A 230,686-nucleotide genomic window follows, 5' to 3' on the forward strand; every position below is an offset into this window, starting at 1 on the left:
CCCCATCCCCAGCCCTTCCCCCACAAGGGGTGAAGGGAGCAACCAAAAAAGAGACTTCAGTCCCCTCCCCCATTGCGGGGGAGGGTTAGGGTGGGGGGGTAAAACAATGCATTTTAGTGGAATTGTTCTTCTTCAGTGGAACCTGTTAATGCTTTAACGCTAGAAGAACCACCTTGGATAACGGTAGTTACATCATCGAAGTAACCTGCACCGACTTCTTGTTGATGAGATACGAAGGTGTAACCTTGTTCACGAGCAGCAAATTCTGGCTCTTGAACCATGTTTACATAGTGTTTCATACCTTCGCCACGGGCATAGTTGTGCGCGAATTGGAAGGTGTTGAACCAGTTGATATGGATACCAGCTAAGGTAATAAATTGATATTTATAACCTAAAGCTGACAATTCATCTTGGAATTTAGCGATAGTTTTATCGTCTAGATTTTTCTTCCAGTTAAATGAAGGTGAGCAGTTATAAGATAACAGTGTACCTGGATGTGCACCTTGCACCGCTTGAGCAAACTCGCGGGCAAAACCAAGATCAGGCGTACCTGTTTCACACCATACTAAGTCAGCGTATGGAGCGTAAGCGATACCACGGCTAATAGCTTGCTCTAGACCGTTTTTCACACGGTAGAAACCTTCTTGAGTACGCTCGCCTGTTAAGAAAGGCTTGTCGTTCGCATCATGATCAGAGGTTAAAAGGTTAGCAGCTTCTGCGTCAGTACGGGCTAAAACGATGGTAGGAACGCCCATTACGTCCGCTGCAAAACGTGCCGCGATTAACTTTTCAACTGCTTCTGAAGTAGGTACTAATACTTTACCGCCCATGTGACCGCATTTTTTAACAGCGGCTAATTGGTCTTCAAAATGCACGCCCGCAGCACCGGCTGCAATCATGTTTTTCATCAGTTCAAACGCGTTTAATACGCCACCGAAACCCGCTTCAGCATCCGCAACAATAGGTAGGAAGTAATCAACGAATTCTTTATCGCCGGGGTTAATACCACGCGACCATTGGATTTCATCGGCACGTTTGAAGGTATTATTGATGCGACGCACCATAGTAGGAACTGAGTCATACGCGTATAAAGACTGGTCAGGGTACATAGTCTCAGAGGTATTACCATCAGCGGCTACTTGCCAACCTGAAAGATAAACCGCTTCTAAGCCCGCTTTTGCTTGTTGCATGGCTTGACCCGCAGTGATCGCACCAAACGCATTTACATAGCCTTTTTTCGCGCCACCATTAACCTTTTCCCATAACTTTTCAGCGCCACGCTTAGCTAAGGTGTACTCAGGTTGCATTGAGCCACGTAGACGTACCACATCCTCTGCACTGTAACCGCGTTTAACGTTTTTCCAACGTGGATTGGTAGCCCAGTCTTGTTTTAAAGCTTCAATTTGCTCTGCACGCGTACTCATGCGTATCTCCTCAGATTCATAAAAAAGTGAACTAACTTAAATCTCTTCACAGACCAGTCTGAGCGCTTGTAGGTCAAACGCTGGTCTCTCCTCCATTGCAGTTCGCTTAAGCGAATCTCTATTAGATTAACCACCTGCTTTCACAGATGGCTAGATAGGGTTTGATGGTATTTCAGTAATATTATGTCGACAATAAAATTTATTCAATAGTAAGTATTAAAATAATAATTTTTTTATATGTTATTGTTTTAATTAAAAAAAAATAAAATACCACCTTGAGTAGCTACTCAATTGGGATATAGGATTGTGGTTATATGTTGACATAAATCAGCTAGCTCAATGGTGTTAGCCGTACAACAGCACTCTTTGACCCTAGTCTAACTAGAGCCAAAGTTACGAGGTAAAGGGGGAATAACCTAAGCAGTTGGAGGGATAATCTTTAAAGTAGTCAAACTATGTTGACGTACCTGCTTAAGTAATTCAGCGTCCTCAGTCAAAGACTGACCATAAGACGGTATCATGGTTTTAATACGAGTTTGCCATGCGGAGGTCTTGAGCTGATCTGCAAAGCATTTTTCAATCACTTGCAGCATAGCGGTTACTGCTACCGATGCACCGGGCGATGCGCCTAATAAAGCCGCCAAACTACCATCTTTAGCTGCGACCACTTCAGTACCAAATTCTAATTTACCGCCTGTTTTGGGATCTTTCTTAATAATCTGTACGCGCTGCCCCGCAAAGGCTAGCGACCAATCATGGTCTTGTGCTTGGGGATAATATTCACGCAAAGCTACCATGCGCGACTTACGGGTTTGTAACACTTCAGTAATCAGATACTTAATTAAATCAAAGCTGGTCAGCCCTACTTTGAGCATAGGGATTAAATTACTAGGGCGTAAAGAGGCAAATAAATCAAAAAACGAACCTAGCTTTAGAAACTTCGTGGTAAAACCTGCAAAAGGTCCAAATAGTAAGGCATGCTCGCCATCAATAATACGCGTATCTAAGTGCGGAACTGACATAGGGGGTGCTCCAATCGCAGCCTTACCATACACTTTGGCTAAATGCTGTTTAACAATATCAGGGTTTTTACACACTAACCATTGCCCACTGACGGGGAAACCACCGTAACCTAGTGACTCATCCACACCTGATTTTTGCAGCAGCAGTAAAGCAGCACCACCCGCACCGAGGAATACAAAACGAGCACTTAATTCTAAAGGGGTCGTAGAATGTTTATCTTTAGCTGTCACTAGCCAGTCAATGCCTTGACGTTTAATAGCACTGACCTCATGACCTAAGTAAAGATCAAAATTACCCGCACGTTGTGAGTACTCAATCATATGCCGCGCTAAGGCACCAAAATTGACATCAGTGCCCCAACTAACCCTTGTACCTGCTACCTTTTCATTAGGATTACGCCCTTCCATGACCAAAGGCATCCATTGTTTGAGCACTTCGGGATCCTCGCTATATTCCATACCCGCAAATTGAGCACTATTACTGAGCGCTTCAAAACGTTTACGCAAATAGTTGACATTATTCTCACCCCACACAAAACTCACATGCGGTGTAGGATTAATAAAGGATTGAGGTTCAGGTAAAGCGCCCTGCTCTACTAAGTAAGCCCAGAACTGGGTTGATACTTCAAAAGAGGCATTAATATCAAAAGCTTTACTGGCATTAATCTTACCCTCAGCGGTTTCAGGGGTATAGTTAAGCTCACAATAGGCGGCGTGTCCGGTTCCGGCATTATTCCAGCCACTGGTACTTTCTTGAGCGATGTGATCTAAGCGTTCTACCATTGCGATAGTTAAAGACGGATCTAATTGCTTGAGTAATACCCCCAATGTCGAGCTCATCGCTCCCGCCCCAACTAGTAATACGTCAACGTGCTTAGTGCTCATAAATTCCAACACCCAAGATTTACAAAAGCCACAATAATAGAATGACTAGAGTCTCATTACTACCGCTTAGGCTTGTATTTTTGAAAAATTGTCGACAATCTCGACTCCACTCAGGCTAGCAATCCACTAAAATGCGGCATTGCAGCAATTTGAGTAATGTAAACAAAATTTCATTTAAATGCCATAGAAACTATAAAAATCCAGCGGAATAATGCTTTAACTTGAGTGCTTAGCACAATTATCAACTATTTAATAGCTTTTCCACACTGACCGCATCGGCTAAGGTATCAACGCCCAAACCGGGATTTTCGTAGGCAATGTCGACATGGATCTTAAAACCATTGGCTAAAGCACGTAATTGCTCTAGCTTTTCTAAAGCTTCTAATGGGGCTGGGGATAACAGCGGATAAGCCTTTAAGAACCCTACACGATACGCATACATCCCAATATGGCGCAGCGCATAATCCGCTAAGGGTCGTAATAAACCATCACGCTGATGCGGAATCGGGGCACGGCTAAAATAGAGTGCTTTGCCCGTATTATCACACACCACTTTAACACAGTTAGGGTTATTCAATTCCTCAAGTGACTGAATAGGAGTCGCTAAAGTCGCCATCGCCACATCATCATAACGCTGCATATTGGCAATTAACTGCTCTAAATTAGTCAAAGGTGTTAAAGGCTCATCACCCTGCAAATTCACCACAATAGTCTGATCTGACCAAGCATAATAATTTGCCACCTGCGCTAAACGATCGGTTCCGGTTTCATGCGTACTAGCTGTCATACACACCGTCGCACCAAATCCTTCAGCCGTGTTTTTAATGCCTTCATGATCAGTGGCAATAATAATAGCATCCACTTGAGCTTGCAGTGCCTTCGCACGCTCATACACATGTTGAATCAAAGGCTTACCTGCTAAGACATGCAAAGGTTTGCCCGGAAAACGGGTCGAGGCAAAGCGCGCGGGAATCACCACAACGACACCCTGACTCATGATAGACGGTGCTCTAGCTCGTCATCCGTCAAAGGACGTGCCTCATCTTCCAAGAGCATAGGTACACCCTCTTTAATCGGATAAGCTAGGCGTGCCGCGTAAGAAATCAGTTCCTGAGCCTCTTTATTATAAACTAGAGCACCCTTAGTGACGGGACACACTAAGATGGCTAACAATTGCTTTTGCATGAGATACTAACCTCCTGTAAACGTTGCAAAAATAAATCCTCAAAAGGTGCTTCTAGGCTCACGCTAATGGGCAAATACCACGCATTAGTCAAGGCTAAAGCACCACATTTAACGGCATCTTTTTCAGTCATCAGAATGGGATGAGCATTATCTAATAAAAAATCCTGCGCCTCAAAAGCATGATGATCCGGAAAGCGTTTTAATAAAGGCTTTAAGCCTGCCTGATGCAAAGTGGTTAGAAAACGCTCTGGATTACCGATCCCCGTCACCACATTGACTACTTGCCCCATAAAATCCGCTAAGGGACGCTGCAACCTAGGGTCATTCAAGGCATATAGCGTTTCACCCTTGATACGCATACTAAAACCTAAAGTAGCTTGTTCACCATTAATGATTTTAAAATCAACTGTATCAAGACGATTAATAGGCTCCCGCAATGGCCCTAAGGGTAAGCAACACTGATTACCCAATAAACGCTCACCATCAATCACCGCTATTTCAATATCACGCCCCAGCCTATAATGCTGTAAGCCATCATCACTTAAAATGACATTATATTCGGGATAATCCCTTAATAATTGTTGAATAGCTAAATTGCGCTTAGGAAAAACACAAACCGGTACTTGAGTACGCCGATAAATGAGTATTGGCTCATCACCTGCCTCCGTACTTAATGTGCTTGAATCGATTAGAATAGGATGTATTAAAGGTTGAGCTGCGGCATAACCTCGACTAATTACAGCGGGTCTAAAACCTTTATCTTTTAAGAGCTGTACTAAATGAATTAATAGGGGTGTTTTACCAGTACCACCCACTGTAATATTACCCACAACTATAATAGGTATAGGATGTTTAGTAGGGCTTGTAGTTAAGCGCTTCCATTTTGTTAAATAACAATAAAGCAATTCTAAGGGTTTAAACAGCAGTTTAGCCCAGAAAGGGGCTTGGGGCTGATACCAAATAGATTCAAAAAAATGCGTGATGAATAGTTTAAGCTTAACCATGAGCTAATAGCTCATCCTTAAATTGCAAACTATGCAAACGACCATAAGCACCTTGTCGTGCTAATAACTCACTATGTGTACCTTGCTCTATAATTTGCCCTTCTTGCATCACCAGAATTTGATCCGCTTTTTCAATAGTAGATAAACGATGAGCAATCATAAAAGTAGTACGATTAGCGAGTAGACATTCTAATGCTGCTTGAATATGTCGCTCCGACTCAGTATCTAGCGCAGATGTGGCCTCATCTAAAATTAATATTGGAGCATTGGCTAAAATCGCGCGAGCAATCGATAAACGTTGGCGTTGCCCCCCCGAAAGCAATACACCATTATCGCCAATCATGGTATCTAAGCCTTGAGGTAGTTGCCTAATGAAATCAGCAGCATAAGCGGCTTCCGCTGCTGCCCAAACCTCTGAATCAGGCGCCTTCCGCATTACTCCATAAGCGATATTATTACGCACTGTGTCATTAAATAAGACTATTTCCTGTCCTACATAAGCAATTTGACCACGTAAACTTTGCAAGGTTAGCTCTTTTAAATTAATACCATCCAGATAAATAGCACCGCTGTACTCTGGATAAAAACGCGGAATTAAATTTACTAAAGTGGTTTTGCCACTACCTGAACGCCCTACTAACGCAATTTTTTGCCCAGTTTTTACTTTAAAACTAATATTATTCAGTACTTGTTTTTCAGTATCGGGATAGGTAAAACTCACCTTGTCAAACACCATCTCTCCCTGACAGCGCTCAATAGTTTTAGTACCTAAATCTGGTTCTGTTGAGCTATCTAATAATTTAAATAAGCTCTCACCTGCGGCAATAGCGGTTTGTAATTGTGCGCCTAACTGAGTGAGATTACGAATAGGGGCTAAGATTAAAATCATTGCCATGACAAAGGACATAAAAGTCCCGGGCGATAAAGTTTCTAAAGTACTTTCGCGTGTTGCTAAAAACACAATCGCAGCTAAAGCTGAAGCCACTAAAAACTGTACTAAAGGTGTACTTAATAACTCAGTCACCATACGCTTCATTTGAAGCTGCATATTGCGCTGATTAGCCTTAGCAAAACGCTCAGCTTCAAAGTGATTCCCATTAAATAAGCGAATCACTTTATAGCCATTTAATACTTCATGAGTAATTTGAGTGACATCACCCATCGAATCCTGTACTGCATGACTAATACGTCGTAAACGTTTAGTGGCATACATCACAATTAATGCAATTAAAGGCACTATGAGTAAAACACCGAGCGTTAATTGCCAACTCCGATAAAACATCAATGCTAATAAACCAAGCACCGTTGCCGAGTCTTGAATTAAGCTGGCTATACCACGAGTGCCTGCTGAGGCGACCTGTTCGGTATAATACAAAATATGCGCCATCAGCTTACCACTGGTCGTTTGCTCGAAATAACGAATCGGTAAGGCTAAGGTATGATTAAACACCTGATTGCGAATCGTTTGGGTAATTAAGCGCCCTACTAACCCCATGTAATAACTCGACATAAACATGGTGCTACCGCGCAATAGAAAAATCCCCATAATGCCAAACGGCAACCAGCTAATGACTTCAGGATCACGCTGTAAGATCGCCTTATCCAGCAGCGGCCCCATAACAGCCGCAAACAAGGGTTGGGTGGCAGCACTAATAATTAACGCCACCACCGCCAGTACTAAATAACGCCAGTAAGGGAAAGCATACGTGATTAAGCGTTTATAAACTGAAAGCCCCGTCATACTGGCCTGTGGCATGGTCATCCTTTGTTATTGCGTGTTATTGCGGTGTTTTACGTGCAGTCTGTGAGGTCGCAATCGAGAAATTAGTCAAGCCCAAACGTCCCGCAATCTCCATTGCGGTAACCACTGACTGATGGGTAGCATTCGCATCGGCGGAGATGACTAACGCGGGCACGTCAGACATTTCATTGAGTACTTGAGTCATGGCTTGGAATAAGGTTTCCGGTTGATTATTTAATACCTCACGTCCATTCACATAATAACGCCCCTGTCCATCGATCAATAACTCTAGTTTATCTTTAATGGGCGCTGTTGCCGTAATATTGGTGGTGGGTAATTCAATCTTAAGATTAGAGGTGCGATCAAAAGTAGAAGTCACCATGAAAAAGATCAACAGCATAAACACCACATCGACCAACGGGGTCAGATCAATGCCTAGCTCTTCTTTGGGACGGTTTCTGAAATTCATGCCTCTTGCCCTCTTAAACGCGCTGCATTAGCACGCGCCACCTGTAGGGCACTTTCGGCTGCACTCGTGGTGGCACTCGGAGACGCTGATTTGGGTGGTAAAGCATTAGTACGATTATTATTAGTAATTTCTACTAGCTTCAGTGCTTCTTGCTCCATACGGACTACATAGTTATCTACCCGTCCTTTGAAATAACGATGAAAAATTAAGGCTGGAATAGCGACTATCAAGCCTGCCACAGTGGTAATTAATGCCTCCGAAATACCACCTGCTAATAAGGCTGGATTCCCCAAACCGGCCTTATTAATCGAGCCAAACACGTCGACCATGCCCAATACGGTTCCTAATAAACCTAAGAGCGGTGCTATCGTGGCAATAGTGCCCAAAGCATTTAAATAACGCTCCATACCATGAACCGCATGCCGCCCCGCTTCTTCAATATTTTCCTTCATAATATGGCGTGGTGCATTACTACTGGCTAAGCCGGTCGCCAGCACCTTGCTCATGATGGAACTATTATTTAATGCCTCTAACATGGGTTCAGTGATTTTGCCACTAGCTGCCATTTTGCGAGCGCGATCAATATCCTCTGCTGAAATAATTTTCGAGGGGCGCAGCGCCCAAAAACGCTCGATAATTATGGCCATGGCAATTACAGAACAGAGCAATAGTGGCCACATGACGATGCCACCTGCTTTAAAGAATTCAAACATTATGCGTCAGCCTCATTTTATTTTTCGAGTTAGCCCAGCTGCTATCATAGATTATTTTGATTTTTGGATAAATAAACAATTGGAATATACAGCCTCGCTAATGCCTAGGCTGCTATCATAACCTATTCTCATTGTTTATATAAACCCGGAGCACGCGCTCGATTAGCCTCCCATCCACCCCGACCGGGCTTAGTTAAAGCAGTGACATACGTATGAGAGACACGTTTGGGTGGCGTATTAACTCGTGTAGGTGTATTAACACGTTTGGCAGCTTGTACAGGTGCTCTAGTTAGGTTCGGGTTGGCGGGACGCCGCTGATTGGCTTGAGCGGGGTTGAAAGCAGAATTGGGAGCACGTTGGGCTTGAGCTGCTTGACCATGGCGAATCGGTGGTCCACCTTGAATTAAGCCATCAATAACGCGAGCCGCTAATTCATTGGCAGCATCCACACGGGTAGGATTGAAGGTATTGTGGGCTGCTACTGGAATTATATTACTACCATTAGTGCGTTGCTTCGCTACTGGGGGCACACTAGGCGCTAGATTACGTTGTAATAAGGGATGGCTGGAGGTAGGTCTTGCAGCCAAAGCTGCCGATCTAGCAGCAGCCTGCTCAATTTCCGCAGATGAATCAGCTAAGCTAGGTAAAGCATTATTACCACGCAAAACCGCTGTAAGCTCAGTCGAAACTCCCTCTAAATCCTGTTGTAAGGCTTGGGTCGCTGATGCCATTACCGTAGGTGTGGCTTTATTACTAAGGCGCTGATATAGCCCCAATACATTAATCACATAATTTTGTGTTTCACGATAAGGCGGAATACCACCGTACCTATCCACCGCCCCCTCACCCGCATTATAGCCAGCGAGTGCTTTACTCACATCGCCTTTAAAGCGGGCAATCAACCACGCTAAATAACGCGCTCCACCCCGAATATTTTGTGCACTATCATTCGGATCACTAATCCCAAAACGTTCCGCTGTGGCTGGAATCAACTGCATCAAGCCTTGAGCGCTTTTAGGGGATAAAGCCGTTACATTATAACAAGACTCAACAGCAATCACCGACTTAATCAGATTATGATCCACACCATAACGATTGGCATAGAGCATAATTGTGTCATGAAAAGGTGCTGCTCTTTCGTGCAGTCTAGCGGCATCATAGCCTAAGCACCCTTTGCTCGACGTGGTTGCACCGGTTAGCTCAATAAGCTGCGGCGCACGCTGTACTGTTTTAGTTAAACGAGTTGAGGTCAGTTCGGTAAAATCTACCGCTGCATCTGCCAAAGCTGTTTGCATTGCTGTGACACTCAACATAATCCCAAAGGTATAGGATAAAGTGGTTATCCGCATTATATAGTTTCCATACTAGGTGGCTTAGCACTGCTAGGGTTTTAATGCAGTGCGCTCTAGGGTTGTTAATGCCACTTTGTTACGTAAATAGACTGGCTCGGCTAATGCGGGATCTATCATTTGACCTTGTTGATAGGCATAAACGGCTAGTTGTGCCATATAAGTCGCATTAGGCAAGTAATCGGTTGCTGTAGCCGTTAAATAATCCGCAAAACGTTGTTTCAAAGCTGTTTCATAATGGAGCCAACCATCCCCTACCCCTACCCACTGCTTAGCTAAACTTGCAGGTAATGGGGCATGGTCAGGCGCTATCACACATTCAGCCGCCAGCGGCTGCATTCTAGCGTCAATAACACCATAACTCCCCCAATATACTTCACCCATACGGGCATCCAAAGCTACTAATACCTGCTCAGCTTGTTGCTCCTGATAAGCTTGCTGAGCCATCGCCGCTAGAGTCGATACCGGAATAAGACGTTTATCTGCGGCTAAAGCTAAGCCTTGAGCCACACCGGCTGCAATTCTAACGCCTGTAAAAGCACCCGGGCCACGACCAAACGCTATCGCATCCAGTTCTGCTAATATTAAACCTGCCTCCAAGAGTACTTGCTCAATCATAGGCAAAATCAATTGGGTATGGGTTTTAGGGGTTAACTCAAAGCGACTAAAGCAACCATTAGGCGTCCAAATGGCAACCGAACAGGCATCACTGGAGGTATCAAGGGCTAATAATTTCATGATTGGGCAAAAAAGCGCTGTACCACCTCAAGTTTTTGAGTCCGTGGCATACGCGGTAAACTATCTAAAAATACTTGACCATAACGACGAGTACGCAGCCGTGTATCACACAGCATTAATACCCCACGATCCTGTTGATCTCGAATCAAACGTCCTACTCCTTGTTTTAAAGCAATCACGGCTTGAGGTAATTGATACTCTTCAAACGGACTACCGCCTGCTTGTCGAATAGCATTCATACGCGCCTCTAATACCGGATCACTGGGAGACGCAAAGGGTAATTTGTCAATAATGACACAACTGAGCGCCTCGCCTCTAATATCGACACCTTCCCAAAAAGAAGCCGTCCCTAATAACACGGCATTACCTAACTCACGAAATTTTTCAATCAAATCACGCTGTGAGGTTTGACCTTGAATCAAGATGGGAAACTCCAATTCATCTTGGAGACGTTCAGCCGCTTCATTTAAAGCACGATAGCTAGTAAATAGCATAAAAGTGCGCCCCCCACAGGCATTAATGACTGGAATAGCGGCCTCTAACATTAAATCAGTGAAGTCGGAGTCTTGTGGTTCTGGTAAACCCGCAGGCAAATACAGCAAGGAGTTATTCCAATAATCAAAGGGACTATCTAATTGCAGCGTACTCACCTCATCCTTCAATCCCATGCGCTGGCTGAAATGCTCAAAACCACCGCCTACAGATAAAGTGGCAGAAGTCATCACCCAAGTACAAGGCAATTCTTGCATCACTTGTTGTAAAGGAGTCGCTACATTTAAAGGGGTGATAGTCAAACTAAAACCACGAGTAAAGGTTTCATACCATTGCACACTATTGTCTTGCTCGGTTTGTAATAGGTTTAAGGTGGCTTGAAACTCATTGAGGCGCTCTAAACTCATTGCTAGCTCTTTGCTACGCTCCGCCGCTGTCCCTAGCTCTTCTTGTAAAGTGGCAATCGTCGTTTGCAGCCCTACCATATGCTGAGCAATGATAGGCTCATCTCGCAGCTTAGACCACGGTGCACGTTGTCCGGGGGTATCCATCGCTAGGCGTAAATCTTGAACTTGTTTTTCTAGGGCTTGTAGCTCATTACGCACTTTGACTAAATCAGCAGCATTCAATAGAACTTCGGTACGTGTATCTCGAATCCAATCCAGTAACTGACGACTACTAAAACTCGCACTAAAAAACTCAGACGCTATATCCGGTAATTGATGTGCCTCATCTAAAACTACAACATCCGCTTGCGGCAATAACTCACCAAAACCTTTATCTTTTAAAGCGAGATCAGCAAAAAACAAATGGTGATTCACCACCACTACATCAGCCTCTTGTGCAGTACGCCGCGCGGCTACCACATGGCACTCTTCGTAATACTCGCAGTCTGAGCCTAAGCAACTATCAATAGTGGAAGTGACGCGCCCCCAAATTTCAGCATCTCGCGGCACGGTCGTTAGTTCAGCAATATCACCCGCTTTAGTCAGACTCGACCAACTTTTAACCCGCTTTAAATGCCCTACCGAGCGCGGATCATTAAATAAAGCCTCGCGTTCGGTTAAATCTAAACGGTGTAAACATAAATAATTAGAACGCCCCTTTAATAGCGCTGTCTTTAATCCATTATTGAGTAACTTGCATACTAGGGGTAGATCTTTAAAGTAAAGCTGATCTTGTAAGGTTTTACTACCTGTAGAAATGATGACACGCTGCCCTGACGCTAGAGCGGGCAATAGGTAAGCAAAGGTTTTGCCTACCCCCGTACCCGCCTCAATCACCGCAGTACGGGTGGTTTGAATGGCTTCTTGAATGGCTAAAGCCATAGTCTTTTGCTGGGGGCGCACTTGAAAGCCAGCAATGGCCTTAGCCAACGCGCCCTCCTCAGTCAGCCACTGCTCTAAATCCACCGCCATGGCTTTTTCAGAGGCTTTAGACTTAGCGTTTGCAGCACTCACAGGTATGACATAGCCTCAGCTAAACCGGCTTGATTGCCTGTAGCACGATAAATACCAGCAATAAACGACCATGCTTGACGCTCTAAGCCCTGATCATCGGGTTGTACTTGAGCAGCTTTTTTCGCCATAGCCACTGCCTGAGCATTATCGCCCTGTTGCTTTCTAAACTGTGCCAACTGCATCCATAGATTAGGATTATTCGGTTCAATACGTAGTGCACGCTCTATCAACTCGCCGGCTCGCCCTAGATTATTACGGCTTGCTTCATTACGCGCCGACTCTAATAAGCTCGCAGCGGCGGGGGATAAAGGATAGTTACGCGGTGCAACTACTGGACGTGCTGGAACAGGGGTATCGGTACGCGTGGTTCGCTCGGTTGTTAAAGACGGAGTAGTCGTTAAGGGGCGATTACTCGGTACTGGAGTAGGACGAATAGAGCTAGGTGCTGGAGCGGTCGGGCGCTTCAGATCTAAAGTCTCCACTTGCACACTACCCAAGTCTTGTAAAGGGCGGGTACTCGATTCGGCAATAATGGTATTGACCACAGGCGGCTTTTTGACCGGTTTAGGCGCTACTGCAACGGGTGCTGGACGTGGTGTGGGTACGACCGGGGCAGGTGGAGCTATCGGTGCAGGCATAGGATTAAGGGGTTGATAATTATCCGGTACTGGCGTTTCGGTATAATACTCACCCGTTGCCTCATCATAATAGAGCTGATCATTAGGTTCTACGTAATTATTATTGGGTTCAGGGTAAGCCTCTAGCGCCACTGCATCCGTTGCCACGGGAGTCATAGGTACAGGTGCACAAGCCTGTAAGCCTAAAGCGAGAGCAATAATAGCGCCTAACTGCCAATGATCCTTTAGTTGTAACGAGTTCATAGTGATCCTTATTGCATTAACTCATCTACCCATCCACTTTCATTAGTAGGAGTAGGACGACGAGGTTGAGGTTGGGGTTGTTGTGGGGCTGGTCGGGGTTGTTGCGCTGGTGGGCGAGCCACTGGAGGTTGTGCTGGACGTACTCCGGCTTGAATAGGCGGAACTCGTGGATTAGCGGGTTGAGGCGCCCCCTCACCGTCTCCACCAGGTACACTAGGTTGTACGGGTATTTCACAAGTACGCACTTGACTAGGTACACTACCCTTAGCAAAAGGTACGCGTTGTGCCGTACTACAAGCAGGATTAAAGCGTTGTCCGGTATCCGCATCAATATCAGCCCATACCAAACGTGAGGATTGCCCTACGCGTAAGGCATTACTCGGCAAGACTTTCATCATATCGCCCCACACTTTTAAAGCCCCCGTACCCCCCGTTAAATTGGTTTCTTTATTATCATCACGCCCTACCCAAACAGTAATCACATGCTCCCCAGAATAGCCTGCAAACCAACTGTCTTTTTTATCATTGGTCGTACCCGTTTTACCCGCTACCCGCTTCCAAGCAGGCAAATAACCTTGTAATGCCTTTGCTGTACCATTAGTGGTGACATTGTGCAAACCGAAAGTGAGTAACTCAACCGATTCTGGTTTAGCGACCTGTTGTACTGTTAGGGGATAACGAGTCAGCACTTGACCATTACTCTCATTCATAACACTACGAATAGCACGTAAGGGAGAATACGAGCCACCTGCCGCTAAGGTATGGTACATCTGTTGTACATCCATAGGACTCATTTCCAATGCACCCAATAAAATCGAGGGGTATTGAGGAATCGGAGTGGTAATCCCTAAGCCTTTTAATACCTGAGTAATCCGTTCTAACCCTACATCAACCCCAATACGTACCGCTGGCGTATTACGTGATAGGCTTAAGCTTTTCAAAAGCGTCACATAGCCCATATTTTTTTTATCGTAATTGCCCGGCTCCCAGAATTTATTCTTACCTAATTTAACGGTCACCGGTCCATCATTGAGGCGCGAAGCTAGGGTGTATTTATTCGACTGCTCTAAAGCAGCTAAATAAATCGCTGGCTTAACCAAAGAGCCGATTTGCCGTCTAGACATTAAAGCACGGTTATAGCCCGGATAGCGCACATTACGCCCACCGACTAAAGCAATGACTTCCCCACCCTGTACCGTGCTAATCAGCATCACACCATTTAACATGCCCTTGGTAATCCGCTCTGAGCGTTCTAATTGTTCTACCCGCTTAATCAAAATATTTTCGGACATGAGCTGCACAATCGGATCCATAGAAGTGAAAATTAGCAATCCTTCACTACGTAAATCTTCTTCACGATAATCACGTTTTAATTGTTCACGCACCAAATCTAAGTAGGCAGGAAAAGGGCTGGCTCCTGAAGTAGGTTGTAATGCTGCAATTCCCAAGGGACGAGTACGCGCTTCTGCTGCTGCCTCTGGGGTAATGACTTTTTCTTGCTCCATTACAGTCAGCACTAGATTGCGCCGCTCTAAGGCACGTTCTGGATAACGGCGTGGGTTATAAAATACCGCCCCCTTAGCTAGAGCGATTAACATAGCAATTTGTTCGGGCTTTAGTTCTTTAATGGGGCGATTAAAATAAAATTGCGCTGCCATCCCAAAACCATGAATAGCACGTCCACCGTCTTGACCGAGGTGAATTTCATTGAGATAGGCTTCAAGAATTTCTTGCTTGGTATAGCGCAACTCTAATAACACCGCCATCAGAGCTTCTTTGAGCTTGCGTTCAATTTTGCGCTCATTACTGAGATAGAAGTTCTTGACTAACTGCTGAGTGATGGTACTCCCCCCTTGTACCGCCTCTCCTGCTTTCATATTCGCCACCATAGCCCGCGCAATGGCTAAAGGATTAATACCTTGGTGCTCATAAAAGCGTCGATCCTCTACCGAGATCAGGCCATTAAGTAAGACCGGAGACATATCTTTAAGGCGCACTAAGATACGGTCTTCATTTTTACGTGGGTAGAAATTGCCAATCAATAAGGGTTCAACGCGCATTTGAGCAATATCTTCTTTGCCCACCTCCTGTAATACATTGACTTTACCTCGGCTAATGGTGAGCTTGATATGCCGCGCAGACTCACGATCATCAGCAAACTCAAAGCCACGACTGTATAGCTCAAAAGTGTCACCTTTACGCAGATACTGTCCGGTTTCATTGACATCACTGACCTCACGATAACCAAGTAGCTTTAGTTCGCGCTCTAGATGATCACCATACAGCACCTGCCCTTTAAATAACTCTAAAGGACGGGCAAACACCCGTGCTGGTAACTCCCAACGTCTACCTTCAAATTGGTTTTTTACCTGTTCGTCTAATTGCATGGCGTAAACAATCAGTGCTAGTAAGCCGATAATCAGACCTGCTACTAAGCCAATGCGAAAGATCCTACCCACTAAGGAGAACACCCACATCACTCCTTTAAAACTATATACCCACACCGATTGACGCGTTTGATGCTCAATAGTTTGTGGTTTTTGTATTGCATCTTGAGTCAAGTTTTATCCTACTCGTCGTTACAGCGATTTTTATCGTTAGAAACATTCAGCTTTATAAGCACAATAACCCTTAAAAGGCTCACTTAAACTAGCTAAACGAGAATTTTACACTAATGTTAAGCACCATACCTATTGTTAGTCATTTTGCGCATCAACTCAGCAAGAGTGATTATTTTATTGTATATTTTGTACTCAGCCACACTTCATTTGAGTGCCTGCCACAAGCCCCCAACGCATTACGGAAGCTACCATTACGATGTATCACCGTCTGTTCTATTCTGTGCCTCTAATTATAAGTCTATGCTTATATCATGGCTCTATTAAGGCCGATACCGAATTAATCTATACCCAACAGACTAATAGTGTATTCGGCAATCCTACTATTATTCAAATTCAAGGTTCTAAAGTCCGCATGGAGCGCAATGGAGGTGATTTATACCTTATTTACGACCATAACACCCAAACCTTGTTCAGCATTAATCCTAAAAATCAAACCTATGTCACCAATACGCTAGCCACTATACGCGCTCGCACTGAGCATCTAGTCGCTATGCAGCAGCAATTTACCCAACAGCTTAAAAAGCAAATTGAAGAATTACCCGAGCGCCAACGTGCTGCTACTTTAAAACGCCTAGAACAAGCCGAGAAAATGTTGAAAATTCCTCAACCTAAGTTTGCTATCGAATATGACACCAAAACGGACTTAATTCTAGGTAAACCCTGTAAAATAGCCCGTTTCAAAGTCCGCACCCAATTGATGCGTACCTTGTGCTACGCACCTCATAGCATTATTAATGCAGAAGATTTTCAGCAACTTAAAGCCATGTTTGAATTTATGAATCAACTGGCTCAAGAGGCTGCGCGTATTCAAGAACAAGCCCAAACACCGATTAATCTTAATAGCTTAATCTTTGAAGATAGTCTGATTTTGCGGAATCATAATACCATACCCGATACCCAAGAAGAGCTAAGCGTAATTAACACAGCCCCCTTAGATGTACAGTTATTCACTATCCCCAGTGACTACGCGGAGCTGGAACCCAATAATCAACCACCCTCGATACCCCATTTTATCCCCTTGAATGCGAATCCTTATTGAGCTTGGGTAAGGAGTATTCTTTTAAACGTAGATAGCTGTTTACGTAGTGCTGATGTTCTATTAAAGTGCGCTGTTCAATCTATCATTCTATTCCGAATAGGGAGTTAGCTGACATGGGTCAGAATTATTTCAACACCTTGCCATTGCGCGTTCAACTAGAAGAACTTGGCAAGTGCCGTTTTATGGAGCCTGACGAATTCTCAGAAGGTATTGAGTATATCCGCGACAAGAAAATCGTGATCGTGGGTTGCGGTGCTCAAGGTCTCAACCAAGGCTTAAATATGCGCGATAGTGGCTTAAATGTAAGCTACGCGTTACGCGCTGAAGCGATTGCTGAAAAACGCAAATCTTGGAAAAACGCCACCGAAAACGGTTTTAAAGTCGGTACTTATGAAGAGTTAATCCCTAGCGCCGACATCGTGATGAATCTGACGCCTGATAAGCAACATACCTCGGTCGTGAATGCGATTATGCCGCTGATGAAATCCGGTGCTTGCCTTGACTATGCACACGGTTTCAATCTGGTCGAAGAAGGTATGCAAATTCGTAAAGACATTACGGTCACTTTAATGTGTCCTAAGTGTCCGGGGTCTGAAGTACGCGCTGAATATGTACGTGGTTTTGGTGTACCGACCCTCATTGCAGTACACCGCGAAAACGATCCTAATGGCGATGGTTTACGCATTGCGAAAGCACTTGCCGCTGCAACCGGTGGACATCGTGCCGGTGTGCTCGAATCCTCTCCGATTGCCGAAGTGAAATCTGACCTGATGGGTGAGCAAACCATTCTATGCGGTATGCTACAAACGGGTTCGATTCTGTGCTACGACAAAATGGTCGAAGAAGGCATTGAGCCAGCTTATGCTGCTAAATTAGTGCAATATGGTTGGGAAACAGTCACCGAAGCACTCAAGCACGGTGGCATTACCAATATGATGGATCGCTTAAGCAATCCTGCGAAAGTTAAAGCGTTTGAATTGTCTGAGCAATTAAAAGACATTATGCGTCCGCTATTCCAAAAGCATCAAGACGACATTATGTCTGGCAAATTCTCTAGCACTATGATGGCGGATTGGGCAAACGACGACTATGATCTGCACCGCTGGCGTGCGGCTACTGCTGAAACAGCGTTTGAAAAGCAAGCTGCTACTAATGAGCCTATTAGTGAACAAGAATACTTTGATAAAGGTATTCTAATGGTTGCTATGGTACGTGCCGGGGTTGAGTTAGCTTATGAAACGATGGTGCAAGCAGGTATTGTGGAAGAATCTGCCTACTATGAATCGCTGCATGAAACCCCATTAATCGCTAATACTATTGCACGTCGCAAGCTGTATGAAATGAATGTGGTTATTTCGGATACCGCTGAATACGGTTGCTATCTATTCGACCAAGCAGCACGCCCCTTACTAGCGCCCTTCATGAAAGAGATTAAATCTGATGTGATTGGTAAAGGTTTAGACGTAAAAGACAATGGCGTCGACAATCAATTATTAGTGCAAATTAATGCTATCATTCGCAATCACTCGGTTGAGATTGTGGGTGAAGAATTACGGGGCTATATGACCGCTATGAAGAAAATTGTGTAATTAGTGCTTTCCTCACAGTTTGATAAATAAACTGTGAGGAAACATAAGAATTTACTCTTAATAGTTATAACTTCTTAGTGCATCAAAAGCATGAATGATAGGAAGTGGAATATCTTCTACGGATTCAATATGATCAGCAATAAGCTTTCCCCATGCCTCGCTCTTAGAGGGTAGCTTTAATATCTCATCTTCAGGATTAACTAGACCTGTTGCACTTAACTTAGTATGCATCAATTTTTTGAAAAGAGGAGCGAATTTTTTCTGATTTTTATTTTCAACAGAGTTTACAATATTGAATACTTCTTCTTGTGTAACATCCACTAAACCATTAAAAATGGTTTTAGTTAGCTTTATCCAAACTTGAGCTGGGATAGCATCTTCTAAATCCTGCTTGCCAACAAAAAATTTATTTTCACCATGCTTATCTAATTTTGTATCACTATCTAAAATATAAACAGTTATATCATCTGGCTTAACAAAACCACTCAACAAACTGGAAAAAACATAATCAGTGTGCCTTACGTTTTTACATCCATTTAAATTTATAATTTGAATATGATCTTGATACAATGTTTTTTTAGTATATAATTTATATAGTTTAGGAATTAGTTGCAACTCTGTAGCTCCCTCTACCATTAAAAACTTATTATAGAATAAAAAATCACTATTTTTCACACCTAAACTATAAAAAATATCCTGCACATGTAAGGTATTACTAATATTTGTATAACCATTATTTTTAGAAAAATTATAAATATTATCTAAGTGACTGGCATCAACAAAAATTGTACTATGTGTGCTTATTAAAATCTGGAAATTCTTATTAGCTAAATTTACCAATGTTTGAAAAAAATCTCTCTGTGCCTTAGGGTGAAGATGTGTTTCAGGCTCGTCGAAACACCATAAATAACGTTTTTTTACATCTACAGAAAATTTTTGTTGTGATTGATACTTAATTAATGCGAACCATATTTGGCGCTTAATGCCCTCGCCTTGATCCTCAATATGAATACTATTTTCTATCCCAACTTTCTTTACTAGTAGCTCAGATAAATTCGCTTTTACATCAAAATTAATATTAGCTATTATTTTTTCTATAATACTTACTTCCTCTTGAATACCAAAAAGTGCTAATTGTGAATCAATTTTATCCTGAGCTGCCTCTTTTAAATTATTAGCAGCATTTTGTGCCTCTTTAACTTCCTGTTGAATAATATCTTTTACCATACGCTCAGTGGTTTCAGTTACTGTATCTAATGAGCCTTTCCAATCAAGATAAACATACTCTGGAAACACATTAACATCACTCTTCCACTGCTTATTTGAGATAGCAATATAGGTTTTCTCGGTTTCAACACTCTTCAAAACTGCCCGAAGATTTTCATAGATAGTATATTTTCCACTATCATTATCATTTACTAGGTTCTTCTTGGAAGGGTCATATTTCTCTCTTAAGCTTTTTGCTTTTGACTCAGTACTATAAGCATATATATCTTTAAGCCCAGCATCTTTCGGATGCTCACTTAAATAATAAGTTTCTGGCTCACAACCTAAACTAAATACTCTTATTAACCAAAAATTATTGCTATTATTCAATATAGAACTTTCTATTGCCCATCTTAGTTGATAGGAAATAAGATCATCAAACACATTATCACAATCATCTAACTTAACTTTTCCTGCAAAAACTACATATTTACTATCAGCCTTGTGATGGTGTAACAAATTAGGTAGTCCTTTTGCATTAAAAATGGAGTTTATCTCTTCTACCTTCATGGGGCTATGTGACAAATCTTGGCGATCAGTTTTATCAGTTGACCAATAAATATCTTTTTTTGGTTCTGAATCTAATAGATAGTTTATAGCTTTTAGTAAAGTTGTTTTACCACAATCATTTTCACCTATTAAGATAGTAGGACTATTGTCTCTTATAACAATTTCAAGATGACGACAACTTTTATAATTTATTGCAATAAAATCGGATAGAATCATATAAAAAATCAACCATACTTAATACAATATTAAGTATAATATAAAAATAGCCAACTTACTGCAACAAAATTTTAAGCTATATATATTTAATTTTACTAAACTCTAGTAAATCGTATAAAACTGCTGGACTCAGCATACTAGGCAACGTTTGGCAATTTAATTATGATTAAAAATCAAATATTTATAAATAAGAGGATTAAATTTTTTGCACATCTATCAGAACTCATTGATTTTCCGCGATACGAATACACGAAAACTTAGGCTCATGTACTTAATAAGTTAAAATTAATAAAAAAGGGAAAGATTTTTAAATACTATTACAGCTAAAAATAACAAAATTTTGTAAATAGTAATTAACTCTACTCTTAAACCCTAAGTACAACCACACCACAAGAAATACTAAGGGATGCAACAATCTACAACGCTACAACAAACAATATAGGCAGCGAATTACCTTAAAAAAAATAGCTAACGCACAGAGTAATATGAGTGATGAAAGCCATCACTCATATTATTAGAGCTACATAAATACTAGCCCACACTCGCAGGGCCTTTTTGTCCTAACATCTCAGGCGTTACTAAAGTAATCCCCTTTGAAGTCACGCGGAAGCGTTTGGCATCCTCCTCACGGTTTTCACCAATCACCATCCCTTCTGGCAAGACACACCCGCGATCAATGACTGCGCGATAAATTCGACAATGCCGTCCAATATCCACCTCCGGCAAAATCACCGAATCACGCACACTGGCATAAGAGTGGACTTTAACATTGGAGAACAGCAGCGAATTGCGCACATCTGCCCCTGAAATCACACAACCTGCCGACACAATAGAGCTTAACGCTTTACCTTCACGCCCCGGCTCGTGATACACGAACTTAGCCGACGGCAATTGACGGTGATGAGTCAAAATCGGCCATTTTTCGTCGTACAAATTTAATTCGGGCTGGATAGACACCAACTCCATATTAGCTTCCCAGAACGCATCCACCGTTCCTACATCACGCCAATAGGGTTGTTTACCCGTGACTGGATCTTTAAACGGATAGGCATAAACCTTATGCTCACCAATAATCGAGGGAATAATATCTTTACCAAAATCACGGCTGGAATTAGGGTTCTGGGCGTCTTTTTGGAGTTGCTCAAATAAAAAGTCGGTATTAAAAATATAGTTACCCATCGAGGCAAGCGCAATACTATCTGAGCCGGGCATAGGTTTAGGTTCTGCGGGCTTTTCGTCAAAACTGACCACTCGATTGTTTTCATCGACATTCATGACCCCAAAACCTTTCGCATCCTCTAAGGATACACCTACACAGGAAACGGTCATATCTGCGCCTTTTTCAACGTGATAGGCGAGCATTTGGCCATAGTCCATTTTATAAATGTGATCACCAGAGAGCACTAATACATATTTAGGGCGCAGGGTTTCGACAATATCCAGATTCTGATAAATCGCATCCGCAGTACCTTGATACCAATCACCATCGGTGCGCTGTGAAGCGGGTAATACTTCGACAAACTCGCCTAACTCACTGCGAAAGGTAGACCAACCCCGCATAATATGACGAATCAAAGAGTGGGCTTTATATTGAGTCAGTACCCCAATGCGGCGAATACCAGAATTCACGCAATTAGACAGCGGAAAATCAATAATGCGGAACTTACCGCCAAAATAAACAGCGGGTTTAGCACGGCGGTCGGTTAGCTCGTAAAGACGTGAACCACGCCCTCCTGCTAAAACGAGAGCCAATGTATCACGAGTTAAACGACTGACATAACGTGGGTTATCTTCTTCTGTCATAGCCCATCCTCCCTTTTGATTCTGCGGTAGCGTTAAAAGTATTCTATCGGCGCCAAACCAATAACATACCCAAAAATGATAGTAAGGTAGACATTAAACTCAATACCAGTTCTGTAGTACGCCTTAGTACCCTTACAGTACCAATGGCACTTTTACCTAGTAATTTCATAATGCCTTTTGTTTCTGTGCCGTATTTTACGGTGAGCTTTTCTAGGCGCCGTAAATCATCGGCACTCTCAACATACTGCAATAAGTGTACAGTATCCATTAGTGAACTAACTTGACGAATAGCATTAGTACGCGTCGCTAGTTCAGACAATGTTTCTACCGCAGCGGGCTGATACGCCTCATTCACTGCACGCGTAATGCCCTCTAGCGTTTGATCTTGCTTGGCACTACGCAAAAAAGTTTTAGTATCAAATACACTACTCGCCTGACGGGTTAAATACGCTTGAAAGCGCGGTGTTAAACGTCCGGTACGAGTCGCTATTTTGAACACCGACACGCCCATTTTAGCGGGACTCGCTGAGCCTGCACTCATAACCGTCGCTGCGGTCAAGCCCACGCCAACCCCTGCTAAGGCAATAATCAAGTCATTGGTGGGTTGGTTTTGAGTATATAAATCATACTGTTCCCACAGATCACGCACATCCCCGACTACGGTAAAATCCGAGGTAATAGCCCCAATCACGCCTACCCCCGACTCGGCCGAACCGTCTAAAAAACCATCCTTAAATTCGGTGACCGTGCGCATAGCAGTATTTAAAGGAGACTCTAGTTCTTGTAGTTTGGTCTCGTAAGCCGTTTTATCCAATGGAAGCGCAAAGGTCTCCGCTAGCTTTAAATACATACGCGCTTCATCAGGATGATTATCAGCTAAGGCTTTATCAAGCGCTTGGCTCAGGGTCTGAGGGGTTACTTGCTGGCTAAATAGTTTGGCTATATCGACCGCATATTCATCATACTGCCAATAGCTCAGCGCCATGCGTGCACTAATGACAAATAATACTAATGTTGCAATCCTTAATAGCCAACGTAGCATTAGACCTACTTTCCTAATAATCCTAAAGGGTCGTTGGGATCAATACCTTCCATAAAGGGAATACTACGCTCATGATGCGTAACTTGATACATTTTGCCAATCCAATTACTAAACAGGGCTTTAGCGGTATCACCCCATGTATTATGAATCCCATTCCATAGCAGTGGCTCTGGTAATTCCGGCATAGGGCTATCATTGAGTTTAGCGTCCGCCACTCGATGTGCAAAATCATTTAATAGCGGCTCTAAACGCTCATCCAACATGCGATAGGGAATGGGTGGACAAGTTTTATATTGCCCTGCATGCCAACGAGTAATATCGCGCTTATATTCTTTTAATAGACTAGCCCGATCATATTCGGGGTGTCCTTGCAAAAAAATCCAACGAAATAAATCGGGACTCACCGCAAGATGTACACCTGCTTGTTGGCTTGTCACTAATACTCTTAAACCCTTAGATTCAAAAGCCTCTTGGCTAATATCATTAAAGCGTGAATGCGGCGTATCAAATTTAGTATTTAAATTCGAGACTAGAGGGTGTTCTGGGTGCGCTAGCGTATGCGAAAACACGCCCCAACATTTACCCTCAGGCAAACGTTGGCGCTTTAAACCATATAAATGCTCAACTACCGCATGGGTAGCTAAACAAGAGCACATCGTAGTCGTCACATTCTCATTAGCCCAATCAATGACTTGAGTTAATTCCTCCCAAAAAGGCTCTTCACTTAAATGTGCAGCTTGAGGATTAGCGCCACTTAAAATTAAAGCATCTAAGCCCTCACGCTTTAAAGTTTCAAAGCTTTCATAATATTGCTCAATATAGGCTTGTGCCTTTTCACCGCGTGGAATACTCGGCAGAGTAAATACATGCACATGAAATTGAGCAATTAAATTAGAGGCACTGACTAAACGAATAAATTGCCGCTCCGTTGCCATCAGAGCTGCATCCGGCATCATATTGAGTAAGCCAATATGCAATTCACGAATATCTTGATGAACCGCCCGATTTTCATCGAGCACGACATGACCTTCTTCACGTAAACGTTCAAAGGCTGGCAACTGAGAATGGGCAACAACAGGCATGAACTTAATCTAATCCTTAGGTACGACGCGCAATAGCGTTTTCAATCAATGCATTAAAATCGGCTTCATTTTTAACCGCTGCAACTTCTTCCGAAGTGACGGTATAACCATAATCACGCGCAATCGCTTCATAGCGTGGAATGCGTGAATGGAATAAACGCGGAAATACCCAGCGCGTGAAATCATCCGGTACTAAAGCCTCGGCATGGGGTAAACCTTGCTCTTCGAGATAAACCGCTAATTGCTCACGCAAAAACTCTGGACGGTAATATAAGGGTTTGGGATCGCTCTTAGCACGATCAATCAGCTTTTGCTCTTCGGCTTTAGTGGTCACTTGGATATATAAAATCAAAGTATGCTCAGCTAATAGCTCAATCACACCGGGCTGATCTAGCTCGCATAAACTCCCGCCTACATCATTCACAAAGTGATCATAACCATAAATGGTTTGCGCTTTATGAATAAATTCTGGTACATCGAGCATGGATTTAATTTCAGCGTCACGATATTGGGCTTGGCGACGAATAAAATCACTTAAAGCAACCCCGCCTAAGTCTGGATTACCGAGCTTACCGACAAAGGCTAGCACCGGACCTAAATCATCAACAGTGATATTATTGCGGATATAAATCCAGTCCTTACGCAATAGGTCGCGCAAAAATGGCACTTGCATCGCCTGCTCTTTGATCATATCCAGAATCGCTTCATCCAGATAACGCGCCCCAATGCGATAATCACCGGAATAATGAAACCAATTATGCTGGCGTAGCATACTCGATAAGTAGGTTTTACCGACCCCTGACATGCCAACGAGAGTGACTTTTTTATTTGACCAATGACGGTACTCTTCAACCGATAAACGCACGTCCTTAACCCCTAAACCTTGTGTGGCAAAAATAGCTATCTTAGGTGAGGCGACTCACCTTGAGCAAGTATTCATGAGCCTAGTAGGTGCTGTAAATGACATTAGTTAAGGATTACTATCAACAGCACTTAGTTAGCCGGTGCGGATCACTATGTTGCAAAATGCTCAAACCACGCTCAATTATTATCAACAAATCTATGCCAAGGTACGCACTATTCCGCTGGGAAAGATAGCGACTTATGGGGATATTGCTCGTATGGTGGGTTTACCACGTCATGCGCGAATGGTAGGCAATGCCCTGCATGCGCTGCCTCTTGATACGGATGTGCCGTGGCAACGGGTAATCAATGCTCAGGGTAGTATTAGTTTAGGTAAGCTCTCGGCGGATGGCGCTTTGCACCAGCGTTTATTATTAGAGGCGGAGGGCGTGGTGTTTCAAGCGAATGGCAAAGTGAATTTAAAGGTTTATCGCTGGCGTCCCTCGGTTTCACTGTTTGACAATGCGTTTGAGGGTTATGCCACGAATCATACCGCTTGTCAGGCTTTATAAATGGCTAGTAAGATGATTTGACGCGAACAAGCACTCCATCTACCATAAGTAACTAACAGTAACTTATAGAGACTAAAGGTGGCAACATGGCAGTTAGCGTAAAACTTTCCGATGAAACTGTCGAAGCCGCACGACAACAGGCGCAGGTATTTCAACGCACATTGGGGGGACAGGTAGATTATTGGGCGAAAATCGGCAGATTAGCGGAATTGCACCCCGGTCTGACCTTTGATTACCTACAAAAACTGATGCGCGAAAACCGTCTGCAACACCTGACAACAACACAAACCGCCAAAAAACAATTCAATGCGATCAAGTTGAAAACCCGTGGCTACCGTTTTGATCGTGAGGAAGCCAATGCCCGCTAAGGTTTTCCTTGACTCCAACGTGCTGATTTATCTGTATTCCGAAGATGAACCTGAAAAAGCCGCCCTTGCTCAGCAATGCGCTCAAGAGCCGGATGCTTGGATCAGCACACAGGTATTAAACGAAGTCAGCAATGTGCTGCGCCGCAAACAAAAACAGGCATACCCCGATATTCTGAGTGTCATCCAAGAGTTGCAAGGCAATTTTCAGGTCACGACAGTAACCACCCAGACGATTGAGCAGGCGCTCTTGCTGGGGGAGCGTTATGGCTACAGCTATTTCGACAGCTTGATGGTGGCAAGTGCGCTGGAACAGAGCTGTAAGGTGCTGTATTCCGAAGATATGCAACATGGGCAGGTAGTTGAAGGATTGCTAAGGATTGTTGATCCGTTTGTTGCGTTGACATCCGTGTAATGGTTTTGCAGTTTTTTCAGCCATTCCAGCCCACGCTAAAAATGGGGTAGTGTCAGGTTTCTGTCATGTTTTGTCGCAACGGCTTGTTGCAATTCTAGCAGCTCTTGGTCGCGGCGGTGGTAGCCTGTTTCTTGGATAAGTTTGGCGGCGGCGTTGAGGTGGTAGGTAATATTTCCCCCTTCCCGACCCTCCGCCAATAACAACCGCGCCATTTCCAAATGATAATCCGTTAAATGCAGGCGCATCCCGCTGCCGTCGGCGATGTCGCATACTTCATGTAAATCGGCATGAGCGCTGGCGAAGTCGCGGGTGTGGCGGTGCAGGGCTGCGCGGGCGAGCAGCCCGAAAGGCACAAAATCCTGTCTTCCCGATGCACGCAAACCAACGACAGCCTGATCCAACCAATAAGCTGCTTGCTGCTGATCTTGTTTCCTCTCCCCTTGCGGGAGAGGGCTAGGGTGAGGGGTTAACAAACGTTGCAGATAAGCGCGTCCGAGAGTGAGTTGATCCAGTGCAATATCCAGCAACCAGTTTTGTGTTGTGACCCATCCCAGTGTCTGTTCCGCCCGCTCCAGCACCTCCGTCGTCCCGCCCTGCGCCAGCAACAGGTCGCAGTAGCGGAAACCTCGCACCGAATACAGGCGCGGGTACGCAGGCTGCCATTCCTGCTGGAGTTTCTCCGCTTCCCTGAACAGGGCAAGGGCGGCGGCAGTGTCACCTTCCTGATGCAGGGCATCGGCGTGGATAGTTCGGCAAACCATACGCATGAACATATCCACGGACTGGTCGGCGTAGCGCTGGCTCAGTGCAGCGCTTTCCACCGCTTGTGCCACATCGCCGAGGGTGAGTTGCAGTTCGCTGAGGTTGCTGGCTCCTTTCGCAGCTTCTTTCCAGTTTTCTTGCTTTACGAATAAATCAACGGCTGCCTGCATCGGCTCCAGTGCCTCACGCAGCCGCCCCAAGGCTCTTAACCAAGCACCAGCCCAGTTCAGCACTGCGGCTTGCCACATTTCCTGCAAACCTGCTGCGGGGGTGTGCCACGGGGTCGTGAAGAAATGCGCGACGGTAGCGAGGTCATCACTGAAAGCACCGAGTTTTTTGACAAGGTAATACTCACCCTCGCGCTGGATACGAAGCCAATAAACCTCGTCCAACGCCTGCTGATGCAACCCCGCCGCACACCCATGCGCCACCGCACTGAACAGCGGCTGCATTTCTTCCAGCGTATCGGGGAACTCCTTTTCCGGCAGGGCTTTGTAATATTCGTACAGCCGTTCATGCGCCTGCTGCCACGCTTGCGGCTGCTGGGTTTGCAGTTGCCCGCCGAAGTATTCGCGGATCAGCGGATGGCAGTCGAGGTCGCCGCCGCTGTCGTGCTGCGACAGCAGGTGGTGTTCTTCGCGCAAACTGGCGATGGCTTCCAGCCATTCATCTTCATCAATGCCTGCGGTCAGGTGCGGAATCTGCGCATCCCACAGCATTTGCAGCACCTCTTGCCCGATGGGGTGGTCGAACAGCCCCAACAGGTGCAGCAACGCCAGTTCCGGCTCGCCCGCAAACCATTCCGCGTAAGCCTGCATCACCTTGAAGGCGTGGCGGCTGTCGCGGTTGCCCGTCGCTTTGACCAGTGCCGTGAGCGTATCGCGCTTGCGCACATCGCCATGATGCCACAGCCGCAACACATTCCCCAGCAAACTCAACGCCAGCGCGTGCCCGCCGTATTCACCCACCGCCTTGCCCAGTTCCGCCGCACTGCCCGTCACCCCCAGCGATCGCAGCAACTGGACACCATCCACCTCACACAAATTTTGCAAATCGTGACGCATCACAACAGGCGCATCCCGATCACTCAGTTCATGCACTGCAATCCGCGTAGTAATAATGCACAAGCCGCACAGATGGCGGGCAAGCTGGCGCAATAACTGCCGAATAGCTTTATCCTTAAGCTCTCCGCGCATCGCCGCCCCACCATGTTGCAATGGCTCCAAACCATCCAGCACCAACACATAGCGTTTGCCGCGCAACAACTCGGCGAGGTGATCGCCCTTATCCTCCTCCGACGCAAACCGCTCACGGGTCGACCCCAGCTTTTCAAACACATGGCTAAAAAACGGCGTGGCGGAAGTCTGCTTATCCTCAGATGCCCCTTGTGAATAAAACGACCACGCGATTAGCACGGGGATGTCGGTGGTATGATCAAGCCAATGGCGCAACAGTTTGGTTTTGCCTGTGCCGCCCGGAGCAATAAATTGAATAATACGTGTAGTGTTGCTAAACCAAGCATCGTTAAGCAATTGCAACTCAGCAACACGCCCAAAAAAACCACCTTTGACAGTGGGCAGGCGGTCAGAGTGGATGGTGGGCGAACCCGTTGCTGACTGGGAGTCGTTTAGTGTCGGGTAGTGTTTCAGCTTGCCCAACGGTTTTGCCGTTGCCAGTGGCTGCCCCGTCAACACCCGATACAGTGCTTCATACTGATTACCAAACAGGTAAGCACTGCCAGATTTCAACATACGCGGCACATTATCCAAGCTGCCATCATCAGGAATAACGGGAATAAATTTGGTGTTTTGCTGGAAATCGTCGTACAGGACTTGGGAAATGATGACGCCCTCAAAATTGACACCACGCCCACCCTCACGGTCTTCTCCCCTGAAGCGGCGCAGATAAAGCGGCGTACACACAACCAGCACAAAATCGGCGAGTTCTATCTGCTTCTCCATCCAGCGCTGCCAGCCTTCAGCAGGCCAGCCATTCACGTACTGGTCGATATAACAATCGACGCCATCCTCCCGCAATTGGTCGGATAGTTCTAAAATACTTTGCTTATGTACATCCGAATCATGGCTATAGCTGATGAAAACCTTGGTCATAGGGCAAGCTCTATCTACCTTAAAATGAACTTAATAATACCGTCTATCAGCCATTTTGTCCGTCTCAGTGAAAAAATCCCTCTACCTCCCAAACAAACCTATCCTCCCTCACTCCCTGTACTCACCGGACTAGGATTAACCGAAGCAGATTCCGCAGCCCCACGATCTAACCGTGACCACACAGACCGCTCCTGTTCTTTAAAAGCATGCACATAATACGAACTAGGAATCTCCGCCATTTGACCAATCAATAAAGCGCGGGTTTTATCTCGATAATCCTGACCTAAGGTTTCCGTTAAACTATTCGCTAATAAAAAACGCTGAGTGACCTCTAAACGACTTTGAAATAAGGTGAGCTGCGCTAAGGTTTTACCGTACAAATAGAAATTAATGCCCGCAATAAACTCAATCAGCCCACCACTCACCAACGTAATCGTCGAAACCCGCTCTATATTCCACAACATAAAACCAATGGCGGCCAAAAAAAACAGTAACCCTGCCATACTTGCCACTAATGCCCAACGGAAACTCCGTTGTGCCTGAATCAGGGAAAGATCATAAAATCGACTTAATAGCTCAATCTGCGAGGCGGCAATACTGGTCACATCGTCTTTTTCAGCGGCCGATAAACGCTCAAGGGCTTGCTGAGCAGCTTTAGACACCGTGGCTTGTTGTTGGGCATCGTTACCTAAGATACGATTAAAGTACCCCTCTTTAGCGGTGCTGTCCTGCATGATCTCTCCCCCTATAAACGCTAATTAACTGATTCTCCTAGCACAGTATAAACCGCGCCATAAAAAAAAGCCCAACACAAGGTCGGGCTTTTTCATCGCTTTATTAAACTACAATCAGCTAGCTTACTCTGGAGTCGTTAAGCCTAATGCTTCAGCGACTAGCGCACGTTGTTGTCTTTGATGCACATAGAGCGAACCGACCGCAGGTGCAGCGGAGGAGGGACGGCTCACGCAAGTAATTTCAGCCGCATCAAATACCTCGAAGCGGTGACGGATACCGTCCCATGCACCTTGGTTGACTGGCTCTTCCTGACACCACAAGACGGTTTTCATATTAGCGTACTGACGTACTACTTGATTCAACTCCACCGCTGGGAAAGGATAGAGTTGCTCAATGCGCACAATCGCTACATTTTCAAGGTTTTGCTTACGACGCTCTTCTAATAGATCGTAGTAAACCTTACCGCTACACATGACTACGCGCTCTACTTTTGCCTTAGCCTCTGGTGTAACTGCATCCACATCATCAATGACAACTTGGAACTGACCTTCGGTAAAATCTTTTAGATCATTCACCGCAAGTGGATGACGTAATAAGCTCTTTGGTGTGAATACAATCAAAGGTTTACGATAATTACGGTGTACTTGACGACGTAACATATGGAAGGTTTGAGCAGGGGTAGAAGGCACTACAATCTGCATATTTTCTTGCGCACACAACTGCACAAAACGCTCTAAACGGGCTGAAGAGTGTTCTGGACCTTGACCTTCAAAGCCGTGAGGTAAGAACATCACTAAACCGCACAAACGGTTCCACTTTTGCTCACCTGAGCTAATGAATTGGTCAATCACCACTTGAGCGCCATTCACGAAGTCACCGAATTGAGCCTCCCAAATTACGAGGGAAGTAGGCTCGGCCGTGGCATAGCCGTATTCAAAGGCAAGTACCGCTTCTTCCGATAATACCGAATCAATAACGATGAAATTACCTTGATTAGGGGCAACGTGTTTTAACGGAACCCATTGCTGGCGTTGCTTTTGATTATGCAGTACCGCATGGCGATGTGAGAACGTACCACGACCACAGTCTTGACCTGATAAGCGAACATTAATGCCCTCTTCCACTAAGGTGGCATAGGCTAAGGTTTCGCCAAAGCCCCAATCGGCTGGCTTCTCACCACGTCCCATTTCAGCGCGTGCTTCAAATACTTTAAGCACACGAGGATGCACGGCGAAATCACTAGGAATTTGACTAATCCAAGCTTCACTGATTGCCTTAATACGCTCAGCGGTGTAAGTAGTGTTTACTTGATCACGCCATTTACCGTCGAGGTAAGTTTTCCAATGCGTTTGGAGTGCAGGCGGTAAACCTGTGTTGTGATAATTTTCACAGACTACATCGCCATTTTCTAAATGAGCGCGATAGGCTTTTACCATACCGTCGGCTTCTTCTTGGGTCAGTACGCCTTCCGCTACTAATTTATTCGCATACTGAGTACGCGTAGTGGCTAAGTTACGGATAATGTCGTACATCACCGGTTGAGTCATGGCTGGCTCATCCGCTTCGTTATGACCTAAACGGCGATAACAAACTAAATCCACCACCACATCCTTACGGAAGCGATCACGATATTCAGCAGCTAATTGTGCTACATAGATAACCGCTTCTGGATCATCACCATTGACGTGGAAAATCGGTGCATTGATCATTTTCGCTACGTCGGTGGGATAATAAGTAGAGCGACTATCCGCCACGGTACTGGTGGTGAAACCCACTTGGTTATTAATGACTACATGGATCGTGCCGTGTGTACGATAACCACGCGTTTGTGCCATATTGAAGGTTTCCATGACCACGCCTTGACCTGCAAACGCAGCATCACCGTGAATCACAATACCGAGCACTTCTGTACCTGTTGTGTCACCACGACGGTCTTGACGGGCACGTACTGAACCTTCTACTACGGGGCTAACGATTTCTAAGTGGGAGGGGTTAAAGGCTAAGGCCATATGTACCGAACCACCGGGGGTTTGTACATCGGAGGAGTAACCTTTATGGTATTTCACGTCGCCTGTGAAATGAGGATCTTCAACTTTACCTTCAAACTCAGCGAATAACACACCAGAAGGCTTGCACATCACATTAATTAAGACGTTTAAGCGGCCACGGTGTGCCATACCAAAGACAACTTCTTTAGCTCCAAATTCACCGCATTTTTGCACCATCGTTTTGAGCATTGGAATGAGGCTTTCACCGCCTTCTAAACCGAAACGCTTTTGACCGACATAGCGACGATGTAAATATTGCTCAAATACTTCAGCAGCGGTGACATGACGTAATAAAGTTTTACGATCATCCGCCGTTAAATTGGCACGCCCCAAACTTAATTCAATACGCTTTTGTAACCAGCGCTTTTCTTCTTCATCCATAATGTGCATGTATTCAAAACCAATACTACGCACATAGATCTGCTTTAAGGCACTAATAATATTAGTGAGGGTAGGTTTTGCAGAGATATTAAAAGAACCCGGATCAAATACGGTTTCACCATCAACACCCACTAATTGATGATGCTCTAAAGTGAGTTGGGGGACTTCTTGCTTATAAGCATAGCTACCTAAAGGGTTAGTATCAGCTTGGAAATGCCCCAGATTACGGTAAGCATTGATCAAGCGAGATACTTTCACTTGCATGCTGCGGCGTTCTAGAGCTTCTGGTCCTTCAGCAGCTAACTGTTGGAAAGAGTTAGTACGAGCCGTATTAAATAGGCTGTGGTCTAAACCACTGAAATACTCACGCCACTCAGCAGACATCGACTCCGGTGCTTGTTGGTATTGGAGGTACATCTGCTCTAAAAAGAGCGCATGTTCGCCATCTAAAAAGGTTTCGTCTAATGAACCTAGACTTTGGTGATTATTCATCCATCCTACTCCGAGCTAGTGCTTTTAAGTGTCAACAGTTAGCTATTGTTGAACAATGTTTCTTTGAAGAGTCAAGGCGCAACATTATAGGCTAAAAGAGATATATTGAAAGATGCAGGAAGCAGAAATCTGCAATTTGATGCGGTAAAGCGCCCAGTTTCACGAGTTTTTTATCCATCCCACGGGGCAAGACACTGCTTTAAAAAGGCTTAAAGCTGATAGGAGAATTAGGAGCAGTTTTATAAGATTGTCGACATCTTATCTTTTTTAATGCAAAGCAAGCTTTACATGACCTACTTTGCACCCTCATTTAAGATCGTCTTCCTGCCCTAAAACGGAATTAATGATAGCAACTAAACTGCAAAAATAGTCGCCACAATGAGTAGTACCAGCACTGCGCTTAACACTAAATTGAGCAATATAGTATTACTTAAATCCGCTACATGCTCTGGTACTAGCGGTATATAGACTTCAGCAATATCAGCAGCCGGAATACGCAATTCTCGATGCCAACATTCACGAATGTCATGCAATATTAAAAAAGTCCCCACCTGCTCTACTTCACTCGCATGATAGGTTGTGCCATTTTTCAAACTGACGGTGTATCTCATTTTCATCATGGGTCGCCACTCAACTCATACTCGTTTGCTATTGACTCTAATCATCGAGCCCTTGATTAGAGTGCCCCTTTTGTCATAGCTAAACATCACTAGCTGTCTTGCTTAGTGTCGAGCACGCATTCAGAATGTAAGATGAATACCGACCTAATAAACTTAAACGATTTTACTTCTAAACATAAAGTAAACAGCACCGACTAGACATAACCCCGCCCATAAGTAGTCTAGCTTTAAAGGCTCTTTGAGGTAATACACCGAAAAGGGCACAAACACCGCTAAGGTAATCACCTCTTGAATAATTTTTAATTGTCCTACATTGAGCACGGTATAGCCAATACGGTTAGCTGGGACTTGGAGTAGATATTCAAATAGCGCAATGCCCCAACTAATCAAAGCTGCAATCACCCAAGGCTTATTATTCAGCTCTTTTAGGTGCGCATACCAAGCAAAAGTCATAAAGATATTGCTGCATATGAGTAAGCTAATAGTGACAACAATCGGATTCATCGCTAGCCCCTAAGAAATGAAGCGGGCTATTGTGCAAGAAGGATTAGGTGCTCGACAAGCTGAGATTGTAGTGCCGTGATTTGATCGTTAAGTTGGGGAAGGATTTGCTCACGAAGCTGTTCTAGATACAAACCGCGAATCACTAGATTAGGAATAGCCAATACTAAACGTCCCATACTATCCACATTCGCAATGGTCAGTACCCCGAAGAAATACAAAAGCGATACCATATAGCGTGGGTCTTGTTGCACACGTTGCAGTTGCTCTACACCAAATGAGGTTTCAAGTTGGATTAAAGTACTGGGCTGTGTATCGTCTAACATGGTAACGGACTCTTAAACCACGAATTTGCTTACGCCGCTTGAACTACTTCCTCTCGCTCTTTATCCCTCTTTTCTTTCAAGATACTTAAAATTTCAGCATTGATACTTCGATCATGAGATTTTGCTTCATCAGCAAGCCATTTCTTCAACGCTAAATCCATTCTTAGGGTGTAACTCAATCGTCCTTGGAGTGACTTCATTTTAAAGTCAAAATGTCATGACCTTATTTTGAAGTCAATAACGACTGATAGATTTTTGATTTCATTTTGCTATCATCTAGCACCATGACAATGCAGAAAACAACCCTACGCTTACCTCAAGACTTACATCAGCAAATAATTGAAGCAGCCCGCCACTCAGGTAGTAGCATGAATGCTGAGATTATTGCAAGATTAAGAGTTACTTTTGACGGACTTTCCGAGAATTTCAAATTTGAATTTTCTTAAAATATCAACGGCTTATCGGACTCTGAAGGTTTAACCGAGGCTCAGGAGAAGCGTGTTAGAGAAATCTTTGCTGAGATGATGAACCGGATTTAAAAGAGGGTATATGACCGACCAACTCCGACAAAAAGCCACCCACACGGGCGAACTTCGCATAGGCGATATAGTTATTCCCTGCCATGTTTTAGCCGATGGACGCAGGGTTATTTCTGGGCGTGGAATGCAAAATTCTCTAGGATTTTCAAGGGCTGCCTCCGGGTTGGCACTCACCCAATTAGTAGATAACAAACTTAAGCCATTCCTCTCTGCTCTCGTCATAGACCAGCTCAAAAATCCCGTTGTTTTTGACCGGGTAGGCAGCGGTGGTTCAGCTCCAGAAACTTATGGCTTTGATGCTACTCTTTTAATTGATCTCAGTGACGCCCTCATCGAGGCTAGAAAAGTAGAAGGCTTATTGGGAAAAACTCAACAAACCTATGCAGATTATGCAGAAGTCATTATTCGATCAGTCGCTAAAGTAGGGATCATTGCCCTCATAGATGAGGCAACAGGCTATCAAGAAGTACGTAGAAAAGACGCACTCCAAGAATATCTGGATAAAATCCTTAGCAAAGAACTAGCGGCATGGGCAAAGAAATTCCCGGATGAGTTTTATAAAAATATCTATGCGTTAAGAGGCTGGCAATGGCAGGGTATGACCGTGAACCGCTACAGCGTAGTAGCCCATTATACCAATGACCTTGTGTATGAGCGTATGGCTCCCGGATTACTCAAAGAACTGCAAGAACGTAGCCCTAAAAATAGTAGCGGTGAGCGTCCCCATAAACTCCACCAGTGGCTCAATACTGATATTGGTAATCCTATGTTAGCCCAACACTTGTATACTATTATCAACTTTCAAAAATTAGCCATTGCTAACGGCTATAGCTGGGAAAAGTTTTTAAAAATGGTAGATCAAATCATGCCTAAAAAAGGTAATACTTTAGAGCTACTATTACCCGATACTGATACCTAACAGGCATTAAATCAGCGAGGACTAGGCGAATGAAAGTCTCCGAACTTTTGCGACTTCTAGCCGATGATGGTTGGTACTTAGACCGTCAACGAGGCAGCCACCGTCAGTTTCATCACCCTACTAAATCCGGTACAGTGACTGTAGCGGGCAAGCCCAGTCTAGACGTACCCGCTGGCACACTTAACAGCGTACTCAAACAAGCAGGACTAAAATAAGGAAAATCACCATGTACTATACCGTGATCATTGAACAAGGCGAAACCAGCTTTGGCGCATCCGTACCCGATTTACCCGGCTGCATTGCCGTAGGTGAAACCGAAGGCGAAGTACTGGAACTCATCCGTGAAGCTATCCAATTTCATTTAGAAGATTTATCCGCTAGCGGTGAGCAAATCCCCCCGCCCGTCTCTAAAAGCGTAGTGGTAGAAGTGCCTTTAGCGGCATGAACTCACTATGGTACAAAGCCGCTTCCCTACCGAGGTGCGGCTAAATCACTTAAAACTTGCGATTTTTCGGGGCTTGTACCAGTTTGTACTGGCCCGCATCATTACTTTTAATTGAAGGAATGAAATGAATCATCTTTAGGCTAGTACGATCTATGGTAAAAATAGAGGTAGCCACCCCACCTAGTGAATCATCTACGAATCTCACATCATTAGGACTGAACTTAGCAGCATAAGTAGCAATCTTGCCCGTCCCGTAGTCCATCGTAGCCCGCCCTGCATCTTCATCGAGCGTCACTTTAAATAAGCGATTCTCAGAAAATTGACAATCCAAATACACCGGATTAGCAGCAAAAGCACTAGACGTTAATACAGCAAGTCCTATCATGACTCATAGTTTTCTCATTACATCTCCTAAATTAACCGCTATTTAGTGGCGGTTAAACAATAGCCTAATTTATAGGAGAGGGTAAAAGATGTGGTAAACCTACTTATTACTTATAAGGCACACCAAAAGTCGTCACTACGGGGTCAATCGCCTTTGTTTGGAAGGGAATTTCAATAAAATGGGAAGGTAACAATAACATTTCGCCCCGCAGGTAGTTGAGCAATATAACGAATGCGCCCTGCATCCATAGCTAAATTACCAAAGGAAAAATCGCCGCTATTTGATTTTCATAAAGCATTAGAGCTTATAGGCTCCTACAAAGTAATGCTAACACCGCTGAACCTAAAAGCCTACTCTGCTCCTCGCTCAAACTCGCCCAAGCTATGCAGCTTCCTGAAGCGCAGCAAATTGCAGCTATTTTGCAACATTTTGACTGGAAGTGTGACTAAACTGGTCACACCTAGCGCTCCTTCAGCCTTATGCAAAATCTGAATAAGCAATTCCAAATTTCTTACTTCCCTTTTAAGAAAAACCACGCTAAATTCACGCACATAGCTAGTTCAAAAATGACTCACCGCGAGTCCTTAGTGGTAACTAGCTTTAAACCTAGGGAGGAATTACTATGAAAGCGTTTCTTGAAGTGTGGCGACGTATTCTGAATGCACTAGCCATCAACAATGCCAGCGATCATCTCAGCCAAGCCCGCAAACTAACACTGCTATCCCAAACAACTGCCTCTACTAAAACAACTAACCCTAAATCCTCATTAGCTTAAATGTTTCTAGTGACCATGCATCTTGTCATGGTCACAACCCATAAATCCCAAACCTTTCCTACGTATTCTTACCCCGTAAATTAGGTAATCATCCTAATAGTTTTAAGACCTCCACTACTGCACACTAACGCTATTGCCAGCCTCACAAAGCAGGCATCTAGCCTAGCTCAATCACCTAATGGAGGTGGAGAATGTCAACTCATTTACCTGCTGAACTAGCCACACTCTATCAACAACTAGAAAACCTAGTCTTTGATACTCAACCAACCGACTTTCCCTTTAGCAAACGCCTAGCTATGGAAAATAATTGGACGCTCTCCTATGCAAGGCTAGTACTACACGAATATCGACGCTTTATATTACTGGCTAGCTTAAATCGCATAGTCGTCAGCCCCTCAGACGCTATTGATCAGGCATGGCATTTACACCTTACTTATACGCGCTCTTATTGGCATGATTTATGTGACACCATCCTAAAGCGCCCGCTGCATCACGAACCTATGTCAGGATTTGGCCAAGATCGTGAGCGCTTTCAAGAGCAGTATGCGGCTACCTTGGCGCTATATGAAGAAATCTTTCAAGAAAAGCCCCCGACTAATGTATGGCCAGAAGTCAAAACACGCTTTGCTAAAACACCTAATTTTAGGCGTGTGAATATGGAGCTATTTCAACTCAAACCCCATCGTAAATTTAGTGGTTTTTTAGGGGGACTAGGATTGATGATAGTGGCAATCTATTTTATTAATCAATGGTTTGGATCTATCGTTGCTATCATTGCAAGTATGATATTCGGTGTAACCTTTGCCGCTGGTACTAATGGACTCACCCCTTTAAATGCGCCTGAACGCTCTGATAACTCTCGCCCTTATAACACTGATAATATGGGTGCAGGGGCTTGTGGCACGAGTGGCTATGGGAGTGGTGGTGGCTGCGGTGGAGGGGGTTGCGGGGGCTGTGGTGGAGGTTAGCTAGCAAAGTACTCCATTAAGTAGTTTATGGAGTACTCGCCCTTCTCAACTCAAAGACCAAATCCAAGCAATCATACTAATAGTAACCACTCCAATCATAATATTTAACGGTGTGCCAACCTTCAAATAATCACTTACCCGATAGCCACCAGGACCATACACCATTAGATTCGTTTGATACCCAATCGGGGTCATAAAACTCGCTGAGGCAGCAAACATAATCGCAATAGCAAAAGGCACTATATCCACCCCAAACTGACTTGCTAATGAGGTAGCAATAGGGAACATTAAAGCCGCCGCCGCATTATTAGTAATCACCTCAGTAAACAGCGAGGTCATAATATAGACTAGGCTCAATGCTACTAAAGGGCTTTCTACTCCAAACTCCATCACTGACTGTGCAATCCATTGTGCTGCCCCGGTTTTAGTCATCGCTTCTCCCAAAGCAAACGAGGCTCCAATCACGGTCAACACAGTAAAATCAATCGAACGCCGCGCTAAACCTGCATTGAGACAGCGGGTCAATAACATCACACCTGCTGCTAACCACGCCGCCTCCAAAATGGGGATAATTTCTAAAGCACTGAGCACCACCATCACCGCTAAAATACCCAAGGCCAATTTAGCCTTAGCGAAATTAGGGGGGCTGGAATTATCTAAGGCACTCACCAGCATAAAATCTTTACGAAAACGATACTGATTAGCAAAATCCTTACCTGCCTCCATCAGCAAAGTGTCTCCAGCTTGCAAGCGCACATTTAAGCCCTTGTCGGCTAATTTAGTCCCACCGCGTGATACCGATAATACAACTGCCTGATAATTAGAGAGGAAATCACATTCGCGCAAGGTCATGCCCAAAAAAGGAAACTCCTCACTTAATACCGCCTCCACCAAACGCCGCCGATAATGCACAATGCCAAGCTTATGAATATCATCATTGGCGGGACGCAATCCCTCAATACTCCGCAACTCATGGGCACAACGTGGTGCACCAATAAAGGCTAGCAAGTCATTGGCTTGCAATACAAACTCAGCATCAGGGCTTTGAATCAACTCATTACCGCGCTCAATTTCAGCTAAATACCCGTATCCTAGTTGAGATAAACCTGCTGCTGCCACCGTCTTACCTACTAAGATCCCACCCTCTTGCACGACCATTTCGACGTGATATTCCCGAATTTGCTCCGGCGACTCTATGACACCTGAGCTACTAGGCAATAAGCGATTACCTAACAATAAAATAAAGCCAGCCCCTGTTATCAGTACGGCTAAGCCCACTAGCGTAATATCAAACATGCCCAGACCTGCATGTCCGGTCTTTTGTAATAGCCCATTCACCACTAAATTAGTACTCGTACCAATTAAGGTACACGTCCCACCTAAAATAGCTGCATAACTAAGCGGTAAGAGGAGTTTAGATGGAGGTAGTTTAAGACGTTGACACCAGTCCTGTACGGCAGGCATAAACATAGCTACCACCGTAGTATTATTTAAAAACGCACTAAGTCCGGCTGATGGAAGTAATAAACGCCACTGCGCTCCTTGTATCGTTTTCGGCTGTCCTAATACGGTGCGGGCAATACACTGCACTGCTCCCGTTTCACGTAAACCCGCTGCCACAATATAAAGCGCTGCAATGGTCATTAACCCGGTATTACCAAACCCTGCAAAGGCTTCATTAGCGGTGAGTACCCCGCTCACTAATAAGGTGAGTAGTGCTGCCATTAAAATCAAATCAGCCGCTATGGTACTTAATGCCAACGCTAGTAAGACCCCTACCACAACAGCAAGGGTTAACACTGCTTCCCAGCTCATTTCAGCCTCCTAGGTGCGGTTTTAATAGACAAAACAAAAAGAGCTAAGAACCTGATTCCTAACTCTTATTAAATGTAGTCATTAATTTAAAATTATTGATGAAACTCACTACCTACAAGGGTAGCTTTCACAATTCCCGAACGAATCACGAAATCACCAAAATGTTCACCTTGTAAGCGCTCTGCTGAGTACTTCGCTAATAAAGCCTGTAATTCGTTTAAAAGAGCTTTTTCATCCAGATTTTCACGGTAGAGCTTGTTTAAACGCTCCCCCTCAAACCCACCGCCTAGGTATAGATTATAGCGACCGGGCGATTTGCCAATTAAACCGATCTCGGCCGCGACTGAGCGCCCACAACCATTCGGGCAACCCGTCATACGGATTTTGATCTCATCTTGGAACAAACCGTGTTGAGTTAAAGTTGGCTCTAATTTGTCCAAAAAGCTCGGCATATAGCGTTCAGCCTCTGCCATCGCTTGTGGACAGGTATTCAAGGATACACACGCGATAGAATTGCGGCGTAAACCGGAAATATGCTTAGCATCAATTTTGTACTGATACTGCTCCAATAGCGCTTCCACCGTAGCCTTTTCAGCCTCTTCAATATTAGCCAGTACTAAATTCTGGTTCGCTGTTAAGCGCAAGCGAAAATCTGACCACGCATGATCTAAAGCATATTGTGAGAGTTGAGCTAGTGCGGTTTTGAGCTGGTACTCATCGGTATCTTTGACCCGCCCGTATTCCACTCTTAAGGTTAAATGCCAACGTCCATCAGCGGTTTGATGCCAACCAAATTGATCACCCGTGGTAATAAATTTTACTGGCTTAGCCGCTGCTAAATCCCAACCCAAACGTTGATTAAGTTCGGTTTTAAACCACTCAAGGCCATATTTATCAATCGTGTATTTAAAGCGCGAGAGCTTACGGTCGGTGCGATTACCATAATCACGTTGAATAGCGACGATTTGATAGCACACATCCAATACTTGCTCTGGGGTACAAAAACCAATGGTATCGGCTAGGCGCGGATAAGTATCCAAACGCCCGAAGGTCATACCCAAACCGCCCCCCACAGCCACATTAAAGCCACTCAGCTTTTCACCCTCAGCAATAGCGATTAGGGCTATGTCATTAATATAAACATCAGTATCGTTATAAGGTGGAATGGCAATGGCAATTTTAAATTTACGCGGTAAATAATGCTTACCATATAAAGGCTCAATCTCCTCTGGCTCGCCTCCCGCCACTAAGGTACAACCCTCTGGTTGATCTAACCAAATCTCATGATAAGCACGGGTACGCGGTAATAAATGCTCACTGATTTTTTGCGCATAAGGAAATACTTGAGCATGAATCGCTGATAGCGAAGCATCCGGCGTACACATCACATTACGATTTACATCACCACAGGCGGCAATACTATCGAGTACTGCTTCATCCATTGCTTGAATGGATTTTTTCAGGTCGAATTTTAAAATGCCGTGAAATTGAATCGCTTGGCGCGTGGTAATCCGCAGCGTTTTATTGGCATATTGATCGGCAATGTCGGTTAGTTTTAGCCATTGCTGAGCGTTTAAATCGCCGCCCGGAACACGCACCCGAATCATAAATTCATAGGCGGGTTCGAGTTTGCGTTCTTGGCGCTCTAGGCGTAAATCGCGGTCGTCCTCAATATACGCGCCATGAAATTTAATCAGTTGCACATCATCGGTGGCAATTGCCCCGGTAATCGGATTGGCAAAACTTTCCACCAATGTACCGCGTAAATAACGGCTTTGGTCTTTGATATGCTCAACCTCAGAGGGCTGAGCGACCATCACATTAAAGGCTTTTGGAGTAGGTTTAGTCATGCTGCGTCTCTCTCAGCCGAATTAGCACTTTCCAACAGACCAATCATGCCTGCACCTACGGTATTATTAGTGCTCTCATCAATCACAATAAAAGCACCTGTACTGCGATTATCCCGATACGAATCGGTGAATAAAGGCTGCGCTAATTTGAAATTCACTACCGCAATATCATTCATCGCTAAGCGCTCAGTAGTTTGACGCTCTAGGCTATTCACATCCACGCGATAGTTAATGCTGGCAATTTTCGCTTTGGTTTCGCGGGTGGTATGACGGATTAAATAAGTACGCGATTTATCCAATGGAGTTTCAGACAACCAGCACACCGTAGTTTCAATTTGCTTGGTTTGATTGGGTAGTTCGGTGGCACGTACTAACATATCACCGCGTGAAATATCGATTTCATCTGCGAGTAAAATCGTTACTGATTGCTCAGTGACCGCTTCAGATAATTGCTCACCGCCTAACTCAATCGCCTTCACAGTACTGCTTAAACCCGAAGGCAATACCGTTACGCGCTCACCCAATTTAATGGAGCCAGACTCGACCCGTCCCATGAATCCACGATAATCGTGTAACTCTGGATTAGTGGCATCCTGTGGACGGCAGACATACTGCACAGGCAAACGGAACGCTTCGACATGTTCGTCATGGGCAGTGGTTGCGGTCTCTAATATCTCCATCAAGGTTTGACCTTGATACCAATTGAGCTTATCACCCCGCACTACCACCATATCGCCTTTGAGTGCAGATAATGGAATAAAGCGCACATCGTTAATGCCTAATTGCTCGGCAAAGGCTAAATACTCATGGCGGATACTGTCAAAAACAGTTTGGTCATAATTCACCAAATCCATTTTATTGACTGCCACCACTAAATGCGGAATCCCTACTAAATGCGCTAGATATGAGTGGCGACGAGTTTGAGTAATCACGCCTTTACGCGCATCAACCAGAATTACTGCTAAATCAGCGGTGGAGGCGGCAGTCACCATATTGCGCGTGTACTGCTCGTGACCTGGTGCATCGGCGATAATGTACTTGCGAGTACCTGTAGTGAAATAGCGATACGCCACATCAATCGTAATACCCTGCTCGCGCTCCGCTTGTAAGCCATCGGTGAGTAAGGACAAATCGACCTGCTCCATACCCCGCTTTAAGGAGGTCTTTTCAATGGCATGTAAGGTATCGGCTAAAATTGCTTTGGAATCAAGTAATAAGCGTCCGATTAAAGTACTCTTACCATCATCTACACTGCCACAGGTTAGAAAACGTAATAAACCGTGGTCTTCAATTGCATTAATCTGAGTCGTCATTAGAAATACCCCTCTTTTTTACGTTGTTCCATAGCGGCTTCACTAGCCTGATCATCTAAGCGCGTTGCACCACGTTCAGTAATCGTAGTGGTCGCCGTTTCAGCAATAATTTTGTCTACCGTATCTGCATCGGATAGTACGGGGGCGGTACAAGTAATATCGCCCACAGTGCGGAAGCGGACTTGTAAATCTACAATCTCCTCACCTGCTAATGCTGGTGTAATGTCAGTAACAGGCTGCATTGTCCCCTTACGCATTACAATCGGACGAGTATGAGCAAAATAGATACTGGGCAACTCCAAACCTTCACGCTCGATATACTGCCACACATCTAATTCAGTCCAATTCGAGATCGGAAAGGCACGAATATTTTCACCTTTGTGACTACGAGCGTTATATAAGCTCCACAGTTCAGGGCGCTGATTTTTAGGGTCCCACTGACCAAATTCGTCACGAAAACTCATAATGCGTTCTTTTGCCCGCGCTTTTTCCTCATCACGCCGAGCGCCCCCAATGCAGGCATCAAACCCAAACTCTTCAATCGCTTCGAGTAAAGTGACAGACTGATGTTTATTGCGTGATTCATTAGAATTTTTCAGCACTACTGTGCCACGTTTCATCGAATCCTCAACCGAGCGCACTATTAAACGCTCACCCAATTCAGCGGCTTTACGATCACGAAACTCAATCACTTCAGGGTAATTATGTCCGGTATCCACATGCAGCAATGGAAACGGGAAGCGTCCGGGCCGAAAGGCTTTTTCAGCCAAACGTAATAAGCAGATAGAGTCCTTTCCACCTGAAAACAATAAAACAGGGTTGGAGCACTGTCCGGCGACTTCACGTAAAATATGAATCGCTTCTGCTTCTAGCCAATCCAAATGGCTTAATGGTTTTGTCATGATTATTTTAAAGTCCTAAGCGATTAATCGTTTTAAATGCAGGTGCATTAGTCCCATCGTGTAAACCACACTCTTGATTAGCCGTCTCCCACCACCAACGCCCTGCACGCTCATCTTCTCCCTCGACAATTGCACGAGTACAAGGCTGGCAACCGATGCTAGGAAAACCTTGATCATGTAAAGCGTTATAAGGGACTGCATGATCAGCAATGTAATGACGTACCTCTGTTGATGACCAATGCAATAAAGGATTAAATTTCAATAAATGACGGGCTTGATCCCATTCAAATAACTGCATATCAGAACGATAAGCTGATTGAGCCGCACGCAATCCAGTAATCCACACCTCCACACCTTGTAAGGCGCGATTGAGTGGTTCGATTTTGCGAATTGCACAGCACTCTTTGCGATTAGCTACCGACTCATACAACGCATTAATACCTTTAGTACTCACATACTGCTCAATCGCTTCAGTATTGGGATAGAGTACGCGAATGGTTTTGCCATAACGCTTAGTCGTAGCATCTAAGGTTGTATAGTTTTCGGGGAACTGGCGTCCGGTATCTAAAGTAAATACCTCAATGTCTAAGTTTTGCCTAAAAATCGCATCGGTAATGACTTGATCTTCCAAACCCAAACTGGTTGAAAACGCGATTTTGCGGCGAAAGCGTTGGCGTAAAGCCTTGAGCGCCTCAACCAGATCATAGTGAGCAAACTCTTCATTTAAGGCTTTGATTTCTAAACTGGTAAGCGTCATCTTTTGTTATTCCTTAATACACATCGCGTTGATAACGCCCTGCACTAATCCATGCTTCTAAAGTACTTTGTGCCTGTTCGGGGCTTTGCTTGCCTTCAGTGACCAACACTTGAATCAGGGCTTGATGAACATCTTTCGCCATTTTGTTCATATCACCACACACATAAATATGTGCACCGGATTGCAGCCACTCATAAACGGCTGAGGCATTTTCAGTAATGCGATGTTGCACATACACTTTTTGCGCTTGGTCGCGGGAAAATGCCACGCTCATTTTTTCTAAAGCACCTGATTTTAAAAGCGCTTGCCACTCAACTTGATACAGGAAATCGGTACGGAAACGTTGCTCACCAAAGAATAACCACGTATTCCCCGTAATCCCTTGCGCTTCGCGTTCAAATAAGAAACTGCGAAACGGTGCTACACCTGTGCCTGCACCAATCATAATGACCTTGGTACTAGGGTCGGCAGGTAGTTTGAAATGGGCATTAGGTTTGACTTGAGTTTCAACCTTTTCGCCTAACTCCACTTGCGCTAACGCATTAGAGGCAGAACCTTGATGCAGACGATTGAGATGTGAATACTCCACACGCTTAATCAATAAATGCACTTCACCACTATGAGCCGTGGGGCTGGATGCAATCGAGTATTGGCGCGGTTGCAGTACTCGTAATAGATCAACCCATTGCTGCGCGGTTAAATTCGCAGGATAGCGTTTAATGACATCTACCCAATCGGCATCGGTCAACCAATCAAAATCTGCTTTAGCCTCTAACTCAGCCACTAAGGTTTGGTTACCAATGAGTTCGGCATAGGCTTTCAATTGCTTACGCGTAAGGCTAGTTAATTCACGTTCTGCTAGTACTTCGGCTAAAGTACTCGTACCTGTTTTAGTAGTAACACTGGTACTAGCCTCTAAACCAAGTACTTGTAAAAATTCAGCAACGGCTGTCTGATTATTTTTAGTTTTAACTACTAAAATATCGCCGGGGGCATAGCTTAAACCCGAACCCTCAAGCGCAAACTCAATGTGATAAACCTCTTTGTCTGATTGGCTCGCGGTCACATGAGTACGATTGAGTACTTCAGCCGCATAAAAGCTATCGGTAGCTTGAGCCACTTGAGTACTTAATACATTGGGGCGTAGGGGTACGACATTACTGGGTGCTTGCGGCAGTTTATCTAATACGTGTTGCTGCCAAGTACTAGCGGCTTCAGCAAAATCCACATCGCAATCAGTACGCTCCACAATACGCTTTGCACCTAGTTCAGCTAAGCGGTCATCTAGTAAAACACCTGCTTGGCAAAATTCCTCGTAACTTGAATCACCTAGGGCTAGCACGGAATACTCTAACTGCTCTAAGTGAGGTGCTCGTTTGTCTTGAATAAATTTATAAAACGCACGCGCTTCATCCGGTGGCTCACCATTGCCTTGAGTACTGACTACCACATACAAGCGTGTTTCTTTTTTGAGATTTTGCGTGCGGTAGTCCTTGATGTTTAACAGGGTTGCATTGACGCCTTTAGCTTGCAGGGCAGTATGTAATTGGGTGGCGACTTTTTTAGAGTTGCCTGTTTGTGTGCCATATAACACGGTGGCACTTAAGGCAGGTGCTAAGTTAGCGGCGGCACTCTGTTGCGAGACTTGCCCCACCAATGCAGTTTGTGACAAGCCTGTGAAATAGCCGCCTAACCACGCTAATTGTGAAGGTGATAAGCCGCTTACGGCGCTGGTCACTTGCTGAAGCTGCTGCTCACTCAAAACCATTATTGAAATCTCCATACTGCTAATGCGGTGTAGTATGGAGCAGAGTTTTTAGCGAAAAAAGTGATGTTTATTGATATTTAAATCTTAATTTTAGATAAATATTATAAAGAACCCGATTGAGAAGTGACTTAGCACATCGAGACATCGGTGCAAACTGACAAATTGACTAAAATTCGAGCTTACTCGACTAGCCTTTTAACTTTTCAGCGCTAGATTAAGTCGTTATGGTGTGAAACTTAGCCCTGTCATCATTGCCCTCGTCATAGAGCACTTAGGAAGTACATATATGCTCAGATACTTAACGCTATTTCTAGCCTTAGTCTTACTAATCGCACCACCTAGCTATGGTGCTGAAGAGACGCTCTTAAACTTACTCACAGGTGAAAAGGAAGCCACCATTGAGGTCGACAATAAATCCATTGCCACAGACACTACGCTACAAGATGATCAAAAAATCCAGAAGCGCTTGAACACGCTTTATGCCGAAATTAATGGATTAGAAAACTTAAAAGTCCAAGTACGCAATGGCGTAGTGACCTTACAAGGCGAACTCAACTCCAATAATGATTCAGAGCGTGCTGTGCGTTTTGCACGTCAAGTTTCGGGTGTAGTAGCGATTAATAACCGTCTCACCGTCAACCGTACTATTGAGCGTCGTTTAAATACTACGTGGGAACGTTTGCGCAGTATGGTCAAAGATACCATTGGCAATATTCCGATCTTTTTATTAGCCCTAGTAGTATTTGGCGCTTTTTGGTGGTTAGGGAGTTTATTGTCACGTCAACATAAACTTTATCGCACCTTTAGTAATAATTACTTTATTGCCAGCCTTATAGGGCAAATTATTAATTTACTGGTAGTGCTAATCGGTTTATTTGTAGCCTTAACGATTTTAGATGCGACTGAACTGATTAAAACTATTTTAGGGGCTGCCAGTATTGTAGGTTTAGCTATAGGTTTTGCTGTCCGAGATACCGTGGAAAATTATATTGCTAGTATTTTACTAAGCTTGCGCAATCCTTTTAATGTTAATGATTTAGTTAAAATCGAAAACCAAGAAGGACGAGTTGCACGCTTAAATTCAAGAGCGACTATTTTAATTTCAGCCGAAGGAAATCATATTCGTATTCCTAATTCAACGGTCTTTAAGGCGGTTATTACCAATTACTCACGCAATCCACAACGACGTTTTACTATTTTGCTTGCTATACATGAGTGTCACGACGTATTAGCTATTCAGTCATTAGTCTTAACCACCCTTAAAACCATGCCGAATCTACTCACAGAACCCAAACCTGAAGTATTAATCCAGTCTTGGGATAATGGCTTAGTGCAGCTACAAATTTTGGCTTGGGTCGATCAGACCGCTTATAGTTTAAATCGAGTACGTAGCGAAACCTTGCGTAGTATTAAAGCCACGCTGGATCAACATCAGATAGGTAGCCCAACTACGACCTATGACATCAGAATGGTTAAAGACGAAGCGGATACGGCTAAACCCAAACATCTAACGCCCGAAGACTTACCCTTAGCAAATCATTCTGAGCTATATGACACTAGCGCTCACAATGATGCGGCTAAAGCGCAAGTCATTGAGGAGCGAGACCCCGCTGAGGAAAATTTATTAAATCCTCATGCTCCCAAGGAATTATAAGCGCTTACGTTTACTGAGTAGCTCCCTACTCAGTAAACGTAAGCGCTAGGAGCAACCAGAACTACCCTAGGCATTGCTCAATAATACAGCTTTAGGATGTGTTAATATCCTAGATCTTCCTTTAATTATAAGCACCGCTAATCTTAAAATCTGATTAATTCTTAGCCTAAATTAATGTAGTATTAATTTAAAAACACCAATTGCTTGATATAAATCAATATATTGCCGTTTTTTAATCAGCACAAAACTATCAAATGTTCATGGAAATGTTAGGTAAATATCGATAAAATAATCTGATTATAAAGCCTGATATTGATTGAGGGAGTCATGGCTAAACTATTTAACTGGTGTCGTAACCTGCATTACGGCTTATTAATCTTAGTGTTGGGCTATAGCCTACCTACCAAAATTCTAGCCGCTGACTACTCCAGTCATGCGTATTCGGTGTACCCCAGCCATAGCGCGAACACTAAAATCAGCCCTATTAAAAGCATCGCGCTACAACCATTAAGCTCTCAAACCGCTATTGCTCAAGCGGTGACAGATACGCTAAATGCTACGCGCACTATGCCAGCCGGCTACAAAGCACTGATTAATTTGGATTTAGATTTTTTACAAATCGCCAAAGCCAGTAATATTGCCGCCATTACTGACCCTCAAAATAAAACGTTGATTGTTACCACTACGGCAGGAACTACTCTCCCCGATCATGGTATTTGGCTTGATAATGGCGTGGCGAGTGTAGCGGCACGGGTAAGTGAGTTTTTCCGCCAATACAAAGCGGCGGGTGGAACCGTTGATCTCATCACGTTGGATTATCGTGGTCTAGCCCTCACCACTGACGATATTAAAGCGGCAGGTATTGCATCCGGTAGTTTAGCTAATTATTTAACCGCGATTCAAAACGATACCCGCTTTGCTGCGATACAAAGTACTTTGGGTTTTAGCGACCTAATGACTATGTATGCGACTGATGCTCAAGCGCTTCAACGCCAACAAACTTGGAATGCGGTGATGAAAGCGCGGGTAGCGGCTTATTTAAACCAAGCCTTTTATACTCCGCTCAGAACTTATTTCCCTTCCGTACAAGTATCATCCCGTGATTTTTCCTACTATTCAGGCTTATTTACTGTACCTAATGAACATAGCAGAGCTAGCACGATTGTCGGCACTAGCCAAAGTAAGTACTTAAGTGGTTTAGTGCCCAGCTCCGGTATTGTGATTAACCAAACGACTTATCCAGCCAATGCTTTCAATACGCTGCGTCATGAACTCAATCGGCTACGTAATAGCGCCCTAGCCTCTAGTCGTGCGTTACATCCTTATATTAGTGGCAAAACTCAAACTACTGTCCCCACTGGTTATAGCGCCCCCTTAAAAACCAGTGATTTATATCAAGAGATGCTCCTACATGCAGGGCTACTAGGCGCACGTAACTTTATTTATTTTAATACCGCAACCTCTGCCACTGACGATCAACTCGTGCAACAAGTACTGAGTGAATTCGATCAACAAGCGGGTATTACGACTGCACTGACTCATTCAGTAGACAATGGGGTTGATTGGACTCAACCTTATATTCTAACGGCTGCCGATACCAGCCAAGGCAAATTGTGGCGTTTTACTCCCTCACTTGCTACGGGCAAAGCGGTAAGTACTGTGATTGCGAATGCCTACCCTGCGCAATTCAATTTAGCGGGAAATATTAAAGTTACTGTACCCAATGCTCGCGTACAAACTCTGACAGCTCCGGTGTCTAATCAAGGGGTATGGTTAAAGCAAGAAGCTAGTGCTGCTATCATGAGCTGCCCACAACCTGCTACTAATCAATCCTGCATTGCCTATTACCCGACTAATAACTTTGCCGCTCAACCTGCTTTAATGCTTCAGCAGCCTGTCCCTCTTAATGATACGGGTTCAGTGACTTCCTTATTAGCTAAAAACTGGGGACATGGTGGTCCTGATGCAGGTGTTAGTCGAGATGGTTTTAGTGTTAATTATCAAAGTACGCTCAACCTATTAGGCGGTACTTATAGCTTTACGCTTAAAGCGGATGATCATGTGCAATTGTGGATCGATAATCAGCTAGTCATCGATGGCAAAGCCACCACTAAACAAGATACTCGTACTCTCACTAAAGATATTACCCTTGGTGCGGGTACTCACTCGATTAAACTTCAATACACCGATATTACGGCGGGCGCTGCGCTTGATTTATCCTTTAAACGTTTAGGTTGCAGCTTAAGTACTACTAAAACTTGCCTGACCTATATTGATAAATCTAATAATCTACTTATTACTGAAGTGCCTTTTGTCCAGACCACTAATGGTTTGAGTTTTGATTTCAGTACGTTTACTTTCCCAGCCAATTTAATTACGGCGGGTATGACCATGCGTTGGGAGGGACTCATTGATATTGCTAATCCAGGTGATTACGCGTTTGAAATCCAGCATGGTCTAGGTACTTTAAATATTTGGGTGGATGGTCAACTCATTTATTCTAGTAACGGTTATTCTGCTCAAAGCATTAGCCAAGCCTTAAAGAATCTCAGTAAAGGCAAACATACCATCCGCATTGAACTCAAAGCTAAAGAAGGTAGCTTCCTAAAACTTAATTGGCTCAAGGCATTAAGCGATTGTAAGACCGTACCCTTAGAATCTTTCTGTGGTGAATACTTTGATAATATGACCTTGACGGGTACTGCTAAACGCTTCCAAACCACCCCCAAAGTTGATTTTACTTGGAATGGTGATGCCCCTCTGGCAGGGGGTGGTTTCCCCGCTGATAAGTTTTCAGTGCGTTGGGTAGGCGACTTTGACTTTGCGGCGGGTAATTACACGTTTACCACCACTAGCGATGATGGCATTAAAGTGTGGGTCGATGATGTAGTGGTGATCGATGGTTGGAAAGACCAATGGAATGCTGTTTATAAACAAGGTATTCCCCTCAAAGCGGGTATTCATCGCATTAAATTAGAGTATTACGAAAATGGCGGCGGTGCTTTAGCTAAATTGTCATGGTCAAAAACCAATGCTCAATGTACCGAAATTCCCGACAATCGCTATTGCGCCGAATACTACCCCAATACCGGTATTGCCGAAGAACCCGTAAAAATGGGTGAGACTGAAAAAATTGATTTTACTTGGCAAGACAAAGCGCCTATTCCTGAATTGCCTGTAGATAGGTTTTCTATTCGTTGGCTAGGCTATTTTGACTTCAAAGCAGATAAATATCGTTTTATTACCAAAGTTGATGACGGTGTACGCTTATGGGTAGGTGACAAACTCCTGATTGATCAATGGAAAGGTAGCCCTAATCAAGAATATTTTGCTGATCTGGATATGACCGCAGGTAAGCACCTGATTCGAGTCGAGTATAAAGAAGAGTCGGGCTGGGCGAATGCCAAGGTTTCTTGGGAGCAAAAACAAGAATGTACTGGCATTCCTATTAATGGCTTCTGTGGTCAGTACTTTGACAGTGAAAAGCTTGAAGGGGCTGTGATTCGTACTCAAACCACCCCCAAGATTGATTTTGATTGGGTCGATCAACGCCCCATGCATGGTCTGAAAAATGATAAGTTCTCTGCGCGGTGGCAGGGTCAATTTAATTTTAAGGCTGGGTATTATCGCTTCACTGGGGATGCCGATGATGGCATTACCGTGTGGGTGGATCAGGTAAAAATCATTGACCAAACCAGCATGGATTGGCAATGGAAAGGGCAAGTACAAGCTGTACCTTTTATCTCTGAAGGCTTACATACCGTTAAAGTTGAATACCGTGAAAACTATGGTACTGCCAAAGTTAAACTCAATTGGCAAGAAATTGAGGGTTGCTACCCTATTCCTAATAATAGCTATTGTTTGGAATTCTTTAATAATAAAGACCTGACTGGCTTTGTGCGGGATATGCAACCTGTCAGTACTATTAATGAAAACTGGGGTGAAGACCAGCCAGCACCTTTAGTCAATAAAGATAATTTCTCAGCACGTTGGAAAGGCAAACAGTATTTCACCGCAGGTACTTATCGTGCAGTGACCGATACTGACCAAGGCGTTATTGTTAAACTGAATAATCAAATCATTATTGATAAATGGACGCAGCAAAACGCTAAGCAGCAAAAAATTCTGACCATCGCAGAAGGCTGGCACGATGTGGTGATGGAGACTTTTGATTCGTGGTCAGTGGCTAAAGCTAAACTCACTTGGGAGAAACTCCCCGATTGTAAAGCCACACCGCTCAATCAGTTCTGCGCTGAGTTTTATGGCACGAATGATTTAACCGGTGAGCTGGTCAGTATCCAATTGGCAGACAAAATCGATTTTGACTGGGGAGCGGATGCGCCCACCACATTTGTGCCTAGAGATAAATTCTCAGTACGCTGGACTGGTACCTTTGATTTAGAAGCGGGTTTATATCGTTTTGTCACCGATGCGGATGATGCGATTAGAGTTTGGGTGGATGGCAAAGAGCTGATTAATGCATGGACTCCCCAATGGCCTTGGTATGGTAAACAACGCCGCCTACTCTCATTATCCCAAGGCATACATGCTATTAAAGTGGAATACCGTGAAGATTGGGGCAGTGCCAAAGCTAAACTTTCTTGGGAAAAAGTACCCAATTGCAGCATAGAAATCCCCACAGGAAAATTCTGCACCAGCTTCTATAACAGCAAAGATTTAACGGGTGTAGTAGCAGACCATCGCTATGACAATGCAATTAACTTTGATTGGATAAATAAAGCACCTCAGGATGGTATCAATGCTGATTTCTCAGCCCGTTGGATAGGTAAGATGGACTTCGCCGAGGGTGAATATACTTTCAGTGTTAAAGTCGATGATGGGTTTAAATTATGGGTAGATGACACACTGGTTATCAACTCTTGGAAACCTCAAGCAGCGACATTATACAGTAAGCGTATTTTCCTAACCGGTGGCTTACACACTCTCAAAGCAGAATACTATGATGGGGGGGGCTTAGCCGTAGCGCAATTGAGCTGGAAATCAGAGCAATTGAGTGAGCCACAAGTGCCGACTAATCTTAAAACCAGTACCTTGGCACAGGATAGAGTAATTCTCACTTGGGATACTCAACCTATTGTTACCCAATACAAAGTCTATAAAGATGGAGCATTACTCACTACCGTCAATACCAATAGCGCTACTGATTTAAAAGTCAGTGCGACCAAAACTTATGCCTATAGTGTCAGTGCAGTGTGGCCGAATGGTCGTGAATCACGTAAGGCTGAACTGAGTGTCACCATACCTGATACACAAGCGCCTACACCTCCTAAACAAATTACGGTGCAAGCTATTGCCCCTACCTCGGTGACTTTAGTGTGGACTGGTGCAACGGATAATATTGGCATTAAGTCTTATCAGGTGTGGCGTGATGGAGTGCAGATTGCTGAAACCAGTGATGCAGGCTTTGTTGATAGTAGCTTAAAAAGTACGGGTAAATACTTGTATAGTGTTAAAGCCGTGGATGCAGCAGGCAATATTTCAGCCGCATCAACCTCTTTAACTGTGACGACTAAAGATGGCATTAGTCCCACTATACCCACAGGTTTACAGGCTCAAGTACTCAGTCCTACGCAAATTGCTCTGACTTGGGATACAGCAACCGACAATGTGGGCGTAGCTCAATACCGGATTGTGCGTAATGGCGTACAAATTGGTACCAGCACACAACCACAGTACACTGATACTAAAGTCGTTGAAAATACTCAATATAGTTATCAAGTACAAGCTGCCGATGCGGCGGGCAATGTGTCTGCCCTTTCTATTGCAGTACAAACCCTCAGTGGTGATGCTACTGCGCCGAGTGCCCCTACTGATTTAGCAGGAAGCATTGATACCAATCAAAAGGTTAAGCTTATTTGGAATGCTTCGACTGATAATAAAGGGGTGAAGCAATATCGTATTGTGCGTGATGGTCGTTTATTAGCCTTAACACCGTCGCTGTATTACACCGATAACTCAGTCAAAGTAGGTCAAACTTATACCTATGTCGTTAAAGCGATGGATGCTGCTAATAACATGTCATTAGACAGCAATAGCGTGGTAGTAACGCCTAGTGGTATTTGCGAATCGACTCAAGTTTACTTTAAGCAAAATGTAGAAACTTCTATGGGTACTTGTGCTAGCTGCCATGTCGCAGGTGGTATGGGACAAAACAGTCGCTTTATTTTGTCTAACGCGCCTGATTCTAGCCTACGTAATCTAGGGGCTGTTAGTACGCTTAATCAAACCTTGGGTAAGCAAATCATTCTGGATAAAGCCAGCGGTAAAATCACTCATGGGGGTGGTACGGTCTTTGCGCTTAACTCCAACGACTATACCAACCTCGGTAAGCTACTCGATCAGCTTAAAACGCCCGGACAATGTACCGATATACCCGACAGCAATGAGCCTATTATGACTCAATCATTAGTCGCCAATTGTGCTAGCTGTCATGGCAGTAATGGCTCTAGTGCAGGCCCTGCCACACCAAGTCTTGGTGGTTTATCCAAAACCTATATCAGTCAAGTGATGAATGACTATAAGACTGGCAAACGTGCTTCATTAGTGATGAATCGGATTGCTAAGGGCTATAGTGCGGATGAGATTAATCTAATTGCTGCTTACTACTCTAACCAAGCCTTTACTGCTGGTGAGCAAACTACGGATGCTGGCAAAGTACAGCGTGGACAAGCCTTACACACACAATACTGCGCCTCTTGCCATATTAGTGGTGGTAAAAGCGGTACACTTACCGGAGCACGATTGGCTGGACAATGGAAGCCTTATATGGAGCGTACCTTATTAGATTACGCTCAAGGTCGTAGCCAACCCAGTACTCAGCAGATGACAGACGCGATTAAAACCTTATTCACTCAAGAGGGGCGTCCGGCATTAGAGGCTCTAGCCGAGTACTATGCTCATCAGTCTCAAGATACCACACCTCCTTCCGTACCGAGCGAATTAGCGGCTGAATCTTATACACCTACCAGTGTGACTTTAACGTGGATGGACGCCAGTGATGATTGGGATGTGCTCTATTACGACATTTACCGCGATGGTGTTTGGGTCGGTAGAACAAGCTTTAATACCTTTACCGATAAAGGTCTGAAAGCAGGTACTTATCAGTACACGGTGGTAGCCGTTGATACCTTTGGTAATCGCTCAGTCGTTAGTGAATCAGCCTCCGCTACTTTAAGCAGTGCTGAAGCTACGCCTCAGGGTTTACAGCTTTTAAGCTATCCCGATACTTTACGTAAGGCGAGTTTAATCTTATTAAATCGCTTGCCTACTGCTGCGGAAACAGCGGCGGTCACTAATGAAGAAACCTTCCGCACTACTCTGCGCAAAATGATGGACACTAAAGGTGCTTTAGATCCATTTGTGTATCGTGCGGGTCATGAGGTGTTCCTCAGTAATGGAGCTGCATGGATTGGTAGTACTATGGGGTTATCCAGTACGGATTATCCTATCTTGGATACCATGACGGATGCCGAAAAGAATGCGGTTAATGAGGCGGTGCGCCGTGAGCCTGTATTGCTTATGCAGTACTTAGTGGGTAATGACAAGCCTTGGACTGAAATACTCACCGCTAATTACACCGTGATGAACCCACAATTGGCTAAGGCAACAGGGGCAACACCTATTGCTGGAGCCTTTGCTGATCCAAACAATGCTAAAGAATACTTACCTGTACGTATTCCCCAAGTATCTGCGCGTTATCCGGGTAAAGCGTTTGCTCATGCAGGTGTATTGAGCACCAATGCATGGCTATCACGCTTCCCCACCACGGATACTAACCGTAATCGCCATCGTGCTGCGCAAGTGTATAAGCAATTCCTAGCTTTAGATCTTGAGGCGCTCGCACAACGTCCTTTAGATGACAGTAATAATGGTAATTACCGTGTGCCTACCATGCAGAATCCTAACTGTATGGTATGCCACACCGTTATGGAACCCGTAGCGGGAGCCTTCCGTGATTGGGGTAATAATAGTCGTTACCTACAAAACTTTGATGGAACTAAGGGTGATAAAGACTCCTTAGCTTGGGTCTATAAAACCGGCGGCTATCCACTTGATAATAATGGTCAGCCTTGGTATCACGCAGGCGATACTTGGTATCGAGATATGTTCCCGACAGGCTTTAATAATCGTACCGCACCCGGTGGGTATAGTGGCTATACCTCTACCTCGTGGGCAACGTCAGCTAATCTAGTAAAAAGCCCCTCTGCGGAGGAAGGCATTACTGGCTGGGTGATGAACAAAGGCAAAATCGAGTCTACTAACAAGACCACCTGTAGCGGTATCCCCCGTGATCCCAAGTCAGGTAGTAAACTGTATCAAGTCGGCTCCTGTACCACTCAGCTAGATGAAGCGCTAGCGTGGCAAGATATTGATATTACAGCTCATGCTGCCAATATTGATAAAGCTAAAGTGGAAATTGATTATGGTGCTTATTTCTCTGCACTGCACAGCCGTGATAAAGCCTCCATTTGGGTAGAATACTTAGATAAAGCAGGTAAAAATCTAGGAAAATCCACTGTTCTGACTGATCAAACCTCATGGACATGGACAAATAAGACTGCGACTGCCCAAGTACCTGCAACTACCCGTAAACTACGTTTTGTGATGCAAGGTTTACGTGCTACCCAAACATGGGCCGATAAATTTATTGATGCTTATGTGGATGATGTGTTCTTAGTACTGCGTACTCCAGACACTAATGTGCTGCCTATTACTGGCACTCAGGACACCTTGCAGTGGTTGGGTAAACAGTTGATCCAAGATGTGCGTTTTGCTAAAGGTGGCGTGTATTTCTGGTTTAAACCTGTCTTTAAACGCTTGCCTCTGACTGCTCCTGTCGATACGACCGCAAGTGACTATGCGCAAAAAATGGCAGCTTATAATACTCAAGACGAAGTTCTGACTCAGCTAGCGAATCGCTTTACCTACGATCAAGGTCGTGGGGCTTGGAATGTCAAAGACTTACTGATTGATATGGTCGCTAGCCCCCTCTTCCGCGCTAAAGCGGGACAATTAGGGGCTGAGCAACAATACACTCTCACCGATATGGGCTTAGCACGGTTACTCACTCCTGAAGAGTTATATGCCAAAGTCAAATCATTGATGGGTAGTGATTGGTACTGGTTCCGCCCTGAAAATGCTTGGGGTAGTAGTATGGGCTTATTCTATGGTGGTTTTGATGGTGGACGGATTCAAAACAAACCTAACACCATCATGAATAGTCTCATGAATACTATTCCAGAACGCATGGCGATAGAGTTGAGCTGTAATGCTACAGCCGATGATTTCCGCCTAGCGGGTAGTAGTCGCAAACTCTTCCCCTATGTGGAGGCAACTGATACTCCGGTATATGAAGAAGTCGATACTAGCACCTTGAACTTATTAGCGAATCCGGGAGCTGAGTCTGGTTTGGATGGCTGGACTTTAGAACAAGGTACGGTACGTGTATTGTCCGGTGCACCTTGGAGCTGTGAGGGTGGTGTTCCTGTTAAAAGCGGTAAAGCACAATTCAATCCGGGTAGTATGTGCAAAAACCAAAGCCCGCTGGCACGCTTATATCAAACGGCTGATGTGACTGCATGGGATGAAAGCATTGATCAGAGTGAAGCCAAAGTACTCTTTGGTGCAGCATTACGCGGATGGAGTGTGGACAACGACGAGGCTAGTGTTTATTTGAGCTTCCGCGATGGTAGCGATAATGAATTGACTAAGAGCCAAGTGCTGATTGGTAAAGAAGGTTATTGGCAAAACCAAATGGCGTATGCCGCTATACCGCCCTATACCCGTAGCATTCGCTTCTATATGCAAGGTAAGCGCATTGATACGACTACCAACCCTAATAATGACTCGTTTGTGGATGATACTTTCTTACGCGTCATTACCGCGCAAAGTGCATATATGCCAGCGGGTGAAAAACGCATTCGAGCCAATTTGCAGTACTTACATAAGCAATTCCTCAATGAAACCTTAGCCATTGATGATCCAGAGATCACTCGCAGCTTTAACTTATTTAGTGAAGCTTGGGCTGATCGTAGCAATACCACTGATACCTCCTGCCGCTTATATACCAGTTGGGAAGACCCGACCTATACCAAGCGAGCGTGGGGAACGGTATTGCTGTATCTGATGACTGATGCACGTTTCATCTACGAATAACTTAGGAGGTCATAAGATGAATCGACGTGATTTTTTAAAGCTCCTAGGCTATAGCGGTTTAGCGAGTACTTTGCCCAGTTTTAATGCGGCACAAGCCAATGCCACACCTCCCCTACATACAGGTAAGGTGTTGCTCACCATACACTTAGGAGGAGGTTGGGATCACAGCTCATTTGCGGATCCACGCCAGAATGTACTTATTAACAAATGGGCCGCCACTCAACCTGCGGGAGGTGTAGGCAATCTACGCTTTGCACCACTCGGTGAAAATGCTGCATTTTTCAATAAGTACTACTCCTACATCATGGCGGTGAATGGCATTGTGATGTTCACCAATGGACATGATGTAGCAGCACGTACCCGCCATACGGGCAGTTTAGTGGAGGGTTTACCCTCTACTAATGAACTCTATGCGGCGGCAGTGGGGGCTAATTTGCCGATGCCTTTTGTACGTCAAGGAGGCTTTGAAGGTTCAGTGGGGATTATGCCTTTTACGGCATTGCCCGATGAGAGCTTATTGCGTACTTTGGCGAATCCTAACTTTGATCGTGGCACTAAGACTTACTACTCTAATGCGCATATCGATTTAGTCCATAAATATGCGTCTCAACGTCTGACAAAACTACAAAATCAACCCGATAATCTACCCCGCTGGCAACGGAAACTGGAAGAACTGCAACGCGCCCGCCAAGGTTCAGTAGCGATGGAAGCCCTAGCAACTGCACTGCCCACGAGCTTAGATACGCTAGATCTAACGGGTGCTAGACGCAATGGTATTCGTGAACTGCATATGTTTTTAGTGCTCGCAGCAGCGGGTTTAACCGCTACGGGGAGCTTTGGTACAGGCGGCTGGGACTCACATGGCAATCATGATGCCAATCATATCAATACCCTCACCGACCTCACTCGTTTATTGGATTACACTTGGACTAAAGCCAATAGCATGGGTTTAGGCGATAGGCTGATTGTGCATGTCACCTCGGATGTCGGTCGCACACCTAGCTATAACTCTACTAATGGCAAAGATCACTGGTCACTGGGTGGGGATATTATCATGGCGAAAAATGCACCTTGGGCTAATCGCATCGTGGGTATTAGTGGTGCTAACCATGAGCAGATCAAGATCAATCCTAATACCTTACAACGCGATAATACTAATGGTATCTACTTACAAACTAAGCACTTACACCGTGCTTTGCGTGAGCTACTAGGGATTCAGAATCATCCCTTAGCACAACGCTATGACCTCAAAGCGGAAGCATTACCTTTATTTAATCCAGCCGTTGCTAGTGGCATTACGGTTTAGTGAGAGCGAGCTATGAAACTAAAACGTCGTGATTTTCTAAAAGCAGCTATGGCGGGTGGACTCCTTATCACCTCTGGTATTGCTACTCGTAGTTGGGGCGCTAATGCTAAGGTCGTCGTTATTGGTGGCGGTACAGGTGGAGCGACCTTTGCTAAGTACTTAAAGTTGGCTGATCCGAGTATTGAAATCACTCTGATTGAAAAAAACCCATACTACTACACCTGCTATATGAGCAATGAGGTGTTAAGTGGTGATCGCTCCTTAGACTCCTTAAAATTTAGCTACGAAGGTCTAAAAAAGCGCGGTATCAATGTAGTGATTGCCGAGGTAACAGGCATTGATGCGACCAGTCGTATAGTGCAAACCACATCTGGTAATTTTAGTTATGACCGCTGTGTCGTTTCACCCGGCATTGATTATCGCTATGACACTATTGCAGGCTATAGTGCTGATATTGCAGAAACCTCCGTACCGCACGCATGGAAAGCGGGTGAGCAAACGACTCTTTTACGCTCGCAATTAGAGGCTATGCCTAATGGTGGGACTTTTGTCATGGTTGCCCCACCTAATCCCTATCGTTGCCCCCCTGCTCCCTATGAACGAGCCAGCCAAGTCGCTTTGTATTTCAAGCGCTATAAGCCCAATAGCAAAGTTATTATTCTCGATCCCAAAGATAGTTTTACTAAACAAACGCTCTTTGAAGAAGCATGGATGAAACTTTATGGCTATGGCACTAATAATGCGCTGATTGAGTGGGTGTGGGGAGCCAATAAAACGGTAACGACTCTCAAGGCTGCACAAAAACAGGTTATTACCAGTGGTGGTCAAACCTTTAATGCTTCCGTGTTGAATATTATCCCTGCGCAAAAGGCTGGAGCTTTAGCCTTTAGTGCCGGATTGACCGATACCAGTGGTTGGTGTCCGGTACATTTGGATAGCTTTGAATCCAAACTCAAACCCAATATCCATGTGATTGGCGATGCGTGTACCGCTGCACCTTTACCTAAATCAGGTTTTGCTGCCAACTCGGAAGCGAAAGCGTGTGCACTGGCTATTGCCGCCTTACTCAATGGGCGTGAACCCGGACGCACTTCATTTACCAATGGTTGTTATAGTGTGGTTGGGGGTGACTATGCGATTTCAATCGTTGCGGTTTATCGCTTAGCGGGAGATCGTTTAAGTATTGAGGCTATTCCCAATTCTGGTGGTATGTCACCCGTAGGCGCATCGGATGAAGATCACTTGTTGGATGCGCAATATGCCTATAGCTGGTATAACAATTTTACCCGTGATGTGTTTATGTGATCGGCTTAAAACTAAGGTAAGTACTTGAGCCAAAGTAATCGTATATTTTTGGAGCAGTCTTGGCGGCAGGGATGCCGCCTTGAAGCGTACAGGGAAGTATTTACAGCGCCTGCGGAGGAAATATACGATTACTTTTAGCTGGATACTTAATTGCCAGATGCAATTAACTTAGTGAGTACGAATCTGAATAAACGGCAACCAAAACTGCTTAGCCAACTGAACAAATCGCGGGTCGTCTTCAATCGGATTCAATCCACGATAGAGTAAGGCATTTTCCGGTTTCTCCGCCTCAGAGCTACTATATTCACTACCCTCCCAAGCACTGATTGCCTTTTTTAAATCGTGATTTTTATCTTCGGCTAGGGCTAATCCCGCTTTAGGAAAACACGGTAAGGGTTCACACATACCTTGCCAATAGGTACTGATAAAGCACTCCCATAACGCTTGCGTATCCTCATCTAATGCTTGCAAGGTAAATACTTTATCGCTGGTATAAACTAAGGTGGTTTTAGTGGGGCTATTAGCGCAATGATTAAGGGCTAAATGTTTTAGCCAAATATCCACCCACTGCCATGCATTCATTTTGCCTAAATTAAAGACCAAACGCCCCCTTTCAGTCAGCTCCCCGATACTGCCATGTAATTGAAAAGCATCTATTTTAAAATCAATGGGGTGGGGTGTTAGCCACTCAATAGAGCATTCAGTACTCAGGTTGTTATAAAACTGTTCGGTGCGCTCGACTTGCTGTTCATAGAGTAAATCTCCCGGTTTACCGTGCGGTAATTTACCCTCAGCTCTTAAGCGCTTACGTAGTAATGTTGGCTCTTTTTGATGATTTAAATGTTGAGCTAACAGTTGTTCAGCAATGGCTTGATCCGCATAGTTTTCTAATTTAAATGGTTCTCGCTCTGGTAATTCAATGGTGCGCTCACGTAATTTTAAATTTAGGCGCTTACTCAAAAAATCACGAGCGGGTTGACGATAATAACTGACTAAGGTTTCTAAACGGATTTGCTTATAATCGTCATGCAAGGGAGGCAAAGGTTTAGCTTGCCAAAACTTGACAAACGGTTGCGGGGCTTGATGGCGGGCTTTATACGCTTCAGCATAATGCGCTGAATAGGTAAATAAATGCTCCTCACTAAAATAGCGCGTACTAAAGGGCTGTAAAGGATGTTTAGTAATTAATACTTTTGGCTCAATAGCAAACCGTTTTTCAATATAATCCAATAACTCAGTCACTAAAATAGAGGGCATAATTTCATTATTATCATGAATACTTTGCCCGACATAACTAATATATAAACGTGAGCGTGCTGATAACACACTTTCTAGGAATAAATAACGGTCTTCCTCGCGCCTTGAGCGATCACCACGCTGTTTTTTATCATGCGCTAAACGATCAAAACTGAGATAAGTATCCACCCGTGGAAAGGCTTTATCCTGCATGCCTAATAAGGCAACTAATTTAAACGGCACGCTGCGCATCGGCATTAGAGCGCAAAAAGTAATGCCGCGCCCCATAAATCCTTCGGCTTGATTGCGTTGCTCTAAGCTATTGCGCAGAGCGTCGCGCACAATACGCCACCCAATCGGGCGCTCGAATTTAGCATCACTCACACTTTGCTGAGTTAAACCCTCTAGGGCTTGTAGTACCAGTTGCAAGTTATCGGTATCACCTAATACCTGTTTAAATAACTCGCGTACTCGCTCCGCCCATATAGTAATACTCTGTTGTTGTCGCCCCCAATCCGCGAGGTTAAATAAAGGCTCAAGCCATTGCAAAAAGCGCCCTAGCACTTGCGCTTGTGAACCTTCAATATAGGGATAAGGTAATACTTCACCTAATAAATCATCACAGGGAAAAGCAAAGCCCAGTAATAAACGATCTAGTCCATAGCGCCACGTATGTTCAAAAGTGTCTGCTCCCCCCTGTTTGACACGGCGCTCTGCATCCACACCCCAGCGAATATTGGTATCACTCACCCAAATGCGACATTGATGGATATCGTCCAAATCCAGTCGCGCTTGAGTACGCACTACCTCATTTTCCAATAGTGCAAAAATACGCTCGGCTTCAAAGCGACTATCGGGTAAGTCGAGTAATTGTAGGCAAGTGGTAATAATGCTTTGCAATTGACGCTGTGACTGATCAGCAATACTAAAGGGCAGACGTTGCTTGGGATCATTCACAGTGCCAAACACCGCTTCAATATAGGGAGCATATTGATCAATATCGGGGGTCATCACCACTATATCGGAGGGTGCTAGGCTCGGATCGTGTTCAATAGCATCGAGTATCTGATCATACAGTACCTGCACCTCGCGCATGGGCGAATGGCAACTATGCACACGCACCGAATAATCCTCGGCTAACTCCAGCGGGAAAATAGTATCTGTGCTCGGAATATGTAGATTAAGAATATCGGCTTGAATCACTTTGAGCATCAAACTGTGTGGCTCAAGCGTTTGCGTAGGTAAAATAAAGCGCTCTTGCTCTAAAGGATAAGGCTCTAATGAGCGCAGATTACCGATAAAATCACGCCCTTGTGTACCCCATGAAGCCAGTAGTGGATTACCTATATCGGATAGCTCTTGCTGCGCGACTTTTAATTTAATTAGGCGCTTTTCGGATTCAATATCACTCCAATATTCTTGAGTGGGGTTAACGATAAAAAAATAAATATCAATGAATTGCGCGACTTGATTGACTAGATTGATATACGCTTTAGAAACGGCTGGAATAGAAAAAAAGATATAGCGCTTAGGTAAATTTTGCGGGGGCTGTTGCTGTAGCGCTTGGATAAATTCATCTTGCAAGCGTACCCAATGATGCAATTGCTCGCTTACTACTACATTACGCCATAGACGCCCTTGCCAATCGTGTTCGTCTAAAGTGATTAAAGGGTTTTCCCATTCTTTAATCCACAGCGGGCGAAAGAAGATATAACCATCAAACACGGTAGCCACTTGTTGGGCCAATTGCCATGCCGCACCCTCATCGCCTGCACGCAAATAATGCTGTAATTCGGGATAGCGCTCGGCATACTCCAAAAATTCGTGAAGCAAACGCCAGCGCAATAATTTAGGTGAGCAGGGATCACGTTCGGGCACGAAGGAAAGTACTTTACGCAATAACTCCCACGTAGCCTCAGCGGGAAATAAATAGCGGGTATTGGCAGCGATTTTATTATGGAGAGCGGTTTGCATCGATAACCAACGTCCCATCCCTGCGTTTTGTACTACCACCGTTTCGCGCTCCATAGGAGGCAAAGGCTGAGTGCGACAAAACTCCGCATATAAGCGAGCCAGTGATTCGAGTTGGTTACTATGGATCAGATGCAACATAGGGGGAAAAAAGCACAGCTATAAAACGGCTCATTCTAGCATCAAAAGTCGGTCAGCCTGTGGTATAAATAGCACCCATGAAAATCCTGATTATGAAATTCCGCAATATTGGGGACGTATTGCTAACTAGCCCGATGGCTGAGACATTGGCAACCTTACCCGAACCTCCTGAAGTGACCTTTTTAGTCAAAAAAGGGACTGAGGCTATGCTCACCGGACACCCACATATTAAGCAAGTTTTGACCGTACCTGAACGTCAAAAACACGAATCACCATGGACATTTCTCAAGCGCCAACTCGCTTTTATTCAACAATTACGCGCTGAACGTTTTGATATTAGTATTAATACCACCGAAGGAGATCGAGGTTTAATTTTTGGTTGGTTGAGTGGAGCAAAGCGTCGTATTGGTTATTTAAAGCCTAATGATAAAGGGTGGCGTAAGCATTTAGTCACTGAGCCTCATTTAATGCGCCAAGGGCGTAGGCATACGGTATTACGCAATCTAGATTTATTAACTAATATCGTTAAGCCACAAACGATTAATGTGAGTATTCACTACACTCCGCTCGATGAAATGCGCGTCTTAGATTTATTAAAACAAGCAGGTTGGAATCAAGAGCCTTATGTGCATATTCATCCGGTTTCACGTTGGTTTTTTAAATGTTGGCGTGATGATTATATGGCGCAAACGATTGATACGATTCAAAGCGAATTAAATCTCAAAGTGGTTTTGACCTGTGCGCCTGATACTAAAGAACGTGAAAAACTCAATCATATTATTAGCCTGTGTAAAACCAAACCGCTGGATTTAGGTGGTAAATTAAGTCTTAAAGAAACTGCTGCCTTGTCGAGTCAGGCGAAGTTTTTCTTGGGTGTCGATAGTGCGCCTATGCATATGGCAGCTGCGGTGGATACGCCCGTGATTGCTTTATTTGGTCCTTCGGGTGCTTTCGATTGGGGACCTTGGCCTAATGGTTGGGATCAATTTGAAGTCAATCCCTATCCTCAACGTAATGGTATGCAGCAAGTGGGCAAACATACAGTGATTCAACAGGACTGGAAGTGTGCCCCTTGTGGTAAAGCCGGATGTGAGGACAGTAAACGGAGTCGGTGTTTGGATGAATTAACTCCTTTCCAAAAACACGCTGATATTAGCATACTTCAATTAGCAAAAATATATTCGTGCTAAGAGTTTATAGCTAATTTTTCTGTTTAGTACAATGGTCAATATATTGTTTCGCAACATATTCACTATTGAATTTAGCTAGTAAACTATCATCGATCTGCGGATAATGTTGGAGTGCTTTTGTAATATTGGTAGCTAAAGCATCCACATCACCTACAGGTGACAAGTAATCAGCTAACTCACCTGTTAAAATTTCACTAGGTCCAGTAGGGCAATCTACACTTACTACGGGTGTGCCTAAGATTAAAGATTCAATTAATACTGTAGGTAAACCTTCATTGTTAGATGACATGACAAATAAATCAGCATTTTTAATCCACGGATAAGGGTTTTTCTGAAAACCCGCCAAAATCACTCTATTTTCTAAACTTAAATTGTGAATTTGTGCTTTTAAATTCTCATAAGTTTCATGATCAGAAGCGGTATAAACATCTCCAATAAGTACTAATAAGTGCTTAGGATTAGCCTTATAATAAGCATCTATGAGTAAACGATGATTTTTTCTATTTTCAAACTTTGCAGCATAAATTATATAAGGAGCTGAAGGAAGATTACTAACAAGCTTATTTGCCCGTTCACGAATAACTGCAAAATCGAATGGATTATAAATAGTTGTAATGGTTTTAGGCTTTATACCCACTTTCTTACACAAATCAAACTGCATTGCCTTAGTAATAGCAACTATATTCATATGATTATATATGGACTTATGACGCAAAGTATGTCGCCAAACTCTTTCCTTAGCCTTCCAACCAGTTTTATTACCTACTTTTGATAAAATAAACTCAGACATTGAATTTCGATAGCGAATAAAAATGTTAGGTAGCCTTGATAGCTTAGCAATTCTATCAAAGTCCTCTGAGCTAGATATAAAAAAATCAAATTTTATTCCATCATTTTCTACATTAGATATGGCCTTAATGAAGGTTTTTTTCAATAGAGATTTATTAACTAATTTAAATTTAGATAAAACACCGTTTTCAGTTAAAATATGAATTGAGTAAGCATTTTTATCTATGACATGGTGTATTTCATTTTTTAAAATAAAAACATGCACATCATGACCTAACTTAGCAAAAGTTTCAGCAAAGTTAAGAGTAATGCGCTCTGCTCCACCACCAATTAAGCTATCTATTAACAGACCAATACGTTTTCTCATAAATTAATCATCTCACTGATGGAATACTTAACCTGCTCAGGCTTAATCAAATTCGTGCAAAAGGGCTGGCTACACTCATGCTCGCTTCGCCAACATTGCTTTACCCATGAAATATCACGATTAAATAGCAAACTTTGATTACGACAAGCTACTGATTCTTCCCATAAAGCTACATAAGGACTATTCTGCCAAAACAGCCCTGCACCGAATATCTTTGGTGATCCGGGACCAAATAAAGCTATAGTAGGAGTATTAACTATACGACCTAAGTGGGCAATTCCTGTATCTGGAGCAATTAGCAATTTTGCATTCTTAAGTAAAACCCAAAATTGTGCTAAAGTTAAACTTCCATCATACAAAATGTCTAACTCTTTTATATTTATCTCTTTTAATAACTGTTTTTCATTTTGCCCTATAGACCATGCTACTATAAAACCTTGAGTTCTAAGCCACTGTGCTATTTCATTCCAATAATCTGCCCTCCAATATTTGTGGGGCTTACTAGCACCTATATGTAATACGACATAAGGCTCTTGAGGATAAGAAAATGACTCATACACTGGAATAGGCCAATCACTAGCCTCATAACAAATAGTTTTTTGGGTTACTAGGCTAGTAGTAATATCTCCCCATGCTTTTGATATAGTGGGCCACTCTACTAACTCATTAACCATCCAGTTTTTCCATGCTTGGTCGCCTTTTAAAGCAATAACCCAACGCGTCTTTAAAGATACCGCTAACCATGACCAACGGTTATCTCCCGGAATATACCCTAGATCATAACCTTTTGAGCTTATAATTAAATTAAGCAAATTACGCCAACTGCGCAGATCAAACCCATAAGCATTAACCCCATAAGGCTTACTAGAGTAAAGTGGTACTATATAGGGTGGACATAAAAAATCAATTTGCGCCTCTGGATATTGATTACGTAATGCTTTCAGCAGTGGGCTTAACATTAAGGTATCACCGAGTAGCAAGTAATTAATTATGACTATACGTTTAACTGTGGTGGGGCGGGGAGTAAGTTTTAATAGTGTTAAACGAGATAGTGCAGCTACACTAATAACTAAACGACCCCATAGCCTACTAGACATTGACACCTCACACTAAATCGCGAAACTGTAGTAATGATTCATTTAAAATATACAACTGTAATACTTGCTCCGCTAAATGCTGCTCTCCTGCATAGTAACGGTTTAATAGTAGCTGTACCTGCTGGAAGCTAATTTGTTGATTGGTAAGCTCCGCTAGAGACTTAGCGCATGTTGCTGTGTTAAAACTCAAGTCATTATGTAACCAACTATCTAAGGGTGGATTAAAACCATATTTTTTTTGTAATATTGGATTTAGTGCCTCAGGGAAGCTACTTAGGTTAACTAAAGCTTTTTTAGGTGGCTGAGTAAAACGTTTCTGAGCAGATAAGCCTATTACTGTCTGTACAAAATAATGATCAAGTAAAGGAGACCGTCCCTCTAGACCATGAGCCATGGTCATTAAATCTGCTTTACGCAAAATATATTCGGGTAAATAATTTTGCTGATCAATTGCTAACAAGGTATCAATAGTATTAGAGATAGCAGATGGTATACGCCAATAATGTGGCTGAATAATTAAATCTGGCTGTAAAGCTATGCGCTGTCCAATATTGAAACCTGAAAAACGTAAACTATAGGCATCCACCCAACTTAAAGCTATTTCATTCCAAATTTTACTTATACCTTTACGCTGAATGGATTTTATTTTTGGTAATGGTAGACGCCACTCACCTCGCCAAGCAGAACGCATATGCTGCTGATAGCGCTTATACCCTGCAAATAACTCATCTCCCCCATCACCATTGAGTACTACTTTTACTGATTGTGTTGCTGCTTTGGATAAATACCATAAAGGAAAACTAGAAGGATCAGCAAAAGGCTCATCTAAATCAGCAACAATACGACTAAAATCGCCCTCTATTTTTGTGGGAATATCAATACTGACTTGGGGCATATTTAAATGATTGGCTAATTGCTCAGCCCTTTTACTCTCATCTAAATAGCTATCTAAAAATCTAGCCGTAAAAGCTTGAATATTACTAAAACCTAAACTAGCTAGCCGTTGAGCTAATACACTAGAGTCTACACCACCGCTTAAAAATAGACCTACAGGACGATCGGCTACTGTGCGTAATTGAATAGCCTCATCTAGCACAGTAGTACTTAGTGCATTCTGTTTTGAAGGCTGGATTTGCCAGTAACAATGCTGGGTGAGTGTTTGTTGCTTTAGATCATAACGTAAGTAGTGACCATTTTCTAAACGCTTTACTCCTTGCAAAAGCGTATGCGGTGCAGGTATATAACGGTGAGCCAAATAGGCATCAATACTTATACTACTGAAATCTTTTGCCTCTTTAGGTAGCCACGGCAATAAGGTACGTACAGTAGAGGCAAAGGCAAAACCTTTGTGGCTATGGTGATAAACAATAGGTTTTAAGCCCATACGATCTCTTAAGAGATAGAGACTAAAAGAGCGCAAATCTAAAATTGCTATTGCAAACATACCTCTAAGACGTGGGATTAGCCCCTCTAATCCCCAGTAGTGATAAGCATGCAAAATAAACTCGGTGTCTGAATAGCTCTTAAAAATAAAACCTTGCTGTTTGAGAAACTCAGCATCTTGTTCCCAACCATAAACCTCACCATTGTAACAAAGCCAAATAGTGCCTTCATTATTAGACATAGGTTGATTAGCATTGACACTTAAATCTCGTATGGATAAGCGAGTATGTAGTAATGCTAAATGAGGATTATGATTACTTGGCCTAAAATCAGCATCCCATCCTTGCCATTGTTGCGCATCAGGCCCGCGCTGAGCTAAATGATGTAATACTTTAGATAATAACTCATTAGTTAAAACCTCATGCCCTATAATCCCTGCAATACCGCACACACTACTAACCTTATTTTTTTAGTACCGATTGAAAAACCATTTCCATTTTATCTAACATAGCTACTACACCGAATAAAGCTTGAGCACGTTCATAACCAGCTATAGCTAATTGTTGGGCTAATACAGGTTGTTGGAGTAGTTTGTTAATAGCGTTCACAATCGCTTGACTACTATGAGTATCAACTAATAGCCCTGTGTCACCATCTTGCACAGCATCGGTCATACCTCCTACAGCGGTAGTAATGACAGGTATGCGACTTGCCATAGCCTGCATTACTGCTTGGGATACGCCTTCATCACCATACGAAGGTAAAACAAAAATATCCATTGCATTCAACCATAACTCTGGGTTGTCCTGTTGCCCTACACAGAGTACTTTAGATTTAAGCCCTAGCTGATCAATAAATTTATTAATATTATCAGCTTGTGGACCATCACCTACTATTAATAAACGTAAATCAGTATGTTGTTCACTTAGTAGCTTAAAAGCTTCAATTAAATAATGGTGTCCCTTCCAATTACGTAGCGTAGCTAAGATACCAATAATAGTCCCTTCAATACCTAGCTGAACTTTGATAGCAGCGCTATCTCTAGGAAAAAAACGCGATAAATCAATTCCTGTAGGAATAGAAGTAATATGTTTAGCTACAAAATGATTATGCTCAATTAAGTGGCGTTTTAATGGTTCGCCTGTCACTACAATATGCTGAGCAGCAGATTGATACAACCATCGTGTTGCTCTATCTAAGCTAATAGGGGAAGAAACATGACGAGTTCTAACAATAGGACGTTTATCTAGTAATAATTGTTGAGCTAATGCTACTAACCAAGAATCGGTGGAGCTATGGGTATTTATTAAGTCAAATGTTTTGATGTGAGTTTGTAACCATTTTCTTAACCAATATAAACCGCTTAGGTTTTTCCGTGCTATCGGCGCTGCGACTACTGGAATACCTTGTTTTAAGGCAGCTTTGTAAATAGTAGACTCTCTAGGGCATAACAGCTGGATAGCATGACCTCGCTCTATAAATCCCTGAGCCTCGGTTAAAATACGAATTTCCTGACCACCCCAGCCACAAGAGGACTCCGTATGTAAGATCGTCAGTGGTTTCATTGTTGAAGTAATAATACCGTTACCCCGTTAATTCTTAATATAAAACTGTCTTAATAAAAACCCCAAGAGCGCCCCATTAACGCACCAAAACAATAAAGACAAATCACGATGAAACATATCATTTACTTGATTACGTAGCACCACGCCCAATACTACACATAAACCAGCTACTGCCAAAGATTTTACTAACGGATCTTGTATCCTCCCTTGGACGTGCCAGTAACGACGGGCCAGACAACCCCACACTAACCCAAGCAAGATTATCCCCCCTAAACCTAACTCAATGCCGTAGTTAAGAAAAGTATTATGCGCATGCCACATAATATCCTTGATTTCAGGATGTGCTAACTTCATCGCATTCCTACCAAAACCAAACCCTGTCCAAGGTCGCTCACTCATAATGCTCAAGGTGCGCTCTAAAGCCAATACTCTAGGATCCTCTGAGATAGGAGCAATGCCTAAAACCTCTTCACGCGATTGAATACTAAAGAAAGCTACAGTACTTAAAACAACTATAATGGGTACGATACTGATGAGTATTTTTCTTACAGATACTTGTTGAGGTCGCAATAAAAAGCTAGCTATGAGTAGTTGTGTAATTAGAACAGGTAATACAATACGTTGATTAGTTAACAAACCACCTAAAACTATCATTACAACACAAACCATCACATAAGAGCGATGCATAGGAAAAAGCCACCATGCAGGTAAGGCTAGAGGAAGAACCATGATAATATAAGTGGCAAAACTAGCTGATCCCCCTACTATACTTAACTCGTTCCACGTACCAATAGGGATATATTGCACTATTCCTATTACTGAGTAACAAGCAGCACTGCCCCCTAGAGCAACAAACCAATAACGTAGCCATTGCTCATTTTGGCTTAAGGCTAAAAAAGCTAAGAAACCTACTAAGCCATACCCTATCTCTACTTTGATCTCACTGAGCGAATAACGCCAATCTACTGCATAAGGCAATAATATTAAAGGAATTAATAACCAACATAAAAGCACGTTAAGGCAAGGAAATTTAGGTACTGCTAGCTGTCGCCATTGATATAAAACCATACCTAAGACAAGCGTTAAAGCTAATAAGCGCAGGGCTACTGTATGGGGAAGAGGCAATACCATCAATAGGGTGATTGTTCCTATTAAAGACCAACTTTGAGATAAAGTCATAAATAGCTTTCAAATTTTAAAAAATGCTAACCTAACATTAATTGAAAGGGGTTAGAAATCTCTTATGTCAATATTGTCTTATAGACAGCAATCAACTCTCTAATCATACGTTCAATGGGATACTGTTCTACTGTCTTACGTGCCCTCTCCCCCATCAACACCCAATCACTTTTGGAACTCAGCACATCCACTAACGCTTGAATAGGTTTAATAGGTACGACAAAACCATTTTCTCCCTGCTCGATCAGCTCTTTATTACCGCAGTGCTGACTGGTAATGACAGGCAAGCCCATCGCCATAGCCTCTAGTATCACATTGGGAGCGGGATCATACCAAGCCGGATGCACTAAAACATCTGCGGCTTGATAGGCAGGGCGCACATCCTTCATTACTCCCAAAAATTTAACTCGATGAATAATACCCCATTGTAGGCAAATTTTTTGATAATTTTTCAGATGCTTATCTTGACCTACTACTAACAACTGCCAAGTGGGCGAACGGATTAACGCCTGTAAAATTAAAGGCAGTCCTTTGCGCTCAAAACCAGAACCTACAAACAACAAAGTCGGCATATTAGCCTTGATACCTAGTGACTCACGCGCCTTAAGCTTTTCTGCCATGCTTGGTGGAGTGAAATAATCTAAATCAATGCCATTACGCACCAGATGCAATGAACTAGGATCAACCTTGGGATAGTGGAGCAAAATCTCTTGTCTGACTTGCTCGGAATTACAAATTACCGCTTGCAGATTAGGATGCTGAAAAAGCTCCGACTCCGCTTTTAAAACCGCTTGATGAAAAGCATCGCGTGCTTGCCACCAGCGCCCTATTCGCCCTAAATACTCACCACGAATCCTTAACCATTCTGCATGCACGCCATCCCCCGCACGATAAATTTGACATCCGGGCACGCGCTCATGCGACTGTACCCAATCAAAGGTATGTTGCTTTAATAAATTTTGGGTATTGTTAATAAAATGCTCAAAGCGAGCAGTACGAGTCCAACCTTGTCTAGGTATTTTCAATACTTGAAAATTAGCCTCACTCCCCTGCCAACTTTCAGTAATTAGGCTAATATCCAAGGGGTGATACTGTTGCAACCCTGTTAGCATCCGTTGGATAATGCGCTCGGCGCCACCGTCAGGGCGGTAGCTTTGGCGGATAATGGCAAGACTTTGTGTCATAAAGGTATCAATATTATAAATATGTTAGGTAAAACAAAGCCTTTAAGCAGACTTTCTAGACTTATATTTTATATTGCTCAATGGACTATGTAAGTTGGTACAAATATATTTTTAATGCTCAACCAATAGCAAGATTCGATATAAAATCTCTTCATTAATTTCAATGAGCTTACTGAGCATGATTCAGTCTTTAAACCGTATTCTAGTTATTCGCCGTGATAATATAGGTGACTTAATTTGTACTACTCCACTGCTTAGTCAATTACGCGAGACTTATCCATCTGCTCAAGTAGATGTACTAGTGAATAGCTATAATTATGATGTCATTGCTTTAAACCCTGACGTAAATAATGTTTATGTTTATACTAAAGTAAAACATCGTGAGCACAATCAATCACTTTGGAGTGTAATTTGGCAACGTTTCCAACTCATACGTGAGCTTAGATCTCAACATTATGATGCCATCATATTAGCAGGTGGATTTTCGAAACATGCTGAGAAATTAGCTAAGCAAATTAGATCACCGATGATTATCGGCATGCCACCTGTAGAGACTAAATCAAGCATTATTAATCACCCTACTCACGTACCACTAGCATTACATGAGGTAGAACAAACTAGCTGCCTGCTTATAGCATTGGGCATTGAACCTAGACCGCAATGCTTAACCTTATATTATGACCCTATACTCTACGATCAATATAAACAACGCTTAACTAAACAATCTTGGTATAGTAGCCGCCCCGTCATAGGCTTACATATTAGTGCCCGCAAAGTAGATCAACGCTGGCCTGCTGAATATTTTGTAGAGCTAGTTCAACAATTATATACCCAGCACAACTACCAATTCTTACTATTTTGGTCACCCGGTGATGAAACTAATAAGCATCATCCAGGTGATGATCAAAAAGCTCAAGCCATTATCAACGCCCTCTCATCACAAATCCCCCTTTTGGCCTACACAACAAAAAAGTTGCGAGAACTAATTGCGGCTATGAATCTATGTGACGCTTTCATCTGTAGCGATGGGGGAGCAATGCATATAGCAGCAGGCTTAGGCAAACCTATAGTATGTTTTTTCGGCTCTAGTGATGCACAACGATGGCATCCTTGGGGAGTTCCACACAGAGTAATACAATCTGACAGCAGACAGGTGATAGATATTAACCCCATACAAGTCAGAGATGCTTTGGAGTTTTTAAATATAAAAGGTTAAAAATCATATAAAAAGATAATTTTTTTATATCCCCTTGCTATAGGCTTAACAATTGCAGACAATTACCCGCACTTTTACATGCTCTTTAATAGATACCCCCTATCCATAATCGATTTTTTAGACAAGAGGCGGCTTGCTACTCATGTAATGGATTTTGTTTATACTGCATTGGCACGGTAGGGCGGTAGCGTATTCTCAAAAATACATAGCTTTTTGATGTTTTTATCATCACCTCGTAATCTAAGTACCTCAGCCTAAATTTTTTACATTTATATCATTTAAATTCAATGAGTTATGCTCATAAACACGTGAAAGCTTCAGCCTAGCTACTTATCTTATATTAAACCCTTTGAGCTAAACATGAAATCACTACATGACTCCATATTGGCCATTATTGGCTTAGGCTATGTTGGCCTTCCACTAGCAGTCGAATTTGGCAAAATCCTCCCCACCATCGGCTTTGACATCAATAAAGCACGTATAGAGGAACTCAAAGGGGGTAATGATCACACGCTAGAAACGACGCCCGAAGCAATACAAGCAGCTAAGCACCTACACTATACGACCCAATTAGATGATTTACGGGATGCAAATATCTTTATTGTCACCGTACCCACCCCGATTGATGAACATAAACGTCCTGATTTAATGCCTCTCATCAAAGCTAGCGAAAGTATAGGAAAGGTTATTAAAAGGGGTGATGTAGTCATTTATGAATCTACCGTATATCCGGGGGCTACCGAAGAAGATTGTATTCCTGTGATTGAGCGCGTATCAGGCTTGCAGTTTAACGTAGATTTTTTCGCAGGCTACTCTCCCGAACGTATTAATCCCGGTGATAAAGTTAATACCTTAACTACTATTAAAAAAGTAACCTCCGGCTCTACTCCTGAGGTCGCCGCCTATGTTAACCAACTTTATCAACAGATTATTAAAGCAGGCACCCACTTAGCACCTAGCATTAAAGTCGCCGAAGCCGCTAAGATCATTGAAAATACCCAACGTGATTTAAATATTTCATTAATGAATGAGTTGAGTATTATTTTCTCACGGATGGGCATAGATACAGTGAGTGTCTTAGAAGCTGCTGGAACCAAGTGGAACTTTTTACCCTTTCGCCCAGGTTTAGTTGGGGGCCATTGTATTGGTGTTGATCCTTATTACCTGACTGATAAAGCAGAAAAACTAGGCTATATTCCCCAAGTGATTCTTGCAGGTCGGCGTATTAATGACAATATGGGTCGCTATGTTGCACGTACTACGGTCAAAAAGATGATTCAAAATGGTGTAAATCCTAACGGTGCACGAGTAGGCGTAATGGGGGTTACGTTCAAGGAAAATTGCCCTGATATACGTAACTCTAAAGTGATTGATATTATTCGCGAACTGGAAGACTTTGGCGTGGTTCCAGTAGTCACTGACCCTTGGGCTAATGCTGAAGAAGTAGCGGCTGAATATTCAGGGGTCAAGCTCACTCAACTTACCCCTCAAGCTCCTGTTGATGCCTTAATTGTTGCTGTAGCGCACCAAGAATTTACTAAACTGAAGCCACAAGAATTGCATGCATTGCTACGGGGTAGTAAACCGGTACTCACTGACATCAAATCTCTATACGATCCTGCTGCTTTGCAGGCACTTCACATTACCGTATGGCGTCTATAACTATGTTCCCTACCATTACTGACCGTAAAATCCGCATAGCTGTTGTAGGTTGCGGGCGTATTGCCAAAAATCATTTTGGCTCTATTGAGCAGCATCAACAAGATCTGGAGCTAGTCGCTGTTTGTGATATTGATCCTACTCAATCAGCTCCTTATGCAGAGCGCTTCGATGTACCCGCGTACCTTCGTATGGAAGACATGTTACAGCGCCACCAACCTGATCTGGTGGCGTTATGTACACCCAGTGGTCTACATCCCGACCAAGCTGTATTAGCTGCCAAATACGGTGTACATGTCATCACTGAAAAGCCGATGGCTACTCGTTGGTCTGATGGGGTACGCATGGTAAAAGCCTGTGATGAGGCAGGCGTTCGGTTATTTGTAGTCAAGCAGAACCGCCGCAATACCACCTTACAATTACTCAAACGCGCCACTGAGGAAAGACGTTTCGGCAAAATTCACATGGTGCATCTCAATGTATTTTGGACGCGTCCTCAATCCTACTATGACCAAGGTAATGGCTGGCGAGGTACATGGGAATTCGATGGCGGTGCATTCATGAATCAAGCTAGCCATTATGTTGATTTATTAGATTGGCTCATAGGTCCAGTAGATAAAGTTCAAGCCATGACCAGCACCACCCGTGATATTGAGGTGGAAGATACGGGCGTATTAAACGTGCGCTGGCGCAATGGGGCCTTAGGTTCTATGGCAGTTACTATGCTGACTTATCCCAAAAACTTAGAAGGTTCAATCACGATCTTAGGTGATAAAGGCACAGTACGCATTGGTGGAGTTGCGGTTAACGACATTCAGCTATGGCAGTTTGACGAACCACGTGATTATGATGCACACATTCAGAGTGCCAATTATGAAACCACTTCGGTGTATGGCTTTGGGCATCCGCTGTATTACAACAATATAGTAGAGGTAATGCGTGGTCATGCTGAACCTGAGACGGATGGGCGTGAAGGTCTAAAGTCGCTGGAACTATTGATTGCAGCTTATTTGTCGGCACGTGATGGTAAGACTATCTCTTTGCCATTGGAGTTTTAGGTGTGAATGACATTTTTATCCACCCCACTGCTATCGTTGATGAAGGTGCTCAAATTGGTTCCGGTAGTCGGGTTTGGCACTGGGCACATGTATGCGGAGGTGCTCGTATTGGTAATGGTGTATCCCTAGGGCAAAATGTCTTCGTTGGCAACAAGGTCGTGATCGGCAATCAATGCAAAGTGCAGAACAATGTCTCTGTGTATGACAATGTAATACTGGAAGATGGAGTGTTTTGCGGTACTTAGCATGGTATTTACCAATGTTTATAACCCACGGGCATTAGTGGAGCGTAAGGATGAATACCGCAATACCCTAGTCAAACGTGGTGCAACGTTAGGGGCTAACTGTACCATCGTTTGTGGTGTTACCATTGGAGAATTTGCCTTTATCGGTGCAGGTACTGTTGTTAACAAAGATGTACCTGCTTACGCGCTGATGGTGGGTGTACCTGCTAAGCACATTGGCTGGATGAGTGAATACGGCGAGAAACTGGATTTGCCCCTCTGTGGTGAAGCGATAGCTACCTGCCCCCACACGACCCAACAGTACCAGCTCTCTAATAAAGTATGTAAAAGAATCAGTTAATTATGACCCAACCTTTAATCCCTTTCATCGATCTTAAAGCTCAATACAAAGCTTTAGAGCAACAAATTAGACAGCGTATTGATGCCGTTTTAGAGCACGGTCAATACATTCTGGGACCTGAAGTCAAAGAACTTGAAGATAAACTGGCTATTTATACGGGTTCTAAGCATTGTATTACCGTGGCTAGTGGTACTGAAGCGTTATTAATGAGTTTAATGGCGCTGGGTATTAGTGCTGGGGACGAGGTAATCACTACGCCATTTACCTTTGTAGCGACGGCCGAGGTGATTGTGTTGTTAGGCGCCAAACCAGTTTTTGTAGATATTGAGCCGGATACCTGCAATATTGCCGCCCATTTGATTGAAGCCAAAATCACCGAAAAAACCAAAGCGATCATGCCAGTAAGTCTGTATGGTCAACCGGCGGACATGGATGAGATTAACGCCATTGCTGCTAAATATAATTTACCTGTGATTGAAGATGCCGCCCAAAGCTTTGGAGCCACTTATAAAGGTAAGAAAAGCTGTAACCTTTCCACCCTTGGCTGTACCAGCTTCTTCCCTAGTAAGCCGCTAGGTTGCTATGGAGATGGTGGAGCTATTTTCACCGATGATGATGGTTTAGCTCAAGCTTGTAGAGAAATCCGTGTGCATGGTCAAAGTCGGCGCTATTACCATACTCGTGTCGGCGTTGGTGGGCGCATGGATACCTTGCAATGTGCGATTGTGCTGGCAAAGCTAGAGCGCTTTGACTGGGAAGTAGAGCAACGCTTGCTTATTGGGCAACGGTATAACCAACTAATGGATGATGCTGGCATTCAGCGAGTGCAGCAACGCGAGGATCGAACCAGTGTATTTGCACAATACACAATCATGGTTGAGAACCGTAGTGAGGTAGAGGCTCGACTTAAGGCGGCTGGTGTTCCAACAGCAGTACATTACCCTATTCCACTCAATGAGCAGCCCGCCTATCAGCATTTGTGTTGTGCGGATTGTACGCCTATTGCGAAGGATAGAGCGCAGCATGTGATGAGTTTGCCGATGGATCCTTTACTTTCTTATAGCTCTCAACGTCAGCTTTTAGAATTAATTAACCAGAATTAAATTGATTTAATATCTCCTATTTTAAAGCCTTATTAAAATGTATAAACAGAAATCTATTGCTGTAGTAGTACCAGCTTATAATGAAGAAACTCAAATTGAATATGTCATAAATACAATGCCAACCTTTGTAGATATGATTATCATTGTAAATGACTGTAGCCGAGACAAAACCTCTGAAAAAGTAAAAAACCATCCGCAATACGCTCATAGAAAAATTACTCTAATTGAACACGAAACTAATCAAGGTGTAGGCGGTGCTATTGCTACTGGTTATAAATTTGCAAGAGATAATAATTACGATATTGCTGTAGTGATGGCAGGCGATGGGCAAATGAATCCACATGACCTACCTGCTATTCTTAACCCAATTGTAGAAAATTTAGCTGATTATACTAAAGGCAATCGTCTTGTTACAGGTGAAGCCTTTAGCAAAATACCTAAAATCCGCTTTTTTGGTAATGCTGCCCTGTCATTAATAACTAAAATAGCATCAGGATATTGGCATATAGCAGACTCACAAACTGGGTATACTGCAATTAATCATGCTGCTTTAAAGGCTATTGATTGGGACAAGATGTACAAACGTTATGGTCAACCTAACGATCTGCTAGTTAAACTTAATGTTGCTAATATGCGAGTTATTGATGTTCCTATTGAGCCTGTTTATGATATTGGAGAAAAGTCTGGTATTAAAGTACGTAAAGTTATTTTTACTATTGGTAGTCTTCTAATTCGTTTATTTTTCTGGAGGCTTAAAGAAAAATATATTATTCGTAATTTTCATCCATTAGTATTTTTCTATGCTTTTGGTTTTTTTGGTCTCACAATTAGTGCCATCTTTTTTATTCGACTTATACTATTATGGGTTTCCCAAGGAGCTATTCCAGAGATAACTTTCCTCAGTTGGCTATTTTCGTTTACCATAGGCTCTAATTCTTTATTCTTTGCCATGTGGTTTGATTATGAAGAAAATAAACACCTTAACCCCCCACTAATGTATCGAGATATAAAACGTATAACTGAAACTTAATCTCATGCAAATATTTTCCTTAATATATAAAAATCTAAAGCAATATAAATTATCGCAAGACATTGCTTGGTCAATGGGCAGCTTTTTTATCCTAGCTATTTCTGGTATAGCCATTAATATAGTAATAACAGTTAACCGAGATGCAACTGAATTAGGTATATTTAATTTAGCTTATGCTATTTATATCGTGGCTAGCCAATTTGCAGTTTGGGGTATTCACTACTCAGTTTTACGATTTTCTGCTTTTTACAAAGAAGATCTAATCAAAAGAAGCTCTATGCTAATTACAGCTTGCATACTAGCTTTTTGTTTAGGCTTAAGTATAGCCTTGATAGTGATACTTATAACTCCTATATTAGGGACGCTATTTGATAGTTATGCAACGGGTTTAGCTATTTATTATGCCGCTTTAGGTTTAGTACTTTTTCCGCTAAATAAAGTTTTATTAGCATACTTAAATGGCTTAAGAGAGATGAGATACTTCTCACTCTTACAGGCTCTTCGTTACTCTATGATCATGCTAGTAGTGTCAATCATTGTAATATCTCCTCTAGCAATAGAATTCTCAACCACCTCATTTTTAATCGCGGAAACAACTACAACAATAGCTGCCTTATTTATTATCTTTAATAAAAGATTAGTAGCAAAAGCGTTTATTACCTTAGGTTGGGTAAAACAGCATCTTGCATTTGGATCTAAAGGGCTTCTAAGTGGTATGTTTACTGAGATTAACTCGCGAGTTGATGTCATACTAATTGGTTTCTTTTTTAATGAGCATGCAACTGGTATCTATAGTTTTGCTGCTATGCTGGTAGATGGTCTCTATCATATTCTCGCCATGATCAGAATAAATTTTAACCCTATTTTAGTATCTGCCACTCGTGATTGTAACTGGGAAAAAGCTCGCACACTTCGAGCTTATTCTAAAAAGTTTATTTTTCCTATCATATTGATTCTAGCTATCTTGATAATAGGTGCTTATCTCTTTTTAGCTGTTTGGCTAATCCCCAATAAAAATCTATTAGAAGGATTACCATCATTATGTATTTTACTTCTAGGCGTAGTTGGAGTCTCGATATTTGTACCTTTCGATAATCTAATGATTGTATCAGGTCACCCCGGCTATCAAGCTCTTCAACAACTTGCTACTGTAGGTATAAATATTTTAGCTGCAATTATGCTTCTGCCTTTGCTTGGTATAGAAGGCGCTGCATTAGGAACAGCCTTTAGTTATATAACGAATATAACTTTGTTATTGTTATTTGCTTATCGAATCTTAGGCTGGCAATTACTTACTAATCAAACCAATATACTAGCAGTGAGATAAAAACCATGTGTGGAATTTTTGGAGTAGCCGTTAAGCAAAATGCTCCCTTAACAGAAATTAACATCCGAAAGTTATTAAAGACTCTTTACCTACTTTCTGAAAGTCGTGGTAAAGAATCTGCTGGTTTTCATGCTCATTTACCTATAGCATCAAAAGCATGGACTATTAAAGGCGCTCTACCCGCCTCAGAGCTTATCAAATCTACTCAGTATTGCACCACATTAGATACACTGCTTCAAAATACATATCACCCTTCTCAACCATTTCCTAACTCATCTTTTATTACATTAGCACACTCTCGTTTGGTGACTAATGGACGTGCTGAGCGTGCTCAAAATAACCAACCTGTGAGATCAAATGACATCACAATGATTCACAATGGTATTATTGTTAATGTTGATGAGCTATGGAAACAATTCCCCCCTCATACACGTCAAGCAGAAGTAGATACTGAAGTAGCAGCTGCTGTACTCGATAACTTTCTAAATAAGAATTTCGACCCACGTATTGCTGCTCAAATCCTATTTTCCCAACTGAAAGGGACTGCCTCAATAGCTTGGGTACATGCACAATCTGATGTACTAAATCTAGCTACTAATACTGGTGATCTTTACTACTCCATGCTTCCCGATGATTTAGGAGTAATATTTGCTTCTGAAAAACATATACTGAAACAAACCCTAGATACTGACGAATGCACTAAAACCTTAAAAATTAGCCATCTAGAACCATTACAAGCTTTGGTTTTTCCACTAAGCACCGGAGGACAGGCTGAATTATTCTCCTCCCAATTGGATACACTAATATCTACCAAAGTATTTGAACGTCTTGGTCAACCTACTCAGCAATATGATATTGTCTTAGATCACCCTATAGCTCCTAGCACTTTTATACAATCAGCTAATACTTCTCTTTTGCGTTATAATGAAAATAATATTAGACAATTGAAACGCTGCACATGCTGTGTATTACCAGAGACCTTTCCTTTTATTACTTTTAATGACAAAGGGGTTTGTAATTACTGCCAAGGCTATCAACCTAAATATAAAGGTAAAAGTCCTGAACAAGAGCAAAAACAATTTCTCTCGGTAATTGATAAATATCGCTCCAAAGATGGCTTAGCTGATGTGCTTGTACCTTTTAGTGGAGGGAGGGATAGTTGTTATGGATTGCATCTAATAAAACGCGAATTTGGCTTAAACCCTATTACTTTTACCTATGATTGGGGAATGGTAACTGACCTTGCTCGCCGTAATATTGCACGTATGTGTGGGCAACTGGGCGTTCAAAATATTTTAGTGTCCGCTAATATTAAAACTAAACGCGATAACATACGTAAGAATGTTACAGCATGGTTAAAAAAACCTGATCTTGGGATGGTACCACTTTTTATGGCAGGCGATAAACACTTTTTCAAAATTGTGAATGATCTCAAACGTCAAACAGGAATCAAATTAGATTTGTGGTCAGCCAACCCACTTGAAAATACTGACTTTAAATCAGGCTTTTGTGGTGTACCGCCAGATTTCACCAAAAGCAGAGTAGATTATTTATCATTGGGTCGGAAATTAAAAATGGCTGGCTACTATCTCACCCGATTCGCAATCAATCCAAGCTACCTTAATAGCTCTTTATTAGATACATCGAAAGCTTTTTTATCTTATTATATGGAGCCACGCCGAGATTTCTTCTTTATGTTTCATAGCCTAGAATGGAATGAAGATAAAGTTAATACCACTATTCTTAATCAATATGACTTTGAATGCTCTCCAGACTCAACAAGTACATGGCGAATAGGGGATGGAACTGCTCCGTTTTATAATTACATTTATATGACTGCTAAAGGTTTTTCTGAGTTTGACACTTTTCGTAGTAATCAGATTAGAGAAGGTCATATTAGCCGTCAAGAAGCACTTGATCATATTATGGTAGAAAACCGCCCAAGAACTGACGGGCTTATTTGGTATCTTGAGACTATTGGACTAGATTTTAATACAACCATTCGTCGTATTAATGAATTAGACACTATTGGGCTACACCAGTGAAGCGCCCTTCTTTGATGCTATTGATGACGCTTGCGCTTGCTTTCATCACTTGTGAGGTTACAAACATAGCTGCCTTCGAAAAAGAGTCAATGCCAGCTATACAATTCATAAATGATGCTACAACTCCTCCGGATATTAACTCTCCTCCAACTCCTTCTATCCCTAACACAGCAAATGGGCACGAGATTACTATCTTTAATGGAGAATACTGGAAAGTATTTAAACAACACCCTAGCGGTATAATCACCCTTCATTACAAAGATAAAAAAAGTAATCAATTTATTGAGTTTAGCTTACCACGAGCTTGGCGATTTAATTGGTTTCCCATGTTGCATCTTGAAGCTAATAAAGGCGATCTTTACATTATTATTTATGATGTTAAGGAAAATGCCCCTTCTGGTCGCACTCTAGAAACTATACGTAATGGCTTCGATGTTTATCGAATAACACCAAATAAAGATGCCCTGCCTGAGCGTATAGCTGAAAATCTTCAGCTCGGTGGAATTGATACCACCCTATATGGTTCACTAGAACATGACTCACTACACTTATGCGGTGATAATAAGTGTGTTTCAGTGACGAAAAGTGGCGTTTTAGAATGGCAACTAGCTAGTCTTAGTTCCTATGAATGGGTTGAGCTTGTTTTTCATAAACAAAACGCAGCCGCCATTATTCGTAAACGTTATGACGATCGTAGTGATGGTCTGCTAACTAATGAGTTTTCTACCTATTCCCTAGTTCTATTTAATAATAAAGACATTAAACATCTAGAATCTGCACCGAACGATGGAATCCCTTGGCATCTCAAGTGGCAAGAAAACCAACAACACCCTACTTATCGGCTTGCTACAACGCAGAAGGATTTAATAAAGCTCTTTTATTACGATTTCAATCGTATGAGATATCAAGGTCTAATAGATTTCGGCGCTAACAATTTTGAAGGGAGAATAGCTTGGAGCCAAACCTACTACCTTCATGGTCTGCTTTCACTTATAGAGGGGAAACTTCTCGCCTTAGTACCTAAAGACCTAGAACTGTTAAAACAACGTATAGTTTCAGAAATCTCTCTCCTTAGCCAATTATGCAAGGAAGACTACCCTAGTTTTCGTGTGAAGCGATATTCGCTAGAGCGAGAGCCTGTTTTATTTGCTTTGCACTTGGGTCGTATTGCCCATTTGCTGGTGCGTACCCAAGCCATTTTAGGAACAAGTGACATCAACGACTGTCTACCTAAACTGACAATAGAACTTACTCAATTAACGCATACTATTGAGCAGCTCTCTAGCTCTTATGTGCAAAACTTGGGTAATATTTCATACCTCTACTATAGAAAAGGCATGCCCTTCTGGGCAGATGGTGTCAATGTACCTTATAATTATGTTTCTGGTTATGTTGAAGGTTTGCTTTCTATAAATAATAACTCTATAGAAAAAGCTGAAACATTACTAAGCCCTTTATTACTTAATGAGTTTTTAAACAAAACCCCTCAGCTCTGGCGCTATTGGTGGGGAGTAGGCGACCAAGGTTGGAACTCTAGGGATCAAATTTCTTTAAACACTCCTAGCTACTCAGGGAACAAGGGAGCAATGGCTCACATAACTTATAGAACTATGGATGCAAAAGCGCTTCTAGCATTAGAAAACCTGAATTCAACATTAGTAGAAAAAGAACTCATAATGCATTTTCAGAAACTTACTCAAGAAGGTTGGTTACTCCCTGATATGAATGAATACTGGGTGAAGAAAAATAAAACTGTATTGCCTAATCCAATAGTTGCGAAAAGATATCCCCGTAGTACCTCTCCTTGGGAATTGCAGAGCCAACCTTGGGCTATACAAAGTATTATATTAGAAACCCATTAAACTAAAAATCCATATTACTACTCATATCTCGATTAATTGTAAATTTATGTATCAATATCTAAATATAAGCTTAAGCACTATAAGTGCTTACAAATAATACTTATGGTCAATTACATTTATTTTTTAATTCTGGTATTTTTTGCCAGTACTGTCAGTATCATAATTTCATATAATCTACCATGGAAAAAAGAAAGTGTTATGGTGGGTATACCATTTGCCTTTGGCCTTGCTATAGCGCCTCTAATAACTGGCTTGATAGCCATCATAACACTTAATACTTTAGATAAAAACTCACATTCAAATCATCTAATAATACTATTTTCTAGTTTATTTTTATTACTCACGATATTTATACTAATTAGTTACTTAAATAAAAGAAATAAAATCAAATGTAATAATATTATAGAAAAAAAAGAATTAAATTTAGGTATTTTAATATTTTCTTTAGTTTTAGGATGTTGGGCGATATTTTTAGTTTTAAATAGTATTGTCATACCTTTGACTCAAAATGACTCCTTAGAATATGCGATGGTAGGTAGAGTGCTTTTTGAGTCCCGTAGTTTAGAAACATACCCTATTTTAGACGCAACAACAACTTCCTCTGGATTTTATGCACCTTGGACACACCCTCCTCTTTATGTAAGCTTAATTTATTTTAGCCAATTGTTACAAGGTAATGCCGATACTCCGGGTCTAATGAGATTACTAACTCCTTGGTTTGCTTTATGTTCAGTTTATCTAGTATATAAGATAGGTTCTTTATCAAACGTATTAGAAGGTATCTTCTCAGCATTATTTTTCATTTCTACACCTTTATTCTTTTTAGGCGCCGATTCATCTGCTATAGACAGTTTGCCTATATTAGCAGTAAGTATTTTATTAGCATTGTTAATAGGTGTTGAAGAAGATAAGAAACTGTACCCTATTAGTATAGGTTTTTTTTTAGGAGCGGGGCTTTGGACACACTCACAGTTTATCTTGCTCATACCACTAATAGCTTCTATTCTTTTAATAAAAAATGGCTTTGTAAAATGGAAACTATCAATAAGATCTCTTATTATTATTTTTTCTATCAGTTGTGTTGTTATTTATCCAGCCTACGCAAAGAACTATCAACTTTTTGGCTCTTTTATCAGCGATAATCCTAAGGTCTTTGCCTTACCTAACTTAGATTGGGCTGGTTACTTTGAGGTTGCAAGAGGGCTAAATAGCTGGTTAGCAAAAATTCAGTACGGTATCCTCAAGCTTTGGTTCGCTATGGATGCCTATCTTTTAGTGTTTTGGTTTATGCTGCTTGGTTTTTATTTCTTTATTAAAAAAACCAATCTTAGACTCAATCATATATTTATTAATGGCATTTCAAGCACCTATGAGAACATTAGTGTTTCAGTTATTTTAGTAACTTTTTATGTTATTGGCATAATAATTTCTGTTGTTTTAGGTATAGACTTAATGATAAAAAATGAACGTTATGCTTTAATAATACTACCAGCGGCGGCGGTTATAGCAGGACACGGTACTTATCAGCTCTATAGAAAGTTTCTTTTAAAGATCAGCGTTAAACGAACCAATATTAAAACTGAGTTTGCTTACTTTATCAATTTGCTGTTTATTTTGTTTTTCATAGTACAACTTACTATTATCAATTGGATACCCAGATGGAGAATTATCTATACTACTGATGAGAAGCCTACAACATTACAGCAAGCTTTAAATGCATCTCCATTATCCTTTAAAGAAAAGCAACTCACTAATTTAAAAAAACATTTAAATATCAGAGCAATAAAATGGATAAATGATAACACTCCTAAAAACTCAATTATTTTATCTCTACGACCAGCAGATATGTATTATGCTGAGAGAAAAATGGTTAGTTACCTAGATGAAAGACTGGTTAGCTTTTATTTAACAGAAGATAAAATTTCAGCATTTAATAAGCTAACAGATCTAAATATTCAATATATTCAAAAATCCGATTATGACTTTCCTATTTATTATAATAGTCAGCTAAGAAATATACTTAATGATGCTAATTTAACAGAGCTAGTTTATGAGTCAGGTGGAAATCAAATATATAAACTATTAAAAAACTCTCAAAATAATAGTAGTGGTAATATGATCGCGCTCACTATTAGCAATGAGTGGTCTAAGTGGAAGCAATATAATGGTATTTATAAGCTAATTAATAGATACCCCTATGATATAAAAACTGAATATAACAAAATTATAGAATCTAAAGCTACTAGGTACCTACCCATTTTTCATCGAGACTTTTCGTCTATGGTTGCTATAGGCATAGGGACTGATTATATTTATCCAGATGATCTGTCGACAATGATAAGTTTAACCGATGAAAATGAAGTTCAGATTTATATTGATTTCAAAGGCAAAGGCTTCATACGATTTTGGTTAGAACAAATTGACTCTATGGGAAACATTATCAGTGAAACAAATCATCAAAAAGGTAGAAATCTTATAGGTGAGCTAGTGTTAAACTCTAATAAAACTACTCACTCATTTGAGCATCGTATTAAAATAAAAAAATCAGCTCAATATCTAAGAGTATTAATAGAGCATATAGGCTACTCGGAATTATCTGTTAATTATTTTAAAGTAATTAAGATTTATTAAAAGGTATTCTTGTGTTAAGAAAATCAACTATTCTAAATTTAATAACAGGAGATTTTTTAAATCAGCTAACTATTATATTATCATTTCCTATATTAATTATATTATATACACCTCAAGATATAGGTTACTGTGGTGAGTTTCTATCTTATTTATCCTTACTATCTATTTTAGTTACTCTAGGTTATGACTTAGCAATCATAAACCCTGATAAAAACAAATCTTTTATATACTTTCAAGCCAGCATTCAATTTTCTTTAATAAACTCTTTGATAGTTAGCTTAATATTTTTAATATTTTTTAACGAGTTAGATTTTTTTAGTGATAACATGTTAATATTATCGGCTTGGGTTTACAGTATTATATTCCTTATAGGTCTAATATTTACTAGTTTATACTCACCCATCAGATATTTTTACCTAACTAATAACAAGGCTAATGATGTCAGCCAAGCTACAATACATCACTCGCTGATAAGAGTATTTGTACTAATAGGGGTATACTATACTAATCTTGGTTGGATAGGTATTGTTCTCAGCGAAATAATTAGTAAAGGTTATTTTGTTATTTTTCTTTTTTTAAGAAGAGGAAATATTACAAAAAATACTTCATTTAAAAATCAGTCTATTATTGAAATTTTTAAAAAAAATTATCAATACCCTTTCTTTGTAATGCCATCTAGTTTTATTGATACATTTGCCACATTAGCTCCACTATTTTTTATTACCTACCTATATAAAACCCATGAATATACAGGATTATTTTTTCTAGCCACAAAAATAATATATACTCCTATAAACCTTCTATCAAAGTCTTTTTCAGATATATTTCATATAGCCATATCTAGTTATATGAAAGAAAGTGAAAAAAAAATCATTTCTTTTTTTCATAGCTCTTTTATAAAGATTTTGCTCATAAGCCTGTTAATTTACTTACCTCTAGGTTCTCTAGCTGTAATTACTATTCCTATCTTTGTTAGTGATATGTGGAAGGACCTAGGGCTGTTAATATTTATATTAATACCTATTGCTTTAGGGAAAGCTCTAACTAGTATCTTAGGTCGAGCTATATTAATATCCAAAAAAAGAAGTATCAAATTTATAGTTGATTTAACAAGATTAGTGCTACCACTTACTTCTCTATACTTAGGTCATACCCTTGAATTAAGCTTTTTTGAAAACCTCACACTATTTAGCCTTACAGTACTTATTGCTGATTTATTTTACATAGTGGTGGTCAGATACTCACTAAACTATCTAGATTTATAGAATTATAATGTGTGGCATATTCGGAATAATTAATAAACTTGGTGAGGTTTCCACTCAGCTCGTACAGCAAATGACCAATCTAGTTAGTCATCGTGGTTTAGATGGTTCTGGCTATTATGCAAAAAAAAATTTAGGATTAGGTCACCGTCGCCTAGCTATTATTGATACTAGTACTGATGGATTACAACCATTAAAACACTGTAGTCGCCCTATTTATATTACCTATAATGGAGAAATTTATAATTATCTTGAAATTCAAAAAATTCTAATCAAACGTGGACATAGATTTAAAACTAAAACAGATACTGAGGTTATTTTGAATGCCTATGTAGAATGGGGTACGGATTGCTTAAAATACTTTAACGGTATGTGGGCTTTCGCTATTCTAGATGAATCTAAAGATAGTTTATTTATTGCACGTGACCGTTTTGGTGTCAAACCGTTTTACTACATTAACACTACAGAGGCTTTTGCGTTTGGATCTGAGATTCGTCAACTTCTTCCTTTTTTATCTACTCGTCAAACTCATTCAGAGTTAATACAAGATTTTTTAATTTGCGGATTATCCGATCAATCATCTACATTAACTTTTTTCAAGGAAATATATAAGCTTCCAGCCAGCCACTTTGCTGTCATTGAATTAAGAGCTATCAATTCACCATTAAATATCCAACCCTATTACCAAATAAATAATGCGAGTACGATGGCAGTATTACCTCAAGAAAGTATAGAGATAGTACATCAAACTCTTGGGGAATCTATAAGATTAAGGCTGCGCTCCGATGTTACAGTAGGTAGCTGTCTCTCAGGTGGTCTTGATAGTTCTACTATAACAGCCATAGCGAATAAATATTATGAGAATGAAAATAATAAATTTCAAACAATTACTGCTATTAGCGAAAGCTCAATTAACAGTGAGGAATCCTATGCTCAATTAGTTACTTCAGCATTAAGCACCAACTGGATTAAAACAAAGCCATCTTATAATGATTTTTCCCAAGTTATTTCTTCTATTATTGATATACAAGAAGAGCCTTTTGGAGGACCTTCAGTTATAATGCAATATTATGTAATGCAGGCCGCAAAAGAACATAATATAAAAGTTCTATTAGATGGACAAGGTGGGGATGAGTTGTTCTTAGGCTATGAACGTTACTATGCTGCATGGCTTAAATCGCAATGGCCTAAGAGCACAATTACTGATTTTCTAAGCAACATAGTATCATTAAAAAACCATAATAATTTATCCTATCTTGCACTTTTCAAGCATATTATTGGAAATAATAATAGTTATATACGCAATTTTGAATACCGAAGACGCTCTGCCATTCTCAAAAATATTAACACTCCAAAGGAAATGATAAATTTTATAAAAAACAATAATAATATGTATAACTTACAAAAAATAGATATAACTACTACTAATTTACCTATGTTACTACGTTTTGAGGATAAAAACTCAATGCATTTCGGTATAGAAACACGCTTACCTTTTTTAGATTACCGCCTAGTAGAGCTAGCATTATCTTTACCTGCTAATATTAAAATCAATGAAGGCTGGACTAAGTGGCCAATTAGAAAAATTGCGGAAAAATACCTGCCACATGAAACCGCATGGCGTCGTAATAAACTAGGATTTGCTGCTCCTAATAATCTCTGGTTAAATCAATATAGCAACTATATGGATCAAGAGATTATTAGAGCTAATTTTTTACATGATTATCTAAAGTTTAAACCTAAAAAAGATGATCTAAGCGGTATAGACTCTAATCTCAAATGGCGTTTGTTTTGTACAGCTAGTTGGGCTCATCACTACTCTATAAGTTAAAGACGCAAAAAGCCTTGAATATCTTACTTATTAGCTATTATTTTGCCCCCTATCAGTCAGTAGGAGCCATTCGACCTAGTAAACTAGCTAAATACTTGTATCAACGTGGCCATCAAGTCCATGTCATCGCTGGTGCAAATCAGCCCTACCCAGAGTCACTACCCTTAGAATTACCAAACCATTATATACATTATTGTAATCACTACTCCCCCAATAGTGCTGTAGATATATTGATGGGTGGTAGGAAACACACAAGCCACTATGGCTACACTACTAAATCTAAATTATTACAAATATTAGGTAAATATTATAAAACCTTACTTCATGTACCAGATGCTCAATGGACATGGATTTTACCAGCTTTCAATAAAGCCAAAGAATTAATGAAAGTTACGCATTTCGATTTAATTTATGTTAGTGCTCCATGCTTTTCAGGTCTTATAGTAGCCCATAAACTGCATCAATTAAATCATACTCCTTGGATAGCTGAATTTCGTGATCTATGGAGTTCTAATCACGCTTACTCTTACCCTAAATGGCGATTGTGGTTAGAGTCAAAATGGGAGCAATCAATTATAAATACAGCTACTGCTCTAGTAACTGTATCAGAGCCGTTAGCACAGCAACTTCTCAAACATAACAAACCAGCGTGGGTCATCTATAATGGTTTTGATCCCACAGATATAGTGAAGCCAATTCGTTTAAATGAAGAAGTACTATTAAACATAGTATTTACTGGCTCTATTTATGAAAATCACTATGATTTAGAAACCTTTATTAAGGGTGTTAAACTATTTCACCAGTTGCATGGCAAAATCATTATTCATGTAGCAGGTCGTAATACTGGTATCTTACTCAACCTAGCTGAACACTACCAACTATCAGAGTTATTTATAGACTACTCTACTGTTGAACGCTCTCAAGCATTAGGTATGCAACAAGCATCTGATATTTTATTAACTTTTTTATGGAATAACGATAACTCAGGCATTTACACAACTAAATTATTCGAATATGCCGCCACTAAAAAACCTATATTAGCTATAGGCAGTAAAAATAATGACGTGGGGCAATTCATCGAAAAAAACAAACTAGGTAAAATATGTGATAACACAGACGAATTAGTAAAGCAACTGGTTTTTTGGCTAAAATATAAAAAGAAATATAAAGAAACTAAAAAAATCAATACTAATATTGACTTTTTATCGCGTGAAATACAGTTTCAAAAATTGGAAGCTCATATAATAGATTTATTAGCGATATGAAACCTACTATTTGCTTCGTGTTAACTAGTCCATTGGTTCTGAATCATTATCTACTTGATCACTTATCGGCGTTGGCTGATTATTATGAAATTACCGTTTGTATTAACACAAAATCGACCTCTATCTCTGATAATTTAGATACTCGAGTTCAAGTCAATCATATTGATATTACCCGACCTATTAAAGTAACCCAAGATTTAAAAACTCTGTTTGCATTATTAAGAGTTTTCAAATGTAAAAGATTTAGTGCCGTACATAGTCTTACTCCTAAAGGTGGATTACTAGGTATGCTTGCAGCAAAGTTAGCTAATATTCAATTAAGAACTCATACTTTTACCGGTCAAGTCTGGGTAACTCAAACAGGTTTTAAACGCTATTTACTCAAGCTCGCAGATAAAATTATTGCTAGCATGGCCACACATTTACAAGCTGATAGCTACTCACAGGCACGTTTTATTTCACTTGAGGGTATAGCGTCTTTAGACAAAATCACTGTGTTTGGCTCAGGCTCTTTAAATGGTGTTAATCTTAAAAAATTTAAGTCCAACGCAATAAAGCGCTTACATATACGTACCCAACTGTCCATCCCTAACAATGCTGTAGTATTTTTATTTTTGGGACGCATGAACTATGAAAAAGGCATCATGGAGCTAGTATATGCTTTTAAACAACTACAGCAGGAATATAATACTACCTATTTACTATTAGTAGGTCCTGATGAAGCACAAATACTTAAGCATGTGCAAAGTGTTCTTGCTAATCAACTAACTAATATACGCTACGTTGGTTTAACATCTACACCCGAACAGTTCATTGATGCTTCTGATGTGCTGTGCTTACCCAGCTATCGTGAAGGTTTTGGCTCAAGCATTATAGAAGCAGCAGCAATGGGAGTACCTAGTATTGCTTCGCGTATTTACGGTATTACTGATGCAATTATCGATGGCAGAACTGGTTTACTAGTTCAGGCAAAAGATACTCAATCACTTTATCAAGCGATGAAAACTATGTTAGATCGAGAAGTGCGTGATCAATTAGGTCTACAAGCTCAAGAGCGAGCAATTAGAGAATTTTCCTCTGAACGCCTGACAGAGGCTTGGCTTCATTACTACGCTAACCACTTGAGTTTTAATAATCACTCTAAAAGACAGTCTACCTAGATACTTATGACTATTCTGATTACAGGCTCCAACGGTTTTGTTGGAACTTGTTTAACTGAAAAACTCCAATCTACTGGCAGTTTTCTAAAATTAGTTAATCGACAAAATTTTGAGGACATAACACCCCAAACAAATTGGCTAGCGGCTTGTAATAATGTTACCACTATTGTCCATCTAGCAGCCCGCGTCCATATGATGAAGGATACAGCAAGCGATCCGCTTACAGCTTACCGTGAAGCTAATACTTTCAGCACCCTCAATCTTGCTCGCCAAGCTGCTACTGCTGGAGTGCGTCGCTTTATATTTCTAAGCTCTATTAAAGTAAATGGAGAAGGACAAGAAACCCCATACACAGAACACGATATACCCAACCCCACTGATCCTTATGCCATTTCTAAATGGGAAGCAGAGCAAGGCTTAAAAAAGATAGCTGCTCAAACAAATATGGACATAGTTATACTACGCCCACCTCTCATTTATGGTCCTTATGTCAAAGCTAACTTCTTAAAACTAATTCAAATAGTTGAAAAAGGATATCCACTCCCTTTTGGTAGCATCACGGCTCAACGTAGCCTACTTTATGTAGGTAATCTTACTCATGCTATACAAACTATTTTAAAATACCCAAAAATACTTAATAAAACTTTCTTAGTGAGTGACCCTCAAACTGTTACTTTGCCTACTCTTATTCGTATGATGGCAACTGAACTAGACTGTAAAAATCCGCTTATTCATATATCTCCTGTACTACTCAATAGTTTATTTAAATTATTAAACAAAAAGAATTTACAACAACGTTTAATGCAATCATTAACTATTAATAGCCAAGGCCTAGAAAATATACTACAGTGGCGTGCACCTTACTCACTAGAGCAAGGATTAAGACTTACGATTAGCTCTTATCTCCAATCTAAACATTAATATGACCCTAACCCTATTATTACTAAGTTGTGTTTTATCTTGGTTTATTACTCAACAAGTTTTAAACCGTGCTCACCGTATCCGCCTACTCCACGCCCCCAACCACCGCTCCATGCACACCCAAAAAACTCCTCACGGTGGTGGTATTGGTATTGTCATTGGCATGATACCGCTAGGCTTATGGACACTGATCACGCAACCATTTTCGCAAATTCTCTATCTAGCCTCACTAGCTTTAGGACTCATTATTGCTATTAAAGGCTTAATTGATGATATGCGCCCGCTCTCAGCTAAAATCCGCTTTGGTATTCAGGTAGCTGTCTGTATTTTATTATTATGGGCACTAGAAAACCTGCCTATTCCTCCCTATAACACGATTACCGATCTAACACCTACCCTCTTTTTCCCTTTGCTTGTTTTAGCGGGAGTATGGTGGATTAATTTATTTAATTTTATGGATGGCATTGATGGTTTAGCAGGTAGCCAAGCCATTTTCATGTTGGTTACAGCAGCAGTCCTCATTCTATGGCAAAACCCTGAACATATTGAAACCACGACAATTCGGTGGATGCTAGTATTAGCTGTCGCTATTTTTGGCTTTCTGCTTCATAACTGGGCTCCGGCACGCATTTTTATGGGCGATGTGGGAAGCACTTTCACAGCGTTTATGATTTTATTCCTAGCCTTATTGACCATTCGCTTAGGCTGGCTCAATTATTATACTTGGCTAATTTTAGGCGCTTGCTTTATCACTGATACCACTTATACCTTACTGTATCGCTTGATTAGTGGGCAAAAATGGTGGGAAGCTCATCGTAGTCATGCTTATCAACGGGTAACGAGACACCTAAAATCCCACGCCAAGACAGTATTAGGCATTCTAACCATTAACTTACTGTGGCTAGCCCCTTTAGCTTTATTGAGCTTAGTTTTTCCACACTATGGGGCTTTACTCATAGTGGTAGCTTATCTGCCCCTTATCATTACTGTACGGTATTTAGGCGCTGGGCAGATGGAAATCGTGCCAAAATAACCACTCATCCTAAAGCCTAACAAATAGTAAATATATCACCGCACTACCAGCATAAGTATTTTACGTTTACCTTGTAAATGAATGCCATGGCATGGATGTCATAAGGGGAAACGTAACAATGTTAAGAACAATTATACTGCTTATTAGTGTGTCTTTAGCGAGTACTCTTTCACTGGTACACGCTGACACCTGTAAAAATATACAGGCTAAAATTAGTAACAAAACTAAAGATACGGTCGATGTGATTAGCATCGACTACCTCTCTACTGAGGGTCAATGGCGTAATGGCTTAACGCTCAAAAAGCCCTTGCAGCCTAATATTGTTTGGACTCAAACCTTAGATTTGGATGACAGCAGCGATGCTAAAACCCAACTCAAGGTCTCCTTTCAAACCGACAAAGGCACGAATCGTTCTAGTAATAGTTCCGCCTTTGCTTGCAAAAATAATCAGTCGGTCTCGGTAGAGCTGAAATAAGCTCACAATCGCCTGATCTCACCTCCTAATACTTGGTTGTGTCTCTGTGCTTAAGGCATAATCGCCCCACAGCCACAACCAAGGACTCTCTGCATGGCACAATATATCTATACCATGAATGGCGTGGGTAAAGTCGTCCCACCCAGTCGTTTTGTTTTAAAAGACATTTATCTTAACTTTTTTCCGGGCGCAAAAATTGGCGTATTAGGCTATAACGGCGCAGGTAAATCAACGCTATTGCGTATTATGGCAGGCGTTGATACTGATATTGTTGGGGAGGCGCGTCCGCAACCGGGTATTAATATCGGTTATCTCTCTCAAGAACCGCAATTAGACCCTACTAAGGATGTACGGGGTAATGTCGAGGAGGGCTTAAGTGTTATTAAAAATGCCCAACAGCGCCTTGATGAAGTGTATGCGGCTTACGCCGAGCCTGATGCAGATTTTGATGCACTCGCCGCTGAGCAAGCCCGCTTAGAGAATATCTTACAAGCAGCCGATGCCCATAATTTAGAGCATACGCTAGAAGTCGCAGCGGATGCATTACGCCTTCCCCCTTGGGATGCCGATGTAAGCAAGCTATCTGGCGGTGAGAAGCGTCGTGTGGCGTTATGTCGTCTACTCCTATCCGCTCCTGATATGCTGATTCTAGACGAACCTACCAACCATTTAGACGCCGAATCCGTCGCATGGTTAGAACGCTTTTTACAAGAGTTCCCCGGCACAGTGGTAGCTGTTACCCATGATCGTTATTTCCTTGATAATGTCGCGGGCTGGATTTTAGAGCTAGATCGAGGACAAGGCATTCCTTGGGAGGGTAATTACTCTTCATGGCTGGAGCAAAAGGAAAAGCGCTTAGCTCAAGAGCAAAAATCCGAGCAAAACCGCCAAAAAGCGATGAAATTAGAATTAGAGTGGGTACGTTCTAGCCCTAAAGCGCGTCAAGCTAAAAGCAAAGCCCGGATGCAGCGCTTTGAAGAACTATCCTCAACTGATTACCAAAAACGCGCTGAAACCAATGAAATTTATATTGCCCCCGGTCCACGCTTAGGCGATTTAGTCATTGAGGCTAATAATATCGCTAAAGCCTTTGGGGATAATGTTTTATATGAAAATCTGAGTTTTAACCTACCAAAAGGCGGCATTGTAGGGGTCATTGGTCCTAATGGTGCGGGTAAAACCACGCTATTCCGCATGATCACAGGACAAGAACAACCCGATAGCGGTGAATTCCGTGTGGGTGATACCGTCAAAATCGCTTATGTGGATCAGTCACGCGATGCATTAGACCCTAGTAAAACGGTATTCCAAGAAATTGCTGATGGTCACGACCTGATGAATGTTAATGGCTATACGCTGCAATCGCGTGCCTATATTGGGCGCTTTAACTTCAAAGGTGAATCACAGCAAAAACGCATTGGTGATTTATCCGGTGGTGAGCGTAATCGGGTACATTTAGCCAAACTACTAAAGTCCGGTGGTAATTTATTATTATTGGACGAACCCACTAACGATCTTGATGTGGAAACCTTGCGTGCACTAGAAGATGCATTATTAAACTTCCCTGGTTGTGCAGTGGTGATTTCGCATGATCGCTGGTTCTTAGACCGGATTGCGACCCATATCTTAGCGTTTGAGGGTGATTCGCAAGTCACATGGTTTGAGGGTAACTACAGCGACTATGAGGAAGACTATAAGCGCCGTCATGGTAATGAATTACACCCCCAACGGATTAAATACAAACGCTTAAAAGCTTAATGCTTAGATAATGAAAAAAAGGCAGATAAATATCTGCCTCTTTAAATGGCTAGTTCAGCTATTAAAACTGACATTGTGCCACTTTTAAACGCATACCCTCTTTTAGGCTATCACTACTTAGGCGATTAAATCCGCGAATTTGTGCAGCGGTAGTACCCGTTTGCCAAGCGACATTATGAATGGTTTCGCCTTGCGCAGCGGTGTAATAGAACGCACGGATATGCTGACTATTTACCACATCGGTAGTTTGATACAAACGTCTTGGAGCCATACGACAACTTAAAGTTTGGGTGGCTCCATTATAAACTTGTCCTCGTTGCTGAGGCGCACGCCATGCACGTTGGGTTGCTGCTTGCCGTTGCTGAGCATAAAAACCCTGTGGATTAGCCAGCTTTTTATAAGCATTCAACACTTGGCGGGTGTAGTTTTGCGTTTCACGATAAGGCACATGCACGCCATAGCGGTCTACTGTTCCCTCACCTGAATTATAAGCAGCGACTGCATGAGGAACACTACCGCGATAACGATTCAATAACCAACTTAAATACAACGTGCCACCAAAAATATTCTGCCCTACATCGCCACGATGGGTAACGCCGAAACGGCGTGCTGTAGCGGGCATTAATTGCATTAAACCTTTAGCTCCTTTTGGCGATACGGCACTCGGTCTAAAACAAGTTTCAGCAGTAATGACTGCTTTGACTAAGTTAGGATTAACGCCATAGGTTCTAGATGCGGCCTGAATAATAGGCTCATAAACACTCGCCTTTTCTTGCAGCGTGGTAGGGCTATGTTGATCACAGGTAAAATAGCGCTTTAATGTGGCTGTAGGCATCGCTGGACGCGGTGTGATATAGGTCGTTTGAGGCGTGATATAACCAGAACGTTTTTCGGCTTTAGCGGCACGCGGCGGGTAATAAGCATTAATAATAAAAGTACCCATAGGTGTTGATTCAGCTAGAGCACGATCACTTTGCTTGGCATCATATTTTTTAGTGACCTGACTATTCATAAAAAAACGCACGGTTTCAGACTTGGCTGAGTTTTGTGAGGCTTTTGTCTTGGTTTCAGCTAACGTCACATGGGTGGTTAGTAAGCTCCCAGCGGCTAATGCCACTGCTATCCATCTGGCACTTATATGTCTCATTCATAGACCTCATAGCTAAAGAAAATTCAGCCCTAATAGACCCCATTTTCTTAATAATAACACTTCGGACAGTTTACGCGGCGATAGCACCATAATTACATAGGTCTGCGAAGGCTGGGCTGGATTTTATGGCGCTGAAGTCGAGTTTTAAGTGGCGAGAAAAGCGTTCGAGCAGATGGGCATTGAAGTGGCGGATCTTCCCACTGGCAACGGAGAGGACACTGCGCCCGTTGCCCCCGGCATCCCAGTTCTGCTGGCGATCTTCCAGCCGGAGCAGGTTAAGTGCCGTCAGTGAGGTATTGAAGTGGAAATCCAGCTTTTCTTTGCGGGTCGTTTGGCAGTCACACAGCCCGGTGTGTTGCTTGGCATCCCGGAACAAAAATTCTATCTGGAAACGCGCTTGGTAGTAACGCAGGATGTCTAATGCAGGGCAATCCGTGTCGGTACTGAACAGCAGTGCGCTAGCGGTCTTGCCGTTTGCTTCGCGCACCAGATAGACGATGCGCACTATCTGTTTGAACGTCGGGCTGTTAACAGTAGCGGTGTAAACACGCTGCCCGTCCAGCTCTCCGACCCGTTCAAAACGTGATAAGTCGTCAAAACTGACTTTGCCGCTGTACTGGCGGTGACGACCCTTGGGTTTTTGTGCGCCCGTGTACAGCCACCGTAAGTCGGCGTCCTGACGTAACTTGCTGATCAAATGCAAGTTGAGTTCCCTGATGCCACTGACAAACTTAGTTTTGGCATAAAAGCTATCCGCGACGAGATAACGGATGCCACACCCCAGCAGGACTGTGATGGCGTGTTGAAGCTGTCCAAGGTAGCTATCCATCCGCGTGGGGAGCGGCGCACCAACGAAGGGTGGGTGTTTCACCTTGGTTTTGTCTTTGGTGTTGGCGGGTTGGCTTTGACCCTTGCGGGTTGAGCGCGGCAACGTAGGCGTTTGGCGGGCGGATAAGGTGTAGGCCGTGTTGTGGGTCACGTCCACCAGCGCTAACAAGGATAATTCTTGTCCGCGTTGCGCCTGCCCCTGTGAGCCGTTCCAAAACCAGTCTCAAGTATAACTCTTGCGCCCGCTTTTAGGCACGAAACTGGCATCAATAGCCGCAATACGTTCCCCCTTGCCATGCAGGACATCCTGTAAGATCAGCAGGTTGAACGCTAGAAAATCAAAGGAACGTGAAAACCAGCGTGAAAAAGTCTTTTCATGGCAGTCACTGTAACGTCCAAGGTTGCGGAAGTTGACACGGCTGGGCAGGTACATCAGCGCATTGAACAAGGTCAGCAAAAACTGGCGCTGCGGTTTCGCCACACTGGACATTTGGCTCAGAATCGTTTCTATTGTGGACATGGAAGCTTCTGGGGTGAGGGGTTGTTATCGTGGTTGACGACATCTTCCCACACTGGAGGCTTCCAGCCTATTTTTCAATCATGCCCAAACTGTCCGAAGTATTGTTAATAATTAAACACACCCAACTAAAGTATTCGCGGCAAAAGAAACTACCACGTTGACTTGCCTATTCGCCGTGTATCACGCATAACACCAACAAACAGGCACTTATATATAGGGGTAAGCGAAAAAGTTCTAATCAGTTTTAAAAGCATATCTATTAATAATATTAATAGATGTACTACACACTCCGATAATACCGCACTTTGCTTAAGCTACAACTTAAAAATCCATCAAAACGACGAACTGCACCTAACTCTAACGTTGACGCAACTCCGTGAGCCACTGCTGCTCTAGCTCTAACATCATCACTAGCTCCTGCTCAGAAAACCCTGCCTGCAAACGCCCCTCCGTATAAAAAGGACTACGTGGAGGGGTGGGCAAGGCACGCAACAATTGTTTAAAGGTACTCTCTGGCTCTAAGCCTCTTTGATTACAGCAATAATGATACCAATGTGAACCAATACGCACATGCCCCACCTCTTCGCGCAAGATCACTTCCAATACGGCTACACTGTCCATATCTTTAGCTTCGCGCAGGCGCTGCATCATTGGTGGAGTGACATCCAAGCCTCGCGCCTCCAGTACTCTAGGCACTAAAGCCATCCTCACCATCACATCATGAGCGGTACGGCAAGCCTGATCCCACAATCCATTATGAGCCTCTAGCTCACCATACTGCATACCTAGCCCATTCATACGCTCACAGACTAAGGCAAAATGATACGCTTCTTCGGAGGCTACCTGTAACCAATCACCATAATACTCATCCGGCATCTCCCTAAAACGGTACACCGCATCTAACGCTAAATTAATCGCATTAAATTCAATATGCGCGACTGCATGTAATAAGGCTAAACGCCCCTCTAAGGTAGTGAGTTTGCGTTGCTTCACTGCGGTAGGAGAAATCAGTTCAGGCTTAATAGGGCGACCGGGTACTTCAATAGCCTCTATGAGGGTAGTGGCTCCTGCACGCGTTAAATCCCGCTGTTGCCATGCTTGATAGAGTGCCTTAGCACCTGCTAGCTTAGTAGGTACATCCGTTTGCATGAGCACCTCATAGGCACTGTCATACACATTCCTCAATTTAAGCCCAACCTCGTGCTAAATCGTTTTGAATATCACGCAGGGACTCTAAGCCTACCGATACACGTACTAAACCCTCCTCAATACCACTGAGTTGACGTTGCTCGGCTGTTAAACGTCCATGAGTAGTCGTAGCAGGGTGAGTAATCGTGGTTTTAGTATCCCCTAAATTCGCGGTAATGGAGCAAAGTTGAGTAGCATCAATCACTTTCCATGCGGCTTCGCGCCCACCTTTGACCACAAACGACACAATACCCCCAAATCCAGTTTGCTGGCGTTGTGCTAAGACATGTTGAGGATGGCTCGCTAAGCCCGGATAGTACACTTTCTCAATCGCCGCTTGGGTACTTAACCATTCAGCTAAGCGCTGCGCATTTTCACAATGCACCTTCATACGAATACTTAAGGTCTCTAAACCTTTTAGGAAAATCCATGCATTAAACGGACTCATGGTGACACCACCTGAGCGCAGTACGCCAAATACCTCCTTACCTACGCGCTCCTTATCACCTACCACTGCCCCGCCTAAAGCACGCCCTTGACCATCTAAATACTTAGTAGCTGAATGCACTACTATATCCGCACCCAGCGCCAAAGGACGCTGTAAGGCGGGGGTACAAAAGCAGTTATCAATCGCTAATAATGCATTATGCTGGTGCGCTATATCAGCGAGGGCACGAATATCAACCATTTCAGTTAAAGGATTAGCGGGCGTCTCGGCAAATAATAAGCGTGTATTAGGCTGAATCGCTTGTTCCCAAGCCTCTAAATGAGACAAATTGACAAATGTGACACTCACATTAAAGCGCGTCATATAAGTTTGCAGTAAGACCACTGTCGTACCAAAAACTGAGCGCGAACATACAATATGATCACCCGCTTTTAATACCCCTAGCATCACAGCTAAAATGGCTGCCATGCCAGAGCTAGTCGCCACACAACTCTCACCCCCCTCTAATGCGGCTAAACGCTCTTGGAAATAGCGCACCGTAGGATTAGTCATGCGTGAATAGATATTGCCGGGGACTTCATTAGCAAAGCGGGCGGCCGCCTCCGCTGCTGATTTAAAGGTAAAACTAGAGGTGGGGAAAATAGCTTCAGAATGCTCACCTTCATTAGTGCGCTCATGCCCTACGCGAATGGCGAGTGTGTCAAAGTCCCAATCATTGATCATAATAGGCTAAGCCTCATTCAGTGGTGAAAAATGGCAGGCATAAAAAAACCCGCAACAGCAGGCTAAAGCATTATTATCCTTTAGCTGCACTTATTAAGCGCCCGCAAGCAGAATGCAAATCGGCGCTAAAGTCTTATCAAGGCACTTATACTACACCCTGACATCGACTCAGTTAAGTATTATTTAGGCTACTTAAGAGGCAGGATTAAGCCTCTTAAGCTACTCACACCTTAATGGCTATCCATCATATCGATAGCACTTGCCTGTTGTTCACGTTTACGCTTTTGTGCATCATTGCGATTAGCTTCAGCTTCGGCAAAGTACTCACTTTCATCACCCGTTACATACTCGCCGGTAAACACTGAGCAATCAAAATGCTTTAAACGATTATTGCCCTTTTGAATGGACTTAATCAGATCCTCTAATTTTAAATAAAATAAACGATCTACTCCGATAGCTCGTGCTACCTCTTCCTCGGTGCGCTCATGAGCAATGAGTTCTTTAGCCGCTGGCATATCGATGCCGTAGATATTCGGATAACGTACTGGAGGGGAGGCTGAGGCGAAATACACCCGTTTTGCTCCCGCATCTCGCGCCATTTGTACGATTTCCTCTGAGGTAGTTCCTCTAACAATGGAATCATCGACTAACAGCACGTTTTTACCTTTAAACTCAATATCTAAGGCATTTAGCTTTTGACGCACGGAGCGGCGGCGCAACTGTTGTCCGGGCATAATGAAGGTACGTCCAATATAGCGATTCTTCATAAAGCCTTCCCGATAGGGAACATTCAGGGTATACGCCATTTCTTGCGCCGCAGTACGACTGGTATCAGGGATAGGAATAATCACATCAATATCATGATCCGGCCACGCCTCTAATAAGCGCTGTGCCATAAAAATACCCATACGCATTCGCGCCTTATGCACAAAAACATTGTCGATAATCGAGTCTGGACGCGCAAAATAGACATATTCAAAGATACAGGTGCGATACTGTGGATTTTTAGCACATTGGCGGGTGAACACCTTACCGTCAGCCGTAATAAAAATAGCCTCCCCCGGCTCTATATCGCGTATTAATCTAAAACCTAAGACATCTAGGGCTACACTCTCGGAGGCTAGCATATACTCTTTGCCGTGCTCAGTTTCACGTACTCCATACACTAAAGGGCGAATCCCATTAGGATCACGAAACCCAACCAATCCATCACGCGTTAACATAGTCACGACTGCATAAGCACCTCGACAACGCTCATGCACGCGAGTAATCGCTGAAAAAATATTATCCGGCATGACATGCATAGCATTTTCACGCTGTAGCTCTTGAGCAAATACATTGAGTAAAATTTCTGAGTCAGATTCCGTATTAATTTGGCGCTGATCTTGGAGATAAAGCTCGCGTCTAAGCTGTGAAGCATTGGTAAGATTGCCATTATGACCTAAAGCAATACCATAGGGACTATTCACATAAAAGGGCTGTGCTTCCGCTGAAGAGGAGGAACCTGCGGTAGGGTAACGTACATGACCTATCCCCATACGCCCTATTAAAGCCCGCATATGTTGCTCTTGGAACACATCCTTGACCATGCCATTATCGCGCCGTGAATACAGCCTGCGCCCATCGCTAGTCACAATGCCTGCTGCATCTTGCCCTCGGTGTTGTAATACGGTTAAACCATCATAGAGCGACTGATTCACTAAATCCTGCCCCACTATCCCAATAATTCCGCACATGCTACTTGCCTTTGCCGAGAAACTAAGTGAGCATTTTAAACTCACCAAAACAAAACAGCCATGCGTTTTGCATGGCTGCTACATCTAACTCAGTCCCTAAATTTAACCACCCGCAGGCTCATCAGTCGGAGCAGAAAGCTTTTCCATATAGGGTGCTAACTTCTCAACCACTAACTGTTTAGCCTGTACTGAGGCTTCTTGAAACTTAGGTACTAAAACGGATTCTTTCCACCAAGGTTTATCTGTCACCGCTGCTACATCCGCTAACACAACCAGCAAAATGACAATAGCTAAACCTCGAACCAAACCTAATACGGCTCCTAAAAAGTGATCTGCCCAACCTAAACCAATGGCTGCAAAACCTACCTTAAAGATATAACTAATAATTGCCCCCACCAACAGTACGCAAAAAAAGATAATAGCCGCAGCTACCCCAATACGTGCCACATTACTTAAGCCTTGAAAAGGTAATAAGTCAGCCACTTGTTGGAAATAAAGTGCTGTAAAAGCAATCGCTGCTAGCCAACTAATTAGAGAAAAAGCTTCTCTAATAAAACCCCGTACTAAACCAATGATGATGGACACTAGAATGAGGGCAATAATGCCCGCATCTAGTAAACCCGCTGTTATTTCCATTAATAATTATTTATTTGTTAGTTGTTATTGGTGACAAAACTATTTTGCACAAGCTGATTTTGAGCATAACGTGCTTTCATGCGTGATTGTACGGAGACGGCATCAGACTTAGCTCTATAAGTACCAATACGTACTCGATACACCCGTTTACCATTCGCTACCCCTTGAGCAATAAAGGCTGGATAACCGTCAGTAGCAATAGTTTGGCGGATAGTATCGGCTTTACCACGATCTGAAGTGGCTAACACTTGAATCACATAACCCTCACGTTTAGCCGCTTCGGCGGTAAGTGCTTCGACAGTAGGTACTTTTTGAGTTGTTGAGGCTTTAGCTACCTCTTCAGGCTTTTTAGGAGCCGCATTGACTTTAGCACCATTAGAGGATCTAGCTGCCGACTCAGGTACTGGACGCTCATTCACTAAACGCGGTTGTACTGGCTTTGGATTCGCCGCACTAATAGTGACCGGTTTAACCGCTGGATTAGTCGCGGTGACATTAGGTTTAGCGACTAATACTTCTTTAGCTTGTTTAGCGCCTTGAGTAGCGGCATTGGTAGCTTGTGCTGTAGCGGCGGCTGCACCGGCTGCGACCTCATTAGCAGTGGCTTGCGCACTTTCAACTAAAGACTTAGGTTGCGCTTCAGGAGCAGCTACTTCAGCAGTCGCTGCATCAGGGGCAACATTACCTGTTTCATTAGTCACTGCATTACTAGGTGCTGGCTGATTTTCATCAGCATTTGCACCTTGAGCTACCACAGCATCTCCGCCCATACTACCTACCGTCTCCACGGCATTACCATTCTTATCAATGGCAGCACGCGTCTCACCTGGGCGAATATCAAAAGTTGCTACATTTTCAGGAGTGGGAGCCTGTGTCGTTTGCAAATCAGCATTGGGCGCAGCTACTGGCTCATTCGCACCCGCTGCTGCTTGTGCAGCGGCTTGCATCTGTTGAGCATCGGCTACTAAAGCAGGTGGAGCACTAGGACCACTCGGTGCAGGAGGTAAAGCATTAGGATCAGCAGCTACTCCGGGGAAACCACTAATCGGTTGCACCTGCTGAGTTTGCTGCGCAGTAGCTATTTGGTTTTGTTGTAATTTGGGATTTTTACCTTTTAACAGCCAAGCCAATAGTAATGCAGCAATTAACACCAATACCACTGCACCAATCATACGTTTGGTTGTAGATTTATTATCCATTTGTCCCAATACTCCTTTATCTACGACATTCTAGACATGATTTAATTAATACCTAGCCCAGACTTATAGTGTACTGGGAGATAAATGCTTTAATACGCCTGATACTACCAGAAAAGACCCGAATGCCACTACCTTATCTAGTATTTTACATTGATCCATTGCCCCATTTAGGGCTAAAAATAAATCTGAATATTGATAAATCACCGCATCAGGGTTAATTTTTTTTAGGGTACTGACTATCTCATTCATCGGCAACGCCCTTACCCCTGTTAACGTAAATATATGCCAAGTATCAATTACTTTATTTAAATTAGCGACTACTTCGGCTAAATCTTTATCAGCCAAAATAGAAAAAACGGCGTGAGTTTGCCCTTCCTTTTTTACCGCGTTTAACCATGATGCTAGCGATTGTGCTGCATGCCCATTATGCGCCACATCCACCCATACAGGTGGGTCATTGTAAGCTTGTTGCAGACGCCCCATGAGCTTTACTTGCTGCAAACCTAAACTAATCGACTCAGGATCAACCTTAATAACAGTAGTATGCGCTAATACCTGCAAAGCAGTAATCACCACTGCTGCATTATTGAGCTGCACCTCACCCACCAAGGCTGGATAAGGATAAGTCGCTATTCCGTCAAGGTTCTTCAGGGTAAAACGATGTTCAGTCGTTGGTAAGATCTTAAAATCAATACCGTATTGTAGTACTAAAGCGCCCTTTGTATCGGCAATATTTTGAATCGATACGGGGGGATTGGGATCACCACTAATTAAATACTTACCTTTGCGGGCAATCGCAGCTTTTTCCGCCCCAATACTTTCTCGATCTGGACCTAGCCATTCAATATGGTCAATACCAATACTGGTTACAATGGCAACCTCAGCATCCCAAATATTAACCGCATCTAAGCGCCCCCCCAAACCGACTTCCAGTACCGCAATATCAACCTGCTGTTGCACAAAGCAATACACCGCCGCTAATGTGCCAAACTCAAAATAGGTAAGATTAATGTCTCCCCGTGCTACCTCAATCGCCTCAAAAGCTTGAACAATCAATCCATCCACAGCTGGAATACTATTTAAAGCAATACGTTCGTTATAGGCTTGAATATGCGGTGAGGTATAAGTCCCTACCTTATAACCTGCCGCAGATAAACAGGCGGTCAGCATGGCACAGGTTGACCCTTTACCATTAGTTCCTGCCACCGTAATGACTGGAAAGGGTAATGACAACAAGCCCATACGTGCAGCGACTTGTGCCACACGCTCAAGACCTAGTTGAATAGCTGCTCTAGGTTGCGATTCTTGCCAAACTAACCACTCTGCTAAGGTTTTCAAGCAGCCGCCTCAAGGGGTAATACAGGCTTTTTCTGATGCTGGAGTAGGCTGAGTAAATCGGCAATCGTTTCGCGCATATGATTACGCTCCACGATCATATCAATGGCACCTTTTTCTAATAAGAACTCACTGCGTTGGAAACCATCCGGTAGCTTTTCACGCACGGTTTGCTCAATGACGCGAGGTCCAGCAAAGCCTACTAAGGCTTTAGGTTCAGCGATATGAATATCACCTAGCATGGCAAAACTGGCGGATACTCCCCCTAAAGTAGGATCAGTTAATACGGAAATAAAGGGTAATCCTTTTTCCCCTAAACGAGTGAGAGCAGCACTGGTCTTAGCCATTTGCATTAAGGAGAATAAAGCTTCCTGCATACGTGCACCGCCACTCGCGGCAAAGCACACAAAGGGTATATTAGCGTCCATCGCAGCATTGACACCCCGCACAAAGCGCTCCCCTACGACTGATCCCATTGATCCACCCATAAAGCGGAAATCAAACGCAGCCGCTACTAAAGGAACCTCTAATACCGTACCTTTCATCACTACTAGGGCGTCTTTTTCCCCCGTTTCTTTTTGCGCTCCAGCCAGACGATCTTTATAACGCTTAGTATCCTTAAAGCCTAAAATATCAATGGGAGTTACATTAGCTCCAATTTCTTCCCGCCCATTGGGATCGAGAAATACCTCTAAGCGTCGCCGTGCATTAATGCGCATATGGTGTCCACATTTAGGGCACACTTCGTTATTCCGCTCTAACTCACTCCCATATAGCACCGAGTGGCATGCCGAGCATTGTTGCCATAAGCCCTCAGGAATGGATTTTTTAGTATTCGATTTTTCCGTCCGAATGCGGGACGGTAATAATTTTTCAAACCAGCTCATGCTTTAATTCCTAGTCGCTAGATCCATAGACTCGCGCATGGCAGCTATGAGATTAGCAATATCTTGCACAATACGCCCATGATCATCAGGATTGGCTTCCACCAATTTTATCACCGCACTACCCACAATCACGGCATCCGCAATCGGTGCGATTAAAGCAGCGGTCGCAGCATCTTTAATCCCAAACCCTACCCCTAAAGGTAAAGCGCTATAGTCACGGATTAGACTTAAACGCGCTTTAACCGCTTCAGGATCTAAAGTATTCGCCCCCGTCACTCCTTTCAGCGATACGTAATATAAAAAGCCGCTACCTAGTTCAGCAATTTTTTGAATACGCTCAGGTTTCGTGGTGGGCGATAATAAGAATATGGTGTCTAACTGATGCTTTTTAAAGAGCAGTGTCGTGTCATTACCCTCTTCTGGAGGTAAATCGACCGTAAGCACTCCATCAACACCTGCTGCTTGCGCACGCGTGGCAAAGGTTCCATACCCCATAATCTCAATAGGATTGAGATAGCCCATTAAAATAACGGGTGTGCTTTGATCATGCTCACGAAAAGTCTTAACTATGTCTAACACATCACTCAAACTCGTGTTGTGCTTTAAAGCCCGTTCACAGGCTAATTGAATAGTAGGGCCATCGGCCATAGGATCAGAAAAAGGCACACCTAATTCAATTAAATCCGCGCCTGAGGCTACCATCGCATGCATCAAAGGTACGGTGAGTGAAGGATGCGGGTCACCTGCGGTAATATACGGAACTAATGCAGTGCGCCGTTGTGCTTTTAAATCCGCGAAATGTTTAGCTATACGACTCATAGTGTAATCCCCTCTAAACGTGCCACCGTATTAATATCCTTATCCCCACGCCCGGATAGATTCACAATAATGCTTTGATCTTTGCTCATAGTAGGCGCTAATTTCATGGTATAAGCTAACGCATGACTACTTTCTAAGGCTGGAATAATGCCCTCAGTACGGGTCAAGGTATGAAAACCCTTCATCGCCTCATCGTCATTAATCGCTACATAATTCACGCGTCCCACATCCTTAAGCCAAGCATGTTCAGGTCCTACGCCGGGGTAATCCAAACCTGCTGAAATCGAGTGAGTTTCAATAATTTGACCATTATGATCTTCAATTAAATAAGTGCGATTGCCGTGTAATACGCCGGGGCGACCAGCGCTTAAGGTTGCCGCATGCTTACCTGTTTCAATGCCTGAGCCACCCGCTTCTACACCATAAATTTTCACTGACTCATCGGCTAAAAACGGATAAAACAAGCCAATCGCATTCGAGCCACCGCCCACGCACGCCACCAATGCATCCGGTAATTTACCGTCTTGCTCTAAAATCTGCTCGCGTGCTTCACGCCCAATTACCGCTTGGAAATCACGTACCATGGCTGGATAAGGATGAGGCCCAGCGACCGTGCCAATGATATAGAAGGTATTATCCACATTGGTGACCCAATCGCGCATCGCCTCATTCAGCGCATCTTTTAAAGTACGTGAGCCTGAAGTAACTGGCACCACCTTAGCGCCTAACAATTTCATCCGGTACACATTCGGTGCTTGGCGCTGAATATCATCCGCACCCATATACACCACGCACTCTAGACCTAAACGCGCTGCAATAGTGGCTGAGGCTACGCCATGCTGACCCGCTCCGGTTTCAGCAATAATGCGGGTTTTACCCATGAACTTAGCGAGGAGGGCTTGACCAATCGTATTATTGATCTTATGCGCTCCGGTATGATTCAGGTCTTCACGCTTGAGGAAAATTTTGGCACCACCGAGTTCACGCGACCATCGCTCAGCAAAATACAAAGGACTAGGACGACCCACATAATATTTTAAATCCCGATCAAACTCGTCCTGAAACGCAGGGGAATTTTTAAGCGTTTCATAGGCGGCTTGTAGTTCCTCTAGTGGTTCTACTAAGGTTTCCGCAACAAAGCGCCCCCCATAAGGTCCAAAATGCCCTTTTACATCGGGCAAAGCTTGCCAATCAATGGTCATGTTCGCATTCAACTCGTCTTACCTCATTTAGAAATGCCGCCACCTTAGCGGGATCTTTTACCCCTGCGGTGGATTCTACTCCACTACTCACATCGACGGCATAAACCTGTGTTGTTTTAATGGCTTGATATACATTATCTGCTTTTAACCCCCCCGCTAATATCAGCGCTTGGGGATAATTTTGTGGTAATTGTGTCCAATCAAAGGTTTGCCCTGTACCACCCGCTGCCCCCGGAGCATGGCTATCGACTAATAAGCCCTGTGCATCAGGATAAGCACGTGCCAACTCATAAAAATTCTGCCCTAACATACCTAAGGCTTTAATATACGGACGCCCAAACGAACGGCAAAATTCAGCACTTTCATTACCATGAAACTGAATCACATCGAGGGTTACTTGATCGAGTACTTGGGTAATGAAATCGCGCTCAGCATTCAGAAATAAACCGACTCGCGTCACAAAGGGTGGTATGGCTTGGCCAATTGTTCGTGCTTGTTCGAGGCTCACATTACGCGGACTTTTAGGATAAAACACTAGCCCCAAGGCATCTGCGCCCGCACGACTCACCATTTTCGCATCAGCCACTGAAGTAATTCCACACACTTTAACTCGACAACGCACCACAGAGTCCTTGGATAGTAAAAGCAAGAAAGTGGGTTAGGCTATCATAAGGTAGGTTTAGAGGCGATGGATTAGCATAAAATTCCCTAAGGGTACGCTAGAGTAGTGGTCTTTAGAGATTGTTTTTGAATATGAACTTTTTAGATACTCTTTTTGATCATATGGATACTTGGCGTCATCTGCCTAGCTATCAACTTGAACGTCGTGCAGACTTATTTTTTTCATTATATCTCACAGAGGTTTTGCAAGCTAAGTTAGGTTTCCCCATAGCAAAGCAGCTTATTCCAGAATTTCCGATTCGCAAGGGTACTATTGATGAAAAACGCCCTAAATTTGAGCATAACCAATCGTTTAAAGTTGACTATCTCGCCTTTTCAGCTAACTTTGATACCGCCATACTAATTGAATTAAAAACCGATGACTCATCAAGACGCTTTGATCAAGACCAGTATTTAATTCAAGCTCAAGAAAAACCATTTGCTGAGCTACTAGCGGGAGTAGTTCAATTATTTCAAGCCACTTCTGCCAAACCGAAGTATCTTGCATTACTCAAATTACTAGAAACAATAAAGCAAATTCAACTACCTAAGCAACAACTCTCGCAAATCAACATCACCACTCAGGTAACCCAATGTCTCAAGGTTTACATTCAGCCGAATGGTACAGGGCACGAGATCATCAACTTTCACGACTTTGCCAAAACGGTGCAAAAGTACAGTGATCCACTATCACAACGCTTTGCTCAATCACTGTATCAATGGTCGACGATCAAAGCGGGCTTCGTTAAATAACCAAAAGATCCATTTTACGTTATAGTGTCGCCCTAGCCTCTTTCGTCTGGAGTACTTATGGATATTGTTTACGTTAAAGATCTGAAAATTCCTGCTCGTATTGGTATCTATGAGTGGGAGAAGCGTATTCGCCAGCAGATTCGTGTGGACTTAGAAATGGCTTGGGATAATCGTATTCCCGCAGCCAGCGACAATATTGAAGATACTCTGAACTATAAAACAGCGTCTAAACAAGTCATAGCGCTAGTCGAAGCGCAACATTTTGATTTAGTCGAGCGACTTGCCGAAACCATAGCCCAACAGCTCATTAGCACCTTCAATATGCCTTGGATTCGCGTCACTGTAGGCAAACCCGGAGCGGTACGCGGCTCTAGTGAGGTAGGAGTACAAATTGAGCGTGGAACTCGTCCATGAGTGAGAGCAAAACATTACATCAAGTCTATTTAGGCTTAGGTAGCAATATCGAGCCAGAATACCATTTATGTGCCCTGCTCCAACGTTTAAAGGCAACGTTTGGAGAGCTTACTCTTTCGGCAGCTTATCGTACTAAGGCGGTGGGCTTTGTCGGGGATGACTTTATTAATTTAGTGGTAGGTTTTAAAACTGATTGGAGTGCTAATGAATTAATCGAGCACCTAAAACAAACAGAGCAAGCGTTAGGGCGTAGCCATCAACAAGGCTATCAAGCCCGAACCGTTGATGCTGATTTATTGCTATATGAAGGTACACTCATCGCTCATAAAGATATTGAGCGTTATCCTTTTGTGCTCTATCCCTTAGTGGAGCTGGCTCCTACTCTCGTGCACCCTATTCAACACTGTACTCTCAGTGAACTAGCAGAACGTTTACAATTGCCACGCACTGAGATGCAGATTACTACGTTGAAGTGTGAGTTTGAGTAATGGGTTTAGCGGCATATTTAGCTTTTAGCTCACTAATATACTGATTCAATTGTGTATCAAGCTTAGCCCCAAACTGATTACGCAAACGAGCGAGAGGATTCCGAATGTCGCGTGTTTCCGTAAAAGTGACTCGTGTGCCCCCCGGAACTGCATTAAAGATAGCCTGACGCGTACCTTTAAAGCCTTTGCCACGCTGATAGCTCATGGTAATTTCTTTATGATGTACTTCTTTTACCTTGCGCACGGTTAGCTTGCCTTGCGTTTTAGAGTGCTCTAACCAGCGTAAACCTTCATCATCATCTTTGAGCTGTACACTTTTAAGATCACTGCGCCATTCCGTGTGACGCGCTAAGTCTGATAAAGAGTCCCATACCTGATCAATCGGTGCTCGTACTAAATCGACACGGGTTGCCCGTGCTTGTTGGGGTAACATTAACCCAATTAACAGCGGTAAAATTAGGAGTGTGACAATAATCCCTATAATCACCCACGCCACCATCGCGTTATTCCTCTTTTAGTTTCAGGATTGGATCAGTCTTAGCTTACTAGGTAGACTTGGTTTGCGCTTGGCACTATACCAAAGCTGGTATAAGTCTAGTATAAAAACCCTATTAAGCTCAGTGAATCAAGGTGCTTTAGACACTACCATAAAAAAAGCTCGGCTATACCGAGCTTTTTTAAACCGAATCCGCCATTTTAATTACTTAATTTTGGCTTCTTTAAATAAAACGTGCTTACGAACCACGGGATCGTATTTGCTAAACTCCAATTTTTCTGGAGTAGTACGTTTATTTTTAGTTGTGGTGTAGAAAAAGCCAGTATCTGCTGTCGATACCAGTTTAATTTTCTCACGTCCGCCTTTCTTGGCCATGCTTATCTACTCCCGTTATTAGACTTTCTCGCCACGCGCACGAATTTCAGCGAGCACCGCGTCGATACCTTTTTTGTCAATAGTACGCATGCCATTAGCAGAAACACGTAATCTGACAAAGCGTTCTTCGCTCTCTACCCAAAAACGATGCGTATGCAAGTTGGGCAGAAAACGGCGTTTAGTTTTATTGTTCGCGTGCGATACATTGTTGCCAACTACCGGACGCTTACCTGTTACCTGGCATACACGAGCCATGGGAAATCTCCAAACTGCGAATCTGATACTCTAAAGGCGCGTGATGTTACCAGAATGAAAAGGCTCAAACAACCATCATGATGAATTGATTTCACTTTTTATCTTGACAAAGTTAGGTCTGATTAGAGGGGTTCACTCGCTGTCATAATGGCTTTAAGGCGCTTTTGTACCTGAACTTGAAACCAATCCGCTAAGGCGGGCACACCCACATTACTAGGTGTATGCAAATAAATAACAGGTTGCTTACCCGCCTCAATCCATCGAGCAGTTTGTGCTACCCAAGGCTTAAGCCATTCCTCATTATCGGTTTGTATAGGATGACCAATATGGCGCAGCATAGGCTGATTCGCAGTGGTATCTAATTGCACCGGTAAACGCGGCTTTTTTAATTGAGCCTCTTCAGTCGCTTGATCTAATTTAGGTGCAGAATGTACTGCTCGACTATCAAAAATGACTCGATCCACTTGTAGTTCTGTTAATAGCTCATTTAAAGCTTGGCGCTGTGGCGTTTTAGTAAAAAAGTCAGGATGGCGTACCTCCACTGCATAACCATATTCTCGTGGAAGCGTTTTAATAAAGGCGGCTAATTGTGGTAACTCACTAGGCTTGAAGCTCGCAGGTAGTTGAATCATATAATGTAAACGCTCACCTAAAGGAGCTAAACGCTGTAAAAATTCGGTCGTAGCCTGTGCTACATTGACTAGATGCGCCTTATGGGTGATTTCTTTGGGAAACTTAAAACTAAAGCGAAAGGTTTCAGGAGTGGCTTGCTTCCAACGCTCTACCATTGCTGCTGCGGGTGTTGCATAAAAGGTAGTATTTCCCTCCACCGCATTAAAACGCTCAGCATACTGTTCTAAAAATTCTGCGGGTTTGGCATTAGCTTTAAATAAAGTACCCTTCCAAGCGGCTAAAGCCCACAAAGGTGCACCTAAATAATAATTTTGGGGAGGTAGCATGATTTCACTCTCGTAATCCTTAGCTCACTATAACCCTAAAACACCTTAATCGGCTAAATACCGCAGAGCAACCGCAAAATCCAACCATTTATCACAGTTTAGCTCACGTTTAACGGAATTTAGTTAAGCCTTTGAACCTTTTAACCTTAAGCTGAAATTCTTACAACCCAACTACAGCAAGCTGTATAAGGAGTAGTAAATGATAGGACCACTCACAGTGCATGGGGTTGATACTGCTGAATATTTACCAGTACTACCTCTTGCCTTTAACCCCTACGGCACGTTACCCACACAGGCAAGCTCACCTAGTGCGCCTAGTGGAGTGCAGTCATTAGGGCAAGCGGTGGAAAAATTAGCTTTAGCGATGTTGTATAGCCTGAAAGCCAGCACGAGCAATGATCAGGGCTATAAGCACAGTCAGCGTGAATTTTTACCTAAGCAACAGCAATTATCACAACACGCATAAGCCTTGAGGGCTTAGCAATCCGTTTTCACTCTGTAGATCAGACTTTACTGGGTGCACCTCCCCTGTCACCCAGTCTTTTAATCCTCTTATGCCACTCTTCCTGTTAGTGACCTAGCACTCTGCTCTGTACCTGTTAAACTAAACCTATGAATGATTTCAATCATGAGAATAACTATGGCGCGTAGTTTTGCAGTCATTGGCTTAGGAACCTTTGGTAGCACCATTGCCCGTGAATTGGCACGTTTTGGTGATCATGTATTAGGCATTGATACCGACGAAAAGCGGGTCAGCCAAATTGCTGATCATATTCCAGAGGCTATTATTGCTGATGCCACCGATGAAGCGGCGATGCGAGATGCGGGTTTAGGGCGCTATGATGTGGTGATTATTGCCATTGGAGAAGATTTAGAGGCTAATCTACTCTGTACGATGAATGCTCGCGTCTTAGGGGTAAAAACTATTTGGGTAAAAGCCCTTAATCGTACTCATCATCGCATTTTGAATAAATTAGGGGTGGATCGCATTATTCATCCTGAAGAACTGGTCGGTAAGCATACGGCACAAATTCTTCATAACCCATTCATTCAAGATTATGTCAGCCTAGGCAATGGCTATCATATTTTCACCTATGAGTTACCAACTACTGCCCAGACCACCTTGGGTAGCTTAGCACTAAAACAGCGTTTTCATTTACGTTGCTTAGGAGTGATGCGCGGACCTAATTATATTGATTGCTTACAAGATGATTTTGTCTTGCAGCCCGAAGATAAGATTATGGTATTAGGCCGACGTACCGACCTGCGCCAATTTAGTGATAGCTTGCAATAAAGACTCCTTATGCGTATTCCCTCCTTAAAGTCATTGCGGGTTATTAAACTTCCACCTTCTGCTGTTTTAGCCTTGCTATACCTCAATTTAATCTTGCTCGGTATGGTGCTGTTAAAGCTGCCTTTTGCCAATACGCAAGCTATTGCTTGGCGCGATGCTTTATTTACGGCCACTTCGGCAGTAACTATTACAGGTTTAGGCGTAGTCGATACAGGGACGCAGTTTACGCTCTGGGGACAAATGATTATTGCGCTCTTACTGGAGCTAGGCGGTATTGGTGTCATGACGTTTACCGTCTTAGTTTTGTCTATGCTTGGATTTCAAGTGGGGGCAGCACAGCACGTTTTTTTACGCGAAGATCTCAACCAAACCTCAGTCACTGCACTACTCAAACTTACTTGGATTATTTTTAAGATCGTTATTATTTGTCAGGCGCTGGGGGCATTAGCACTCAGCTTCGTATTTGTTCCTGAACTGGGTTGGGGTAAAGGGCTATGGTATGCACTGTTTCATAGTATCTCAGCATTCACCAATGGTGGTTTTGCCCTCTACTCTACTAGCATGATGCCTTTTGTAACAAATCCCGTGATCAATATTACCATTCCCGTATTAGTGATTGTGGGTGGTATAGGCTATAGCGTTATTACTGATGTCTGGAACCAACGTCGTTGGCATGCGTTTACTTTACACACCAAATTAATGCTAGTAGGGACAGCCATCCTTTTAGTCGTATCGATAACGGCTTTTGCACTAATGGAGTGGAGTAACCCTAAAACCTTAGGTGCTTTAGAGAGTAACACTGCCAAACTCAGTGCGAGCTGGTTCCAAATGGTGATTAGTCGCAGTGGCGGCTTTAATAGTATCGACCTAGCGGGTATGCACGAATCGACCACTTTAATGTTCATTATGTTGATGCTGATTGGGGGTGGTAGTACCTCGATGGCGGGTGGGCTGAAGGTCACTACCTTTATTGTGTTAATCTTATCGGCCGTAGCTTTCTTTAAACGCCAGCGCTGGATTCATGTGTTTGGGCGCAGCATTCGTGAGGATCAGATTCAAAAAGTCTTAGCGTTAACCGTGACTACCTGCGGCTTACTGATTTTAGCGGTGTTTTTAATGTCCTTAGATAATGATGGACAGATTCTAGCTTTATTTTTTGAGGCTACTTCGGCACTTGCGACCGTAGGGGCTTCATTAGGTATCACCGCTAGTCTGAATGACTTTGAGCGCAGCGTGATTATGCTGTTGATGTTTATAGGGCGGGTAGGTCCCTTATCTCTAGGTATTTTCCTCGCTATGAATACTCTGCCCAAAGTACGCTATCCTAAAGGTCAGATTTACTTTGGTTAATGGATAACGAGGTTCGGATATGCGTGTCACAGTATGGATCTTAGGAATAGTGCTTAGCCTAGTTAGCCTTAGCGCTCACGCGGTCGATAAAGGTGTTTATGAGGGGCAATGGCGAGCTACCTTTCCAGCAATTAGTCTAAAAATAGGCGCGAATAGTGCAAGTTTTACTTTGAATCAGAAAACCTATACTGATCTGTCACCGCAATACTTTTATGGTCAGTTAGCCCCTTTTCCCTTTTTATACTTATATGTGCAAGAACCCAGTAAAGAACGTAAATATGCGTTTTATGAACATCGCTTGTACTTAATTATGGGCGAGGAAAATAAAATGCTACCTAATGCTTCAGGCACATTGAAATTACGCGGCTATTATGACTTGGCTCGCGTACAGCGCGGGGGCAATGGCTTAGTAGAAAACCAGACTTACCCTATCTTATTTGAACGTCCCCCCAAAAAGAAATAAATACCCACGCGCTATTCACGGAGAGAGTACTCATGCAGTACTCTCGAAATTAGTAACGTTACGCTTAGCGTGCACGACAAGGAACCGTAAACTCTACGTCATTACCACTGCCACCCGAGAAGCGTGTTTCGCTACATTGGAAAGGGGCATAACGATTGCCTACATATTTCATAGTAGTAGTAAAGCATTCTGCTGCTGTGCAAGTACTGCTAGCAATATCGTAGTAACCATTAGACTGTGTATTTAACACTCTAAAAGTACTACTTAAGCCCGTATGACGTACTTGATAAGCATTGCCTGTCAAGCTCACTAACCAATGACGGAAACCATTCGCACCGTAAAAGGTTTGGCAATAGGGGTTTAAAGCAGGACGAACAAAATACCATTGTTGACCATTACGCAGACGCGGCAAAGTCACTACGCGAAATAAACGCTCATAGGCTCCTTGAGGAATATTTAAATCGCGCATACAATTATTTAGATAATTTAAGTCGTTTTTATTGATAGAACGGATCACTGCGGTTGCAATAGTAGCTGTCGGAAGACGCTCACCCGCCGTTGGGCGTTCTGCAGTTGCAGTTAACAAATTAGCCGCTTGACTAGTAGCAATACTTCGGACAGTTTGGGCATGATTGAAAAATAGGCTGGAAGCCTCCAGTGTGGGAAGATGTCGTCAACCACGATAACAACCCCTCACCCCAGAAGCTTCCATGTCCACAATAGAAACGATTCTGAGCCAAATGTCCAGTGTGGCGAAACCGCAGCGCCAGTTTTTGCTGACCTTGTTCAATGCGCTGATGTACCTGCCCAGCCGTGTCAACTTCCGCAACCTTGGACGTTACAGTGACTGCCATGAAAAGACTTTTTCACGCTGGTTTTCACGTTCCTTTGATTTTCTAGCGTTCAACCTGCTGATCTTACAGGATGTCCTGCATGGCAAGGGGGAACGTATTGCGGCTATTGATGCCAGTTTCGTGCCTAAAAGCGGGCGCAAGAGTTATACTTAGACTGGTTTTGGAACGGCTCACAGGGGCAGGCGCAACGCGGACAAGAATTATCCTTGTTAGCGCTGGTGGACGTGACCCACAACACGTACTACACCTTATCCGCCCGCCAAACGCCTACGTTGCCGCGCTCAACCCGCAAGGGTCAAAGCCAACCCGCCAACACCAAAGACAAAACCAAGGTGAAACACCCACCCTTCGTTGGTGCGCCGCTCCCCACGCGGATGGATAGCTACCTTGGACAGCTTCAACACGCCATCACAGTCCTGCTGGGGTGTGGCATCCGTTATCTCGTCGCGGATAGCTTTTATGCCAAAACTAAGTTTGTCAGTGGCATCAGGGAACTCAACTTGCATTTGATCAGCAAGTTACGTCAGGACGCCGACTTACGGTGGCTGTACACGGGCGCACAAAAACCCAAGGGTCGTCACCGCCAGTACAGCGGCAAAGTCAGTTTTGACGACTTATCACGTTTTGAACGGGTCGGAGAGCTGGACGGGCAGCGTGTTTACACCGCTACTGTTAACAGCCCGACGTTCAAACAGATAGTGCGCATCGTCTATCTGGTGCGCGAAGCAAACGGCAAGACCGCTAGCGCACTGCTGTTCAGTACCGACACGGATTGCCCTGCATTAGACATCCTGCGTTACTACCAAGCGCGTTTCCAGATAGAATTTTTGTTCCGGGATGCCAAGCAACACACCGGGCTGTGTGACTGCCAAACGACCCGCAAAGAAAAGCTGGATTTCCACTTCAATACCTCACTGACGGCACTTAACCTGCTCCGGCTGGAAGATCGCCAGCAGAACTGGGATGCCGGGGCAACGGGCGCAGTGTCCTCTCCGTTGCCAGTGGGAAGATCCGCCACTTCAATGCCCATCTGCTCGAACGCTTTTCTCGCCACTTAAAACTCGACTTCAGCGCCATAAAATCCAGCCCAGCCTTCGCAGACCTATGTAATTATGGTGCTATCGCCGCGTAAACTGTCCGAAGTGTTACTAGTAGCCGAAAGACCGAAAAACGCTAAGAGCGCCATTCCAACAAACTTTTTTACTTTCATAGGGTTAGCCTAATATCTCTTAAAGGTGATACGAAACCGCACGCTAAGGACGGATTAAACAGCATTACAACATAACTTCTATGTGCAACTACGTAATAATAATAGTCAATGCAGTATCATTTATCTGCATAATGTAGTTAAGAAATTATACCTTGGGCATTAAACGCCATATTGAGTTTTATCGCAAGTCGGCTAGTTTTAATGGAAATCCGGTCTAGATGAGACTTCTTTACCTTAACGTTGTACAGTAGGATTATTAATTCTGATACCGAACCTAGAATCTGATGTTTAGTGCCTTTATTTTAATTATCTTATTGTTACTCTTTGCTTTAACTCCCAGCTTAATCATCTTTGGTTTACCCCATCGTGCTTACCGCGCTACAACGGGTAGACGCTTACCGATCATTACTTTAACCATGATTAATCTGATTTTGGTTTTTATTGTAATGCTGATAGTCCATCTGATGCACCCCCTCCATGGCTCCTTTATGGAGCTTATTGCTTTTATTATGTGGGTCAGTATTCCGACTGCATTAGTAGTACGAGGCTTTATTAGTGGCTGGATACATAAGCAAGAGCAGGTAAAACTATTAGAAACACCTAAAAACGAAAAAAGCCTTGATTAAAACTAATCGAAGGCTTTAGGCACCAACTACTGTTGGTTAAAAATAAGTGCCGATGAGAAGACTCGAACTTCCACGGGTCGCCCCACTAATACCTGAAACTAGCGCGTCTACCAATTCCGCCACATCGGCTTAAGACACTATAAGGGAGTCATAGCGTATTAAGGATGCGAATGTTAAGCAGTTTATTTTGGATTGTCAAACGATTTCAAGTGGCTAGGTAGCATGACATGCTGTCAACTACCTAGCTATTGCTAATCAATCACTTAACTGCCTAAAATCCTTAGGTAGCATTAATTAAAGTGAATATCATCAATTAAAATGTCTGACTTCAAATAGCTACCACTAGCTGCCTTAGGATGCCAGAACCCTATTGCTTTAATTTGACTCTTATCTACCCCCACAAACTCACTCAATGGTACGGTGTAAATTTTCCAAATACCGGAAGTGGTAGAGGGATAAGACAACAGATTTTTACCTAATGCCGCACCTGTAGCATCATCTAACTTGAGTTCTAATTGATCCAAAGCATCAGGTGCAGCTACGGCTACGACCATATTGGTATAACTACTTAAATTCAGTAACGGTGAAAACTCACTAAAAAAGCCGCCCCAATCCACACCTGTATGACTGAATAATAATGATGAGCTACCCTCGTAGGCATTTGAGCTAGTACGCAAACTACCACTATTTAAGGCAGTACTCTGTGCCGTAATCGATAAGGCTGTCACCATATCGGGACGGAAACCTACTGCAACCGCTTTATCCTCAGTCACCGTACCTAAATCGATACTAGATCCTCCACCGCCACTATCCGCTTTCAAATCAGCACACGCTACCGCATCGGTTGCTGCATCCACACTCTTCGGCACAATCCGTACATTGCCTAGATCAAACTGCGCTGCGCCTCCTGTCAGGAATAATAACGGTGTATTCATAGCAGCATGATTCATGCCCTGCTCGGCAAAACACTTTAAGGGTATTTTTAATTTTGACCATTCAGTGGATACGGCTGGCAATACCTTATTCAGCTCTACCTGTCCGAGACACGGCCACACACAGTGCTGTGCTAAATTGAGAGTAGCCGTAGGTGCTTGATGGACTTTAATATCAAACTGCAAAGTAGATTCAGCGTTCAAATATGAATTGCGATCTTGTCCCGCCTCGCTTTGAGTTTGTAGATAAATTTGCGCTAGATCATCCCCCTTAAAGGTCACCTTCACCGCATCGTATTGACCTTGATAATTAATGGGTTGAGTGGATACCGTACCTTGATCAGCGGGTTGTTCTTTGGGCACTGGAATCGCTGCCCAACCATTTTTATTACCAGAGATGCGTAATACAAACTCATCCGTTGCACGCGTTCCATAAATCTCTAATGGCAAAGTCGCTATCCCGGTATCGGGTTCACTTTGTCCACAACCATAGTTACGCGTATCTAGAGGTAGATTATTTAAATCCCAACTCACATCAGTAGCCGCAGCCGTCATAGCGCTATAAGTCAGACCATAGCCATAAGGGAATAAGGGCGCATGAATGCCGCTAATATCCTGCTCATTAACGGGTGTCATATAGCCACTGATATGTGGCGGGACACGATTAATGCTAGTAGAGCATTTAGTAGCAGGCCAAGAATAGGAGAGCTTACCTTTAAAATCTTTTCCTCCTACTGCATACAAGACATCCGTAATCCCCCCCGCCTCTGTCCCTGGTAGCCACGCGGCAACAAAGGCATCTGAATGATTGATTTCCTCATTCACATACAAAGGACGACCTGACAAAAATACGGTCACTACCTTCATACCTAAGGCTTTTAGGTCTTTAATGGTCTGCAAATCTGCCGCATAAGAGGTTTTTAGTTCGGCATAGCTGAGGGTCTGGTGGTCTTTAATATCCCCCATAAACTCTGCATAAGGGTCTTCACCTATCACTACTAAAGCCACCATATCTGCATTAGCTTGGGCTTTATCAGTAATAATATTTTCAGCTCCAATCTGTGCCTCCAGCGCCTGCTTAACAGTAGAAGCTCCCGGAAAATCAGCCAGTGTGTTATCGGCCCCCTGCCAAGTCAGCGACCAACCTCCGGTTTGCTTTTGGATATTATCCATAGCACTACCTGCTAAAAATATCTTTTGCTCTGCCTTGAGAGGTAAGACCGCATTATTATTTTTTAGTAATACTAAGGACTCACTCACTGCTTGCCGTGCTAAGGCTTTATGTTCAGGAGCACCTAAGATCGCTTGATTACCGGCTAGTGAGCGAGCAGAAGGTTTAGGCTTGTCCCATAAGCCTGCACGCATTTTCACGCGTAAAATACGAGTCACAGCATCATCAATCCGACTCATCGGAATAATGCCGTCTTTCACCTGTTGGATCACATTGGCATAAAAGGCTTTCCAATCCGCCTTGGCAGTGACCATGAACACATCATTACCTGCATTGACCGCATCGGGACAATTAGCAGCACTACAACCGGCTATTTCACCATGTCCATTCCAATCGGTTACCACAATACCATCAAAACCCATTTTGCCTTTGAGCACATCGGTAATGAGATACTTGCTACCATGAATTTTTTTATTATAAGCCACCGCTGGATTAGACGCGTAATTGGCATCGGCATCCCATGAATTAAACGAACTCATGACTACCTGTGCACCAGCCTTTAAGCCTGCAAAGTACCCTGCCGCATGTAGATTAATAAGATTAGTCTCAGTGCTTTGATTGACACCACGGTCTACACCGTTTTTAGTGCCCCCATCACCTAACCAATGTTTTACATTAGAGATAACCTGAGTATCGGTCTTTAAACCAGCGCCCCCACCTTGTAAACCTTCAACCATTTTACTAGCGTAGTTATAAACGATTTCAGGATCTTCCGAGTAGCCCTCATAGACGCGTCCCCAACGATCATCACGAGGAACAGCAACCGTGGGAGCAAAAGTCCAATCCAAACCCGTAGCGACAATTTCACGCGCAGTAGCTTGACCAATTTTATAAATGAGTTCGGGATTATTCGCAGCCCCTAAACCGATATTGTGAGGGAATACCGTTGCTTGATAGACGTTATTATGTCCATGCACTGCATCCGTCGCCCACATAAAAGGGATCTTAAACCCTCGGTCTTGATAGGCCTCGTCTAGGGCCTGCCAATAACTATCCGCTGTAGCCACCCAATCAGCCGCCGTTGACTTTTTATTATTATTCGGCCATGAACCACCACCATTGAGTAAAGAACCTAATTTGTACTCTTTAGCCTCAGCAGGCGTGACTTGATCCAAATTAGGCTGAATCATTTGCCCTACTTTTTCCTCTAACGTCATTTGCGCCAAAATACTCTGAACCTGAGTCTCAATAGTGGAATCAGGCTTGATGGCATTAGTAGAGGCTATGTCTGGCCAATCACTATAAAACGACAAGGTATCAGGGGTTGGAGTCGGTGTCGGAACGGGTGTAGGTGTGGGAGTAGGTGTCGGAACGGGTGTCGGCGTCGGCGTTGGGACAGGTGTAGGCGTCGGCGTTGGGACAGGTGTAGGTGTGGGGGTTGGAGTCGGAACGGGTGTGGGTGTCGGCGTTGGGGTAGTAATATCGGTTGAAGAAGTACCACCACTACAGGCCGCTACTAAACTCAGCATAATCACTGAGCTTATTAGTTTAAAAAGGGGCTTTTGGGCGATAGGTGTTGCATTAAATCTAGCTAACGATTGACTCGTCTCAGACTGATGATCCGTCTCATGTGGTTGCCACATAGCATTATCCTCTAGCGAAATAAAATGATTGAGCATCGTTACCCATCAGTGTAAACGATTACATTAAATTATGTAATCGTTTACATTAAAAGCAAATAAACCTGTTTTCTTTAAAACTATTGATTAATTAAAGGTTTATAGTTAATTCATACTTAAGCTACTAGATCTAACCTCAGTGTTTAACCTATGCTATGAATTTATCAGTAGGGAAACTCATTCGTTGCTATGGCGCTTAACTCTCAAAACATTACCATTCAAGAGATAGCTCAGTTGGCAAAAGTATCCGTAGCCACTGTGAGTCGCACTTTAAGCAATCCAGACAAAGTATCCGAACTAACCCGTCAACAAGTATTAGCTGCTATCGAATCGACTGGATACAGCGTTAATGAAAATGCGCGTAATCTACGCAAGCGTCAAACCGATACTATAGTGGTTATGACCCCTAATATTGGTAATCCCTATTTCTCTCTTATTGTCGAAGGTGTTGAAGAAGTACTCGCTAGCAATCATATCAATGTCTTAATCGCTGATACTCAAAAAGCATCGATGAGCACTACCCATGCACGTAACTACTTCAGTCGCAACCGTGTGGATGGGATTCTTATCTTAGATGGTCAAGTCTCTAGAGATATTATTGAAAATGCTAAAGGTCATCCTCCTATTCTATTTGCGGGTGAACGCCATGCTGAATTGACTCTGCCCTATATTGGTATTAATGACGAATTAGGCATTGAACTAGCCGTTAAACATTTACACTCATTAGGGCATACACGTATTGGACATATAGCAGGTCCATCGATGCATACTCCCGGACAACGCAGACAGGAAAGTTTTCTACACACCCTAAAGCAGCTCAACCTACCCACTCACCAGGCTTGGATTCATGAGGGTTTATTTGAATTAGCGACGGGGCAACAAGCAGCCTATGCTTGGGCAAATCTACCTATAGAGCAACGTCCGAGTGCCATATGCAGTGCTGGAGATGAAATAGCCTTTGGCTTTATTGCCACCCTATATCAATTAGGTTTTAGAGTGCCGCGAGATGTATCAGTGGTCGGCTACGATGATCTCACCCTAACTGCTTGTTATATTCCTGCACTCACCACTATTCATCAACCTTGTCGAACACTAGGTAGAGTCGCCGCACAACAATTACTAAATTTAATAAAACAACAGGTATTCACTCCCCTACCCCTGCTTGACCCCACTCTAGTGATTAGACAAAGCACTGCCCCTTATGACCAATAAGCGCTCAAATATTACTACGAGAGTTTTTACTTACCCCTGAGTAAAACTTTGTTATGCTCACCTGCCATACGAACATAACAACTAATAAGGACATTGCATGAAACTACATGACCCTAATTTTCAAAATGAAGCGGAAAAATACGAAAAACCTATTCCTAGCCGTGACTTAATTCTTAATATCCTTCAAGAAAGCACCAAACCTTTAGAGTTTCAACCCTTAGCTGAAGCCTTAGGACTCAAAGATGATGAGGATGTGGAAGCGCTTAAAAAGCGTCTTCGTGCAATGGAGCGCGATGGACAATTGCTCTTTAATCGCCGCAAACAGTACCTGCCTGTTAATCGCGCTGACCTGATTGCGGGGCGGGTAATTGGTCACCCTGATGGCTTTGGTTTTCTCCAACCGGATGATGGTTCACCGGATCTATTCCTGCATGCTAAGCAAATGAATATGCTGCTACATGGCGACCGTATTTTAGCTAGTGTACGCGGGCTTGACCCCAAGGGACGGCGTGAAGGAGCGGTGGTAGAGATTTTAGAGCGTGGCACTGAACAAGTGGTCGGACGCCTATTCAATGAGCGTGGTTTGCATTATGTTATCCCCGATAACTCACGCATTGCGCATAATATTATTATTCCTCCCGATGCGTTGGGAGAGGCACGAGAAGGGCAAATAGTCGTTGCCGCGATTATTGAGCAACCGACCAAACGCTCTGGCCCTTTAGGTAAAATTGTCGAAATTCTCGGTGATCATATGGCTCCGGGGATGGAAATTGATATAGCCATTCGTAGCCATGAAATCCCCTTTGAATGGCCTCAAGCGGTGATTGAACGTGCCGATCAATTTGGTTATGAAGTCCCTAGTGATGCCAAGCAAGGTCGCCTTGATCTGACCCAAATGGCGCTAGTCACAATCGATGGTGAAGATGCGAAAGACTTTGACGATGCGGTGTATTGTGAGCGCGAAGGCATGGGCTGGCGCTTATGGGTAGCCATTGCCGATGTCGCCTATTATGTGCGTAATGATAAAGCGCTGGATAAGGAAGCACGTTTAAGAGGCACTTCCGTTTATTTTCCGGGCAAAGTCATTCCGATGTTGCCGGAGATTTTATCTAATGGTTTGTGCTCTTTAAATCCCAATGTGGATCGTCTGTGCATGGTGTGTGAGATGCATGTGGATGAAAATGGTGCTATATCCGACTACCGTTTTCATGAAGCGGTGATGCACTCTAAAGCACGTTTGACCTACACCAAAATGGCAAAAATAGTGGTTGATAGAGACCCTATTATGCGCTCTGAGTACTCTGCTCTACTCAATCCCTTGGATGAGCTATATAACCTCTATCAAGTACTACGTGAAGCGCGTGAAGAACGCGGTGCAATTGATTTTGAAAGTACTGAAACCAAAATTATTTTTAGTGCGGATCGTAAGATTGAATCGATTGTGCCTATGGAGCGCAATGATGCCCACAAGCTAATTGAAGAATGCATGATTGCAGCGAATGTGTGTGCCGCGCAATTTTTGGTAGAACATAAAATCCCTGCTCTGCACCGTATTCATGATAAGCCCGATACTGAGCGTTTAAGCAATGTCCGTGAGTTTTTAAATGGCGTGGGTTTATCATTAGGAGGGGGAGATGAACCTGAACCTGCCGATTACGCTAAAGTGATGGATCTGATTCAAGAGCGCCCTGATCGGCATGTGATTCAAACGGTGCTACTGCGCTCACTCTCTCAAGCCCGCTACAGCCCCGAAACTATCGGTCATTTTGGCTTAGCACAAAGTCATTATGCACACTTCACCTCACCTATTCGTCGTTACCCAGACCTCTTAGTCCATCGAGCGATTCGCCATATATTACGTGGGGGGGTTGCCGAAAACTATCCTTATGATTTTGCCTCCATGTTAGCGCTGGGTGAACATTGTTCTATGACTGAGCGTCGCGCTGATGATGCCACCCGTGATGTAATTGCATGGCTCAAAACGGAGTATATGCAGGAGCGGGTGGGCGAAGTATTTGAGGGTGTGATTGCAACCGTGACAGGGTTTGGGTTATTTGTGGCCTTGAATGATATTTATGTGGAAGGCTTAGTTCACGTCACTGCTTTAACCAGTGACTACTATCGTTTTGACCCGATACGTCATCGCCTAACAGGGGAAAATTCTGGGCGTAAATATGGCTTAGGCGATCCCATTACAGTACAGGTGGCACGGGTTGATTTAGACGAGCGCAAAATTGACTTTGTACTCCCTGAAGGACAGGATAGTGCATCCTCGAAAAAGTCACGTAAAAAGAAAAAATCGTAATGGCAAAATCTCTGATTTACGGCATTAACGCGGTCGAAAGTGCGTTAAATCATGATGCAGACAATCTAGTACGCGTGTGGATAGACAAACGCACTCGTAATGAGCGTATTCTCAAATTACAACCTTTGCTGAAAGCAGCGGGTATTAGTTGCGCACTCATTGACCCTAATAAATTGGATGAAATGGCAGGGCGTGATAATCGCCATCAAGGGGTTGTCGCTGAGTACAAAAGTGCTAAAGAATACGACGAAAATGATCTATACGACTTACTTGATAAACTAGACGAGCCACCCTTTTTATTGATTCTCGATGGGGTAACTGATCCACATAATTTAGGCGCGTGTTTACGTACTGCTGAGGGTGCAGGGGTGCATGCGGTCATTGCACCGCGTGATAATGCAGTAGGATTGACGCCCACCGTGCGCAAGGTTGCCTCTGGTGCTGCGGAGTTAGTACCTTTTATGAGTGTCACCAATTTGGCACGCACTATGAGTACATTACGCGAGCGCGGGATTTGGATTACGGGTACGAGCGATCAAGCGAGCAAGGGCTTATATGAAGCGGACTTAACTGGGGCAATGGCGCTAGTGATGGGCGCTGAAGGGCAAGGTATTCGGCGTTTGACTGAGGAAAACTGTGATTTTTTAATCAGTATTCCTATGCGCGGCAAAGTATCAAGCCTCAATGTGTCAGTCGCTACAGGCGTCTGTTTATATGAAGCATTGCGTCAACGTCGACCCGATTGATAAAAATCCGTAGGGATAGACCTATGTGTCTACCCTATTTGCCACTGCCATTGGGCAAACACATAGGTTTGCCCCTACCTATACTCTTATTTACCACCGCTAGCAGAACTTACTATGTACCCACTCACTAATCACCAATTAACCATCGATATTTTAGACCCTATTGCGGATCAAGCTCGCTTTGGTGTGCGCTATTGTACGGGGGGCTATATCTATCAAGTGACTGATCATCAGCAGGGCGCATTGCTATCAGGGCCTACCTATCCTGATAGTTTTAATTGGTTTGATGGTCAAGGGATTCCCGATGCGTTTAATTGGTCGCCACTGCGTCAATCCAATGGCTCGGATAGTGAGGTGTGTATTATTGGAATTGGGCGCTGTGATTTAACCACTAAGCAAGTACTGGAATTTTGCCAATGGGATATTGAGGCAAGTCGCTCTGCCATTCAGATGAGTACGCATCAAACTTTTGCTGAGTTTGATTTTACCTTGCAACGTACTGTTAGCTTGATGGAGCGTACTGTGCGTTCGCATACTACTATCACGAATCAGGGGAATACCTTTATTCCTATGGCATGGTTCCCCCATCCGTTTTATCCGCAAACTAAAACCGATGAGTTATGCCGCCTCAGTATTCCGGTATCGATGCCAGAGAATGATGGGTACTTTATCGCAGAAAATGGTTTTATCACGCGCAAAAACTGGCCTGAGCAAGCAGGGTTTTATCAAGCCTTAGATCAACAAGCACACAGCCCTCTGACCATTACCCAACGCCATCCTGTACTAGGTATGGTGAGTGCAACGTGTAGTTATGTGCCTACCTTTTTCCCGATTTGGGGCAATCAACATACCTTTTCATGGGAACCGTTTTTCGAGCGTTTGATTGCACCCAAGCAGAGTTTGAGTTGGTGGATTGATTATGATTTTTGAGTACTAGCCAGTGGGTGAGTAAGCGTACTAGGTACGACTTACTCATAACGCGAGAGATTAATTCAATAGAGCGGCTTTAAGCGTTTGTATTTCGTCTTCAGTCAGCCCTGTTAGCTCGGCAATTTCAGCCACTTCAAAAGCACCTTTGCTAATCAACTTTCTAGCCATTTCAGTGGCTTTGAGTTGAGCACCTTTTTCAAAACCTTGTTTCAGACCTTTTTCAAGCCCCTGCTCAAGCCCTTGCTCAAGCCCTTGCTCAAGCCCTTGCTCAAGCCCTTGCTCAAGCCCTTGCTCAAGCCCTTGCTCAAGTCCTTTCTCTAGCCCTTGCTCTAACCCCAATTCACGTCCTTGTTCCAGTCCAGCTTGCAGCCCCCAGCGATAGGTAGAAAAACGAGTGACATCGACTTGCGTTAACATATGTTTGGCCTCGTCTAGTTGTGTTTGTAAATCACGGTTGTCCGCGAGAGTTTCTAACATTTCGTAGTAGTTACGAAATTGGGCTTCATTATCGCCGGTGAGTTCTTTTAAGCGCTTGACAATGTAGTTGACGACTTCTTGTGTAGGTCGCGCTTTGAAGTCACATAAAATAGCGAGTACTAAAGCCTCCGGTGTGTCTTGAGCTAATAATAAACTGCAATCCACTGTGTGCATATCTAATACCCGATAACGGTAGTGAAAATCGGGCAGTACCAACTCAGTGGGCATAGACAGTCGAGCTTTGCCGATGTAGACCAAATACTGATAGATGGGTTCGTTGGGATGTAGGAGTAATATGTCACTGACATAACGCAACATGCGTACAGGCATGCTCATGTCGTTGGCGTTTTGGATTTCAACGTGCAGGATGAATTGCTCGCCTGTTCCACGCTTGCGCATCCGCGCTACCATATCGGCACGACGTACTTCGATGCGTTGTTGCTCGGTTTGGAGTAGTTCTACCGAATCATGCTCTACATCGAGATGGAGCAGGATATTGGCAATGTCGGCGGCGAGGTGTTGCAGTACGTCTTTGCTTACAATGTCTTTTTCAGCCATAGCTTGAATGTCATAGTGAGGTTGAATTCATTATAGCACTGGTCATTAGGTTGGCTGCATCTTCTTAACACTAGCTCTACCCCAACAATCACCATCTCCCTTACTCCCTTCACCGCTTGCGGGGGAAGCGCTGGGGATGGGGGCTTTTTACGATGGCACTTAACCTGCGGCAACCCGGAAGCCTACACTGTTGTAACGGTTCGTAGGCCCGAAGCGGCTGCGATACGCTGAGCGCAAGTCCTGCGGGATGTCGAACCATGAACCACCACGCAACACACGCAGAGAGCAGTTAGTACTAGCTACTACTGTGCTATCACTAGGAGCACTAGCATAGTTAGCATAGCAGTCTGCTACCCACTCCCATACATTGCCATGCATGTTATGTAGTCCATAGCTATTAGCAGCATAGCTAACTACGGGCGCTGTATACTGATAGCTGTCACCACATTGATCGCCATAGCAGTTAGCTCTGTTCTTACCTATGCTACTGCCCCATGAGTAGGCAGTATTACCACCTGCTCGTGCGGCATACTCCCACTCCGCTTCACTGGGTAAACGATAGCGCTTACCAGTTTGCTGACTGAGCCAGCGCACATAAGCCTGTGCATCGTTCCAACTCACCCCAACTATGGGATAATTAGCACCGCGCAAAGCACTACCCATTGTCGCATAACCGCTAGGAGCATTAGGACTATCCCACTCTGGTTTATTACATCCTCCTGCCTGCACACATGCCATATACTGCGCCACTGTTACTTCCGTTTTGCCCATCTGAAAGGCATTCACTCGCACCTGACGCGCTGGTTTTTCATTAGTCTCACAATCACCCTCTACAACATCATCCCGTCCCGCCACACACCCCATCGTAAACGTCCCCGCTGGAATATTTACCATCTGTGGCTCAATCACCCTAGCCTGTGCAGGTGCTGCTGTCGGACGTACCACTGGCGGTGGCGTAGGTGCTGGTGTCGGACGCTCTACTGGCGGCGGGGCTGGCACAGGTGCTGCAACTCTCTGCCCTACCTGCCCCAACACAAACACCCCAAAACTCCCCGACCACGCATGAGCATAAGGCAACTGCGTCTTTTGCAAATGCTGCAACGTCCACTGCGCCGTCTCCTCCTGCACATACTGCGTCAAACTTTCAAAGCTAATCGCCCCATCCGCTTCCACCGCCTGCCCCCGTAGACCCTGCACCAAAAAGTGAGTAAACACCCCGCGCCCCAATTGCATAAGTATCTACACATTTTTATGCATTACCGAACGGAGGGTCTGGGAGAGGGTTTGAATCTCTGCGGGTGAATACGAGTCCAGTAGCTGGACTAACGCCAGAAAAGTTTCTAACCCAGCTAATAAGGCTGGGTAAGTAAAGGTGACCTTAGAACGCATCTGTCGACCACTCAAGCGAATCAACAACTGCCGAAGTTGCTGTACTTCCGGTTGAGGACTCACGGCAATCGCCCAGACGGTGACACAGGCCATACTCGTGACCAAAAGCCGTTTCGCGACGGCTAGTGCAGACTCCTGTTGCCACGCTTCGAGTTGATGTCCGGCGGATTTGAGTAGTTTAAAGAAACTCTCAATCTGCCAACGCCAGTAGTACCACAAGACCAGTGTGTCGGCGGTGGGGGCTGTGAGGGTAGTGAGCAATAACCACTGAGCGATCATGTCCCCTTGTTCATTGAAGAGGCGACTGACCACCAAGCGTGCCATCACCGGCTCCCCCGCGACCGAGGGTTGGACCTGCTTTTTACAGCTCGGTTTAGACCGACGGGTTACACTCACCGGTATTTCGCCCACGTATTGTTCATGGGGTTTACCCTGAACCTGTACGGTTCTGGCTCGATGGTAGGTGAGCTGCTCTGCTAGGGTTTTACTGGCTAGAGCCGACCCTTGATAGGTCAACTGCGGGTTGTCCCGAATACGAACCAACCACTGAATCCCGGATGACTGCCAACGACGGTAATGACCCACCGAATCCCCTTCGCGATCCATCAGATGAACCAAGGGACGGGAAAACCCTAAGCCCTCCAGATGCTCCATCGCACGGCTCACCTCATCCAAATGCGTACGAGGCGTTAACACCTCCTCCTCATACTGGTACCTGACGACCCACTCCACTCACTAGGCATTGCGCTACCGGGGCAATCGGTTCACCGGTTTGATCACTGATGACTAAACTACTTTGTAAATCATAGCCTTGATCGCTGGCATGCGTAATCGCATAACGATCTGCCTTATTCGCATGACGATACGCTAACCGCGACCAATCGTGGATACACAACGCATACGAACCACAGCGCTCCGTAATGCCCTCATGAGCCGCTGCCGTTAACGGCGCTTGCAGCACTGACAAACTCACCACCGGATTCGCATAAAAACGCCACGCCGCTTGTGTGTGGGCAAAACTGCTCACCCCATCGTTCAAGGCTTTCATACCTGCACTCAGCGGCTCACTGACCTTCATGTAACTCTGAACCATGCGTTCATAACGCAAACTCAGGCGGGCATCCACACCCGCTAACTTTTTTTATATCCATACCGTTATCTTCTCATCATCACTTCAACTTGTGTAGATACTTATGCCCCAATTGCGGCGTTTCATAACTCAGCTCCCCCGGCTTGGTCGCATACAGAGCCTTAATCCCCTCACTGTGTTGACGTAAAAAACTCGGCTGCGCCACACTCTTACCTACAAAAGGATTATTTCGACATGCATCCACAAACATCACCGCTCGCTTAACATGCGTTTGACGAATCGCTTGCTCCACCTCGTCTAAGCGCAAAGCTGACCCTTGTAAATGAGTGGATACCGTACCATAAGAGGCTAAATAATTATTCTGCCCCTCAGCAAACCCATGACCTGAAAAGAAAAATAATAACGTGCCATCACTAATACTCACTGCCTTACCTGCTTGCTCAATCGCATCCAAGACATCGGCACGAGTCGCCTGCTGGTTGGTTAAAAGCTGAACGTTATAGCCTAATTGCCTTAAAGTTTTTGCCATTTCCTGTGCATCATCAGCCGCGTAATCTAATGGTCTTAAACCACTACGTAGACTATAAGCTTCTACCCCTACTACCACCGCGACTTTACCCGCACTGACAAACTGTTCGGCTGCCTGCCTTAAATTCACATTACGGCTAGTATCGGCACACAGTCCCCCACTCCACACCACTAGCCCTATGACTACACCTAAGCTGAGCTTTTTAAACATCACCAACACCCCTGCCACGCATCAGCCCCATCGCCAACACATTGATAATAAAAGATGCCTAGGATGTTAATATAAGGTTAGAAAATACTCTACCCTGAACCTTGCCTTAAATCAGGTTAAAACTGGAGCCAAACTGTAAGTGGTTCCAACCTCAAAGACTGCTAAAAACGGAGCTTGAGCTAGACCACTACACACGCTATGTTAATAAGCCATTGAGTGTGAGGGCTGGGCTATGAGTGGGAACCTAAGGGCATTTCTGAGTGAATTATGGGATAAAGTGAAACGCTCTTGGCGCTCACTAAGCATCATGGGGATTTTAGGTGCGATAGCGCTGATCGTGGGACTAGCTTTAGACGTACCCGATTTTATAGAGCGTTATTTCAATAACCCCCCAATTCTTGATCTTACCTACACCGCCGATGGGCAAGTCAATGTTAGAGATCGTATTACCATCACCTATCAAGCTACTGATACAGGTTATCTTAGTCTCTGGAGCATCGACCCACAGCAACAAGTTAGCCAACTTTTGCCCCTTACCAATGATGCTAGCCTTATACTTAACAAAAATTTGGCTTCTAAAGAATTAGACTTAAAAGCTGGTAACAACAGCGGTACGCATCAATTAGTGCTGCTTTGGACACCCGATACTCCTGAACATCTCAGTCGCCGCGAATATTCCCAACAAGCTGATTTTGAGGCAGAACTACAAGCCCTAGAAGCACGCGAATCAGTGGTTAAAAAGCGCTTAGATATTCCTGTCTACCCCAAAGCTACTCAATAAAGCTATTCACTTCACTACCATAAAACTGAGTGTGCAATTGGTAGTTTTTGTAGGAGCTGCACTAGGTGGAGTACGTGAAGGAACTAAATTAACATTTTTACTCGCCGCCTCGGTATTTTTGAGCGGCGCAACACTAGCAATCACCTCTAAAGTATTTCTCCCCAAAGGTTCAGACACTTCAAGATCGCCAGCATTGGGAGACGGAAACTGATAAGTACTACCCTTTTTAATAAACACATTAGGAAATAAGACATGACCACGATGCGGCTTAGTGGGATCAGAACCATGATCCAGAATAGTGACATACAAATCATGCTCAGCACTCACATCGAGTGATAAAAACTCACCTACCTTGTAGTGAGTCTTATCGACCTTCGCATCAAATACTAAGCTAGGATTCTGAGTACGAGTTAACGCGCAGTCTAGGGTATCAACCTTAAAACCATTATTAGCTGATAGCATCAATGGAAAAAGTATTATCGCTGTGAATACAGAGTACTTTACATGAATAGCGCATTTTGCCCTCATAAATCACCTCATTTAGAGTGTTTGCAGATCTTCCTGTAAATCTTGACATCCTCCTCGCCCTAAAGGACGGGGATTCCTGCTGCCAGACGCTCATGTCCGAGCGCGAGAATATTCTTAGCCGCATTGACATCTCTGTCGTGCGTTACCCCACACTCAGGGCATGACCATTCTCTGATTCGCAAACCTGCTCTACCTTTCGGACTGTTGGGGCTGATACCGCCGCAACTCGAACAAGCTTGGGTAGTGTACGATTCATTGACCTCGATAAACACCCCTAACCGCGCACTCGCTTTGTATTTCAGTTGTGTCTTGAGGATATGCCACCCTGCATCCAAGACGGATTTAGCCATCTTGGTTTTAGCTAGGGCGGAACTGCTCACGTTGCCTATGATGATTAAGCCGTTGTCGTTAACAACTTTATGGGTGAACTGGTGAATCGCATTTAAGCGACGGTTTTTAATCTGAGCATGAATCGCTTTGATGCGCTTCTTTTGCTTAGCGCGTTGGGCTATGCCTAGCTTAGATTCGAGTTCACGATAGAACGGTTTGGATTCGAGCTTTAAGCCATTGCTACACGTCGCGGTATCTTTCAGACCTAGATCAATACACACTTGTCCTTTTGCGGGGGTTTCGATGCAGGGAATTTCTACTACGATGTTGAAATACCAACGACCCCGCGCATCTTGGGAAAAACTACCCGAACGAAACTCGTATTGAGACAATCCATAGCTATCCCACACCTTGAAATAATGCCCCGCAAAATAGACTTGCCCCCCTTTCCATTTGGCTGCGCCCGTTTTAAAGGGTATCCAGCCTAATGAACGTTTAGAACCACTGGAAATACGCCAACGCAATTTATCCGTTTTGAATTGACGACGCGCTTTATGGTGAGCTGCGATAACTTCTTGAGTAGTGGTGGAGTGAATGATGAAGCCCCGTTCCGCTTTAATGCCTTTTAATTGCTTTTGCAGGTCAAAGGCGGAAAAGGTGTTGCGTATCCAACCGACTTCAGGAATTGGGACGTGGGAATAAAGGGCGGTGATTTCGTTAGCAGCATTCCAGACTTGATTCACTTCAAACGCCATTTGCTCAAGGATAGGTTTGTGTTTATCCTTGACTCGTACTTTGAGGGTTTTGAGGTGAGTGAGTGGCTTCATATGATTGATTATACTATCAAAACAGCAAAATGTCGTGCTCATCCCTCTGCCTTTCATCGGCTATCGCCAATAGCCTTATATCCCCTACCTGAAGGAAGGGGGTTTACGGCTGTTCCGGTAACTCCTTGATACCGATGACGTTCATAGCGAATCACCTTGTACTAACGTTACAGGACGCTTGAGTATAGCATGAATAGGCTACTCAGATTCACATAGCCCGCAAGCGCTGCATCAAGCCATACAATCCAATTTGTGTGGTGTGTTCATCCATCGGAAACACTTTTTCTTCCGGTGTCACCACATAGCTATGTTGGGGTTGGAGATCTTGTTGCGAAATATAAAATCCCTTACTCAGTTTAGGGCGTGGATTACGCTTGATTTCAACCGCCAGCTTACTTTGGTCTGGAAACAACAAAATCAAATCAATCTCCGCGCCTGCACTGGTACGATAGAAGAATGGAATCACGCCTTCAGGAGCCACAGCTAGCAGATTTTCAATCACAAAACCTTCCCAACTCGCACCTGCAATCGGATGGGTAATCAAGGTATCCCAACTCTGAATCGTCAGTAGTGCATGTACTAAACCACTATCACGAATATACAAAAGCGGCGTTTTAACCAAGCGTTTACCAATATTGGTGTGAAAGGGTTGTAAGCGACGCACTAGCATCAGGTCTACCAGCAAATCGGTGTAGGCAATGACTTTGCGGTAATCCAGACCCAAATTTTCCGCAATCTGGCTAGCATTGAAGGGTTGTCCCTGCAAATGTGCCAACATCATCCACAAACGTTGCATCGTTTCCTGTGGCACACTGCGATCAAAGAACGGGATGTCTTTCTCCAAATAGCTGCGGATTAGGTATTTACGTTTGCGAAAACTTTCCTCATCAGTAGCGCTGAGGTAGCTTTGTGGAAAACCACCGCGTGTCCAGAGTGTTTCAATATTTGCCTTGCCGACTTCAATGGCGTGTAATGGGGTCATATCCAAGTACGCTACACGCCCTGCTAAGCGTTCACCTGCTTGTTTGACCAACTCCAGAGAGGCTGAACCTAGCAGCAAAAACTGCCCCGCATCGCGTCCTTCGCGCCGCCGCTGGTCGATCACACCTCGTAACACAGGAAATAAACCTGGAGTGTTTTGAATTTCATCGAAAATGATCAGTTCGTCTTTGTGCTGCTCACAAAACAGTTTAGGATTTTGCATCACCCCAGCACGTTCGATGTAATCTTCCAAATCTACATAAAGGGCTTTGTGCGTGGTCAGCAGTTGTTGTGCCAGCGTGGTTTTGCCCACCTGACGTGCGCCGAGCAGCACGACTGCTGGTTGGTATTGCAAGGCTTCAAGTAGCGCTTGGGTAAGAGTTCGAGTTATCATCCTAGCAATTTATCATTCTATATGATAAATTGATAGGTATTTAATGAGGCATAATAAAGCCTATATCCCCTAACCCAAGCACCACCCACCCCGTACCTAGTAGCTTTTTGCCCCCAATTTGACTATGGTTCTAAGCATTCCTTAGAAATGGAGATTGGTATATGCAACCCTATATTAAAAAAATTGCCTCCTATTCGATGGTGGGCAGCATTGGCGCCGTGATCATGGTGAGCTTATCCGGCTGTGGTGATGATCAAACCGCGCTACAAAAACCCGAAGCCCCCAAAACTGAAAGCATCGCCCAAGCCGCGAATGCCGAACAAGGCTTTTTCCTAGTCTTAAAACAAACCGGAGCGAATCCCGATACTTACGAACTGCAAGAGAAATATCCTTCCTCCAGCGGTACTAAAGCGATTGTGAAAGACTTACAAGGCAATGAGCGCGTTTTGACCGAGGCGGAGCTAAAAAAGATTGCTGAGGAAGAAGCTAAACGGGTGGAGGAAGGGAGTTCTAATCTCACTAAGCCCGTGGCTGAAAACCAAGGCTTAAGTTTAGGTGAAACCGTTTTGGCAGCAGCGGCAGGGGCATTAATTGGCGGGATGATTGCCAATAAACTTATGGGTAACTCGAATTATCAACAACACCAACAACAGCAAAACACTCGCGCTCAATCCACTATGAGCAGTACACGCACTCCGGGTGGTGCTGCCAATACTAATAATGCGACCAAACCAACTACTACTCAGCCGCGTAGTGGCTTTTTTGGTGGAGGTACAAATTCATCCAGTGGTTCCTCTGGTAGTAAATCATCAGCCGGATCGGCAGGAGGTTAACTCATGATTCAAACCGAAAAAGTCCAGCCGATTAGCAATCAACTCATGGAAGATGTCGGCATGAATTGGCATACCGACTCGGACGGCACACCCTATATCACGGATGAGATTGTGCCCGTCACCGAGGCGGAAGCGGAAGCTTATTACCTAGCAGCTAATGAATTGTATGACCTCTATGTCGAGGCAGCACAATATGTTATCGACAATGACTTATTCTTTGAACTCGATATTCCTTTTAATTTGATTAATCCCATTAAACGCAGTTGGGACAACGATGAGCGCCATATTTACGGACGTTTTGATTTAGCAGGCGGTATTGATGGTTTGCCGATTAAATTAATTGAATTTAATGCCGATACTCCAACCAGTTTATTTGAAACTTCCGTGGTGCAATGGGCATTACTCAAAGCAAATGGCATGAATGAAGATAAACAGTTTAATAATGTGTATCAGGCGATTGGCAATAGTTTTAGGCGTATGATCACGGGCGAAGCAGAACCCGATACTTTTAATGATCACTATAATTATCAAAATATTCTGTTCTCATGCTTAAGTAATTTACCTGAAGATGAAAGCACCACCCGCTTTTTACAGCAAATCGCTAGTGAAGCGGGGTTTCAAACAGATTTTTGCTATATGCACGAGGTGGGTTTTCAGGAGCAAGAAGGTATTTTTAATCCCGAAGGTACACGGTTTGATTATTGGTTTAAACTCTATCCTTGGGAAGAAATTGCATTACAAAATGACGGGATTGTAGGGATTTTGGATGATATTAGCCGCAATGGAGTAGCGACTATTCTGAATCCTGCTTATACCCTGATTTTTCAGAGCAAAGGGATTATGAAAATACTTTATGATCTATTCCCTGATTCTCCCTACTTACTCGAAACCCGTTCCGAACCATTACAAGGTAAGAAACAAGTTGCCAAAAAAATGTTTGGGCGCGAGGGTGCTAATACCACCATTTTAGATGCTACGGGTAAAGTGCTGCATAGTATTGGGGGTGAATACGAACGCTATCGCACGATTTACCAAGAATATGCACCGATGGCTAAAGATGCCCAAGGTCGTACTTATCAAGCCGGAGTATTTTTTGCTTGGGAAGGTTGCGGTTTAGGCTTTAGGCGTGGCGGCGAAATTCTCGATAATATGAGTAAATTTGTCAGCCATAGGATTGTTTAATCGGATTAAAAATCTTGAGGGTAGTTAGTTTAACTACCCTGCTCTCAAATAATTATAAATGTAATTATAAATGACTCAGCCATTGCTGCTGAAATTGCTTTTCGGGTAATTGCCATACCGCCGTATGTAAACGCGCTAATAAGGATGAATCCTCTAAAAATATTTGGCGCTCGGCTTCCGTTAAATTCACCGGTCCCATGCGCAACGCACGATTAAATAATTCATCCCGTTGCTCACGGGTTTTAGCCGACACTTGGCGACGCGGTACATAAGCCATATGTTGTTGTTGTGCCACCGGATCAACTACCACACGAGTAAAAGGATCATGGGTGGTCACATAGCTACGCTCGCTTAAGTCCAAATGATTTTCAGGGAAGGTTTGTAATACATCCATAGGTTGTTGCAAATCCGGCGTAGTAAATAGACCCGCTTTCGGGGCTAATTCGTAACTGGTTAATACCGCCACCGGAGCCGCTAAAATTAAACCTAGTAATACCGGAGCAGTCCACCAAAACGCTACGGGATTCACTGAAGCTAAAGTAACCGCCCATAATAACCCCGGAATCATAATCCACGCATATTCACGTAAAGCACTCGCCCAACTCATTTTATAGCCTTCGCGCTGTTGTGTTCCCCAATTGGCGCGTTTACCTAGGAGTATTTCAATCACAAAACGGCTGTAATACATCATGCGAATCGGCGCAATCAAAATCGACATTAAAGTTTCAGTAACTATACCCATCCATAAATTAGCTAGTCCCCCAAATAACTGGCTATAACCGCGCTTAATGATATGAATCACACCAAATAACTTATAGACAAACAACAATATGAGGGTAATAACTAAGATCGAATCACTAAAAAATGAATTTTCAATAATATCTTCCCTAGGATAGGACAGGGCGGTAACACTTAAAACCATAAGCCAAAACAGCCAAATCAGTGATCCAACATAAGACATAATCCCGCCTAGCATTAAAAAGCGTTGCATATGCGGAATATCGCGTGACCAGATAATTTGCCAATGCTGTAAATTACCCAAACACCAGCGCCGATCACGTTTTAAGGCGTCGGTTAAAGTGGGCGGTGGGCGCTCAAAGCTGCCATCTAAATCAAAGGCGAGCCAAGTTTCCCAGCCAGCACGATTTAATAGTGCTGCTTCTACGAAATCATGACTTAAAATATCGCCCCCTAATGAACCACTCGCTGCCAAGCGTGGTAAATCACAATGCTGCATAAAAGCTGAGGTGCGAATAATGACATTATGCCCCCAATATTGACTATCCCCCATCCACCAATAATGCAATCCAGCAAAAAACACGGGACCATAAAGACGATTAACGAATTGCTGGCTCCGCGCAAATAAAGTATGCAGACCAGTAGCATATAAAGGGGTTTGAATTAAACCAATGCGCGGATTACGCTCCATTGCGGTCACTAAACGCGCAAAGGTTTCGCCTGTTACTAAACTATCCGCATCTAATACAATCATGTACTCATGTCGATTACCCCAGCGACGACAAAAATCCATGATATTGCCACTTTTTTTCTTAATTCGATGACGGCGGTGACGGTAATGAATGCGCCCATGTGCGTCTAGTTCATCACATAAATCCTGCCATGCCGCACCCTCACGTAACCATTGGCGGCTTTTATCCGAATCAGACAGCACATAAAATTCAAAATGCTCCAGCCAACCACCTGCCTGCAAGGATTGATACATGCTCTTAATCCCTGCAAACACATAAGCAACATCCTCGTTATACACGGGTAACAAAATAGCGGTCGTGGAGTGAGTAGGCAGTGGCGGTACTGGCTCACGCGAGGAAGGCAATACTCGAAAACGTCCTCGACGCATTAAGACCCAAAGTCCCGTTAAGGCTGTGACAAACCCCAAAGCCAACCAAAATAATAAGACGGCAAAGGGGATAACAATGAGTGCTTTCCACCACCACGGTAATACCTCGGGTAGATGTACTGTCAACCAACTCACTGACCAGATGAGCATTAAAGCAATCATACTGAATACGAACAGCCGACGTTGTAGTGCCGTCTGCCGCCAATCTAATAACGCAAGGGTTTGCAGCATTAAGCAGTCTACCTATTAATCATTGAAGTTATCATAGCTATCAAAATCACCCCATGGAGCAAAGGAGCTGCTAAATACGTTTTAAAACAGCGGCACGAATACTGCTGCGTTTTAAAACAGGTCCCGTTTTAGCCCGACGATAACCGGGTTGTGCTTGACTAGGCTGATGCACCGCTATATGGGGGTATAACTGTGCTAATTGGACTTGCACCTCTTGAATAAGTGCCTGAATCAATTCACTCTCGCTTAACTTCTCACCATAAGTAGCAGCTAATTTTAAACAGGCTTTATCTAACACCTGTTGTTTATCGTATTCTTTTAAATGATGAAACTGGCAATATAAAGCAGCACGCTGCCGCGCGACTTCCCAGCTAGCAGGGGTAAACATGACAATTTTTCCTCAAAAACACTCTATTGATTCATTTATAATAGTTAAAGACTCTGACAATATTCAGACGAAATGGGATAGACCCACCTTTCACTTAAGGGCTTAGTACCCACTTTCAAATGCGCAAATACCACCATAGGCTCATGACAACGCTCTCGGCGCAGTTTGGCTGCTATAACTAAACGTTGCCCACGCGGGAGATAAGGATGGTTAAATAATTGGCTTGCTTGAATCACCACGTTGTCTGATTGACCTATTTCAACTTCAATTGGTTCAGTAGTAGGGGGAATATCTTTAAAATCGACAAACAAACGCAATAGCCCTTCTTGATTAGGTAGGCTATCTACGTTTTTAGTAGCAATACGTGTGGCGTCGACTTTACCTAATTGATGATGCTGGGGGTCTTGTTGCAGCCAAGTCAGGCGATAATGCCAACGCTGCTCAGACTGAAGCTGCTCTGGCTGCCAGTAAACTACCACATTATCCAGTACATCGGATTGGGTAGGAAAATGCACTAAGCGCAACACTCCCGCCCCCCAGTCATTTAAAGGCGTCACCCATACACTTGCACGCTCTTGATAGTGAGCCTCTAAATCTTGGTAATGGTCAAAGTTACGATCACGCTGTAATAACCCAAACCCTTTTAACCCTATAGGGGCAATGGTATGAGCCGTGAAATAAGGCGGCTGATAGAGGGGCTGCCATTTAAATCCGCTCGTATCTTCGAGTAACACTCCATCCGAATCATGCACCTCTGGTCGATAGTCCCCACTGCGATAGGCGGAGTTTTCTCCATGAAAAAACATACTGGTTAGAGGAGAGATACCTACCTTTACAGTGTTATCGCGCCAAAATAATACTGTATCGACCTCTGCCGTAGTCTCTGTAGTGTCTAAAGCAGGTGTAATGCGTAATTCACTCACGCCCGTGACCGAAGGGCTATCTAATAAAGCACATAAGGTTAGGGTATTAGCCTCTGGATTAGGTTTTTCAATCCAAAAAGCACGATAGTCGGGAAACTCTTCTTGCCCTTCAAGGTCAGTATTAATACCTAAGCCACGTACTGATAAGCCGTAAACCTGATCTGCACTACGCGAGCGAAAGTAACTAGCACCCTGAAACACAAAAAATTCATTATGAAACTCATCTTTTTTTAGTGGATAAAGAATACGAAAACCTGTAAAACCCCTCTCCGTTTTATCAAGTGCCGCTAGTAGATGAGCAGACTCAAAGTAATCGGGTTGAAAAGGTAGTGCTTTAGCCTCACCTTGCTCCCAAAGATACAACTCAATCGGGTGTCTAAAACTCAATCCGGGAGGTAAAGGCTCTAACTGAAAAGGCAACTGCTCTTTGCGCCAAATGGTTTTTTCTGGTTTAAAGCGCAACAAGCGGTAATTGTCGTAATCCAGTTCACTGACAGCCTCTTCACTAATAGCAGCAGGTGCTTGATAAGGTTGGGTCGCTAAGCGGCGTGCTTGTTCTTGTACATAAGCTTTGCATCCCACAGGCTTTACCGGACTGGAGTTAGCATAGCTACTAGGCAATACAACTAAATAGATCAGTAGTGCCTTAAAACAGCTAGCTAAAATAGTTCTCATGAACACAGCGCAACTTTCCATAGGATAGTAGATAGTTAATAGCTTAAGGATAAATAAGATAGTAGGTGATGTACCGTCGGATTGTGTAGGTCAGATTTGCGATTGCCAATGCCGCGCGTATCATCGCATAGCTCTAGTTAGCCCGCTAGTATGGCGGATGAAAATATTATTGGTTAAAAAATGCAATTACCTCAAACCACGCCCCTCCTTTCTGTCAAACGTGACCTCACACTAGATGTATTACGCGGTGTCATGTTGTTAATTATGGCTATGGATCATTTTGGCGAACCCATTATGCAATACACATGGGAAGCAGCAGGTTTCGTGAGTGCCGCAGAAGGGTTTGTGTTTTTATCTGGCTTGTTGGTCGGTTTGATTTACTCACGTTATCTCAATCGCCCGCAGTGGACTTTAGAACAGCGTATTTGGCAGCGGGCTGGGGTAATTTATGTATATCACTGGCTAGCGCTTCTAGGGGTTTTTCTCTTTACTTTGACCAGTCTTAAACTGCAAGCACCGTGGCAAAGCTATGCGGTTGCAATGGAGCAAACCCCGTGGCTGGCATGGCTGTCGGGTATGCTATTAATTTATCAACCGCCCATGCTTGATATTTTGCCTTTGTATGTCAGTTTAATGCTGGTAGCTCCTCTAGCGTTACGCTTAATGGCTCAAGATAAAGCTCATTGGGTGATTGCAGGTTCTTTGCTTATTTGGCTCACTGCTCAGTGGGATTTAAAAAACTATCTGCTTAATCAGCTCAGTATTGAACCCTTGATTATCGGCTTAGGCTCGTTCGACTTGTTGGGTTGGCAACTATTATTTGTCTTGGGTATGTATATGGGTTTTAGACGCTATCAAAATCAGGGTCTCCCTACTCCCATTATTCCTACTTTATGGTCTTTGGCTTTAGGGCTGGTGATTGGATTATGGCTTTTGCGACATCAATATATTCAAACGGGATGGCTCGAAGCGTATGAACATACAGATCGAGAAAGTATTGCATGGTTACGACTGATTAACTTTTTGGCGATAGCTTATGTTATAGCTGGAATCATGCAGGCATTAGTGCGCTATGTGCCACGGGTATTTGAATTAGGTGCGATACGGTGGCTTGCGTTTTTAGGGCAACATTCATTGCAAGTATTCGCTTTCCACTTAGTGGTGTTGTACTGCTATATACCGTTTCGTTGGGGTGAGTATGGTTTGACGGATGGACAAAAGGGTGTGGTATTAGTGGTCTTTTTAGCCAGTCTTACTCTACCGGCTTGGCTACATCAGCGTTCACAGGAACGACAACATAGCCAAACACGGGGGAAAGTATCCTCGACCTACACATAGAAGTTACTAGCCATTAGATTTCCACGCTGCGCCGGTTTAAATACTGGCGTTGGGCGTGTGAGGCTAGTAGTAGACTCCAGAGTAGGTTGGTCCCAAGAAATAGGTTCTGGAACTAAGGTTTCAGTGACTTTCCAAGGAAAAGCGCTAATACCTTGCTCCAATAACTCACGACTAATGCCCAGATCAGCTAATACATAATCATCTAGTCTTAATAATTGCTGACGGGTATAAGCATATTCGATACGTTCTAAGCCATAACGGGCAAAGCTAATCATTGAACTTAATAGTGTCATATTCGACTCCTTGATGGGGTTAATTTGTTATTATCGTATTTGCTATACCTACCATCTTAGTCATTCTACTGCACTGCAACAAACGACTTATTCAAAGGTATCCTTTTAGAAAAACTAAGGATCATTAGCTCGCACAGCAACCCCACACTGCACCCATCAATGCATTATTCCCCAACGCATCATCAAGCTTTGCCAAGTAGCGGGCGCTACTGCATCGGGCAAAACAATAGTGCTGACATGCCCAAGACTAGGATGAGTAAAACCCAAAATAACTAACCAGCGTTTAACAAAACTTTGCTGAGCCAAAGCAACCGTTTGCCACTCAGGATTGACACCCACTTGAATTTGCCACTCACCCGAATCTAACCAGCGAATGGCTTTAATAGAGCGTTCCGAATGATGCCAATATTGTAATTTTAAAGAGCGCCATGCCGATATACCCACTACCAAAGCCATCAACACGCGAACCCACCAAGGAAAAGCGGGAGTACTTAATGCCACTACCGCCACTAGCGTATGGATACTAAGAATAAAACTAAACAAATAGCGCGAGGGTTTAAGCAGTAGCTCTATGCTGTGGGTAAAACGATTAGCACTCATACCTAGCCTCTCATGATTAAGCCATGCTCGTCCTTAACACACTAAACTACGCAATAAAATACGTACTTGTGCCATGCCCTGACTCAAATTGGCTTGAATTTCATCCATAGTAATAACCGCTTGCTCACCTTTACCAGCAGCCCAATTTGCTACCACATTACAACTGGCATAGCACAACCCTAATTCCCGCGCTAACGCTGCCTCTGGCATAGCAGTCATGCCTACTACATCACAACCATCACGTTCCATACGTTGAATTTCAGCCGCCGTTTCCAAACGTGGACCTTGTGTCACTCCATAGGTCGCACCATCTAATATGCCTAGGTGCTTACCTGCGACTAATAGGGCTTGGCGCAAATCCTCGCAATACGGATTAGAAAAATCAATATGAGTGACCTTTTCCAAGCCTTCATCAAAATAAGTATGTTTACGCCCATAGGTGTAATCAATCAATTGATGCGGAATGACTAAGGCTTGGGGGCGCATTGGAGCAGTAATCCCCCCCACTGCGGCAATAGCTACCACCTTTTCCACTCCAATGCTTTTTAGCGCCCACATATTAGCGCGATAATTAATCTGATGGGGTGGAATCGTATGGGTATAACCGTGTCGTGCTAAAAAAGCAATGCGATGCTGACCAATTCGACCGTGGGTAATTTGCCCAGAAGGCTCACCATAAGGTGTATGGACTACTTCCTTATGAATAATTTCCAAACCCTCAATGGCTGTTAGTCCCGTTCCCCCAATCACTGCAAAATCAATATATTCGCTCATTATTATTCTCCGGCTGCGTAGATCCCGTCGGCATTACGCCAATATTCTTTATAATCCATCCCAAAGCCAAATACATAACGATCTGGCACTTGTAACGCACAAAAATCGACTTGAGCCTCAGGATTACGGCGATTATGTATTTTTTCAATTAACACCGCGACTTGTACCGAAGCAGGCTCTTGCGCTTTACACCAACGCACGATTTCACACAGAGTGTGCCCTTCATCTAAAATATCATCGACTAATAATACATGGCGTCCCTTTAAACTATTTTGCGGACGGCACAACCAATGCACATCACCCGCCCCCGACGTTTCGCCTCGATAACGTGTGGCATGTAAATAATCGACCTGTAAAGGAAAGGGCAAATGCGCCAATAAATGCCCTGCTGTCACTAAGCCACCATTCATGACGCAAATAAACAGAGGATCTTTATCCGCTAATACCTCTGTTATATCAATTGCTAGCTGCTTTATAGCGCCCTGTACCGTCTCAGCAGAATGTAAGCACTCGGCTTGTTGTAGCGCTGCTTGGGCTTGTTCGACTGTAATACTCATATGCTCACTCCGCAAAAGGCTAACAGCATACCGTGAGGTTCTGAGGCTCTCAATGTCTATGCTACCTTTGGCAATAAAGTAGTCATTAAATTATGTGCTTGTTGCCACTGAGGACTGTGCATTAATTCAGCGTGACTCATAAATGCTTTCCCTTGCATGCTCTGAATCCGCGCTAGTGAAACGGCAGGAACGGAATAAGTTAAATGATCCAAAATGTCTATAATGCCTTCGCGCCGATTACACGCCATAATCATATCGCACCCCGCTTGCAAAGCTGCTTGGGCACGCTCAGCATAACTACCTGCCACCGTCGCCCCTTCCATACTGAGATCATCACTAAACACTAAGCCCTGAAAACCTAATTGCTCGCGCAAAATCGTTTGAATCCAGTACTTAGAAAACCCCGCTGGCTGACTATCCACTTGCTGATAAATCACATGAGCTGGCATAACCGCATTAAGACCTGCTTGGATGAGCCTTTTAAAAGGTTGCAGATCGTGTTGCTCAATCTGCTCGAAAGAGCGTAAATCAATGGGAACAGCATGATGTGAGTCTGCTTCCACAAAACCATGCCCCGGAAAATGTTTACCGGTAGCCGCCATACCTGCCTCACGCATACCTTGTATATAATGAATCGCCAGCTCACTCACAATCTCAGGATCACGATGCCAAGAACGATCCCCCACCACACTGCTAACCCCGTAATCCAAATCCAATACAGGCGCATAGCTAAAATCAATATCTAAAGCACGTAACTCGGCTGCCATTAGCCAACCGGCTTGTTTAGCTTGTGCTTTAGCTTGTATCGCGTCGGTAGCATAAGCTGCCCCCAAAGAACGTAAGGAAGGTAAACGGGTAAATTCCGAGCGAAAACGCTGTACCCGCCCGCCCTCATGATCGACTGAGAGCAATAAGCGCCGTTTGGATGCGCTTCTAATCTGGGCAATCAGCGCTTGTAACTGCTCTAGTGTTTGATAGTTTCGACTAAAAAAGATAATCCCACCGATCAGAGGATGATTCACTAACTCATGCTCTTCAGCGCTTAACTCTACCCCAGTGAGATCCAGCATTAATGGCCCTAGCTCCATACCTATTACCCTTTTAATTTGATTGAAACCCTATAGTACAAGGTTAAGGGGGTGATGCTGCATGCTTCCTGAAATATAGTGATATGCCCTCACACCTCTTATCCCATAATGATATTAAATTATTATTTAAGCCCATTTTCCTAACCTAGATATGGACTCAACTTATAACTAGGTTAAGAACTACCTATAGAGGGAGAGAAAGCAGATAACAGTGAATTATGCTTGCTTTTTAAAAATTCTAATATTAGAATATTCTAATATTAAATGTTATCAACTTTTTGACGCTAGAGGCTTCATCATGAAACAAGTTAAAATCGCTTTATTAGTTGCATTATTAGCTACTGCTGGTACTGCCAGTGCAGATTTCTTCAATGGCTTCGATAATGGCAACGGCAGCGGTGCTGCGGCTGGTCAAGGTAATACTCAAGGTTCTGCCAATGCACAAGGTCAAGGTGCAGGTACGGGTGCAGGTGATGCGCGTGGTTGGGGTCGTGGTCGCGGTACTGGCGACGGTGAGATGGATTTCTCTCTGAATTTCAAAGGTAAAGGCAACACTGACATGAATGCTGATACCTACGGTCAAGGTCGTGGCAATACCAATGCTAACCTTTATGGTTTAGGTAATGGTTATGGCAATGGTTATGGCTACGGTACAGGCAATACTAATGGTTATACCTCTAACGGTGGTTATCCTTACGGTGGTTACAACCCTTATATGATGCAAATGCCTGCTCAACCTATGGTAATGCCACAAATGGGGGCACCAATGGTAATGCCACAAGGTGGTATGCCCATGATGCAAATGCCTAATTTCCAAGCTCAGCAACAACAGTTAATGCAACAGCAACAACAATTGGAAGCTCAACGCCAAGCATTCATGAAGTATGTTGAAGCGCAACAACGTCAGTTAATGCAAGCTCAACAAGCATTACAAGCGGCTCAAACTCCAGCAGCTCCTGCGGCTGAAGCACCAGCAGCTCCTGCTCAAGCACCAGCGGCTCCTGCTCAAGCACCAGCGGCTCCTGCTGCTCAAGCGCCAGCAGCTCAATAATTCACTATTGACTCTCTCGCTCTCACTACCCGTTAGTCACTAACGGGTAGTAGTTGCCAGCGTTGCTTTAATTGTCCCTTCAAATCCTGAAGTGCTTGGCGCTCAGTCTCAGCAAAAACAGCTTGCTTGAGCATCACTGTCAAAAAATCCAAATGTTCACTGACAAAGCGAATCCTACGGGGTGGCGCTCCGCGTTCTAATGCCTTTTCGTAATAATGAATAATACTCTCTAAACGAGGTTTAGTACTTGGCATTAAATAGCGCACCAATAACACTTCAGCTTGATTAACCGCCGCTAAGAATGTGGGTGCTTGTTGTTCTTGATTTTTAGCCTCCACCTCAGCACGAGTGAGCCATTCTGTTAAAATGACCCAATCCCTTTCGGTCAATAATTGCTCTTGGCGCTGATAGCGTACCAAACGACACGTCAACCAATTCACTAGGGGATAAGTTGCTACCTGTTGCTTGGCATTCCAAAATTCCTGATGAGCACGCCAATAAGCTGCCTCCATGTGCTTTAAGATTTCACCTTGGGTTTCATACGGCTCCATCATACTAAGGCGCTTAAAATACTTAGCTCGTTCTTCTAAACGATTTTGGGTTTGCGCGACTATCGAACCTTTGATTAATCCTTGAGGAGGGGAAACGACCTGATCTAAATGATCTAACCAATTCAGTATTTTTAAAGCTTCGGTCATTAGCTCTTTAGACGTGGAAGCGACTGGACTGTATTCTACTAATTCAGGGTATTGATGGAGTTGCAAAGCATAGGCAGTAAGCACGCCCACTAAATCATCCCAAGTACTCATTAAGTAGTCGGCTTTTTCGGCGTAGAGAGCTTGCTTATAAGTCTGAAGCGCTTGGGGAAATTGATCCAGCTTACTGTAAACTCGTCCAAGACGACTTAATAAACTGGCTTCCTGCATCCATTCAGTCGGGGTCACCTGTGCAATTAAATTAACCTTATTGAGCAGCCACTGATATTCCCCTAGACGTAAGCTATCGCTGGCATTAATTAAATTATCTAACTCAGTACTCACCTCTAATGGCGCGATAAACTGCGGCACTTTGACAAACTCACTACTATCCTCGCCTAGACTAAGCTCTTGTACCAAGCGATAGTCTGGATCACCATAACATTGGTACGCCCCCCACGTATTAGAATTAGGGTAAAGACGCCAAGTATCTTGCCTTGCTTGTAATACCGCTGCGCCAAAAGTGCTACCTGTTAATAAGGCTCGATAACAGGTTTCAGCAAATAAACGCGCTGCTGCATCAGCCACTTCCCACCCTGCCACCAGCGCCACACGCACCCCCATAGCAATTAAGCTTTCGGCAAAACTGGCGGCAAACTGATGACGCTCCTCCGTCGTGGCGTGACTGAGCGCTGTAGGGGGTTGGTCTACCTTACCCAAATGACAACAGTTCACAAATACGAGTTCCGGCACTTGGCGCATTTGTTCAATTTCAACTGCGGTTAAAAATTCATTATTACCGATGACCATTCCGGTCACTAACTCACCATCATCACGCTGATAGCAATAAACCCCATGCCCTGCTAAATGCAATACCCGTAGTTCACGACTATGGAGCGCACACAGAATCGACTCCGCTTGAGTATCGATTTCACGCACCACCTCAAAACTATATTGCTCTAATAAATTTGCAACCTGTTGAGCCTCTTGACGCGCAGCGGGTAAACGTTGCAGTGCAGTTAGGGTAAGCACCGGATCCCCCACCACCAGAGCCGAGCGACCACTAGGATTGAGAACAGTTTGCCTAAATTGTTTAGTTTGTAATTGGCGCACTAAGCCCGTACGCACCGCTAAAGGCACTTGATCGGGATCATGACGATTTTGTAATAGCTCCCACGGATAAGCAGCGGCCTCGCTATTGAGTACTAAGACCCAATGCTCAGAGCGTAAGGTTTGCTCTTTCAAAGTATTAGGCAAAAGCATTTCAAATAATACCTTACCCACCTCACAGCTATCCGCTGCCACCTTGGGCTGGCTCATCGCTTTAGACACCAATTGATCGACTAATTGGCGTTGCGTGGGTTGTAGAATTGACTCGGCTCGCGCTCGCTCAGTTAAAGTCAAAAAACTCAGACCTTGTGTACTACCGGTAATCTGCAAGCGTTGCCACCAACCACTGGCCTCACTATACACCACACGGCTATAGCTCCCCGGTAGGTTGCGTACCCAACTACTTAGGCTAAACTCATCTCGAAACTCACTCTGCTGTACTATGTCCTGTAGTTGCTTGGCTGCCTCAATCGCTTTATCGGTATATAGCTCGACAAATTCCAACGCTTGAAAACGCAATGCTATTTGACTACCCACCATGTTAAGTAACGCGCTATTCGCCCCCTGCACCGCCCGCAAAATGGCGATTAACCCCTCGCGCAAACTTAAACCACTCGCTTGTGTGCCCACTAACAGACTACTCATCTCCAAGGTCTGAGTAAAACGTGTACTCGCCTCTGGATCTGACTGATCACTCACCTGACTCATAGCATAGCGCAATAAGCCATGCGTAAAGGTACGTGTTAACGCTTGTGTCGTGAGCTTACCCACCTCACCTAAACCTATGACTAACGCGCCTGCTGGCTGTTTACCGATATTTAAAATCAGTTCGGAGCTATTCAGTGCAGCGGGATAAATCCCCAAACGATGTAATTCACGCAGCCGTCCATTTAAGCGCTGATCCAAGGCACTCTCCGCACTGACTATGCCATTGCCCTCATAATGCCCCACCGCTAATACACGACTCACATGCTCTAAATTGCCTTGCGCCACCCAAAGTTCTACGGGAGGCAAGGTAGCTGTTCTAGTTTCAAGGGTGTGATAGCCAAAGGCAGCCGCTCTTATCAGCTCAATGGTGGGATAAAGTATAGGTATATTAGACGGTAAACGCGCCAACGTTTCAGTAGGTACGGTGGGCAAAACCCGTGGCAAAGCAGTAGTATGCCCTTGCTCTAGTAGCTCAGTAAAAGCGGCAAAATAACGCGCATTATTCAGCATTAAGCCATGTTCTAAAGGCACTTGCCACTGAGCCAAAGTCGCTGAAATACTTGCCCAGCTCACTACGCCATCGCCATAGCGTGTCGCCAACCACTGTGCGTCTTGAGTACGTTGCACCGGTGTTAAACCACTCTCACCTCGTACATAGAGAACCCGATCTAGGTTCAGGCTTTGTCCCTGATTTAAAGCACTTTGATAAGTTTGGGCTAGTTGCAAGCGCTCTGAAAACGTTGGATCTTTAAGCGTTTGAGCCGCCCAACGTTCCGGTATTAAATAATCACTAGGCAATAAATCCACCAAGCCCTGATAGGTCGCCAATTGAGCTATGATCGGATTTTTGTGCGGTTTACTGCCCTCAACAATATCCAAATAATCAATCAGACGCTCCTCACCATAAAGCCATTGTGCTACTCGTGCCGTACCTTGTAGTGGAGCACCTAATAATAATAGCCGTGTATCTGCCTCTACCGTTAAACGCTGCCACAATAGCGGTTCCTTTTGCACTAAGCTCCAAGCCACTAACCCGCCTGCTGAATGAGCCACTATACGCAGCGAATCAGTAGCCCCTTGTTGTTTACGCTCTTGTAGTAATTGTTTGAGTAATGCAACGAATTGATCTAGTGCTACTTGAGTAGGTTGACGCCAATCATAGGCAAAAGGAATAACCCGATAATGCGCCTCTAAATAGTGCAACCACGGCGTATAGTGTTCACCGATGACCGCACCCACACTAACCTTTCCATTGGTGAGAGTTAGCTTGGCAAAATCCCCCCAGTGTAAAGCTGACTCATTCAGCCACACAGGTTGTCCGTCGATCAATAATTCTGAACCCAATAAGCCTGCAATAAAAATGACGCTTCCACGATTAGCTTTGGATGTCCCTGTATTAGGCATTGCTCGATAGCAGGGCTTTGCCTCGGCTAGTATTTGCCAATGTGCATCTAATTCCGGTGCTTGTAACGCCGATACTACGCGCTCTAATATTCCCGCATCGAACCAATAATTAAAATGCTGCGTTTTGCCATGCCCTGCACAGTAGTAATAGCGTCCTTCACTCCGCTGCGCTCCTCCATACGTAGCTTGCAAGGCAACGACGCCATCATGCGGTTCTGTCGCTAACATTGGGCTAATAAATTCGGCTAGCCACTGCTCTAAAGCATCGGTTTGCTTATGACTGACTAACTGCGCTGCCTGCCCTTTGAGTAGCGTTTGAGGGTTATTGAGTAATCTAATTAAGCTACTCTTAGGCTGTAATGCCATTAATCCCGCTAAATCACTAGGGACTAGCTTTAAGGCTAGCGCTAAACCTAACCAAGCGAGACGATAGTTGCAATTAGCGTCTTTTACAGCAGGAGCTAAAGTCGTGACTTGTTGCTGTAGGGCATTCAACCAACTGACTAAGGCGCTTAGTTCTAAATAGGCTAATCCCCAACCACGTAAAGGTGCGCCTAAGGTTATGACCTTAGTAACCGTGAGCTGCTTAGCACTCACTTGCTGTACTAAACTCTTCAGTTTTTGGGTTAACTCAGCCTCACCTAGACTCTCTAATTGAGCATAAATTGCTTGCTCCCAAGGGGCTTGGCTCACTTGAGCTAGCAATTCAGCTAATACCCCTCCCACCCCATACCCCACACAATGCAACTCTGCTCCTTGGGGTAAGAGCTGGACTACCTGTTGCAACGTGTTAATAGGGTGATGGACAAACGCAGAATATTCAAAGCCGAATATTTGTTGACCATAAGGACGCAATAAACGCTCTAAGTAGCTATTAGGGTTGTAGTGAGGGCGAGCTTGCCACAATACGCCAAAACTATCGGTGAGGCTCTGTAGTGCATCAGGCAATAGCAGCAATACGGGCTGAGTGCGCTTAATTAAGGGCGCTGAATTAACTGGTTTTAAGTTAAAGGGTAGCTGTGGCGTAAACTGATAAAGTCCTAATCTAGCATGCTGTTGTTCTAACTGAATTAAAGTCACTAGGGGGTGAATAGTGTGTGTCGTCTCTAGTTGTAACAGGCTAAGTCTCAGCAGGGCTGGAGGCGGATTAGTGAAATCTAATTGATAGCGTTTTTGAGCCTCGTCTACACTCAAATACTGTATAAGTCCCTCTTGAAACTCCAGTTGAATCAAGGTCGTATTAGTGAGATTAATGAGGTACTGCTCTTGCCCCTGTAGCAATGACCACTGACCTATTAATTTCCAAGTTATACTATCTGTGGTCAGTGTTGTAGGTAAGGCGCGTGGGCTATTCACTACCGAGCCACTCAATACTAGCTGATCCATTACTATTCCTTATAACGACAAACGGCTAAACAATAGACATAACCTCACTACATGACCTGCAATTCTACCCTCTATCTGGAAATATACACCCCTAAGTCGATTGACTCGGCTTCTCAGTGGTAAAAGCCCCCCTCAACATCTATAGCAAGCCTATACTGCTTTTATTAGGATTTCAGGATGTATCAGCCTCGTACTTATCACGAATTGGCTCACTCTACTGCTTTACACTGTGCTCGCCTTACACCACCCGCTTTTACTCGCCTCAGTTTGGAAGAGGCTAATCAATGGCTGATGCAAAATCCTCAATTAAACTATGCACGCCCCCTACCTACCTCAACCTATCAACTTAACCTACCGACTATTCATTCACTTTGGCATGATAATGGAATCAAGGGTGCTACTGAATTATTTAATAAAATCTTATTACTGGATAATCAAACCCATTTAGTTAGCACTTTATTACCCACAGAGCAGCCCTTACATTTAATTGGCTTTAAAAATAATTGGCGCTCTAAGCAACGCGATGTATTACGCTATATCGCTCCGGGCGAGTGGTATCTAGGCACTTCCCACCGCAACCCTAGTGAACGCTTTATTACGCGTCAAACGCTGCAAGATCCCCTCTTAAGCCGCTCATTGCTTAATTTAAGTATTGATCATATTCGCCACTATATTGGAGTGTGTGATACCTCTCAACGCGCGGGAGTAGTCGCCGTCGATGTACCGCGTCACTATGCCTCAGAACAGGCAGCAGGGCATATTAATCCTAAAGATCATCCCGCCCTGCTCTGGCGTTTACGTTTTCCTAGTCACATTACGCCTGCTCAGCAACGAGCTTATATTAATAATATTCGTACTTGGACCATGCTCTTACATAAGATTGTGCGGTTTGCTGAGTCCTCAAGCGGCTCTGATGTAGTGCACTATGCGACTTGGGAGCAGATTGAACACTTAGGGCAGCAGATTTTAGCCACTTTACAGCAGCGTGGGCGCACACCGATAGCCCCGATTGAGGCGCAGCAAGTATCTTTAGTAGAGGCGAGTTTCCATTTGCCGCTCAATTTAGGTTTAAATATCCCTTTAAACGAAACCAGTATCACTGAGCTTTACGGTCAAGAAGCGTGGTTTACGGTGCAACGTTTAGTACGCGAAGGACGCAGGATCTGGCGTGCTAATCGTATTCCTGACATTTATGGCTTGGGTGCACACCACTACGTGCAATACTCTGAACAACATCGTATGGTGCAGCTAGAACTAGCCCCTCAATGGCTCATGCCCTTTAAACAAGACTTAGTGTTTAAGCCTTGGGGAGTGCAGGGAGTGTTATTGCACTGCTTACAACGCATCGCACCTCACTGGGATACTCAAGATTGGCATACCAGTAATCAACTAGCCGATATATTGAGCTATTTAAAACCAACTCTGCTCCTAGCACTGGGTGTGCCTAGCCCACAGCTAGCGCCCCCTGAGTTGGTACTTAAGTTTGATGAGTTAATCAGTACTATTCGTACTCATCACCCCTCCTATCAGGCATTACTACAGCAACTTCAACCGCGCTTTGAGCAAATAGAGCAAATACTTAAAAATGCTCATCTCAGCAAGGGTGCTTATCTACCGGTAGCTTATTTACTACACCTAGCTTACCCCCCTCAAGCGGTATCAGAACTGGCTTTGGAGCCTATGGGTCAGATGCTTCATGTCGATTTACTAAAACCTATTGAGCATAAATAGTCCTAATTCATGCGGTAGTCTGTTAGCCAGTGGCAAGATTAATACAAAAGTAAATTTAGCTTGTTGTTGTGTGCGAGGCCACTTAAATGGTATCGGATTTGTCTACTACTACGCCGCTACATCCTATGATGGGTTGGCGTTACTCTTTAACACGTTGTTTGGGACGTACCGCCCTAGCGGATGTTTATTGGGCGCGTGATTTAGAAGTTAAGGACACCACCCAACCCGAAGCGCATGTTTTATTATTGAAAGTCAGCTCAGTACTTAGCCAACTCTCTGGTTTTGAGGATGCCTTATATGATGTGTTGATGCCCTTTACTGAGCCTAGTTCACCTGTCTTACCCACCATTACTGACAGTGGTAATGACAACGGTACATTATGGCTAGTCATGCCTCATACGGAAGGGAAACTATTGAGTGACTACCTGCAAGGTGGCAAAGATAACAAACGTTTAGTACAAGAGTTAAAGCCCTATCTGAATGTGGTAGCGACGAGTCTGACACAATTAAAGCCTCCCACTTATGGCTTTTTAGAGCCTGCTGTTTTGCAATTTTATGCTAATCAGGTGCGGTTCTTAAATGCCCCCTTAGTGTATGCCTTGCGCCACTATATTGAACAAAATACCGCACAAACAGATTATCGTCTGACTTTAAATTCTGGCTATATTAGTCCAGCCGTAGCCGTAGGTGATGTGCCACAACCTGAAGACGATGTATTTTCTTTAGCCTGTATAACCTATCACTTTTTAACCGGTGAAGCGCCCTTTAAAAAGCAACATACCCTAGAAGCCGTGGTGCGCCATACTCAAGTGAGTGCTATTAAAGGCTTACCTGCTCATGTGCAAGACGTATTACATCAAGGTTTAACCTTACAACCCGGTATACGCCAAGCGACTCCTGCTTTATTTATTAGCCAGCTTACTAAGCGCACTTCACATACTAATAAAATCCTGCCTACCGCTGTCGCCGCCGCTGTAGCGATTACGGGATTAGCAGTGCATCATCTGGTACAACGGGCCGAAAATTATCTAGATCAACAAACCGCAACGCGTGCAGAGGCTAAATCCACCCTCAGTCATGAGCCTAAGCCCCATCCCGAAGCTGTACCTCAACCCAGCAGCACTCCTCAAGGAGTAGCATTGCAACCGGATCTCACACAAGCTCAAATAGGCGCTAAGTTAGGCACTACCCCTGCGGTTGAAAATACTATAGTGGCTACTGAGCTAGACCTATTGACGACTGAATTAAAACAGCAACTCAGTTTAGGCACACAAGCCCATCTAGCTCCTCTTGTTGCTAAAATTAAAGAACAACTCCGTCATTCTACTCAACGCCAAGAGTGGAGCGCGTTACTAGAGCAGGTGCTTCAACATGAACATCAACAAGCTCAATCTCTGTTGAATCATAATGACTTAAAAGCCGCCAATAATCGTTTAGCCCAATCTGGGCAGTGGATTATAGAATTTAGCCTAGCCGAGCAAAACCTGAAGCAATTGTCATTAGAACAACAATTAAAAGCTGCCCAAGCCGAACAACTAGCCATAGAACAATTACTCGCCCAAGCTCAAGAAGCTATCAGTCAGCAACGTTGGACTGATACTAATGGCACACAAAACGCTGCTGCGTTTTTAACCCAAGTCTTAGCACGTCAGACACAACATGCCGAAGCTAAACAACTACTTTTAGAGGCTGTTAAAAATCAGCACCAAGCCATCCAACGCCAAATTAATACTAAGTCGATTCAATCGACTCAAATGTTTCTAGCTGATACAGCAGCCTTGATTAGTAAGCACAATCTAGAACCCGCTCTCACTTACCAAATTCAACTAGAGTCCGACTATCAAACCTTAATCACGACTCAACCGACTTTAGTACAGCCCAACGTTACTGCACCTATTCCAGTCGTAGCGTCTACTGATCCGGTACAAAATCAGCCTAGTACGGCCAATACTGCACTCTCTGCTCAATCGCTCACTCAAGCTATTGAACAAGCAGCGAATATTCCGGTCTTTACACCTGTAGTCGCTGCCCAAACGCCAACTACTACCCAACATGATACTGACCTTAAAGCTAAAGAGACACGCCTTACTAAAGACTTAGCTAAGAAAACACCATCCTCTCTAGAGCCAACAGAACCTATTGCTCTAGCCCAACGTCCTGCCACAGTGCGCCCACCCATAGCTACAGTAAAAGCACAACCTAGCTCTACGACTCGTGTTACGCAACCGCCTATTCATTACCGTCCTCCGCCCACAAAATCGGTGCAAACACCACGCTTGATTACACCTAATCATCGTCCGATAAGACCCGATTACCCACCTCGTCAAGTGGCAGAGGATATAGAGCCTATGCGGCGTGCGGATCGAGCCTATGCAGTGCCGATACAACCTAGGCGCTTACCTCCTACACCGCAGTACCGTAATCCACCTATGCGAGCACAAGCACCTAGATCACAGCCTTACTCGCCCCCTATTGACTCGGTAGATGAGCTGATTGAAGTGCCTTTATCAACGATTTTGGATTAATTTTTAACTAATTGTCCAAATACCTAGGGTTATTTGACACTTTTGCGTCATCTCTTGGTCTATTATTGCGTTACACATATAGACCTAGCCAACTGATTACAAGGCTTTGACCAAGGGATGAACATGCACGCAACCACTTCCGGTGACGAAATTTTAAGAGGCATTATTACTGACTTACAACGTCAAGCACATTGGGCTGAAATTATTCCATTTTTAGAACAACACTCCGCTGATATTTTGCTTAAAAAACGGCAATCTCCAGCATTATATGCTAAACATAAACGTTGGTTACTCAATACAGAACGCTTAACTATTGCTCAAGTATTGGTATTCAGACGCCTGACTGGTCAAACGCCTTTATCCCAAGGTGAGTTTGTCCGTCTGCTGGGGGGCAATCCGTACTGCGAGGGAATTACGGCACAAGAGAAACGTGAGATACAATCTCATATCCAATATTGGACTAACCAGATTCGCAACAACATTCGTCCCATCATGGCAGACTATTTCGGGCTAATGAATATCCACTGGCAAGAAGGTGAGAAACCAGGTGGAGGTGAATATTCCATTCAAGCCTCTGATTTATTGCTAGAGTTTTTTCAAACTCGGCTCTATGCCACTTAAGAGATGAATACTTATGAATCAGAAATGTTGTGCACTTATGCTATTGGTGAGCTTGCTCATGACCAGTACCCCTTTATTGGCTGTAGATTCGGAAGCATTAGGAGAAGAGCTGAAGAAAGGGCAGAATCGTGCAGAAACTCAAAAGCCTACACCACAAAAGCAAGCAGATGAAGAGCTGGCTCGCACCTCTAAGCAGGGCAAAACCAAATAGATTGGCAATAAGGTACAGCTAACAAAAAGCCCGCAGTTGCGGGCTTTTTGTATTAGCAAGGCTGGTTAAGCGTAATCAGATGCTTACATCATACCGCCCATGCCACCCATGCCGCCCATATCAGGCATTGCTGGAGCATCTTTCTTCGGTAGTTCGGCAACCATCGCTTCAGTCGTGATAATTAAACCCGCTACTGATGCAGCATTTTGTAATGCTGTACGCGTTACTTTAGTAGGATCGAGGATACCCATAGCAATCATATCGCCATACTCAGAAGTACGTGCGTTATAACCATAGTTACCTTGACCGGCTTTAACAGCATTCAGTACTACTGATGGCTCATCACCAGCATTATCACAGATTTGACGTAAAGGTTCTTCCATAGAGCGTAAAGCAATTTGGATACCCATATCTTGATCGTGATTTTCGCCTTTTAAGCCAGCAATAGCTTGTAAAGCACGTACTAGAGCCACACCACCACCGGGTACAACACCTTCTTCTACCGCTGCGCGAGTGGCATGTAGAGCATCTTCTACGCGTGCTTTCTTCTCTTTCATTTCGACTTCAGTAGCAGCACCCACTTTAATTACTGCCACACCGCCTGCTAATTTAGCTACGCGTTCTTGTAATTTTTCACGATCATAATCAGAAGTAGTGACTTCGATTTGAGCACGGATTTGATCAACGCGTGATTTAATATCATCAGCATTGCCAGAGCCATCGATAATCGTGGTGTCTTCTTTAGTGATCACTACGCGTTTAGCTTGACCTAGATCATTTAAAGTCACTTGATCTAGGCTCATGCCCACTTCTTCAGAAATCACCGTACCGCCTGATAGGGTAGCGATGTCTTGTAACATGGCTTTACGACGATCACCAAAACCGGGCGCTTTTACCGCAGCTACTTTCACAATACCGCGAATATTGTTCACCACTAAAGTGGCTAAGGCTTCGCCCTCGATGTCTTCAGCGATAATCACTAAAGGACGCCCCGCTTTGGCAGCACCTTCTAAAGCTGGGAGCATATCACGGATATTAGAGATTTTCTTGTCGTGTAACAGAATAAAAGGATTCTCTAATTCAGCCGTCATATTTTGTTGGTTATTAACAAAATAAGGAGAGAGGTAGCCACGATCAAATTGCATACCTTCTACTACTGCTAATTCGTTCTCTAAAGAGTTACCTTCTTCAACGGTAATAACGCCCTCTTTACCAACTTTATCCATCGCTTCAGCAATAATGTTACCGATAGACTCATCAGAGTTAGCAGAAATAGTACCAACTTGAGCAATAGCATTATTATCTGCACAAGGCTTAGACATACCGTGTAATTGCGCTACAGCAGCAGTTACTGCTTTATCAATACCGCGCTTTAAATCCATTGGATTCATGCCCGCAGTGACTGATTTCATGCCTTCACGCACAATCGCTTGCGCTAATACCGTTGCAGTGGTCGTACCGTCACCGGCTGCATCAGAGGTTTTAGAAGACACTTCTTTGACTAACTGAGCGCCCATATTCTCGAATTTGTCTTCTAATTCGATTTCTTTCGCAACAGACACACCGTCTTTCGTTACGGTTGGCGCACCGAAAGACTTTTCTAATACAACATTACGACCTTTTGGACCTAAGGTTACTTTCACTGCATTCGCTAACACATTGATACCACGTACCATACGGGCGCGAGCATCATCACCAAAACGTACTTCTTTAGCACTCATTTTTTATTCCTTTCTAAGCCTGATTTCTGAAGGTATTAAACTAAAATACTGGAAGCGCTTAAGCTTCAATCACGGCTAAAATGTCTTCTTCACGCATGATTAATAACTCTTCGCCATTAACGCGAACGGTTGTACCTGCGTATTTACCAAATAATACGGTGTCGCCTTCTCTTACTTGTAAGGGAGCACGTTGATTGTCATTACCTAATTTGCCAGGACCTGTTGCTAATACTTGACCGCGATCAGGCTTTTCAGTCGCATTATCAGGGATAATAATGCCGCCTGCTGTTTTACGTTCTTCTTCTAAACGACGCACCACAACGCGATCATGCAAAGGACGAATGTTCATGGATGACTCCTCTAAACTTCAAATAAGGTAGTTAAATAATCACAACACTACGATGAAGCTTATATATATTTATTAGCACTCACCGTTAATGAGTGCTAATAATAAGGATAGAGTCTATGATGTCAAGGGTGGGATGATAATTTTCTTACACTATTCACTGGAGTCATGCGCTTTTAGTCCTTGCGCACATATTCACCCTCATAGTCATAGTGTGTCTGACCATGAGGTTTTATAGTAATTTGTTCAGGTGGGATGACACGAGCCTCTGTATGATAAGTGGCTGTATGAGCAGTACTTTTCATTTTTTGGCTCACTAACACTTTTAAAATAGCGCGACGTGTCACAGGAATTAGCAACAACAAACCGATTACATCACTAACAAAGCCCGGAATTAACAGCAATAAGGCAGCAATCCCTACCATTAGCCCCTCTAAAACCTCTAAGGTCGCGGTTTTGCCACTTGATACGGCACTCATGACTCTCTGCACAGTAGCTAGTCCCTCAAGACGTAATAAATAGCTTCCTGCAATAGTCATGACGATCAGGAGTAATAGGGCTAATAAGTAGCCAATTGCTTGTCCCACTTGTATAAAAGTGAAAATTTCAATAGCTGGAATAAGAATTAAGATCACCGCCAAAAAGGGGAAACGGTTCACAGTACTATCCTTAACTGAAGAGTTGGTGAATAAGTTAATGGATACTACCTTATGATCAAGCCACCTTGTTAGGCAAGTTTACCTTGCAAAAAGTGCTTATTCGAGGCTTAAGCTTATTCACGTCTCGCTAAACTAGGAGGCTGGATGCCATTGGCACACAACTCTAAAAAGGGATAAGGCTTACCACAGTAAAAACCCTGAGCAAAGTTAATCCCAATAGTACGTAACTGATCTAAAGTTTCCCCGTCTTCAACTAGCTCGGCAATAGTATGTAGCTTCATCACCTGTCCTACCTCATGCACTGCCTTGATCATTGCTGCATCCACAGGACTAGAGACTAAGTTGTGCACAAAATTACCATCAATTTTTAGATAGCTCAGTGGCAAATCACGAATATAGCTCAACGATGAAAACCCACTGCCAAAATCATCTAAGACTAAACTCACCCCTAATTGGCTCAACGACTTCATTAAACGTTTGGTATGAACAAAATTGGCAATAGCGACCGACTCAGAAATTTCAAAACAGAGTAGTTTAGGGTTGGTTTGCCATTGGGCTATTTGCTGCTTAATATAGTCAAATAAATCAATATCTTGTACTGCTTGCGAAGATAAATTAATCATAAAGCGCGGCTCAATACCATTGGCTACTTTCAGGTCGTGTTGGGACATTAATTGAAAGACACGCCGAATAATCCAACGATCAATCCGCGCCATCATATCTAATCGATCAGCTGCGGGTAAGAAACTGCCCGGACTTAGTATTGTTTTTTTATAAGGCAAACGTAGTAAGATTTCAAAATGCACATAAGGGCTGCACACCTGATCTTGGAGCGGAAAAATCGGCTGCACAAATAACACAAAATGATCTTGTGTCATGGCATCTTGTAGTAGTTTAGCCCAATCAGTGCGCATGGATTCGGACTCAAACACTTTAGTATTGGCAGGTTGCGCCATATGCACCGAAATCTGGTTCCGTCCTAATGCTTTGGCGGCATAACACGCTTTATCTACTGAGGCAAAGGTTTCACTAATCTCACCTTTATAATCGGGCTTAATCTCTAATACCCCAATACTCGCCGCCACGTTAAACACTTGCCCCTTCCAACTAAAACGAAACCCACGCAATTCATGTTGAATGGACTCCATAATATGAATGCCTTTATCTAAGGCACATTTCTCTAATAGAATGGCAAACTCATCCCCGCCCATCCGTGCAACTTTATCGGTACGCCTTACCGCTCTTAAAAAGATCTGTGCAACTTGCTTTAACAGCTCATCTCCGGCTTGATGACCACTGGTATCATTCACTACCTTAAAATTATCTAGATCTAGGGAAACTAACACATGAGTATTGAGACTTTCCCCATTATTTTGAATCAGTTGTGCGACATACTGCTCAAAGCTGCGCCTATTCATTAAGCCTGTGAGAGGATCATGCGCCGCTTGACGATATAGGCGACTAATCACTTTGCGCTCAGAGCTAATATCACGAAAAATAAAAATGATTAAATCTGTTTGAATGGATAGGCGAGTGGTATGCAGTTCTAAAAAACAGATTTGACCGGTTTTAGTAGTTAACTTAACATGCTCAAACTGAAAATGTTGTTCAGGATCACCTTGTAAATTAAGCTCTAAAACTTGCTGAGTCGAAAGGTGATTACCCTCTAATTTCAACACTAAATCAATGGGTTTGAGTCGTGCCTCTTTATAAGTAAACTCTGTAAGGCGCTGAGCATGGTTATTAATATATAAAATAGTCCCCTCTAAAGTGGAGGCAATTACTCCTCCTGCTAAAGCATCTAAAATCCACTCCGCTTGTTGAATAGAGTTAATGTCTTTAAAGGTTAGTGGGGTATTAGTAGTTTTATCAAACGTAACATTTCTAATTAAATCAGCTTGATACTCTCTATAGCTATAGAGAGTCGCTAAAATGATGTAAGCCGCTATTGCTAAAACAGCAATACTCTGTAGCACTAAGGCTTCGTTAGATAGCTGTTGGAGGTTAAAAAACAAACTACTGCCTCCAGCCACTATACCTAACAGCCCCAAAATAGCCAAAATAGGTTTGAACACCTGCATTACATCACCGGAATCGTTGTTATTGTTATCCACAAGCTTAGAGTGTAGCAGTTTAGTCAGCCTACTGTTGTACTAAGGGAGTAAACGGTCATTAAAATGGTCTGCTAATTAATTCCACTAGCCCACTTAATCTACTCCAGCAAAAGTACTCCACACTAATGTTATAAGGTGCTGACTAAGCCCATTTTATCTACACGATTTATGAACGAGCTTGTAATTGACTAGCGACTGATTAACATAAACCCCACTATTCTATAAGATACTCCGTGCGACAGTGCTGTACTTCATATTAAAAGTTCTTTAAACCCTCTAAGTAATTAGCAAAAGTTATCGCTCTAAACTCTTCAAACCTGAAATCGGTATCTGATCGAAAGCTATTTTATTATTAGATGGATATTAAATCTTGACAATTTGAAAACTCCATGATGATATTAATAGGCCAATCTAAATATCATGTTTTAAATTAGGATAGAAATTGTGAGTGAACTAGAGCAAAAAATTAAAGATTTAACTGTAGCTGAGTTAAACGAGTTAAAGGATATTATTGAAGTGGTAATTGAACGGCGTAAGCGTGAAGAAATAGCCGAGTTACGCCGTCAAATCGACGACTTACTGGGTAATAGCGGTATTACTTTAGAAGAGATTCAAAATGCCAAAGCTCCTAGTAAAATAGTACGCCCTAAATATCGTAATCCTGAAGACCCATCGCAAACTTGGACAGGTCGTGGCCGTCGTCCTACTTGGTTGGATCAAAAGATTTCTTCTGGACGTGAACTGGATGAATTCTTAATTCCGGAAGACCAGCAATAATTGTCAAGCACCTTTAGAGTGTATTTAGAGGTCTAATTAAAGGGCTATGCTGATTAATTCAAGTATAGCCCTTTATTTTTAGCTTATTAATAATGCTTGTAGCATAACCACAACACTTATTTATCAAAGTGGTAAGAAAACCATATGGTTTTCTAGGGTCGATTCGATTAAGATTTTCCCCACCTAAGATTCATGATCTCTACTATCTAATCACCTCGCTCTATAGGGTTTGAACAAAGCTAATGACAGCAAATCACCTTATATTACTGACTAGTTGGCCTGATTTAACAGCCGCTCAACAAGCCGCTAAGCTCTTTGTCGAGCAACACCTAGCCGCTTGTGTCAAGTTAATACCCCAAGCTCAATCTTTTTATATTTGGGATAACCAACTAGAAGAAAGCACTGAAACGATATTAATCATAAAAACAACACAACAACAGTATCAGGCTTTGCAAGAAACTCTTATCCGCATACATCCTTATCAGGTACCTGAGTTAATTGGGTATCCTGCTAGTCATGGCTTACCTGCTTACTTAGCTTGGATCGAACAGAGTACTCAATAATGAGAATAATCTTACTATTCGTTTTATGGCTTTGTAGCTATGGTTTCACTAATGCCTACGCAGAGAATAAACTGATTCCTCCTGAACAAGCATTTAAGCTAACAGTCGCTGAGACTTATGGAGGGCTGGATGCTTACTGGGAAATAGCGCAAGGCTATTATATCTATAAAGATAAGATCGAATTTATCGTTGAAACCCCCGGAATCCAGACCACTGAGATTGAATTTCCAGAAGCGGAAATTAAACAAGATCCCACCTTTGGCAATGTAGCGGTTTATCACGAGTCTTTTTCTCTGACAGTACCTTTAAAACGCGAAGGCCCTGCACGTAATCCCCTAGAGCTAGCTTTAAAAGTAAAATATCAAGGCTGTGCAGATATTGGATTATGTTATCCACCTATTAATAAAATTATTAAAGTGAATCTAGGGGCGGAGGCAGAGGAATTAGGTGAACCTTCAACTCCACCTAATAATGAAACCGATACTGCACCAGACTCTACTTCATCTAATTCAAACTCTACTTCGAGCACACCTGATACAGCTCCTACCCCTCAACCGGAACCGAGTACTCCACCACAGACTGAATTAGCTGAACAAACTGCTCCCGTTAGTACGAATAAAGTGGAGCCTATTGCTAGATCTAAAAACGCTAAAAATGCACTCAATGCCGAGCAGGCTTTCCCGTTTGAGGTCAATGCAGTTGATAAACATACCGTACAAGTAAGCTGGAAGGTCGGTAAGGGTTATCATCTGTATAAAAATAAAATTAAATTCGCTTTAGAGGAAAACCCTAGCACGACCAGTTTAGGCGAAATCGTTTATCCACAAGGTGAAGTGATCAATGACGAGTTCTTTGGGCGTATTGAGGTTTATCCTAGAGATACCAGTATTGTTATTCCTATTAATTACCAAGGTAATGCACCTTCTATTAACTTAGTGACCCACTATCAGGGCTGCTCGAATGAAAATGGGGTGTGCTATCCCCCACAAACAATACGCTCTACTATTGATTTAGCAGCCGCTACTATTCCTGAGTTCAGTGCAGTAAAACCTGTCTCACAGTTAGCAGCTCCCTTACCAAGCCCTAGTGCTGCTGAAACTGAAGCCGAAGAAGTATCCTCTTTATTAGAAACTCGTAACTTTTTAGGGGTATTAACAGGATTCTTTTTAATGGGGCTCGCTTTAGTCTTTACGCCCTGTATCTTCCCCATGATACCGATTCTATCAGGCATTATCGCCGGTTCGGGTAATATCTCCTCACGTAAAGCGTTCCTATTGTCTCTAGTTTATATTCTTGCTAGCGCTACTGCTTACGCGTTTATAGGTGTGATGTTTGGTTTCTTTGGAGAAAATATCCAAGCCACCTTGCAACACCCTGCTGTTATTTCAGCCTTCGCTGCCTTGTTCGTTTTATTATCCCTTTCCATGTTTGGGTTTTATGACCTACAAATGCCTGCCAGCATTCAAAGTCGTTTGAGTGAGGTGAGTAATCGTCAACAAGGCGGTAGTTTCCTTGGCGCTGCCATCATGGGCTTCCTCTCAACCTTGATTGTAGGCCCTTGTACCGGTCCAGTTTTGACGGGTGCTTTGACTTATATTGCAGATAGTCATGATGCTGTTTTAGGGGGAGCCGCTTTATTCACCATGGGCTTTGCCATGGGCTTACCTTTATTAGTGGTAGGGACATCGGCTGGGCACTTAATGCCTCGTGCAGGTGCTTGGATGGACACTACCAAAGCCATCTTTGGCATTATGATGCTAGGTATGGCTATCTTCATGTTACAACGCATAGTGCCGTATGAAGTGACGATGGCTTTAACCAGTATCTTATTGATTACCTCTGGTATCTATATGGGCGCTTTAGACAAATTACATGAGGAAATCAATGGCTGGGATCGTTTTTGGAAGAGCATAGGGCTGATTATATTCCTATACGGTTTGCTTATTTTATTCGGTGTAGCTAGTGGTAGTCAGAACCTTTTACAACCCCTAAAAGGCATATTCAACATGGCTCCCACGGGTTTGATTATGCAACCAACTAATTTAGCCTTTAAAGATATCAAGAATCTTGATGAGCTAGAGCTAGCCTTAGGAGAGGCTAGTGCTAACAAAAAAATTGTTATGTTAGATTTTACGGCTAAATGGTGTATCGAGTGTAAACGGATGGAAGCCAATGTATTTAGTGCGCCTGAAATTATTCAAGCAGCTAAAGGCTTAGTGTTGCTTAAAGCAGACGTAACCGATGAGACAGAGAGTAATCGAGCTTTTCAAGATGCATTCAAAGTCATAGGCCCTCCCACCATTTTATTCTTTGGTCCCGATGGCTTGGAATCGGCAGAGCACCGTATCACAGGGTATATGCCACCTGAGCGTTTCTTAGCTCATCTTGATAATTTAAAAAAGGCCATGCGACAATAATTTTTCTTGCTTAGCTGCCTAACATCGCCTAAAAAGAGAACTCAAAATTTATGGTAAACACGGCTCAGTAGGAACTCAGTGCCTATTCAGCTTTGCTTCCTATACTGATCAAAAAATCCACTTTAGTGTGGGGGATTAGTATGCGTATGTGTTGTTAGCTTTGCCGAAGGGAAAGGCTTTATAGGAGAAAGTATCATGCGTGACAATAATAACGATGACTACATCGATGAGGCTGAAATTGACACTGATAAGTTAGTGAACAATGATGCTAGTAAAAACAAGCCGCATGTTGTTAGACGTAATATTGAAGATTTACTTGAGCGTCAAGCACTGCGTAAGCGTTTAAAAGATATTTATGATGATGATTTTTTAAGTGACTAACATTTAAAATCTTGGAGCGCTTGTTGGGCGAAAGGACGGGTAATTTTTCTACCTTCTTTTAAACTGCGCCGATCTAAGTGCTCCAAAACTGCATTTAAACACCCCATATTTCCAGCGTAATGCTTAATAATATAATCTATAACACTATCGGTTAACTCAAACCCACGTTGTAGCCCTAACCATTTTAATGCTGAAGGTAAATCCTCTGGTTTTAAGTGCTCAAGTTTGTAAGTAAGCCCCCACTTTAAGCGTTGTACCAAATCATCCAGCTCACAAATCAAAGTAGCAGGTGGGTTAGCCGTGCTTAGAATTAACTGTTGTTTGCGATAGTAGCGCTCATTGATGAGACCATACAAAGTTTCTTCCCAAGTGACATCACCTAACACGCGCTCAAAATCATCAATCACTAAGGTATCAAAATGCTCCATTCCTACTAATACTTTGGAACCATAAGCAGCTAAGGTTTTGAGGGGCACATAAAACACACTTTTTTGATGTGCATAGGATTGATTACAAAAGGCCTGTAGTAAATGTGATTTACCTGCACCATGCTCACCCCAGAGTAATAATTGACTGAAACGTGCAGATTCCACTTGCTTTAGTAGTTCAACTAACTCCCGATTATCAGCAGTCAGATAAAAGTTATCGAAAGAGTAATGGGTTTGTAAGTTTAAATTAAGTGGTATTTGATTCATGGCTGGGTGTCATCGACCTTATATAAGTAGCTTTGTCTATAGGTGCTTATAATATAACGTAATACTACCGCAATAATAGCAGTTACGGGTAATGCCAATAAGATCCCAACAAAACCAAATAGCTCTCCACCTGCCATAATCGAAAAAATGACTATGACTGGATGTAAACCAATTTTATCCCCTACTAATAAAGGCGTAAGCACAAAACTCTCAACCAACTGCCCTAAACCAAAAACAGCAAATACTCCTAATAAATCACCTAAACTTTGCGTTTGGAAAATCACTGCCAAACAGGCCAATAAGAGTCCAATAATGACTCCTAGATAAGGTACAAAACTCACTAGACCCGCAATTATTCCTATTAAAACACCAAATTCTAAGCCTACTAAAGATAAACCTAGAGCGTAGATAAACCCTAACACTACCATTACCGAGAGCTGACCCCGTAAAAAAGCACCTAGCACTTGATCGGATTCAATAGTTAACCGAGTAACAATAGGCTCAATACTTCTGGGTAATAAGTCATGGATATAAGCTACTAATCTGTCCCAATCCCGTAACAAATAAAAACTAATTAAGGGAATGAGCGCTAAATTTGCCAACCATTCTAATAATACAAAACCTGATTTAGAGACTGTCTGCAAGGTATTTTTAATAAAACCACCTGTGCTACGCCAATTAGAAGCAATAATTTCTTTTAGACGCTCAACCTCAAAAACACTTAAATCGATATTAAAATTCTTTTCTAAAAACGGACCTAAGGTACTGACTCCCCAGCTAATATAACCCGGCAGAACCTCCAAAAGCTTCCTTAATTGAGTCTCTATAATAGGGATAATTAAGAGTAAAATAATGAGAACAAGAAAAAAACCTAACAGAAAAACAATAGTTACTGCGGCTGTGCGAGATAAACCTTTTACCTCAAGACGATCTGTCACAGGATCAAGCAAGTAGGCAATGAGCGCACCTGCCAGAAATGGCATTAGAATAGGTTTTAATAAATAGACTATGCTTAGGAAAGCTACTAATAATATGAGCCATAAGATAGACTTATTATTTAGCAACATGCTGCACTACTCTCAATTAGACTTATCTACTTTTAAAAATAACTGAGAATATAACATGAATGAAAGTAGAATGATGATGTATTTAACTACCAAAATAAAAAAGCCCCGAACATATATAATCATGCTCAGGGCTTGAATAACAGCTTGGCACTGACCTACTCTCACATGGGGAAACCCCACACTACCATCGGCGATACTGCGTTTCACTTCTGAGTTCGGGATGGGATCAGGTGGTTCCACAGCTCTATAGGTACCAAGCAAACTTGAAGGGTATCGATGAAGCATGTGCTTATTAGGTTGGTCTATTTCACCAACAGGGCTTCATCACCCAATCTAGGAAAGTCATCAAACGTGTGTACTTATCTACTGAGTACCGTAGATGCTACCCGCACCCCAGTACCCTCAATCTCAACCGCGCAAACCGCTACGGGTTATAGAATCAAGCCTCACGGGCAATTAGTATGGGTTAGCTTCATACATTACTGCACTTCCACATCCCACCTATCAACGTCGTCGTCTCCAACTACTTTAGGAGAGTCTAGCTCTCAGAGAGTTCTCATCTTGGGAGGGGCTTCCCGCTTAGATGCTTTCAGCGGTTATCCCGTCCGCACATAGCTACCCAGCAATGCCACTGGCGTGACAACTGGTACACCAGAGGTGCGTCCACTCCGGTCCTCTCGTACTAGGAGCAGCTTCCCTCAAAACTCTAACGCCCACGGCAGATAGGGACCGAACTGTCTCACGACGTTCTGAACCCAGCTCGCGTACCACTTTAAATGGCGAACAGCCATACCCTTGGGACCTGCTTCAGCCCCAGGATGTGATGAGCCGACATCGAGGTGCCAAACACCGCCGTCGATATGGACTCTTGGGCGGTATCAGCCTGTTATCCCCGGAGTACCTTTTATCCGTTGAGCGATGGCCCTTCCATGCAGAGCCACCGGATCACTAAGACCTACTTTCGTACCTGCTCGACGTGTGAGTCTCGCAGTCAAGCGTGCTTATGCCTTTACACTATCCTCTCGATTTCCGACCGAGATTAGCACACCTTCGCGCTCCTCCGTTACTCTTTGGGAGGAGACCGCCCCAGTCAAACTACCCACCATGCACTGTCCTAGATACGGTTATATCTTAGTTAGAACGCCGAACATACCAGGGTGGTATTTCAACGGTGGCTCCACTCGAACTAGCGTCCGAGCTTCTAAGCCTCCCACCTATCCTACACAGGCAGGTTCAGCGTTCAGTGCAAAGCTGTAGTGAAGGTTCACGGGGTCTTTCCGTCTAGCCGCGGGTGCCGCCGTTTACCGGGGCTTCGATCAAGAGCTTCGCCTTGCAGCTAACCCCATCAATTAACCTTCCGGCACCGGGCAGGCGTCACACCCTATACGTCCACTTTCGTGTTTGCAGAGTGCTGTGTTTTTGATAAACAGTCGCAGCTGTCTGGTCTCTGCGGTTCAGTAGCTATTCACCACCAGAGGCGTACCTTCTCCCGAAGTTACGGTACCATTTTGCCTAGTTCCTTCACCCGAGTTCTCTCAAGCGCCTTGGAATTCTCATCCAGCTCACGTGTGTCCGTTTGCAGTACGGTTCAGTTATACCTGAAGCTTAGAGGCTTTTCTTGGAAGCGGGGCATCGACTACTCATGTCCCGTAGGACACTCGCCATCACGCCTCAGTATTAAGATCCCGGATTTGCCTAAGATCTCTACCTAAACGCTTAGATACACATCCAATAGTGTTCTAGCCTAGCCTTCTCCGTCCCCCCATCGCAGTATAACTAAGTACGGGAATATTAACCCGTTTCCCATCGACTACGCATGTCTGCCTCGCCTTAGGAGCCGACTAACCCTGCGCCGATTAACGTTGCGCAGGAAACCTTGAGCTTTCGGCGGACGGGTTTTTCACCCGTCTTATCGTTACTTATGTCAGCATTCGCACTTCTGATACCTCCAGCAAACCTTCCAGTTCACCTTCACAGGCCTACAGAACGCTCCTCTACCACTTGCCTTACGGCAAATCCCTAGCTTCGGTATATGGCTTAAGCCCCGTTGAATCTTCCGCGCAGGCCGACTCGACCAGTGAGCTATTACGCTTTCTTTAAAGGATGGCTGCTTCTAAGCCAACCTCCTGGTTGTCTGGGCCTTCCCACATCGTTTCCCACTGAGCCATAATTTTGGGACCTTAGCTGAGGGTCTGGGTTGTTTCCCTTTTCACGGCGGACGTTAGCACCCGTCGTGTGTCTCCCATGCTCGCACTTCTCGGTATTCGGAGTTTGCAATGGGTTGGTAAGCCGGTCAGGGCCCCCTAGCCATAACAGTGCTCTACCCCGAGAGTGATACATGAGGCTCTACCTAAATAGATTTCGAGGAGAACCAGCTATCTCCGAGCTTGATTAGCCTTTCACTCCGATCCACAACTCATCCCCTGGCTTTTCAACGACAGTGGGTTCGGACCTCCAGTACCTGTTACGGCACCTTCATCCTGGTCATGGATAGATCGCCCGGTTTCGGGTCTACACCCAGCGACTGAACGCCCTGTTCAGACTCGCTTTCGCTACGCCTCCCCTATCGGTTAAGCTTGCCACTGAATGTAAGTCGCTGACCCATTATACAAAAGGTACGCAGTCACCCCGTAGGGCTCCACTGCTTGTACGTACACGGTTTCAGGGTCTATTTCACTCCGCTCTCCGCGGTTCTTTTCGCCTTTCCCTCACGGTACTGGTTCACTATCGGTCGGTCAGTAGTATTTAGCCTTGGAGGATGGTCCCCCCATCTTCAGACAGGATTTCTCGTGTCCCGCCCTACTTAATATGTCCTCTATGACGTTTCGTGTACGGGGCTATCACCCGCTATGGCCATCCTTTCCAGAATGTTCCACTACCCCATAAAGATTCGGCTGTTCCCCGTTCGCTCGCCACTACTGAGGGAATCTCGGTTGATTTCTGTTCCTACAGGTACTTAGATGTTTCAGTTCCCTGCGTTCGCTTCCTGTTCAGGATACTCTACATGTAGAGTGGGTTTCCCCATTCGGACATCCATGGATCAATGCTCGTTTGCAAGCTCCCCATGGCTTTTCGCATGCTACAACGTCCTTCGTCGCCTCTGACCGCCTAGGCATCCACCGTGTACGCTTAGTCGCTTGATTCTATAACCCTTAACGGTCTATTGTTCCTTTTGCTGTTGCATGATACTGTATCAGTGTCTAGAGTCGGGTTAAAAAGGATTATTGCTAAGGCTTTTTAATCACTTCCTTCATGTCGTAAGGTTGCCCTATCTTCATGATGGATACTGTCAGTAGGCTTCATGCCGCACAATAGCCAGGTTATAGTACAACTATAACTTGAACGATTTTGCTTGAGATTGTTTTGTTCTTAAGTGCGTTACCACTTAAGCTTAGTTTACTCTCGCTTGATGCTTTCCTATTTTGTTAAAGAACTCAGCTATAATCTTTTTATAGCTGATTTGGCTAATGCCATATAATAACACTCAACCCCTGTTCAGTCTCACTGAAGGTGTCGAATGCTCTTATATCGCATTAGTCGCTTAAGTACCTAGACCTGACCGTCGTCAACGCTAAGATGGTGGAGCTAGACGGGATCGAACCGACGACCTCCTGCGTGCAAAGCAGGCGCTCTCCCAGCTGAGCTATAGCCCCTTTTAACCGAGTGGTGGGTCTGACAAGACTTGAACTTGTGACCCCACGCTTATCAAGCGTGTGCTCTAACCAACTGAGCTACAGACCCTCGCGTCCCAGTTAGGCTCGGGTACTTTCAAATAAACTTGTGGGGGTGCTCGAATCATCCTTGCTCTTAAAGGAGGTGATCCAGCCGCAGGTTCCCCTACGGCTACCTTGTTACGACTTCACCCCAGTCATCGGCCACACCGTGGCAAGCGCCCTCCTTTCGGTTAAGCTACCTGCTTCTGGTGCAACAAACTCCCATGGTGTGACGGGCGGTGTGTACAAGGCCCGGGAACGTATTCACCGCGACGTTCTGATTCGCGATTACTAGCGATTCCGACTTCATGGAGTCGAGTTGCAGACTCCAATCCGGACTACGACCGGCTTTCTGGGATTTGCTCCACCTCGCGGTCTCGCGTCCCTCTGTACCGGCCATTGTAGCACGTGTGTAGCCCAACCCGTAAGAGCCATGATGACTTGACGTCATCCCCACCTTCCTCCGGCTTGTCACCGGCAGTCTCCCTAGAGTTCCCACCATGACGTGCTGGCAACTAGGGACAGGGGTTGCGCTCGTTGCGGGACTTAACCCAACATCTCACGACACGAGCTGACGACAGCCATGCAGCACCTGTGTACAGGTTCCTTGCGGCACTCCCCAATCTCTCAGGGATTCCTGCCATGTCAAGGGCTGGTAAGGTTCTTCGCGTTGCATCGAATTAAACCACATGCTCCACCGCTTGTGCGGGCCCCCGTCAATTCCTTTGAGTTTTACTCTTGCGAGCGTACTCCCCAGGCGGTCAACTTAATGCGTTAGCTGCACCACCGAGTCCTAAATCGAACCCAACGGCTAGTTGACATCGTTTACAGCGTGGACTACCAGGGTATCTAATCCTGTTTGCTACCCACGCTTTCGCACCTCAGTGTCAATGTTGGTCCAGGAAGTCGCCTTCGCCACTGATGTTCCTTCCGATCTCTATGCATTTCACCGCTACACCGGAAATTCCACTTCCCTCTCCCACATTCTAGTCTACCAGTATCAGATGACCTGCCTAGGTTGAGCCCAGGGATTTCACATCTGACTTAATAAACCACCTACGTGCGCTTTACGCCCAGTAATTCCGATTAACGCTTGCACCCTCCGTATTACCGCGGCTGCTGGCACGGAGTTAGCCGGTGCTTCTTCTCTAGGTACCGTCATCTTCGTCCCTAGCGAAAGTGCTTTACAACCCGCAGGCCTTCTTCACACACGCGGTATTGCTGGATCAGGCTTGCGCCCATTGTCCAATATTCCCGACTGCTGCCTCCCGTAGGAGTCCGGACCGTGTCTCAGTTCCGATGTGGCTGATCATCCTCTCAGACCAGCTATGGATCGTCGCCTTGGTGAGCCTTTACCTCACCAACTAGCTAATCCAACGCAGGCTCATCCAATAGTGGCCGAAGCCTTTCCTCCGTAGAGCGTATGCGGTATTAATCTGGATTTCTCCAGGCTATCCCCCGCTACTGGGTAGATTCCCACGTGTTACTCACCCGTGCGCCACTCTAGGCCCCGAAGGGCTTACCGTTCGACTTGCATGTCTTAAGCATACCGCCAGCGTTCAATCTGAGCCAGGATCAAACTCTTCAGTTTAATCTTGTGCTGATTCATCCAGTCACTGACAACGTTAAACGCCTTCAATAACCGCTAACCAGCGTGTTTCTTTGCTCAGAATATATAATAGTGAATTACTTTCTTGACGAAAGTGAATACTTGATACATTCTGTTATTACAGATGATTCAAGCACCCACACAAGTTTATTTGTTTGCTTTTTAAATAACACATCAAATCATGTTTGATGTTAGCTCGCTTATTCTACGCTGAGTTTTATGTTTGTCAACATGTATTTTCAGTCTTAGTTAAGTTAGCTATTTTATTTATTTTAACTAAACGTTTGATTTTAAACTATAAAATCTTGTCTAGTTCGGCAACTTGCAGTGTACTGCTTGCTGCGAGGTGCGTATATTAGCTATGCGCTTTTAGTTTGCCAAGTACTTTTTTTATTTTTTTGCAACTTTCTTAAAAACGCTATTTAAATCAGCCAAATGCGAACTTCACATTTTCCTTACCAAGGGTGCTGTACAACTCACGTACACCTATGTCGGTCAAATCGATAGCCCATTGCTCCCCCAGACGCACCTCAGCACCTGCCTGTTTACCCATATACTCAACAATAATGGGACACTTAAATTGCTCAGCGGGCTTTAATAAGGACTTAAGCTTGCTTAAGGGATGAGCAGAGTTCAGAATTTTTAACTGTATCTTACGTAGAAAACACTCTCTCACCGATTGCATAGAATGTACCCGCTCCACTCTGAAACGTGTGCGCCCAATACGTTTATCGGTGTCTAACTGCCCTTCTAGCACAATACACGTATCTTTCTCTAAAAATCTGCCAAACTCATTGAAAGTATCCGTAAAAATAAGCGCTTCATAATAACCTGTATTATCATCGAGTTGCACAAACGCACGCTTACCATTATCGGTGGCTTGCACTCTAATACTCGCTATCAACCCAGCTAATAAAACTTTTTCACGAAAATACTCTGTACCATCATCTTCAGCCAAATCCGATAAAGGTCGACGATTCGTTAGCCCTTCAACTTCTTGCTTATACTCATCCAAGGGATGCCCTGTTAGATAAAGCCCTAACGTTTCCTTTTCTAATTTTAAGCGCTCTTTTTCCGGAAACTCTGGCAACTCGGGCATCGCTGCTTCTATCGGCTCATCATGGACACTACCAAATACACCGCCAAATAAATCAACCTGCCCTACATTTTCGTTACGATGATATTGCTCTGACATACGTAAGGCCTCAGGCAAAAAAGCTAACATTGAGCTACGAGCACCCCCTAAACTATCGCAAGCACCTGATTTAATAAGTGTTTCTAGTACACGTTTATTCACTTTTTGTGAGTTAACACGCTGACACAAATCAGCCAATGAGTTAAATACCCCATTCGCACGTCGGCTCTCAACAATCACACTCAACGCAGCCTCACCAGCCCCTTTCACAGCACCTAAGCCGTAAAGAATGCACCGATCTCCAGCTACCGTGAACTCAAACTCGGAACGATTAATATCAGGAGGAATAATCTCCAAACCTAACTGACGACAATCGTCCAGCAAAGTCACTACCTTATCCGTGTTATCCATATCCGCTGACAATACTGCCGCCATGAAAGCGGCTGGATAGTGCGCTTTCAGCCATGCGGTTTGGAAAGCGACTAAAGCATAGGCCGCCGAGTGCGATTTATTAAAACCATACTCAGCAAACTTCTCCATCAAATCGAAGATATAAGTAGCCTGATTTTCATCAATATTATTTTGTCGTGCGCCACCCATAAAAATAGAGCGCTGCTTAGCCATTTCTTCAGGCTTTTTCTTACCCATCGCACGGCGCAACATATCTGCGCCCCCTAAGGTGTAATTAGCCAATACTTGAGCAATCTGCATAACCTGCTCTTGGTACACAATAACCCCGTAAGTAGGCTTTAAAATTTGCTCTAGACTAGGGTGAGGATATTCAACTTTGGCAATACCCTTTTTACGATTAATAAAATCATCCACCATCCCTGATTGCAAAGGCCCCGGACGAAATAACGCCACTAATGCGATAATATCCTCAAATACATCAGGCTGAAGGCGACGAATCAAATCCTTCATGCCACGCGATTCCAACTGGAATACAGCAGTCGTTTTTTGTGCTTTTAATAGATCGAAGGCAGCTTGATCATCTAGAGGTATGCGATTAATGTCTAAAGGCTCTTGTCCCTTTGACGCACGAATTTGATTAATATTACGCACCGCCCAATCAATAACAGTCAGATTCCTTAAGCCCAAAAAGTCGAACTTCACCAAGCCAACGGCTTCAACATCATCCTTATCGTATTGTGAGACTAGCCCCTCGCCCCCCTCTTCACAGTAAATGGGGGTGAAGTCGGTTAAATCGGAAGGTGCTATCAACACCCCCCCTGCATGCTTTCCAGTATTACGCGATAAACCTTCTAATGAGAGTGCCAAATCCAATAAGGATTTTACCTCCTCATCAGACTCATAAAGCTGTTTTAAATCCTCCGCTTCAGCTAAGGCTTTAGTCAGCGTCATACCCACTTCAAATGGAATCAGCTTGGCAATTCGATCCACAAAGCCATAAGGGTGACCCAGTACACGCCCCACATCGCGCACTACTGCTTTAGCCGCCATCGAACCATAGGTAATAATTTGCGAAACCTGATTACGCCCATAGGTACGTGCCACATAATCAATTACCTTATCACGGTTATCCATGCAGAAATCAATATCAAAGTCCGGCATGGAAACGCGCTCTGGATTGAGGAAGCGTTCAAATAGTAAGTCATAAGCCAGCGGGTCAAGATCAGTAATTTTTAACGCATAGGCGACCAGCGACCCCGCACCCGAACCGCGTCCCGGCCCTACTGGAATACCATTATCTTTAGCCCATTGAATAAAGTCGGCAACGATCAGAAAGTAGCCCGGAAACCCCATTTTATTGATAACGTTTAACTCGATTTTCAAACGCTCATCATAAGGCTTACGCTTTTCTTCAAACGCTGGTGTACCGCGTGGTGTTGCATCTCCAAACAGGAAGTCTAGACGTTCCTCTAACCCTTCCTCACTCACCTTACAAAAATATTCAGCCTCCGTCATACCGGCTGGAATAGGAAATTGAGGTAAATAATTTTTGCCTAGGGTCAAAGACACATTACAACGCTTAGCAATCTCTACCGTATTCTCTAAAGCACTGGGAATATCGGCAAATAACTCGTTCATTTCTTCGGGAGTGCGTAAGTACTGTTGCTCACTGTAACGCTTTGGGCGCTTAGGATCGGCCATAACATAACCGTCACGAATACAGACCCGTGCATCATGCGCGAAGAAATCATCTGAGCTTAAAAAACGCACGTCATTAGTAGCTACTACGGGCACATTAAATTGTAAGGCTAGCTCTAACGCTGCGTGTAAATAGACCTCTTCTTGATTACGCCCCGTCCGTTGCAGCTCAATGTAATAGCGATCACCAAAAACCCCTAGCCATTCTTGTAAGTATTCGCTCGCTAGTGCTTGATTGCCTGCCAATAATGCATGACCTACATCCCCATCTTTGGCTCCTGAAAGAGCAATAACGCCCTCACTCAGCTCAGCCACCCATGCGCGTTTAACCCTTGGAATACCCAATAGCTGTCCCTCTAAATAAGCACGGGAAATCAGCTTAGTAAGATTCCTATACCCAGTATTGTTCTGGCACAGCAAAATCATATGAAAGGTATTATTTACGTCCTGCTCATCCTGCACCAAAATATCAATCCCAAAAACGGGTTTAATACCGGCTCCCATCGCAGCCTTATAAAACTTTACTAGGGCAAACAGATTATTTAAATCGGTCATAGCCACAGCAGGCATACGGGCTTTTTCGACCGCTTTCATTAACGATTTAATGCGGATAGTACTGTCAACGAGTGAATACTCGGTATGTAAGCGCAGGTGTACAAATGAGGTCATAATGTTGCATTCAATGAGGTCATAGCTCCCAGTTTAGCATGAGAGTGACTTAGAGCAGGAGTGAACAAAAACGATCTAGTGCTGGTGTGCAAACAAACTCAGCGTGTCAGATAGGTATCTCATTTAAGGCATATCCTCTAAAAAAGCCGGATTGATCATTTCTAAAAAGCGTTTAGCTTGAGGGGTACAAAATTTGCCTCGGCGCATAATCAAACCATAAGTTCGTGGGGGAAAATAATGGTCTACTGGAATCACAGCTAAACGCTCCTTACCAGTAATACACATCTCATTAGTGATGGAGATACCAATATCTTGTTCCACATAGCGTTTCACTACCTCCCAACCTCCACCTGCTTCCATAATCACCTTATAGGGCAGGTGATATTGACGGAATACGGTATCAATCATATGCCAGATCGGCACATTACGCGGTGGCAAAATCATGCCATAAGGACTCAGATCTTCTAGAGTCACTTGTTTTTTGTGCGCTAAAGGATGGTCGAGAGAGGTAATCAAAATCGATTTAAACCCTACAAACGGCTTATAGATAATATTTTCTGGGACTTGTGGTAAAGAACCTACGGCAAAATCTACTTGATCTTCTAATAAAGGTTTAAGACCCGCAGGCATACTATAGTTATGCAGATTAATCCTAATGCTCGGATAGGCTTGATGAAAGCGCTCAATATACTCCGGCAAGATATACAGTGAGGTAGAGTGCCCCGCTGCAATATCTAATTCACCTTCCTCAATCTTTCCCAAGCTGGCGGCAAAGGTTTCGCGTAATGAGTCAATACCTGCGGTTAGAGGCTGAATCAATTGATAGAGCGTTTTGCCTTCTGGAGTGAGTTTGACACTAGGTCCACGCCGTTCTAAGAGTTTTTCACCCATTTCACGTTCTAGGGCTTGAATTTGTAGTGAAACAGTGGGTTGACTAATATGTAGTTGCTCTGCGGCATGGGTAATATTTTCTTTCTGTGCCACTACACAAAAAGTACGCAGCAATTTATAGCGGGTTTGCTTGTAATAGTGCATAACTGTGTTGCTCAAGACTTAATAATTGAGTAGTTCAATACTAATGATTGAAACAATTGATTTTAACAATAACGGTCTGATTTGTTAAGGTAGCGCTCATCGAACATTCAATGAATGTTTATCAAATGCTAACTGTGGTGCTTGCGGCGTCAATTAGGACGCCGCTCTTTTTTTAGCACCCTCGTCATCACGTAAGCACAAAACAATAGCACAATTTCACCCCGCACCCGCATGCTTAATGCTACCATCTACACAACCTTTAACTTCATCCCTTGCCATCTCAGGAGCGTTCTCAATGGCTGATTACATTCTTTGGTTCAACCAATTAGGTATGCATGATGTAAATCTAGTAGGCGGTAAAAATGCCTCACTAGGGGAAATGATTAGTAACCTAGCTAATGTGGGAGTCAGCGTACCCAATGGCTTTGCGACGACGACTCATGCTTATCGTGAATTTTTAGACTCGAACCAAATTACTCAGCGCATTAATGACCTACTCGCTAGTCTCAATGTAGATGATATTCCAGCGCTAACTTCAGCGGGCAAAACGATTCGCGGCTGGGTGATGGACGCCCCCTTACCTCAGGCTTTATTGGATGCAGTCACTCAAGCTTATAATCAATTAGCTCAAGGCTCAGGTGATACCGCTTCCTTTGCGGTGCGCTCCTCAGCGACTGCTGAAGACTTACCGGATGCGTCGTTTGCGGGGCAACAAGAAACTTTTCTCAATGTGCGTGGCTTAGATAATGTGATTGCCGCGATCAAAGAAGTATTCGCCTCGCTTTATAATGACCGTGCTATTTCCTACCGTGTCCACCAAAACTTTGAACATGACAAGGTATTTCTATCTGCGGGCGTACAAAAGATGGTGCGCAGTGATATAGGGGCAAGTGGGGTATTGTTTACGCTGGATACTGAATCTGGCTTCCGTGATGCCGTATTTATTACTGGCGCTTATGGCTTAGGTGAAACGGTCGTGCAAGGTGCGGTGAATCCCGACGAATTTTATGTCTATAAGCCTAATTTAGCTACGCATCGTCCCGCGATTTTGTCACGGCGCTTAGGGACTAAAGCTATAGAGATGGTCTATGACAGCGGAAGTACTCACACTAAAGCGACCTTGACGCGGGATGTAGACAGTGCTCGCCGTCAACGTTTTTGTATTACTGATGCGCAAGTGGAAGAACTCGCACGCCAAGCCCTCATTATTGAACAGCACTACGGTCGTCCTATGGACATTGAATGGGCACTCGATGGGGGGGATGGTAAGTTATATATCGTTCAAGCCCGTCCCGAAACGGTAGAAAGTCGTAGCAGCAATACCATTATTGAGCGCTATAACTTAGAAAATAAAGCAGCTCCTATAGTAGAAGGTCGCGCCATTGGTCAAAAAATTGGTCAAGGACCCGCGCGTGTCATTATGGGTATTGATCAAATCGATGAAGTCCAAGAAGGTGATGTATTAGTCACTGATATGACCGACCCCGATTGGGAACCGATTATGAAGCGTGCGTCGGCTATCGTGACTAATCGCGGTGGACGCACTTGTCATGCTGCTATTATTGCGCGTGAAATGGGTATTCCCGCTGTAGTCGGTTGTGGCAATGCTACCAAACTGATTAAAAATGGTGATCCCATTACCGTTTCCTGTGCCGAAGGTGATACGGGCTATATTTATCCGGGGTTATTAGGCTTTGCTAAAAATACCGCTGATACCGGTAAACTGCCTGAGCTATCGGTAAAAATCATGATGAATGTCGCCACCCCTTCAAAAGCGTTTTCCTTCTCACGTTTACCGAATGCAGGGGTGGGTTTAGCGCGTTTAGAATTTATTATTTCTAAAACTATTGAAGTGCATCCCAAAGCCCTGCTTGAATTTGATCAATTACCCAATGATTTAAAAGCGACTATTAGTGAAAAAATGGCGGGTTATGCCGATCCTGTCAGTTTCTATGTGGAAAAATTAGTAGAAGGGATTAGTACTTTAGCCGCAGCGTTTTATCCTAATAAAGTCATTGTGCGCATGTCTGACTTTAAGTCCAATGAGTACGCTAATCTAATTGCGGGTGATCGCTACGAGCCACATGAAGAAAATCCTATGATTGGTTATCGGGGTGTATCGCGTTATCTCTCACCCTCGTTCCAAGACTGCTTTGCTTTGGAATGTAAAGCATTGCGTAAAGTACGCGATGAAATGGGTTTAACTAATGTTGAAGTGATGATTCCTTTCTGTCGCACTTTGGAAGAAGCGCAGCAAGTAACTCAACTACTCGCCAAACACGGGATTGAACGCGGTCAAAATGATCTGCGTTTGATTATGATGTGTGAAATCCCTTCCAATGCCATCTTAGCCGATGAATTCTTAGAGTACTTTGATGGTTTCTCCATTGGTTCTAATGATATGACCCAATTAACCTTAGGTCTGGATCGTGATTCTGGCTTAATTGCGCATCTGTTTGATGAGCGTAATCCTGCAATTAAGAAAATGCTTAAGCTCGCTATTGATGCCTGCCATCGCCAAGGTAAATACATCGGTATTTGTGGTCAAGGTCCTTCAGATTACCCCGACTTTGCCGCTTGGCTGCATGAGCAAAAGATCACCAGTATTTCCTTAAATCCCGATACGGTGGTCGATACATGGTTATATCTTGCTAATTTAGAACCGCGCTAAACTAGAGCTATTAAATCGGTTAGCTAGGGCAATTTATACAGTTGCCCTGCTAATTACAGCTTAGTAATTAGTAATAGGTGGTCATTAACAGGAGGAGCTTTTAATTATGCCTAATCAACGTTCGGTTTATTACTTATCGGATCGTACTGGTATTACCGCTGAAACCCTCGGACATAGTTTACTCACTCAATTTGATGGCTTTGAATGGCGTAAAGTCAGCATTCCCTTTATTGAAAACGAAGAGCAAGCACGCGAAGTGGCTGAGCAAATTAATCAAACCGCAGAACGCGACGGCAAACGCCCGCTGGTCTTTAGTACCATTATTACCTCAGAAATTCGCAGACATATTGAACAAGCTAATTGTGTGATCTATGACTTTTTTGAGACCTTTATTGGATCTATGGAACAAGAGTTAGGTCAACCCTCGGCACATGCAGTCGGACGCTCGCACAGCGTACATAATACCTCCTCCTACTTTAATCGTATTTCAGCGATTAATTACTCGCTGAGTAATGATGATGGTATGAATCTGCGTAACTTTGATAAAGCCGATGTTATCTTAGTGGGAGTTTCGCGTTCGGGAAAAACCCCTACCTGTCTTTATATGGCTTTGCAATACGGTATTTCTGCGGCGAATTATCCGCTTACTGAAGAAGATATGGAGACACATGATCTACCTAAAGCTCTTCTACCCTATCGCGATAAACTATTTGGTTTAACGCTTAGTGCCGAACAACTGACTCAAATTCGTCAAGAGCGCCGCCCGAATAGTCGTTATGCCTCTCTTGAACAGTGTGAGCTTGAATTAAAATGGCAAAGTGAGTTGTACCAGCGTTATCGCCTCCCGTTTATTGACACGACCAATATCTCGATTGAAGAAATCTCCACCACTATTCTGAAACAGAAAAAATTAAAACGTCGCCTTTATGGTGAGTGACAGTTAGTGCGTGGTGTGTACAATGATGTGTTTTTTACAAGGTGAAGAATCCGGTTATGACAGCTCAATTAATTGATGGTAAACAAGTCGCCGCACAAGTCCGTGCTGAGGTACGCGCAAACATTCAAAAGCGTCAGGAACAAGGTAAGCGTCAACCCGGTTTAGCCGTCATTTTAATTGGTAATGATCCCGCCTCTCAGGTGTATGTGAATCACAAGCGCAAAGCCTGCGAGGAAGTGGGTATTCTGTCGCGCTCTTATGACTTACCCGTAGAAACGACGCATCATGAACTCGTTGAGCTGATTGATGAGCTGAATCAAGATCCACTTATTGATGGAATTTTAGTGCAACTCCCTTTACCTGCTCATTTAGATGCTTCACTCATTATTGAGCGCATTAGCCCCAGCAAAGATGTAGACGGCTTTCATCCCACCAATATTGGTAAATTGACCCTACGCATTCCGGGCTTACGTCCCTGTACACCCTATGGTGTGATTCGTTTATTAGAGAGTATTGGTGAGCCTTTTAAAGGGCGGCATGCGGTTATGGTAGGCGCATCGAATATTGTAGGTCGCCCGATGATGTTAGAATTGATTTTAGCGGGGGCGACCGTCAGTATCTGTCATCGTTTTAGTGGTGCTACTACCGAGCACTTAGTACGTCAAGCCGATATTGTAGTCGTGGCTGTGGGTAAGCCGAATATGATCAAAGGCGAATGGATTAAAGAAGGTGCAACGGTGATTGATGTAGGTATTAATCGCTTAGAGGATGGGCGCTTAGTAGGGGACGTAGAATTTGAGGTAGCCAAAGAACGAGCGGCGTTTATTACCCCAGTACCCGGAGGAGTCGGCCCTATGACCGTAGCTATGCTGATGCAAAATACCCTAGAGGCTTGTGGTAAACATCCATTTTAGAATGCTTAAAAGCTGTTTGGCACTATGACTTATGACTATTAAAAAAGGCGCTCATTTGAGCGCCTTTTCTACAATCGCAGCGTTGGTAGTGAATTATTTTTTAGCTTCAGCAGCGGCAGCTTCAGCGGCTAAACGCTTTAATAAATCGGCAGGTAATGCATTGCTTTGTTGTAAGCGGCGCACTACTGATGCAGGTAAGCATACTAATTCGGGTTTAGCAGGTGCTAATAAAGGACCGTTGCTGCAACGACGGCGCTTAGCATCACCAATACGAGTTTGTTCTGGGTCTAAACGTAAGTAGCTGGCATTAACCCAACCATTTTGACCTGCCCAACGAACATGCGCCCACTCATCCGCACCGACTTGAGCAATTTTACCTAATTTTACTACCCAAGTAGCATTATGTGGAATCTCAACTGCAATGGCAGTTTCACCAGATTCAACATACATCATTAAGCTTTGACCGGCTTTTAAGCCTTGTACAGAATAAATAGGTACTGAACGGAAAGGTACACCCTTAGCTGCTTCAGGATAACCGCAGCACATTTTGTCTTTAACGGCTGGATTACGCATACACTCACGACGGGTACGAGCGATTTCAGTAGCTTCTGCATCAAACGCTAAACGACTGGACACTACCCAACCCGTTTGGTCGTCCCAAGAGACTTTTTCCCATAGTACATCACCCACGAGTACTTGAGCATTACGGCGCACAATCCAACGACCATTGTGTGGAATGTTTACGATAATGCCACGACCGGGCTCAGAATATAAACGTAGTACTTTACCCGGAGTCAAACCTGATACACGATAAATATCAGCACTATTAGAGGGTAAAGTTAGGGGAGCAGCACTGGCAGTACCCGATACTGCGACCATTAACGCGGCTGCTAACACTGTGGGGAGCATAGATTTTAACATAGCTTTCATCTTCAATTTTCCTCTGACAACGCAATCCCCATCCTGGAGATTACTACCTAAGTAAAGCATTAAAAAAGGAATGCTGGGCCATCCCATTATAGAACGAACCCGATAACCTATGAGTTTCAGGTTTCCCTTTAAGCTCATGTTCATTCTATAGCTTACGATGATTTTACAACAGTATGTTGTAAAATTATCATTAAGTTGCAAATAGACAACAAATAGTTGACTGACAAACTGACTAATTGTTCCCACTACGGGTTAAAAACATGGCGTCACCGTAACTAAAAAATCGATAACGCTCTTTAACTGCATGTTGATAGCTTTTAAAAATATTAGCATATCCGGCAAAAGCAGAAATCAATATCAACAAGGTGGACTCGGGTAGATGGAAATTAGTGACCATGGCATCTACCACATTAAACTGAAAACCGGGCTTTATAAACAGTTGCGTATCGGCATGAAAAGGTTCAAGCACCCCACTCCGTGCCGCACTTTCTAAGCTGCGTACCGTGGTTGTGCCCACTGCAATCACTTTCCCCCCCTGACTTTTGCAGGCTTGTACGGCAGCACAGGTTTCAGCACTCACCTCCACATACTCGGCGTGCATGACATGCTGATCTAAATTACTGACTCGCACGGGTTGAAATGTTCCTGCTCCTACGTGCAAGGTCACCGAGGCAAACTTAACCCCTTTAGCTTTTAAGCGCTTTAAAATGTCCTCATCAAAATGTAACCCAGCGGTTGGGGCAGCGACCGCTCCCGGACGCTCAGCGAACACGGTTTGATAACGTTCGCGGTCACTAATCTCATCTTGGCGCGTGATGTAGGGCGGTAGGGGCATGTGTCCGTAGTGTTCAAGTGCCGTTAAGATAGGCAGCGTACCGATTAGTTTAATTTGAAACAAATCATCCTGACGACCTGTTACCTCTATTTCCAAAACCGACTCTAGCACTAGGCGCGTACCGACTTTGGGTGCTTTGCTAGCACGGATATGCGCCCATGCCGAAAACTCATCGATAATGCGCTCAATCAGTATTTCAACCTTACCACCCGTGGTTTTTTGTCCGTGTAAACGGGCAGGAATCACGCGGGTGTCATTAAATACTAATAGGTCGCCTGCATTTAATAACGCTACTATGTCGGTGAAATACCGATCTTGATAATCCCCTGTTGTGCCGTCCACGACTAAGAGCCGACTAGCTGAGCGCTCCGGTAGTGGATAATGGGCAATCAGTTCAGGGGGCAGTTCGTAATAAAAGTCACTTAGTTTCATAGGTGCAGATAATACAAAAAAACTATCGACAATGCGCTAAAAAACGCTACAATGATGACCCTCTAAGCCGGGATGGCGGAATTGGTAGACGCAGTGGATTCAAAATCCACCGTTGGTGACAACGTGCGAGTTCGAGTCTCGCTCTCGGCATTTCTCTGAATTTCAATCTGTCTTGTAAAATATCTCCACCTACCACCTTTAATTTTAATAATTTTTCTAGAGCAGAAGACTCCCATTGCTTGGGGCTATTTCTATAATATTTATTTCCTTAAAAGGAATATTTCAAAGTTTAAGGTAAACGCTATGGGTTCTAGTCACCAGTCTAATATTAATTCTGCTATTCATCCCTCTACCAGCTTATTAGTCGCACAGAAACTAGCGGGAAGTACTAATGTAGGTAGCGGTATTTATGGCACTATTATTACTATTGCCGTGATCGGTGCATGGTATGCTGACCCCACTTCTGGTGCTTTGGAAACACTGCTTAGTGTGTTAGCTACTTTAATTGTATTTTGGATAGCTCACGTTTACTCGCATGTTGTGGCGCATGGCTTAGTAAAAACTCATATTATCCCTGCCTTTCAGCAAGACTGGCCTATTGTACAGTCAGGTTTCTTACCGTTATTTGTTTTAGGCTTGGGTTCACTAGACCTTTTAGACGAAAGACTCTCGTTACTATTGGCTATTGCAGTGAGTGGGTTATTGTTAGGCCTATTTTGTTTAACGATGACGCGATCTGCTGGCCGCAATTGGATACAATCCCTCGGCTTAACGCTTATTATGCTGATTTTTGGTATTTTTATTGCCGCCCTTGAAATTAAGTTAGGCTAGCAACTCAAGCAAGTGCACTCCCTCACTCGCATCAAGGATGACCACATATGCGTGAATTACGTATTCAACATGAAGGGCGTCCTTACCGAATACTTTATGCATTTGATCCTCGGCGTTGTGCCATTTTGTTAATTGGTGGCGATAAAACAGGTGATAAACGTTGGTATGAGATTCACGTTCCTATTGCTGACAAATTGTATGATAAACACCTTGAATATTTAGGTAATTAGTTGGGTTGTATGGCTAATAAATTCAGTACCTTACGCGCTAAAATGTCACCAGAAGCCCAAGCTCAAGCAGCAGCTCGTGCTGAGGCTTTTCTGGTCGAAATGCAATTGCAAGAATTGCGAAAAGCTCGAAATATTACTCAGGTAGAACTAGCTAAGGCTATGAGTATTGAGCAAGGGGCTATTTCAAAATTAGAGCATCGTGAAGATATGTATGTGAGTACTTTACAGGCTTACATTCGTGCTTTGGGTGGGGAGTTAAAACTGGTCGCTTCTTTTCCAGATGCTGAAATTCAGCTTCACTCGTTTGAGCCGAATTGATGCCGTGTATAACTACTGTTTAGCAAAGAAAGAGAATGTATAGATAGAAACGATATGATGCTGGTAGGTCAATTCTGAATTAGCAACTAGCTTCTAACTCATGCCTGATTTTTTCTCGATATGATGAAAACACTCTTACAATATCAGGCTTCCATGCTTGTACCTGCTTATGGTGATAAGCCAAAGGATCACATAATCGGCAATAGGTATAGTCATTTTGCCATTGCCAACTACTCGCTTTACCCCAAATAGACTTCCCACCATATTTACACTCAGGGGTATGTAGTTTTCTCGTGTTAGAAACCAGATAACGAGTATAGCCTCTTATATCCAAATGCCCCTCACTAGGCATACAACTATGACAATCTCGACACAAAAACGCCAAATTGTCTAAACCATGCCCCCCTCCTTGCGCTTTGGGGATAATGTGATGGATATGAGCCTTATTAAGATCACACAACACCCCACAACGTTGACAGAGTGCTTGCTCCCGCATTGATACCAAAGTACGACGCGCCACCCAATCAGGCGGATAATCAGCATACTGTCGGTAATAAGCCTCCTGTTCCCAAAAGGACTGAAACTTCACATCCAACAATAAATATTCAGGGGTGGGTATTGAGTTCAGATCACAACTTTTCTCCAAAAAACGCTGCTCCAAACGACTCTCATAGTGGTTTAAAAAAGCCTCCGTCATTAAATTAACATCTCCCTGACACCGTTTAGCCCATCGCTCTACAGTGCCAAACCATGTGCCTACCACGGGTTTTAAGGGCAAGTACTTAAAATGATGAGCAAACTCTAGCAGCTTCTCACTACCTTCTATGGCAGCTACCATCTTGGTCACTACCGCCTGATAAGAAGGTTCTGGTATTGGAGCTACTGGTGACTCTGATTTTATCTCTGAAGTTTGTTGTGTACTCTGTTTCTGGTTATTTTTTGAATCTTGCTCTTGCTCTTGCTCTGAATCTGAATCTGGCTTCGCCTTAAACCACTTCCACAACACACTCCAAATAGTTACCCCTACCAAAACAATCAGCAGGGTCTTTAATGCAGGAGGAAACAGTAAATCCCCAAAAGAATATTCTGAAATATTAAAATCTTTGCTGGAATTAGGTACTGCTCTAGGTTTCACCTCAAACTCTGGTAAAGCTATTTCGACCATAGGTTCTACCATTTCCGGCTTCTTCTCTGACTCTGGCACAGCCATGTCAACCGTCGGCTCTACCACTTCCAGTTTCGCCTTAGGCAACGGTATAACCTGTTCAACCGTCGGCTCTGCCACCTCCGGCTTCACCTCTGAATCTGGTACAGTTATTTCAACCGTCGGTTCTACCAACACCGTGGGTTTTCGTTCCTCATAAAACTGATCAAAAATAATAGGTTTGGGGTTGGCTGTTGCAACAGGCTCAGGTTCCACTACATCAGAGTCTACTACCTCAGGTTCTATTACCTCAGGCTTCGGCACAGCTATTTCAACCGTCGACTCTGCCTCCTCCGACTTAATAACGCGCTTTAACTTACCTGCTTCTGCTTGTTGTAAATAAGGTAAAAGTTGACGGTAGCCAGCCACTACCTCCAACCCATAATCATGTATAAACTGGTTGGCTGCGGATTGACTCTTATCATCCCATTGTCCACGATGCCCAATGCCGTAGCCTAGGTTTTTGAGCTTGTGCTGAACATTAAAAACTAAGCTCTTATCTTTAGCTTTATTCACTACGACCTTAGCACTCTCAACGACCTCATCACGATCAACCGTCAACAGACTAGGATTACAATCGGCAAAACCGTGCTTACAGCTCCTAAAATTCCGATCTAACGCTTCTTGTTTGACAATCTGATTCTGCTCAGTCGTCAGCAAACTGGGGTTACAATCGGCAAAACCGTGCTTACAGTTCCTAAAATTCCTATCTAACGCTTCTTGTTTGACAATCTGACTCTGCTCAGTCGTCAGCAAACTGGGGTTACAATCGGCAAAACCGTGCTTACAGTTCCTAAAATTCCTATCTAACGCTTCTTGTTTGACAATCTGACTCTGCTCAGTCGTCAGCAAACTGGGGTTACAATCGGCAAAACCGTGCTTACAACTACTAAAATTTCGGTCTAAGGCTTCTTGCCTAACAATCTGACCCTGCTTAGCCGTCAACACACTCCAATCACAATCGTTATAACCTTGTTTGCAATTAAAAAAGTTTTGCTCTAATAATGCTTCGCTTGTTTCGGCTATTGAGTCACTAACAACCACACATAGTAAAAAACAAGCTAGCACTAATCTCATAATCACAGCAAACACTCATCATTAATAAAGAATTTACTTTATCACAACGTAAAAATAGCCGCTTTAATGAAAAAAGGGTGACGACTCACCCTTTTTCAATCCACTGCACAAATCCAGCAAAGTACTCAACCCACCCCCAACGCATACCGAGCCAACTGCCCTTTCACCCAAGACATTTGATTGACAAGGCTTAAACCCTGATTGCGCACTACTTGCCACACTGACAACTTATTACCAAACAACAAACTAAAGCCCTCCATACTATGCAGCGTCAGCGCATTATCCGCCTTACGCGCCCGCTCATAACGGCGTAGTACTTTAAAACTGCCCCAGTGCTTAGCATCCTGCAATAACTGCTCCGCCAACTCCGCCACATCTTTTAAACCCAAATTCACCCCCTGCCCCGCCAACGGATGAATCGTATGCGCCGCATCCCCCACCAACACCACACGCTCAGCACAATACTGCGCTGCATGCCGCCCCTTTAAAGGAAACGCCGCCCGCTCACTCACACTCACCACTTGCCCCAACCGATAGTCCAAAGCTTGAGCCAAATGCTGCTTAAAAGTACTCTCATCCTGCAAAACATATGCATCCGCTTGATCAGACGGAAGCGTCCACACAATCGAACAAAACTGTGGATCAGGCAAAGGCAAAAAGGCTAGTGGGCCTGTGGGCATAAAGCGCTGCCACGCCGTCCATTGATGCGGCAACTCAGTCTGCGCCACACACACTAAACCCTGTTGGGCATAGTCATTTACTGCCATATCAATCTGCGCCCATTCACGCACCGCCGACCTAGCACCATCCGCCCCTACCAATAACGCGGTTTCCAGTACTTGCCCCGTACTTAATTCAATCTTTAAACCCTTATGGGTATAGCTAGCGGTTTTAAACTGTGCTGGGCTGAATACTTTGACCTCCTCAAGCTCGGTCAAACGCTCTTGTAGTGCTAATTGAATCACTCGATTTTCAATAATATGCCCTAAATCTGGCTCGCCTAAATCGGCCGCGTCAAAACGAATTTCACCCGATCCGGTGCTATCCCACACCACCATAGACTCATAGGGTGCGGCACGACGTTTAACGATACCCTCCCATGCTTTGACCTTACGTAGGATTTGCTCAGACGCACGACTTAACGCACTTACGCGTAACTCATAAGGAGCATCGGCTTCTAACTCAATAGCTGGAGCACTTTCTAAGACCGCAACACGTTTAGCCGCTTGTCCTAGTAAAGCGGCTAACGTACCGCCTACCATACCGCCCCCCACAATGACCGCATCAAAGTACTCACTCATACTCGCAACTCCGCCCCACGCGCTAGGCGTGCTTTACGTTGATTAATGCCCATACTTTGCTGAGTCACCCAACGCCGCAAGGGTGGCACTCGATCCATGAGACTCAAGCCCCCCGCACGCAAATGACCTAATAAACCATGATCATTAGAAAATAAACGCACGAGACTATCGGTATAGGTAATAGTTTGGCGGTAATCCTGTTGGCGAGCCGCTGAATAGTGCGCCAATAAGGTACTTGAGCCTATATCCTCACCTGTCGCCACTGCATCGGCTAATAAATCAGTGAGTACTGCCACATCGCGTAAGGACAAATTTAAACCTTGTCCCGCCACCGGGTGAATCGCATGAGAAGCATTACCCATAATAATAGTGCGCTCTGCCGTTTCAGTCGTGGTTTTCACCAGTACTAGAGGATAAGCAGCACGCTTACCCACTTTCGTAAAACGCCCCTGACGATAACCAAACGCGTCTTGTAATTGCGCTAAGAACTCCGCATCTGACCAACTCATCACCGTAGGCACTTCCACATTGGGCTGAGTCCAAACTAAGGAGTAGCGATTATTTGTAATAGGTAATAAGGCAATCGGACCTTGAGCGGTAAAACGTTCATAGGCGATTTGATTAGGTAAGTACTCGGTGGACACATTAGTAATAACCGCCGTTTGACCATAATCGTGTTGAGTAGTGGTAATACCCAATTGCTCACGAATCGGGGAACGCGCTCCATCGGCTACAACTAATAATTGAGTACTTAAGGTTTGAGTGCTTAAGGTTTGAGTACTTGCGCCTGATTGAATCACTACATCGACTTGCTCTGGACTGGGCACAACCTCAGTCACGGTTGCAGGCATGAATAATTCAAAGTACTGAGGCTCAGGTAAAGCATTATACAGTACTCGACCTAATACTCGATTTTCGACTACATAACCGAGAGCTGGAACTTTTTCTTGTGCTGCATGAATGCGAGTAGCGCCAAAGTGACCTCGATCTGAGACATGAATATGCTGGATAGCCTCGCTGCCTCTCTCGATCTCTGACCAAATGTGCATCCCTTGGTAAATCAAGCGTGAGCCATGCGATAACGCCACTGTGCGGTCGTCATAACTGGGCTGTTGATTCGATTCTAGTGCAAACGCTTCGATCAATCCCACTTTGAGGTTTAAGGGCTTAAGAGCGACCGCTAAACTCGCCCCTACCATCCCCCCACCCACAATCAATACATCAAACATAGCTAAATATCCTTACCTGCTGCCATTAAGGCTTCAATGTCGGCTATTTCTTTAACAACACCCGCCGTAAGCACTTCGCGCCCCTCGGCTGTGACCAATACATCATCCTCAATGCGAATACCGATATGCCACCATTGAGGGTCAATGCCTTCTTCAGCAGGAATATATAGCCCCGGCTCTACGGTCAACACCATTCCCGCTTCTAAGCGCCGCCAAGCGCCCTCGACTTTATAAGCACCTACATCATGCACATCTAAACCTAACCAATGTCCGGTACGATGCATATAAAACTTACGGTATAACCCCTCAGCGATGATTTTGTCCTTGGCTTCAGTCAATAAACCTAATTCAATTAAGCCATCCACTAATGCATGGACCGCAGCCTGATGAATATCGTCCCACAGAACATTAGGACGCACGGTATTAATCGCCGCATATTGGGCATTGAGAACGATTTGATATAGTGCTTTTTGCGCCGGAGAAAACTTACCATTTACAGGGAAGGTACGAGTTATATCACTGGCATAACAGTGATACTCCGCTCCCGCATCAATCAACAATAAATCGCCATCATTTAACCGATCGCGGTTTTCAATATAATGCAAAATACAGCCATTTTTACCGCCCCCTACAATCGAGGTATAAGCCGTTTCCATACCATCACGGCGGAACTCATAGGCAATAGCGGCTTCTACCTCATATTCATACATATCGGGCTTACACACTTGCATCGCACGAGTATGAGCACGCGCTGAGGTTTTAGCCGCATGGCGCATCATGTCTAGCTCTGCCTCAGACTTGATCAAACGCATTTCATGGATAATTTGATCTAGCACTTTAAAGGTTTGTGGTGCTTTGACTCCGGCACGTACTTGTGCACGCACACTATTAAGCCAAGTAAATACCTGCTGATCAAACGTCCAATCCATACCAAGGCGGTAATAAACCTGATCTTTATTGGCAAGTAGTTTAGGCATCACTTCATTGAGCTGACTAATCGGGTAAGACTCACTCGCACCATATTGCGACTTAGCGCCTTCTACACCTGCACGATAGCCCGTCCATTGCTCAGCGGCAGGATCACGCTCACGGCAAAACAGTACATATTCTCCTTCCGCTCGATTAGGAATCAGCACCGCAACCGCTTCTGGCTCATTAAATCCAGTTAAATAATAAAAATCGCTGTCTTGGCGAAAAATATATTCAGCATCGTGATTACGGGTCTTTAAACCACTGGAATTAATAATCGCAATGCTATCTGCCCCAAGCTGATCCAGTACGCGCTGGCGGCGTTTGGCATATTCGGCAGCGCTAATGTGTGGTGTGTCTCTCATCTACTGCAACCCTCAATCATTATTAGTATTTAATGCAACGTTTTTTCATCATGTGCTTGGCGTGGCTGACCTACAATCGGCTGAGTTTCCTCATTGAACATTAAAATCCCTGTACTTAAAAAGGCTTTTAGCTCTTCAAATGCCGCTTCAGACTCGTCCTCGTCTGTTATGTCCATTTCACCCGATGCACCAATTTTCACCATATCCTCGAACCATTCTTTAGAGGCTGGCTTCAAATCTTTGAGTGTTTTTAACCCAGAAGCGGCCACTCCAAACGCTACCCCCTGACACCATTGTTGCAGGCAATATACCCGCTCATCCAAGTCAAACTCATCGGGTGGGAGTAAAATCTCAAAGCTTAAGTCATTACCATTTAAAGTCTTTTTAGCCTGTTCAAATACTTGGGTGAGCAGTTTAGCCGACTCTTGTACATAGACATCTTGTGCATCTGCTTGTTTGGGCAATACCTGTTTCAGCCAAACCAACAAGCGCGTCTCACGATTGACCGCTAGCATGCCACACGCCATACCTTGCGCCTCAGAAGCCGTATGATCCGCATTAATACGCTCTAGCGCTTGCTCCAACACTAAAAAATCAGGTAGCTTGTCACTCAAACCAGTACTCCTTAAAGGTGAAAAGTGTATTATGTGCCCAATGGCTGCTATTCGCCTACTTTTACTCTCATTGCTTGCTATTGATGTTGTATGACCACACTAAATCAAACCCCATTGATTGCTAGTCGCTTTAGTGCACTAGAAAAACAGCTTGAGCAACTTCACCGCTTAATAGACAATTTAGCGAGTGAAAATGAAGCCCTACGTCAACGGGAGAAACAATTACTGAAAACCTGTCAATTATTAGACCAGAAAAATACTAAGGCTTGCGCCCAAATAGAAGCTATTATTGCTCAACTGAAACAACAAACACCCTCATCATCCCAAACTTAATGATTTATGGATAATAATATTAATCCCGTCAAAGTACGCATACTCGACAAAGAGTACGTGATCGCTTGCCCTGAAGGACAACAAGCGGCTTTGATTGAGTCGTCTAAACGTGTCGATGGGGAAATGCGCCGCCTAAGAGATAGTGGCAAAGTGATAGGGATTGATCGTATTGCCGTGGTCGTAGCCCTTAATCTAGCGCACGAATTACTTAACTTACAGCAATCCAGTATGCTCAGCACTGACGAGCAAGCGCTTCATCAACAGCTCCAAAATTTACAAGATAAATTAGATGCGCTACTCCAGCAGTATAATAAAAATTTACTTATTCCCTCTTAAAACTCCAGTATTCATAGTGGGTTCATGCCTTGTGTCTATAAGCTAACTCACAGATTTATCAGCTCTTTTAACTTGACAATCCTAAATGAGTTGGTAATAATTTGATCTATAAATTAATTTAATATAAACATTTATTACAAGTCTTAAGAGTGTAACGCGCAATTTTAGCCTAGCACTAAACACTAATTCAGAGATAAATAATAACTAGCTATCTGAATAAAACTAAAAATGGGGGCTTACTGTATGAACGCATCTGCGAGTGCTGTAGCTGTTGCACCAGTAAAAAAAATTAAATTAGGTTTATGGGGACTACCTAATGCTGGTAAGACTGTCTATATGACCATGCTTTATCACTATCTCAACTTATCTAATCAATGGCGTGTTTTATTGGACGAAAACACTTTAGATTTCGTTGATTACAATAAAGAACTATTAATTGAACAAGGTAAATTTATACCCAAAACCGATTGTAGTGCCAATAAAACGGTTTATACCTACAAACTCATCAATAATTATAACAGAAGTATTACCGAACTTAACTTTATTGATCTATCTGGCGAACTATTATTAGAAAAAGACTTAGAGGTTAATAGGCAAAATATTTACGACTATTTTAATAGTTGCCACGGTATTATTTTCTTTGTTAGCCCTTTACAAACCGACCCACCTCTCACTACGGGTCAATCTTATATTAAACTACTGGGCAATCTACTGAACAAAATGCAAATTCGCTCGGCTAATACCGAACGCTTAGAGCAGTATGTAGCTTTTTGTATTACAAAAGTAGATCATGCAGATTTTTACGAAACACATCAACAATCCACACCAGAAGATGCACTACTTAAACTATTAGGTCCTAATATTAACCTTAATTGGTTTAATAACTATTTTCATATCAAAATAGATGAAAGAAAAAAACGCATCAGTGATATACCTAATAAAAACAATCGCTGTAAGTTTTTTTATATTTCACCCTTTGGTGTCTATAAAGATAAAAATGGTGTTATTAAATCTCCTATCGAAGAAATAGAACCTAGTACTGAACAACCTGAAAAACTTGCTGCAAAAGTAGCTAAAACCTATCGTTTCAATGCAAATCCTCCTGAGCTAAAAAGCAGTAATGTTTTATATTTAAATGATAAAAAGCCTAGTGAACCGACTAATCCTTTAAAGATTGTTGCTCAAGCTAATAGCTCTGTACTCATCAATTATGCTGATTTAGCACCTAAAGCCGATGAAACTCAGGAAATCAATACTCTTTATAGTTACGAGGAAAATCGCTACAAAATTAATACTCAAGTAGCTTTTAATCCCATTAATATGCTATCTCCTATCGAATGGATATTAAATGGTATTAATGAATATTTTCCTAATATTAATGACTTACAAAACACTTAGATTTTCGGTGTACTATTTACCTACTTAATTTAGTAATTTTATTAATAATACACACTTATAGTATTCAAGAGGCATAAAGGCTATGCTGGCTCTAAATCCCAACGTAGATGTAGATCATACAACCTTTTGGCGTTGTACTGGTAAAAAAGATGACCCTCATCTAGAGGAAATTCTTACTCAGCATCAATGCTCACGCTGTGGCAAAATGAGACCTAGCTTACCCAAAGAAAATCATGCCACTAATACCAAAAAAATTAAATTTAAATATAAACCCATCAAAAATATAAAATTATTTATTGCTTTAATTATTTTAAATTTAATTAGTGGTTTTACGACCATTTATGGGGCAATGCAAATTTTACCGCTTGCTCCAGCACTTTTAGCGGGAGGAACCATACAGTTTTTACTGTTTTTCTTAGTATACTCTAAAAGTACCCTATCAGATCGTCGCTTGCTGAAATGGTCTATTATTAGTATTTTAATTTTCTTAAGTGTCTATACTAGCTTTTTTTCTTACTATGAAGTCCTTACCGAGAAAAGTAGTGAGAACAGCGCTTATACTAGGGCGCTGTCTGCTCATCAGCGCTTAGTAGCTAATGTTTATACACCTATCAAAAATAAAATTAATAGTTATCAAAGTGAAATCAAGCAACTAGAGCTTTCCATAGCCGATGAGAAGAATGGTAAGCGTAGCTCTGCCAAAGGCGAAGGTCCTATTTATAAACATTTAGTCACTAAGCGCGAAACACTTAATAAAAAACTGATGGAGGCACAGCTTCTCAGTGAGCGCCTCAAGCCTTTTTTTGATTATGATTTGGCAAACCATAATGCTGAGCAAATTTTCCAAGCCGATATGAAAGCATTGGCTCAGATCAATAAAAAATGCTTAACTCTAGAACCTAATTTTGAATGCTTAACCGATGAGTATGTAAGTATCTTAGATCCTAGCACTCCTTTACATCATGACTTTATCAATACCTATTTTGATAAAGATATGAAAATAGGCTTATTAGCACCGATTTTAAAAATGCGCTACTTAGAGGAAGCCGCCATAGGCTCTGCTTTATTAGCTCTAATGATTGATGGTGCGATTATTTTATTAGGCATAGGGGTAGAGCCGAAACAAAAGCCCCGTAAGCTTAATCTACAAATTAATAGCTCGCCCAAAGCATTTTACTCTGAATTATTAGCCCTCATTGATGATAATTTATTAATTGATTTGAGCAATTTAGAGTCCACACATAATAAAGAGGAGTACGCTAACTTACTGCAAAATATTCAAGTTGATACCCATTGGCTCAGCAAAGTAGATCGAGATCAATGGCAGATTAACTCGGGTTATGCGATGCAAGCATTAGTGCATTGGTTAGTAGCCGAGCGTGAAAAGTATAATAATCTAGAAGCTAAATCGAGCAGTAATAACAAATACGCGCCACAAAATAAAGGATTTAATCAACTGGAAGTATTGTTGCCTAGGTTTGTCACTTGAGCTAGCTCATAAAGTGTATAGTCATGCTCAACACTATTGATTTTGGGGCAGTTGAACTCTAAATTCAAATGCTGCCATTCAATTAAATCATGGGCATAAGTTGGGCTATCAATACCATACCATATTAATTTAATAATCATATTAATACTGATATTGCGCGGATCTTGTAGTAGGATCAAATAATCGTTTTCTAGCGTATTATGATAAATGAGTTTTGCCTGACTGAGATCAGTTAGTACTTCATTCACTACCGCTTTGTGATAAGTTAGATTTTCTAGTAAGCTCTCATAAGTAATAGGCTCTTGCCCTGCTATAAACCGTTTAGTGGTAATCACTAAGATATGAAGAGCAAGTATCGATTTAAGATGCGGGCTAATAGTCTCTTCACTATTACTGCGCTTTAGTGTATTAGGGTATTGTAAATAGTAGGCTAAACGTGCACCTATTAATATAATTAGCCAACCTAAATACATCCATAACATTAATAAAAACAAACCCGCAAAAATAGAATAAATAGCCGTTTGTTGTCCTGAACTCACCACGAAAGCTGAAAAGATGTGTCCTGCAACCTGCCATGCTAAGGCAGTAAATAAAGCTCCCCCTAATGCCGCAGCCCAATGTACTTTGGTATTGGGCATTAATAAAAGAATAATAGTAAACAGCAGAGTCAAAATCAGGGTGGGTATTAATAACCCTATATTCCCCCATAATCCCGCTAAATAATCTAACTCTAATAACTGATGAATAAATGAAGTGCGTTGTATACTGCCCCAAATACCTAAGGCCGTGAATACTATGATTGGTCCACCTAATACTACCCCTAAGTAATCACGTAATTGATAGAGTAAAGATCTACCCTTTTCCACCTCCCAAACGTAATTAAAAGCCTCCTCCACTTGGCGTAATAAAGCCACTACGGTATATAATAAAATAGTCAATCCTGCAAAGCCCAAAACCCCTACTTTGACATTATCGACAAACCCTAATACTTGCACACTTAATTCCTGTGCTTTATCACCCAGTGGACTAAGAAAATTTACTAGCAGAGGCTCTAATTGATTATGTACCCCAAAGCCTTTTAATACTGAAAATCCTAAGGCTAATAAAGGTACTAAAGATAATAAGGTGGTATAAACTAATCCAGTAGCTCGTAAAGTAATATCACCGCGATAAATATCATGGGCTAGCGCGATGATTAACCCTTTCAAGTGCTTGAACGCTTGTTGTAGAGCTACAGCAAAAGATCTAAGTTTAAGCATCGGTTTTTACTTTTCATCCTTGCACTAATAGAGTAGTATTCGGGCTAAGGGTGCTTTCTGGAGTGCTCGTAATGAAGTGGGTAAAATCCTTGAGCCTAATACTCTACCCCGGGAATTAGTTTGTAGTCTTGGTGTGCATGACCGTACATCGGTAAGCCTAATAAGATTACACTAATACCCACTTGAACCTCTGGTTCAAGGTCGCTAGCTTCATACGACATACTGGTAGCACCCATTTTTTTATCTCATTTCATATTTCAGCTCGACTCAATACAGCTAGGGTAAGCACAAACCTCTTTCGCACTACACCGATTACATTGAACCTGCTTAGCGGTCTCTAACATTAAACCCACTAATCCTTCTGCTGCACCCAAGTAAGCTGCCATTTTAATACTCACCTCAGGATGCTCTAGGCGTTTTTCATGCACTAAACTCGGCACATCTTGGCTCACATGGCGTCCAGCCGACAGAAAATAAGGTAATACCAATACTTCAGTAGCCCCCTGATCGATACAGTATTGAATACCATCAGGAATAGACGGTTCGGCTAACTCCAAAAAGGCACTACTGACTAAGGTATAAGTATTCGACTCGGTTTGTAAGCGCTTAGCTAGCTGACGCACCTCCTCATTGGATTCCGCTTTACGACTACCATGAGCTACAATTAATAGGCTTTTCATTGGTCACTCCTTAAGAGATAGACAGAGCATTAAGACTGGCAGGCTCGCGGTATTTTTTGCACATCGGTACTAGCATCAATCGCTTTACTCCACGCAGGAACCGGAGTATTGCTCCCAAATGGCTCATCATAATCCAGCCAATAAACCTCTCGCGCTGCCTTTTGCTCGGTAAAACGCGCATCATAGCCTAAATAACGAATATACTCAGCCTGTCGTTGGGCTAGGGTTAGATTATTAAAAAACCCTAAAGAGATAGCATTTTGATAAGGCCCTTCACGAATAATCAGCGCATCTTTAACATCAAAACGCTTCATATCATCAACCACTTTTTGCGCCTCGTCTGCACTAGCAAAGGCGGGGATATAAACTAAAAAATTGAGCGTTTCCATACTACGAATCGCCCGCATTTTAACCGCAAGACCATAATTATTAATTTTCTCTTGCACCAACAGAGCGGCTTGCTGGCTAGCATAGGGTCCAATGGTAAAACAACTACTTTGCGCTGGGGCAAGTTGACTACTATACACCGCATCACCCGGAACTTTATCAACGCGCACTAACTCTGGAATATTGGGCAAGGTTAAAGGAATATCAGGATTATTCCGCGCTGGAGCCAATACCACATTCCAACCTAATACCGATAGATTCAAAATAATCAATAATACAAGGGCATAGTTCATAGAGACTCCGTAATCACTTGCAACCCTTGCATCATTAATTGTGGCTCATAGTGATAGCTACTGCCCAAATACTGTTTTAATAATGTACCATCGCCCCCAGTGAGAATACGCTTTACTGGAACGCCCAATGATTGCTCCATACGGTTAGTAATTCCTTCTAGAGCACCTACTAACCCAAACACACTCCCACTCCCAATCCCTTGAAGCGTGTCTTTAGCAAATAACTCAATCGTGTCAAATGATTGAGCTAAATGAGTGGCTTTAGCACGTTGAATTAATGCCTGACCACTAACCCGTAGTCCGGGCAAAATCAGCCCTCCTTGATGAGCACCAGTAGCTAATAAGGCATCAATAGTCACGCCAGTACCTGCATCCATCACAATACACGCTTGTTCTGGATATAAATGATGAGCAGCCACCAAAGCCACAAAACGATCAGCCCCCAAGCGCTCTGGTTGATGGTAAGCGATGGTAATGCCAAAGCCCTGAGCTTGGCTTTTAACACAATATAAGTCTAGTGCATGATCGTGTGCATAGGTTTGTAATGACTGCTCAAAGCTTAAGCCTAGTACATGCACTACCACTATCTGTTGAATCGTAGGATGTTTCTGCAATACTTCACTCAAAGCCGTTAAACCCAATGGGTTATCACCCTCTGGTACATAAGCTAAAGCTTGTACGGAGGTGAGAGCCTTAGTATGGGCATTATAAAGCGCCCATTTTAGGCGGGTATTACCAGCATCAAGGAGAAGCGTTATCACAGGCGCACCGAAACATCTGCTGAAGAAAAAGTATGTAACGTCCCTGCATGATCTAAGACTAATAGCCGTCCTTGACTATCCAAACCACACGCAATACCGGTGAGTGTATGGGTAGTGGACTGCACAACTACTGAACACTGACTCAACATATCCCAACGCTGCCAGGCATAAAGCATGCTATCTAAATCTAAGCGCTCAAAACGCTCCAGATAAGCACTTAACTCCCGCACTAAGGCTGCTGCAATACTAGCTCGATCTAGCTTATGCCCTGTCAGCATTTGCAAACTACACCACGGTTGATCAATGGCATCATTGGGATTGCTAGCCATATTGATATTTAAGCCAATACCAATTACTACTTGCTCTAAGCGCTCGCTCGTTTGTAATAAAATGCCGCCGAACTTTTTACCTTGATAATAAAGATCATTCGGCCATTTGATTTGATGCCCATGAATACCTTGGCGTTGCAATACTTCAGCAATGACCACTGCTACCATCAAGCTGAGCCATGAATAGTTTTTAGGAACTATCTGAAAGTGCCAACGTAAGGATAGGTATAAATTGACACCTTGGGGGGATTGCCAGACGCGCCCGCGCCGCCCACGCCCTGCATTTTGTTGATCAGCCATGCAGACTGCGCCATGACTACCATGCTCAAGGAGCCAATGATTAGTCGAATCGATTTGTGCTGTTATCTGAAGGGGATAAGGATAATCCTTTAATAATCCTGCTAGCTGATCTAAATCTGACGCAGAACTCATCTGCTTTATCACCTATGTCAAATTAACCGAATAACCATAATCCCAGACCTAACACAGTACTAAGACTTTGCTAGGTCACTAATAAAGCGTTTAAACGCCGGGAGGAATATCCGGTAAATCGGTTTCCACATATAGATTTTGAGCGCGGTGACGCATTAAATGATCCATCAGAGTTAAAGCCAACATCGCTTCACAAATAGGTGTTGCACGAATACCCACGCAAGGATCATGGCGTCCCGTGGTAATCACTTCGACCGGTTCATTTTGTAGATTAATAGTGCGTCCGGGAATACGTAGACTAGAAGTAGGCTTAAAAGCCACATTCACTACAATATCTTGTCCGGTTGAAATACCGCCCAAAATACCGCCCGCATGATTACTGAGAAAACCATCGGGTGTCATTTCATCGCGGTGTTCAGTCCCTTTTTGCATCACTGAATGGAAACCCGCTCCGATTTCTACCCCTTTAGCAGCATTAATACTCATCATGGCATGGGCAATATCGGCATCGAGGCGATCAAACACCGGTTCACCCCATCCGGGTGGAACATTTTGAGCCACTACCGTAATTAATGCACCGACCGAGTTACCTTCTTTACGGATTTCATCCATATACTGCTCCATTGCTGGAACCGCTTTGGCACTAGGGCTAAAGAAAGGATTACGATTAGTTTCTTCCCAATCAAAATCATCAAACTCAATAGCAATTTTACCTAGCTGGGCTAAATAGGCGCGAACTTCAATACCATACAACTCAGACAAGTATTTTTTGGCAATACCTCCGGCTGCTACCCGCACCGCTGTTTCACGCGCCGAAGAGCGCCCTCCACCCCGATAGTCACGAATACCGTATTTTTTATAATAGGTGTAATCCGCGTGTCCGGGACGGAATTTATCCATAATATCGCTATAGTCTTTAGAGCGCTGATCCTCATTATGAATCACTAAAGCAATCGGTGTACCTGTCGTTACGCCCTTAAACAGTCCAGAGAGGATTTGTACCTGATCCCCTTCACGCCGTTGGGTAGTGTGGCGACTTTGACCGGGTTTGCGACGATCTAAGTCTTTTTGTAAGTCTTCCTCATTTAAAGGTAATCCGGGCGGACAACCGTCCACAATACAACCTATAGCAGGACCATGACTTTCGCCAAATGAAGTCACGGTGAATAATGTTCCAAATGTATTTCCAGACATACTCAATTCGTCATAAAACTATAAAAACACTCAACGCTAATTAGCGCTGCGCCTAACTGTCGATGGCTCATGCCCTGCCCAACATCATACCTTGTGTTCCACCTTTAAGGCAGCCTAAAGTATAAACTCTCTCTCGAAAGTTTGGTTGCAGGGTTGTATAACATTTGCCACTATTGAACCGAGTGACCTATTAGAAGGAATGGGTACTCTTTTACTAATGACAAGGAGCCAAATCGTATGTTAAAAAAAATGATTCTCCCCTTCACTCTCGCTCTGTCACTCTTAGGCATATCCACTGCGGCTTATAGTGAAGACTCTCCCGCCGAAGCCGCCGCTAAGTATCGCCAAGGTGCTTTCCAAATGACTAAATTTCATTTTGGTCAAATGGGTGCTGTGGTCAAAGGGGCTAAAGAATTTAATGCCGATGAGTTCAAGAAGAACGCTGAAATCGTTGCCATGATGAGCCAAATAGTGGCTAATGGTTTTGGTGAAGGCAGTTCGGCTGACGATAGCAATGCCAAACCTAATGTTTGGACAGATGCAGCAGGCTTCAAGTCAAAACTGGAATCCTTCCAAGTGGAAGCAGCAGCGCTCGTCAAGGCGGCTGAATCAGGCGATCTGGAGCAGATCAAACCTCAGTTTGGTAAAGTCGCTGAAACCTGTAAAGCCTGCCATAAAGAATATCGCAATGACTAATGAGCTAAGCTCATCTTAAAGTTGCTAGTCCCCTTCACCCTGAAGGGGATACCCTGTCTCAAGCCAATAGCGCTAAGACAATACGCACTAATACATAACAAGCCAACATTAAACCTAAACCCAACGCCGTACTTTTAAATACCAAAGCGGGTTTCGATTGATCAGCCGGCCAATCCGCACTACCTAAAACCATTGCTTTAATCAAATTAGTCTGCTTATAAAAACGGTAAAACAATACCGCCAGCACATGCACTACTGCTACTAAGAGTAAGAGATTAAAAATTAAGTGATGGATGCTAGTTAAAGTTTCAGCATTACTGGAACTCACCCACGAGCGTAATGGACCATCCACTAAAATGTCGTCAGTGGCAAATAAGCCCGTGATACTCTGCACTAAGAGTAAGCTTAATATCACGACTACCACCCAACCCCCTAAAGCATTATGCCCTGCATGATAGGCTGTTTTACGCTGCGGTAATTCGAGTAAATGATGAATTGCAGATTTAGGTGACTTCAAAAATTGACTAAAGCGAGCCGTATCACTCCCTACAACACCCCACACTAAGCGGAATAATACTAAGGCTAACACCCCCACACCCACAATCATGTGCCAGTCCATGGCGAAGCCACCATTTTCACCAGACCACCACAGAAAACCAATAGCAGCAACCAGTAACCAGTGAAAGATACGAATAGGTAAATCCCAAATTTTAACAGGGGTAGTATTTTTGTTAGCCATTACTTCAACCCTAATACATCCTGCATATCAAATAAGCCTTTGGGTTGACTACTCAACCAATGCGCTGCACGCGCTGCGCCTTTAGCGAAATTAGAGCGACTAGAGGCTTTATGAGTGATCTCTACGCGCTCACCTTCATCAATAAACATCACTGTATGTTCGCCGACAATATCGCCCCCACGCACAGTAGCAAAACCAATGGTTTTACGCTCACGCTCTCCAGTAATCCCCTCACGTCCATACACAGCACATTCAGACAAATCACGCTCTAAAGCCTGTGCTACTACTTCACCCATTTTTAAAGCAGTCCCTGAAGGTGCATCTACTTTGTGGCGATGATGAGCCTCAACAATCTCAATATCTACTTCATCACCTAAGACCTTAGCCGCCATTTCGAGGAGCTTAAAGCATAAATTCACCCCGATACTCATATTAGGCGCGAACATAATAGCAATCTGTTGCGCCGCTTCAGCAATTTGGGCTTTACCCGCCACATCAAAGCCGGTAGTGCCAATCACCATCTTTTTATTATGCGCCACACACCATTGCAAGTGCGCCAAACAAGGTTCAGGTCGAGTAAAATCAATCAGTACATCAAACTCTAGCTGAGCTTGATCTAACGAAGGCGCTAATTTCACTCCCTTTTTACCAATACCTACGACCTCACCAATATCCGCACCCAATAAGGGATGATGGGCATGTTCAGTAGCTACGGTAACTTCTAAGCCTTCATATTGCGAGCAAACCTGTATTAAAGTGCGCCCCATGCGCCCAGCCGCTCCGACAATGGCGATACGTGTCATAGTGATGTCCTTTGGTTAATCTGCTTTCTTCTCTGGCTTTTTACCTGATTTTTCGGCATCAAACCAATCTTTTACACCTTCAAAAAACGTTTTCGCTTTATCAACCCAGCTATGCTCTTGTGGACTATGACGCTGCCCGCCCTCTTCCATAGTCACCGCTAGCTCTTCGAGTAATTCACGTTGACGCTTAGTCAAATTGACAGGAGTCTCCACAGCAACTGAACAGATCAAATCACCCACTGTAGCACTGCGTACTGATTTAACCCCTTTACCTCGTAGGCGGAATTTTTTACCGGTTTGAGTTTCGGGTGGAATTTTAAGATTGACCGTACCATCTAGGCTAGGAACCTCTAACTCTCCCCCTAAAGCAGCAGTGGTAAAGCGAATCGGTACTTCACAATATAAATGATCACCGTCACGAGTGAAGAGATCATGGGGCTTAATATAAATCTGTACATATAGATCCCCTGCTGGCCCACCATTCATACCCGCCTCGCCTTCAGCACTTAAGCGAATGCGGTCGCCGGTATCGACTCCCATAGGAATTTTAACGGAGAGGGTTCGTTGGGTTTCGATGCGCCCTTGACCATGACAGTCTGGACAAGGTTCAGGGATAATTTTTCCTGTGCCGCGACATTGAGGGCAGGTTTGTTGTACCGAGAAAAAGCCTTGTTGGAGACGAATTTGCCCTTGACCATGACAAGTAGGGCAAGTTTGCGGATGAGTACCCTTCTTCGCTCCCGTACCATTGCAACTGTCACAGTTTTGCAAACTAGGAATACGAATATCGACTGAAGTGCCAAATACGGCTTCTTCTAGGGTTAGCTCTAAATTATATTGCAGATCACTACCACGATAGGCGCGATTACCACTACGCCGCCCACCACCAAAAATATCGCCGAACATATCATCAAATATGTCACCGAACCCACCACCACTGCTACGCCCACCACTCGCAGATGAATTAAGTCCTGCATGACCATATTGGTCGTAGACTGCACGCTTATTGGGATCGGATAAGATCTCATAAGCTTCTTTACATTCTTTAAATTTCGCCTCTGCCTCTGCATCACCCGGATTACGGTCAGGGTGATATTTCATAGCCAAACGCCGATAGGTAATCTTTAACTCAGAGTCGCTGATATTTTTGGCAACACCTAATATTTCGTAGTAATCCCGCTTGGACATGACTTTTTCCCGCTCAATGTAAAAGCAGGCGCAATAGTGGGTAAACTACTGCACCTGTTAACTAGGTCTTTTAAACTAGCCTCGAATCGATACTAATTTAATTACTTTTTCACTTCTTCAAACTCAGCATCTACTACATCGTCGTCACCACCACGATTGGTATTGCCTTGGCTAGATGCACCACCTGCTGTACCTTGAGCTTCACCGCCTTGAGCCATTTTTTGCATTAACTTACCAGAAGCCTCTGCTACTGCGTCGGTCTTAGCGCTAATCACATCTTTGTTATCACCTTTCAGCGCAGTTTTCAGATCACCTAATTTAGACTCAATCTCAGCACGATCGGCAGGTGACACTTTGTCGCCATAATCTTTGAGTGATTTTTCAGTAGCGTGAATAATGCCATCGGCTTGGTTACGGGCATCGACTAACTCACGTTGTTTTTTGTCTTCTTCAGCATGAGCCTCAGCATCTTTTACCATGCGTTGGATTTCATCATCAGACAAACCAGAAGACGCTTTAATCACAATATTTTGTTGCTTGCCAGTAGCTTTGTCTTTAGCCGTAACATTCAAAATACCGTTAGCATCAATATCAAAAGTTACTTCGATTTGTGGCATACCACGCGGTGCAGGTGGAATGTCTTGTAGATCAAAACGACCCAGTGACTTATTGTCACGCGCCATTTGACGTTCACCTTGCAATACATGCACCGTTACAGCAGTTTGATTATCATCAGCCGTTGAGAACACTTGGTTCGCTTTGGTCGGAATCGTAGTGTTTTTCTCAATCAACTTAGTCATTACACCGCCCAAGGTTTCAATCCCTAATGACAGTGGTGTAACGTCTAATAACAATACGTCTTTAACTGTACCCCCTAATACCCCACCTTGAATGGCCGCACCTACCGCTACCGCCTCATCGGGATTAACGTCTTTACGTGGCTCTTTGCCAAAGAAGTTTTTCACCGCTTCTTGGACTTTAGGCATACGGGTTTGACCACCTACCAAAATCACGTCTTGGATTTGGGACACGCTTAAGCCCGCATCTTTAAGTGCAATTTTGCAAGGGTCAATAGTGCGTTGAATCAGATCATCGACTAATGCCTCTAATTTGGCACGAGTGATCTTAATATTCATGTGCTTAGGACCTGATGCATCGGCGGTAATATAGGGCAGATTCACATCGGTTTGTTGAGCACTAGACAATTCAATTTTGGCTTTTTCCGCAGCATCCTTTAGACGTTGCATTGCCAAAGGATCACCTTTTAAATCCACACCAGACGATTTGCGGAACTCATCGACTAAATAATCCATTAAGCGATTATCAAAATCCTCACCGCCTAGGAAGGTATCACCATTAGTAGACAATACTTCAAATTGCTTTTCGCCATCGACATCTACAATTTCAATAATCGATACGTCGAACGTACCACCACCGAGGTCATAGACAGCGATTTTACGATCACCAGTAACCTTGTCCAAACCATAAGCTAATGCAGCAGCAGTAGGCTCATTGATAATGCGCTTAACTTCTAGACCTGCAATTTTGCCCGCATCTTTAGTCGCTTGACGTTGAGAGTCATTGAAGTAAGCCGGTACAGTAATAACCGCTTCAGTGACGGGTTCGCCCAGATAATCTTCTGCGGTTTTCTTCATTTTCATTAGTACACGCGCAGATACTTCTGGGGGAGCCATACGCTTACCATTAGCTTCAACCCATGCATCACCGTTATCAGCCTTGACGATTTTGTAAGGCACTAAATTAATATCTTTTTGTACGGCATCCTCATTAAAGCGCCGTCCAATTAAACGCTTTACTGCATATAAAGTATTTTGTGGGTTGGTCACTGCTTGACGTTTAGCGGTTTGACCTACTAATACTTCATCACCGGTAAAAGCTACAATCGAGGGAGTGGTACGATCACCTTCAGAGTTCTCAATCACGCGGGGTGTGCCACCTTCCATGATCGCCACGCAAGAGTTAGTAGTACCTAAGTCAATCCCAATAATTTTACCCATCTATGAATCTCCAATCTCTGAATTTGCTTTAAGCTCTGGGAGCTTGTTTTAACTTGTCTCTAAACTAAGGGCGCTTTTTCCCTTTTCAAGAGCGTTTTATTATTTTTTACAAACTTGCACCATCGCAGGACGCACTACACGACCATTTAAGCTATAGCCCTTTTGGAACACATTAACCACGGTGTCAGTATTATGAGTCGGGCTATTAATAGTGCTTACCGCTTGATGTAGTTCTGGATTAAAGGCTTGCCCTTCAGGGTTAATTGCTTCGACTTTAAAGCGCCCTAAAGTATCTTCAAATTGCTTAAGGGTGAGCTTCATACCTTCACGAATGCTTTCTAAATCACCGCTAGCTTGTATGCCACTCTCTAAACTATCCAGCACCGGTAACAGACCCTCGACAAAGCGCTGTACTGCAAATTTATGCGTATCTTCTATTTGTTTGTCATGACGGCGACGTACATTCTCCATTTCAGCCTGTAACCGCAAAAGTGCATCTTGCCCTGCCGCTACCTGAGCATTAGCAGCTTCTAGTTGCTGTTGCAAAGTACTAATGGCCTCAGCATCGCTAGCGGAAGTACCTGCATCCGTTTCAATATCATGGGTTTCAGCTTGATTAGCTTGCACGTTTACACTGCCATCAGCACTTTCAAACTGTCCTGTTTTTAGGATGTCTTCTGGATTACTTTTCGCTTCATTACTTTGGGTCATCTGTCCTTCTCCATCTCACACTGATAGGTTTGATTATTTACTTAATGAATGTCGATCATATGGGGATATTTTTTTCTAATTCAAGGCTAAAACCTTCTTGTTTTTAAGTAAGCGCTCCCTAGCCAAACCTAAAAATAGTTCTAGATAGCAAGATAAGAAATAGTTATCTAAGATAAAAACAGTGCAATAAAAAGCTTTTTATAGTTCAGGTTTGATTCAGTGGTACTTGCTAGAATGATCACAACTTCAGCAGGAATCACGAATAAATTGGGGTTTGTGGTAGTGGTTCCGTCGTCATGAAAGTCTTGAATATAACAATAAACTTCATGCCATTCTGACACTCAATGGCTTAAAGGATTCAGAATGACGCGCGCTGAGGTTGATACTCTAAACCGCCCAACTTACCGGCCATTCATTGGGGAGCTGGCTGTTGGGGACATGGTTGAGAGGAAGGAATAAGGGCTAGTAATTATCTGGGAAATATTATTAGTTATTATTCTACACGAAATGGTGCGACAAACAGGGGGTTCGACCTTTCGTGTCCAGATTGGCAACAATCTGGTGTTTTCGAGTCACCTTCGCAAAGCACGCGGACTATCTAGTCCGCGCTTTTTTTTATGTGCAGTACTCACTTCATTACACGCTATTTTCAGTAGATTAGATTTGCTCTTCCTAAAATTCAGTACTATGACATAATACCGGAGACATCTCGATGCCACCGTCTGTTAATAATTGATAATGTACGAAGGACTGCAACTCATGGCATACATCAATAAAACAGTAGGCTTGATTCTACTGCTCATCAGTATTGGTATAGTCAATATCGCCACTATCTATCATAGTTTAGGCAAAACCTTTATCGCTCTTTTTAGTTGAGACTAGCCCTATGTCTAAAGCCCAACGTTATACGCCCTCGGTTCATGATGTGCGCTATGGCATAAAAGGAATTCTGCTCTATCTACTCCCTATCCCTAGTCTGATCGCAGCTTTGATTAGTTTAGGCGCTGGGCAGGTCACCCAAACACTGATTTCAGGTGGTGCTTTTGCGGTCTATATGATTGCCGCTAGTATTGCGCGACAAGGGTTTAAGTTAGAAGGCGAATATACAAAACGCAAATTAGCCCGCGCCCCCAAAACGCCCTATAAAACTATTGCAGCCCTAATGATTGCCTTAAATACTGGTGTACTCGCGTGGTTAGGCACAGGCTATGGTCTAGCGGCTTCGATCTTACTGGGCTTAGCTGCACTATTAGGCTTTACTTTGTACTATGGCTTAGACCCCAGACGCGATAAAAATGCTTTTTCCTCACTTAGTGTGTCCCTAGATGAGGTATTAAATGCCTTAGAAGCGGCTGAAATTAAAATTAAAGCAATAGACAAGGCCCGCACGAGCATCCCTAATCCCGACTATCGCAATCGTCTCCAAAATATCACTAAACAAGCCCGCGATATTTTAACTACCATTGAAGATGATCCCACCCGTCTGTCACAAGCGCGTAAGTTTCTTAAAGTCTATCTAGACGGCACGCAACGTGTCACAGAGACTTATGCCAAGACCTATAAATCGGGTACACCTCCCCAAGCCTTAGAAACGGATTTTGCCAAAGTATTGGACTCCATTGAGGAAACCTTTGCTGAGCAAAAGACTAAATTACTGGAAAATAATACCTTCGATCTGGATGTGCAAATCGAAGTACTCAATCAACAACTCAAACGTGAAACTGTTATTTAATTTCTAGGAGATTTTCGATGAGCCAACTTCAGACCGCTACCGCTACCCAGACTATGCCTCCTCAGCTATCGGTACAAACTCAAAACCTGCCCGCTATTATTCCGGGCACTGAGCCATTACCTGAGGTGAAACCTGAGGTAATCGTTTATAACCAAGTGGATGAAGCTAAAAAACGCGCGATTGATAGTCTACTCAAAGAACTAGACATGACTGATCGTAGTAGCATTATGATGTTTGGTACCAAAACCCAAGAGCAGATGAACTCTATTTCTGAAAAAATGCTCGACGGGGTAAAAAATAAAGATATAGGTGTAGCCGGTGTTGCTTTAAATGATATGGTTACTGCGATCAAGGGGTTTAATATTGATGAATTAAATCCCAATAAGAAAATGAGTTGGTGGGATAAATTACTAGGCAAAGCGACCCCAGTAGTAAAATTCCTCGGCAAATACGAAGATGTGCGTAAGCAAATTGACCGTATTACCGATGAAATGGAAGGTCATAAAACTCAACTCCTGACCGATATTGTGTCACTTGATAAACTCTATGAAGCCAATCTTGATTTCTTCCACAAATTAGAAGTTTATATTGCTGCTGGTGAGGAGAAGCTGCGCCGCTTGGATCAAGAGGACATCCCTGCGCTACTCGCACAAGTTGAGGCAAACTCTGCCGATATGGTCATGGCGCAACAATTACGCGATCTACGTAGTGCGCGTGACGATTTAGAGCGTCGGGTACATGATTTACGCCTAACCCGCCAAGTCGCTATGCAAAGCTTGCCTAGCATTCGTTTAGTACAAGAAAATGACAAAGCCTTAATTAATAAAATCAACTCCACCTTGATTAATACCGTGCCCTTATGGAAAAACCAACTGGCACAAGCAGTGACTATTTTCCGTATGTCAGAAGCAGCTGGCTCATTAAAACGGGCTAATGATCTGACCAATGAATTATTAGAAAAAAATGCCGAAACCTTACGTATGGGCAATGCTGAAACCCGCAAACAAATGGAGCGCGGTGTATTCGACATTGAATCGGTGAAGAAAGCTAATCGAGCCTTGATTGAAACCATTAACGACTCCCTGCGCATTGCCGATGAAGGCAAAGCGATGCGTGCTAAAGCCGAAGCTGAGTTAAAAATAATGGAAAAAGAATTACGTGAGACTCTGATTAGTGCTAAAGGGCGCGTGCAATCATAATTTTAAGGAGTAGCTATCATGGGATTATGGGACATGTTAACGGGTGAGTTTGTTGATGTTATCGACTGGACGGATAACACTAACGACACCCTAGTTTATCGCTTTGATCGTCAAGGCAATAATATTAAATACGGTGCGAAACTCACGGTGCGTGAATCGCAAATGGCGATTTTTGTCAATGAAGGTGAGGTCGCCGACGTATTAGGCCCCGGTATGTATGTGTTAGAAACACGTAACTTACCGATTCTGACTACTTTGCAACATTGGGATCATGGCTTTAATAGTCCCTTCAAGGCTGAAGTATACTTCTTTAGTATGCGTCAGTTTACCGGTCTGAAATGGGGCACGCGCAATCCTATTATTGTACGTGATCCTGAATTTGGTCCTGTGCGTATACGCGCCTTTGGTACTTATGCGATTCGTATTACCGATGCTCGCAAATTCATGCAGGAAATCACCGGAACTGATCGTAATTTCTCAGTCGAGGAGATTAGTGATCAGCTACGTGACTTAATTGTCACACGCTTTAGCACTATTATTGCTAACTCTAATATTCCCGTGCTGGATATGGCGGCTAATACGGATCAACTCAGTAAGTATATTACCGAACGCATTACCCCTGAGTTTGCGAATTATGGTTTAGCTCTCACTCAAGTTCTGATTGAAAATATATCTCTACCTCCCGAAGTGGAGGCGGTACTCGATAAGCGTACTAGCATGGGCTTAGTGGGTAATCTCGATCAATACCTGAAATATCAAACGGCTGAAAGTTTAGGTAAAGGACAGGGGAATAGTGGGATCGAGATGGGAGTAGGCTTTGCTATGGCTAATCAAATGGCTAATAGCTTAAATGCTAATCCTAATGTCACCCCTAGCCACCAAGTGCCTCCGCAAACTCAAGTGCCACCCAAAATGAATCCAAGCATGCCCCCTCAACCGACTGAGCCTGCTGAGTGGCATGTGGCGATGAATAACAATACTCAAGCGGTGGGGCCTATTACTTTAAGTGCTTTACAAGATCATATTAGGCAAGGACAAATCAATCGAGATACTTTGGTATGGCAGATCGGCATGGATAGCTGGCAAGCAGCAGGGAGTGTAAGTGCATTAACTAGCAATTTTGCTAGTACGCAAACGACTCCGCCCCCTCTTCCTAATCGTGCCGAGTAATTAACTATTTATGGTACAACCTGTTCAAGCTACTACCGAACAACGTTTTTTCCATTGTGAGTCTTGTGGTTCCAATTTGATTTATCATCCCGGAACCACAGTACTCAAGTGCACCCATTGCGGACACGAAAATGTGATTGAACCCACCGGTGGTGCAATTAAAGAGTACAGTTTTTCGCAAGCACTACGTCAACTAGAACAATCGAAGCTCAAAGTACTCGATAATACTGAAGTGATTAAATGCCCTAACTGTGCGGCCACCTTTGAACTCGACAATAATCGTCATGCAGGTGATTGCCCGTTTTGTGGCACACCGGTGGTGACCAGCACGGCTCAGGCGCGTTTATTTCAGCCTAAATCGCTCTTGCCTTTTGTGATTACTGAAAAGCAAGCTAAAACCTCGTTTGATAATTGGATTAATAAACTGTGGTTTGCACCGAGTGCCTTGAAAAATAAAGCGCGGCGCGATGAGAAGTTATTGGGTATTTATGTACCCTACTGGACTTATGATAGCTATACCGATACCGACTATACGGGGCAACGCGGTACGATTTACTATGAACGTGAATATGTGACCGTGATGGTGAATGGTCAACCGCGTCAAGAAATACGTAATGTGGCTAAAATCCGTTGGCAACCTGTGTCCGGTCATGTTCGCCTGTTTTTTGATGATGTATTAGTGGGTGCAACACAAACCTTACCACGTACTATTTTAGATCAGATCGAACCGTGGGATTTAGATAACCTCGTCTCGTATCAAGAAGCCTATCTAAGCGGCTTTACTAGCGAGTTATATCAAATCGATCTGGATGAAGGCTTTGATAATGCTAAGCAGATTATGAATGAGCGTATTGAAGCTGCGATTCGCCGCGATATTGGGGGCGATCAGCAGATGATTAATCGCACCCACACCAACTACTCCCAAACCACTTTCAAACACCTCTTGCTCCCCGTCTGGTCGGCAGCATTTCGTTATAATGAAAAGATCTACCGCTTTGTCATTAATGGACGTAATGGCAAAACCAAGGGCGAGCGCCCTTATAGTAAGGTCAAAATCGCTTTTGCTTTATTAGCTGGATTTATGGCTTTAGGGGCACTCATCTACTATCTAGAGGCTAGTGGTGCACTCAATCAAATGATGGAATATGGTGTTCCAAGCAGCACTTACTACTATTACCGCTAATCATCATAAAAATTTCTTATTTTCATTTGAACCTTTTAAGCTAGTGTTTTTCTAAAGGCTAACACTAGCTTAAGCGCTTGCGAGTTTAGTTATAAGGGGATAAAGCATTAAACTACCTTATAAAACCTAAGTTTAAGAGGAACGACTCTAAACTCGCCAAGCCCTTAAATCTAATGGTTAAGATTATGATTTTAATAATAAATTAGGAATTAGTGATTCTAGTGACTGACGACTCGGTACGAATTTCAGGTAAGGCTCAGGTCTTGACCTCTAGACTGCGAATCGTTGTTAAACAAAAACTTGAGTCACCTACTGCCTAATTCTAAACCATAACGCATAGTGTCGGCTAATACATAAGAACTAATAATAACTTGGGGCTACAGCATGGTTGAGCGATTCTGCGCGGGAAGTCGCCTATTCTTAGGGCTGCTATTACTACTTTACCTTTACTCACCCACGACTCATGCTTTTTATAATCAGAAGTCGCCTTTAGGTACTAATACCAATGAGATTATGGAGGAAGACTCCAGCGTACCGTTTCTAGATCTGTTTAAAACCTCGTTGCCTTTTGAACATGCTAAGCCTCTCACTAAAGGAGAAGTGCGCTATGACCATAATGGTTGGCCGATTTATTTAGGCGCAGGGGCTGAAGCCGGTACACGCTTTGTGAATAAACTACCCGCTGGGACAATTCCACAGGGCTATTACACCGTGCTCTATGACGGTCAAGGTAAGATTGAGTATGGTATTGATGCCACTCTAGTAGAGTCGCATCCGGGTAAAAATATTATTCTTTTAGCACCGGGGGCTGATAAAGAGTTCAGTGCCAAACTCACGATTGTTAAAACCGAACCCAATAATCCTATTCGCAATATTCGCATTTTGCCTCCGGGGGGTATTTGCTCTGGCAATCCCTTTCAGCGTGTTATGAATGCTTCACAATGTACCGGCAATGATTACCTCGCCTTTGATCGCCATTACGATAAGATTGTGTTCAATCCTGACTACTTACGCTTTATGCGTGATTACAAAGTGATTCGCTATATGAATATGAGTGGCATTACACGTAATCCTATGTCGCGTTGGGAGGAACGCCCGCGTATGGATCAAGCGACTTGGGGCGGCCCCGAAGGAGTACGCGGTGCACCCCTAGAAATGATGATTGAACTCTCCAATCGCTTAAGTGCGGATGCTTGGTTTAATCTACCTCATGCGGCTAATGATGACTTTGTACGCCGTTATGCCCGTATGCTCAAAACCCATTTAAACCCTGATCTGAAAGTCTATGTTGAATACAGCAATGAGACTTGGAATGGTATTTTTAGCCAACACGCTTATATGAAAAGCCTAGGCTTACAAATGGGCTTAGACACAGAACCCATGAAGGCGGCTTATAAATATTACTCCAAGCGCTCAGTGGAAATTTTTCGTATTTTTGAGCAAGAGTTTGGCGGTACACAGCGTCTAGTTCGAGTCATGGGTGGACTGACGGGGAGTAAAGGCATGACGGAAACTATGCTAGGTTTTGGTGATGCAGCACGTTATACCGATGCTTTTGCGATTGCACCCTATGTGTTTGGGGATGATGATGCTCTGCGTCAAGCCCGCACAGTGCCGCAAGTGTTTGAAATCATGACCAGTAGCAAATACCGTTATTCCTTGCCCAAGGTCTTAGAGGCGATTCGGGAACAAGCGGCGATTACCACAAAATTTAAAGTCTCACTGATTGCCTATGAAGGCGGACAACACTTGGTGGATTGGAAAACTAAAACCAATGACCAGCATCCGAATATGTTGTTTTATAGTGCGAATCGCCACCCTCAGATGGAAACCATTTACCGTCGTTTGCTAGACGGTTGGAAACAAGCAGGAGGGCAAATGTTTGTACACTATACCTCCCCTCGTACTTATCAGAAATTCGGTAGTTTTGGTACGAAAGAATATATTACTCAACCTGATCGTGAAGCACCTAAGCATCTCGCTTTAATTCGCTTTATGAATGCTAATCCCTGTTGGTGGCAGGGTTGCGCCAATGCAGTGCGGCGCTCAACACCCCGCTCAGTTAGTGAGTTAACCACGTTAGAGAGCGGTGCTTTACCTAGTGCAGCACCTGTTAGCCCTATTGAAGCGCCTGCTCCTGTAATCCCTAGTGCGACACCTGCTCCTGTCCCTGCACCTGTGATCCCTAACTCAAACCCTAAACCCATAGCGTTCAATCCAATTACTCCTCCCGTGGTGAATGATCGAGGCTATGAACCATCGATACATCCACTCACGCCTACGCCCAATACGGGGATCAGTATTACGAAAATCGCCTCCTTTGATATTGCACATGAAGCCTATACGCAAGGACGAGCGGTGGCACGCACTGTACGCGATATGGGTAATCCTTGGCAGGGCGCGTCTACTTATCGCTTACGTAATGTGGTCAATGGAACTATTAGGGGTAAGGAGGACTTAGCTTCCATTTGGCAGGTTAGTTGGGACTATAGCAATTTGTATTTACGGGTTGCGGTCGATGATGATCGCTTTTTCCGTGAAAATGACAAACCGTGGCACGATGATTCGATTGAGGTATTTCTTAATACCGATCCACGACCACAATCTCAATATGATGGTCTGCACCAACATCATCTGATTTTCCGTTGGGGAGATAGTACGATCACTTATGGTGGCTATTCAGCACGTCAACATTTGAATGCGCAATACGCGATGAAAAAATTTGACAATAGTTATGTGCTAGAGCTGATCGTGCCTTGGCCATCCTTGGGGATGACACCCGGTATGGGCACTACTTTAGGGATTGATATTCAAGTGAATGATGATGATCAAGGTGGCTTACGCAAAGGCAAGCTCTCATGGAACGATAAACGCGATGAAGCTTGGCGTAATCCTACTACCTTGGGTGGCTTAATCTTAGAGCGCTAATCAGTCAGCTAAGCGAAGTACACTGAGGTATTTCGCTTAGTCGGCTATCTGTTCTAGAAAATCTACCCCACCGAGTAAACGCATTTGGCGTTCAATAAAACGTTGGCGCAACACTACATAGCGCGAAGGTTTATCGGCTTTAAACTGCGAGGGAGCTGGTAAAACGGCTGCTAATAGGGCAGCTTGTTTGACTGTTAGGCGCTGAGGTGTGGTTTTAAATAAACGACTACTCGCTGCTTGTACTCCGTAGATATTGCGCCCAAACTGAGCAATGTTGAGATATACCTCTAAAATGCGCTGCTTAGACCAAAGTGTTTCCAAAAGTACGGCGATCCCCCACTCTAAACCCTTACGAATGAAGCTGCGCCCACTCCAAAGAAATAGATTCTTGGCGACTTGTTGGGTAATCGTACTGCCCCCACCACCCGCTTTACCGTCTAATGCTCGCTCAATAGCCTCTATAGTAGAGCGCTGATCAATACCCCAATGCTCATTAAATAGTTGATCTTCTGAGGCAATCACTGCTAAAGCTATATGAGGGGAAATATCCTCATAATCGACCCATTGGTAAAAGATTTCGGTTGGTTCATTATTCCACCAAGCACTGAGTTGGTGTCCCATCATAAAAGCGGTAGTAGGCACGGGCAACCAGCGTAATAGTAGTATGATGAGGATAATAGCGCCTAAGCTGAGTAAGGTTATTTGCCAAGCGAGGCGTAGTAAACGCTTGAGTAAGTGGCGAGTATTCCATTGGCTAAGATCTAATTTAATGCTTGGCAGGCGGCTAGCGAAGCCCATGCGATGATCCCTAATGCAGAACTGGTGAGGAGAAACTGTATAGTGTGGCGCGAGTGGACTCAAGTGTGGGGTTATTACTCATGTGTCTATTGTTGATGCTCTAAGACAGCCCTAGTTTTTAATGATCTTTATAAGCACCAACCTATAATTATTTATACTTAAGTAACTATTCATAATTGAGTGCTTTTGTTTTTGCTATTTTATCTAAAATATCAAAGCGATCTTTTTCCAAATCATCTAGTATAGCCTTTAATCTAAATCTTTCTTCAGACCGTGACTCTAACAGATATTCTTTTCTAACTATCTCAATCTTATCATGCAACATAAGTGCATTTCTAGTTAACCCTTCTAAGCTATGTCTGCTTAAATTTATGATAGTAGTATCAACTATATTTTTTTCTTCGTTTTTTGGAAAATTATTTCCAACTTTAAGAGGTAACCCCAATAAAAAACCACTTAGCTCACTTGAAGGAATATCATTTTTTTCATGAAAGACAGGGTAGTTACTAAAAAAATCAGATATATCACAAGGCTTTGTGTCCTCGTAAACTAATAAAATTAATTTATTTTTATATAAGTCTTTTAAATCATTTATTTTTAGATAATCTATTTTATCATTATATAGCTTTCCTAAGGATTTTGAATATATTAATAAAACAAAGTCAGAAACGCTCAGTTGATTTTTTAACCAATATGTATACTCGCTATCTTTATTTGAAATATTCTCGTACTTATCTAACCAAGAGTCTATACCTCTAGAGCGTAGATTTAGTGATAAAGTTATAGCCTTACTAATACTATCAATTTCAGAATAAATAACTACAACTCTTTTTAGTTTTGATTTTAATTGAGAAAGGTCAATTTCATGTCGTAACTCTTTAATAAAATTAAAAATTAATACTGTTTTTTCTGTTAACTCATAACTAGAGCCATCCAATATATTAATAAAATTATTTATTTCAAAGTGATTTTTAAAATATCTTCTGTCATCACTTTCTAACTCTAAGCTACTATTATTAACTATTTTTTTACTAAATTTTTCAAGTGATATATCTACTTTACCTTTTAATTGATTTTGCAAATCCTCTAAACCAAACTTTATATCCTTTACTTCAATTGTATTAATTAAAACTGATAATTGATTAGCAATCACTTGTAGAAAAAACAAACTCTCTTGCGAGTAAAAATACTCATGTGTTGGATGATAAACAGCAATAACCCCCCTAACTCCCTCTGAAGCTAAAATAGGCACTCCAACCCAAGAGGCTAGTGGATCTCCTAAGAACTCTCGATGATGTGGTATATTATACCAAGCCTTTGACTCAGCTTTTGTTCGGTGGAGTATAGGCATACCAGTCAGAATTATCTCTTCTGTTTTACCTCGCTTATTGGATTTAAGCAATCGACTTGGTTGGTTATAAGGTCGACCATTAACAATCATTAAGGGAAACGATACCTCATTTTTATCTTTGTCATAAAGTGCTATATATAGATTTTCCGAGTACATAGCCTTAGAGACATAATTATAAGTAGTACTTAGTATATCCTCTTTTGTTGCATCTTTTATTTTAGATAGTATTTGACCAAAACTTACTAGTACACTAAATCTCATATTTTCTTTTTCTATTGTATCAACAATAACAGTAACAATATCTACTATATCTTCAATATAATGTAAAGCCGATAAACTACATTTAGGCGCAAGAATAAGAAAGCAGCCTAAATCATCGTTATTATATTTCATTGGTATTACTAAGAGTTTTTCAAAAAAACCATGCTGTATAGTCAGTTTATCAACTAAATCTTCTGATGAATAGCTATCGATATGCCTTTCTGCCATCTTAATATAGTCCAGTAGATTTTCAGAAAACACACTATCCAAACAAAAACCATTAATAGTACTTTGAACCAGCCTTAAGTCTTTTGTAGTGTGCTCAATTCTAAATATAGCCAAAGGCACATGACCATTTATTATACTTATTTTTTCTTGAGCTAACTGGTATACTTCACTCTCAAAAGATATGGAGCGATTTAGCAAAATACTTTTAATACTGAATAATGAATCAGCGTATAGCTTTTTACGAAACTCAATCAACAATAAAGAGATAAAATCCGAAAGATCATCTATTAATCTATCCTCTCCCATTTCGTAGGAGTCTTCTGAGATTGGGTTTTCTATTATAATAAAACCAATACTACTACCCGCTGCAACTGCCATTCTAGTACCTAGCCATGATTTGCAGTTACTTTTAATATTAGCACTCTTAATTAAGGCACATTTATTTAATATTTTTGGCGTATTTTTTATATTATTTAAAACCTCTAAAAGCCAATGCTCCAACTTAAAACTTAAGCGCACCTCTATATCGATGTAATTATCAATTACTTCACTATCTTTACAAGCAAAAAAGTATTCATTGGTATTTAATGGATTGGTTAAAAAAATATGGATTTTATCAACAACAAACCACTCCTTTAGTTTTTTAACTAATGCCTTAATAATATCAGACTCTCGATGAAAGCAACCTCGTAACAACTTACTCTGAAACTCTCTAAAACTATTGAAACGCCTAATAGTAAAATTAGTACGCAGATAGAAAGCTAAACGATCACTCAGCATATCTAAAGGTTGAACTAAATCATCATAGGTATTATCTGTGGTTGAGCTATGCGCAATAAAAACGCCAATATTTCTATTAGTACTTAATCTTAATGGTGTGAGCAAAACACTTTTATGACCATTGAAACCTCCTTTTATGCAGTCATCTTTATTAGTCAAATAAATAGAGTTGCTTTCAGGACTCTTGATTAACTCTAGAAGCACTGGTATTTGCACAGAGAAAATCTCAGCGAATCCTTTTTCCCCCTTAAGCTTACCAGCGCTTACTAAAAGCTTTGGTTTATCTACACCATACTCTTGATAAACTAACGAGAACTCTTCTGCAGGAATGGGGAGATCACTATTTCTGAGTATTAACAGTAACTCCTCTAGTGAGCTAGCTGATAAAGCTTTATCCTGTATTCTATTAGCAATACGAGTAACACTTTCCCAAACATTATCTTTAATACTCATCTAATTTAAACCTTCTACTAACAATCTAACGGACGTTAAACCTGAAATAGCGCAATTATCAGTAGCACGCTGTTTTTTTTAGGGTGTTAGCAAAGCACTGCCATTCCTGATACAAAGCTGTATTAGCTTGACCTGATGTGGACACCTGAGCTAATAGCTGCAATTGCTTATTCACATCCCCCCCTAACTCCAACATCCGTATCATCAACTCACGAGCCAACTTCCGCATAATATACTTACGCCCCCCACGCCCCGGTGCTGGTGCTCCATCCTCGGTCAATTTCACAAATGCTGACAGATGATCCAAAATCACCGCTAATGATTGCTCATCCTCTTCTGACCGATTAGGCAACCAAGGCATTAATACCGCCCGCCATTCCTCAAAGCGCCGTACATGATAAACACTCGGTAAATCCCGCAGCACCATCTCTACCCGCTCTAGCCCCAGCACACATTCCGCAAACACCGTATCCGCCGCAATCAACTGCCCCGCTTCATCAATATAATTCTCAATAAACAAGGAATTAGCTAATTCTACAAAGCGCCCACAGCGACACGTACCTAAAGCTTTTGCACCCACCTCGCACTCAGCACACACACCCTCACGCTCATAAAATATCTCAGTATGCGGTCCACATTTCTTACCATCACTCGCAATCTGTCCCGTCGAGCGCTGTCGCCAAAAACAATGTTCTTGATCCAACCCCACTAAGTGTGCCTCATCCACCCCTAAACGCTTCCAACACTCAAAACTTGCTTCATCACACCCTAACTCTGGATCATCCAAATAGCTAATCCATAAACGCTTCGTATCCAGCTTTAAAACTTGGGTTAAAAAGAACCATAAGCGCGGCAATACCGTGCTACGCTCACTAGAGCCAATATGAAACGCCGCCGACATATGAAATAAACTTAACCGTGTGGGATCAGCTCCCACCTGCCCCATATCAAAATGCCGAAAACAAGGCTGAGTAAAAGCAAACTTACCCCCTGTTTTTAACACAATCGCCTCTAATTCATTTTCGACTTGAATTAATCCGGCACTCATTACAAATGACATCGGAACAGAATCATGCAGCAAAGAAGAGGGAGGCAGTAGGGTAAAACCTTCTTGCTCATGCAAAGCTAAAAAGGCATCACCAATGGCTTGAGCATCCAATGAGAGGGAGGGGCTTAAATTCATGAATATAGAATCCTAGTTGTAGCAGGTAGGCTGCTAAGACTTTAGAGCGGACAAACACTTATGTTTAATTTATAACAAGCTTTATGGTATTTGGCTATAGAAGTTGAGAGTTTTAAATCGATAAGTTAATAAATAATATATTGTTAAAATAATTTTTATTTATAAAAAACATACTCTGTAAATCAAGTATCCGTCAGCAGATACACACATACCCGCCCTATCCCACCTGTGCTACACTATCTCCCCTCTCATTGTTCCGAGGCTTAATATGAGCGCAGCGCTCGATATTCAATCACTTACTAAAGTCTATGCTAATGGTTTTCAGGCTCTCAAAGGTATTGATCTGACCGTACAAGAGGGGGATTTTTTTGCTCTTTTAGGCGCTAATGGGGCAGGCAAATCCACTACCATCGGCATTATCAGCTCTCTGGTGAATAAAACCAGCGGTCAAGTGCGTATTTTTGGCTATGACCTCGATACTCAACGCGAACAAGCTAAAGCACAGATTGGACTCGTCCCTCAAGAATTTAATTTCAATGTATTTGAACCCGTGCGTGAAATTATTATAAATCAGGGCGGATATTACGGTATTTCACGTATTGAGGCCTCAGAGCGTACTGAAGCACTATTGAATCAATTAGGTTTATGGGAAAAACGCAAAGATCAAGCGCGACAATTATCCGGTGGAATGAAGCGGCGTTTAATGATTGCGCGTGCTTTAATTCATCAACCACGTTTATTAATATTGGATGAACCCACGGCTGGCGTTGATATTGAAATTCGCCGCTCTATGTGGGATTTTCTGACCGAACTGAATGAATCCGGTACAACGATTATTCTCACTACCCATTATTTAGAAGAAGCCGAAAGTTTATGTCGCAATATTGGTATTATTGATCAGGGGCAACTGATTGAGCATACCAGTATGAAACAATTGCTCAATCGTATTGATACTGAAACCTATGTATTTGATCTTGCATCACCTATAGATCAATTACCAGTAAATCCTAGCTTAGCTGCTGAGCTACGTGATAGTACTACCCTAGAAATATCTTTTCACAGACAAAGCTTTTCTTTAAATCAAGTATTTGATTGGTTTAAAGGTAACCAGATTCAAATCGCTAGTATGCGCAATAAAACCAATCGTCTAGAGCAATTATTTATTGATTTAGTAGAAAGCAATAAAGAGGCTAAAGCAGTATGAACCAACCACAAAAATGGGTAGCTTTTTATACGATACTGATTCGAGAAATACTACGCTTTTCCCGCATTTGGATACAAACGATTTTGCCACCGGTCATTACCACTGCTTTATATTTTGTGATTTTTGGTCATTTAATTGGACCTGCGATTGGTAAAATGGAAGGCTATGACTATATCGAGTTCATAGTGCCCGGTCTCATTATGATGACTATTATTACTAACTCGTATGCTAACGTCGTGTCTTCTTTTTATGGCAGTAAATTTCAAGGTAATATCGCAGAAATGCTTGTTTCACCCACACCTAATTGGATTATTTTAGCAGGCTTTATTGGAGGTGGCGTAGCTCGCGGCATGGCGGTGGGTTTCGCCGTCACTATTGTTTCCTTGTTTTTTAGCCAACTCCATATTGAGCATCCACTTCTCATGATTAGTATGGGTATTTTAACCTCTACCTTATTTTCCCTCGCTGGACTGATTAATGGCGTCTATGCTAAAAGTTTCGATGATATTTCTATTGTACCGACTTTTGTGTTAACGCCCCTCACTTATTTAGGTGGGGTATTTTATTCGGTCAGTATGTTATCGGATTTTTGGCAAACCCTTTCTTTCTTAAACCCCGTGCTATATATGGTCAATGGTTTTCGCTATGGCGTGCTAGGTGTGTCTGATATGTCACCTTGGTTGAGCTTTGCGGTGTTAGTAATTTTTATTATAGGGTTAGGCACTTACAGCCTATCCTTACTCAATCGAGGTATAGGCATTCGTAGCTAGTTTTCTTAGCTCTCTTATACGTACTGCCTGTCCAGTCAGCCTACCCCATCCCATACCCTCATCACTGAGGCTCAGTCGCTTGCTAAAGCACTGAGCACTCTAGGCTGAACGATTCGTTAAGAAAAACCTAAAAAGTTGGGGTTTATAGTCAGCCCTCATAATCTAGATTAAATTTATGCCTAATACCGAGTAAAACACTAAGGATTAAACTGATCAATTAACAATCTGTCTGCTTTATCGCCTCAGTATATTGCCCAAAAAAAGTCTGTAGGAGAATAAAATGGAAAATTATGTTAGCAAACCCGCTCTTGATCCTAATTTTGTTCCTGCTCCTGAGCGTCTATTCAATAGCTATCCCGTTAATAAAGTAGAGCTAGCTCAAATCACCACTTGGCTCTCGAAAGGTTGGCAGGATTTAAAATCAGCTCCCTTATTAAGCCTCACTTATGGCTTGATCTTTGCGGTGGTTGGCATTGTGATGAGTGTAGTATCCTCTGCAAACTCCGCTTTTATTGTTGCTGCCTCAACCGGATTTTTGATCGTAGGACCTTTCTTAGCCCTCGGTTTATACGATCTGAGTCGACAACTAGAACAAGGTCAAAAGCCTAATCTTGTCCAGTCATTTCTGAGTATCCGCTATAATGCTTTAGGTCTAGGTTTATATGCCATTGCCTTAGGCATGCTAATGATCTTCTGGGTGAGGATGAGTGCTTTAGTAGTGGGGGTATCCTTTAATGAAACCATCACTATTAATGAGTATGGCTATGCGGGTCTATTACAAGGTCTATTTAGTGCTGATCCCTTATTTGGTCTAGGCTTCTTGGCAGTTGGGTTCTTATTTGCCTTCCTTGCTTTTATCACTGGGGTCGTTACCACTCCCTTATTATTAGATCGTAAAGTGGACATTGTAACGGCTGCTAGTACTAGCATTAAAGCGTTTCAGAAAAACCCAGTTACGCTCTTAGTGTGGGGATTTGTGGTAGCGCTCCTTATTCAAATCGGCATACTCACTTTTGATATTGGTCTGATCGTATTAATGCCTTTAGTAGCCCATGCGAGCTGGCATGCTTACCGAGATATAGTGAAATAATTTAACCAAAACTAGATACGATCCCTTAAGCCCTTTTATTACGCCGCATGGATGCGGCGTTTCTTTTTCAAGACCTTGAATGAATTCAATAATTCATTTAAGCGGCTGTAGAAATAGCCGTACTTTGCTCTAATACTTTAGTCAGGTGAGGGATCTGTGATAGAGCAGGTGCACCATCCATTAATAAGGTAATAGGCACAATTTCAAATAATTCCTCAGGTTTAGCCCCAAACGCTAAGGCTGCCTGAGCATGCCAAGCAATTAAACGCTTATGCTGCTTCACTAGGGCAATACCCAGCCCTATTAATTCACGGTGACGTTTTTCAATAGCACCACGGCTTAAGGCAAATTCACGCCACGAGTCCTCCCAAGTACGCCATAACGGTTCTTGGTGCTCCTCTGGTAAAGCTTGCGTATATAAAGCCATTTTCAGGACTTGCTGAATCTCAGCATCGGTGGCTCCCAATTTTTTAGCGTCGGCTTTATGAATTTCTATACAACGATGGCAATCTTTAGCCAACGCAATCCCTAGGGTAATCAACTCTTTATGCTTGCGGTCAATATGACCTTTTTTAGTACTTTCTTGTGATAACTCACTGATAATTTCTAAAAATTCGCCTAAACCATACTCGCGTGCTGTCTTAAAAGCACTCGCTAAACTGTGTTCTGTCATGGTGCTGTCTACCTACATCATTTTTATTGCAATGCAGCATTCTATCATAGAGACGTTAAGCCAGAATGACAAACGTCAAAAGTAGTTATCACTAGCATCTATCTCTAAAGGTATAGCCCCTCTAACTTAGCCAATCTCAAAAAACAAACGCCACCCGTAGGTGGCGCTGTTTAATCCCTCTTGAAGGACGAAGCTGCTAATTCATTTCTTCAGAAGCAGCGGTTTCAGTAAAAATGAGTTTGTCGTCTTTCACATCAACATGAATCGTTTCACCGGGCATAAAACGCCCACTAAGAATTTCTTGAGCTAAGGGATTTTCTACATAGGTTTGGATAGCCCGTTTTAACGGACGCGCTCCGTAAACGGGATCAAACCCAACCTCTGCAATAAAATCCATCGCTGCGGGTGTAAAGCTCAGACCGAGTTCACGCGCACTGAGGCGCTTGCGTAAACTATTGAGCTGGATATTAGCAATTTGGCGAATTTCTTGTCGATCTAAGGGGTGGAATACCACACTTTCATCAATCCGATTAATAAATTCAGGACGGAAGTGACGCCCTACAACTTCCATTACCGCTGCTTTCATAGCAGCGTAGTTTTCCTCACCTGCCATCGTCTGAATCAAATCAGATCCCAGATTAGAGGTCATGACAATAACGGTATTGCGGAAATCCACTGTACGCCCCTGACCGTCGGTTAAGCGTCCATCATCCAACACTTGTAGCAAGATATGGAACACATCAGGATGAGCTTTTTCCACTTCATCAAATAAGATCACCGCATAAGGACGCCGCCGTACTGCTTCGGTTAAATAGCCACCTTCCTCATAACCCACATAGCCCGGAGGTGCTCCAATCAAACGCGCGACCGAGTGTTTTTCCATAAACTCCGACATATCCAACCGCACCATCGCATCATCACTATCAAATAAGAATTGCGCCAGTGCTTTAGTCAATTCGGTCTTACCTACCCCCGTGGGTCCCAAAAATAGGAAAGAACCAATCGGACGCTTAGGGTCAGAAATCCCTGCCCGCGAGCGCCGAATGGAGTTCGATACTGCGACCATCGCCGCCTCCTGACCGATGACACGCTTGCGTAGTGTATCCTCCATACTTAGCAGTTTAGCTTTTTCTGACTCCAGCATTTTACTCACCGGAATACCCGTCCAACGCGATACGACCTCGGCAATCTCTTCATCAGTCACACGATTTTTTACTAACTTGTGCGCTGTTTGAGCTTCTTCATTAGCGACTGCATCCGCTGCTTTTAATTGCTTTTCCAGTTCTGGAATACGTCCGTACTGTAATTCAGCCATACGCTGTAAATCGGCTGCACGACGTGCAGTATCCAGTTCAATTCGTGCTTGATCCAATGCTTCTTTAATATGCGCCGTGCCTTGTAGTGCAGCCTTTTCAGCTTTCCACTTTTGCTCTAAAGCCGCATAGTCTTGCTCATGCTTAGTAATATCCTCTTCAATCGCAGCTAAACGCTTTTTAGAGGCAGGATCGGATTCTTTTTTCAGAGCCTCACGTTCAATTTTTAATTGAATTAAGCGTCGCCCTAAAATATCTAAAGCCTCTGGTTTGGAGTCAATTTCAATACGAATACGCGAAGCGGCTTCATCAATCAAGTCAATGGCTTTATCGGGTAATTTTCGGTCGGCAATATAGCGATGTGAAAGCGTTACTGCCGCTACTAAGGCCGGATCGGTGATCTCAATCCCATGATGTACTTCATATTTTTCTTGCAAACCGCGCAGAATAGCTATGGAGTCCTCTACGGTGGGTTCACTTACCAGCACCTTTTGGAAGCGGCGCTCTAGGGCTGCATCTTTTTCAATATATTGGCGATACTCATCTAGGGTAGTAGCTCCCACACAATGTAACTCACCACGCGCCAGAGCAGGTTTTAGCATATTGCCCGCATCCATCGAGCCTTCTGCTTTACCTGCACCTACCATCATATGAATTTCATCGATGAATAAAATGATATTGCCGTCTGACTTGGCTATATCATTGAGTACTGCCTTGAGGCGTTCCTCAAAATCACCGCGAAATTTCGCGCCCGCCAATAATGCGCCCAAATCAAGCGATAATAAGCGTTTGCCTTTCATCCCCTCAGGCACTTCACCATTGACAATACGCTGAGCTAAGCCCTCAACTAAGGCTGTTTTACCCACGCCCGGCTCACCAATCACCACCGGATTATTTTTAGTACGACGCTGTAAAATCTGCACCATACGGCGGATTTCTTCGTCACGCCCAATAATAGGATCGATTTTGCCCTGCTCGGCACGTTCCGTGAGATCAATGGTATATTTTGCTAAAGCTTCGCGCTGATCTTCGGCATTAGGATCATTCACCGCTTGCCCACCGCGCATAGCATCCACTGCTTTTTCAATAGCACCCTTCACCGCACCGCTGTCTTGCAAAATCATGCCAATCGCGCCGCGATCTTCTACCGCCGCTAATACAAATAACTCAGTAGAGATATATTGATCTTTACGTTGCTGGGCGAGTTTATCGGCCACATTAAGTAATTTAGCTAAATCGTTAGAGACATGAATGGAACCTGCATCCCCTCCAGTAACGGTTGGTAAACGATCTAGCACCTCACCTAATTTAGAACGTAGTTGATTAACATTGACACCCGCTTTACTGAGTAAGCCGCGTGTTGTCCCCCCCTCCTGATCTAATAAAGCAATCATCATATGAGTGGGTTCAATGAATTGATGGTCGCGCCCTACTGC

The 230,686-nt window shown here is 43.4% G+C and carries 183 protein-coding genes, 4 tRNA genes, 3 rRNA genes, 1 other RNA gene and 3 pseudogenes (1 of these 194 running past the window's edge); 82 read left to right on the plus strand and 112 right to left on the minus strand.

The window, feature by feature from the left end; all coding sequences use genetic code 11:
- Nucleotides 1–113: 113 nt before the first annotated feature.
- The 13 genes from aceA to mrcB all read right to left on the minus strand — a co-directional run bounded on the left by aceA (nucleotide 114) and on the right by mrcB (nucleotide 15,924).
- Complete coding sequence (aceA, locus tag IPL34_RS00625; protein WP_296836179.1) at nucleotides 114–1,424, minus strand: isocitrate lyase; 1,311 nt, start codon at nucleotides 1,422–1,424, stop codon at nucleotides 114–116.
- Nucleotides 1,425–1,840: 416 nt separating this feature from the next.
- Entirely contained in the window at nucleotides 1,841–3,331 is a 1,491-nt protein-coding gene (mqo, locus tag IPL34_RS00630) for a malate dehydrogenase (quinone) (protein ID WP_296836181.1), read from the minus strand.
- A 241-nt stretch (nucleotides 3,332–3,572) separates the two neighbouring features.
- Entirely contained in the window at nucleotides 3,573–4,328 is a 756-nt protein-coding gene (gene kdsB / locus IPL34_RS00635) for a 3-deoxy-manno-octulosonate cytidylyltransferase (RefSeq protein ID WP_296836184.1), read from the minus strand.
- Nucleotides 4,325–4,516 (minus strand): Trm112 family protein, encoded by a 192-nt coding sequence (locus IPL34_RS00640; protein ID WP_296836189.1) that lies wholly within the window; start codon nucleotides 4,514–4,516, stop codon nucleotides 4,325–4,327. Before IPL34_RS00640 ends, kdsB begins: the two co-directional genes overlap by 4 nt.
- Entirely contained in the window at nucleotides 4,498–5,520 is a 1,023-nt protein-coding gene (gene lpxK / locus IPL34_RS00645) for a tetraacyldisaccharide 4'-kinase (RefSeq protein WP_296836192.1), read from the minus strand. Before lpxK ends, IPL34_RS00640 begins: the two co-directional genes overlap by 19 nt.
- Complete coding sequence (gene msbA / locus IPL34_RS00650; RefSeq protein ID WP_296836195.1) at nucleotides 5,513–7,276, minus strand: lipid A export permease/ATP-binding protein MsbA; 1,764 nt, start codon at nucleotides 7,274–7,276, stop codon at nucleotides 5,513–5,515. Before msbA ends, lpxK begins: the two co-directional genes overlap by 8 nt.
- A 22-nt stretch (nucleotides 7,277–7,298) precedes the next feature.
- On the minus strand, nucleotides 7,299–7,730 hold the full coding sequence (locus IPL34_RS00655; RefSeq protein ID WP_296836198.1) for a biopolymer transporter ExbD: 432 nt from the start codon (nucleotides 7,728–7,730) through the stop codon (nucleotides 7,299–7,301).
- Entirely contained in the window at nucleotides 7,727–8,443 is a 717-nt protein-coding gene (locus IPL34_RS00660; protein WP_296836201.1) for a MotA/TolQ/ExbB proton channel family protein, read from the minus strand. The genes IPL34_RS00655 and IPL34_RS00660 overlap by 4 nt, the downstream gene beginning before the upstream one ends.
- Before the next feature lie 128 nt (nucleotides 8,444–8,571).
- The gene (locus tag IPL34_RS00665; protein ID WP_296836207.1) at nucleotides 8,572–9,792 is read right to left on the minus strand and encodes a lytic transglycosylase domain-containing protein; all 1,221 of its coding nucleotides are present in this window, start codon (nucleotides 9,790–9,792) and stop codon (nucleotides 8,572–8,574) included.
- A 33-nt stretch (nucleotides 9,793–9,825) separates the two neighbouring features.
- On the minus strand, nucleotides 9,826–10,530 hold the full coding sequence (tsaB, locus tag IPL34_RS00670; RefSeq protein ID WP_296836213.1) for a tRNA (adenosine(37)-N6)-threonylcarbamoyltransferase complex dimerization subunit type 1 TsaB: 705 nt from the start codon (nucleotides 10,528–10,530) through the stop codon (nucleotides 9,826–9,828).
- Complete coding sequence (locus IPL34_RS00675; RefSeq protein ID WP_296836219.1) at nucleotides 10,527–12,482, minus strand: ATP-dependent DNA helicase; 1,956 nt, start codon at nucleotides 12,480–12,482, stop codon at nucleotides 10,527–10,529. The genes tsaB and IPL34_RS00675 overlap by 4 nt, the downstream gene beginning before the upstream one ends.
- Nucleotides 12,479–13,363 carry a tetratricopeptide repeat protein gene (locus IPL34_RS00680; protein WP_296836223.1) on the minus strand — a complete coding sequence of 295 codons (885 nt, stop codon included), beginning with the start codon at nucleotides 13,361–13,363 and terminating at the stop codon, nucleotides 12,479–12,481. The genes IPL34_RS00675 and IPL34_RS00680 overlap by 4 nt, the downstream gene beginning before the upstream one ends.
- A gap of 8 nt (nucleotides 13,364–13,371) precedes the next feature.
- A complete protein-coding gene (gene mrcB / locus IPL34_RS00685) occupies nucleotides 13,372–15,924 on the minus strand; it encodes a penicillin-binding protein 1B (protein WP_296836228.1) in 2,553 nt (850 codons plus the stop codon).
- A gap of 211 nt (nucleotides 15,925–16,135) precedes the next feature.
- Between mrcB and IPL34_RS00690 the strand changes: the two genes are divergently transcribed.
- Both IPL34_RS00690 and ilvC read left to right on the plus strand, forming a co-directional pair.
- Nucleotides 16,136–17,023: a hypothetical protein gene (locus IPL34_RS00690; RefSeq protein WP_296836233.1), complete on the plus strand. Its 888-nt coding sequence runs from the start codon at nucleotides 16,136–16,138 to the stop codon at nucleotides 17,021–17,023.
- A 113-nt stretch (nucleotides 17,024–17,136) separates the two neighbouring features.
- Entirely contained in the window at nucleotides 17,137–18,612 is a 1,476-nt protein-coding gene (ilvC, locus tag IPL34_RS00695; RefSeq protein ID WP_296836238.1) for a ketol-acid reductoisomerase, read from the plus strand.
- 57 nt (nucleotides 18,613–18,669) lie between these two features.
- Here ilvC and IPL34_RS00700 read toward each other — a convergent pair whose 3' ends face one another.
- The 5 genes from IPL34_RS00700 to IPL34_RS00720 form a co-directional block, all read right to left on the minus strand.
- On the minus strand, nucleotides 18,670–20,604 hold the full coding sequence (locus IPL34_RS00700; protein ID WP_296836243.1) for an AAA family ATPase: 1,935 nt from the start codon (nucleotides 20,602–20,604) through the stop codon (nucleotides 18,670–18,672).
- Nucleotides 20,605–21,135: 531 nt separating this feature from the next.
- The gene (glgC, locus tag IPL34_RS00705; RefSeq protein WP_296836246.1) at nucleotides 21,136–22,407 is read right to left on the minus strand and encodes a glucose-1-phosphate adenylyltransferase; all 1,272 of its coding nucleotides are present in this window, start codon (nucleotides 22,405–22,407) and stop codon (nucleotides 21,136–21,138) included.
- 43 nt (nucleotides 22,408–22,450) lie between these two features.
- Nucleotides 22,451–23,449, minus strand: coding sequence for a hypothetical protein (locus IPL34_RS00710; protein WP_296836250.1), 999 nt, complete (start codon nucleotides 23,447–23,449; stop codon nucleotides 22,451–22,453).
- Nucleotides 23,450–23,454: 5 nt separating this feature from the next.
- Nucleotides 23,455–24,531 carry a homoserine O-succinyltransferase gene (locus IPL34_RS00715; protein ID WP_296836253.1) on the minus strand — a complete coding sequence of 359 codons (1,077 nt, stop codon included), beginning with the start codon at nucleotides 24,529–24,531 and terminating at the stop codon, nucleotides 23,455–23,457.
- A gap of 16 nt (nucleotides 24,532–24,547) precedes the next feature.
- Entirely contained in the window at nucleotides 24,548–25,396 is an 849-nt protein-coding gene (locus IPL34_RS00720; RefSeq protein ID WP_296836256.1) for an ATPase, read from the minus strand.
- Between the two features lie 151 nt (nucleotides 25,397–25,547).
- On the opposite strand from IPL34_RS00720, the gene IPL34_RS00725 reads away from it, so the two are divergent.
- From IPL34_RS00725 to IPL34_RS00735, 3 genes are all read left to right on the plus strand, one after another.
- Nucleotides 25,548–25,946, plus strand: coding sequence for an MGMT family protein (locus IPL34_RS00725; protein ID WP_296836258.1), 399 nt, complete (start codon nucleotides 25,548–25,550; stop codon nucleotides 25,944–25,946).
- 86 nt (nucleotides 25,947–26,032) lie between these two features.
- A complete protein-coding gene (locus tag IPL34_RS00730) occupies nucleotides 26,033–26,314 on the plus strand; it encodes a hypothetical protein (RefSeq protein ID WP_296836261.1) in 282 nt (93 codons plus the stop codon).
- Nucleotides 26,304–26,726 (plus strand): PIN domain-containing protein, encoded by a 423-nt coding sequence (locus IPL34_RS00735; RefSeq protein ID WP_296836264.1) that lies wholly within the window; start codon nucleotides 26,304–26,306, stop codon nucleotides 26,724–26,726. Before IPL34_RS00730 ends, IPL34_RS00735 begins: the two co-directional genes overlap by 11 nt.
- 35 nt (nucleotides 26,727–26,761) lie before the next feature.
- Here IPL34_RS00735 and IPL34_RS00740 read toward each other — a convergent pair whose 3' ends face one another.
- The 7 genes from IPL34_RS00740 to IPL34_RS00770 form a co-directional block, all read right to left on the minus strand.
- Entirely contained in the window at nucleotides 26,762–29,599 is a 2,838-nt protein-coding gene (locus tag IPL34_RS00740) for an SEFIR domain-containing protein (RefSeq protein WP_296836269.1), read from the minus strand.
- A gap of 98 nt (nucleotides 29,600–29,697) precedes the next feature.
- Entirely contained in the window at nucleotides 29,698–30,333 is a 636-nt protein-coding gene (locus IPL34_RS00745) for a hypothetical protein (protein WP_296836272.1), read from the minus strand.
- A 123-nt stretch (nucleotides 30,334–30,456) separates the two neighbouring features.
- The gene (locus IPL34_RS00750; RefSeq protein WP_296836275.1) at nucleotides 30,457–33,255 is read right to left on the minus strand and encodes a 2-oxoglutarate dehydrogenase E1 component; all 2,799 of its coding nucleotides are present in this window, start codon (nucleotides 33,253–33,255) and stop codon (nucleotides 30,457–30,459) included.
- A gap of 353 nt (nucleotides 33,256–33,608) precedes the next feature.
- Nucleotides 33,609–33,875, minus strand: coding sequence for a hypothetical protein (locus tag IPL34_RS00755; RefSeq protein WP_296836278.1), 267 nt, complete (start codon nucleotides 33,873–33,875; stop codon nucleotides 33,609–33,611).
- 153 nt (nucleotides 33,876–34,028) lie between these two features.
- Nucleotides 34,029–34,379, minus strand: coding sequence for a DMT family protein (locus tag IPL34_RS00760; RefSeq protein ID WP_296836281.1), 351 nt, complete (start codon nucleotides 34,377–34,379; stop codon nucleotides 34,029–34,031).
- Between the two features lie 26 nt (nucleotides 34,380–34,405).
- The gene (locus IPL34_RS00765; RefSeq protein ID WP_296836284.1) at nucleotides 34,406–34,702 is read right to left on the minus strand and encodes a hypothetical protein; all 297 of its coding nucleotides are present in this window, start codon (nucleotides 34,700–34,702) and stop codon (nucleotides 34,406–34,408) included.
- 29 nt (nucleotides 34,703–34,731) lie between these two features.
- Nucleotides 34,732–34,902, minus strand: coding sequence for an Arc family DNA-binding protein (locus IPL34_RS00770; protein WP_296836287.1), 171 nt, complete (start codon nucleotides 34,900–34,902; stop codon nucleotides 34,732–34,734).
- Nucleotides 34,903–34,992: 90 nt separating this feature from the next.
- Here IPL34_RS00770 and IPL34_RS20715 point away from each other — a divergent pair, with 90 nt between their 5' ends.
- From IPL34_RS20715 to IPL34_RS00785, 4 genes are all read left to right on the plus strand, one after another.
- The gene (locus IPL34_RS20715; RefSeq protein ID WP_366931016.1) at nucleotides 34,993–35,148 is read left to right on the plus strand and encodes an Arc family DNA-binding protein; all 156 of its coding nucleotides are present in this window, start codon (nucleotides 34,993–34,995) and stop codon (nucleotides 35,146–35,148) included.
- Nucleotides 35,149–35,251: 103 nt separating this feature from the next.
- A complete protein-coding gene (locus tag IPL34_RS00775; RefSeq protein WP_296836290.1) occupies nucleotides 35,252–36,160 on the plus strand; it encodes a P63C domain-containing protein in 909 nt (302 codons plus the stop codon).
- A gap of 29 nt (nucleotides 36,161–36,189) precedes the next feature.
- Nucleotides 36,190–36,375 (plus strand): type II toxin-antitoxin system HicA family toxin, encoded by a 186-nt coding sequence (locus tag IPL34_RS00780; protein ID WP_296836293.1) that lies wholly within the window; start codon nucleotides 36,190–36,192, stop codon nucleotides 36,373–36,375.
- Between the two features lie 11 nt (nucleotides 36,376–36,386).
- Nucleotides 36,387–36,605: a type II toxin-antitoxin system HicB family antitoxin gene (locus tag IPL34_RS00785; RefSeq protein WP_296836296.1), complete on the plus strand. Its 219-nt coding sequence runs from the start codon at nucleotides 36,387–36,389 to the stop codon at nucleotides 36,603–36,605.
- A gap of 49 nt (nucleotides 36,606–36,654) precedes the next feature.
- Here the strand turns inward: IPL34_RS00785 and IPL34_RS00790 are convergent, their stop codons facing one another.
- On the minus strand, nucleotides 36,655–36,990 hold the full coding sequence (locus IPL34_RS00790; RefSeq protein ID WP_296836299.1) for a hypothetical protein: 336 nt from the start codon (nucleotides 36,988–36,990) through the stop codon (nucleotides 36,655–36,657).
- A 622-nt stretch (nucleotides 36,991–37,612) separates the two neighbouring features.
- Here IPL34_RS00790 and IPL34_RS00795 point away from each other — a divergent pair.
- Nucleotides 37,613–37,765: a hypothetical protein gene (locus tag IPL34_RS00795; RefSeq protein WP_296836301.1), complete on the plus strand. Its 153-nt coding sequence runs from the start codon at nucleotides 37,613–37,615 to the stop codon at nucleotides 37,763–37,765.
- A 191-nt stretch (nucleotides 37,766–37,956) separates the two neighbouring features.
- On the plus strand, nucleotides 37,957–38,733 hold the full coding sequence (locus IPL34_RS00800; RefSeq protein ID WP_296836308.1) for a hypothetical protein: 777 nt from the start codon (nucleotides 37,957–37,959) through the stop codon (nucleotides 38,731–38,733).
- 45 nt (nucleotides 38,734–38,778) lie between these two features.
- Here IPL34_RS00800 and IPL34_RS00805 read toward each other — a convergent pair whose 3' ends face one another.
- The 6 genes from IPL34_RS00805 to IPL34_RS00830 form a co-directional block, all read right to left on the minus strand.
- Complete coding sequence (locus IPL34_RS00805; protein WP_296836313.1) at nucleotides 38,779–40,548, minus strand: SLC13 family permease; 1,770 nt, start codon at nucleotides 40,546–40,548, stop codon at nucleotides 38,779–38,781.
- A gap of 92 nt (nucleotides 40,549–40,640) precedes the next feature.
- Nucleotides 40,641–42,398: an assimilatory sulfite reductase (NADPH) hemoprotein subunit gene (gene cysI, locus IPL34_RS00810; RefSeq protein ID WP_296836319.1), complete on the minus strand. Its 1,758-nt coding sequence runs from the start codon at nucleotides 42,396–42,398 to the stop codon at nucleotides 40,641–40,643.
- Nucleotides 42,395–43,711, minus strand: coding sequence for a sulfate adenylyltransferase subunit CysN (gene cysN, locus IPL34_RS00815; protein WP_296836323.1), 1,317 nt, complete (start codon nucleotides 43,709–43,711; stop codon nucleotides 42,395–42,397). The genes cysI and cysN overlap by 4 nt, the downstream gene beginning before the upstream one ends.
- Nucleotides 43,711–44,613 (minus strand): sulfate adenylyltransferase subunit CysD, encoded by a 903-nt coding sequence (gene cysD, locus IPL34_RS00820; protein ID WP_296836328.1) that lies wholly within the window; start codon nucleotides 44,611–44,613, stop codon nucleotides 43,711–43,713. The genes cysN and cysD overlap by 1 nt, the downstream gene beginning before the upstream one ends.
- Before the next feature lie 7 nt (nucleotides 44,614–44,620).
- Complete coding sequence (locus IPL34_RS00825; RefSeq protein ID WP_296836332.1) at nucleotides 44,621–45,370, minus strand: phosphoadenylyl-sulfate reductase; 750 nt, start codon at nucleotides 45,368–45,370, stop codon at nucleotides 44,621–44,623.
- Nucleotides 45,371–45,383: 13 nt separating this feature from the next.
- Nucleotides 45,384–47,138, minus strand: a complete 1,755-nt coding sequence (locus IPL34_RS00830; protein WP_296836337.1) for a flavodoxin domain-containing protein — start codon at nucleotides 47,136–47,138, stop codon at nucleotides 45,384–45,386.
- A 286-nt stretch (nucleotides 47,139–47,424) separates the two neighbouring features.
- Here IPL34_RS00830 and IPL34_RS00835 point away from each other — a divergent pair, with 286 nt between their 5' ends.
- The 4 genes from IPL34_RS00835 (at nucleotide 47,425) to IPL34_RS00850 (ending at nucleotide 61,579) form a co-directional block, all read left to right on the plus strand.
- Nucleotides 47,425–48,792: a mechanosensitive ion channel domain-containing protein gene (locus tag IPL34_RS00835; RefSeq protein WP_296836342.1), complete on the plus strand. Its 1,368-nt coding sequence runs from the start codon at nucleotides 47,425–47,427 to the stop codon at nucleotides 48,790–48,792.
- 327 nt (nucleotides 48,793–49,119) lie between these two features.
- Nucleotides 49,120–58,968 carry a PA14 domain-containing protein gene (locus IPL34_RS00840; RefSeq protein ID WP_296836346.1) on the plus strand — a complete coding sequence of 3,283 codons (9,849 nt, stop codon included), beginning with the start codon at nucleotides 49,120–49,122 and terminating at the stop codon, nucleotides 58,966–58,968.
- Between the two features lie 16 nt (nucleotides 58,969–58,984).
- Complete coding sequence (locus IPL34_RS00845) at nucleotides 58,985–60,274, plus strand: DUF1501 domain-containing protein (RefSeq protein ID WP_296836350.1); 1,290 nt, start codon at nucleotides 58,985–58,987, stop codon at nucleotides 60,272–60,274.
- A 12-nt stretch (nucleotides 60,275–60,286) separates the two neighbouring features.
- Nucleotides 60,287–61,579, plus strand: a complete 1,293-nt coding sequence (locus tag IPL34_RS00850; protein ID WP_296836354.1) for an NAD(P)/FAD-dependent oxidoreductase — start codon at nucleotides 60,287–60,289, stop codon at nucleotides 61,577–61,579.
- Between the two features lie 168 nt (nucleotides 61,580–61,747).
- On the opposite strand, the gene recC is transcribed toward IPL34_RS00850, so the two are convergent.
- The gene (gene recC, locus IPL34_RS00855) at nucleotides 61,748–64,927 is read right to left on the minus strand and encodes an exodeoxyribonuclease V subunit gamma (protein WP_296836357.1); all 3,180 of its coding nucleotides are present in this window, start codon (nucleotides 64,925–64,927) and stop codon (nucleotides 61,748–61,750) included.
- A 77-nt stretch (nucleotides 64,928–65,004) separates the two neighbouring features.
- On the opposite strand from recC, the gene rfaQ reads away from it, so the two are divergent.
- Nucleotides 65,005–66,117: a putative lipopolysaccharide heptosyltransferase III gene (gene rfaQ, locus IPL34_RS00860; protein WP_296836360.1), complete on the plus strand. Its 1,113-nt coding sequence runs from the start codon at nucleotides 65,005–65,007 to the stop codon at nucleotides 66,115–66,117.
- Nucleotides 66,118–66,127: 10 nt separating this feature from the next.
- Here rfaQ and IPL34_RS00865 read toward each other — a convergent pair whose 3' ends face one another.
- The 6 genes from IPL34_RS00865 to IPL34_RS00890 form a co-directional block, all read right to left on the minus strand.
- A complete protein-coding gene (locus tag IPL34_RS00865; protein ID WP_296836362.1) occupies nucleotides 66,128–67,273 on the minus strand; it encodes a glycosyltransferase in 1,146 nt (381 codons plus the stop codon).
- Entirely contained in the window at nucleotides 67,270–68,232 is a 963-nt protein-coding gene (locus IPL34_RS00870; protein WP_296836364.1) for a glycosyltransferase family 9 protein, read from the minus strand. The genes IPL34_RS00865 and IPL34_RS00870 overlap by 4 nt, the downstream gene beginning before the upstream one ends.
- A 145-nt stretch (nucleotides 68,233–68,377) precedes the next feature.
- Nucleotides 68,378–70,204 (minus strand): asparagine synthase (glutamine-hydrolyzing), encoded by a 1,827-nt coding sequence (gene asnB, locus IPL34_RS00875; RefSeq protein WP_296836366.1) that lies wholly within the window; start codon nucleotides 70,202–70,204, stop codon nucleotides 68,378–68,380.
- 10 nt (nucleotides 70,205–70,214) lie between these two features.
- On the minus strand, nucleotides 70,215–71,318 hold the full coding sequence (locus IPL34_RS00880; RefSeq protein ID WP_296836369.1) for a glycosyltransferase family 4 protein: 1,104 nt from the start codon (nucleotides 71,316–71,318) through the stop codon (nucleotides 70,215–70,217).
- A 27-nt stretch (nucleotides 71,319–71,345) separates the two neighbouring features.
- Nucleotides 71,346–72,497, minus strand: coding sequence for an O-antigen ligase (locus IPL34_RS00885; protein ID WP_296836373.1), 1,152 nt, complete (start codon nucleotides 72,495–72,497; stop codon nucleotides 71,346–71,348).
- Nucleotides 72,498–72,559: 62 nt separating this feature from the next.
- A complete protein-coding gene (locus IPL34_RS00890; protein WP_296836376.1) occupies nucleotides 72,560–73,681 on the minus strand; it encodes a glycosyltransferase family 4 protein in 1,122 nt (373 codons plus the stop codon).
- A 178-nt stretch (nucleotides 73,682–73,859) separates the two neighbouring features.
- Here IPL34_RS00890 and IPL34_RS00895 point away from each other — a divergent pair, with 178 nt between their 5' ends.
- From IPL34_RS00895 to ettA, 18 genes and pseudogenes are all read left to right on the plus strand, one after another.
- A complete protein-coding gene (locus IPL34_RS00895; protein ID WP_296836379.1) occupies nucleotides 73,860–74,897 on the plus strand; it encodes a glycosyltransferase family 9 protein in 1,038 nt (345 codons plus the stop codon).
- 360 nt (nucleotides 74,898–75,257) lie between these two features.
- A complete protein-coding gene (locus tag IPL34_RS00900) occupies nucleotides 75,258–76,559 on the plus strand; it encodes a nucleotide sugar dehydrogenase (RefSeq protein ID WP_296836382.1) in 1,302 nt (433 codons plus the stop codon).
- A gap of 2 nt (nucleotides 76,560–76,561) precedes the next feature.
- Nucleotides 76,562–77,614, plus strand: a complete 1,053-nt coding sequence (locus IPL34_RS00905) for a Gfo/Idh/MocA family oxidoreductase (RefSeq protein ID WP_296836385.1) — start codon at nucleotides 76,562–76,564, stop codon at nucleotides 77,612–77,614.
- Between the two features lie 11 nt (nucleotides 77,615–77,625).
- Nucleotides 77,626–78,199 (plus strand): annotated as a pseudogene (locus IPL34_RS00910) (acyltransferase).
- A 2-nt stretch (nucleotides 78,200–78,201) separates the two neighbouring features.
- Nucleotides 78,202–79,302 (plus strand): DegT/DnrJ/EryC1/StrS aminotransferase family protein, encoded by a 1,101-nt coding sequence (locus tag IPL34_RS00915; protein WP_296836388.1) that lies wholly within the window; start codon nucleotides 78,202–78,204, stop codon nucleotides 79,300–79,302.
- 37 nt (nucleotides 79,303–79,339) lie between these two features.
- The gene (locus tag IPL34_RS00920) at nucleotides 79,340–80,332 is read left to right on the plus strand and encodes a glycosyltransferase family 2 protein (RefSeq protein ID WP_296836391.1); all 993 of its coding nucleotides are present in this window, start codon (nucleotides 79,340–79,342) and stop codon (nucleotides 80,330–80,332) included.
- Nucleotides 80,333–80,336: 4 nt separating this feature from the next.
- A complete protein-coding gene (locus IPL34_RS00925; RefSeq protein WP_296836394.1) occupies nucleotides 80,337–81,659 on the plus strand; it encodes an oligosaccharide flippase family protein in 1,323 nt (440 codons plus the stop codon).
- Nucleotides 81,660–81,664: 5 nt separating this feature from the next.
- Entirely contained in the window at nucleotides 81,665–83,704 is a 2,040-nt protein-coding gene (locus IPL34_RS00930) for a hypothetical protein (protein ID WP_296836397.1), read from the plus strand.
- A complete protein-coding gene (locus tag IPL34_RS00935; RefSeq protein WP_296836400.1) occupies nucleotides 83,701–85,566 on the plus strand; it encodes a hypothetical protein in 1,866 nt (621 codons plus the stop codon). Before IPL34_RS00930 ends, IPL34_RS00935 begins: the two co-directional genes overlap by 4 nt.
- Before the next feature lie 198 nt (nucleotides 85,567–85,764).
- Nucleotides 85,765–88,197, plus strand: coding sequence for a glycosyltransferase family 39 protein (locus tag IPL34_RS00940; RefSeq protein ID WP_296836403.1), 2,433 nt, complete (start codon nucleotides 85,765–85,767; stop codon nucleotides 88,195–88,197).
- Nucleotides 88,198–88,208: 11 nt separating this feature from the next.
- Nucleotides 88,209–89,462, plus strand: a complete 1,254-nt coding sequence (locus IPL34_RS00945) for a hypothetical protein (RefSeq protein ID WP_296836406.1) — start codon at nucleotides 88,209–88,211, stop codon at nucleotides 89,460–89,462.
- Between the two features lie 7 nt (nucleotides 89,463–89,469).
- The gene (asnB, locus tag IPL34_RS00950) at nucleotides 89,470–91,290 is read left to right on the plus strand and encodes an asparagine synthase (glutamine-hydrolyzing) (RefSeq protein WP_296836408.1); all 1,821 of its coding nucleotides are present in this window, start codon (nucleotides 89,470–89,472) and stop codon (nucleotides 91,288–91,290) included.
- A gap of 14 nt (nucleotides 91,291–91,304) precedes the next feature.
- Entirely contained in the window at nucleotides 91,305–92,555 is a 1,251-nt protein-coding gene (locus tag IPL34_RS00955; protein WP_296836412.1) for a glycosyltransferase, read from the plus strand.
- Nucleotides 92,552–93,715, plus strand: a complete 1,164-nt coding sequence (locus IPL34_RS00960) for a glycosyltransferase (protein WP_296836417.1) — start codon at nucleotides 92,552–92,554, stop codon at nucleotides 93,713–93,715. The genes IPL34_RS00955 and IPL34_RS00960 overlap by 4 nt, the downstream gene beginning before the upstream one ends.
- Before the next feature lie 6 nt (nucleotides 93,716–93,721).
- Nucleotides 93,722–94,636 carry an NAD-dependent epimerase/dehydratase family protein gene (locus IPL34_RS00965; protein ID WP_296836419.1) on the plus strand — a complete coding sequence of 305 codons (915 nt, stop codon included), beginning with the start codon at nucleotides 93,722–93,724 and terminating at the stop codon, nucleotides 94,634–94,636.
- 1 nt (nucleotide 94,637) lies between these two features.
- Nucleotides 94,638–95,669, plus strand: coding sequence for a glycosyltransferase family 4 protein (locus IPL34_RS00970; RefSeq protein ID WP_296836422.1), 1,032 nt, complete (start codon nucleotides 94,638–94,640; stop codon nucleotides 95,667–95,669).
- A gap of 118 nt (nucleotides 95,670–95,787) precedes the next feature.
- Nucleotides 95,788–96,144: a hypothetical protein gene (locus tag IPL34_RS00975; protein WP_296836425.1), complete on the plus strand. Its 357-nt coding sequence runs from the start codon at nucleotides 95,788–95,790 to the stop codon at nucleotides 96,142–96,144.
- Between the two features lie 93 nt (nucleotides 96,145–96,237).
- Nucleotides 96,238–97,902 carry an energy-dependent translational throttle protein EttA gene (gene ettA, locus IPL34_RS00980; protein WP_296836428.1) on the plus strand — a complete coding sequence of 555 codons (1,665 nt, stop codon included), beginning with the start codon at nucleotides 96,238–96,240 and terminating at the stop codon, nucleotides 97,900–97,902.
- 61 nt (nucleotides 97,903–97,963) lie between these two features.
- On the opposite strand, the gene IPL34_RS00985 is transcribed toward ettA, so the two are convergent.
- The 13 genes and pseudogenes from IPL34_RS00985 to IPL34_RS01045 form a co-directional block, all read right to left on the minus strand.
- Nucleotides 97,964–99,049 (minus strand): transglycosylase SLT domain-containing protein, encoded by a 1,086-nt coding sequence (locus IPL34_RS00985; protein ID WP_296836432.1) that lies wholly within the window; start codon nucleotides 99,047–99,049, stop codon nucleotides 97,964–97,966.
- Between the two features lie 73 nt (nucleotides 99,050–99,122).
- A pseudogene (locus IPL34_RS00990) lies at nucleotides 99,123–100,088 on the minus strand (transposase); the annotation flags it as partial.
- 15 nt (nucleotides 100,089–100,103) lie between these two features.
- On the minus strand, nucleotides 100,104–100,400 hold the full coding sequence (locus tag IPL34_RS00995; protein ID WP_296836435.1) for a hypothetical protein: 297 nt from the start codon (nucleotides 100,398–100,400) through the stop codon (nucleotides 100,104–100,106).
- A gap of 357 nt (nucleotides 100,401–100,757) precedes the next feature.
- Complete coding sequence (locus IPL34_RS01000; protein WP_296836436.1) at nucleotides 100,758–101,549, minus strand: ferritin-like domain-containing protein; 792 nt, start codon at nucleotides 101,547–101,549, stop codon at nucleotides 100,758–100,760.
- Nucleotides 101,550–101,586: 37 nt separating this feature from the next.
- Nucleotides 101,587–102,759 carry an O-succinylhomoserine sulfhydrylase gene (locus IPL34_RS01005; RefSeq protein ID WP_296836439.1) on the minus strand — a complete coding sequence of 391 codons (1,173 nt, stop codon included), beginning with the start codon at nucleotides 102,757–102,759 and terminating at the stop codon, nucleotides 101,587–101,589.
- A gap of 230 nt (nucleotides 102,760–102,989) precedes the next feature.
- On the minus strand, nucleotides 102,990–104,495 hold the full coding sequence (gene purF / locus IPL34_RS01010; protein WP_296836441.1) for an amidophosphoribosyltransferase: 1,506 nt from the start codon (nucleotides 104,493–104,495) through the stop codon (nucleotides 102,990–102,992).
- A gap of 102 nt (nucleotides 104,496–104,597) precedes the next feature.
- The gene (locus IPL34_RS01015) at nucleotides 104,598–105,131 is read right to left on the minus strand and encodes a CvpA family protein (RefSeq protein WP_296836445.1); all 534 of its coding nucleotides are present in this window, start codon (nucleotides 105,129–105,131) and stop codon (nucleotides 104,598–104,600) included.
- Between the two features lie 17 nt (nucleotides 105,132–105,148).
- Nucleotides 105,149–106,330 (minus strand): SPOR domain-containing protein, encoded by a 1,182-nt coding sequence (locus IPL34_RS01020; protein WP_296836447.1) that lies wholly within the window; start codon nucleotides 106,328–106,330, stop codon nucleotides 105,149–105,151.
- Nucleotides 106,331–106,393: 63 nt separating this feature from the next.
- Nucleotides 106,394–107,668, minus strand: a complete 1,275-nt coding sequence (folC, locus tag IPL34_RS01025) for a bifunctional tetrahydrofolate synthase/dihydrofolate synthase (RefSeq protein WP_296836449.1) — start codon at nucleotides 107,666–107,668, stop codon at nucleotides 106,394–106,396.
- On the minus strand, nucleotides 107,665–108,552 hold the full coding sequence (gene accD, locus IPL34_RS01030) for an acetyl-CoA carboxylase, carboxyltransferase subunit beta (RefSeq protein WP_296836451.1): 888 nt from the start codon (nucleotides 108,550–108,552) through the stop codon (nucleotides 107,665–107,667). The genes folC and accD overlap by 4 nt, the downstream gene beginning before the upstream one ends.
- Nucleotides 108,553–108,555: 3 nt before the next feature.
- The gene (trpA, locus tag IPL34_RS01035; RefSeq protein ID WP_296836453.1) at nucleotides 108,556–109,371 is read right to left on the minus strand and encodes a tryptophan synthase subunit alpha; all 816 of its coding nucleotides are present in this window, start codon (nucleotides 109,369–109,371) and stop codon (nucleotides 108,556–108,558) included.
- A complete protein-coding gene (gene trpB, locus IPL34_RS01040; RefSeq protein WP_296836455.1) occupies nucleotides 109,368–110,573 on the minus strand; it encodes a tryptophan synthase subunit beta in 1,206 nt (401 codons plus the stop codon). Before trpB ends, trpA begins: the two co-directional genes overlap by 4 nt.
- Nucleotides 110,563–111,159 (minus strand): phosphoribosylanthranilate isomerase, encoded by a 597-nt coding sequence (locus IPL34_RS01045; protein WP_366931017.1) that lies wholly within the window; start codon nucleotides 111,157–111,159, stop codon nucleotides 110,563–110,565. Before IPL34_RS01045 ends, trpB begins: the two co-directional genes overlap by 11 nt.
- Nucleotides 111,160–111,326: 167 nt before the next feature.
- Between IPL34_RS01045 and IPL34_RS01050 the strand changes: the two genes are divergently transcribed.
- Genes IPL34_RS01050 through folK form a run of 3 tightly spaced genes read left to right on the plus strand, consistent with a single transcriptional unit; the run spans nucleotide 111,327 to nucleotide 112,888 of the window.
- The gene (locus IPL34_RS01050; protein ID WP_296836459.1) at nucleotides 111,327–111,986 is read left to right on the plus strand and encodes a hypothetical protein; all 660 of its coding nucleotides are present in this window, start codon (nucleotides 111,327–111,329) and stop codon (nucleotides 111,984–111,986) included.
- Nucleotides 111,987–112,043: 57 nt separating this feature from the next.
- Nucleotides 112,044–112,400 (plus strand): dihydroneopterin aldolase, encoded by a 357-nt coding sequence (gene folB, locus IPL34_RS01055; protein WP_296836462.1) that lies wholly within the window; start codon nucleotides 112,044–112,046, stop codon nucleotides 112,398–112,400.
- Nucleotides 112,397–112,888: a 2-amino-4-hydroxy-6-hydroxymethyldihydropteridine diphosphokinase gene (folK, locus tag IPL34_RS01060; protein WP_296836464.1), complete on the plus strand. Its 492-nt coding sequence runs from the start codon at nucleotides 112,397–112,399 to the stop codon at nucleotides 112,886–112,888. Before folB ends, folK begins: the two co-directional genes overlap by 4 nt.
- Here folK and IPL34_RS01065 read toward each other — a convergent pair.
- The 4 genes from IPL34_RS01065 to IPL34_RS01080 all read right to left on the minus strand — a co-directional run bounded on the left by IPL34_RS01065 (nucleotide 112,863) and on the right by IPL34_RS01080 (nucleotide 114,973).
- Nucleotides 112,863–113,387 carry an SRPBCC family protein gene (locus IPL34_RS01065; RefSeq protein WP_296836466.1) on the minus strand — a complete coding sequence of 175 codons (525 nt, stop codon included), beginning with the start codon at nucleotides 113,385–113,387 and terminating at the stop codon, nucleotides 112,863–112,865. The genes folK and IPL34_RS01065 overlap by 26 nt on opposite strands.
- 201 nt (nucleotides 113,388–113,588) lie before the next feature.
- Nucleotides 113,589–113,759 carry a 50S ribosomal protein L33 gene (gene rpmG / locus IPL34_RS01070; RefSeq protein WP_296836469.1) on the minus strand — a complete coding sequence of 57 codons (171 nt, stop codon included), beginning with the start codon at nucleotides 113,757–113,759 and terminating at the stop codon, nucleotides 113,589–113,591.
- 18 nt (nucleotides 113,760–113,777) lie between these two features.
- Complete coding sequence (gene rpmB, locus IPL34_RS01075; protein ID WP_296836471.1) at nucleotides 113,778–114,014, minus strand: 50S ribosomal protein L28; 237 nt, start codon at nucleotides 114,012–114,014, stop codon at nucleotides 113,778–113,780.
- Nucleotides 114,015–114,136: 122 nt separating this feature from the next.
- On the minus strand, nucleotides 114,137–114,973 hold the full coding sequence (locus IPL34_RS01080) for a DUF72 domain-containing protein (RefSeq protein WP_296836473.1): 837 nt from the start codon (nucleotides 114,971–114,973) through the stop codon (nucleotides 114,137–114,139).
- A 199-nt stretch (nucleotides 114,974–115,172) separates the two neighbouring features.
- Here IPL34_RS01080 and IPL34_RS01085 point away from each other — a divergent pair, with 199 nt between their 5' ends.
- The 4 genes from IPL34_RS01085 to IPL34_RS01100 all read left to right on the plus strand — a co-directional run bounded on the left by IPL34_RS01085 (nucleotide 115,173) and on the right by IPL34_RS01100 (nucleotide 118,080).
- Entirely contained in the window at nucleotides 115,173–115,439 is a 267-nt protein-coding gene (locus tag IPL34_RS01085) for a hypothetical protein (protein ID WP_296836475.1), read from the plus strand.
- Nucleotides 115,440–115,601: 162 nt separating this feature from the next.
- Nucleotides 115,602–116,267: a TrkA family potassium uptake protein gene (locus IPL34_RS01090; RefSeq protein ID WP_296836478.1), complete on the plus strand. Its 666-nt coding sequence runs from the start codon at nucleotides 115,602–115,604 to the stop codon at nucleotides 116,265–116,267.
- 9 nt (nucleotides 116,268–116,276) lie between these two features.
- The gene (locus tag IPL34_RS01095) at nucleotides 116,277–117,617 is read left to right on the plus strand and encodes a potassium transporter TrkG (RefSeq protein ID WP_296836480.1); all 1,341 of its coding nucleotides are present in this window, start codon (nucleotides 116,277–116,279) and stop codon (nucleotides 117,615–117,617) included.
- A gap of 19 nt (nucleotides 117,618–117,636) precedes the next feature.
- Complete coding sequence (locus IPL34_RS01100) at nucleotides 117,637–118,080, plus strand: hypothetical protein (RefSeq protein ID WP_296836483.1); 444 nt, start codon at nucleotides 117,637–117,639, stop codon at nucleotides 118,078–118,080.
- Between the two features lie 64 nt (nucleotides 118,081–118,144).
- Here IPL34_RS01100 and IPL34_RS01105 read toward each other — a convergent pair whose 3' ends face one another.
- Nucleotides 118,145–118,666, minus strand: coding sequence for a hypothetical protein (locus IPL34_RS01105; RefSeq protein ID WP_296836484.1), 522 nt, complete (start codon nucleotides 118,664–118,666; stop codon nucleotides 118,145–118,147).
- Between the two features lie 124 nt (nucleotides 118,667–118,790).
- Between IPL34_RS01105 and IPL34_RS01110 the strand changes: the two genes are divergently transcribed.
- The 3 genes and pseudogenes from IPL34_RS01110 (at nucleotide 118,791) to IPL34_RS01120 (ending at nucleotide 120,770) form a co-directional block, all read left to right on the plus strand.
- Nucleotides 118,791–119,087 carry a hypothetical protein gene (locus tag IPL34_RS01110; protein ID WP_296836435.1) on the plus strand — a complete coding sequence of 99 codons (297 nt, stop codon included), beginning with the start codon at nucleotides 118,791–118,793 and terminating at the stop codon, nucleotides 119,085–119,087.
- An 11-nt stretch (nucleotides 119,088–119,098) separates the two neighbouring features.
- Nucleotides 119,099–119,992, plus strand: a pseudogene (locus IPL34_RS01115) (transposase); the annotation flags it as partial.
- 436 nt (nucleotides 119,993–120,428) lie between these two features.
- Nucleotides 120,429–120,770, plus strand: a complete 342-nt coding sequence (locus tag IPL34_RS01120; RefSeq protein WP_296836485.1) for a hypothetical protein — start codon at nucleotides 120,429–120,431, stop codon at nucleotides 120,768–120,770.
- A gap of 47 nt (nucleotides 120,771–120,817) precedes the next feature.
- On the opposite strand, the gene IPL34_RS01125 is transcribed toward IPL34_RS01120, so the two are convergent.
- Both IPL34_RS01125 and IPL34_RS01130 read right to left on the minus strand, forming a co-directional pair.
- A tRNA-Leu gene (locus IPL34_RS01125) sits at nucleotides 120,818–120,899 on the minus strand.
- A 161-nt stretch (nucleotides 120,900–121,060) separates the two neighbouring features.
- On the minus strand, nucleotides 121,061–124,516 hold the full coding sequence (locus IPL34_RS01130) for a glycoside hydrolase family 3 protein (RefSeq protein WP_296836486.1): 3,456 nt from the start codon (nucleotides 124,514–124,516) through the stop codon (nucleotides 121,061–121,063).
- A 225-nt stretch (nucleotides 124,517–124,741) separates the two neighbouring features.
- Between IPL34_RS01130 and IPL34_RS01135 the strand changes: the two genes are divergently transcribed.
- The 4 genes from IPL34_RS01135 to IPL34_RS01150 all read left to right on the plus strand — a co-directional run bounded on the left by IPL34_RS01135 (nucleotide 124,742) and on the right by IPL34_RS01150 (nucleotide 129,745).
- A complete protein-coding gene (locus tag IPL34_RS01135) occupies nucleotides 124,742–125,764 on the plus strand; it encodes a LacI family DNA-binding transcriptional regulator (RefSeq protein ID WP_296836488.1) in 1,023 nt (340 codons plus the stop codon).
- Between the two features lie 97 nt (nucleotides 125,765–125,861).
- Nucleotides 125,862–128,069, plus strand: coding sequence for a ribonuclease R (gene rnr / locus IPL34_RS01140; protein WP_296836489.1), 2,208 nt, complete (start codon nucleotides 125,862–125,864; stop codon nucleotides 128,067–128,069).
- Complete coding sequence (rlmB, locus tag IPL34_RS01145; protein WP_296836491.1) at nucleotides 128,069–128,815, plus strand: 23S rRNA (guanosine(2251)-2'-O)-methyltransferase RlmB; 747 nt, start codon at nucleotides 128,069–128,071, stop codon at nucleotides 128,813–128,815. Before rnr ends, rlmB begins: the two co-directional genes overlap by 1 nt.
- 114 nt (nucleotides 128,816–128,929) lie before the next feature.
- Nucleotides 128,930–129,745 (plus strand): hypothetical protein, encoded by an 816-nt coding sequence (locus tag IPL34_RS01150; RefSeq protein ID WP_296836492.1) that lies wholly within the window; start codon nucleotides 128,930–128,932, stop codon nucleotides 129,743–129,745.
- Between the two features lie 57 nt (nucleotides 129,746–129,802).
- Here the strand turns inward: IPL34_RS01150 and IPL34_RS01155 are convergent, their stop codons facing one another.
- The 5 genes from IPL34_RS01155 to IPL34_RS01175 form a co-directional block, all read right to left on the minus strand.
- Nucleotides 129,803–130,780 carry a hypothetical protein gene (locus tag IPL34_RS01155; RefSeq protein ID WP_296836494.1) on the minus strand — a complete coding sequence of 326 codons (978 nt, stop codon included), beginning with the start codon at nucleotides 130,778–130,780 and terminating at the stop codon, nucleotides 129,803–129,805.
- Nucleotides 130,781–130,939: 159 nt separating this feature from the next.
- Entirely contained in the window at nucleotides 130,940–132,013 is a 1,074-nt protein-coding gene (locus tag IPL34_RS01160) for a formylglycine-generating enzyme family protein (RefSeq protein ID WP_296836496.1), read from the minus strand.
- A 6-nt stretch (nucleotides 132,014–132,019) separates the two neighbouring features.
- Nucleotides 132,020–132,865, minus strand: coding sequence for a transposase (locus IPL34_RS01165; protein WP_296836498.1), 846 nt, complete (start codon nucleotides 132,863–132,865; stop codon nucleotides 132,020–132,022).
- 7 nt (nucleotides 132,866–132,872) lie between these two features.
- Complete coding sequence (locus tag IPL34_RS01170; protein WP_296836500.1) at nucleotides 132,873–133,295, minus strand: hypothetical protein; 423 nt, start codon at nucleotides 133,293–133,295, stop codon at nucleotides 132,873–132,875.
- A gap of 43 nt (nucleotides 133,296–133,338) precedes the next feature.
- Entirely contained in the window at nucleotides 133,339–133,998 is a 660-nt protein-coding gene (locus tag IPL34_RS01175; protein ID WP_296836503.1) for a caspase family protein, read from the minus strand.
- 232 nt (nucleotides 133,999–134,230) lie between these two features.
- Here IPL34_RS01175 and IPL34_RS01180 point away from each other — a divergent pair, with 232 nt between their 5' ends.
- Nucleotides 134,231–134,779 carry a hypothetical protein gene (locus IPL34_RS01180; RefSeq protein ID WP_296836505.1) on the plus strand — a complete coding sequence of 183 codons (549 nt, stop codon included), beginning with the start codon at nucleotides 134,231–134,233 and terminating at the stop codon, nucleotides 134,777–134,779.
- Nucleotides 134,780–134,785: 6 nt separating this feature from the next.
- Here the strand turns inward: IPL34_RS01180 and IPL34_RS01185 are convergent, their stop codons facing one another.
- From IPL34_RS01185 to IPL34_RS01195, 3 genes are all read right to left on the minus strand, one after another.
- Nucleotides 134,786–135,241, minus strand: a complete 456-nt coding sequence (locus IPL34_RS01185) for a DUF4384 domain-containing protein (RefSeq protein WP_296836506.1) — start codon at nucleotides 135,239–135,241, stop codon at nucleotides 134,786–134,788.
- A gap of 125 nt (nucleotides 135,242–135,366) precedes the next feature.
- On the minus strand, nucleotides 135,367–136,464 hold the full coding sequence (locus tag IPL34_RS01190; RefSeq protein WP_296836508.1) for a transposase: 1,098 nt from the start codon (nucleotides 136,462–136,464) through the stop codon (nucleotides 135,367–135,369).
- Between the two features lie 208 nt (nucleotides 136,465–136,672).
- Nucleotides 136,673–137,839 (minus strand): ATP-binding protein, encoded by a 1,167-nt coding sequence (locus IPL34_RS01195; RefSeq protein ID WP_296836510.1) that lies wholly within the window; start codon nucleotides 137,837–137,839, stop codon nucleotides 136,673–136,675.
- Between the two features lie 161 nt (nucleotides 137,840–138,000).
- Between IPL34_RS01195 and IPL34_RS01200 the strand changes: the two genes are divergently transcribed.
- Nucleotides 138,001–138,672, plus strand: a complete 672-nt coding sequence (locus IPL34_RS01200; RefSeq protein ID WP_296836512.1) for a hypothetical protein — start codon at nucleotides 138,001–138,003, stop codon at nucleotides 138,670–138,672.
- A gap of 3 nt (nucleotides 138,673–138,675) precedes the next feature.
- On the plus strand, nucleotides 138,676–139,854 hold the full coding sequence (locus tag IPL34_RS01205; RefSeq protein ID WP_296836515.1) for a glutathionylspermidine synthase family protein: 1,179 nt from the start codon (nucleotides 138,676–138,678) through the stop codon (nucleotides 139,852–139,854).
- A gap of 64 nt (nucleotides 139,855–139,918) precedes the next feature.
- Here the strand turns inward: IPL34_RS01205 and mdoH are convergent, their stop codons facing one another.
- The 3 genes from mdoH to IPL34_RS01220 all read right to left on the minus strand — a co-directional run bounded on the left by mdoH (nucleotide 139,919) and on the right by IPL34_RS01220 (nucleotide 143,929).
- Entirely contained in the window at nucleotides 139,919–141,943 is a 2,025-nt protein-coding gene (gene mdoH / locus IPL34_RS01210; RefSeq protein WP_296836518.1) for a glucans biosynthesis glucosyltransferase MdoH, read from the minus strand.
- A gap of 70 nt (nucleotides 141,944–142,013) precedes the next feature.
- Nucleotides 142,014–142,331 carry a hypothetical protein gene (locus tag IPL34_RS01215; RefSeq protein WP_296836521.1) on the minus strand — a complete coding sequence of 106 codons (318 nt, stop codon included), beginning with the start codon at nucleotides 142,329–142,331 and terminating at the stop codon, nucleotides 142,014–142,016.
- Between the two features lie 44 nt (nucleotides 142,332–142,375).
- Nucleotides 142,376–143,929: a glucan biosynthesis protein gene (locus IPL34_RS01220; protein WP_296836524.1), complete on the minus strand. Its 1,554-nt coding sequence runs from the start codon at nucleotides 143,927–143,929 to the stop codon at nucleotides 142,376–142,378.
- A 180-nt stretch (nucleotides 143,930–144,109) separates the two neighbouring features.
- On the opposite strand from IPL34_RS01220, the gene opgC reads away from it, so the two are divergent.
- Nucleotides 144,110–145,267: an OpgC domain-containing protein gene (opgC, locus tag IPL34_RS01225; RefSeq protein ID WP_296836527.1), complete on the plus strand. Its 1,158-nt coding sequence runs from the start codon at nucleotides 144,110–144,112 to the stop codon at nucleotides 145,265–145,267.
- Here the strand turns inward: opgC and IPL34_RS01230 are convergent.
- From IPL34_RS01230 to nagZ, 5 genes are all read right to left on the minus strand, one after another.
- Nucleotides 145,258–145,560, minus strand: coding sequence for a DUF1127 domain-containing protein (locus IPL34_RS01230; protein WP_296836529.1), 303 nt, complete (start codon nucleotides 145,558–145,560; stop codon nucleotides 145,258–145,260). The genes opgC and IPL34_RS01230 overlap by 10 nt on opposite strands.
- 156 nt (nucleotides 145,561–145,716) lie before the next feature.
- Nucleotides 145,717–146,160, minus strand: coding sequence for a protein YgfX (locus tag IPL34_RS01235; protein ID WP_296836531.1), 444 nt, complete (start codon nucleotides 146,158–146,160; stop codon nucleotides 145,717–145,719).
- Between the two features lie 33 nt (nucleotides 146,161–146,193).
- Complete coding sequence (locus tag IPL34_RS01240; RefSeq protein ID WP_296836532.1) at nucleotides 146,194–146,934, minus strand: S-methyl-5'-thioinosine phosphorylase; 741 nt, start codon at nucleotides 146,932–146,934, stop codon at nucleotides 146,194–146,196.
- Nucleotides 146,935–146,936: 2 nt separating this feature from the next.
- Nucleotides 146,937–147,491 (minus strand): hypoxanthine-guanine phosphoribosyltransferase, encoded by a 555-nt coding sequence (locus IPL34_RS01245; protein WP_296836535.1) that lies wholly within the window; start codon nucleotides 147,489–147,491, stop codon nucleotides 146,937–146,939.
- Nucleotides 147,492–147,547: 56 nt separating this feature from the next.
- The gene (nagZ, locus tag IPL34_RS01250; protein ID WP_296836537.1) at nucleotides 147,548–148,579 is read right to left on the minus strand and encodes a beta-N-acetylhexosaminidase; all 1,032 of its coding nucleotides are present in this window, start codon (nucleotides 148,577–148,579) and stop codon (nucleotides 147,548–147,550) included.
- Between the two features lie 298 nt (nucleotides 148,580–148,877).
- Here nagZ and IPL34_RS01255 point away from each other — a divergent pair, with 298 nt between their 5' ends.
- Entirely contained in the window at nucleotides 148,878–149,630 is a 753-nt protein-coding gene (locus IPL34_RS01255; protein ID WP_296836539.1) for a hypothetical protein, read from the plus strand.
- Nucleotides 149,631–149,662: 32 nt separating this feature from the next.
- Here the strand turns inward: IPL34_RS01255 and IPL34_RS01260 are convergent, their stop codons facing one another.
- A complete protein-coding gene (locus IPL34_RS01260; protein ID WP_296836543.1) occupies nucleotides 149,663–154,933 on the minus strand; it encodes a CHAT domain-containing protein in 5,271 nt (1,756 codons plus the stop codon).
- Nucleotides 154,934–155,110: 177 nt separating this feature from the next.
- Between IPL34_RS01260 and IPL34_RS01265 the strand changes: the two genes are divergently transcribed.
- The 4 genes from IPL34_RS01265 to IPL34_RS01280 all read left to right on the plus strand — a co-directional run bounded on the left by IPL34_RS01265 (nucleotide 155,111) and on the right by IPL34_RS01280 (nucleotide 160,021).
- The gene (locus IPL34_RS01265) at nucleotides 155,111–156,664 is read left to right on the plus strand and encodes a hypothetical protein (RefSeq protein WP_296836545.1); all 1,554 of its coding nucleotides are present in this window, start codon (nucleotides 155,111–155,113) and stop codon (nucleotides 156,662–156,664) included.
- An 86-nt stretch (nucleotides 156,665–156,750) separates the two neighbouring features.
- Complete coding sequence (locus IPL34_RS01270) at nucleotides 156,751–159,189, plus strand: hypothetical protein (protein WP_296836547.1); 2,439 nt, start codon at nucleotides 156,751–156,753, stop codon at nucleotides 159,187–159,189.
- A 123-nt stretch (nucleotides 159,190–159,312) separates the two neighbouring features.
- Nucleotides 159,313–159,810 carry a hypothetical protein gene (locus tag IPL34_RS01275; RefSeq protein WP_296836549.1) on the plus strand — a complete coding sequence of 166 codons (498 nt, stop codon included), beginning with the start codon at nucleotides 159,313–159,315 and terminating at the stop codon, nucleotides 159,808–159,810.
- A gap of 58 nt (nucleotides 159,811–159,868) precedes the next feature.
- Nucleotides 159,869–160,021, plus strand: coding sequence for a hypothetical protein (locus IPL34_RS01280; protein WP_296836551.1), 153 nt, complete (start codon nucleotides 159,869–159,871; stop codon nucleotides 160,019–160,021).
- An 83-nt stretch (nucleotides 160,022–160,104) separates the two neighbouring features.
- Here IPL34_RS01280 and groL read toward each other — a convergent pair whose 3' ends face one another.
- The 4 genes from groL to IPL34_RS01300 form a co-directional block, all read right to left on the minus strand.
- Complete coding sequence (groL, locus tag IPL34_RS01285) at nucleotides 160,105–161,742, minus strand: chaperonin GroEL (protein ID WP_296836554.1); 1,638 nt, start codon at nucleotides 161,740–161,742, stop codon at nucleotides 160,105–160,107.
- A gap of 58 nt (nucleotides 161,743–161,800) precedes the next feature.
- Nucleotides 161,801–162,091 carry a co-chaperone GroES gene (locus tag IPL34_RS01290; RefSeq protein ID WP_296836556.1) on the minus strand — a complete coding sequence of 97 codons (291 nt, stop codon included), beginning with the start codon at nucleotides 162,089–162,091 and terminating at the stop codon, nucleotides 161,801–161,803.
- 173 nt (nucleotides 162,092–162,264) lie between these two features.
- On the minus strand, nucleotides 162,265–162,747 hold the full coding sequence (locus tag IPL34_RS01295) for an FxsA family protein (protein ID WP_296836558.1): 483 nt from the start codon (nucleotides 162,745–162,747) through the stop codon (nucleotides 162,265–162,267).
- Nucleotides 162,748–162,860: 113 nt separating this feature from the next.
- Complete coding sequence (locus tag IPL34_RS01300; protein ID WP_296836559.1) at nucleotides 162,861–164,828, minus strand: EAL domain-containing protein; 1,968 nt, start codon at nucleotides 164,826–164,828, stop codon at nucleotides 162,861–162,863.
- 477 nt (nucleotides 164,829–165,305) lie between these two features.
- Here IPL34_RS01300 and IPL34_RS01305 point away from each other — a divergent pair, with 477 nt between their 5' ends.
- From IPL34_RS01305 to IPL34_RS01320, 4 genes are all read left to right on the plus strand, one after another.
- Nucleotides 165,306–165,638 carry an H-NS histone family protein gene (locus IPL34_RS01305; protein WP_296836561.1) on the plus strand — a complete coding sequence of 111 codons (333 nt, stop codon included), beginning with the start codon at nucleotides 165,306–165,308 and terminating at the stop codon, nucleotides 165,636–165,638.
- 242 nt (nucleotides 165,639–165,880) lie between these two features.
- The gene (cutA, locus tag IPL34_RS01310) at nucleotides 165,881–166,201 is read left to right on the plus strand and encodes a divalent-cation tolerance protein CutA (RefSeq protein ID WP_296836562.1); all 321 of its coding nucleotides are present in this window, start codon (nucleotides 165,881–165,883) and stop codon (nucleotides 166,199–166,201) included.
- Nucleotides 166,201–168,618 (plus strand): protein-disulfide reductase DsbD, encoded by a 2,418-nt coding sequence (gene dsbD, locus IPL34_RS01315; protein WP_296836567.1) that lies wholly within the window; start codon nucleotides 166,201–166,203, stop codon nucleotides 168,616–168,618. The genes cutA and dsbD overlap by 1 nt, the downstream gene beginning before the upstream one ends.
- A 195-nt stretch (nucleotides 168,619–168,813) precedes the next feature.
- Nucleotides 168,814–168,999: a PA3496 family putative envelope integrity protein gene (locus IPL34_RS01320; protein WP_296836570.1), complete on the plus strand. Its 186-nt coding sequence runs from the start codon at nucleotides 168,814–168,816 to the stop codon at nucleotides 168,997–168,999.
- On the opposite strand, the gene hda is transcribed toward IPL34_RS01320, so the two are convergent.
- From hda to IPL34_RS01365, 9 genes are all read right to left on the minus strand, one after another.
- On the minus strand, nucleotides 168,996–169,694 hold the full coding sequence (gene hda, locus IPL34_RS01325; RefSeq protein WP_296836573.1) for a DnaA regulatory inactivator Hda: 699 nt from the start codon (nucleotides 169,692–169,694) through the stop codon (nucleotides 168,996–168,998). The two genes, IPL34_RS01320 and hda, sit on opposite strands and share 4 nt — an antisense overlap.
- Nucleotides 169,691–170,761, minus strand: a complete 1,071-nt coding sequence (locus tag IPL34_RS01330) for an AI-2E family transporter (protein WP_296836577.1) — start codon at nucleotides 170,759–170,761, stop codon at nucleotides 169,691–169,693. The genes hda and IPL34_RS01330 overlap by 4 nt, the downstream gene beginning before the upstream one ends.
- 142 nt (nucleotides 170,762–170,903) lie before the next feature.
- Nucleotides 170,904–171,019, minus strand: a 5S ribosomal RNA gene (rrf, locus tag IPL34_RS01335).
- Nucleotides 171,020–171,196: 177 nt separating this feature from the next.
- Nucleotides 171,197–173,904, minus strand: a 23S ribosomal RNA gene (locus IPL34_RS01340).
- A 434-nt stretch (nucleotides 173,905–174,338) separates the two neighbouring features.
- Nucleotides 174,339–174,414 (minus strand) — tRNA-Ala (locus tag IPL34_RS01345).
- A gap of 11 nt (nucleotides 174,415–174,425) precedes the next feature.
- Nucleotides 174,426–174,502: transfer RNA gene (locus tag IPL34_RS01350), tRNA-Ile, on the minus strand.
- 68 nt (nucleotides 174,503–174,570) lie between these two features.
- Nucleotides 174,571–176,065, minus strand: a 16S ribosomal RNA gene (locus tag IPL34_RS01355).
- The 16S, 23S and 5S rRNA genes sit together here with 2 tRNA genes alongside, the layout of an rRNA operon.
- 445 nt (nucleotides 176,066–176,510) lie before the next feature.
- Nucleotides 176,511–179,996 carry a DNA polymerase III subunit alpha gene (gene dnaE / locus IPL34_RS01360; RefSeq protein ID WP_296836581.1) on the minus strand — a complete coding sequence of 1,162 codons (3,486 nt, stop codon included), beginning with the start codon at nucleotides 179,994–179,996 and terminating at the stop codon, nucleotides 176,511–176,513.
- Between the two features lie 123 nt (nucleotides 179,997–180,119).
- The gene (locus tag IPL34_RS01365; protein WP_296836587.1) at nucleotides 180,120–181,031 is read right to left on the minus strand and encodes a LysR family transcriptional regulator; all 912 of its coding nucleotides are present in this window, start codon (nucleotides 181,029–181,031) and stop codon (nucleotides 180,120–180,122) included.
- 295 nt (nucleotides 181,032–181,326) lie between these two features.
- Between IPL34_RS01365 and ppsA the strand changes: the two genes are divergently transcribed.
- From ppsA to folD, 3 genes are all read left to right on the plus strand, one after another.
- Nucleotides 181,327–183,702 carry a phosphoenolpyruvate synthase gene (gene ppsA / locus IPL34_RS01370; protein WP_296836591.1) on the plus strand — a complete coding sequence of 792 codons (2,376 nt, stop codon included), beginning with the start codon at nucleotides 181,327–181,329 and terminating at the stop codon, nucleotides 183,700–183,702.
- 106 nt (nucleotides 183,703–183,808) lie between these two features.
- On the plus strand, nucleotides 183,809–184,639 hold the full coding sequence (locus IPL34_RS01375) for a pyruvate, water dikinase regulatory protein (RefSeq protein WP_296836595.1): 831 nt from the start codon (nucleotides 183,809–183,811) through the stop codon (nucleotides 184,637–184,639).
- A 56-nt stretch (nucleotides 184,640–184,695) separates the two neighbouring features.
- Nucleotides 184,696–185,553 (plus strand): bifunctional methylenetetrahydrofolate dehydrogenase/methenyltetrahydrofolate cyclohydrolase FolD, encoded by an 858-nt coding sequence (folD, locus tag IPL34_RS01380; protein WP_296836599.1) that lies wholly within the window; start codon nucleotides 184,696–184,698, stop codon nucleotides 185,551–185,553.
- A 93-nt stretch (nucleotides 185,554–185,646) separates the two neighbouring features.
- Here the strand turns inward: folD and IPL34_RS01385 are convergent, their stop codons facing one another.
- The gene (locus IPL34_RS01385) at nucleotides 185,647–186,483 is read right to left on the minus strand and encodes a hypothetical protein (protein ID WP_296836602.1); all 837 of its coding nucleotides are present in this window, start codon (nucleotides 186,481–186,483) and stop codon (nucleotides 185,647–185,649) included.
- A 232-nt stretch (nucleotides 186,484–186,715) separates the two neighbouring features.
- Nucleotides 186,716–187,750 carry a tRNA preQ1(34) S-adenosylmethionine ribosyltransferase-isomerase QueA gene (gene queA, locus IPL34_RS01390; protein ID WP_296836607.1) on the minus strand — a complete coding sequence of 345 codons (1,035 nt, stop codon included), beginning with the start codon at nucleotides 187,748–187,750 and terminating at the stop codon, nucleotides 186,716–186,718.
- Nucleotides 187,751–187,816: 66 nt separating this feature from the next.
- Here queA and IPL34_RS01395 point away from each other — a divergent pair.
- The 4 genes from IPL34_RS01395 to IPL34_RS01410 all read left to right on the plus strand — a co-directional run bounded on the left by IPL34_RS01395 (nucleotide 187,817) and on the right by IPL34_RS01410 (nucleotide 189,129).
- Nucleotides 187,817–187,900: transfer RNA gene (locus IPL34_RS01395), tRNA-Leu, on the plus strand.
- Nucleotides 187,901–188,053: 153 nt separating this feature from the next.
- Entirely contained in the window at nucleotides 188,054–188,581 is a 528-nt protein-coding gene (locus IPL34_RS01400) for a hypothetical protein (RefSeq protein WP_296836610.1), read from the plus strand.
- Nucleotides 188,582–188,628: 47 nt separating this feature from the next.
- A complete protein-coding gene (locus tag IPL34_RS01405) occupies nucleotides 188,629–188,811 on the plus strand; it encodes a type II toxin-antitoxin system RelE/ParE family toxin (RefSeq protein WP_296836613.1) in 183 nt (60 codons plus the stop codon).
- Between the two features lie 9 nt (nucleotides 188,812–188,820).
- Nucleotides 188,821–189,129, plus strand: a complete 309-nt coding sequence (locus tag IPL34_RS01410) for a helix-turn-helix transcriptional regulator (RefSeq protein ID WP_296836615.1) — start codon at nucleotides 188,821–188,823, stop codon at nucleotides 189,127–189,129.
- Nucleotides 189,130–189,208: 79 nt separating this feature from the next.
- On the opposite strand, the gene IPL34_RS01415 is transcribed toward IPL34_RS01410, so the two are convergent.
- The 5 genes from IPL34_RS01415 to IPL34_RS01435 form a co-directional block, all read right to left on the minus strand.
- Complete coding sequence (locus tag IPL34_RS01415) at nucleotides 189,209–191,410, minus strand: HNH endonuclease (RefSeq protein ID WP_296836618.1); 2,202 nt, start codon at nucleotides 191,408–191,410, stop codon at nucleotides 189,209–189,211.
- Nucleotides 191,411–191,535: 125 nt separating this feature from the next.
- Nucleotides 191,536–192,711, minus strand: a complete 1,176-nt coding sequence (locus IPL34_RS01420) for a UbiH/UbiF/VisC/COQ6 family ubiquinone biosynthesis hydroxylase (protein WP_296836622.1) — start codon at nucleotides 192,709–192,711, stop codon at nucleotides 191,536–191,538.
- Nucleotides 192,708–193,940, minus strand: a complete 1,233-nt coding sequence (ubiH, locus tag IPL34_RS01425; RefSeq protein WP_296836624.1) for a 2-octaprenyl-6-methoxyphenyl hydroxylase — start codon at nucleotides 193,938–193,940, stop codon at nucleotides 192,708–192,710. Before ubiH ends, IPL34_RS01420 begins: the two co-directional genes overlap by 4 nt.
- 2 nt (nucleotides 193,941–193,942) lie before the next feature.
- Nucleotides 193,943–195,274, minus strand: coding sequence for a Xaa-Pro aminopeptidase (pepP, locus tag IPL34_RS01430; RefSeq protein WP_296836626.1), 1,332 nt, complete (start codon nucleotides 195,272–195,274; stop codon nucleotides 193,943–193,945).
- A 29-nt stretch (nucleotides 195,275–195,303) separates the two neighbouring features.
- Complete coding sequence (locus IPL34_RS01435; protein WP_296836628.1) at nucleotides 195,304–195,888, minus strand: YecA family protein; 585 nt, start codon at nucleotides 195,886–195,888, stop codon at nucleotides 195,304–195,306.
- Nucleotides 195,889–195,978: 90 nt separating this feature from the next.
- On the opposite strand from IPL34_RS01435, the gene IPL34_RS01440 reads away from it, so the two are divergent.
- The 4 genes from IPL34_RS01440 to IPL34_RS01455 all read left to right on the plus strand — a co-directional run bounded on the left by IPL34_RS01440 (nucleotide 195,979) and on the right by IPL34_RS01455 (nucleotide 199,444).
- Nucleotides 195,979–196,221 carry a hypothetical protein gene (locus IPL34_RS01440; RefSeq protein WP_296836630.1) on the plus strand — a complete coding sequence of 81 codons (243 nt, stop codon included), beginning with the start codon at nucleotides 195,979–195,981 and terminating at the stop codon, nucleotides 196,219–196,221.
- Nucleotides 196,222–196,227: 6 nt separating this feature from the next.
- The gene (locus IPL34_RS01445; protein ID WP_296836632.1) at nucleotides 196,228–196,557 is read left to right on the plus strand and encodes a cell division protein ZapA; all 330 of its coding nucleotides are present in this window, start codon (nucleotides 196,228–196,230) and stop codon (nucleotides 196,555–196,557) included.
- Nucleotides 196,558–196,800: 243 nt separating this feature from the next.
- Nucleotides 196,801–197,955, plus strand: coding sequence for a hypothetical protein (locus IPL34_RS01450; protein WP_296836634.1), 1,155 nt, complete (start codon nucleotides 196,801–196,803; stop codon nucleotides 197,953–197,955).
- 82 nt (nucleotides 197,956–198,037) lie between these two features.
- Entirely contained in the window at nucleotides 198,038–199,444 is a 1,407-nt protein-coding gene (locus IPL34_RS01455; protein ID WP_296836636.1) for a hypothetical protein, read from the plus strand.
- On the opposite strand, the gene IPL34_RS01460 is transcribed toward IPL34_RS01455, so the two are convergent.
- The gene (locus tag IPL34_RS01460) at nucleotides 199,408–200,703 is read right to left on the minus strand and encodes a YihY/virulence factor BrkB family protein (RefSeq protein ID WP_296836638.1); all 1,296 of its coding nucleotides are present in this window, start codon (nucleotides 200,701–200,703) and stop codon (nucleotides 199,408–199,410) included. The genes IPL34_RS01455 and IPL34_RS01460 overlap by 37 nt on opposite strands.
- Nucleotides 200,704–200,754: 51 nt before the next feature.
- On the opposite strand from IPL34_RS01460, the gene ssrS reads away from it, so the two are divergent.
- Nucleotides 200,755–200,935, plus strand: a non-coding RNA gene (gene ssrS / locus IPL34_RS01465) — 6S RNA.
- A 25-nt stretch (nucleotides 200,936–200,960) separates the two neighbouring features.
- Here ssrS and IPL34_RS01470 read toward each other — a convergent pair.
- From IPL34_RS01470 to aroC, 5 genes are all read right to left on the minus strand, one after another.
- Nucleotides 200,961–201,383 (minus strand): CbiX/SirB N-terminal domain-containing protein, encoded by a 423-nt coding sequence (locus IPL34_RS01470; RefSeq protein ID WP_296836640.1) that lies wholly within the window; start codon nucleotides 201,381–201,383, stop codon nucleotides 200,961–200,963.
- A 29-nt stretch (nucleotides 201,384–201,412) separates the two neighbouring features.
- The gene (locus tag IPL34_RS01475) at nucleotides 201,413–202,063 is read right to left on the minus strand and encodes an SPOR domain-containing protein (RefSeq protein ID WP_296836642.1); all 651 of its coding nucleotides are present in this window, start codon (nucleotides 202,061–202,063) and stop codon (nucleotides 201,413–201,415) included.
- Entirely contained in the window at nucleotides 202,060–202,824 is a 765-nt protein-coding gene (locus IPL34_RS01480) for a type III pantothenate kinase (RefSeq protein WP_296836645.1), read from the minus strand. The genes IPL34_RS01475 and IPL34_RS01480 overlap by 4 nt, the downstream gene beginning before the upstream one ends.
- Nucleotides 202,821–203,585, minus strand: a complete 765-nt coding sequence (locus IPL34_RS01485; RefSeq protein WP_296836647.1) for a biotin--[acetyl-CoA-carboxylase] ligase — start codon at nucleotides 203,583–203,585, stop codon at nucleotides 202,821–202,823. The genes IPL34_RS01480 and IPL34_RS01485 overlap by 4 nt, the downstream gene beginning before the upstream one ends.
- A 90-nt stretch (nucleotides 203,586–203,675) precedes the next feature.
- Nucleotides 203,676–204,779, minus strand: coding sequence for a chorismate synthase (aroC, locus tag IPL34_RS01490; protein ID WP_296836649.1), 1,104 nt, complete (start codon nucleotides 204,777–204,779; stop codon nucleotides 203,676–203,678).
- Between the two features lie 237 nt (nucleotides 204,780–205,016).
- On the opposite strand from aroC, the gene IPL34_RS01495 reads away from it, so the two are divergent.
- Entirely contained in the window at nucleotides 205,017–205,475 is a 459-nt protein-coding gene (locus tag IPL34_RS01495; protein ID WP_296836652.1) for a cytochrome c, read from the plus strand.
- Nucleotides 205,476–205,533: 58 nt separating this feature from the next.
- On the opposite strand, the gene IPL34_RS01500 is transcribed toward IPL34_RS01495, so the two are convergent.
- The 5 genes from IPL34_RS01500 to grpE all read right to left on the minus strand — a co-directional run bounded on the left by IPL34_RS01500 (nucleotide 205,534) and on the right by grpE (nucleotide 210,934).
- The gene (locus IPL34_RS01500; protein ID WP_296836654.1) at nucleotides 205,534–206,214 is read right to left on the minus strand and encodes a cytochrome b/b6 domain-containing protein; all 681 of its coding nucleotides are present in this window, start codon (nucleotides 206,212–206,214) and stop codon (nucleotides 205,534–205,536) included.
- Nucleotides 206,214–207,017, minus strand: a complete 804-nt coding sequence (gene dapB, locus IPL34_RS01505) for a 4-hydroxy-tetrahydrodipicolinate reductase (protein ID WP_296836656.1) — start codon at nucleotides 207,015–207,017, stop codon at nucleotides 206,214–206,216. Before dapB ends, IPL34_RS01500 begins: the two co-directional genes overlap by 1 nt.
- Nucleotides 207,018–207,032: 15 nt before the next feature.
- The gene (gene dnaJ, locus IPL34_RS01510) at nucleotides 207,033–208,205 is read right to left on the minus strand and encodes a molecular chaperone DnaJ (protein ID WP_296836658.1); all 1,173 of its coding nucleotides are present in this window, start codon (nucleotides 208,203–208,205) and stop codon (nucleotides 207,033–207,035) included.
- Between the two features lie 101 nt (nucleotides 208,206–208,306).
- Nucleotides 208,307–210,223, minus strand: a complete 1,917-nt coding sequence (gene dnaK, locus IPL34_RS01515) for a molecular chaperone DnaK (RefSeq protein WP_296836661.1) — start codon at nucleotides 210,221–210,223, stop codon at nucleotides 208,307–208,309.
- Between the two features lie 99 nt (nucleotides 210,224–210,322).
- The gene (grpE, locus tag IPL34_RS01520) at nucleotides 210,323–210,934 is read right to left on the minus strand and encodes a nucleotide exchange factor GrpE (RefSeq protein WP_296836664.1); all 612 of its coding nucleotides are present in this window, start codon (nucleotides 210,932–210,934) and stop codon (nucleotides 210,323–210,325) included.
- 886 nt (nucleotides 210,935–211,820) lie between these two features.
- Between grpE and IPL34_RS01525 the strand changes: the two genes are divergently transcribed.
- The 5 genes from IPL34_RS01525 to IPL34_RS01545 all read left to right on the plus strand — a co-directional run bounded on the left by IPL34_RS01525 (nucleotide 211,821) and on the right by IPL34_RS01545 (nucleotide 219,146).
- Complete coding sequence (locus tag IPL34_RS01525) at nucleotides 211,821–212,666, plus strand: 5-bromo-4-chloroindolyl phosphate hydrolysis family protein (RefSeq protein ID WP_296836667.1); 846 nt, start codon at nucleotides 211,821–211,823, stop codon at nucleotides 212,664–212,666.
- Nucleotides 212,667–212,683: 17 nt separating this feature from the next.
- Nucleotides 212,684–213,865, plus strand: coding sequence for a toxic anion resistance protein (locus tag IPL34_RS01530; RefSeq protein ID WP_296836670.1), 1,182 nt, complete (start codon nucleotides 212,684–212,686; stop codon nucleotides 213,863–213,865).
- Between the two features lie 18 nt (nucleotides 213,866–213,883).
- Nucleotides 213,884–215,035 carry an SPFH domain-containing protein gene (locus tag IPL34_RS01535; protein ID WP_296836673.1) on the plus strand — a complete coding sequence of 384 codons (1,152 nt, stop codon included), beginning with the start codon at nucleotides 213,884–213,886 and terminating at the stop codon, nucleotides 215,033–215,035.
- Between the two features lie 10 nt (nucleotides 215,036–215,045).
- Nucleotides 215,046–216,218 carry a primosomal protein N' (replication factor Y) - superfamily II helicase gene (locus tag IPL34_RS01540; protein ID WP_296836676.1) on the plus strand — a complete coding sequence of 391 codons (1,173 nt, stop codon included), beginning with the start codon at nucleotides 215,046–215,048 and terminating at the stop codon, nucleotides 216,216–216,218.
- Nucleotides 216,219–216,602: 384 nt separating this feature from the next.
- Entirely contained in the window at nucleotides 216,603–219,146 is a 2,544-nt protein-coding gene (locus IPL34_RS01545; protein WP_296836679.1) for a sugar-binding protein, read from the plus strand.
- A 36-nt stretch (nucleotides 219,147–219,182) separates the two neighbouring features.
- Here IPL34_RS01545 and mtgA read toward each other — a convergent pair whose 3' ends face one another.
- From mtgA to IPL34_RS01560, 3 genes are all read right to left on the minus strand, one after another.
- Nucleotides 219,183–219,944, minus strand: coding sequence for a monofunctional biosynthetic peptidoglycan transglycosylase (gene mtgA / locus IPL34_RS01550; protein ID WP_296836681.1), 762 nt, complete (start codon nucleotides 219,942–219,944; stop codon nucleotides 219,183–219,185).
- 166 nt (nucleotides 219,945–220,110) lie between these two features.
- Nucleotides 220,111–223,017, minus strand: coding sequence for a GAF domain-containing protein (locus tag IPL34_RS01555; protein WP_296836683.1), 2,907 nt, complete (start codon nucleotides 223,015–223,017; stop codon nucleotides 220,111–220,113).
- 58 nt (nucleotides 223,018–223,075) lie between these two features.
- Entirely contained in the window at nucleotides 223,076–224,200 is a 1,125-nt protein-coding gene (locus IPL34_RS01560) for an alanine--tRNA ligase-related protein (RefSeq protein ID WP_296836687.1), read from the minus strand.
- Between the two features lie 268 nt (nucleotides 224,201–224,468).
- Between IPL34_RS01560 and IPL34_RS01565 the strand changes: the two genes are divergently transcribed.
- The 3 genes from IPL34_RS01565 to IPL34_RS01575 all read left to right on the plus strand — a co-directional run bounded on the left by IPL34_RS01565 (nucleotide 224,469) and on the right by IPL34_RS01575 (nucleotide 227,264).
- Complete coding sequence (locus IPL34_RS01565; protein ID WP_296836691.1) at nucleotides 224,469–225,404, plus strand: ABC transporter ATP-binding protein; 936 nt, start codon at nucleotides 224,469–224,471, stop codon at nucleotides 225,402–225,404.
- Nucleotides 225,401–226,174: an ABC transporter permease gene (locus tag IPL34_RS01570; RefSeq protein ID WP_296836695.1), complete on the plus strand. Its 774-nt coding sequence runs from the start codon at nucleotides 225,401–225,403 to the stop codon at nucleotides 226,172–226,174. Before IPL34_RS01565 ends, IPL34_RS01570 begins: the two co-directional genes overlap by 4 nt.
- 280 nt (nucleotides 226,175–226,454) lie before the next feature.
- Entirely contained in the window at nucleotides 226,455–227,264 is an 810-nt protein-coding gene (locus IPL34_RS01575; RefSeq protein ID WP_296836698.1) for a DUF2189 domain-containing protein, read from the plus strand.
- Between the two features lie 97 nt (nucleotides 227,265–227,361).
- Here IPL34_RS01575 and IPL34_RS01580 read toward each other — a convergent pair whose 3' ends face one another.
- On the minus strand, nucleotides 227,362–227,937 hold the full coding sequence (locus tag IPL34_RS01580; RefSeq protein WP_296836700.1) for a carboxymuconolactone decarboxylase family protein: 576 nt from the start codon (nucleotides 227,935–227,937) through the stop codon (nucleotides 227,362–227,364).
- Nucleotides 227,938–228,133: 196 nt separating this feature from the next.
- On the minus strand, nucleotides 228,134–230,686 hold the 3' portion of the coding sequence (clpB, locus tag IPL34_RS01585; RefSeq protein ID WP_296836702.1) for an ATP-dependent chaperone ClpB. 60 nt of this gene lie beyond the right edge of the window; the window shows 2,553 of its 2,613 coding nt (coding positions 61–2,613); its start codon lies off the right edge, out of view; the stop codon is at nucleotides 228,134–228,136.

Origin of the sequence: Thiofilum sp., assembly GCF_016711335.1 — a bacterium.
Classification (GTDB): domain Bacteria; phylum Pseudomonadota; class Gammaproteobacteria; order Thiotrichales; family Thiotrichaceae; genus Thiofilum.

Coding starts and splice junctions, on each gene's coding strand:
- aceA (WP_296836179.1), bottom strand. CDS start 1,424: ATGAGTACGCGTGCAGAGCAAATTGAAGCTTTAAAACAAGACTGGGCT.
- mqo (WP_296836181.1), bottom strand. CDS start 3,331: ATGAGCACTAAGCACGTTGACGTATTACTAGTTGGGGCGGGAGCGATG.
- kdsB (WP_296836184.1), bottom strand. CDS start 4,328: ATGAGTCAGGGTGTCGTTGTGGTGATTCCCGCGCGCTTTGCCTCGACC.
- IPL34_RS00640 (WP_296836189.1), bottom strand. CDS start 4,516: ATGCAAAAGCAATTGTTAGCCATCTTAGTGTGTCCCGTCACTAAGGGT.
- lpxK (WP_296836192.1), bottom strand. CDS start 5,520: ATGGTTAAGCTTAAACTATTCATCACGCATTTTTTTGAATCTATTTGG.
- msbA (WP_296836195.1), bottom strand. CDS start 7,276: ATGCCACAGGCCAGTATGACGGGGCTTTCAGTTTATAAACGCTTAATC.
- IPL34_RS00655 (WP_296836198.1), bottom strand. CDS start 7,730: ATGAATTTCAGAAACCGTCCCAAAGAAGAGCTAGGCATTGATCTGACC.
- IPL34_RS00660 (WP_296836201.1), bottom strand. CDS start 8,443: ATGTTTGAATTCTTTAAAGCAGGTGGCATCGTCATGTGGCCACTATTG.
- IPL34_RS00665 (WP_296836207.1), bottom strand. CDS start 9,792: ATGCGGATAACCACTTTATCCTATACCTTTGGGATTATGTTGAGTGTC.
- tsaB (WP_296836213.1), bottom strand. CDS start 10,530: ATGAAATTATTAGCCCTTGATACCTCCAGTGATGCCTGTTCGGTTGCC.
- IPL34_RS00680 (WP_296836223.1), bottom strand. CDS start 13,363: ATGAACTCGTTACAACTAAAGGATCATTGGCAGTTAGGCGCTATTATT.
- ilvC (WP_296836238.1), top strand. CDS start 17,137: ATGGGTCAGAATTATTTCAACACCTTGCCATTGCGCGTTCAACTAGAA.
- IPL34_RS00700 (WP_296836243.1), bottom strand. CDS start 20,604: ATGATTCTATCCGATTTTATTGCAATAAATTATAAAAGTTGTCGTCAT.
- glgC (WP_296836246.1), bottom strand. CDS start 22,407: ATGACAGAAGAAGATAACCCACGTTATGTCAGTCGTTTAACTCGTGAT.
- IPL34_RS00710 (WP_296836250.1), bottom strand. CDS start 23,449: ATGCTACGTTGGCTATTAAGGATTGCAACATTAGTATTATTTGTCATT.
- IPL34_RS00715 (WP_296836253.1), bottom strand. CDS start 24,531: ATGCCTGTTGTTGCCCATTCTCAGTTGCCAGCCTTTGAACGTTTACGT.
- IPL34_RS00725 (WP_296836258.1), top strand. CDS start 25,548: ATGTTGCAAAATGCTCAAACCACGCTCAATTATTATCAACAAATCTAT.
- IPL34_RS00730 (WP_296836261.1), top strand. CDS start 26,033: ATGGCAGTTAGCGTAAAACTTTCCGATGAAACTGTCGAAGCCGCACGA.
- IPL34_RS00735 (WP_296836264.1), top strand. CDS start 26,304: ATGCCCGCTAAGGTTTTCCTTGACTCCAACGTGCTGATTTATCTGTAT.
- IPL34_RS00740 (WP_296836269.1), bottom strand. CDS start 29,599: ATGACCAAGGTTTTCATCAGCTATAGCCATGATTCGGATGTACATAAG.
- IPL34_RS00745 (WP_296836272.1), bottom strand. CDS start 30,333: ATGCAGGACAGCACCGCTAAAGAGGGGTACTTTAATCGTATCTTAGGT.
- IPL34_RS00750 (WP_296836275.1), bottom strand. CDS start 33,255: ATGAATAATCACCAAAGTCTAGGTTCATTAGACGAAACCTTTTTAGAT.
- IPL34_RS00755 (WP_296836278.1), bottom strand. CDS start 33,875: ATGATGAAAATGAGATACACCGTCAGTTTGAAAAATGGCACAACCTAT.
- IPL34_RS00760 (WP_296836281.1), bottom strand. CDS start 34,379: ATGAATCCGATTGTTGTCACTATTAGCTTACTCATATGCAGCAATATC.
- IPL34_RS00765 (WP_296836284.1), bottom strand. CDS start 34,702: ATGTTAGACGATACACAGCCCAGTACTTTAATCCAACTTGAAACCTCA.
- IPL34_RS00770 (WP_296836287.1), bottom strand. CDS start 34,902: ATGAAGTCACTCCAAGGACGATTGAGTTACACCCTAAGAATGGATTTA.
- IPL34_RS20715 (WP_366931016.1), top strand. CDS start 34,993: ATGCAGAAAACAACCCTACGCTTACCTCAAGACTTACATCAGCAAATA.
- IPL34_RS00775 (WP_296836290.1), top strand. CDS start 35,252: ATGACCGACCAACTCCGACAAAAAGCCACCCACACGGGCGAACTTCGC.
- IPL34_RS00780 (WP_296836293.1), top strand. CDS start 36,190: ATGAAAGTCTCCGAACTTTTGCGACTTCTAGCCGATGATGGTTGGTAC.
- IPL34_RS00785 (WP_296836296.1), top strand. CDS start 36,387: ATGTACTATACCGTGATCATTGAACAAGGCGAAACCAGCTTTGGCGCA.
- IPL34_RS00790 (WP_296836299.1), bottom strand. CDS start 36,990: ATGATAGGACTTGCTGTATTAACGTCTAGTGCTTTTGCTGCTAATCCG.
- IPL34_RS00795 (WP_296836301.1), top strand. CDS start 37,613: ATGAAAGCGTTTCTTGAAGTGTGGCGACGTATTCTGAATGCACTAGCC.
- IPL34_RS00800 (WP_296836308.1), top strand. CDS start 37,957: ATGTCAACTCATTTACCTGCTGAACTAGCCACACTCTATCAACAACTA.
- IPL34_RS00805 (WP_296836313.1), bottom strand. CDS start 40,548: ATGAGCTGGGAAGCAGTGTTAACCCTTGCTGTTGTGGTAGGGGTCTTA.
- cysI (WP_296836319.1), bottom strand. CDS start 42,398: ATGACTAAACCTACTCCAAAAGCCTTTAATGTGATGGTCGCTCAGCCC.
- cysN (WP_296836323.1), bottom strand. CDS start 43,711: ATGACGACTCAGATTAATGCAATTGAAGACCACGGTTTATTACGTTTT.
- cysD (WP_296836328.1), bottom strand. CDS start 44,613: ATGACAAAACCATTAAGCCATTTGGATTGGCTAGAAGCAGAAGCGATT.
- IPL34_RS00825 (WP_296836332.1), bottom strand. CDS start 45,370: ATGACGCTTACCAGTTTAGAAATCAAAGCCTTAAATGAAGAGTTTGCT.
- IPL34_RS00830 (WP_296836337.1), bottom strand. CDS start 47,138: ATGGTTTTGAGTGAGCAGCAGCTTCAGCAAGTGACCAGCGCCGTAAGC.
- IPL34_RS00835 (WP_296836342.1), top strand. CDS start 47,425: ATGCTCAGATACTTAACGCTATTTCTAGCCTTAGTCTTACTAATCGCA.
- IPL34_RS00840 (WP_296836346.1), top strand. CDS start 49,120: ATGGCTAAACTATTTAACTGGTGTCGTAACCTGCATTACGGCTTATTA.
- IPL34_RS00845 (WP_296836350.1), top strand. CDS start 58,985: ATGAATCGACGTGATTTTTTAAAGCTCCTAGGCTATAGCGGTTTAGCG.
- IPL34_RS00850 (WP_296836354.1), top strand. CDS start 60,287: ATGAAACTAAAACGTCGTGATTTTCTAAAAGCAGCTATGGCGGGTGGA.
- recC (WP_296836357.1), bottom strand. CDS start 64,927: ATGTTGCATCTGATCCATAGTAACCAACTCGAATCACTGGCTCGCTTA.
- rfaQ (WP_296836360.1), top strand. CDS start 65,005: ATGAAAATCCTGATTATGAAATTCCGCAATATTGGGGACGTATTGCTA.
- IPL34_RS00865 (WP_296836362.1), bottom strand. CDS start 67,273: ATGAGAAAACGTATTGGTCTGTTAATAGATAGCTTAATTGGTGGTGGA.
- IPL34_RS00870 (WP_296836364.1), bottom strand. CDS start 68,232: ATGTTAAGCCCACTGCTGAAAGCATTACGTAATCAATATCCAGAGGCG.
- IPL34_RS00880 (WP_296836369.1), bottom strand. CDS start 71,318: ATGAAACCACTGACGATCTTACATACGGAGTCCTCTTGTGGCTGGGGT.
- IPL34_RS00885 (WP_296836373.1), bottom strand. CDS start 72,497: ATGACTTTATCTCAAAGTTGGTCTTTAATAGGAACAATCACCCTATTG.
- IPL34_RS00890 (WP_296836376.1), bottom strand. CDS start 73,681: ATGACACAAAGTCTTGCCATTATCCGCCAAAGCTACCGCCCTGACGGT.
- IPL34_RS00895 (WP_296836379.1), top strand. CDS start 73,860: ATGATTCAGTCTTTAAACCGTATTCTAGTTATTCGCCGTGATAATATA.
- IPL34_RS00900 (WP_296836382.1), top strand. CDS start 75,258: ATGAAATCACTACATGACTCCATATTGGCCATTATTGGCTTAGGCTAT.
- IPL34_RS00905 (WP_296836385.1), top strand. CDS start 76,562: ATGTTCCCTACCATTACTGACCGTAAAATCCGCATAGCTGTTGTAGGT.
- IPL34_RS00915 (WP_296836388.1), top strand. CDS start 78,202: ATGACCCAACCTTTAATCCCTTTCATCGATCTTAAAGCTCAATACAAA.
- IPL34_RS00920 (WP_296836391.1), top strand. CDS start 79,340: ATGTATAAACAGAAATCTATTGCTGTAGTAGTACCAGCTTATAATGAA.
- IPL34_RS00925 (WP_296836394.1), top strand. CDS start 80,337: ATGCAAATATTTTCCTTAATATATAAAAATCTAAAGCAATATAAATTA.
- IPL34_RS00930 (WP_296836397.1), top strand. CDS start 81,665: ATGTGTGGAATTTTTGGAGTAGCCGTTAAGCAAAATGCTCCCTTAACA.
- IPL34_RS00940 (WP_296836403.1), top strand. CDS start 85,765: ATGGTGGGTATACCATTTGCCTTTGGCCTTGCTATAGCGCCTCTAATA.
- asnB (WP_296836408.1), top strand. CDS start 89,470: ATGTGTGGCATATTCGGAATAATTAATAAACTTGGTGAGGTTTCCACT.
- IPL34_RS00960 (WP_296836417.1), top strand. CDS start 92,552: ATGAAACCTACTATTTGCTTCGTGTTAACTAGTCCATTGGTTCTGAAT.
- IPL34_RS00965 (WP_296836419.1), top strand. CDS start 93,722: ATGACTATTCTGATTACAGGCTCCAACGGTTTTGTTGGAACTTGTTTA.
- IPL34_RS00970 (WP_296836422.1), top strand. CDS start 94,638: ATGACCCTAACCCTATTATTACTAAGTTGTGTTTTATCTTGGTTTATT.
- IPL34_RS00975 (WP_296836425.1), top strand. CDS start 95,788: ATGTTAAGAACAATTATACTGCTTATTAGTGTGTCTTTAGCGAGTACT.
- ettA (WP_296836428.1), top strand. CDS start 96,238: ATGGCACAATATATCTATACCATGAATGGCGTGGGTAAAGTCGTCCCA.
- IPL34_RS00985 (WP_296836432.1), bottom strand. CDS start 99,049: ATGAGACATATAAGTGCCAGATGGATAGCAGTGGCATTAGCCGCTGGG.
- IPL34_RS00995 (WP_296836435.1), bottom strand. CDS start 100,400: ATGTCCACAATAGAAACGATTCTGAGCCAAATGTCCAGTGTGGCGAAA.
- IPL34_RS01000 (WP_296836436.1), bottom strand. CDS start 101,549: ATGCAAACGGATGTACCTACTAAGCTAGCAGGTGCTAAGGCACTCTAT.
- IPL34_RS01005 (WP_296836439.1), bottom strand. CDS start 102,759: ATGATCAATGATTGGGACTTTGACACACTCGCCATTCGCGTAGGGCAT.
- purF (WP_296836441.1), bottom strand. CDS start 104,495: ATGTGCGGAATTATTGGGATAGTGGGGCAGGATTTAGTGAATCAGTCG.
- IPL34_RS01015 (WP_296836445.1), bottom strand. CDS start 105,131: ATGGAAATAACAGCGGGTTTACTAGATGCGGGCATTATTGCCCTCATT.
- IPL34_RS01020 (WP_296836447.1), bottom strand. CDS start 106,330: ATGGATAATAAATCTACAACCAAACGTATGATTGGTGCAGTGGTATTG.
- accD (WP_296836451.1), bottom strand. CDS start 108,552: ATGAGCTGGTTTGAAAAATTATTACCGTCCCGCATTCGGACGGAAAAA.
- trpA (WP_296836453.1), bottom strand. CDS start 109,371: ATGAGTCGTATAGCTAAACATTTCGCGGATTTAAAAGCACAACGGCGC.
- trpB (WP_296836455.1), bottom strand. CDS start 110,573: ATGACCATTGATTGGCAAGCTTTGCCCGATGTAAAAGGGCATTTTGGA.
- IPL34_RS01050 (WP_296836459.1), top strand. CDS start 111,327: ATGAACTTTTTAGATACTCTTTTTGATCATATGGATACTTGGCGTCAT.
- folB (WP_296836462.1), top strand. CDS start 112,044: ATGGATATTGTTTACGTTAAAGATCTGAAAATTCCTGCTCGTATTGGT.
- folK (WP_296836464.1), top strand. CDS start 112,397: ATGAGTGAGAGCAAAACATTACATCAAGTCTATTTAGGCTTAGGTAGC.
- IPL34_RS01065 (WP_296836466.1), bottom strand. CDS start 113,387: ATGGTGGCGTGGGTGATTATAGGGATTATTGTCACACTCCTAATTTTA.
- rpmG (WP_296836469.1), bottom strand. CDS start 113,759: ATGGCCAAGAAAGGCGGACGTGAGAAAATTAAACTGGTATCGACAGCA.
- rpmB (WP_296836471.1), bottom strand. CDS start 114,014: ATGGCTCGTGTATGCCAGGTAACAGGTAAGCGTCCGGTAGTTGGCAAC.
- IPL34_RS01080 (WP_296836473.1), bottom strand. CDS start 114,973: ATGCTACCTCCCCAAAATTATTATTTAGGTGCACCTTTGTGGGCTTTA.
- IPL34_RS01085 (WP_296836475.1), top strand. CDS start 115,173: ATGATAGGACCACTCACAGTGCATGGGGTTGATACTGCTGAATATTTA.
- IPL34_RS01090 (WP_296836478.1), top strand. CDS start 115,602: ATGAGAATAACTATGGCGCGTAGTTTTGCAGTCATTGGCTTAGGAACC.
- IPL34_RS01095 (WP_296836480.1), top strand. CDS start 116,277: ATGCGTATTCCCTCCTTAAAGTCATTGCGGGTTATTAAACTTCCACCT.
- IPL34_RS01100 (WP_296836483.1), top strand. CDS start 117,637: ATGCGTGTCACAGTATGGATCTTAGGAATAGTGCTTAGCCTAGTTAGC.
- IPL34_RS01110 (WP_296836435.1), top strand. CDS start 118,791: ATGTCCACAATAGAAACGATTCTGAGCCAAATGTCCAGTGTGGCGAAA.
- IPL34_RS01120 (WP_296836485.1), top strand. CDS start 120,429: ATGTTTAGTGCCTTTATTTTAATTATCTTATTGTTACTCTTTGCTTTA.
- IPL34_RS01130 (WP_296836486.1), bottom strand. CDS start 124,516: ATGTGGCAACCACATGAGACGGATCATCAGTCTGAGACGAGTCAATCG.
- IPL34_RS01135 (WP_296836488.1), top strand. CDS start 124,742: ATGGCGCTTAACTCTCAAAACATTACCATTCAAGAGATAGCTCAGTTG.
- rnr (WP_296836489.1), top strand. CDS start 125,862: ATGAAACTACATGACCCTAATTTTCAAAATGAAGCGGAAAAATACGAA.
- rlmB (WP_296836491.1), top strand. CDS start 128,069: ATGGCAAAATCTCTGATTTACGGCATTAACGCGGTCGAAAGTGCGTTA.
- IPL34_RS01150 (WP_296836492.1), top strand. CDS start 128,930: ATGTACCCACTCACTAATCACCAATTAACCATCGATATTTTAGACCCT.
- IPL34_RS01155 (WP_296836494.1), bottom strand. CDS start 130,780: ATGGCTGAAAAAGACATTGTAAGCAAAGACGTACTGCAACACCTCGCC.
- IPL34_RS01160 (WP_296836496.1), bottom strand. CDS start 132,013: ATGCAATTGGGGCGCGGGGTGTTTACTCACTTTTTGGTGCAGGGTCTA.
- IPL34_RS01175 (WP_296836503.1), bottom strand. CDS start 133,998: ATGTTTAAAAAGCTCAGCTTAGGTGTAGTCATAGGGCTAGTGGTGTGG.
- IPL34_RS01180 (WP_296836505.1), top strand. CDS start 134,231: ATGAGTGGGAACCTAAGGGCATTTCTGAGTGAATTATGGGATAAAGTG.
- IPL34_RS01185 (WP_296836506.1), bottom strand. CDS start 135,241: ATGCTATCAGCTAATAATGGTTTTAAGGTTGATACCCTAGACTGCGCG.
- IPL34_RS01190 (WP_296836508.1), bottom strand. CDS start 136,464: ATGAAGCCACTCACTCACCTCAAAACCCTCAAAGTACGAGTCAAGGAT.
- IPL34_RS01195 (WP_296836510.1), bottom strand. CDS start 137,839: ATGATAACTCGAACTCTTACCCAAGCGCTACTTGAAGCCTTGCAATAC.
- IPL34_RS01200 (WP_296836512.1), top strand. CDS start 138,001: ATGCAACCCTATATTAAAAAAATTGCCTCCTATTCGATGGTGGGCAGC.
- IPL34_RS01205 (WP_296836515.1), top strand. CDS start 138,676: ATGATTCAAACCGAAAAAGTCCAGCCGATTAGCAATCAACTCATGGAA.
- mdoH (WP_296836518.1), bottom strand. CDS start 141,943: ATGCTGCAAACCCTTGCGTTATTAGATTGGCGGCAGACGGCACTACAA.
- IPL34_RS01215 (WP_296836521.1), bottom strand. CDS start 142,331: ATGTTTACCCCTGCTAGCTGGGAAGTCGCGCGGCAGCGTGCTGCTTTA.
- IPL34_RS01220 (WP_296836524.1), bottom strand. CDS start 143,929: ATGAGAACTATTTTAGCTAGCTGTTTTAAGGCACTACTGATCTATTTA.
- opgC (WP_296836527.1), top strand. CDS start 144,110: ATGCAATTACCTCAAACCACGCCCCTCCTTTCTGTCAAACGTGACCTC.
- IPL34_RS01230 (WP_296836529.1), bottom strand. CDS start 145,560: ATGACACTATTAAGTTCAATGATTAGCTTTGCCCGTTATGGCTTAGAA.
- IPL34_RS01235 (WP_296836531.1), bottom strand. CDS start 146,160: ATGAGTGCTAATCGTTTTACCCACAGCATAGAGCTACTGCTTAAACCC.
- IPL34_RS01240 (WP_296836532.1), bottom strand. CDS start 146,934: ATGAGCGAATATATTGATTTTGCAGTGATTGGGGGAACGGGACTAACA.
- IPL34_RS01245 (WP_296836535.1), bottom strand. CDS start 147,491: ATGAGTATTACAGTCGAACAAGCCCAAGCAGCGCTACAACAAGCCGAG.
- nagZ (WP_296836537.1), bottom strand. CDS start 148,579: ATGGAGCTAGGGCCATTAATGCTGGATCTCACTGGGGTAGAGTTAAGC.
- IPL34_RS01255 (WP_296836539.1), top strand. CDS start 148,878: ATGAAACAAGTTAAAATCGCTTTATTAGTTGCATTATTAGCTACTGCT.
- IPL34_RS01260 (WP_296836543.1), bottom strand. CDS start 154,933: ATGGATCAGCTAGTATTGAGTGGCTCGGTAGTGAATAGCCCACGCGCC.
- IPL34_RS01265 (WP_296836545.1), top strand. CDS start 155,111: ATGTATCAGCCTCGTACTTATCACGAATTGGCTCACTCTACTGCTTTA.
- IPL34_RS01270 (WP_296836547.1), top strand. CDS start 156,751: ATGGTATCGGATTTGTCTACTACTACGCCGCTACATCCTATGATGGGT.
- IPL34_RS01275 (WP_296836549.1), top strand. CDS start 159,313: ATGCACGCAACCACTTCCGGTGACGAAATTTTAAGAGGCATTATTACT.
- IPL34_RS01280 (WP_296836551.1), top strand. CDS start 159,869: ATGACCAGTACCCCTTTATTGGCTGTAGATTCGGAAGCATTAGGAGAA.
- groL (WP_296836554.1), bottom strand. CDS start 161,742: ATGAGTGCTAAAGAAGTACGTTTTGGTGATGATGCTCGCGCCCGTATG.
- IPL34_RS01290 (WP_296836556.1), bottom strand. CDS start 162,091: ATGAACATTCGTCCTTTGCATGATCGCGTTGTGGTGCGTCGTTTAGAA.
- IPL34_RS01300 (WP_296836559.1), bottom strand. CDS start 164,828: ATGCAGGTGTTCAAACCTATTTTGGCTATTTTGGGGCTGTTAGGTATA.
- cutA (WP_296836562.1), top strand. CDS start 165,881: ATGACAGCAAATCACCTTATATTACTGACTAGTTGGCCTGATTTAACA.
- dsbD (WP_296836567.1), top strand. CDS start 166,201: ATGAGAATAATCTTACTATTCGTTTTATGGCTTTGTAGCTATGGTTTC.
- IPL34_RS01320 (WP_296836570.1), top strand. CDS start 168,814: ATGCGTGACAATAATAACGATGACTACATCGATGAGGCTGAAATTGAC.
- hda (WP_296836573.1), bottom strand. CDS start 169,694: ATGAATCAAATACCACTTAATTTAAACTTACAAACCCATTACTCTTTC.
- IPL34_RS01330 (WP_296836577.1), bottom strand. CDS start 170,761: ATGTTGCTAAATAATAAGTCTATCTTATGGCTCATATTATTAGTAGCT.
- dnaE (WP_296836581.1), bottom strand. CDS start 179,996: ATGACCTCATTTGTACACCTGCGCTTACATACCGAGTATTCACTCGTT.
- IPL34_RS01365 (WP_296836587.1), bottom strand. CDS start 181,031: ATGCACTATTACAAGCAAACCCGCTATAAATTGCTGCGTACTTTTTGT.
- ppsA (WP_296836591.1), top strand. CDS start 181,327: ATGGCTGATTACATTCTTTGGTTCAACCAATTAGGTATGCATGATGTA.
- IPL34_RS01375 (WP_296836595.1), top strand. CDS start 183,809: ATGCCTAATCAACGTTCGGTTTATTACTTATCGGATCGTACTGGTATT.
- folD (WP_296836599.1), top strand. CDS start 184,696: ATGACAGCTCAATTAATTGATGGTAAACAAGTCGCCGCACAAGTCCGT.
- IPL34_RS01385 (WP_296836602.1), bottom strand. CDS start 186,483: ATGAAAGCTATGTTAAAATCTATGCTCCCCACAGTGTTAGCAGCCGCG.
- queA (WP_296836607.1), bottom strand. CDS start 187,750: ATGAAACTAAGTGACTTTTATTACGAACTGCCCCCTGAACTGATTGCC.
- IPL34_RS01400 (WP_296836610.1), top strand. CDS start 188,054: ATGGGTTCTAGTCACCAGTCTAATATTAATTCTGCTATTCATCCCTCT.
- IPL34_RS01405 (WP_296836613.1), top strand. CDS start 188,629: ATGCGTGAATTACGTATTCAACATGAAGGGCGTCCTTACCGAATACTT.
- IPL34_RS01410 (WP_296836615.1), top strand. CDS start 188,821: ATGGCTAATAAATTCAGTACCTTACGCGCTAAAATGTCACCAGAAGCC.
- IPL34_RS01415 (WP_296836618.1), bottom strand. CDS start 191,410: ATGAGATTAGTGCTAGCTTGTTTTTTACTATGTGTGGTTGTTAGTGAC.
- IPL34_RS01420 (WP_296836622.1), bottom strand. CDS start 192,711: ATGAGTGAGTACTTTGATGCGGTCATTGTGGGGGGCGGTATGGTAGGC.
- ubiH (WP_296836624.1), bottom strand. CDS start 193,940: ATGTTTGATGTATTGATTGTGGGTGGGGGGATGGTAGGGGCGAGTTTA.
- pepP (WP_296836626.1), bottom strand. CDS start 195,274: ATGAGAGACACACCACACATTAGCGCTGCCGAATATGCCAAACGCCGC.
- IPL34_RS01440 (WP_296836630.1), top strand. CDS start 195,979: ATGACCACACTAAATCAAACCCCATTGATTGCTAGTCGCTTTAGTGCA.
- IPL34_RS01445 (WP_296836632.1), top strand. CDS start 196,228: ATGGATAATAATATTAATCCCGTCAAAGTACGCATACTCGACAAAGAG.
- IPL34_RS01450 (WP_296836634.1), top strand. CDS start 196,801: ATGAACGCATCTGCGAGTGCTGTAGCTGTTGCACCAGTAAAAAAAATT.
- IPL34_RS01455 (WP_296836636.1), top strand. CDS start 198,038: ATGCTGGCTCTAAATCCCAACGTAGATGTAGATCATACAACCTTTTGG.
- IPL34_RS01460 (WP_296836638.1), bottom strand. CDS start 200,703: ATGCTTAAACTTAGATCTTTTGCTGTAGCTCTACAACAAGCGTTCAAG.
- IPL34_RS01470 (WP_296836640.1), bottom strand. CDS start 201,383: ATGAAAAGCCTATTAATTGTAGCTCATGGTAGTCGTAAAGCGGAATCC.
- IPL34_RS01475 (WP_296836642.1), bottom strand. CDS start 202,063: ATGAACTATGCCCTTGTATTATTGATTATTTTGAATCTATCGGTATTA.
- IPL34_RS01485 (WP_296836647.1), bottom strand. CDS start 203,585: ATGAGTTCTGCGTCAGATTTAGATCAGCTAGCAGGATTATTAAAGGAT.
- aroC (WP_296836649.1), bottom strand. CDS start 204,779: ATGTCTGGAAATACATTTGGAACATTATTCACCGTGACTTCATTTGGC.
- IPL34_RS01495 (WP_296836652.1), top strand. CDS start 205,017: ATGTTAAAAAAAATGATTCTCCCCTTCACTCTCGCTCTGTCACTCTTA.
- IPL34_RS01500 (WP_296836654.1), bottom strand. CDS start 206,214: ATGGCTAACAAAAATACTACCCCTGTTAAAATTTGGGATTTACCTATT.
- dapB (WP_296836656.1), bottom strand. CDS start 207,017: ATGACACGTATCGCCATTGTCGGAGCGGCTGGGCGCATGGGGCGCACT.
- dnaJ (WP_296836658.1), bottom strand. CDS start 208,205: ATGTCCAAGCGGGATTACTACGAAATATTAGGTGTTGCCAAAAATATC.
- dnaK (WP_296836661.1), bottom strand. CDS start 210,223: ATGGGTAAAATTATTGGGATTGACTTAGGTACTACTAACTCTTGCGTG.
- grpE (WP_296836664.1), bottom strand. CDS start 210,934: ATGACCCAAAGTAATGAAGCGAAAAGTAATCCAGAAGACATCCTAAAA.
- IPL34_RS01525 (WP_296836667.1), top strand. CDS start 211,821: ATGTCTAAAGCCCAACGTTATACGCCCTCGGTTCATGATGTGCGCTAT.
- IPL34_RS01530 (WP_296836670.1), top strand. CDS start 212,684: ATGAGCCAACTTCAGACCGCTACCGCTACCCAGACTATGCCTCCTCAG.
- IPL34_RS01535 (WP_296836673.1), top strand. CDS start 213,884: ATGGGATTATGGGACATGTTAACGGGTGAGTTTGTTGATGTTATCGAC.
- IPL34_RS01540 (WP_296836676.1), top strand. CDS start 215,046: ATGGTACAACCTGTTCAAGCTACTACCGAACAACGTTTTTTCCATTGT.
- IPL34_RS01545 (WP_296836679.1), top strand. CDS start 216,603: ATGGTTGAGCGATTCTGCGCGGGAAGTCGCCTATTCTTAGGGCTGCTA.
- mtgA (WP_296836681.1), bottom strand. CDS start 219,944: ATGGGCTTCGCTAGCCGCCTGCCAAGCATTAAATTAGATCTTAGCCAA.
- IPL34_RS01555 (WP_296836683.1), bottom strand. CDS start 223,017: ATGAGTATTAAAGATAATGTTTGGGAAAGTGTTACTCGTATTGCTAAT.
- IPL34_RS01560 (WP_296836687.1), bottom strand. CDS start 224,200: ATGAATTTAAGCCCCTCCCTCTCATTGGATGCTCAAGCCATTGGTGAT.
- IPL34_RS01565 (WP_296836691.1), top strand. CDS start 224,469: ATGAGCGCAGCGCTCGATATTCAATCACTTACTAAAGTCTATGCTAAT.
- IPL34_RS01570 (WP_296836695.1), top strand. CDS start 225,401: ATGAACCAACCACAAAAATGGGTAGCTTTTTATACGATACTGATTCGA.
- IPL34_RS01575 (WP_296836698.1), top strand. CDS start 226,455: ATGGAAAATTATGTTAGCAAACCCGCTCTTGATCCTAATTTTGTTCCT.
- IPL34_RS01580 (WP_296836700.1), bottom strand. CDS start 227,937: ATGACAGAACACAGTTTAGCGAGTGCTTTTAAGACAGCACGCGAGTAT.